Source organism: Streptomyces sp. DSM 110735 (assembly GCF_016482685.1).
In the GTDB taxonomy this organism is placed as follows: domain Bacteria; phylum Actinomycetota; class Actinomycetes; order Streptomycetales; family Streptomycetaceae; genus Streptomyces.
Window position 1 is genome coordinate 1 of the sequence record NZ_JACYHF010000005.1, and the last position, 230,686, is coordinate 230,686.

Annotated in this window: 178 protein-coding genes, 1 tRNA gene, 4 pseudogenes and 1 riboswitch (1 of these 184 cut by a window edge); of the genes and pseudogenes, 109 read left to right on the forward strand and 74 right to left on the reverse strand. The window is 71.0% G+C overall.

What is annotated here, in order from left to right; translation table 11 throughout:
* Positions 1–183: 183 nt before the first annotated feature.
* Both IF655_RS10165 and IF655_RS10170 read left to right on the forward strand, forming a co-directional pair.
* Positions 184–843: a DegT/DnrJ/EryC1/StrS family aminotransferase gene (locus IF655_RS10165; RefSeq protein ID WP_199584231.1), complete on the forward strand. Its 660-nt coding sequence runs from the start codon at positions 184–186 to the stop codon at positions 841–843.
* A gap of 87 nt (positions 844–930) precedes the next feature.
* Positions 931–1,003 (forward strand) — tRNA-Thr (locus IF655_RS10170).
* 80 nt (positions 1,004–1,083) lie between these two features.
* On the opposite strand, the gene IF655_RS10175 is transcribed toward IF655_RS10170, so the two are convergent.
* Positions 1,084–3,834, reverse strand: a complete 2,751-nt coding sequence (locus IF655_RS10175) for a SpoIIE family protein phosphatase (protein WP_199583810.1) — start codon at positions 3,832–3,834, stop codon at positions 1,084–1,086.
* A 438-nt stretch (positions 3,835–4,272) separates the two neighbouring features.
* Between IF655_RS10175 and IF655_RS10180 the strand changes: the two genes are divergently transcribed.
* The 9 genes from IF655_RS10180 (at position 4,273) to IF655_RS10220 (ending at position 18,840) form a co-directional block, all read left to right on the forward strand.
* Positions 4,273–9,747 (forward strand): HAMP domain-containing protein, encoded by a 5,475-nt coding sequence (locus IF655_RS10180; RefSeq protein WP_199583811.1) that lies wholly within the window; start codon positions 4,273–4,275, stop codon positions 9,745–9,747.
* A gap of 294 nt (positions 9,748–10,041) precedes the next feature.
* Positions 10,042–10,722, forward strand: coding sequence for a two-component system response regulator (locus tag IF655_RS10185; protein ID WP_199583812.1), 681 nt, complete (start codon positions 10,042–10,044; stop codon positions 10,720–10,722).
* Positions 10,723–10,858: 136 nt separating this feature from the next.
* Positions 10,859–13,588 (forward strand): DNA translocase FtsK, encoded by a 2,730-nt coding sequence (locus IF655_RS10190; RefSeq protein WP_199583813.1) that lies wholly within the window; start codon positions 10,859–10,861, stop codon positions 13,586–13,588.
* Between the two features lie 316 nt (positions 13,589–13,904).
* Entirely contained in the window at positions 13,905–14,747 is an 843-nt protein-coding gene (locus tag IF655_RS10195) for a helix-turn-helix domain-containing protein (protein ID WP_199583814.1), read from the forward strand.
* Positions 14,748–14,851: 104 nt separating this feature from the next.
* On the forward strand, positions 14,852–16,324 hold the full coding sequence (gene rimO / locus IF655_RS10200; RefSeq protein WP_199583815.1) for a 30S ribosomal protein S12 methylthiotransferase RimO: 1,473 nt from the start codon (positions 14,852–14,854) through the stop codon (positions 16,322–16,324).
* On the forward strand, positions 16,321–17,064 hold the full coding sequence (gene pgsA, locus IF655_RS10205) for a CDP-diacylglycerol--glycerol-3-phosphate 3-phosphatidyltransferase (protein ID WP_199583816.1): 744 nt from the start codon (positions 16,321–16,323) through the stop codon (positions 17,062–17,064). Before rimO ends, pgsA begins: the two co-directional genes overlap by 4 nt.
* Positions 17,061–17,606 (forward strand): CinA family protein, encoded by a 546-nt coding sequence (locus IF655_RS10210; protein WP_199583817.1) that lies wholly within the window; start codon positions 17,061–17,063, stop codon positions 17,604–17,606. Before pgsA ends, IF655_RS10210 begins: the two co-directional genes overlap by 4 nt.
* A 109-nt stretch (positions 17,607–17,715) precedes the next feature.
* On the forward strand, positions 17,716–18,090 hold the full coding sequence (locus IF655_RS10215) for a helix-turn-helix domain-containing protein (protein WP_018547420.1): 375 nt from the start codon (positions 17,716–17,718) through the stop codon (positions 18,088–18,090).
* Between the two features lie 279 nt (positions 18,091–18,369).
* On the forward strand, positions 18,370–18,840 hold the full coding sequence (locus IF655_RS10220; RefSeq protein ID WP_199583818.1) for a Dps family protein: 471 nt from the start codon (positions 18,370–18,372) through the stop codon (positions 18,838–18,840).
* Positions 18,841–19,472: 632 nt separating this feature from the next.
* On the opposite strand, the gene IF655_RS10225 is transcribed toward IF655_RS10220, so the two are convergent.
* Both IF655_RS10225 and IF655_RS10230 read right to left on the reverse strand, forming a co-directional pair.
* A complete protein-coding gene (locus IF655_RS10225; RefSeq protein WP_199583819.1) occupies positions 19,473–20,315 on the reverse strand; it encodes an Fpg/Nei family DNA glycosylase in 843 nt (280 codons plus the stop codon).
* A gap of 97 nt (positions 20,316–20,412) precedes the next feature.
* On the reverse strand, positions 20,413–25,359 hold the full coding sequence (locus IF655_RS10230; RefSeq protein WP_199583820.1) for an ATP-dependent helicase: 4,947 nt from the start codon (positions 25,357–25,359) through the stop codon (positions 20,413–20,415).
* Between the two features lie 100 nt (positions 25,360–25,459).
* Between IF655_RS10230 and IF655_RS10235 the strand changes: the two genes are divergently transcribed.
* From IF655_RS10235 to IF655_RS10245, 3 genes are all read left to right on the forward strand, one after another.
* A complete protein-coding gene (locus IF655_RS10235; RefSeq protein ID WP_199583821.1) occupies positions 25,460–26,299 on the forward strand; it encodes an AraC family transcriptional regulator in 840 nt (279 codons plus the stop codon).
* 94 nt (positions 26,300–26,393) lie between these two features.
* On the forward strand, positions 26,394–27,170 hold the full coding sequence (locus tag IF655_RS10240; protein WP_307814897.1) for an AzlC family ABC transporter permease: 777 nt from the start codon (positions 26,394–26,396) through the stop codon (positions 27,168–27,170).
* Entirely contained in the window at positions 27,167–27,475 is a 309-nt protein-coding gene (locus IF655_RS10245) for an AzlD domain-containing protein (RefSeq protein ID WP_199583822.1), read from the forward strand. Before IF655_RS10240 ends, IF655_RS10245 begins: the two co-directional genes overlap by 4 nt.
* Positions 27,476–27,487: 12 nt before the next feature.
* On the opposite strand, the gene IF655_RS10250 is transcribed toward IF655_RS10245, so the two are convergent.
* Complete coding sequence (locus IF655_RS10250; protein ID WP_199583823.1) at positions 27,488–28,432, reverse strand: hypothetical protein; 945 nt, start codon at positions 28,430–28,432, stop codon at positions 27,488–27,490.
* 79 nt (positions 28,433–28,511) lie between these two features.
* Here IF655_RS10250 and IF655_RS10255 point away from each other — a divergent pair, with 79 nt between their 5' ends.
* Positions 28,512–28,706, forward strand: coding sequence for a DUF3046 domain-containing protein (locus tag IF655_RS10255; protein WP_199583824.1), 195 nt, complete (start codon positions 28,512–28,514; stop codon positions 28,704–28,706).
* 164 nt (positions 28,707–28,870) lie between these two features.
* Entirely contained in the window at positions 28,871–30,130 is a 1,260-nt protein-coding gene (locus tag IF655_RS10260; RefSeq protein ID WP_374100230.1) for an AI-2E family transporter, read from the forward strand.
* Positions 30,131–30,154: 24 nt separating this feature from the next.
* Here the strand turns inward: IF655_RS10260 and IF655_RS10265 are convergent, their stop codons facing one another.
* From IF655_RS10265 to IF655_RS10275, 3 genes are all read right to left on the reverse strand, one after another.
* The gene (locus IF655_RS10265; RefSeq protein WP_199583825.1) at positions 30,155–30,910 is read right to left on the reverse strand and encodes a hypothetical protein; all 756 of its coding nucleotides are present in this window, start codon (positions 30,908–30,910) and stop codon (positions 30,155–30,157) included.
* 90 nt (positions 30,911–31,000) lie between these two features.
* A complete protein-coding gene (locus IF655_RS10270; RefSeq protein WP_206775696.1) occupies positions 31,001–31,807 on the reverse strand; it encodes a helix-turn-helix domain-containing protein in 807 nt (268 codons plus the stop codon).
* Between the two features lie 35 nt (positions 31,808–31,842).
* Positions 31,843–32,871 (reverse strand): NAD-dependent epimerase/dehydratase family protein, encoded by a 1,029-nt coding sequence (locus IF655_RS10275; protein ID WP_199583827.1) that lies wholly within the window; start codon positions 32,869–32,871, stop codon positions 31,843–31,845.
* 212 nt (positions 32,872–33,083) lie between these two features.
* Between IF655_RS10275 and IF655_RS10280 the strand changes: the two genes are divergently transcribed.
* From IF655_RS10280 to recX, 3 genes are all read left to right on the forward strand, one after another.
* Positions 33,084–33,881, forward strand: a complete 798-nt coding sequence (locus IF655_RS10280) for a thioesterase family protein (RefSeq protein ID WP_199583828.1) — start codon at positions 33,084–33,086, stop codon at positions 33,879–33,881.
* A 261-nt stretch (positions 33,882–34,142) separates the two neighbouring features.
* Complete coding sequence (recA, locus tag IF655_RS10285; RefSeq protein ID WP_199583829.1) at positions 34,143–35,261, forward strand: recombinase RecA; 1,119 nt, start codon at positions 34,143–34,145, stop codon at positions 35,259–35,261.
* A 3-nt stretch (positions 35,262–35,264) separates the two neighbouring features.
* The gene (gene recX / locus IF655_RS10290) at positions 35,265–36,170 is read left to right on the forward strand and encodes a recombination regulator RecX (protein WP_199583830.1); all 906 of its coding nucleotides are present in this window, start codon (positions 35,265–35,267) and stop codon (positions 36,168–36,170) included.
* A 200-nt stretch (positions 36,171–36,370) separates the two neighbouring features.
* On the opposite strand, the gene IF655_RS10295 is transcribed toward recX, so the two are convergent.
* The 8 genes from IF655_RS10295 to IF655_RS10325 form a co-directional block, all read right to left on the reverse strand.
* Positions 36,371–36,793: a rhodanese-like domain-containing protein gene (locus IF655_RS10295; protein ID WP_199583831.1), complete on the reverse strand. Its 423-nt coding sequence runs from the start codon at positions 36,791–36,793 to the stop codon at positions 36,371–36,373.
* Positions 36,790–37,335: a cysteine dioxygenase gene (locus tag IF655_RS10300; RefSeq protein ID WP_199584240.1), complete on the reverse strand. Its 546-nt coding sequence runs from the start codon at positions 37,333–37,335 to the stop codon at positions 36,790–36,792. Before IF655_RS10300 ends, IF655_RS10295 begins: the two co-directional genes overlap by 4 nt.
* Positions 37,336–37,417: 82 nt before the next feature.
* Positions 37,418–37,465 carry a hypothetical protein gene (locus IF655_RS31770; RefSeq protein ID WP_309506048.1) on the reverse strand — a complete coding sequence of 16 codons (48 nt, stop codon included), beginning with the start codon at positions 37,463–37,465 and terminating at the stop codon, positions 37,418–37,420.
* 136 nt (positions 37,466–37,601) lie between these two features.
* Positions 37,602–39,224, reverse strand: coding sequence for an FAD-dependent monooxygenase (locus IF655_RS10305; RefSeq protein ID WP_199583832.1), 1,623 nt, complete (start codon positions 39,222–39,224; stop codon positions 37,602–37,604).
* A gap of 233 nt (positions 39,225–39,457) precedes the next feature.
* Entirely contained in the window at positions 39,458–40,333 is an 876-nt protein-coding gene (locus IF655_RS10310) for an amino acid ABC transporter permease (protein ID WP_199583833.1), read from the reverse strand.
* Positions 40,330–40,995: an amino acid ABC transporter permease gene (locus IF655_RS10315; protein ID WP_199583834.1), complete on the reverse strand. Its 666-nt coding sequence runs from the start codon at positions 40,993–40,995 to the stop codon at positions 40,330–40,332. The genes IF655_RS10310 and IF655_RS10315 overlap by 4 nt, the downstream gene beginning before the upstream one ends.
* A gap of 132 nt (positions 40,996–41,127) precedes the next feature.
* On the reverse strand, positions 41,128–41,967 hold the full coding sequence (locus tag IF655_RS10320) for a glutamate ABC transporter substrate-binding protein (protein ID WP_199583835.1): 840 nt from the start codon (positions 41,965–41,967) through the stop codon (positions 41,128–41,130).
* 214 nt (positions 41,968–42,181) lie between these two features.
* The gene (locus IF655_RS10325) at positions 42,182–42,958 is read right to left on the reverse strand and encodes an amino acid ABC transporter ATP-binding protein (protein WP_199583836.1); all 777 of its coding nucleotides are present in this window, start codon (positions 42,956–42,958) and stop codon (positions 42,182–42,184) included.
* 294 nt (positions 42,959–43,252) lie between these two features.
* On the opposite strand from IF655_RS10325, the gene IF655_RS10330 reads away from it, so the two are divergent.
* Both IF655_RS10330 and IF655_RS10335 read left to right on the forward strand, forming a co-directional pair.
* Positions 43,253–43,942: a response regulator transcription factor gene (locus tag IF655_RS10330; RefSeq protein ID WP_199583837.1), complete on the forward strand. Its 690-nt coding sequence runs from the start codon at positions 43,253–43,255 to the stop codon at positions 43,940–43,942.
* Between the two features lie 9 nt (positions 43,943–43,951).
* Positions 43,952–45,349: a HAMP domain-containing sensor histidine kinase gene (locus IF655_RS10335; protein ID WP_199583838.1), complete on the forward strand. Its 1,398-nt coding sequence runs from the start codon at positions 43,952–43,954 to the stop codon at positions 45,347–45,349.
* A gap of 91 nt (positions 45,350–45,440) precedes the next feature.
* Here the strand turns inward: IF655_RS10335 and IF655_RS10340 are convergent, their stop codons facing one another.
* Positions 45,441–46,439, reverse strand: a complete 999-nt coding sequence (locus IF655_RS10340) for a TAXI family TRAP transporter solute-binding subunit (protein ID WP_199583839.1) — start codon at positions 46,437–46,439, stop codon at positions 45,441–45,443.
* 132 nt (positions 46,440–46,571) lie between these two features.
* On the opposite strand from IF655_RS10340, the gene IF655_RS10345 reads away from it, so the two are divergent.
* From IF655_RS10345 to IF655_RS10355, 3 genes are all read left to right on the forward strand, one after another.
* Positions 46,572–46,976 (forward strand): MazG nucleotide pyrophosphohydrolase domain-containing protein, encoded by a 405-nt coding sequence (locus IF655_RS10345; protein ID WP_199583840.1) that lies wholly within the window; start codon positions 46,572–46,574, stop codon positions 46,974–46,976.
* 57 nt (positions 46,977–47,033) lie between these two features.
* Entirely contained in the window at positions 47,034–48,560 is a 1,527-nt protein-coding gene (miaB, locus tag IF655_RS10350; protein WP_199583841.1) for a tRNA (N6-isopentenyl adenosine(37)-C2)-methylthiotransferase MiaB, read from the forward strand.
* A 142-nt stretch (positions 48,561–48,702) separates the two neighbouring features.
* On the forward strand, positions 48,703–49,413 hold the full coding sequence (locus IF655_RS10355; protein WP_199583842.1) for a class III extradiol dioxygenase subunit B-like domain-containing protein: 711 nt from the start codon (positions 48,703–48,705) through the stop codon (positions 49,411–49,413).
* Between the two features lie 27 nt (positions 49,414–49,440).
* On the opposite strand, the gene IF655_RS10360 is transcribed toward IF655_RS10355, so the two are convergent.
* Positions 49,441–49,698: an antitoxin gene (locus IF655_RS10360; RefSeq protein WP_199583843.1), complete on the reverse strand. Its 258-nt coding sequence runs from the start codon at positions 49,696–49,698 to the stop codon at positions 49,441–49,443.
* A 172-nt stretch (positions 49,699–49,870) separates the two neighbouring features.
* Between IF655_RS10360 and miaA the strand changes: the two genes are divergently transcribed.
* The 6 genes from miaA (at position 49,871) to hflX (ending at position 58,255) form a co-directional block, all read left to right on the forward strand.
* On the forward strand, positions 49,871–50,809 hold the full coding sequence (miaA, locus tag IF655_RS10365) for a tRNA (adenosine(37)-N6)-dimethylallyltransferase MiaA (RefSeq protein ID WP_199583844.1): 939 nt from the start codon (positions 49,871–49,873) through the stop codon (positions 50,807–50,809).
* A 108-nt stretch (positions 50,810–50,917) separates the two neighbouring features.
* Complete coding sequence (locus IF655_RS10370; RefSeq protein ID WP_199584243.1) at positions 50,918–51,421, forward strand: hypothetical protein; 504 nt, start codon at positions 50,918–50,920, stop codon at positions 51,419–51,421.
* 119 nt (positions 51,422–51,540) lie between these two features.
* The gene (dapF, locus tag IF655_RS10375) at positions 51,541–52,428 is read left to right on the forward strand and encodes a diaminopimelate epimerase (protein ID WP_199583845.1); all 888 of its coding nucleotides are present in this window, start codon (positions 51,541–51,543) and stop codon (positions 52,426–52,428) included.
* A 283-nt stretch (positions 52,429–52,711) separates the two neighbouring features.
* Positions 52,712–54,862 (forward strand): bifunctional (p)ppGpp synthetase/guanosine-3',5'-bis(diphosphate) 3'-pyrophosphohydrolase, encoded by a 2,151-nt coding sequence (locus IF655_RS10380; RefSeq protein ID WP_199583846.1) that lies wholly within the window; start codon positions 52,712–52,714, stop codon positions 54,860–54,862.
* Positions 54,863–55,042: 180 nt separating this feature from the next.
* Positions 55,043–56,560: a M1 family metallopeptidase gene (locus IF655_RS10385; RefSeq protein ID WP_199583847.1), complete on the forward strand. Its 1,518-nt coding sequence runs from the start codon at positions 55,043–55,045 to the stop codon at positions 56,558–56,560.
* 204 nt (positions 56,561–56,764) lie between these two features.
* Positions 56,765–58,255: a GTPase HflX gene (gene hflX, locus IF655_RS10390; protein ID WP_199583848.1), complete on the forward strand. Its 1,491-nt coding sequence runs from the start codon at positions 56,765–56,767 to the stop codon at positions 58,253–58,255.
* Positions 58,256–58,340: 85 nt separating this feature from the next.
* On the opposite strand, the gene IF655_RS10395 is transcribed toward hflX, so the two are convergent.
* On the reverse strand, positions 58,341–59,558 hold the full coding sequence (locus IF655_RS10395) for a serine protease (RefSeq protein WP_199583849.1): 1,218 nt from the start codon (positions 59,556–59,558) through the stop codon (positions 58,341–58,343).
* Between the two features lie 289 nt (positions 59,559–59,847).
* On the opposite strand from IF655_RS10395, the gene IF655_RS10400 reads away from it, so the two are divergent.
* The 4 genes from IF655_RS10400 (at position 59,848) to IF655_RS10415 (ending at position 66,488) form a co-directional block, all read left to right on the forward strand.
* Positions 59,848–61,293, forward strand: a complete 1,446-nt coding sequence (locus IF655_RS10400; RefSeq protein ID WP_199583850.1) for a diaminobutyrate--2-oxoglutarate transaminase family protein — start codon at positions 59,848–59,850, stop codon at positions 61,291–61,293.
* Positions 61,294–61,672: 379 nt separating this feature from the next.
* Positions 61,673–63,634 (forward strand): IucA/IucC family siderophore biosynthesis protein, encoded by a 1,962-nt coding sequence (locus IF655_RS10405; RefSeq protein WP_199583851.1) that lies wholly within the window; start codon positions 61,673–61,675, stop codon positions 63,632–63,634.
* 73 nt (positions 63,635–63,707) lie between these two features.
* The gene (locus IF655_RS10410; protein ID WP_199583852.1) at positions 63,708–64,337 is read left to right on the forward strand and encodes a GNAT family N-acetyltransferase; all 630 of its coding nucleotides are present in this window, start codon (positions 63,708–63,710) and stop codon (positions 64,335–64,337) included.
* Between the two features lie 174 nt (positions 64,338–64,511).
* A complete protein-coding gene (locus IF655_RS10415; RefSeq protein WP_199583853.1) occupies positions 64,512–66,488 on the forward strand; it encodes an ATP-dependent DNA helicase in 1,977 nt (658 codons plus the stop codon).
* Positions 66,489–66,616: 128 nt separating this feature from the next.
* On the opposite strand, the gene lexA is transcribed toward IF655_RS10415, so the two are convergent.
* Positions 66,617–67,396, reverse strand: coding sequence for a transcriptional repressor LexA (gene lexA, locus IF655_RS10420; RefSeq protein WP_199583854.1), 780 nt, complete (start codon positions 67,394–67,396; stop codon positions 66,617–66,619).
* Positions 67,397–68,025: 629 nt separating this feature from the next.
* Here lexA and nrdR point away from each other — a divergent pair.
* Together nrdR and IF655_RS10430 are read left to right on the forward strand one after the other, a co-directional pair.
* Positions 68,026–68,577, forward strand: coding sequence for a transcriptional regulator NrdR (gene nrdR / locus IF655_RS10425; protein ID WP_199583855.1), 552 nt, complete (start codon positions 68,026–68,028; stop codon positions 68,575–68,577).
* Positions 68,578–68,737: 160 nt separating this feature from the next.
* A complete protein-coding gene (locus IF655_RS10430) occupies positions 68,738–71,632 on the forward strand; it encodes a vitamin B12-dependent ribonucleotide reductase (RefSeq protein ID WP_199583856.1) in 2,895 nt (964 codons plus the stop codon).
* A 115-nt stretch (positions 71,633–71,747) separates the two neighbouring features.
* Here IF655_RS10430 and IF655_RS10435 read toward each other — a convergent pair whose 3' ends face one another.
* A complete protein-coding gene (locus IF655_RS10435) occupies positions 71,748–73,034 on the reverse strand; it encodes a hypothetical protein (protein WP_199583857.1) in 1,287 nt (428 codons plus the stop codon).
* A gap of 351 nt (positions 73,035–73,385) precedes the next feature.
* Positions 73,386–73,919 carry a TerD family protein gene (locus tag IF655_RS10440; RefSeq protein ID WP_199583858.1) on the reverse strand — a complete coding sequence of 178 codons (534 nt, stop codon included), beginning with the start codon at positions 73,917–73,919 and terminating at the stop codon, positions 73,386–73,388.
* A gap of 147 nt (positions 73,920–74,066) precedes the next feature.
* Between IF655_RS10440 and IF655_RS10445 the strand changes: the two genes are divergently transcribed.
* The 5 genes from IF655_RS10445 (at position 74,067) to IF655_RS10465 (ending at position 77,943) form a co-directional block, all read left to right on the forward strand.
* Positions 74,067–74,672: a YdbC family protein gene (locus IF655_RS10445; protein WP_199583859.1), complete on the forward strand. Its 606-nt coding sequence runs from the start codon at positions 74,067–74,069 to the stop codon at positions 74,670–74,672.
* An 80-nt stretch (positions 74,673–74,752) separates the two neighbouring features.
* The gene (locus IF655_RS10450) at positions 74,753–75,412 is read left to right on the forward strand and encodes a histidine phosphatase family protein (RefSeq protein WP_199583860.1); all 660 of its coding nucleotides are present in this window, start codon (positions 74,753–74,755) and stop codon (positions 75,410–75,412) included.
* A 105-nt stretch (positions 75,413–75,517) separates the two neighbouring features.
* Positions 75,518–76,423 carry an ADP-ribosylglycohydrolase family protein gene (locus IF655_RS10455; protein WP_199583861.1) on the forward strand — a complete coding sequence of 302 codons (906 nt, stop codon included), beginning with the start codon at positions 75,518–75,520 and terminating at the stop codon, positions 76,421–76,423.
* A 117-nt stretch (positions 76,424–76,540) separates the two neighbouring features.
* On the forward strand, positions 76,541–77,242 hold the full coding sequence (locus IF655_RS10460) for a ribonuclease HII (protein WP_199583862.1): 702 nt from the start codon (positions 76,541–76,543) through the stop codon (positions 77,240–77,242).
* Between the two features lie 68 nt (positions 77,243–77,310).
* Entirely contained in the window at positions 77,311–77,943 is a 633-nt protein-coding gene (locus IF655_RS10465) for a hypothetical protein (RefSeq protein WP_199583863.1), read from the forward strand.
* Between the two features lie 221 nt (positions 77,944–78,164).
* On the opposite strand, the gene IF655_RS10470 is transcribed toward IF655_RS10465, so the two are convergent.
* Entirely contained in the window at positions 78,165–78,785 is a 621-nt protein-coding gene (locus IF655_RS10470; protein ID WP_018547365.1) for a hypothetical protein, read from the reverse strand.
* 333 nt (positions 78,786–79,118) lie between these two features.
* On the opposite strand from IF655_RS10470, the gene IF655_RS10475 reads away from it, so the two are divergent.
* The 7 genes from IF655_RS10475 (at position 79,119) to IF655_RS10505 (ending at position 89,985) form a co-directional block, all read left to right on the forward strand.
* Positions 79,119–81,269 (forward strand): ATP-dependent DNA helicase RecQ, encoded by a 2,151-nt coding sequence (locus tag IF655_RS10475; RefSeq protein WP_199583864.1) that lies wholly within the window; start codon positions 79,119–79,121, stop codon positions 81,267–81,269.
* A gap of 128 nt (positions 81,270–81,397) precedes the next feature.
* Entirely contained in the window at positions 81,398–82,981 is a 1,584-nt protein-coding gene (locus IF655_RS10480) for a DUF4192 domain-containing protein (RefSeq protein WP_199583865.1), read from the forward strand.
* 131 nt (positions 82,982–83,112) lie between these two features.
* Positions 83,113–83,871, forward strand: coding sequence for an NUDIX domain-containing protein (locus IF655_RS10485; RefSeq protein ID WP_018547362.1), 759 nt, complete (start codon positions 83,113–83,115; stop codon positions 83,869–83,871).
* 183 nt (positions 83,872–84,054) lie between these two features.
* Positions 84,055–85,860 carry an ATP-binding cassette domain-containing protein gene (locus IF655_RS10490; protein WP_199583866.1) on the forward strand — a complete coding sequence of 602 codons (1,806 nt, stop codon included), beginning with the start codon at positions 84,055–84,057 and terminating at the stop codon, positions 85,858–85,860.
* Positions 85,861–86,021: 161 nt separating this feature from the next.
* A complete protein-coding gene (locus IF655_RS10495) occupies positions 86,022–86,909 on the forward strand; it encodes a FadR/GntR family transcriptional regulator (RefSeq protein ID WP_199583867.1) in 888 nt (295 codons plus the stop codon).
* A 545-nt stretch (positions 86,910–87,454) separates the two neighbouring features.
* Positions 87,455–88,984 (forward strand): RNA polymerase sigma factor, encoded by a 1,530-nt coding sequence (locus tag IF655_RS10500; RefSeq protein ID WP_199583868.1) that lies wholly within the window; start codon positions 87,455–87,457, stop codon positions 88,982–88,984.
* A gap of 122 nt (positions 88,985–89,106) precedes the next feature.
* Complete coding sequence (locus IF655_RS10505) at positions 89,107–89,985, forward strand: serine protease (RefSeq protein ID WP_199583869.1); 879 nt, start codon at positions 89,107–89,109, stop codon at positions 89,983–89,985.
* Between the two features lie 109 nt (positions 89,986–90,094).
* Here the strand turns inward: IF655_RS10505 and IF655_RS10510 are convergent, their stop codons facing one another.
* Positions 90,095–90,325 carry a hypothetical protein gene (locus tag IF655_RS10510; protein WP_199583870.1) on the reverse strand — a complete coding sequence of 77 codons (231 nt, stop codon included), beginning with the start codon at positions 90,323–90,325 and terminating at the stop codon, positions 90,095–90,097.
* Positions 90,326–90,764: 439 nt separating this feature from the next.
* On the opposite strand from IF655_RS10510, the gene IF655_RS10515 reads away from it, so the two are divergent.
* The 6 genes from IF655_RS10515 (at position 90,765) to IF655_RS10540 (ending at position 97,928) form a co-directional block, all read left to right on the forward strand.
* Positions 90,765–92,888 carry a type IIA DNA topoisomerase subunit B gene (locus IF655_RS10515; protein ID WP_199583871.1) on the forward strand — a complete coding sequence of 708 codons (2,124 nt, stop codon included), beginning with the start codon at positions 90,765–90,767 and terminating at the stop codon, positions 92,886–92,888.
* 391 nt (positions 92,889–93,279) lie between these two features.
* Positions 93,280–93,885 carry a DUF1453 family protein gene (locus IF655_RS10520; RefSeq protein ID WP_199583872.1) on the forward strand — a complete coding sequence of 202 codons (606 nt, stop codon included), beginning with the start codon at positions 93,280–93,282 and terminating at the stop codon, positions 93,883–93,885.
* Entirely contained in the window at positions 93,882–95,033 is a 1,152-nt protein-coding gene (locus IF655_RS10525) for a sensor histidine kinase (protein ID WP_199583873.1), read from the forward strand. The genes IF655_RS10520 and IF655_RS10525 overlap by 4 nt, the downstream gene beginning before the upstream one ends.
* Positions 95,030–95,716: a response regulator transcription factor gene (locus IF655_RS10530; RefSeq protein ID WP_199583874.1), complete on the forward strand. Its 687-nt coding sequence runs from the start codon at positions 95,030–95,032 to the stop codon at positions 95,714–95,716. Before IF655_RS10525 ends, IF655_RS10530 begins: the two co-directional genes overlap by 4 nt.
* Positions 95,717–95,790: 74 nt before the next feature.
* A complete protein-coding gene (locus IF655_RS10535; protein ID WP_199583875.1) occupies positions 95,791–96,339 on the forward strand; it encodes a DUF485 domain-containing protein in 549 nt (182 codons plus the stop codon).
* Positions 96,336–97,928, forward strand: a complete 1,593-nt coding sequence (locus IF655_RS10540; RefSeq protein WP_199583876.1) for a cation acetate symporter — start codon at positions 96,336–96,338, stop codon at positions 97,926–97,928. The genes IF655_RS10535 and IF655_RS10540 overlap by 4 nt, the downstream gene beginning before the upstream one ends.
* 36 nt (positions 97,929–97,964) lie before the next feature.
* Here the strand turns inward: IF655_RS10540 and IF655_RS10545 are convergent, their stop codons facing one another.
* Complete coding sequence (locus IF655_RS10545; protein WP_199583877.1) at positions 97,965–98,657, reverse strand: response regulator; 693 nt, start codon at positions 98,655–98,657, stop codon at positions 97,965–97,967.
* A 172-nt stretch (positions 98,658–98,829) separates the two neighbouring features.
* Between IF655_RS10545 and IF655_RS10550 the strand changes: the two genes are divergently transcribed.
* The 3 genes from IF655_RS10550 to IF655_RS10560 are packed head-to-tail and all read left to right on the forward strand — an operon-like array spanning position 98,830 to position 101,606.
* Complete coding sequence (locus IF655_RS10550) at positions 98,830–99,645, forward strand: ABC transporter ATP-binding protein (protein ID WP_199583878.1); 816 nt, start codon at positions 98,830–98,832, stop codon at positions 99,643–99,645.
* On the forward strand, positions 99,635–100,498 hold the full coding sequence (locus IF655_RS10555; RefSeq protein ID WP_199583879.1) for an ABC transporter permease: 864 nt from the start codon (positions 99,635–99,637) through the stop codon (positions 100,496–100,498). The genes IF655_RS10550 and IF655_RS10555 overlap by 11 nt, the downstream gene beginning before the upstream one ends.
* 58 nt (positions 100,499–100,556) lie before the next feature.
* Positions 100,557–101,606 carry an ABC transporter substrate-binding protein gene (locus IF655_RS10560; RefSeq protein ID WP_199583880.1) on the forward strand — a complete coding sequence of 350 codons (1,050 nt, stop codon included), beginning with the start codon at positions 100,557–100,559 and terminating at the stop codon, positions 101,604–101,606.
* A 48-nt stretch (positions 101,607–101,654) separates the two neighbouring features.
* Here the strand turns inward: IF655_RS10560 and IF655_RS10565 are convergent, their stop codons facing one another.
* Together IF655_RS10565 and IF655_RS10570 are read right to left on the reverse strand one after the other, a co-directional pair.
* Positions 101,655–103,337 carry a sensor histidine kinase gene (locus tag IF655_RS10565; RefSeq protein WP_242488661.1) on the reverse strand — a complete coding sequence of 561 codons (1,683 nt, stop codon included), beginning with the start codon at positions 103,335–103,337 and terminating at the stop codon, positions 101,655–101,657.
* Positions 103,338–103,451: 114 nt separating this feature from the next.
* A complete protein-coding gene (locus IF655_RS10570) occupies positions 103,452–104,393 on the reverse strand; it encodes a sucrase ferredoxin (protein ID WP_199583881.1) in 942 nt (313 codons plus the stop codon).
* Positions 104,394–104,619: 226 nt separating this feature from the next.
* Here IF655_RS10570 and IF655_RS10575 point away from each other — a divergent pair, with 226 nt between their 5' ends.
* On the forward strand, positions 104,620–105,684 hold the full coding sequence (locus IF655_RS10575; RefSeq protein ID WP_199583882.1) for a GTP-binding protein: 1,065 nt from the start codon (positions 104,620–104,622) through the stop codon (positions 105,682–105,684).
* Between the two features lie 34 nt (positions 105,685–105,718).
* Here the strand turns inward: IF655_RS10575 and IF655_RS10580 are convergent, their stop codons facing one another.
* On the reverse strand, positions 105,719–108,172 hold the full coding sequence (locus tag IF655_RS10580; RefSeq protein WP_199583883.1) for a DNA topoisomerase (ATP-hydrolyzing) subunit A: 2,454 nt from the start codon (positions 108,170–108,172) through the stop codon (positions 105,719–105,721).
* A 320-nt stretch (positions 108,173–108,492) separates the two neighbouring features.
* Here IF655_RS10580 and IF655_RS10585 point away from each other — a divergent pair, with 320 nt between their 5' ends.
* The 4 genes from IF655_RS10585 (at position 108,493) to IF655_RS10600 (ending at position 113,361) form a co-directional block, all read left to right on the forward strand.
* Positions 108,493–109,887, forward strand: a complete 1,395-nt coding sequence (locus IF655_RS10585; RefSeq protein WP_199583884.1) for a pitrilysin family protein — start codon at positions 108,493–108,495, stop codon at positions 109,885–109,887.
* On the forward strand, positions 109,884–111,272 hold the full coding sequence (locus IF655_RS10590) for a pitrilysin family protein (RefSeq protein WP_199583885.1): 1,389 nt from the start codon (positions 109,884–109,886) through the stop codon (positions 111,270–111,272). Before IF655_RS10585 ends, IF655_RS10590 begins: the two co-directional genes overlap by 4 nt.
* A 228-nt stretch (positions 111,273–111,500) precedes the next feature.
* Positions 111,501–111,659: riboswitch (cyclic di-AMP (ydaO/yuaA leader) on the forward strand.
* A 12-nt stretch (positions 111,660–111,671) separates the two neighbouring features.
* A complete protein-coding gene (locus IF655_RS10595) occupies positions 111,672–112,415 on the forward strand; it encodes a M23 family metallopeptidase (RefSeq protein WP_199583886.1) in 744 nt (247 codons plus the stop codon).
* Positions 112,416–112,677: 262 nt separating this feature from the next.
* Positions 112,678–113,361, forward strand: a complete 684-nt coding sequence (locus IF655_RS10600; protein ID WP_199583887.1) for a GntR family transcriptional regulator — start codon at positions 112,678–112,680, stop codon at positions 113,359–113,361.
* A gap of 168 nt (positions 113,362–113,529) precedes the next feature.
* Here IF655_RS10600 and IF655_RS10605 read toward each other — a convergent pair whose 3' ends face one another.
* Positions 113,530–113,811 (reverse strand): HPr family phosphocarrier protein, encoded by a 282-nt coding sequence (locus IF655_RS10605; protein ID WP_199583888.1) that lies wholly within the window; start codon positions 113,809–113,811, stop codon positions 113,530–113,532.
* A 188-nt stretch (positions 113,812–113,999) separates the two neighbouring features.
* Here IF655_RS10605 and IF655_RS10610 point away from each other — a divergent pair, with 188 nt between their 5' ends.
* The gene (locus IF655_RS10610) at positions 114,000–117,155 is read left to right on the forward strand and encodes a GNAT family N-acetyltransferase (RefSeq protein WP_199583889.1); all 3,156 of its coding nucleotides are present in this window, start codon (positions 114,000–114,002) and stop codon (positions 117,153–117,155) included.
* A 10-nt stretch (positions 117,156–117,165) separates the two neighbouring features.
* Positions 117,166–117,318, forward strand: a complete 153-nt coding sequence (locus IF655_RS10615; RefSeq protein ID WP_199583890.1) for a hypothetical protein — start codon at positions 117,166–117,168, stop codon at positions 117,316–117,318.
* Here the strand turns inward: IF655_RS10615 and IF655_RS10620 are convergent.
* Positions 117,307–117,996 (reverse strand): alpha/beta hydrolase, encoded by a 690-nt coding sequence (locus IF655_RS10620; RefSeq protein ID WP_199583891.1) that lies wholly within the window; start codon positions 117,994–117,996, stop codon positions 117,307–117,309. The two genes, IF655_RS10615 and IF655_RS10620, sit on opposite strands and share 12 nt — an antisense overlap.
* Before the next feature lie 214 nt (positions 117,997–118,210).
* Here IF655_RS10620 and IF655_RS10625 point away from each other — a divergent pair, with 214 nt between their 5' ends.
* From IF655_RS10625 to IF655_RS10640, 4 genes are all read left to right on the forward strand, one after another.
* Positions 118,211–118,813: a DUF5998 family protein gene (locus IF655_RS10625; protein WP_199583892.1), complete on the forward strand. Its 603-nt coding sequence runs from the start codon at positions 118,211–118,213 to the stop codon at positions 118,811–118,813.
* Positions 118,813–120,003, forward strand: a complete 1,191-nt coding sequence (locus tag IF655_RS10630; RefSeq protein WP_199583893.1) for an alkaline phosphatase family protein — start codon at positions 118,813–118,815, stop codon at positions 120,001–120,003. Before IF655_RS10625 ends, IF655_RS10630 begins: the two co-directional genes overlap by 1 nt.
* Before the next feature lie 40 nt (positions 120,004–120,043).
* Positions 120,044–120,694: a thymidine kinase gene (locus IF655_RS10635; protein ID WP_199583894.1), complete on the forward strand. Its 651-nt coding sequence runs from the start codon at positions 120,044–120,046 to the stop codon at positions 120,692–120,694.
* Between the two features lie 287 nt (positions 120,695–120,981).
* On the forward strand, positions 120,982–122,058 hold the full coding sequence (locus IF655_RS10640) for a HoxN/HupN/NixA family nickel/cobalt transporter (protein ID WP_199583895.1): 1,077 nt from the start codon (positions 120,982–120,984) through the stop codon (positions 122,056–122,058).
* Here IF655_RS10640 and IF655_RS10645 read toward each other — a convergent pair.
* The 4 genes from IF655_RS10645 to IF655_RS10660 all read right to left on the reverse strand — a co-directional run bounded on the left by IF655_RS10645 (position 122,031) and on the right by IF655_RS10660 (position 124,803).
* Positions 122,031–123,044, reverse strand: a complete 1,014-nt coding sequence (locus IF655_RS10645) for an iron-containing redox enzyme family protein (protein WP_199583896.1) — start codon at positions 123,042–123,044, stop codon at positions 122,031–122,033. The two genes, IF655_RS10640 and IF655_RS10645, sit on opposite strands and share 28 nt — an antisense overlap.
* Positions 123,041–123,283, reverse strand: coding sequence for a CDGSH iron-sulfur domain-containing protein (locus IF655_RS10650; RefSeq protein WP_199583897.1), 243 nt, complete (start codon positions 123,281–123,283; stop codon positions 123,041–123,043). The genes IF655_RS10645 and IF655_RS10650 overlap by 4 nt, the downstream gene beginning before the upstream one ends.
* The gene (locus tag IF655_RS10655) at positions 123,267–123,950 is read right to left on the reverse strand and encodes a HemK2/MTQ2 family protein methyltransferase (protein WP_199583898.1); all 684 of its coding nucleotides are present in this window, start codon (positions 123,948–123,950) and stop codon (positions 123,267–123,269) included. Before IF655_RS10655 ends, IF655_RS10650 begins: the two co-directional genes overlap by 17 nt.
* 166 nt (positions 123,951–124,116) lie before the next feature.
* Positions 124,117–124,803, reverse strand: a complete 687-nt coding sequence (locus IF655_RS10660) for an HAD family hydrolase (RefSeq protein ID WP_199583899.1) — start codon at positions 124,801–124,803, stop codon at positions 124,117–124,119.
* A 185-nt stretch (positions 124,804–124,988) separates the two neighbouring features.
* Between IF655_RS10660 and IF655_RS10665 the strand changes: the two genes are divergently transcribed.
* Positions 124,989–125,864: a diguanylate cyclase gene (locus tag IF655_RS10665; RefSeq protein WP_374100238.1), complete on the forward strand. Its 876-nt coding sequence runs from the start codon at positions 124,989–124,991 to the stop codon at positions 125,862–125,864.
* Positions 125,865–125,867: 3 nt separating this feature from the next.
* Here IF655_RS10665 and IF655_RS10670 read toward each other — a convergent pair whose 3' ends face one another.
* Entirely contained in the window at positions 125,868–127,364 is a 1,497-nt protein-coding gene (locus tag IF655_RS10670; protein WP_199583900.1) for an aminotransferase class I/II-fold pyridoxal phosphate-dependent enzyme, read from the reverse strand.
* A gap of 69 nt (positions 127,365–127,433) precedes the next feature.
* A complete protein-coding gene (locus IF655_RS10675; protein WP_199583901.1) occupies positions 127,434–128,216 on the reverse strand; it encodes a VOC family protein in 783 nt (260 codons plus the stop codon).
* A gap of 277 nt (positions 128,217–128,493) precedes the next feature.
* Between IF655_RS10675 and IF655_RS10680 the strand changes: the two genes are divergently transcribed.
* A complete protein-coding gene (locus tag IF655_RS10680) occupies positions 128,494–129,345 on the forward strand; it encodes a sulfurtransferase (RefSeq protein ID WP_199583902.1) in 852 nt (283 codons plus the stop codon).
* A gap of 99 nt (positions 129,346–129,444) precedes the next feature.
* Here the strand turns inward: IF655_RS10680 and sepH are convergent, their stop codons facing one another.
* A complete protein-coding gene (sepH, locus tag IF655_RS10685; protein WP_199583903.1) occupies positions 129,445–130,482 on the reverse strand; it encodes a septation protein SepH in 1,038 nt (345 codons plus the stop codon).
* Between the two features lie 481 nt (positions 130,483–130,963).
* On the opposite strand from sepH, the gene IF655_RS10690 reads away from it, so the two are divergent.
* Positions 130,964–131,719: a hypothetical protein gene (locus IF655_RS10690; protein ID WP_199583904.1), complete on the forward strand. Its 756-nt coding sequence runs from the start codon at positions 130,964–130,966 to the stop codon at positions 131,717–131,719.
* Here IF655_RS10690 and IF655_RS10695 read toward each other — a convergent pair.
* Together IF655_RS10695 and IF655_RS10700 are read right to left on the reverse strand one after the other, a co-directional pair.
* On the reverse strand, positions 131,643–132,962 hold the full coding sequence (locus IF655_RS10695; protein ID WP_199583905.1) for a D-arabinono-1,4-lactone oxidase: 1,320 nt from the start codon (positions 132,960–132,962) through the stop codon (positions 131,643–131,645). The two genes, IF655_RS10690 and IF655_RS10695, sit on opposite strands and share 77 nt — an antisense overlap.
* Positions 132,922–134,163, reverse strand: coding sequence for an MFS transporter (locus IF655_RS10700; protein ID WP_199584251.1), 1,242 nt, complete (start codon positions 134,161–134,163; stop codon positions 132,922–132,924). The genes IF655_RS10695 and IF655_RS10700 overlap by 41 nt, the downstream gene beginning before the upstream one ends.
* Positions 134,164–134,396: 233 nt before the next feature.
* On the opposite strand from IF655_RS10700, the gene IF655_RS10705 reads away from it, so the two are divergent.
* Both IF655_RS10705 and IF655_RS10710 read left to right on the forward strand, forming a co-directional pair.
* Positions 134,397–135,539 (forward strand): ferrochelatase, encoded by a 1,143-nt coding sequence (locus IF655_RS10705; protein ID WP_199583906.1) that lies wholly within the window; start codon positions 134,397–134,399, stop codon positions 135,537–135,539.
* 8 nt (positions 135,540–135,547) lie between these two features.
* Complete coding sequence (locus IF655_RS10710) at positions 135,548–136,384, forward strand: inositol monophosphatase family protein (protein WP_199583907.1); 837 nt, start codon at positions 135,548–135,550, stop codon at positions 136,382–136,384.
* A 67-nt stretch (positions 136,385–136,451) separates the two neighbouring features.
* On the opposite strand, the gene IF655_RS10715 is transcribed toward IF655_RS10710, so the two are convergent.
* Positions 136,452–136,625, reverse strand: coding sequence for a hypothetical protein (locus IF655_RS10715; protein ID WP_018547316.1), 174 nt, complete (start codon positions 136,623–136,625; stop codon positions 136,452–136,454).
* 416 nt (positions 136,626–137,041) lie between these two features.
* On the opposite strand from IF655_RS10715, the gene IF655_RS10720 reads away from it, so the two are divergent.
* From IF655_RS10720 to IF655_RS10735, 4 genes are all read left to right on the forward strand, one after another.
* Positions 137,042–137,695 carry a response regulator transcription factor gene (locus IF655_RS10720; protein WP_018547315.1) on the forward strand — a complete coding sequence of 218 codons (654 nt, stop codon included), beginning with the start codon at positions 137,042–137,044 and terminating at the stop codon, positions 137,693–137,695.
* Between the two features lie 6 nt (positions 137,696–137,701).
* Positions 137,702–138,949 carry a HAMP domain-containing sensor histidine kinase gene (locus IF655_RS10725; protein WP_199583908.1) on the forward strand — a complete coding sequence of 416 codons (1,248 nt, stop codon included), beginning with the start codon at positions 137,702–137,704 and terminating at the stop codon, positions 138,947–138,949.
* Positions 138,950–139,344: 395 nt separating this feature from the next.
* Positions 139,345–139,641, forward strand: coding sequence for a DUF4193 domain-containing protein (locus IF655_RS10730; RefSeq protein ID WP_005481602.1), 297 nt, complete (start codon positions 139,345–139,347; stop codon positions 139,639–139,641).
* Between the two features lie 13 nt (positions 139,642–139,654).
* A complete protein-coding gene (locus IF655_RS10735; protein WP_199583909.1) occupies positions 139,655–140,605 on the forward strand; it encodes a hypothetical protein in 951 nt (316 codons plus the stop codon).
* Positions 140,606–140,607: 2 nt separating this feature from the next.
* On the opposite strand, the gene IF655_RS10740 is transcribed toward IF655_RS10735, so the two are convergent.
* Entirely contained in the window at positions 140,608–141,078 is a 471-nt protein-coding gene (locus tag IF655_RS10740; RefSeq protein WP_199583910.1) for a DUF3093 domain-containing protein, read from the reverse strand.
* 58 nt (positions 141,079–141,136) lie between these two features.
* Between IF655_RS10740 and IF655_RS10745 the strand changes: the two genes are divergently transcribed.
* From IF655_RS10745 to IF655_RS10775, 7 genes are all read left to right on the forward strand, one after another.
* Positions 141,137–141,721: a PaaI family thioesterase gene (locus tag IF655_RS10745; RefSeq protein WP_199583911.1), complete on the forward strand. Its 585-nt coding sequence runs from the start codon at positions 141,137–141,139 to the stop codon at positions 141,719–141,721.
* Positions 141,718–142,278, forward strand: a complete 561-nt coding sequence (gene dut, locus IF655_RS10750; RefSeq protein ID WP_199583912.1) for a dUTP diphosphatase — start codon at positions 141,718–141,720, stop codon at positions 142,276–142,278. Before IF655_RS10745 ends, dut begins: the two co-directional genes overlap by 4 nt.
* A gap of 1 nt (position 142,279) precedes the next feature.
* The gene (locus IF655_RS10755; RefSeq protein WP_199583913.1) at positions 142,280–143,032 is read left to right on the forward strand and encodes a DUF3710 domain-containing protein; all 753 of its coding nucleotides are present in this window, start codon (positions 142,280–142,282) and stop codon (positions 143,030–143,032) included.
* Between the two features lie 192 nt (positions 143,033–143,224).
* On the forward strand, positions 143,225–145,786 hold the full coding sequence (locus IF655_RS10760) for a sensor histidine kinase KdpD (RefSeq protein WP_199583914.1): 2,562 nt from the start codon (positions 143,225–143,227) through the stop codon (positions 145,784–145,786).
* Positions 145,783–146,463, forward strand: coding sequence for a response regulator (locus IF655_RS10765; RefSeq protein ID WP_199583915.1), 681 nt, complete (start codon positions 145,783–145,785; stop codon positions 146,461–146,463). The genes IF655_RS10760 and IF655_RS10765 overlap by 4 nt, the downstream gene beginning before the upstream one ends.
* Positions 146,464–146,567: 104 nt before the next feature.
* Positions 146,568–146,966 (forward strand): OB-fold nucleic acid binding domain-containing protein, encoded by a 399-nt coding sequence (locus IF655_RS10770; RefSeq protein WP_161181104.1) that lies wholly within the window; start codon positions 146,568–146,570, stop codon positions 146,964–146,966.
* Positions 146,967–146,969: 3 nt separating this feature from the next.
* Positions 146,970–147,755 carry a DUF3159 domain-containing protein gene (locus IF655_RS10775; RefSeq protein ID WP_199583916.1) on the forward strand — a complete coding sequence of 262 codons (786 nt, stop codon included), beginning with the start codon at positions 146,970–146,972 and terminating at the stop codon, positions 147,753–147,755.
* Positions 147,756–147,819: 64 nt separating this feature from the next.
* On the opposite strand, the gene IF655_RS10780 is transcribed toward IF655_RS10775, so the two are convergent.
* From IF655_RS10780 to IF655_RS31460, 3 genes are all read right to left on the reverse strand, one after another.
* Positions 147,820–148,491, reverse strand: a complete 672-nt coding sequence (locus IF655_RS10780) for a TrkA family potassium uptake protein (RefSeq protein WP_199583917.1) — start codon at positions 148,489–148,491, stop codon at positions 147,820–147,822.
* Positions 148,491–149,162, reverse strand: a complete 672-nt coding sequence (locus tag IF655_RS10785) for a TrkA family potassium uptake protein (protein ID WP_018547303.1) — start codon at positions 149,160–149,162, stop codon at positions 148,491–148,493. Before IF655_RS10785 ends, IF655_RS10780 begins: the two co-directional genes overlap by 1 nt.
* Positions 149,163–149,268: 106 nt before the next feature.
* The gene (locus IF655_RS31460; protein ID WP_277952673.1) at positions 149,269–149,403 is read right to left on the reverse strand and encodes a hypothetical protein; all 135 of its coding nucleotides are present in this window, start codon (positions 149,401–149,403) and stop codon (positions 149,269–149,271) included.
* A gap of 170 nt (positions 149,404–149,573) precedes the next feature.
* Between IF655_RS31460 and IF655_RS10790 the strand changes: the two genes are divergently transcribed.
* From IF655_RS10790 to IF655_RS10800, 3 genes are all read left to right on the forward strand, one after another.
* Positions 149,574–151,622 carry an APC family permease gene (locus tag IF655_RS10790; RefSeq protein WP_199583918.1) on the forward strand — a complete coding sequence of 683 codons (2,049 nt, stop codon included), beginning with the start codon at positions 149,574–149,576 and terminating at the stop codon, positions 151,620–151,622.
* Between the two features lie 290 nt (positions 151,623–151,912).
* Positions 151,913–153,241 (forward strand): class I SAM-dependent RNA methyltransferase, encoded by a 1,329-nt coding sequence (locus IF655_RS10795; RefSeq protein ID WP_199583919.1) that lies wholly within the window; start codon positions 151,913–151,915, stop codon positions 153,239–153,241.
* A 290-nt stretch (positions 153,242–153,531) separates the two neighbouring features.
* Positions 153,532–154,290: a hypothetical protein gene (locus IF655_RS10800; protein ID WP_199584317.1), complete on the forward strand. Its 759-nt coding sequence runs from the start codon at positions 153,532–153,534 to the stop codon at positions 154,288–154,290.
* A gap of 499 nt (positions 154,291–154,789) precedes the next feature.
* Here IF655_RS10800 and IF655_RS10805 read toward each other — a convergent pair whose 3' ends face one another.
* Positions 154,790–156,040, reverse strand: coding sequence for a hypothetical protein (locus tag IF655_RS10805; RefSeq protein ID WP_199583920.1), 1,251 nt, complete (start codon positions 156,038–156,040; stop codon positions 154,790–154,792).
* A gap of 199 nt (positions 156,041–156,239) precedes the next feature.
* Between IF655_RS10805 and IF655_RS10810 the strand changes: the two genes are divergently transcribed.
* The 3 genes from IF655_RS10810 to IF655_RS10820 are packed head-to-tail and all read left to right on the forward strand — an operon-like array spanning position 156,240 to position 157,371.
* On the forward strand, positions 156,240–156,575 hold the full coding sequence (locus IF655_RS10810; protein WP_199583921.1) for a hypothetical protein: 336 nt from the start codon (positions 156,240–156,242) through the stop codon (positions 156,573–156,575).
* Between the two features lie 58 nt (positions 156,576–156,633).
* Positions 156,634–156,936 (forward strand): hypothetical protein, encoded by a 303-nt coding sequence (locus IF655_RS10815; RefSeq protein WP_199584254.1) that lies wholly within the window; start codon positions 156,634–156,636, stop codon positions 156,934–156,936.
* Between the two features lie 39 nt (positions 156,937–156,975).
* Positions 156,976–157,371 carry a hypothetical protein gene (locus IF655_RS10820; protein WP_199583922.1) on the forward strand — a complete coding sequence of 132 codons (396 nt, stop codon included), beginning with the start codon at positions 156,976–156,978 and terminating at the stop codon, positions 157,369–157,371.
* Between the two features lie 275 nt (positions 157,372–157,646).
* Here the strand turns inward: IF655_RS10820 and IF655_RS10825 are convergent, their stop codons facing one another.
* Positions 157,647–158,120, reverse strand: a complete 474-nt coding sequence (locus tag IF655_RS10825; protein WP_307814900.1) for a restriction endonuclease — start codon at positions 158,118–158,120, stop codon at positions 157,647–157,649.
* Between the two features lie 443 nt (positions 158,121–158,563).
* Between IF655_RS10825 and IF655_RS10830 the strand changes: the two genes are divergently transcribed.
* From IF655_RS10830 to IF655_RS10850, 5 genes are all read left to right on the forward strand, one after another.
* Positions 158,564–158,878, forward strand: coding sequence for a hypothetical protein (locus IF655_RS10830; RefSeq protein WP_199583923.1), 315 nt, complete (start codon positions 158,564–158,566; stop codon positions 158,876–158,878).
* A gap of 411 nt (positions 158,879–159,289) precedes the next feature.
* The gene (locus tag IF655_RS10835; protein WP_199583924.1) at positions 159,290–159,811 is read left to right on the forward strand and encodes an endonuclease domain-containing protein; all 522 of its coding nucleotides are present in this window, start codon (positions 159,290–159,292) and stop codon (positions 159,809–159,811) included.
* 49 nt (positions 159,812–159,860) lie between these two features.
* Positions 159,861–160,693 (forward strand): IS5 family transposase gene (locus tag IF655_RS10840; RefSeq protein WP_206775702.1). Its coding sequence is split into 2 segments (ribosomal slippage): positions 159,861–160,221 and positions 160,221–160,693, totalling 834 coding nucleotides; the frame shifts between segments, so codons are not numbered across the junction.
* 231 nt (positions 160,694–160,924) lie between these two features.
* Positions 160,925–161,149, forward strand: coding sequence for a hypothetical protein (locus tag IF655_RS10845; protein ID WP_199583925.1), 225 nt, complete (start codon positions 160,925–160,927; stop codon positions 161,147–161,149).
* A gap of 9 nt (positions 161,150–161,158) precedes the next feature.
* Positions 161,159–161,524: a hypothetical protein gene (locus tag IF655_RS10850; protein WP_199583926.1), complete on the forward strand. Its 366-nt coding sequence runs from the start codon at positions 161,159–161,161 to the stop codon at positions 161,522–161,524.
* Positions 161,525–161,955: 431 nt separating this feature from the next.
* Here the strand turns inward: IF655_RS10850 and IF655_RS10855 are convergent, their stop codons facing one another.
* The 8 genes from IF655_RS10855 to IF655_RS10890 all read right to left on the reverse strand — a co-directional run bounded on the left by IF655_RS10855 (position 161,956) and on the right by IF655_RS10890 (position 167,105).
* Positions 161,956–162,417: a hypothetical protein gene (locus tag IF655_RS10855; RefSeq protein WP_199583927.1), complete on the reverse strand. Its 462-nt coding sequence runs from the start codon at positions 162,415–162,417 to the stop codon at positions 161,956–161,958.
* 226 nt (positions 162,418–162,643) lie between these two features.
* Complete coding sequence (locus IF655_RS10860) at positions 162,644–162,964, reverse strand: hypothetical protein (RefSeq protein ID WP_199583928.1); 321 nt, start codon at positions 162,962–162,964, stop codon at positions 162,644–162,646.
* Positions 162,921–163,205, reverse strand: coding sequence for a hypothetical protein (locus tag IF655_RS10865; protein ID WP_199583929.1), 285 nt, complete (start codon positions 163,203–163,205; stop codon positions 162,921–162,923). Before IF655_RS10865 ends, IF655_RS10860 begins: the two co-directional genes overlap by 44 nt.
* A gap of 86 nt (positions 163,206–163,291) precedes the next feature.
* Positions 163,292–164,119, reverse strand: a complete 828-nt coding sequence (locus IF655_RS10870) for a hypothetical protein (RefSeq protein ID WP_199583930.1) — start codon at positions 164,117–164,119, stop codon at positions 163,292–163,294.
* Positions 164,120–164,749: 630 nt separating this feature from the next.
* Positions 164,750–164,887: a hypothetical protein gene (locus tag IF655_RS10875; RefSeq protein ID WP_199583931.1), complete on the reverse strand. Its 138-nt coding sequence runs from the start codon at positions 164,885–164,887 to the stop codon at positions 164,750–164,752.
* A gap of 113 nt (positions 164,888–165,000) precedes the next feature.
* Positions 165,001–165,432, reverse strand: a complete 432-nt coding sequence (locus IF655_RS10880) for a hypothetical protein (protein WP_199583932.1) — start codon at positions 165,430–165,432, stop codon at positions 165,001–165,003.
* A 38-nt stretch (positions 165,433–165,470) separates the two neighbouring features.
* Entirely contained in the window at positions 165,471–166,160 is a 690-nt protein-coding gene (locus tag IF655_RS10885) for a hypothetical protein (protein WP_199583933.1), read from the reverse strand.
* A 39-nt stretch (positions 166,161–166,199) separates the two neighbouring features.
* Positions 166,200–167,105 (reverse strand): hypothetical protein, encoded by a 906-nt coding sequence (locus IF655_RS10890; RefSeq protein WP_199583934.1) that lies wholly within the window; start codon positions 167,103–167,105, stop codon positions 166,200–166,202.
* 197 nt (positions 167,106–167,302) lie between these two features.
* On the opposite strand from IF655_RS10890, the gene IF655_RS10895 reads away from it, so the two are divergent.
* From IF655_RS10895 to IF655_RS10915, 5 genes and pseudogenes are all read left to right on the forward strand, one after another.
* Entirely contained in the window at positions 167,303–170,404 is a 3,102-nt protein-coding gene (locus IF655_RS10895) for a Tn3 family transposase (protein WP_199583935.1), read from the forward strand.
* Between the two features lie 984 nt (positions 170,405–171,388).
* Positions 171,389–172,048, forward strand: coding sequence for a tyrosine-type recombinase/integrase (locus IF655_RS10900; RefSeq protein ID WP_242488665.1), 660 nt, complete (start codon positions 171,389–171,391; stop codon positions 172,046–172,048).
* A 233-nt stretch (positions 172,049–172,281) separates the two neighbouring features.
* Positions 172,282–172,488: a helix-turn-helix domain-containing protein gene (locus IF655_RS10905; RefSeq protein WP_199583938.1), complete on the forward strand. Its 207-nt coding sequence runs from the start codon at positions 172,282–172,284 to the stop codon at positions 172,486–172,488.
* A 66-nt stretch (positions 172,489–172,554) separates the two neighbouring features.
* Complete coding sequence (locus IF655_RS10910; RefSeq protein ID WP_199583940.1) at positions 172,555–173,643, forward strand: site-specific integrase; 1,089 nt, start codon at positions 172,555–172,557, stop codon at positions 173,641–173,643.
* Positions 173,644–173,687: 44 nt separating this feature from the next.
* Positions 173,688–174,299: pseudogene (locus IF655_RS10915) on the forward strand (iron chelate uptake ABC transporter family permease subunit); the annotation flags it as partial.
* A 42-nt stretch (positions 174,300–174,341) separates the two neighbouring features.
* Here the strand turns inward: IF655_RS10915 and IF655_RS31095 are convergent.
* Both IF655_RS31095 and IF655_RS10925 read right to left on the reverse strand, forming a co-directional pair.
* The gene (locus IF655_RS31095) at positions 174,342–178,751 is read right to left on the reverse strand and encodes a hypothetical protein (protein ID WP_242488666.1); all 4,410 of its coding nucleotides are present in this window, start codon (positions 178,749–178,751) and stop codon (positions 174,342–174,344) included.
* A gap of 160 nt (positions 178,752–178,911) precedes the next feature.
* Positions 178,912–180,155, reverse strand: a pseudogene (locus IF655_RS10925) (IS3 family transposase).
* Positions 180,156–180,727: 572 nt separating this feature from the next.
* On the opposite strand from IF655_RS10925, the gene IF655_RS10930 reads away from it, so the two are divergent.
* The 3 genes from IF655_RS10930 (at position 180,728) to IF655_RS10940 (ending at position 184,735) form a co-directional block, all read left to right on the forward strand.
* Positions 180,728–181,735 (forward strand): hypothetical protein, encoded by a 1,008-nt coding sequence (locus tag IF655_RS10930; protein WP_199583942.1) that lies wholly within the window; start codon positions 180,728–180,730, stop codon positions 181,733–181,735.
* A 563-nt stretch (positions 181,736–182,298) separates the two neighbouring features.
* Entirely contained in the window at positions 182,299–183,558 is a 1,260-nt protein-coding gene (locus IF655_RS10935; RefSeq protein ID WP_199583943.1) for a helix-turn-helix domain-containing protein, read from the forward strand.
* A 457-nt stretch (positions 183,559–184,015) separates the two neighbouring features.
* A complete protein-coding gene (locus tag IF655_RS10940; protein WP_199583945.1) occupies positions 184,016–184,735 on the forward strand; it encodes an HNH endonuclease signature motif containing protein in 720 nt (239 codons plus the stop codon).
* Between the two features lie 30 nt (positions 184,736–184,765).
* On the opposite strand, the pseudogene IF655_RS10945 reads toward IF655_RS10940, so the two are convergent.
* Positions 184,766–185,102, reverse strand: a pseudogene (locus IF655_RS10945) (transposase); the annotation flags it as partial.
* 117 nt (positions 185,103–185,219) lie between these two features.
* Here IF655_RS10945 and IF655_RS10950 point away from each other — a divergent pair.
* Positions 185,220–185,555: a hypothetical protein gene (locus IF655_RS10950; RefSeq protein ID WP_307814901.1), complete on the forward strand. Its 336-nt coding sequence runs from the start codon at positions 185,220–185,222 to the stop codon at positions 185,553–185,555.
* A 59-nt stretch (positions 185,556–185,614) separates the two neighbouring features.
* Here the strand turns inward: IF655_RS10950 and IF655_RS31775 are convergent, their stop codons facing one another.
* Both IF655_RS31775 and IF655_RS31780 read right to left on the reverse strand, forming a co-directional pair.
* Complete coding sequence (locus tag IF655_RS31775) at positions 185,615–185,854, reverse strand: DUF6042 family protein (RefSeq protein WP_199583947.1); 240 nt, start codon at positions 185,852–185,854, stop codon at positions 185,615–185,617.
* 26 nt (positions 185,855–185,880) lie between these two features.
* A pseudogene (locus IF655_RS31780) lies at positions 185,881–186,096 on the reverse strand (DUF6042 family protein); the annotation flags it as partial.
* 1,439 nt (positions 186,097–187,535) lie between these two features.
* Here IF655_RS31780 and IF655_RS10960 point away from each other — a divergent pair.
* Positions 187,536–188,762, forward strand: a complete 1,227-nt coding sequence (locus IF655_RS10960) for a cytochrome P450 (protein WP_199583956.1) — start codon at positions 187,536–187,538, stop codon at positions 188,760–188,762.
* Between the two features lie 48 nt (positions 188,763–188,810).
* On the opposite strand, the gene IF655_RS10965 is transcribed toward IF655_RS10960, so the two are convergent.
* From IF655_RS10965 to IF655_RS11030, 14 genes are all read right to left on the reverse strand, one after another.
* Positions 188,811–190,076, reverse strand: a complete 1,266-nt coding sequence (locus IF655_RS10965; protein ID WP_199583960.1) for a cytochrome P450 — start codon at positions 190,074–190,076, stop codon at positions 188,811–188,813.
* Complete coding sequence (locus tag IF655_RS10970) at positions 190,073–190,687, reverse strand: ATP/GTP-binding protein (protein ID WP_199583962.1); 615 nt, start codon at positions 190,685–190,687, stop codon at positions 190,073–190,075. The genes IF655_RS10965 and IF655_RS10970 overlap by 4 nt, the downstream gene beginning before the upstream one ends.
* The gene (locus IF655_RS10975) at positions 190,668–191,015 is read right to left on the reverse strand and encodes a DUF742 domain-containing protein (RefSeq protein WP_199583964.1); all 348 of its coding nucleotides are present in this window, start codon (positions 191,013–191,015) and stop codon (positions 190,668–190,670) included. Before IF655_RS10975 ends, IF655_RS10970 begins: the two co-directional genes overlap by 20 nt.
* Positions 191,012–191,431, reverse strand: coding sequence for a roadblock/LC7 domain-containing protein (locus IF655_RS10980; protein ID WP_161181307.1), 420 nt, complete (start codon positions 191,429–191,431; stop codon positions 191,012–191,014). Before IF655_RS10980 ends, IF655_RS10975 begins: the two co-directional genes overlap by 4 nt.
* 113 nt (positions 191,432–191,544) lie before the next feature.
* Positions 191,545–193,293, reverse strand: a complete 1,749-nt coding sequence (locus IF655_RS10985) for an ATP-binding protein (protein ID WP_206775703.1) — start codon at positions 193,291–193,293, stop codon at positions 191,545–191,547.
* Positions 193,294–193,736: 443 nt separating this feature from the next.
* Positions 193,737–195,086, reverse strand: coding sequence for a cation:proton antiporter (locus tag IF655_RS10990; RefSeq protein WP_307814902.1), 1,350 nt, complete (start codon positions 195,084–195,086; stop codon positions 193,737–193,739).
* A gap of 101 nt (positions 195,087–195,187) precedes the next feature.
* Positions 195,188–196,459, reverse strand: a complete 1,272-nt coding sequence (locus tag IF655_RS10995) for an MFS transporter (RefSeq protein ID WP_199583966.1) — start codon at positions 196,457–196,459, stop codon at positions 195,188–195,190.
* Positions 196,460–196,605: 146 nt separating this feature from the next.
* Positions 196,606–197,874 (reverse strand): MFS transporter, encoded by a 1,269-nt coding sequence (locus IF655_RS11000; RefSeq protein WP_199583968.1) that lies wholly within the window; start codon positions 197,872–197,874, stop codon positions 196,606–196,608.
* Positions 197,871–199,133: an ATP-grasp domain-containing protein gene (locus IF655_RS11005; RefSeq protein ID WP_199583970.1), complete on the reverse strand. Its 1,263-nt coding sequence runs from the start codon at positions 199,131–199,133 to the stop codon at positions 197,871–197,873. Before IF655_RS11005 ends, IF655_RS11000 begins: the two co-directional genes overlap by 4 nt.
* A 24-nt stretch (positions 199,134–199,157) precedes the next feature.
* Positions 199,158–200,315: a serine hydroxymethyltransferase gene (locus IF655_RS11010; RefSeq protein ID WP_199583972.1), complete on the reverse strand. Its 1,158-nt coding sequence runs from the start codon at positions 200,313–200,315 to the stop codon at positions 199,158–199,160.
* 117 nt (positions 200,316–200,432) lie between these two features.
* A complete protein-coding gene (locus IF655_RS11015) occupies positions 200,433–201,764 on the reverse strand; it encodes a hypothetical protein (protein ID WP_199583974.1) in 1,332 nt (443 codons plus the stop codon).
* Complete coding sequence (locus IF655_RS11020; RefSeq protein ID WP_307814903.1) at positions 201,761–212,965, reverse strand: polyketide synthase; 11,205 nt, start codon at positions 212,963–212,965, stop codon at positions 201,761–201,763. Before IF655_RS11020 ends, IF655_RS11015 begins: the two co-directional genes overlap by 4 nt.
* A 404-nt stretch (positions 212,966–213,369) precedes the next feature.
* The gene (locus tag IF655_RS11025; protein ID WP_199583983.1) at positions 213,370–213,948 is read right to left on the reverse strand and encodes a dienelactone hydrolase family protein; all 579 of its coding nucleotides are present in this window, start codon (positions 213,946–213,948) and stop codon (positions 213,370–213,372) included.
* Positions 213,949–214,065: 117 nt separating this feature from the next.
* Positions 214,066–214,773, reverse strand: coding sequence for a B3/4 domain-containing protein (locus IF655_RS11030; RefSeq protein ID WP_199583984.1), 708 nt, complete (start codon positions 214,771–214,773; stop codon positions 214,066–214,068).
* Between the two features lie 197 nt (positions 214,774–214,970).
* Here IF655_RS11030 and IF655_RS11035 point away from each other — a divergent pair, with 197 nt between their 5' ends.
* Positions 214,971–215,648, forward strand: coding sequence for a VOC family protein (locus tag IF655_RS11035; RefSeq protein WP_199583986.1), 678 nt, complete (start codon positions 214,971–214,973; stop codon positions 215,646–215,648).
* Between the two features lie 272 nt (positions 215,649–215,920).
* Positions 215,921–216,907, forward strand: coding sequence for a fatty acid desaturase family protein (locus tag IF655_RS11040; protein ID WP_199583987.1), 987 nt, complete (start codon positions 215,921–215,923; stop codon positions 216,905–216,907).
* On the opposite strand, the gene IF655_RS11045 is transcribed toward IF655_RS11040, so the two are convergent.
* Positions 216,891–225,932 carry a non-ribosomal peptide synthetase gene (locus IF655_RS11045; protein WP_199583994.1) on the reverse strand — a complete coding sequence of 3,014 codons (9,042 nt, stop codon included), beginning with the start codon at positions 225,930–225,932 and terminating at the stop codon, positions 216,891–216,893. The genes IF655_RS11040 and IF655_RS11045 overlap by 17 nt on opposite strands.
* A complete protein-coding gene (locus IF655_RS11050) occupies positions 225,932–227,851 on the reverse strand; it encodes an AMP-binding protein (protein ID WP_199583996.1) in 1,920 nt (639 codons plus the stop codon). Before IF655_RS11050 ends, IF655_RS11045 begins: the two co-directional genes overlap by 1 nt.
* Positions 227,852–228,247: 396 nt before the next feature.
* Between IF655_RS11050 and IF655_RS11055 the strand changes: the two genes are divergently transcribed.
* Complete coding sequence (locus IF655_RS11055) at positions 228,248–229,669, forward strand: MFS transporter (protein WP_199583998.1); 1,422 nt, start codon at positions 228,248–228,250, stop codon at positions 229,667–229,669.
* Positions 229,670–229,710: 41 nt separating this feature from the next.
* Positions 229,711–230,686 carry the 5' end (the start) of a lantibiotic dehydratase gene (locus IF655_RS11060; RefSeq protein ID WP_199584003.1) on the forward strand. The gene runs 1,352 nt beyond the window's last position, so only the first 976 of its 2,328 coding nucleotides appear in the window; its start codon is at positions 229,711–229,713; its stop codon lies beyond the right edge, outside the window.

A 230,686-nucleotide genomic window follows, 5' to 3' on the forward strand; every position in this document is an offset into this window, starting at 1 on the left:
GAAGCTAAGCCTCACAGCGCCGATGGTACTGCAAGGGGGACCTTGTGGGAGAGTAGGACGCCGCCGAACTCCTTTTGATAGGGCTGGTCCCTGAACTTCGGTTCAGGGACCAGCCCTTTTTTGTTTTGCTTAACTTTACGTTCATATCGCGCCCGAACCATGGGTCCCATGGCTACCGCTGAAATGCTCAGGGCCGCCGGTGTGGGCGCCGGTCACGAGGTCGTCGTACCGGCCTTCGGGAACGCGGAGATCGCCGAGGCCGTGACCCGCGCGGGCGCGCTGCCGGCCTTCGCCGACATAGACCCCGTCACCTACTGCCTGGACGCCGCTGCCGTGGAGGCGGCGACAACTCCCCGCACCGCGGCCCTCGTTGTCGTACATCGCTTCGGACGGCAGGCGGACACCCGGGCGTTGCGGGAGGTCGCCGCGCGGCACGGGTTGTTCGTGCTGGAGCACGGCGAGTCCGAGACGCCGTACGACGAGCTGGCTTCCCGCCGGGAGCGGGCTGCTTACCTCGACGCGCGGCTCAAGGGGGTGCGGACTCCCGCCGGGGGCGAGGGGCACACCTATCAGCAGTACGTGGTGCGGGTGCCGGGCAATGGCAGGCCGGACCGGGACGCGTTCGCGCGGGCCCTGCGGGCCAAGGGAGTTGACTGCCGGGTGCCCGTGCGGACGCCCGTCCACCGGCTGCCCGGATTCCGGCGCGGTGTGTCGCTGCCGGAGACCGAGCGTGCCGCCGACGAGACGCTGGCGCTGCCCGTGGACGCCGCGCTGACGAAGCGGGAGATGCACCGGATCGCCGCTGCCTGCAACGCTCTTGGCGGACTTCTTCAGCCCGCTTGATGATCGGCCCCGAACGGATTTGGGAACCCGTGCGTGTTCGGGGTACGATCTTCTTGTTGCCGCGAGGGAAACCTCGAAAGCGACAAGGCCCCTATAGCTCAGTCGGTAGAGCGTCTCCATGGTAAGGAGAAGGTCAACGGTTCGATTCCGTTTGGGGGCTCAGCGAAAAAGACCCCGCCCCTTCGGGCGGGGTCTTTCGCATGTCCGGGGGACAGACGCGGGGGCCGGTGGCCCCGGGCCTCAGTCCTGTTGGAGGCCCGGAACCCGCATGGCCAGGATCGCCATGTCGTCGGACGGGGCGTCGGAGGCGAAGCGCTCGACCGCGCGCAGGATGCGGGCGGCCACGGCGCCCGCGGTGAGTCCCGTGCAGGTGGTGAGGACGTCGGCGAGGCCGTCGTCGCCCAACATGCGGGCGCCCTCGCGGCGTTCGGTGACGCCGTCCGTGACGCACAGGAGCACGTCGCCGGGGTCGAGGGTGACCGTCTGCTCGTACAGCTCCAGGTCCTCGATCACGCCGAGCAGGGGCTGCGGTTCGGCGGCGGCTTCCACCGTGCCGTTCTGACGCAGGCGCAGCGGGAGCGGGTGGCCCGCGCAGACCATCTTCATCTCGGCGCCGCCGTCGGGCTGGGGGCGCAACTCGCCGTAGAGCAGGGTGAGGAAGCGGCTGCGGTCGCCCTCGTCGAGGATCGCGGAGTTGAGGCGCTCCAGGACCGCCGGGCCGCTCAGGCCCTCGCGGGCGAGCAGGCGCAGGGCGTGCCGGGCGAGTCCGGTGACGGCGGCGGCGTTCGGTCCTGTGCCGCAGACGTCGCCGATGGCGAAGCCGTAGGCGCCGTCGCCGATCGGGAAGAGGTCGTAGAAGTCGCCGCCGACCTCGTTGCCCTCGCCGGCCGCGCGGTAGATGACGTCGACCTCGACGCCGTCGATGTGCGGCAGGCCCGGGGGCAGCAGGCTGCGCTGGAGGGACTGGCTGATGGCCGTGCGCTCCGAGTACAGGCGGGCGTTGTCCAGGGCGAGCGCGGCACGGCGGGAGAGGTCCTCGGCCAGTTCCAGGATCTCCTGGCGGAAGTGTTCGTCCGTGGGCTTGCCCAGGGTGAGCATGCCGATGACGCGGTTGCGGGCGACCAGCGGGAGGACCACGGTCTCGCCGCCGACGGCGGAGGCGGTCGCCAGGGTCGGTCCGATGCTCGCGGTGAGCTGCTGTGCGGGACCGCCGCCGAGACCGAGGCTGCGCATGGAGCTGCGCAGGGCCGCCTGGTGGGCGACCTCGCCGGGCAGTGGCCAGACCTGGGCGCCGGGGGTGAGGACGGGCTCGGGCGGGGGGATCTTCGACAGCAGGGACTTGATGCCGTCGATGAGTTCCTCGTCCTCGTGCAGGACGTACGACAGATAGGGGTCGGAGGCGGGGTCGGCGATCGTGTAGACCGCGCACCAGGTGGCCAGGGTCGGGACCGTCATCTGGGCCATGAGGGCCAGTGTCTGGTCGCGGTCGAGGGTGCCGGCGAGCAGGTCGGACGCCTCGACCAGGAAGCTGAGCGAGCCGCGGCGCAGCCGTTCCAGTTCGCCGAGGCGGGCCGATTCGACGGCCAGGGCGATGCGGTCGGCGGCGAACTGCAGGCGCAGTGCCTCCTCGTTGGAGTAGCGGCCGGGTCCCTCGGCGGCGACGCCCAGGGAGCCGGTGAGGCGCCCCTCGACCTTGAGCGGCACCGTGACGACCGAGCGCATGCCGGTACCGGCGAGGAGGGGGACGGCGCCGGGCACGGAGGTGAGGTCCTCGTGGACGGCGGGCATCCGGGCGGAGCCGTAGCGGCCGGGTCCCGCCTCGACGGGGACGCGGGCGAAGCGCTGGCGGGCGGAGGGCAGTCCGGTGGAGGCGCGGACCTCCAGTTCGGTCTCGTCGTCGGTGGCCAGGAGCAGGAAGGCGGAGTCGCCGTCGAGCATGTCGCGGGCGCGTTCGACCGTGCGCTGGAGGAGACCGTCGAGGTCGTCCGGGGCGGGGGAGCCGATGAAGACCTCGAAGGGGTCGGCGCTCGGGCCGTCGGCGCCGCCCTGGTCGCCCGCGGGTCCGCGGGAGGGGGTCTGGAGGACGGCGCGCTCGTGGTCGCGGACCAGGAGGCAGACGGTGGAGGGCTCGCCCTCGGTGTCGCGGACTCTGAGGTGGGAGGCGTAGACGGGGGTGACGCGGCCGTCGGAGCGGCGGACGCCGTAGCTGCCCTCCCAGCGGGAGAGCTGGAGCGCCTCGGCGATGCCGGTGCCGGTGCCCGGGGTGTGCGGCCAGGCGGCGAGGTCGGTCAGCGGCTTGCCGACGACGTCGTCGGCGGCGTACCCGAAGAGGTCCTCGGCGTCCTCGTTCCAGGCGCTGACCGAGCCCTTGCGGTCGATCTGGAGGACGGCCACGCGGACCCGGCCGTCGGCGGTGGGCAGCAGGTCGGGGGGCAGGGCGGGACCGGCGGTGCGGGTGCCGAGCGGGCGTTCGGGCAGGTCGAGCTGGAACCAGACGTTCTTGTGGGTGGAGGTGTACTCCACGCCCCAGCGGGAGGCGAGCGCGGCGCAGAGCTGGAGGCCGCGGCCGCCCTCGCGGTCGGGGCTGCCCATGACCGCGTGGGCGTTCTGCAGCGGGACCTCGCGCTCGGGGTAGCGGTCGGAGACCTCGATGCGGACGCCGGGCTCGGTGCGCAGGCACAGGACCTCGGCCTCGGTGCCCGCGTGGACGACGGCGTTGGTCACCAGTTCGCTGGTGAGGACCACGGCGTCGTCGACGATGTCGGCGAAGCCCCAGCCCTGGAGGGTGTCGCGGACGAAGGACCGGGCGGTCGCGACCGATCGCCCCACGGGCTCGAAGCTGGCGGCCGCGCGCGCGGTGATCACAGAACTCCCTGACCTGTCGTCTACGTGCAAGGCGATGGGACCGGCGGGCTCACGCCGCTGCCGCGGCATCCGCTCGCCCTTCGGCCCCTGCTCCGGGGTCTGTTCCCCCGGGATCGCTCCGGTCATGCTCCGCGGCCGCCCCTCCGATAACCGCTCTTCGTCGTCTCGGCGCGGGGCCGAGCGGGCCGGTGCGGCTGGACAGCCCGGTGCAAGGTTACTTACCTTCGCCGTCCGAGCGGATGCCGGTCACCGGTGTTTACCCCCCAGGGTGTGCGGACGATGTGCGAAGCTGCCGAACTGTTATGGCCTGGTTCGGCCGGGGTGAAACACTGGGCAGGATTTTGATGAAGGTCCGGCCGGACCGCGTGTGTTCCGTGAGCGGCGGGCAGCAGCCCCTGGTGCGGCCGGAACTTCGCGGACAGCGGTAACGGCAGGAGTGCCGGGCGGCCGTAGCGGCCGGGCGGTGACGAGTACGCGGAAGCAATCCGGGGCGCCGGCCGGCGGCGCACCGGGCCGGCGCAGCCGGGCACGGCAGTGACGGTCTACCCCTCCGGGAGGGACACAGTGGAGTCTGGCGCAGCGACGCGGGGCACGAAGACGCGCGCGAAGGGCGGACCGTCCGCGCGGAGGGGCGGGGGCACCACCACCGTGGACACCGCTGCCCTGAACCGGTTGCTGTCGGCTCTGGAGGCCATGCGGGACGGCAATTTCCGCAAGCGGCTCACGGTGTCCGGCGACGGGGTGATGTCGGAGATCGCGGCGGTCTTCAACGAGGTCGCCGACCGCAATCTGCATCTGACCGGTGAGCTGGCGCGGGTGCGGCGCATGGTCGGGCGCGAGGGCAAGCTCACGGAGCGGCTGGAGACGGGGGCGTGCGAGGGCTCCTGGGCGGCCGCCGTGGAGAACTCCAACGCGCTGGTCGACGAGCTGGTGTGGCCGGTCTCGGAGGTCAGCCGGGTGCTGACGGCGGTCGCCGAGGGCGATCTGTCGCCGCGCATGGATCTGCGCACCGAGGCGCCGGACGGGACCGGGCATCCGCTGCGGGGCGAGTTCCTCAAGGTGGGCCGGACCGTCAACAACCTGGTGGACCAGCTCTCCACGTTCACCGACGAGGTGACGCGGGTCGCCATCGAGGTCGGCACCGAGGGCAAGCTCGGCGGTCAGGCCAAGGTGCGGGGCATGTCGGGTTCGTGGAAGGACCTGACGGAGTCCGTCAACACCATGGCGAACCGGCTCACCGCGCAGGTGCGGGACATCGCCCTGGTGACGACGGCGGTCGCGAGCGGTGATCTCTCGCGCAAGGTCACCGTGCAGGTGGCGGGCGAGATGCTGGAGCTGAAGAACACCGTCAACACGATGGTGGAGCAGCTCTCGTCCTTCTCCTCCGAGGTGACGCGGGTCGCCCGTGAGGTGGGCACCGAGGGCATCCTGGGCGGTCAGGCGCAGGTGCCCGGGGTGGCCGGGGTGTGGAAGGAGCTGACCGACTCCGTCAACACGATGGCCGGGAACCTCACCGCGCAGGTGCGCGGGATCTCCCAGGTGACGACGGCGGTCGCGAACGGTGACCTGTCCCAGAAGGTGACGGTGCCCGCGCGCGGCGAGGTCGCGCAGCTCGCCGAGACGATCAACCAGATGACCGAGACGCTGCGGATCTTCGCGGACGAGGTCACGCGGGTGGCGAACGAGGTCGGCGCCGAGGGGCGCCTTGGCGGTCAGGCCAATGTGCCGGGCGCGGCGGGCACCTGGAAGGACCTGACGGACTCGGTCAACACGGTGTTCCGGAACCTGACCACGCAGGTGCGGGACATCGCGGCCGTGACGACCGCCGTGGCGAACGGCGATCTGTCGCAGAAGGTCACGGTGGACGTGGCCGGTGAGATGCTGGAGCTGAAGAACACCGTCAACGGCATGGTGGACCAGCTCTCGGCGTTCGGTGCCGAGGTGACCCGGGTCGCGCGGGAGATCGGTGTCGAGGGTGAGCTGGGCGGTCAGGCGCAGGTGTCCGGCGCGGCCGGTACCTGGAAGGACCTGACGGACTCGGTCAACACCGCGTTCCGCAACCTGACCGGTCAGGTGCGCAACATCGCCCAGGTGACGACGGCGGTGGCCAACGGCGACCTCTCGCAGAAGGTCACCGTGGACGTCTCCGGCGAGATGCTCAAGCTGAAGAACACCGTGAACACCATGGTGGACCAGCTCTCCAGCTTCGCCGACCAGGTGACGCGGATGGCCCGTGACGTGGGCACGGAGGGGCGCCTGGGGGGTCAGGCGCGGGTGGACGGTGTCTCGGGCACCTGGAAGGAGCTGACGGACTCCGTCAACCTCATGGCCAACAACCTGACCATGCAGGTGCGCAACATCTCCCAGGTGACGACGGCGGTGGCGCGCGGTGATCTGTCGCAGAAGATCGGCGTGGACGCGCGCGGGGAGATCCTGGAGCTGAAGAACACCATCAACACGATGGTGGACCAGCTCTCCGCCTTCGCCGACCAGGTGACCCGGGTCGCCCGTGACGTGGGCACCGAGGGGCGCCTGGGCGGTCAGGCGCAGGTGCCGGGTGTGGCCGGTGTGTGGCGGGACCTCACCGAGTCGGTGAACGGCATGGCGGGCAACCTCACCGGCCAGGTGCGCAACATCGCGCAGGTCGCGACCGCGGTGGCGCGCGGCGACCTCTCCCAGAAGATCACCGTGGACGCGCGCGGGGAGATCCTGGAGCTCAAGAACACGCTGAACACGATGGTGGACCAGCTCTCCTCGTTCGCGCAGGAGGTCACGCGCGTCGCCCGTGAGGTGGGCACGGAGGGCATCCTCGGCGGTCAGGCGGAGGTCCAGGGTGTCTCGGGCACCTGGAAGGACCTCACGCAGTCCGTGAACTTCATGGCGAACAACCTGACGAGTCAGGTGCGCAACATCGCCGAGGTCACGACGGCGGTGGCCAAGGGTGACCTGTCGAAGAAGATCACCGTCGACGCCAAGGGCGAGATCCTCGAACTGGTCACCACGGTCAACACGATGGTGGACCAGCTCTCCAGCTTCGCCGAGCAGGTGACCCGGGTGGCCCGTGAGGTGGGCACCGAGGGCATCCTGGGCGGTCAGGCGCATGTGCCGGGTGTCACGGGCATCTGGAAGGACCTGAGCAACAACGTCAACCTGATGGCCAACAACCTGACCATGCAGGTGCGCAACATCTCGCAGGTCGCCTCGGCGGTGGCCAACGGCGACCTGACCCGTCAGGTGACCATCGAGGCGCGCGGCGAGGTGGCGCAGCTCGCGGACACCATCAACATCATGGTGAAGACGCTGAGTTCGTTCGCGGACCAGGTCACCAAGGTGGCCCGCGAGGTGGGTACGGACGGCATCCTGGGCGGTCAGGCGCACGTTCCCGGTGTGGCGGGCACGTGGAAGGACCTCACCGAGTCGGTGAACGGGATGGCGTCCAACCTGACCGGCCAGGTGCGCAACATCGCGATGGTGACGACGGCCATCGCCAAGGGTGATCTGACCAAGAAGATCGACATCGACGCCCGGGGCGAGATCCTGGAGCTGAAGACGACGATCAACACGATGGTGGACCAGCTCTCGTCGTTCGCCCAGGAGGTCACCCGCGTGGCCCGTGAGGTGGGCACGGAGGGCATCCTGGGCGGTCAGGCGCGGGTGCGGGACGTGGACGGCACCTGGCGGGACCTGACGGAGTCCGTGAACGAGATGGCCGGGAACCTGACCCGGCAGGTGCGCGCGATCGCCAAGGTCGCCACGGCCGTGACACGCGGCGATCTGAACCTGAAGATCGACGTGGACGCCTCCGGCGAGATCCAGGAACTCCAGGACTCCATCAACAAGATGATCGCCAATCTGCGCGACACCACGATCGTCAACAAGGAACAGGACTGGCTCAAGGGCAACCTGGCCCGGATCTCCGCGCTCATGCAGGGGCGCCGTGATCTCAAGGACGTCGCCTCGCTCATCATGAGCGAGCTGACGCCGGTGGTCTCGGCGCAGCACGGCGCGTTCTTCCTGGCGATGCCGCTGGTGGACGGCCAGGAGATCGGCGGCGACTCCGAGGACGGGTACGAGCTGCGGCTGCTGGGGTCGTACGGCTGCACGACGGGGGCGATGCCGACGTCGTTCCGTCCCGGTGAGGGGCTGATCGGCGCGGTGGCGCAGGAGAAGCACACGCTGCTCGTGGAGCCCCCGGCCGGCTATCTCAAGATCACCTCGGGGCTGGGCGAGGCTCGGCCCGCGCAACTGATCGTGCTGCCGGTGGTCTTCGAGGGCAAGGTGCTCGGCGTGATCGAGCTGGCGTCGTTCACCAGGTTCACGCACATCCAGCGGGACTTCCTCAGCCAGATCGCGGAGATGATCGCGACCAGCGTCAACACCATCTCGGTCAACACCAAGACCGAGCAGTTGCTGGCGCAGTCGCAGGAGCTGACCGAGCAACTGCGGGAGCGGTCGGCGGAGTTGGAGAACCGGCAGAAGGCGCTGCAGTCCTCCAACGCCGAACTGGAGGAGAAGGCCGAGCTGTTGGCCCGGCAGAACCGCGACATCGAGGTCAAGAACACCGAGATCGAGGAGGCGCGGCAGGTCCTGGAGGAGCGTGCCGAGCAGCTCGCGGTGTCGATGCGGTACAAGAGCGAGTTCCTCGCCAACATGTCGCACGAGCTGCGTACGCCGCTCAACTCCCTGCTGATCCTGGCCAAGTTGCTCGCCGACAACGCGGAGACCAACCTCTCCCCGAAGCAGGTGGAGTTCGCCGAGACCATTCACGGTGCGGGCTCCGACCTGCTCCAGCTCATCAACGACATCCTCGATCTGTCGAAGGTCGAGGCGGGCAAGATGGACGTCTCGCCGACGCGGATCGCGCTGGTCCAGCTCGTGGACTACGTGGAGGCGACCTTCCGGCCGCTGACGGCGGAGAAGGGGCTGGACCTGTCGGTGCGGGTCTCGCCTGAGCTGCCCGCGACCCTGCACACGGACGAGCAGCGGCTGCTCCAGGTGCTGCGCAACCTGCTGTCCAACGCGGTGAAGTTCACCGACTCGGGCTCGGTGGAGCTGGTGATCCGGCCCGCCGGGACGGACGTACCGCAGTCCATCCGGGAGCAGTTGCTGGAGGCGGGCTCGCTGACCGATCCGGACGCGCCGCTGATCGCGTTCTCGGTGACCGACACCGGCATCGGGATCGCCGCGAGCAAGATGCGGGTGATCTTCGAGGCGTTCAAGCAGGCCGACGGCACGACCAGCCGCAAGTACGGCGGCACCGGGCTCGGTCTGTCGATCTCCCGTGAGATCGCCCAGTTGCTCGGCGGTGAGATCCACGCGCAGAGCGAGCCGGGGCGCGGCTCGACGTTCACGCTGTATCTGCCGCTGCACCTCAACGGGCTGCCGCCGCAGGGCTATTACCAGCAGTCCGTGCCGCAACTGGAGGCCGGTGAGCTGGTCGCCGCCTCCGAGGCGCGGGTGTCCACGGAGCTGTCGGCGGCGGAGACCGAGACCCCGGCCGAGGTGAAGTCGTACCGGGAGACGCAGAACGGGCCCGCCGCGCTCTTCCGGCGGCGCCGTCGCTCCGCGACCCCGGAACCCCGCCTGGAGCTGCCTCAGGCGCCCGCCGAGCAGCAGGAGGGCGAGGCGCGGGCGGAGTCCACCGTGCGGTTCGGCGGTGAGAAGGTGCTGATCGTCGACGACGACGTGCGCAACGTGTTCGCGCTCACCAGCGTCCTGGAGCAGCACGGCCTCGCGGTGCTGTACGCCGAGAACGGCCGCGAGGGCATCGAGGTGCTTGAGCAGCACGACGACGTGGTGGTCGTGCTGATGGACATCATGATGCCGGAGATGGACGGCTACGCGACGACCACGGCGATCCGCAGGATGCCGCAGTTCGCGGGGCTGCCGATCATCGCGCTGACGGCCAAGGCGATGAAGGGCGACCGGGAGAAGGCGCTGCAGTCGGGCGCCTCCGACTACGTCACCAAGCCGGTCGACCCGGACCATCTGCTGGGTGTCATGCGACAGTGGATGCGGCCGGAATCGAACGGTGGCTGAGCGCCGGGCGATCCCGGTGCCGGGGTTGTGGCGGCAGTGCCGCGAGCCCCGGTGACGGTGTGACAGGACGGGATGTGACGGAGGACTCACATCCCCGGCAGGTGTCGGAATCCCGGATTCCGGGAACGTTCCGGGCCCGGCCCGCGTTTCCGCTCCGTGCACAGTGACATCACGGTGACAGGGTGTGGCGACGGGCGGGGTGCGGCTACGATGACCGGCACAAGGACGGGCGGCGAAAGGGAGTCGTCCCCTGGGGCGGCGCCCGGTGTACCGCCGGGGCGAGGAGGGCGGGCCATGGTGCAGAAGGCCAAGATCCTCCTGGTCGATGACCGGCCGGAGAATCTGCTGGCGCTGGAGGCCATCCTCTCGGCGCTCGATCAGACGCTGGTGCGGGCATCGTCCGGGGAGGAAGCGCTCAAAGCACTGCTCACGGACGATTTCGCGGTCATTCTGCTGGATGTCCAGATGCCGGGCATGGACGGTTTCGAGACGGCCGCGCACATCAAGCGGCGGGAGCGGACACGGGACATCCCGATCATCTTCCTGACCGCGATCAACCACGGCCCCCACCACACCTTCCGGGGGTACGCGGCGGGCGCGGTGGACTACATCTCCAAGCCGTTCGACCCCTGGGTGCTGCGCGCCAAGGTGTCGGTGTTCGTCGAGCTGTACATGAAGAACTGCCAACTGCGTGAGCAGGCGGCGCTGCTGCGGCTCCAGTTGGAGGGCGGCGGCAAGAACGCGGTCGGCGGCAAGGAACCCGCCGGGCTGCTCGCGGAGCTGTCCGCGCGGCTCGCTGCCGTCGAGGAGCAGGCCGAGGCGCTCTCCAAGCAACTGGACGAGGAGTCGGCGGACGCGGCGGCGGTCGCCACCGCCGCCCATCTGGAGCGCAAGCTCACCGGGTTGCGGCGCGCGCTGGACGCGCTGGAGCCGGGCGCGGACGGCGGGGGAGCCCCGCTGCCGCCGCAGAACTGACGTGCCGAAACCGGCGCCCGCGCCGAGCGGGCGTCCGTGAGGGCACGTCAGTTCCGTGCCCCGGCACGGGCGACACGAACGGGTGAAGCTCTGGGCACACGTGTCCGTTGTCGCCCTCACCGGTAACCTCACACCCATGGCCTCACGTCCCTCCGCAGCCAAGAAGCAGCCCGCCAGAAAGGCGGCCGCTCCCGCGAAGGCTCCGGCGAGGAAGGCCCCCGCGAAGAAGGCACCGGCCAAGAAGGCGGTCGCCAGGAAGGCTCCGGCGCGCAAGCCGGTTCCGGCGAAGCCCGCGCCCAGCCCCACCGGGGGCGTGTACCGGCTCGTGCGCGCCCTCTGGCTGGGTCTCGCGCACGCGGTCGGCGCCGTCTTCCGGGGCATAGGGCAGGGCGCGAAGAACCTCGACCCGGCCCACCGCAAGGACGGCGTGGCGCTGCTGCTGTTCGCCCTCGCGCTGATCGTGGCCGCCGGGACCTGGGCCGATCTGCAGGGTCCGGTGGGCGACCTGGTGGAGATCCTGGTCACCGGCGCCTTCGGGCGGCTCGACCTGCTCGTCCCGGTCCTGCTCGCCGTGATCGCCGTACGGTTCATCCGGCACCCGGAGCAGCCGGAGGCGAACGGGCGGATCGTGATCGGTCTGTCCGCGCTCGTCGTCGGCGTCCTCGGGCAGGTCCACATCGCCTGCGGCTCGCCCGCCCGCGGCGACGGGATGCGCGCCATAAGGGACGCGGGCGGTCTGATCGGCTGGGCCGCGGCGACCCCGCTGACGTACACCATGACCGCGGTGCTCGCCGTGCCGCTGCTGGTGCTGCTCACCGTGTTCGGGCTGCTGGTCGTCACCGCCACGCCGGTCAATGCCATTCCGCAGCGCCTGCGCGCGCTCGGCGTGCGCCTGGGCGTGGTGCACGACCCGGGCGTCGACGCCTTCGACGCCGGGGAGTTCGCGGAGTACGACGAGGAGTGGCGCGAAGGCACCGCGGGGCGCCCCCGGACGCGCCGGGGCGCCCCAGACGGCCACGACGCGGACGGCGCCGAGGAGGACGCCCTCGCGCGCCGCCGGAGCCGCCCCCGGCGCTCCGCCGCGCCCCAGCCCGACCCGCAGCGACCGATGGACGCGGTGGACGTCGCCGCCGCGGCGGCCGCCGCGCTCGACGGCGCCGTACTGCACGGGATGCCGCCCTCCCCGGTGGTCGCCGACCTCACCCAGGGCGTGAGCACGGGCGACCGCGAGGAGACGACGCCGGTGCCGACGCCGTCCCCGGTTCCGGGCGCCCGGCCGAAGCGGGACACCTCCTCGGACTCCGGCAGCGTCCCCGACCTCACCAAGTCCTCCCCGCCGCCCGAGCCCCGCGAGATGCCCGCGCGCGCCGAACAGCTCCAGCTCTCCGGGGACATCACCTACGCGCTGCCCTCGCTCGACCTGCTCACCCGCGGCGGTCCCGGCAAGTCGCGCAGCGCCGCCAACGACGCGATCGTCGCCTCGCTGCGCACGGTGTTCAGCGAGTTCAAGGTGGACGCCGACGTCACCGGCTTCACCCGGGGTCCGACGGTCACCCGCTATGAGGTCCAGCTCGGTCCCGCCGTGAAGGTCGAGCGGATCACCGCGCTCACCAAGAACATCGCGTACGCCGTCGCCAGCCCGGACGTGCGGATCATCAGCCCGATCCCCGGCAAGTCGGCGGTCGGCATCGAGATCCCCAACACCGACCGCGAGATGGTCAACCTCGGCGACGTGCTGCGCCTCGCGGAGTCCGCCGAGGACGACGACCCGATGCTGGTCGCCTTCGGCAAGGACGTCGAGGGCGGGTACGTCATGCACTCGCTGGCCAAGATGCCGCACATGCTGGTCGCCGGTGCCACCGGCTCCGGCAAGTCGTCCTGCATCAACTGCCTGATCACCTCGATCATGATGCGCGCGACCCCCGAGGACGTGCGGATGATCCTGGTCGACCCCAAGCGCGTGGAGCTGACCGCCTACGAGGGCATCCCGCACCTGATCACGCCGATCATCACCAACCCCAAGCGGGCCGCCGAGGCGCTGCAGTGGGTCGTGCGCGAGATGGACCTGCGCTACGACGACCTCGCCGCCTACGGCTACCGGCACATCGACGACTTCAACCGCGCGGTGCGCGAGGGCAAGGTCACGCCGCCGCCCGGCAGCGAGCGCGAGCTGCAGCCGTACCCCTATCTGCTGGTGATCGTGGACGAGCTGGCCGACCTGATGATGGTCGCTCCCCGCGACGTCGAGGACGCCATCGTGCGCATCACCCAGCTCGCCCGCGCCGCCGGCATCCATCTGGTGCTCGCCACCCAGCGCCCCTCCGTGGACGTGGTCACCGGTCTCATCAAGGCCAACGTGCCCTCCCGGCTGGCCTTCGCGACCTCCTCGCTGGCCGACTCCCGCGTCATCCTCGACCAGCCCGGCGCCGAGAAGCTCATCGGCAAGGGCGACGGTCTGTTCCTGCCCATGGGCGCCAACAAGCCGACCCGTATGCAGGGCGCGTTCGTGACCGAGGAAGAGGTCGCGGTCGTCGTCCAGCACTGCAAGGACCAGATGGCGCCCGTCTTCCGGGACGACGTCACCGTGGGCACCAAGCAGAAGAAGGAGATCGACGAGGACATCGGCGACGACCTGGACCTGCTGTGCCAGGCGGCCGAGCTGGTCGTCTCCACCCAGTTCGGGTCCACCTCGATGCTCCAGCGCAAGCTGCGGGTGGGCTTCGCCAAGGCGGGCCGGCTGATGGACCTCATGGAGTCGCGGAACATCGTGGGTCCGAGCGAGGGTTCGAAGGCCCGTGACGTGCTCGTGAAACCTGACGAGCTGGACGGAGTGCTCGCCGTGATCCGGGGGGAGTCTGAGGGTTAGGACCCGCCGTGCAGCGCGTCCTAACACGCTGAAGGAGAGCGGGCCACCCGGCGTGTCGGTGTTGCGCCGGGTGGCCGCACCGCCGTGATCCACCCGTTAGATCTCGGCGGGCAACCGTTTCCCTTCGCAGTACGTCAAGTTGAGCGAGATGCGGGGTAGAGGTTCCTTTCGGAAGCCGATTCCCCCGTCCCGCCGTCGGACCGACCGGCCATTCCGATGGCGTACAAAGTCCCGTCGCCCGCTTGCCCCACCCTTTCGTACCCCGCCTAGACTGAACCTCCAGCACAGGTGGCTCACACGCTCGAAAGGCGCCCCCGTGTCCATCGGCAGCAACTCCCCCGAAGACGAGCGTCCGTTCCACGACGTACCCGACGAAAAGCGCCCCTCCGTCGGCCATGCCCTCAAGCAGGCGCGCCTGGCCGCCGGTCTGACGGTGAGCGACGTCAGCAACGCCACGCGCGTCCGTCTCGCCATCGTGCACGCCATAGAGGCCGACGACTTCGCGCCCTGCGGCGGCGACGTGTACGCCCGTGGGCACATTCGCACACTGGCCCGCGCCGTGCACCTCGACCCCGCGCCGCTGGTCGCGCAGTTCGACGCCGAACACGGCGGACGGCCCGCGCCCACCCCGGCCGCGCCGCTGTTCGAGGCCGAACGCATCCGACCCGAACGGCGGGGGCCCAACTGGACGGCCGCCATGGTCGCCGCGATCGTCGTCGTGATCGGTTTCGTCGGCTTCACCGCCTTCAAGGGCGGCGACGGCGGCGGCGACACGCAGGCCGCCGACGGCAGCCCCTCGCCCACCGTCACCAAGTCCCCGTCCGCCACGCCCGCCCCGGCCAAGCCCGCCACGCCGAAGTCCGACCCGTCCGACAGCGCCATCGCCGCCGCCCCCCAGGACAAGGTGACCGTCCAGGTCAGCGCGGCGAACGGGCGGAGCTGGATCTCCGCCAAGGACCACAACGGCCGGATGCTCTTCGACGGGCTGCTCGACAAGGGCCAGTCCAAGACCTTCCAGGACAGCACCAAGATCAACCTGATCCTCGGCGACGCCGGGGCGATCCAGCTCTACGTCAACGGCAAGAAGATCGACGACGATTTCCGGCCGGGCGCCGTGGAGCGTCTGACGTACACCAAGGGCGATCCCGAGGTGGGCTGACCCACCGGGGTGACCTCGGGGTGAGCGGTGATGTCGACGGGGTTGGCCACAGTGGCCAACCCCGTCGACATAGGGGGCCGGTCAGACAAAGTAGTCTTGAGCCCATGCCTGAACGCCGTACCGTCGCACTCGTCACTCTCGGCTGCGCCCGTAACGAGGTGGACTCGGAGGAGCTCGCAGGCCGCTTGGAGGCGGACGGCTGGCAGCTCGTCGAGGACGCCGCGGACGCCGATGTCGCCGTCGTCAACACCTGTGGATTCGTCGAAGCCGCCAAGAAGGACTCCGTCGACGCCCTCCTGGAGGCCAACGACCTCAAGGACCACGGCAGAACCCAGGCCGTCGTGGCCGTGGGCTGCATGGCCGAGCGGTACGGCAAGGAGCTGGCCGAGGCGCTGCCCGAGGCCGACGGCGTGCTCGGCTTCGACGACTACTCCGACATCTCCGACCGGCTGCAGACCATCCTGTCCGGCGGCATCCACGCCGCCCACACCCCGCGCGACCGCCGCAAGCTGCTGCCGATCAGCCCGGCCGAGCGCCAGAAGTCCGCTGCCGCCGTCGCCCTGCCCGGCCACGGCCCGACCGACCTCCCGGACGGGCTCGCGCCCGCCTCCGGACCGCGCGCGCCCCTGCGCCGCCGTCTGGACGGCTCCCCGGTCGCCTCGGTCAAGCTCGCCTCCGGCTGCGACCGGCGCTGCTCCTTCTGCGCCATCCCGTCCTTCCGCGGCTCCTTCATCTCCCGCCGCCCCAGCGACGTGCTCAACGAGACGCGCTGGCTGGCCGAGCAGGGCGTGAAGGAGATCATGCTGGTCTCCGAGAACAACACCTCCTACGGCAAGGACCTGGGCGACATCCGCCTCCTGGAGTCCCTGCTGCCCGAGCTGGCCGAGGTGGACGGCATCGAGCGGGTGCGCGTCAGCTACCTCCAGCCGGCCGAGATGCGCCCCGGTCTGATCGACGTGCTGACCTCCACCCCGAAGGTCGTGCCGTACTTCGACCTGTCCTTCCAGCACTCCGCGCCGAACGTGCTGCGCTCCATGCGCCGCTTCGGCGACACCGACCGCTTCCTGGAGCTGCTGGACACCATCCGGTCCAAGGCGCCCCAGGCCGGTGTGCGCTCCAACTTCATCGTCGGATTCCCCGGCGAGACCGAGTCCGACCTGGCCGAGCTGGAGCGCTTCCTCACCGGCGCCCGCCTGGACGCCATCGGCGTCTTCGGCTACTCGGACGAGGACGGCACCGAAGCCGCGACCTACGACGGCAAGCTCGACGAGGACGTGGTGGCCGAGCGCCTCGCCCGCGTCTCGCGGCTCGCCGAGGAGCTGGTCTCGCAGCGCGCCGAGGAGCGCCTCGGGGAGACCGTGCACGTCCTCGTGGAGTCCGTGGACGGCGAGGACGGGACGTACGGCCGCGGCGCCCACCAGGCGCCGGAGACGGACGGCCAGGTGCTGCTCACGAGCGGCGAGGGCCTGAGCGTGGGACGTATCGTCGAGGCCAAGGTGGTCGGCACCGAGGGTGTCGACCTGGTGGCCGAGCCGCTTCCGGGCTCGTCGGTGTGTAGCGAGGAGGCGGCCAGATGACCGGAGTCCCGGCATCCGCCTCGGGCGGCTCTCCCGGCGCGCGCAGCGCATCGGACCGGGCCGCCGACGGTGTTCCGGAGGTCTCCGGTCCCGCCCTCGCGCCGGACGCGCGTCCCCTGCGCGGCGGCAAGCTCGCGGCCGCCGCCGTCAACCAGGCCAGCGTCTGGAACGTCGCCAATCTGCTGACCATGCTCCGGCTGGTCCTGGTGCCCGGCTTCGTCGTCCTGATGCTGGAGGACGGCGGCTACGACCCCGCCTGGCGCTCACTCGCCTGGGCCGCCTTCGCCATCGCCATGATCACCGATCTGTTCGACGGTCATCTGGCGCGCACCTACAACCTGGTCACCGACTTCGGCAAGATCGCCGACCCGATAGCCGACAAGGCGATCATGGGCGCGGCGCTGATCTGCCTGTCGTCCCTGGGCGACCTGCCCTGGTGGGTGACGGGGATCATCCTCGGTAGGGAACTCGGCATCACCCTGCTGCGTTTCGTGGTCATCCGGTACGGCGTGATCCCGGCGAGCCGGGGCGGCAAGCTCAAGACGCTCACCCAGGGCGTCGCCGTCGGCATGTACGTGCTCGCGCTGACCGGCTGGCTGGCCAGCCTCAGGTTCTGGGTGATGGCCGCCGCGGTGATCCTCACCGTGGTCACCGGAGCCGACTATGTGAGACAGGCCATCGTGCTGCGCCGCCGGGGAATCGCGGAGCGCGCGGCGGCGTTGGAGGAACAGGAAGCGTGACGACCACGGCCACCGAACTGGTCCGGCTACTGACGGTGAGCGGAGAGACGCTCGCCGTCGCCGAGTCGCTGACCGGTGGCCTGGTCGCCGCCGACATCACCGCGGTCCCCGGGGCGTCCCGGGTCTTCCGCGGTTCGGTCACCGCTTACGCCACCGAGCTCAAGCACCGGCTCCTCGGTGTCGACGCCGCTCTGCTGGAGCGGCGCGGGGCGGTGGACCCGCAGGTCGCGGCCCAGATGGCCGCAGGGGTGCGCCAGGCCCTCGGGGCCGACTGGGGCATCGCCACCACGGGCGTCGCCGGCCCCGATCCGCAGGACGGGAACCCGGTGGGGACGGTCTTCGTCGCCGTCGCCGGACCGGCCGGAAAGCGCCTGGATTCCGCCCCCGGCGGAAAAGTGGAGGCCCTGCGGTTGAACGGCAGCCGTGCGGAAATTCGTAGGGAGAGTGTACGGAGCGTACTCGCGCTGCTTCTACGGGAGCTTGCGGGCGAACAGACCGGAAATGAGCGGGCACAGGATACGGAACGGAACGGGGGGTTTTGATGTTTGCAGCCCTGAGTGAACACGACATCGCTCCCCGCACGGCCGCGGCGCAAGGCGGTACGGTGGGGCGAGAAGGATGCGGCTACGCGGTCCGAGGAGGGAGCCACCGATGATTCTGCTCCGTCGCCTGCTGGGTGACGTGCTGCGTCGGCAGCGCCAGCGCCAGGGCCGTACTCTGCGCGAAGTCTCCTCGTCCGCCCGAGTCTCACTCGGCTATCTCTCCGAGGTGGAGCGGGGGCAGAAGGAGGCTTCCTCCGAACTGCTCTCCGCCATCTGCGACGCGCTGGACGTACGGATGTCGGAACTCATGCGGGAAGTGAGCGACGAGCTCGCCCTCGCCGAGCTCGCCCAGTCCGCCGCGGTCACCGACGCCGTCCCGGCGCCGGTCCGTCCGATGCTGGGTTCCGTCTCGGTGACCGGTGTGCCACCGGAACGGGTGACCATCAAGGCACCGGCCGAGGCGGTCGACGTGGTCGCCGCGTGAGCGTCACGCGCGCGGCCTGACAGCCCCGAACGCGTGAAGCCCCGGCAGGGCTTCCCAGGGAGATCCTGGTGAGGCCCGGCCGGGGCTTTCGCATGTCCGCGTCCCTTCGCGGGCGGGGCTTTGCGGGTGTGCGCCCGCGTTCCTCCGATCGGCGGGGCTTGTGCCGGGCTCCGGCGTGGCGGCTTGCGTCCCCGGCTCCACCGTTTGCCGGGGTCCACGGGTCCGGTCATGGTGGAGGCAGGCCGATGCCGGCTGCCCGAGACCCCCGGAGGAACGGCGATGTACGTGGTGAAGAGCCCGCTGCCCGAGGACGCGCTGAAGACCGTCTCCGACGCCCTGCAGGGCGCGCTCGTCGATCTGGTGGACCTCTCGCTGGTCGCCAAGCAGATCCACTGGAACGTCGTCGGCCCGCGCTTCCGCTCCATACACCTCCAGTTGGACGACGTGGTCGCCTCCGCGCGCGCCCACTCCGACACGGTGGCCGAACGCGCCTCCGCGCTCGGTGTCTCGCCGGACGGACGGGCGGCTTCCGTGGCATCCGGCAGCGGGATCGACTCCCCGCCCGCAGGCTGGATCAAGGACACCGACGCGGTCGGCGCGATGGTCGATGCCCTCGGTGCGGTCATCACTCGTATGCGTGAACGTGTGCAGGCGACCGGTGACGCCGACCCGGTGACCGAGGACCTGCTCATCGGGATCACGGGCGACCTGGAGAAGCACCACTGGATGTGGCAGGCGGAGAACTCCTAGGCGCCGGCGTATGCAGGGCACTTGCAGGGACCGGGAGTCCGTCCCCCGGTCCTGCTCCGGTGAGCCCTCGGTGCGCCTTCCTCGCGGGACAGACGGCGGTCTAGCGTCCGGCTGGAGGTGGCGGGCCATGGTGGGGCGTGTGATGCGCTGGGGGACTGCTCTCGGGCTGGGCGCGGTGTGGTGGTGGGCCGCGCTGCGGCTGGCACTGGGAGAGGGCGCGGGTGTCCTGGAGGGCTCCGTGGTGCTCGGCGGGTGGGGGCTGGGGGTGCTGCCGGTGCACTGCGTGGCCAGGGAGCGGGCGGCGGGTGCCGTGGGGGCGGGGCGGTGGCGGGAGGCTTGGCGGGGGAGTGGGAGTGTGAACGGGGACGGGGTGGCGGCGGGGGTTCCCGAGGCGGGTGGTCTTGGGGCGGGTGTCGCCGGGGTGGCTGCTTCCGGAGCGGCTGCTTCCGGGCCGCCCGTTTCGGTGGCGTCCGTGGCGGGGCCGGCTCTTGTGGTGCCTGCCGACTCGGCGCCGTCTGGTGCGGGGTCGCCCGGTGCGGGGGTGCCTGTCTCGGGGTCGTCGTCCGGTGCGGGGGCGCCTGGGGAGGGTGGTCCCGGGTCGGGGAACGGGCAGCCGGGGTGAGTGCTGCGGGTCAGGACCTGCGGGACCGGCGCTCGCGCCAGCGCTGGGGCGAGCCGGGCGCCGGGGCGGGACCCGGCTGGCAGGTGGGGCACCAGTAGGTGGGGCGCTCCTGGGAGCCGTCGCCCTGGTCGGCCACCCGGACGGAGGTGCCGCAGCGCAGACAGGGGCGGGGCGCGCGGCCGTACACGAAGAGGTCGTAGTGGTGCACCCCCGTCGTCTGGCGGACGGGGCGGTCGCGGTTGATCTCCAGGAGCCGCTGTGCCACCGCGGGCAACTGGGCGGCCCGGTCCGGGGGCAGTGCGCCGACCGGCAGCCAGGGGGTCACGCCGAGCAGGAAGCACAGCTCGCTCTTGTAGATGTTGCCGATACCGGCCAGGTTGCGCTGGTCGAGCAGGGCCTCGCCGAGGGGGCGGTCGGGGTCCCCCTGGAGATTGGCGAGGGCGAGTTCCGGGTTCCAGTCGGGGCCGAGCAGGTCGGGACCGAGGTGGCCCACCGCGCGCTCCTCGTCGGTGGTGCGCAGGAACTCCAGCACCTGGAGGCGGTAGCCGACGGCCGTGCGGTCGTCGGCGCCCAGGACGGCGCGGATCTGATGTCCGGGACCGCCGCGCCAGCGCTCGCCGGGGGCGTACACCTTCCACGCGCCCTCCATGCGCAGATGCGTGTGCAGGGTCAGTCCGCCCTCGAAGCGGGTGAGCAGGTGCTTGCCGCGCGCGACGGTGCCAAGGACCGTACGACCGGTGAGGTCCAGCGTCGCGTACCTCGGCACCCGGAAGTCGCTACGGGTCAGCACCCGGCCCGCGAGCGCGGTGTGCAGCCGTTTCGCGGCCTGCCAGACCGTGTCACCTTCGGGCATGGCTCCAGCGTGCCACGGCGGGGCGTGGTGCGGCTCGGGTCACCCGGGTGCGGTCGGGGTCTCGGCGGTGCGCGGGTGCTGGGGTGCTCATCGGGGCTCAGGTTCTCAGCCGCAGACCGCGTGGGGTCGCGATGAAGCCCGCGTTCTCCAGCAGGGTGCCTATGGGGGAGGTCAGTGCCGCTGTGCCGTTGATCCGCTCCACCGTGACGGTGCCCAGGGAGCCCGCGCGGGCCGCCGCTGCCAGCGCCTCGGCCGCCGCGCGCAGGCGCGGGTCCTCGGTTTCGGCGCCGTCCGGGGTGGACGGCCAGGCCAGCAGGGTCTTGCCGCCGCGCTCCATGTACAGCGTCAGCTCGCCGTCCACCAGGACGACCAGCGCGCCCGCCTTGCGGCCAGGCTTGTGCCCGGCACCGGTCGGCGAGTCGGGCCAGGGGAGCGCGGCGCCGTAGGCGTTGGCGGGGTCGGCGGCGGCCAGGACCACCGCGCGGGAGTCGGGGGCGGGGGTCCGGCCCCGGCGGCTCCCGTAGGAGCGGTTCGCGTACGTGGGGTTCGCGGCGGGACCGAAGGGGGCGACAGGGGCGGCGCCGAAGGGGGACGCGGGGGCGCCGCCGCGAGGGCCGCCGTATCCGGCGTCCGCGAAGGGGTCGGTGGGGGCGTACGTGTCCGGTGCGGTGCCGTCGCCCGGCGGGGGCCAGGCGAAGTCGCCGTCCGGGGCGGGCGCGCCCGGCTGGTCGAGGGCGCCCGGGAACGGCGGGGTGCCGTCGGGCGGTGCGAAGCCGTCCGAGGCGGCGGGCAGCGCCTCGCCGCGGTCGCGCGCGTTGGACACCGCGCGCAGCCGGTCGACCGCGCCGTCCATCGCGAACTGGGCGGCGCCCAGACCCTCGACCACGTAACCGCGCCGCGCCTGACCGCTCTCCTCGAAGGCGGACAGCACCCGGTACACCGCCGAGAAGCCGCCCTCGACGCCCTCCGCCGCGACCGCGCCCCGGGTCACCACGCCGTGCCGGTCGAGCAGGGCACGGGCGCGTGCGTGGGCGCGCACGGTGGCGTCCTGCTCGGGCGCGGGCAGCAGGGACCAGCGGCCCGCGACGGTCGGCGGGCCCGTACGGGAGGCGGCGCGCGCGGCGGCGGTCAGGGAGCCGTACCGCCCGCGCGGGATGGTGCGCTTGGCGCGGTGGGCCGTCGAACCGGCCGTACGGCCCGAGCCGAGCAGCGCACGCATGGGCGCCAGCGTGTCGTTGGTGAGGCGCCCCGCCCAGGCCAGGTCCCAGAGGGCGTCGGCCAGGTGGGCGTCGCTCGCCTCGGGGTGCGTGGTGGCGCGGACCTGGTCGGCGATCTGGCGGAAGAACAGGCCGTAGCCGGCCGAGAGGGCGCCGAGCACCGACTGGTGGAGCGGGGTCAGCTCCAGCGGGGGCGGCGGGGGCAGCAGCAGCGGGGCCGTGTCGGCGAGGTAGAGGGAGACCCAGCCGTCCTTGCCGGGCAGGGCGCCCGCGCCGGACCAGACGACCTCTCCGGCGGCGGTGAGTTCGTCGAGCATCGCGGGGCTGTAGTCCGCGACACGGGACGGCAGGACCAGCTTCTCCAGGGCGGACGCGGGCACGGGCGCGCCCTGCAACTGCTCGACGGCGCGCACCAGTCCGTCGATACCGCGCAGGGTGTGACCCTTGCCGATGTGCTGCCATTGGGGCAGGAACTGGGCGAGCGCGGGCGGCGGAACCGGCTCCAGCTCGTGCCGCAGCGCGGCCAGCGAACGGCGGCGCAACCGGCGCAGCACCGTCGCGTCGCACCACTCCTGGCCGATGCCCGCCGGGTGGAACTCGCCCTGCACCACACGGCTGCTCGCGGCGAGCCGCTGGAGGGCGCCCTCGGTGACCGCCACGCCCAGACCGAAGCGGGCGGCGGCGCTGGTGGAGGTGAACGGGCCGTGGGTGCGCGCGTACCGCGCGAGGAGGTCGCCGAGGGGGTCCTTGACCGGCTCGGTGAACGCTTCGGGCACGCCGACCGGCAGGGCGGTGCCGAGCGCGTCGCGCAGCCGTCCCGCGTCCTCGACGGCGGCCCAGTGCTCGCGCCCCGCGATACGGACCTGGATGGCGCGGCGGGTGGCGGCCAGCTCCGGCGCCCACTGCGGCTCGGCACCGCGCTCGGCCAGCTCCTCGTCGGTCAGCGGGCCGAGGAGGCGCAGGAGGTCCGCGACGCCCTCGACGTCCTTGACGCGGCGGTCCTCGGTGAGCCACTGGAGTTCGCGCTCCAGCTCGGCGAGCACGTCCGCGTCGAGCAGTTCGCGCAGCTCCGCCTGCCCGAGCAGCTCGGACAGCAGCCGGGAGTCCAGGGACAGCGCGGCGGCCCTGCGCTCGGCGAGCGGGGAGTCGCCCTCGTACAGGAACTGGGCGACGTAACCGAACAGCAGGGAGCGGGCGAACGGGGACGGCTCGGGGGTGGTGACCTCGACCATGCGGACCTTGCGGGACTCCAGGTCGCCCATCAGCTCGATGAGTCCCGGCACGTCGAACACGTCCTGGAGGCATTCGCGGATCGCCTCCAGGACGATCGGGAACGAACCGAACTCGCTCGCCACCTCAAGGAGTTGGGCCGCGCGCTGACGCTGCTGCCACAGCGGGGTGCGCTTGCCGGGGTTGCGGCGCGGCAGCAGCAGTGCCCGCGCGGCGCACTCGCGGAACCGGGAGGCGAACAGCGCGGAGCTGCCCACCTGTTCGGTGACGATCCGGTCGACCTCGGCCTTGTCGAAGGCCACGTCCGCGGCGCCGACCGGCGCCTGCTCGCTGTCGAACTCCGTTCCCGCGCGCACGGGTTCGTGGTCGAGCAGGTCGAGACCCATCAGATCGGCGTCGGGCAGCCGCAGCACGATGCCGTCGTCGGCGTGCATGACCTGCGCGTCCATGCCGTACCGCTCGGACAGGCGGGCGCCCAGCGCGAGCGCCCAGGGAGCGTGCACCTGGGCGCCGAAGGGGGAGTGGATGACGACGCGCCAGTCACCGAGTTCGTCGCGGAAGCGCTCGACCACGATCGTGCGGTCGTCCGGGACATGGCCGCAGGCTTCGCGCTGTTCGTCCAGGTAGGACAGCACGTTGTCCGCCGCCCAGGCGTCCAGGCCCGCCGTCAGCAGGCGCAGCCGGGCGTCCTCCTTGGACAGCGAGCCGACCTCGCGCAGGAACGCGCCCACCGCGCGGCCGAGTTCGAGCGGGCGGCCGAGCTGGTCGCCCTTCCAGAACGGCAGCCTGCCCGGCACCCCGGGCGCGGGGGAGACCAGGACCCTGTCGCGGGTGATGTCCTCGATCCGCCAGGAACTCGTGCCCAGGGTGAACACGTCGCCCACGCGGGACTCGTAGACCATCTCCTCGTCCAGCTCACCGACCCGGCCGCCGCCCTTCTTGGGGTCGGACCCGGCGAGGAACACCCCGAACAGACCCCGGTCGGGGATCGTGCCGCCGGAGGTGACCGCGAGCCGCTGGGCGCCCGGACGCCCGCTGATCGTCCCGGCCACGCGGTCCCACACCACGCGCGGGCGCAGCTCCGCGAACGCGTCGGACGGGTAGCGTCCCGCGAGCATGTCCAGGGTGGCCGTGAACGCCGACTCGGGGAGCGAGGCGAAGGGCGCCGCGCGGCGCACCACGGCGAGCAGGTCGTCGTACTGCCAGGTGTCCAGTGACGTCATGGCGACGAGCTGCTGGGCGAGCACGTCCAGCGGGTTGGACGGCACCTTCAGGGACTCGATGCGCCCCGAGCGCATCCGCTCGGTGACCACCGCGGCCTGCACCAGGTCGCCCCGGTACTTCGGGAAGACCACACCGGTGGAGACCGCGCCGACCTGGTGGCCCGCGCGTCCCACGCGCTGGAGCCCGGAGGCGACCGAGGGCGCGGACTCCACCTGGACGACGAGATCGACCGCGCCCATGTCGATGCCCAGCTCCAGGCTGGAGGTGGCGACCACGGCGGGCAGGCGGCCCGCCTTCAGGTCCTCCTCGACCAGGGCGCGCTGTTCCTTGGAGACCGAGCCGTGGTGCGCGCGGGCGATGACCGGCGGCGCGCCCTGGGCGGCGCCCGAACCGCCCATCAACTGGGCCGGGGCGTGGTGTTCGTCGAGTTTCTCGCCGGTGGCGCGCTCGTAGGCGATCTCGTTGAGCCGGTTGCACAGCCGCTCCGCCAGGCGGCGTGAGTTGGCGAACACGATGGTCGAGCGGTGGGACTGCACCAGGTCCGCGATCCGCTCCTCGACGTGGGGCCAGATCGACGGCTTCTCCGCGCCCTCGCCGCCGTCGGCCGCGGGGGAGCCGCCCAGCTCGCCCATGTCCTCGACCGGGACGACGACCGACAGGTCGAACTCCTTGCCGGACTCCGGCTGGACGATCTCCACCTTGCGGCCGGGCGACAGGAACCGCGCCACCTCGTCCACCGGGCGGACGGTCGCGGACAGACCGATGCGGCGGGCGGGCTTGGGTAGCAGCTCGTCCAGCCGCTCCAGGGACAGCGCGAGATGCGCGCCGCGCTTGGTGCCCGCGACCGCGTGCACCTCGTCCAGGATCACCGTCTCGATGCCCGTCAGCGCGTCGCGCGCGGCGGACGTCAGCATCAGGAACAGCGACTCGGGCGTGGTGATCAGGATGTCCGGCGGGCGCGTGGTCAGCGCGCGCCGCTCGGCGGGCGGGGTGTCGCCGGAACGGATGCCCACCTTGACCTCGGGCTCGGGCAGGCCGAGACGGACGGACTCCTGGCGGATGCCGGTCAGCGGGCTGCGCAGATTGCGCTCCACGTCGACCGCGAGAGCCTTCAGCGGTGACACGTACAGCACCCGGCAGCGCTTCTTCGGGTCGGCCGGGGGCGGTGTGGAGGTCAGCCGGTCCAGCGCGGCGAGGAACGCGGCCAGCGTCTTGCCGGAGCCGGTCGGCGCGACCACCAGCGCGTCCGAGTCCTCCTGGATCGCCCGCCAGGCGCCCTCCTGGGCCTCGGTGGGCGCGGAGAACGCCCCCGTGAACCAGCCGCGGGTCGCGGGGGAGAAGCCGTCGAGGGCCGAAGGGGCGGAACTGACCATGCATCCATCCTGCACCCCGCCACTGACAATCCGCCTGACCTGCGCAAACGGTACGGAAGCGGGCCGCGCGGACCGGCCGGTCGTGGCGGACAATGGGCGCATGTCTTCAGGGGAGCGGGCGCGGTCGTCGACCGAGCGGGCACGGCACTGGCGGTACGACGAACTGCCCGGTGTGGACCTGCTGCGCGCCCGCTACATCCGCAAGAGCTTCGTCCGGCACACCCACGAGCACTTCGTGATCGCCGCCATCGCCGACGGCGTCGAGGTCTTCCAGCACGGGGGCAGCGACGTCTCCGCGGGCGCCGGTGCCCTCGCGCTGGTCAACCCGGACACCCCGCACACCGGCCGGGCAGGCGTCCCCGAGGGCTGGCGGTACGGCGCCATTTACCCCTCGCCCGAGGTGGTGGCGCGCATCGCCGCCGAGACGACCACGCTCCGGGGCACGCCGGGCTTCGTCACCCCGGTGCTCGACGACCCGTACGCCGCCCGCCTGGTCCACCAGGTGCTGCGCGCCGTCGACGAGGGCAACGCGCTGGCCGCCGACACCCTGCTGAGCGTGGCCGTGACCCGGCTGCTGCGGCTCAACGGGGGCGCGCTGCCCGAGCGGCGCCCCCGCAGCGCCGGAGCCTCGCTCGCCGCACGCGCGCGTGCCGTGCTCCAGGAACGGATGGCCGCGCCGCCCACGCTGGAGCGGCTCGCCGCCGACCTCGGCACCAGCCCGTTCGCCCTGCTGCGCGCCTTCCGCGCCGCCTACGGGATGCCGCCGCACACCTGGCTGACCGACGCCCGGGTACGCCGTGCGCGGCTTCTCCTGGACGCGGGCAGCGCGCCCGCGGAGGTGGCCGTCGCCGTCGGCTTCACCGACCAGCCGCATCTGAACCGGCACTTCACCCGGATCGTGGGAGTGCCGCCGGGGGCGTACCGGCGCGAGCGTCACTAGAGGCGCGGAACGGCACCGGAGGTCGAGGACGGGTCCGGGGCGGGCGCAAGAACGTACAAGACCCGCGCGCGCGAGCGGCCGTAGCGTCCGGGGCGTGGCACAGCAACAGACAGCACTCGCGAACAGGGCCGCCCAAGGCGCGGCACGGCCGGACAGCGCCGTCGTACGGGACGCCCTCGGGGTGGGCGTCGCCGTCGGGCTCTCCGGATTCGCCTTCGGCGTCACCTCGGCCGGCAGCGGGCTCGGGCTGCTCCAGACCTGCGCGCTCAGCCTCCTGGTGTTCACCGGCGCCTCGCAGTTCGCCCTTGTCGGGGCGCTCGCGGCCGGAGGCAGCCCGTTCACGGCCGCCGCCGGGGCGTTCTTCCTGGGCGTGCGCAACGCGTTCTACGGACTGCGCCTCTCCCAGGTGCTGGCCCTCCCGCGCGCGCTCAGGCCGCTCGCCGCGCAGTGGGTGATCGACGAGACCACCGCCGTCACCCTGGCGCAGCGCGACCGGCGCGGCGCGCGGCTCGGCTTCACCGTCACCGGGCTCAGCCTGTACGTGCTGTGGAACCTGACCACGCTGCTCGGCGCGCTGGGCGCCCGCGCCATCGGGGACACCGACGCCTGGGGTCTGGACGCCGCCGGACCCGCCGTGTTCCTGGCCCTGCTCGCGCCCATGCTGCGCACCACCACCGAGCGCGCGGTCGCGGGCCTCGCGGTCCTGCTCGGACTCGGTCTGCTGCCCGTACTGCCCGCCGGGGTGCCGGTCCTGGTGGCGGCGCTCGCGGCACCGCTGGCCCTGCTCGCGGAGCGCCGCGTCACCGGCCGGGGCGGCGAGGGCATACCCGACCCGGCCGCACTGCCGGACGACTCCGAGGAGAACCGTTGAACACCTGGATCGCGATCGGCGCGACCGCCCTCGGCTGCTACGCCGTCAAGCTCGCCGGACTCCTCGTCCCCGCCGGAGCCATGGAACGCCCCCTGGTACGGCGCCTCGCCGCCCTGCTCCCGGTCGCCCTCCTGGCCGCGCTCACGGCCCAGCAGACCTTCGCCGACGGCCACACGCTGGTCCTGGACGCCCGCGCGGCCGGTGTCGCGGCGGCTGCCGTCGCCCTGGTGCTGCGCGCGCCGTTCCTGGTGGTGGTCGCGGCGGCCGTGGCGGTGACGGCGGGGGTGCGGATGCTCGGTGGGTGACGGGAGCCGTCGTCAGCCCACGTAGCGGCCGTACGCCCGCAGGGTGCGCAGCGCGTCGATCGTCACGGCCGGGCGCGCCTCCAGGGCCGGTGCGGGCGCCCACTCACGCCAGCGGACCGGCCAGCCGCCGTCCTCCTGCTGCTCGGCGGCGAGGAAGTCCAGGGAGCGGTTCATCTCCTCGTCGGTGAACCACGCGCGCGCGAGCGACTCCGGGGTGCGGGCGAAGTCGTGCGGGAAGTGGTGCTCGTCCGGGGCGTAGCCGGTGGCGACCGGGTACGCGTCGAGGCGGTCCGGCTCCAGCGCCGCGAGCCGCTGTTCGCGCACCATGCGCCCGAGCCGGTCGGCTGCCGCCTGCGCGCGCGGGCGGTCGGGCGCGGAGTCCAGGAAGGCCACGGCCGCCTCCACCTCGTACGGGTGGGACTTCTCCAGCGACTCCACCGCCTCCCAGCAGAAGTCGGTGGCCCGGAACAGCCACGCGTGCCACACCTCGTTGCGGTGCAGCAGCCCCACCACGGGACCGGTCGCGAGCAGCTCGCTCGGCGGATCGTCCACGACAGGCACGAACGGCGCCGCCGGATAGCCGCGCTGGGAGGGGTCCACGGCGGGCAGCGCGCCGTCCATGGTGGACACCGACGTCAGATAGCGGCACAGCCGCTCCACCCGCTGACCGCCGCAGCGGCCGACCGCGTCCAGCACGCGCAGCGCGCGGGCGGTGTGCAGCGGCTGGCTCACCGGACCGCGCAGATCGGGTTCGAGGGCGTGGCCGTACCCGCCGTCGTCGTTGCGATAGGCGTCCAGCGCCGCCTCCACCGGGTCGGCGGCGCCGTTCAGGAAGTGGAACGCGAAGAGCCGCTGCTCCAGTACGCGCGCGGTGAGCCAGACGAACTGCTCGGCACGGAAGAGCGGGGAGTGCGCCGGGGGCACGAGGGGGCGTGGGGTGGTTCCCGAGTCGGACATGGGTCAGACCGTAGGGCGCGACGCGCTCCTTGTGGACGGTCCCGGACAGGGGCACCCCCGAGGGCGGGATACTGGAGTCATGCGGTTGACGGTCTTCTGGCAGCGGATGGCGGAACACTTCGGCACGGGATACGCCGAGATGTTCGCGCGCGACCATGTCATGTCCGAACTGGGCGGACGTACGGTGAACGAGGCGCTGGACGCGGGCTGGGCCGCCAAGGACGTGTGGCGGGTGGTGTGCTCGGTCATGGACGTGCCAGGCGAGAAGCGCTGATATACGCGCACCTGCGATGACCTGCCGCATCGGCCGGAAGACACCCGCGAAATACGCGGATCGCCCGGCCGCGGGGGCCGCCCGAGGGCGTATGTGTCCACGGTCATAGGCCGAGCCCGCCCCGAGCGGCACCGGCTGTCGGCGGCGTGGGCGAGACTTGGCGCGTGGCACCTACTGACGACCTCGACGACCGGCCCACGGCATCCCCGTCCGGGCCCGCGGCGCCTCCGGCCGAACCGGTGGCACCCGCCGTTGCGCCGGCCGACGGCACCACCCTGCGCAACGCCAGGATGCCGCGCTGGCTGCCGCGCGCCATGGTGCTCGCGCTCGCGCTGATCGCCACCTTCCAGTTCGGAAGCTGGGCCTTCCACCAGTTGACCGGGCTGCTGATCAACATCCTGATCGCGTTCTTCCTGTCCCTCGCGATCGAACCGGCCGTCAGCCGGATGTCCGCGCGCGGGATGCGCCGGGGACTCGCCACCTTCCTGGTCTTCCTCGGTCTCGCGGTCGTCACGGCGGGTTTCGTCACCCTGCTCGGCTCGATGCTGGCCGGACAGATCATCAAGATGATCGAGGGTTTCCCGGAGTACCTGGACTCGTTGATCAACTGGATCAACCAGACCTTCCACACGCAGCTCAAGAGGGTGGACGTGCAGGAGGGACTGCTGCACTCCGACTGGCTGCGCAAGTACGCGCAGAACAGCGCGGCCGGTGTCCTCGACGTGTCCGCCCAGGTGCTCGGCGGGCTCTTCCAGCTCCTCACGGTCGGACTGTTCTCGTTCTACTTCGCCGCCGACGGACCCCGGCTGCGGCGCGGACTGTGCTCGGTGCTGCCGCCCGCGCGCCAGGCCGAGGTGCTGCGCGCGTGGGAGATCGCCGTCGACAAGACCGGCGGCTACATCTATTCGCGCGGCCTCATGGCGCTCATCTCCGGCGTCGCCCACTACGTCCTGCTCCAGGCACTCGGCGTGCCGTACGCGCCCGTGCTCGGCGTCTGGGTGGGCCTGGTCTCGCAGTTCATACCGACCATCGGCACCTACCTCGCGGGCGCGCTGCCGATGCTGATCGCGTTCACCGTGGCGCCCTGGTACGCGGTGTGGGTGCTGGTCTTCGTCGTGGTCTACCAGCAGTTCGAGAACTACATGCTCCAGCCCAAGCTGACCTCCAAGACCGTCGACATCCACCCGGCGGTGGCCTTCGGCTCGGTCATCGCGGGCACCGCCCTGCTCGGCGCGGTCGGCGCCCTGATCGCCATCCCGGCGGTCGCCACGCTCCAGGCGTTCCTCGGCGCCTACGTGAAGCGCTACAAGGTCACGGACGACCCGCGCGTCCAGGGACACCGTCTGCGCGCGAACCGGCCCGGGATGCTTCCCCGCCTGCTGTGGGCGCGCGAGCGGCCGACGGAGGAGAAGGCGCCGTCCTGACCAGGCGGGCCGTGGCGGGCCGTCTCAGTACGCCAGCACGGCCCACACCACGGCTCCCGCGACCGCCACGACGTAGCACCCGGTGGCCGCCGCCACGATCCGCCACCGGGTCCGCGCGCTCGCGGTGGTGCGGGACAGCAGCCACGCCAGCACCGGCAGGACCATTACGGCGTGCAGGCTCACCCCGTGCAGCGGCTTCAGCGGCGCCGTCGAGTGATAGGCGACCTCCTGGTGACCGGTGCGGGTGAGGACGACCCCGCGCGCGATCATGACGGCGCCCGAGGCCAGCGCCACCAGCAGGATCGCGAACCCGGAGCGCACCGCGAGCGCCATCCCCGCAGGTCCGCCGGGACGCCGCCGGAAGGACGCGACGGCGAAGACGCCGAGCACCACCACCAGGACGCCGCCCCCGACCGCGAGCATCATGGACACGCCCGTGTCGAACGGCGTCTCCATGTTCAGATGCGAGGGCACCCGCCGCCACGCCTGGAGCGTGATCCCGCCGACCTCCACCACACAGTCGGCGGCGAACACGCCGAGCAGCACCACGCGCGTGCGCGCGCCGAGCCGCACGTACGACGTGACCCAGGCGACGGCCATGAGCGTCACCCCGAAGGACAGCCCGAACGTGACCGGCTTGCGCCAGGAGACCGGTCCGTCCCACGGTCCGCCGTCGACCGCGAACACCACCAGATGAACGAGACCGGAGAGCACGAGCAGCAGCCCGGTCACATGGCAGAGGCGTTCTACGGCGCGTACGGCGGGGCGTGGATTGTTCATGCGCCTAGGCTTCCGGCGGCGCCCGACGCGGTCGTCGTACGACCGGAGGCACCTGTCGTACGACGCCGGGAGCAGGCGGCTCAGGGCGGCTCAGCCGTCGGCGAGCAGGCGCAGGCGGTCGGCGGAGGGGGAGCCCGGGTCGGCGTGGTAGACCACGATGAGCTGACGGGCCCGCGGGCGGAGCAGCTTCTCGTAGCGCAGCTCCAGGTCGCCGACGACCGGGTGGCGCAGCAGGGTGTGGCCGGTGTCGCGGCGGCGGACCTCGCGGCGCGCCCACAGGGCGGCGAACCGCTCGCTGGCGAGGGTGAGTTCGCCGATGGTCTCCAGGAGGGCGGGATCGGGGTCCTCCACGTCGAGCATGGCGCGCAGACCGGAGACCGCCTTGGCGGTCATCTCGTCCCAGTGCGGGTACAGCGCGCGCATCCCCGGTTCCAGAAAGGCGGCGCGCAGCGGGTCGGACCCCACGGCGAAGAACGGGCACAGCAGCACCGCCAGGCGGTTCGCCGCGACCACCCGGCCGCCGGTGCCCTGCGCGTAGGCGGGAGTGTCCGGCCAACTGTCCAGGAGCGCCTGCGGGGCGTCCTGCTCGGTACGCGCGCGTATGCGGCGTCGGCTCCGGGGTGCGGACGCCGTACGGGCGAGGCGGTGGAGATAGGCGACCGCGTCCTCGTCGAGCCGCAGCGCGCCCGCGAGCCCGGCGAGGATCTGGTCGGAGGGATTGAGATTGCGGCCCTGCTCCAGGCGCAGGTAGTACTCGGGACTGATCCCGGCGAGCTGCGCGACCTCCTCGCGGCGCAGCCCGGGCACCCGGCGGCGGCTCCCCGCGGGCAGCCCCGCCTCCTCCGGACCGATCCGGGCGCGCCGGGCCCGCAGGAACTCGCCCAGGGTGTCTGCCATGTCGTGCGTCACGCCTTCGACGCTAACCGCTCGCGTCAGCCGGTCAGCAGTCCGAGACGGAGCAGGCTCTCGCCGGTGGCCACGACAGCCTCCTCGTTCGAGCGCGGGGACCAGCCCAGCTCCTCGCGGGCTCTGGCGTGGGAGGCCCTGCGCACGACGCCCAGTTGCGGCACCGTCTCGCGCAGCGCCGGACGGACCGTGGCGAGCAGCCGCAGCAGCCAGGCGGGGGCGGTCTTGGTGGGCGTCCGGTCGGCGGCGGCGCCGAGCCCGGCACGCAGCGCGGCGGCGATCCCGTGGAACGAGACCGGCTCGCCCGCCAGCGCGAGATAGCGCTTCCCGGCGGCCTGCGGAGCCGTCATGGCACGCACATGGAGATCGGCCACGTCCCGCACGTCGACCGTGTTGGTCCACAGGGGCGGCGCCACCCGCATCCCGCCGGTCAGCATGGTGTGCACGATCCGGATGGAGGCGGCGTAGTCCGGACCCAGCACCGGTCCGAAGATCCCCACCGGGTTGATCACGGTCAGCTCCAGCCCGCCGCCCTCGCTGCCGACGAAGTCCCAGGCGGCCCGTTCCGCGAGCGCCTTGGACTTGACGTACGGGGTGACGTCCGCGCCGGAGGGGTCCGTCCAGTCGTCCTCGGTGAACACGCGCGCGGTACGGCCGTGTCCGTAACCCACCGCCGCGAACGACGAGGTCAGCACGGTGCGCCGGACACCGGCGGCGCGGGCGGCGCGCAGCACGCGCAGCGCTCCGTCGCGGGCTGGGACGATCACCTCGTCCTCGTCGCGCGGCTGGGTCGCGGGGAAGGGGGACGCCAGGTGCAGGACGTGCTCGGCGCCCGCCACGGCCCGGTCCCAGCCCTCGTCCGAGCCGAGGTCCGCCACCACGCACCGCACACCGTCCCGTCCCGGCGCCCCGGCGGCGGCGAGCATCCGGCCGACCTCGGGCTCGCGGCCGGGGGAGCGGACCGTGGTGGTGACGGTGTGCCCGGCCGTCAGGAGCCGGGCGATCGTGTGGGCGCCGAGGAATCCGGTGCCTCCGGTGACGAGTACATGTGCCATGGCCTCAGGGTCGCGGGAGCGGTCGGTGGGCTCCAGATCCCGTGGATACCAGTACTCGCGGGGACAGGATCGGGGTGCCGGGGGTGGCGGGGGTGCGGGGTGCCGAGGGTGGCGGGGCGTCTGGGGTGATCGAGGGGCCGCGTGCTGGTCCAAGATCCGGTGCTGGCACGCTGGCCCTGCCCGATCCGTTCGGCCGAGAGGTGAGTGTCTTCGTGAGCACCGGCAGCTACTACGAGCCCATCGACGAGCACCGCTACAAGCCCACCGCGCACACCGGTGGCGCCTGGGACACCGACGAACAGCACTTCAGCCCGCTGGGCGGTCTCGTCGTCCACGCCATCGACCGCCACCTGGCGGGGCGTCCGGACAGCGGTCTGGTCCCGTCGCGGATCAGCTTCGACATCCTCGGGCGCCTGGCGCTCGACGAGTGCGAGATCCGGGTGGAGGTGATCAGGCCCGGGCGCACCATCGAGCTGGTCGAGGCCGTCGTACTCATCGCCGGGCGGCCCGTCGTGCGCGGTCGCGTGTGGTTCCTCGCGGCCGGTGACACGGCGGCGGTGACCGGGGGCGGGCCCGAACCGCTCACCCCGCCCGACGCGCTCGCGCCCTGGCCGATGGCCTCCCTCTGGCCGGGCGGCTACATCGCCTCCATCGACGTGCGCCCGGTCGCGTCCCCGCGCCCCGGCCGCGCGACCGTCTGGATCCAAAGCGGGCTCGACCTCGTCGCCGGACAGCCCGCGAGCCCCCTCGCCTCCTACGTCGCCCTGGTGGACACCGCCAACGGCATCGCCGTCCGTCAGCCGCCCACCGAGTGGATCTTCCCCAACGTCGACCTGACGCTCCACCTCCACCGCACCCCCGAGGGTCCCTGGACCGGGCTCGACACCTCGGTGACCTTCGGTCCCACGGGCCAGGGCGTGACCAGCACGGTCCTCCACGACCTCCACGGCCCGGTCGGGCACGCCCAGCAGATGCTGACGGTGCGGCCGGTCGGCGGGGGCGGGCGGTAGTCGAGGGGCGGCCGGTAGCCGAGGGGCGTGCGGGGCTCGCTCGGCGGCGCCGTTTTCACCCCGGGTGACGCTTGACACGAAAATCGAACATCCATTCTGATGGAAGCTCGGGCGAGGCTTCTGGCGGGTGTTTCGTGGTGGTTCGGATAGAAACATCCCCCAGTTATCCACAGGCCGGACCGACGTCGGGGCGCATTGTCAGTGGCAGGCGTTAGCGTCTTTGACGTGAAGCGATCGACTCAAGCAAACCGGGTGGAACCCATGGCAGGAACCGACCGCGAGAAGGCGCTCGACGCCGCGCTCGCACAGATTGAACGACAATTCGGCAAGGGCGCTGTCATGCGCATGGGCGAGCGGTCGATGGAGCCCATCGAGGTCATCCCCACCGGGTCGACCGCTCTCGACGTCGCCCTCGGCGTCGGCGGCCTGCCGCGCGGCCGTGTCGTGGAGATCTACGGCCCCGAGTCCTCCGGCAAGACGACCCTGACCCTGCACGCCGTGGCCAACGCCCAGAAGGCGGGCGGCCAGGTCGCCTTCGTGGACGCGGAGCACGCCCTCGACCCCGAGTACGCGAAGAAGCTCGGCGTCGACATCGACAACCTGATCCTCTCCCAGCCCGACAACGGCGAGCAGGCGCTCGAGATCGTGGACATGCTGGTCCGCTCCGGCGCCCTCGACCTCATCGTCATCGACTCCGTCGCCGCGCTCGTCCCGCGTGCGGAGATCGAGGGCGAGATGGGTGACAGCCACGTCGGTCTCCAGGCCCGTCTGATGAGCCAGGCGCTCCGGAAGATCACCAGCGCGCTCAACCAGTCCAAGACCACCGCGATCTTCATCAACCAGCTCCGCGAGAAGATCGGCGTCATGTTCGGCTCGCCGGAGACCACGACCGGTGGCCGCGCGCTGAAGTTCTACGCCTCGGTGCGCATCGACATCCGCCGCATCGAGACCCTGAAGGACGGCACCGAGGCGGTCGGCAACCGCACCCGCTGCAAGGTCGTCAAGAACAAGGTCGCCCCGCCCTTCAAGCAGGCCGAGTTCGACATCCTCTACGGCCAGGGCATCAGCCGCGAGGGCGGTCTGATCGACATGGGCGTGGAGCACGGCTTCGTGCGCAAGGCCGGTGCCTGGTACACGTACGAGGGCGACCAGCTCGGCCAGGGCAAGGAGAACGCGCGCAACTTCCTCAAGGACAACCCCGACCTGGCCAACGAGATCGAGAAGAAGATCAAGGAGAAGCTGGGCGTCGGCGTCCGTCCCCAGGAGCCCGCTGCCGAACCCGGCGCGGACGCGGCGGTCACCCCCGCTGCCCCCGCCGACACCAAGGCGGCCCCGGCGGCCAAGGCCACCAAGCCCAAGGCCGCCGCAGCCAAGAGCTGATCCATGACGCGCCGAACCGAGTGGGCCGAGCACGAGTACGCCTCCCCCGGTGCCCCACGGGGGAGGGGCATCGGGGGCGACTCCGCCTCCGCGAGAGCCGGAGACGACCAGGGGTACGGGCCGGGATACGGGGACGAGGCGTACGGGGGCCGTGGTCACTCGACCGGTGACCACGACCACGGGGAACACGGGGAGTACGTGGCCCAGGGGCACGGGGGCCATGGGGACGACGGGTACGGCGGGCGCGGCGACGCGTCGTACGACCGGCCCGGCCAGGACGGCCCGGACCCGACCGGCGACCGCCGGGGCCCCGCCAAGCGGCGTGGCCGACGGCGCCGCTTCGGGGACCCGGGCGGTGAGACCGAGGACTCCCTCTCCTCGTCGAGGGCCGAGCGGGGGGAGTCCTCGGCGGACCCGGCCGAGCGGGCGCGGAACATCTGTCTGCGCCTGCTCACCGGTACGCCGCGCACCCGCAAGCAGCTCGCGGACGCCCTGCGCAAGCGGGAGATCCCCGAGGAGGTGGCCGACGAGGTGCTGTCGCGGTTCGAGGAGGTCGGACTGATCAACGACAGTGCCTTCGCGGACGCCTGGGTGGAGTCACGGCACCACGGCCGGGGGCTCGCCCGCCGCGCCCTCGCCCGGGAACTGCGCACCAAGGGCGTCGACTCGGCGCTGATCGACGAGGCGGTGGGGCAGCTCGACTCCGAGCAGGAGGAGGCGACCGCCCGCGACCTGGTGGACCGCAAGCTGCGGGCGACCCGGGGCCTCGACCGCGACAAGCGGCTCCGCCGCCTGGCCGGGATGCTCGCCCGCAAGGGCTACCCCGAGGGCATGGCCCTCCGCGTCGTCCGCCAGGCGCTGGAGGAAGAGGGGGAGGACACGGAGTTCCTGGAGGGCGAGGGCTACTGAGGGGCGCTTGCGGCGAAGGGGTTCCGAGGAGCCCGGGGGAGGGCAGCGGCTTTCGGTCACGGCGCCGCGTCCCTCCAAGGACCCCGGCGCCGGACCCACTGCCCGGTGCCGCGTCCTTCCACGGACCTCGGCGCCGGACCAACCGCCCGGTGCCGCCGCCCTGCCAGAGCGCCCTGGCGCCGGACCAACCGCCCGCTCCCTCAGCCCTCCGGCGACTCCACCGGCAGCCCCGCCGCACGCCACGCCTGGAAGCCGCCCACCACGTCCGTCGCCCGGTGCAGTCCGAGCTGGTGGAGGGAGGCGGCGGCCAGGCTGGAGGCGTAGCCCTCGTTGCAGAGGACCAGGAAGCGTACGTCGTGACCGGTGGCCTCGGGGAGACGGTGGCTGCCGCGGGGGTCGAGCCGCCACTCCAGTTCGTTGCGCTCGATGACGAGGGCGCCCGGGATCAGTCCGTCCCGCTCGCGCAGCGCCGCGTACCGGATGTCGACCAGCAGGGCGTCGCCCTGGCGCGCCGCCTCGTACGCCTCGTGGGCTTCCACGCGCCGGTAGCCGTCGCGCACCCGCTCCAGCAACTCGTCGATGCCGACGGGATGTTCGTCCGTGCCGGGACGGCTGTCGCTCACTGCCAGTCCTCCGGGAGTTCCACCTGCTCCAGGCGCAGTACCTGACCCGAGCGACTGTAGCGGCGGATGCGCGGCAGCGGCGGGTAGTAGGCGTGCACCGAGACGGCGTGCCGGTCGGGGGACTCGTTGAGCACCTCGTGCACATGATGGCGGCCGAAGGCGCGGCCCTGTCCGGCCGCCAGCAGGCGTTCGCGGTCGACGCCGTCGGTGAGTTCCAGGGTGCGCCAGCCGTCGGTGGGGAGCCGGGCGGCCAGCGCGTTCTCCTTCAGCTCACCCGAGGCGGTGAGGAAGGCGCCGATGGAGTCGGCGTGGTCGTGCCAGCCGGTTCCGGTGCCGGGCGGCCAGCCGATCAGCCACGCCTCGCTGCCGCCGGGACCCGTCAGCCGCACCCAGGTGCGTCCCTCGGGGTCGAGCGGAAGCGAGGCGATCAGCTCCGCGTCGGCGGCCGTGCGCCGCACGAAGTCGAGCAGTTCCGCCTGCGTCGGAGCGGCAGCCGCAGCCGTAGCCGGAGCGGCCGGGGGCGCAAGCGGGGAAGAGGACACGGGGGAGACAGACACGTGCACCGTCCTGAAAAGAGTTCGCCGAACGGGCGCACGGCGGCGCCCGGAGAAAGGGAATGCGAATTCAGCAGGACGGACGACACACGCAGCCCGCGTAGCGGACGAGGTCCATATGGACCCTCCGCCACAGGCGCGCACAGGTGTCGGTCACGATCCGGAGTACAGCACGCGGCCGGACCCCGAATCAATCCATGGTCACCATGTGGACAGGGCGGAAGTACGTGACGCCGGAGCGTTCCGGCGCACGGTCAGCGCGCGGCCGAACCCGCCCGCGCCTCCTCCCTCACCTCGTCCTCCTCCACTTGCCCGGCGCCCCCGAGCGTGGCCTCCGCCGCCGCGTACAGGTCGGCCGGGCGGACCCCGCTCAGCGCGGTGACCAGATGACCGTCGGGGCGGACGAGCAGCACGCTGTGCGCGGGCGCGCCCGGGTACTCCTCGGCGACGAGCAGTTCCGCCCGGTGCGGCAGCGCGGTCACGGCGGCCGCAAGCCGGGGCATCACCCCGGCCGACATCCAGTGCTTGCGGTCCCACACCCCCGTGCCCGGAGCGATCAGCACGACCAGCAGCGCGCCCCGGCCGAGCCGGTCGCGCAGCCGGACGAACGAGCCGTCCTCCGCCGTCACCCGCACATCGGTGACCACGGCGCCGGGCTCGGTGCCGACCGGGATCTCGCCCTCCAGATGGCGGGGCGCGAGCGGCGAGGCGGTGTACGCCCCCGGTTCGCCGAGCGCGCCGCGCCCGAGGTGACCGTCGGCGAGCAGTGTGTCCTGGCTTCGGGTCGCGCCGGGCACGTAGGCGCGCAGCCCGCCCCCGCCGCGCAGCACCGGCAGCAGTTGGTCGGCGGCGCGCAGCCGGGCGGCGACGACCGCGCGCCGTTCGGTCTGGTAGCTGTCGAGCAGGTCCTCGTGCGGACCGAGGTGCCAGGCGGTGGCGAGCTTCCAGGCGAGGTTGTCGGCGTCCCGCAGCCCCTCGTCCAGCCCCTGGGTGCCGAGCGCGCCGAGCAGATGGGCCGCGTCCCCGGCGAGGAAGACCCACCCCGCGCGCCAGCGCCGGGCCAGCCGGTGGTGCACGGTGTGGACGCCGGTGTCGAGCAGGTCGTACGCCGGGACGGAACCGCCGGTCCAGCCCGCGAGGGTCTCGCGGACGCGGGTCACCAGCAGGTCGGGCGTGACCAGCTCCTTGCCCGGGGGCAGCAGCCAGTCCAGCCGCCACATGCTGTCGGGCAGCGGACGGGCCGTGACCTCCGAGCAGGCGGGACCGGACGTGCGCCACGGGGGCGTGCGGTGCAGCAGCGCGCGCCCCTCCCAGGGGAGTTCGACGCGCAGCGCGGCGACCGCGTGCCGCTCCACCGCCGTACGGCCGGGGAAGCGGATGTCCTGGAGCTTGCGGACCGTGGAACGGGGACCGTCGCAGCCCACCAGGTAACTGCCGCGCCACCAGGTGCCGTTGGGACCACGGGTGTGCGCGGTGACACCGGAGCGCTCCTGCTCCAGGGAGTCGAGACGGCTGTCCACGGCCACCTGGACCAGGGGCTCGTCGGTGGCCGCGGCTCGCAGCGCGCCGGTGAGGACGTGCTGGGCGATGTGCAGCGGCGCGGGTTCGTCCCGTTCGAAGTCGGTCTCGCCCACCACCTGCCGACGGCGCATCGCCCGCCAGCCGGTCCACCTCGCCCCGAGCGCGTCGGCGGGCACCGAGGTGAGCCGTTCCACCAGCGCGGCGGTGTCCTCGCGCAGGACGACGGTGCGCGCGAGACGGGATTCGTCCTTGCCCGGGCCCTCGTCCAGGACGACGGACGGCACCTCCTGACGTGCCAGCGCCAGGGCGAGCGTGAGCCCCACGGGCCCCGCTCCGACGATGATCACCGGGTCCACGGCGCGACGCCCCCTGCCCACAGCGGTGCCCTGACGGACTCGGACGAACAGGAAGGTGAAGCGGGGTGCACGATCACAGAACGTATGCAACCCATTGGCAGAGTATGCGTCAAGTGACCGGGGCCCGTGGCGATCACACCCTCAAGGATCGGGCACCGGCGGCGTGTCCGCAACACGGCGGGGCGGTGACGTCTCCGTCACCGCCCCGCCCGTGAAACGCGTGTGACGCCAGGTCAGATCGCGTTGCCCCCGTCGATGACGTCGACCGTCTCCTTGGCCAGCACCGTGCCCGTGCCGCGCTTGCTGCGCCGCAGCCGCCGCTCCAGCCAGGCGGCGAACGAGGTGAGTACGAAGTTGAGGACGATGTAGATGATCGCCACCACGACGAAGCTCTGGATCACGTTCGCGTAGTTCGCCGCGAGCGTGCTGCGCGCGCTGAGGAGTTCCGCGAACTGGAGCATGACGCCGCCGAGCGCGGTGTCCTTCACGATGACGACGAGCTGGCTCACGATGGCCGGGAGCATCACGGTGACCGCCTGCGGCAGCAGGATGCCCGCCATGGTCTGGCCCTTGCGCAGCCCGATGGCGTACGCCGCCTCCGTCTGGCCCTTCGGCAGGGCGAGGATGCCGGCCCGGACGACCTCGGCGAGCACCGAGGCGTTGTAGAGCACCAGACCGGTGACGACGGCGTACATCGGGCGTTCGTCGCTCGCGATGCCGGTGGAGCGTACGTACAGCTCGTTGGCGAACAGCATCAGGAGCAGCACCGGGATCGCCCGGAAGAACTCCACGACCACGCCGACGGGTATCCGCACCCAGCGGTGGTCCGACATGCGGGCGATGCCGAGCACCGCGCCCAGGGGCAGCGCGATGACCATGGACAGCGCGGCCGCCTCCAGCGTGCTGCCGAGACCGGGCAGCAGATAGGTCGTCCACGCCTGGGAGGTGGTGAAGGGCTGCCACAGGCTCCACTTGAGCTGGCCCTTGTCGTCCATCTTGGCCACGGCCCACCAGGCAGCCAGCCCGAGGAGGACGAAGAACAGGACGGAGACGACCACATTGCGCACCTTGGCGCGCGGGCCGGGCGTGTCGAAGAGGACGGAACTCATCGCTTCACCGCCAGTCGCTTGCCGAGCCAGCCGAGGAGCAGGCCGGTGGGCAGGGTCAGGACCACGAATCCGAGGGCGAAGACGGCACCGATGGCCAGGGTCTGCGCCTCGTTCTCGATCATCGTCTTCATGAGGGTGGCGGCCTCGGCGACGCCGATGGCGGCCGCGACCGTGGTGTTCTTGGTGAGGGCGATCAGCACGTTGGCGAGCGGGCTGATCACCGACCGCAGGGCCTGCGGCAGCACGATGATCCGCAGAGTCTGGGTGAAGCTCAGCCCGATCGCGCGGGCCGCCTCCGCCTGTCCGACGGGCACGGTGTTGATGCCGGAGCGGATCGCCTCGCAGACGAACGCGGCGGTGTAGGCGGTCAGACCGAGCACGGCCAGCCGGAAGCCCTGGATCTTGAAGTCCTCGGTGCCCATGGTGACGCCGAAGATGTCGGCGAGGCCGAGCGAGGTGAACAGGATGATGATCGTCAGCGGGATGTTCCGGACGATGTTGACGTAGGCGGTGCCGAAGCCGCGCATCAGAGGGACGGGGCTGACCCGCATGGCGGCCAGCAGGACGCCCCAGACCAGGGAACCGACGCCGGAGAAGACGGTGAGCTGCACCGTCGTCCAGAACGCCCCCAGGACGTCGTAGCCTTCAAGAAAGTCGAACACGTTCTCCCGCGCTTCCGGGTGTGTGGCGTAGGGGTGGGTCGGCCCGCGCCGCCGTCCGGGAAGCGGTGGACGGCGGCGCGGGCCGGGGGACCGTGCGGGGCCTGCCCGGTCCTCGCGTCCGCGGCGACGGGACTACTTGACGATCTGGCCGATCTTCGGCGCGGGCTCGTTCTTGTAGGCCGAGCCGAAGTTCTTCGCCACGGCCTTGTCCCAGGACTTGTCGGAGACCATCTGCTCCAGCGCCTTGTTGATCTTGTCGACGGTCGCGGAGTCGCCCTTCTTGACGCCGATGCCGTAGTTCTCGTTGCTGAGCTTGAGCCCGGTGAGCTTGAACTGGCCCTTGTACTTGTCCTGCGCGGCGTAGCCCGCGAGGATCGAGTCGTCCGTGGTCAGCGCGTCCACGGAGCCGCTCTGCAGACCGGCGAGGCACTCCGAGTAGCCGGGCAGGTTGCGCAGGTTGGCCTTCGGCGCGATCGACTTCTGGACGTTCTGCGCCGAGGTCGAACCGGTCACGGAACACAGCCGCTTGCCGTTGAGGTCCGTGCCCTTGCTGATCTTCGAGTCCTTCTTCACCAGCAGGTCCTGGTGGGCCAGCAGGTACGGACCGGCGAAGTCCACCTTCTGCTTGCGCTCGTCGGTGATGGAGTAGCTCGCCGCGATGAACTTGACGTCACCGCGCTGGAGCGCGTTCTCGCGGTCGGCGCTCTTGGTCTCCACCCACTCGATCTGGCTGGGCTTGTAGCCGAGCTGCTTGGCCACGTAGGTGGCCACGTCCACGTCGAAACCGGAGAAGGATCCGTCGGGCTGCTTCAGACCGAGACCGGGCTGGTCGTACTTGATGCCGATCTTGATCTTGCCGCCGCCGCTGCCCGAGGAACCGGCGTCGTCCTTCTTGTCGCCGCCGCACGCGGTGGCGGTCACGGCGAGAGCGAGCACGACGGCCGAGGCGGCGGTGACCTTGCGGAGCTTCATGGTGGACATCCTTTGCGTGATGCGTGAGGGAGAGAACGAGGTCCGTGCGGGCGCGGTCGGCCCGGCGGGCGGCCCGAGTGGCGTGGGCTGCCCGGTGATCAGTGGGTGCGTCCGGCTCGACACGGCGTCCGATCGGTGACGCGTTCCGGTCAGTTCAGTGACGTGTCTGGTCAGTTCGGTGACGCGTTCCGATCGGTTCGGTGGCGCGTTCCGGTCAGTGGTGCAGGATCTTCGACAGGAAGTCCTTGGCGCGGTCGCTGCGCGGATTGCTGAAGAACTGCTCCGGCGCCGCCTGTTCGACGATGCGGCCGTCGGCCATGAAGACCACGCGGTTCGCGGCCGAGCGCGCGAAGCCCATCTCGTGGGTGACCACGATCATGGTCATGCCCTCGCGGGCCAACTGCTGCATGACCTCCAGGACCTCGTTGATCATCTCGGGGTCCAGGGCCGAGGTGGGCTCGTCGAAGAGCATCACCTTCGGGTCCATCGCCAGCGCGCGGGCGATGGCGACCCGCTGCTGCTGACCGCCGGACAACTGCGCGGGGTACTTGTCGGCCTGGGTGCCCACGCCGACCCGGTCGAGCAGGGCGCGGGCCTTCTCCTCGGCCTGCTTGCGGTCCGCCTTGCGGACCTTGATCTGGCCCAGCATCACGTTCTCGAGCACGGTCTTGTGCGCGAAGAGGTTGAAGGACTGGAACACCATCCCGACGTCCGCCCGCAGCCGGGCGAGCGCCCTGCCCTCCTGGGGCAGCGGCTTGCCGTCGATCGTGATCGAGCCGGAGTCGGTCGTCTCCAGGCGGTTGATGGTGCGGCACAGTGTCGACTTGCCGGACCCGGAGGGCCCGATCACCACGACGACCTCGCCGCGGGCGATCGTCAGGTCGATGTCCTGGAGCACGTGCAACGCGCCGAAGTGCTTGTTGACGCTCTTCAGGACGACCAGGTCGTCAGTGGCGGCCGCGTCCTGCTTGGCCACCGATACTTCGGTCATCGCTCTCGGGCTCCGTCCTCCTCGGTTTCCGGTGGACCTTAGTGAGGCGCGGCGACCAGCGTCATCACATCTGAGGGGAATCTGAGCATCACGATCCGATAGCAATCGGACACGTGTCGTAGCACTTGCCCTCAGTGTGAATATCGGCCGGATAACGGAAGCAGCGGGCAACCCGAACGCTCTTGACGCCGTCCTGGTCCATCGGCATCACTGCCATGGTGCACGCGTGCGTGCACCGCGTGACAACCGCACGCGAACCATGACCGTACGCACAACGAACCGGAGGGGGCCGGGATGAGACTGCTGCTCGTCGAGGACGACGACCACGTCGCCGCAGCCCTGTCCGCCGTCCTCACCCGGCACGGCTTCCACATCACCCACGCGCGCAGCGGCGAGGAGGCCCTCCAGGCGCTGGTCCCCGACAGCGAGTGCTTCGGCGTGGTCCTGCTCGACCTCGGACTGCCCGACCAGGACGGATACGAGGTCTGCGGCAAGATCCGCAAGCTCACCGCCACCCCGGTCATCATGGTCACCGCCCGCTCCGACGTGCGCTCCCGCATCCACGGGCTCAACCTCGGCGCCGACGACTACGTGGTGAAGCCGTACGACACCGGCGAACTGCTCGCCCGCATCCACGCCGTCAGCCGCCGCACCGTCCAGGAGGACCCGGCGACCGGCGCCGAGAGCACCGCCCTGCTCCTTGGTCCGGTCCGCATCGAACTGCCCACCCGGCAGGTCAGCGTCGGCGGCGCGGTCGTCCAGCTCACCCGCAAGGAGTTCGACCTGCTCGCCCTGCTCGCGCAGCGGCCCGGCGTGGTGTTCCGGCGCGAGCAGATCATCAGCGAGGTCTGGCGCACCAGTTGGGAAGGCACCGGCCGCACGCTGGAGGTCCATGTGGCGTCGCTGCGCTCCAAGCTCCGGCTGCCCGCGCTGATCGAGACCGTACGGGGCGTCGGCTACCGGCTCGTCGCCCCTGCCGGATAGCGGGCAGGGGTGCGCGCCCGGCTCCTGCCGCTGCTCATCGTCCTGATGGCGGCCGTCCTGCTCTCCCTCGGCGTGCCGCTCGCCGTCAGCCTGGCCGCGGCCGAGCAGCAGAAGGTGGTCGTCGACCGCATCGACGACACCGCGCGCTTCGCCGCGCTCGCCCAGTTCGTCACCGACGCGCCCCGGGGCGGTCGCGCCGCCGTGCCCGACGAGCGCCTGGAGACGCTCCAGCGCGAACTGGACAGCTACTACGACGTCTACGGCATCCGGTCCGGTGTCTTCTACCGCAGCCGTACGGCCATGGGCAGCGCCCCGGCTCACTGGCGCATACCGCGCACGGGCGAGCTGGGTGCCGCCTTCGACGAGGCGCTGCTCAGCAGGCGCAGCCACGACCCCGGTCAGGCGTGGCCATGGCAGCACAGCCGACTGGTCGTGGCCTCACCGGTCATCCGGGACGGGGACGTGGTCGCCGTCGTGGTCACCGACTCGCCCACCGACCAGATGCGGGCGCGCACCCTGCGCGGCTGGCTGCTCATCGGGGCGGGGGAGATCGCCGCGATGCTCCTGGCCGTCGGGGCCGCGCTGCGGCTGACCGGCTGGGTGCTGCGACCCGTACGAGTCCTGGACGCCACCACCCACGACATCGCCACCGGGCGCCTGAAGTCCCGCGTGGCAGCCGCCGGAGGACCGCCCGAACTCCGGCGCCTGGCGCACTCGTTCAACGAAATGGCGGACAACGTCGAGGACGTCCTCGAACAGCAGCGCGCCTTCGTCGCCGACGCCTCCCACCAACTGCGCAACCCGCTCGCTGCCCTGCTGCTGCGCATCGAACTCCTCGCGCTCGAACTCCCCGAGGACAACGAGGAGATCGCCTCCGTCCGCACCGAGGGCAAGCGGCTCGCCCAGGTCCTGGACGACCTCCTCGACCTGGCGCTCGCCGAGCACGCCGAGGCGGACCTCCGGCTGACCGACATCGGCGCGCTGGCCGAGGAGCGGGTCGCGTCCTGGACCCCGACCGCCCGCGCCAAGGGGGTACGGCTGACCGGCGACTGCCCGCCCACGACCGCCTGGACCGACCCGATCGCCCTCTCCAGCGCGCTGGACGCGGTGATCGACAACGCTGTGAAGTTCACCCCCGAGGACGGCGAGGTGCGGGTCACCGTCTCCTCCCGAGGCGACCTCTCCACCGTCGTCGTCACCGACACCGGACCCGGCCTCACCGAGGACGAACTCGCCCGCGTGGGCGACCGCTTCTGGCGCAGTGGCCGTCACCAGAACGTCAAGGGCTCCGGTCTCGGTCTCTCCATCAGCCGCGCCCTGCTGGCGGCGGCGGGCGGCGGCATCGGCTACGGGCACCACGAGCCGGGAGGTCTGCGGGTGACGGTCACGGTGGCGCGGAACCGTTGAGCGGCGCAGCGCTGCCGGAGGGACGCCGGGGCGTTGCCTCAGTCCCGTCAGGTCTTGGCGGAACCTCCTTTGTCACTCGCCGCCGAGCCCGTCAGGGCTTGACGGACCGGTAGTAGCGCCGCGCCCCCTCGTGCAGGGCCAGCGGGTCGGTGTAGATGGCGGTGCGCAGGTCGACCAACTGCGCGGAGTGCACGCGTTCCCCGATGCGGTCACGGCTCTTGATCACCGTACGGGTCACCCACTCGGTGAGCCGGGGATCCATGTCCTTGCGGGTCACCAGCAGGTTGGACACCGCGATCGTGGCCACCGTGGCGCCCCGCTGCACCGACGGGTACGCCGACTCCGGCATGTTGGTCGTCCGGTAGTAGCGCGACGCCTCCCCCTCGCTGTGCAGCTTGCCGACGAGCTTGCCGTCGATGGGCACGAACCGGAACGCCCACTTCTTCGCGAGCCCCGACAGCCCCTTCGTCGGCAGACCGCCCGACCAGAAGAAGGCGTCCACCGTGCCGTCCCGCAGCAGGTCCGGTCCGTTGTCTATCCCGGCGGACACCGGGGTGATGTCCTTGTGCGGGTCGATGCCGGCGGCGCGCAGCACGCGCTCGGCTATCAACTGGACCCCGGAGTCCTTCAGCCCCGTGGCCACCCGCTTGTGCCGCAGGTCCGCCACACTGGTGATCTTGGAATCGTCGGCCACGACGAGCTGGACGTAGTCGTCGTAGAGCCGGGCCACTCCGCGCAGTTGGTCCGCCTTCGCAGGGTTCTTCAGCTCGTAGGACTGCACGGCGTCGGCGGCGGCGATGGTGAAGTCCGCCTCGCCGTCCGCCACCCGGCGGACGTTCTCCTGCGAACCGGCGCTGCTCCGCAGCTCCACCCTCAGCCCGGGCATGTCCTTGGCCAGCGCGCTGCGCAGATGTTCCCCGTACTCCTCGTACACCCCCCGGGAGGTGCCCGTGCTGAAGACGACCTTGCCGGTGGGCGGTTCGTCACCGAGGGGCAGCAGCCACCACGCCAGGAGCCCGAGGACCACGACTCCGACGGCCGTGCCCCACAGGACGGGCCGCCGGCCGGGCACGGGGAACGTTGTGGACATGCCGCCGATCCTGCCAGCCCGGACGGCGGCCTCGCCAGAGCCCTGGGAGCACCTGTGGACAACTCCACGGGACCGCTCCGGAGGCCCTGTGGACAACTTCGGGCGCTGTCGGTGGCGGCTAGAGTCGCCCGCATGAGCACCTCTCCCGCCCGCCTCGTCCGCGAGTTCCACCACGCCTTCGGCCTCGACGCCCGCGAGACCCCCACCGAGGTCTCCCCGCAACTGGCCGCACACCGTGGAGAACTGCTCGCGGAAGAGGCGGCCGAGGTGGCGGAGGTCTCGGTCGAGGGCCCGCTGGACCACCTCGCGCAGGAACTGGCGGACGTGGTCTACGTCGCCTACGGCACCGCACTGGTCCACGGCATCGACCTCGACGAGGTCATCGCCGAGATCCACCGCGCCAACATGAGCAAGCTCGGCCCCGAAGGACAGGTCCTCCGCCGCGAGGACGGCAAGGTTCTCAAGGGCACCCACTACCGCGCCCCGGACGTCTCGGCGGTGCTGCGCCGCCAGGGGTGGACGCCCGAGGGCGCCTGACGCGGGCCCGTGCGAGCACTGCGATGGCGGCCCTCGCGGAGCGCCTACCCTTGATGCATGACCAGCAGCAGCGACCGGAGCCCCGTGGTGGACGTTCAATCATCGAAGACGTATGAAATCCGCACCTACGGGTGTCAGATGAACGTCCACGACTCCGAGCGGCTGTCCGGCCTGCTCGAGGACGCCGGGTACGTGCGGGCGCCCGAGGGGGCCGACGGCGATGCCGACGTGGTCGTCTTCAACACGTGCGCGGTGCGTGAGAACGCCGACAACCGGCTGTACGGCAACCTCGGCCGGCTCGCGCCGCGCAAGGCGTCGCGGCCCGGGATGCAGATCGCGGTCGGCGGGTGCCTCGCGCAGAAGGACCGCGACACCATCGTGAAGCGGGCACCGTGGGTCGACGTCGTCTTCGGTACGCACAACATCGGCAAGCTGCCCGTGCTGCTGGAGCGCGCCCGCGTCCAGGAGGAGGCGCAGGTCGAGATCGCGGAGTCGCTGGAGGCGTTCCCCTCCACGCTGCCGACCCGGCGCGAGAGCGCGTACGCGGCATGGGTGTCGATCTCCGTCGGCTGCAACAACACCTGCACCTTCTGCATCGTCCCGGCGCTGCGCGGCAAGGAGAAGGACCGCAGGACCGGAGACATCCTCGCCGAGATCGAGGCGCTGGTCGCCGAGGGCGTCAGCGAGATCACGCTGCTCGGGCAGAACGTCAACGCCTACGGCTCCGACATCGGTGACCGCGAGGCGTTCAGCAAGCTGCTGCGCGCCTGCGGCAGCGTCGAGGGTCTGGAGCGCGTCCGCTTCACCTCCCCGCACCCCCGCGACTTCACCGACGACGTGATCGCCGCCATGGCCGAGACGCCGAACGTGATGCCGCAGCTCCACATGCCGCTGCAGTCCGGCTCGGACACGGTGCTCAAGGCCATGCGCCGCTCCTACCGCCAGGAGCGCTACCTCGGGATCATCGAGAAGGTCCGCGCCGCCATCCCGCACGCCGCCATCACCACCGACATCATCGTGGGCTTCCCCGGCGAGACCGAGGAGGACTTCGAGGAGACGCTGCACGTCGTGCGCGAGGCCCGCTTCACGCAGGCGTTCACCTTCCAGTACTCCAAGCGGCCCGGCACCCCGGCCGCGACCATGGAGGACCAGATCCCCAAGGAGGTCGTGCAGGCGCGCTACGAGCGTCTTGTCGCCCTCCAGGAGGAGATCTCCTGGGAGGAGAACAAGAAGCAGGTCGGCCGCACCCTGGAGCTGATGGTCGCGGAGGGCGAGGGACGCAAGGACGGCGCCACCCACCGGCTGTCCGGCCGCGCCCCCGACAACCGCCTGGTCCACTTCACCAAGCCGGACGAGGAGGTCCGCCCCGGCGACATGGTCACCGTCGAGGTCACCTACGCCGCCCCGCACCACCTCCTCGCCGAGGGCCCCGTCCTCGCCGTGCGCCGCACGCGCGCGGGCGACGCCTGGGAGAAGCGCAACGCCGCCGAGACCGCCCAGCAGCCCGGCGTGATGCTCGGTCTGCCCAAGATCGGTGTCCCCGAGCCGCTTCCGGTCGCGGCGGGCGGCTGCGGCTGCGACTGACCCGGACCTGACGCGCCCGGGCGCCTGACCCCAGGCGCCCCGCCGACACGCGGTGGCCCCGGCCCGGACACCCCCGGACCGGGGCCACCGGCACACCCCGGCCATGACGGATTCGCCCGCGTCCGGGGTTACGCTGCCGATCATGCTTGTCGCAGCCGCCGTCTGCCCCTGCCCGCCCCTGCTCGTCCCCGAGGTCGCCTCGGACGCCGCACCCGAACTGGACGCCGCGCGCGCCGCCTGCGCGGACGCGCTGGGCGTCCTCGCCGCCGCCCGCCCGGACCGGCTGATGATCGTCGGTCCCGACGACCGCGGCGGGCTCTACGCGCAGGGCACGCCGGGTTCCTTCCGCGGCTTCGGCGTCGACCTGGCCGTACGGCTCGGTCCCGACGCGGACGCCGCACCCACCGACCCCGAGCTGCCGTACTCGCTCGCCGTTGCCGCCTGGCTGCTGGAGCGCTGCGGCTGGGCCGAGTCCCCGGTCGAGGGCGTCGGCGTACAGGACACCCTCACGCCCGAGCGGTGCGCCGCGCTGGGCCGCGTGATCGGCGCCGAGGACGGCCGGACGGCCCTGCTGGTGATGGGCGACGGCAGCGCCCGCCGCACGGTGAAGGCGCCCGGCTACCTCGACGAGCGCGCCGCCCCCTTCGACGCGCAGGCCGCCCGCGCCCTCGCGGCGGCCGACCCGGCGGCCCTCACCGCCCTGGACGCCGGGCTCGCCCGCGAACTGAAGGCTTCCGGCCGTGCCCCCTGGCAGGTCCTCGCCGGAGCGGCCGACGGCGCGGACCTCGGGGGCACCCTGCTGTACGACGACGCCCCCTACGGCGTCGGGTACCTGGTCGCCTCCTGGAGCTAGGGCCGGACAGGCTCTAATGCCGGGTCGTCAGGGCTTCGGAGGGGTCTGGGCGCCGCCCTCGCCCGGCTTCTGCTCGTCCTGCCGCCCGAGCCGCTCCACGGCCTCCTTCGCCTTGTCCGTACCGGTGTGGATCTTGTCGCTGTACTTTCCCTTGGTCCGCTCGTCGACGAGGTGGGCGGCCTTGTCGATCCCGTCCTGCACCTTGTCGCCGTGCTCGCGGGCGAGGTCCGCCGCCTTCTCCTTGGCCGTGTCGAGACCGGCCTTCACGTTGTCGAACAGACCCATGATCCACCTTCCGAAAACACCCAATTGCGCGTGATGCGCCTGCTTGCGGGGGAACGTTTACCCGTGCTCACCGCGTGTCACACCCCGCATCCACTCGGGACTCGCATCCCACCCGCCGCCCTCGAAGCGTCACGCGTGAGAGGCCAGGCCCAGGGTTTGCGAAACTGGTGCGGTGAGCAGTGCACCCCGCGCCCCCCGTGTCATCGCCGTCGTCGGACCCACCGCGGCCGGAAAATCCGATCTCGGCGTCTTCCTGGCCCAGCAGTTGGGCGGCGAGGTCATCAACGCCGACTCCATGCAGCTCTACCGGGGCATGGACATCGGCACCGCCAAGCTGACCGAGGAGGAGCGCGGCGGCGTACCGCACCACCTCATGGACATCTGGGACGTGACGGTCACCGCCTCCGTCGCCGAGTACCAGAAGCTCGCCCGCGCGCGGATCGACGCGCTGCTCGCCGAGGGCCGCTGGCCCGTCCTGGTCGGCGGCTCGGGTCTCTATGTGCGCGGCGCCATCGACAACCTGGAGTTCCCCGGCACCGACCCCGAGGTCAGGGCCCGCCTGGAGGAGGAGCTGACCCTGCGCGGACCCGGCGCCCTGCACGCGCGCCTGGCCGCCGCCGACCCCGACGCCGCCCGCGCCATCCTGCCCGGCAACGGCCGCCGCATCGTCCGCGCGCTGGAGGTGATCGAGATCACCGGCAAGCCCTTCACGGCCAACCTCCCCGGCCACGACTCGATCTACGACACCGTTCAGATCGGCGTCGACGTCGCCCGCCCCGAGCTGGACGAGCGCATCGCGCGCCGTGTCGACGTCATGTGGGAGGCAGGGCTCGTGGACGAGGTGCGCGCGCTGGAGGCGCGGGGGCTGCGCGAGGGCCGTACGGCGTCCCGGGCGCTCGGTTACCAGCAGCTTCTGTCGGCGCTGAGCGGGGAGTGCACCGAGGACGAGGCGCGCGCCGAGACCGTGCGCGCCACCAAACGCTTCGCGCGCCGCCAGGACACCTGGTTCCGCCGCGATCCCCGGGTGGAGTGGCTGAGCGGCGCGGCGGCGGACCGCGGGGAACTCCCTGAGCGGGCGCTCGCCCTGGTCGAACGACCGGTTACAGCCTGATCACGTCATGGCATCGGGATGCGCCGCCGGTCAACGCGGCCATCGGCGCCGTGCCATCATCGAGCTTCGATCGACCAGTGGAAGTCCTAGTTGGGAGGGCGCGTGGCGATGGAGGCCGGCCCTCGTGACACCGCACCAGGCACCGAGCACGTCACCACCGACGGTGACGGGCCGGACCGGGGCGAGGACCGTCTGACCGACGACGGACCCGAGGACGTGGCGGGCGGCGTGACCGCCGACGGACCCACGCCCGAGGAGATGTACGCGAGCGGTCCGGAGGTCGAGGTCGAGCTGCGGCCGCAGCGGCGGCTGCGCATCTGGCAACTGGCGCCCATCGTCGGCCTGGCCGCGGTCGGCTCCCTGATGTTCGCCTTCCCGCTCGCCTTCGACTTCGGCGACAGCGGCGCGGTGATCGCCATGCTGGGTCTGCTGATCTGCTCGTGCGCGGCAGGCTGGGGCATGATGGCCGCCCGCCGCGTCGGCTACACCTGGCCGGGTCTGCCCGCGCGCGGCTCCGGCCACCGCCCGGACTGGCGGGTCGTGCTCGCCTACGCGCTCGTGGTCGCGGTCGTCGCCGTCCTCGCCGTGTGGCGGGTGGCCCGGCTGCGCTGAGCGCGCCTTCTGGCAGGCGGCAGGGCGTTGTCCACAGGTTTCACCGGAGCGGCGGCGCCTTGTCCACAGGGTGGCGGCCCGCACAACGGCCTCGCGCGTGACGCCGTACGATCGAATCCATGAGCACGCGGATCGCCTTCCTCAAGGGCCACGGCACCGAGAACGACTTCGTGATCGTTCCGGACCCCGACAACGCCCTCGACCTGTCCCCGGCCGCCGTCGCCGCCCTGTGCGACCGCCGCGCCGGTATCGGGGGTGACGGGGTGCTGCACGTGGTGCGGTCCGCCGCCCACCCCGAGGCCAAGGACATGGCCGACGAGGCCGAGTGGTTCATGGACTACCGCAACGGCGACGGCTCGATCGCGGAGATGTGCGGCAACGGCGTCCGTGTGTTCGCGCGCTACCTCCAGCACGCCGGACATGTGGGCGCAGGTGACCTCGCGATCGCCACACGCGGCGGGGTGAAGCGCGTCCACATCGACAAGGCCGCCTCCCTCGACGGCCAGGGCGACATCACCGTGGGCATGGGCCGCGCGAGCCTCCCCGAGGGCGAGGTCACGGTGACCGTCGGCGAGCGGAGCTGGCCCGCGCGGAACGTCAACATGGGCAACCCGCACGCCGTCGCCTTCGTGGACGAGCTGGACCACGCGGGCAACCTGTACACCGCGCCGCCGGTGAGTCCCGCCGGCGCCTATCCCGAGGGCGTCAACGTCGAGTTCGTGGCCGACCGCGCCCCCCGCCACGTCGCCATGCGCGTGCACGAGCGCGGCTCCGGCGAGACCCGCTCCTGCGGCACCGGCGCCTGCGCCGTCGCCGTGGCCACCGCCCGCCGCGACGGCGCCGACCCCGCCGTGACCGGTCTCCCGGCGACCTACACCGTGGACGTCCCCGGCGGCCGCCTGGTCATCACCGAGCGGCCCGACGGAGAGATCGAGATGACGGGCCCCGCCGTGATCGTCGCCGAGGGCGAGATCGACGCCGCATGGCTGGCGAACGCACTCGGCTGACCAGGCCGTACCCCGGCCCCGGCGTCTCGGTACGCCGGGGCGGCAACGGTTGCGCGACCGGCCCGGTTCGAAACCGCGGGCGACTTCAGGCCAGGTGGCGCAAATCTCAAACCTCATTTCCATCGCTCGAATGGGTGATCCGTTTCACGCTCGGCGGGAGGCGGTCGGCCGCGCGTGATGGGCTCGGTAGCATCAAGCACCGGCACGGACGGGGGAACGTCGCCATACCTGAGCCGCGTACGCCCTGCAGCCCCGTCCACCGGTCCACGAGCCGGAGGTGCCCATGAGTGCGGAGGCCACAAACCCTGCGACCGCCGGCCCGGTAGCGCCCACAGCGCCCACCGTGGCCCGCAGGAAGTCCCGGCCACGGATCGACCTGCGCCGCCTCGGCCGGGCCGCGCTGCTGGGTCCCGCCACCCGGGGCAAGCTCCCGGCCGCCATCGGGCACGTGGCCGAGGCGCACCGCGCCCACCACCCCGACGCCGACCTCGGCCCGCTGCGTCGCGCCTATCTGCTCGCGGAGTCCTCGCACCGCGGCCAGATGCGCAAGAGCGGCGAGCCGTACATCACCCACCCCCTCGCCGTCACCCTGATTCTTGCTCAACTCGGCGCCGAGACGACCACGTTGGTCGCCTCCCTGCTCCACGACACCGTCGAGGACACCGAGGTGACGCTGGACCAGGTGCGGGAGCAGTTCGGGGAGGAGGTCCGCTACCTGGTCGACGGCGTCACCAAACTGGAGAAGGTCGACTACGGCGCCGCCGCCGAGCCCGAGACCTTCCGCAAGATGCTCGTTGCCACCGGCAACGACGTACGCGTGATGTCGATCAAGCTCGCGGACCGCCTGCACAACATGCGCACCCTCGGCGTGATGCGCCCCGAGAAACAGGCGCGCATCGCCAAGGTCACCCGAGACGTCCTCATCCCGCTCGCCGAACGCCTCGGTGTGCAGGCGCTCAAGACCGAGCTGGAGGACCTGGTCTTCGCCATCCTCCACCCGGAGGAGTACCGGACCGTCAGAGAGCTGATCGCACAGAACGCCGCCCGCGCCGACGACCCGCTGGAAGAGATCGCCGAAGAGGTCCGCGCGGTGCTGCGCGAGGCCGACATCCCCGCCGAAGTCCTCATCCGCCCCCGGCACTTCGTCTCCCTGCACCGCGTCAGCCGCAAGCGCGGCGAACTGCGCGGCACCGACTTCGGCCGGCTGCTCGTCCTCGTGAACGAGGACGCCGACTGCTACGGCGTCCTCGGCGAACTGCACACCTGCATGACGCCGGTCGTCTCGGAGTTCAAGGACTTCATCGCCGTACCCAAGTTCAACCTGTACCAGTCGCTGCACACCGCCGTCGCCCGCGCCGACGGCCAGATCGCCGAAGTCCTCATCCGCACCCACCAGATGCACCGCACCGCCGAGGCGGGCGTGATCGCGCTCGGCAACCCCTACACGGCGCCCGAGGAACAGGCGGCGGCCGACGGCGAGCGCGTCGACCCCACCCGCCCCGGCTGGCTCTCCCGCCTCCTCGACTGGCAGCGCGCCGCGCCCGACCCCGACACCTTCTGGTCCACCCTGCGCGAGGACCTCGCCCAGGACCGCGAGATCACCGTCGTCCGCCCCGACGGCGGCACCCTGGGGCTGCCCGAGGGCGCCACCTGCGTCGACGCCGCCTACGCGCAGTACGGCGACGACGCCCACGCCTGCATCGGCGCCCGCGTCAACGGCCGCCTCGCCCGGCTCAGCACCGTCCTGCACGACGGCGACACCGTGCAGCTCCTCATGGGCCAGGACCCCGCCTCCGAGCCCTCCCGCGAATGGCTGGAGCACGCCCACACCCCGGCCGCGCGCATCGCCATCCAGCGGTGGCTCGCGGCCCATCCCGGCGACGACACGCCGTCCGCCGAAGCACAGGCTCCCGCCGAAGCACAGGCTCCCGCCGAGGACGCGGCTCCCGGGCGCCCCACCGCCGGTGCCCCCGCCGAGCCTCCGCCGGGCGCCGACGTGATCGCGGACATGCCCGGAGCCGCCGTACGGCTCGCCGGGTGCTGTACGCCCGTGCCGCCCGACGACATCAAGGGCTTCGCCGTGCGCGGGGGAGTGGTGACCGTCCACCGCGCCGAGTGCGCCGTGGCGGAGCGCATGAGGGAGCGGGGGCGCACGGAGGTCGGCGTGCGCTGGGGGGACAGCGCCGGATGCCGGGTCACCCTGGTCGCTGAATCGTTCGGCCGCCCGCATCTGCTGGCCGACCTCACCGAGGTGATGGCCCTGGAAGGCGCCGAGATCATCTCCGCCACCGTCGCCCCGCCCACCGAGCAGCGCGTCCACCACAGCTACACGCTCCAACTCCCCGACGCGGCACGGCTCCCGGCGCTGATGCGCGCGATGCGCGACGTGCCGGGGGTGTACGACGTGAACCGGGCACAGGGACCCGCCTCCTGAGCGCCGGGACGCGCGCCCTGAGCGCGCGGCGTGCCTCGGGTCCGCCTCCGCCACGAGCCGCGCGCCGGAGCCCGACTCCGCCGACCACGGGGCTGTTCCTGGGCCACGGACGCAACCCGATCGGGTGGGCCGGGCGCGCGCCGTCGCCGTGGCGCGGTGGCGCGCTGGTAGCGGTGGGGCATGTCGTTCAACCTCCACCCGCGTCCGATCCCCGGCCTCCGTCGCGTACGCCGCTCCACGGCGGGACTGCTCGCCTCCGCCGTCGCGGTCTGCCTGGTCGCCGCCGGAGCCCCCGCCGAACCCCTGGGCGTCGGCGACCGGCTCTACCCGACCCTGGGCAACCCCGGCTACGACGTGGCGTCGTACGACCTCGCCTTCACCTACTCCGGCCGCAACGACAAGCCGCTGAGCGCCGTCACCACCATCCGGGCCCGGACGACCGCCACGCTCGACCGCCTCAACCTCGACTTCGCCCACGGCACCGTCGAGTCCGTCCAGGTCGACGGGCGCCCGGCCGCGTTCACCGGCGCGGGGGAGGACCTGGTCGTGACCCCGGACCACCCGCTGCCGCTGGGGAGCTGGACCCGGATCACCGTGCGGCACACCAGCGACCCGGTCGCCGCGAAGGACCAGGAGGGCGGCTGGGTGCGCACCACGGACGGCCTCGCCATGGCCAACCAGGCCGACGCCGCGCACCTGGTCTTCCCGTGCAACGACCACCCGTCCGACAAGGCGATGTTCACCTTCCGGATCACCGCCCCGAACGACTACACGGCCGTGGCCAACGGACTGCCCACCGGCACCGCCCGGGGCACCCGCACCACCACCTGGTCCTACCGCTCCGCGCATCCCATGGCCACCGAACTCGCCCAGGTGTCCATCGGCCGCTCCACGGTCGTCCACCGCAAGGGCCCGCACGGTCTGCCGGTGCGCGACGTCGTCCCCACCGCCGACCGCAAGACCCTCGAACCCTGGCTCGCCAGGACACCCGGCCAGATCGCCTGGCTGGAGAGCAAGGTCGGCCCGTACCCCTTCGAGACCTACGGCGTGCTGATGGCACAGGCCAGCACCGGGTTCGAGCTGGAGACCCAGACCCTCTCCCTGTTCGAGAAGGGCATCTTCACCGAGCCCGCCTACCCGAAGTGGTACATCGAGTCGGTCATGGTGCACGAGCTGTCCCACCAGTGGTTCGGCGACAGCGTCAGCCCCCGCACCTGGTCCGACGTGTGGCTGAACGAGGGGCACGCCACCTGGTACGAGGAGCTGTACGCCCAGGAGAAGGCGGACCGGCCCATGGCGGACCGGATGAAGGCCGCCTACGGCGCCTCCGACCGCTGGCGCGAGGCCGGCGGCCCGCCCGGACGCCCCAAGCCGCCCGCCCCCGGCCAGAAGATCGGCATCTTCCGCCCCAACATCTACGACGGCGCCGCGCTCGTCCTCTACGCCCTGCGCCAGGAGATCGGCCGCGCCGCCTTCGAGCGCCTGGAGAAGGTCTGGGTCCAGCAGAACCGGGACTCCAGCGTCGGCACCGCCGACTTCGTCCGGCTCGCCTCCTCGATCGGCGGCCGCGACCTGAGCGGCTTCTTCCAGGACTGGCTCTACGGCGCGAAGACCCCGCCGATGCCCGGCCACCCGGACTGGAAGCCGGCCGCTCCCGCCCCGGCCAAGGGCGCCGGAGGACCCAAGGGCGGCGCCTGAGCCCTGGAGCCGCGCAGTGTGCCTTCCGCCCCGCGCTCCCTCCGCCCCCGCGATAACGCGGTGACGGGACGCGCCGCGCCGTGCGAACATCTTCGGGCGGCGCGGCACGGTACCCGGGGAATCTCCCGGGGTACCAGAACGTTGTCCCAGATGTCCGGTGCCCACTCCGGCGACCGGACCGCAACCCATCGACGTAAGGACCCAATGACCTCCTCTTCTTCCCCTTCCCAGGACTCCAAGCGCCGCGCGCACGCCTACCCCGAAGGGCTTCGGGCCGATGCCCTGATGGAAGAGGACGTCGCCTGGAGGCACGACATCGACGGCGAGCGGGACGGCGACCAGTTCGACCGCTCCGAGCGCGCGGCCCTGCGCCGGGTCGCGGGACTGTCCACCGAGCTGGAGGACGTCACCGAGGTCGAGTACCGGCAGCTCCGTCTGGAGCGGGTCGTGCTCGTCGGTGTGTGGACCACCGGCACCGCAGCGGACGCGGACAACTCCCTCGCGGAGCTGGCCGCCCTCGCGGAGACGGCGGGCGCCCTCGTGCTCGACGGCGTGGTCCAGCGCCGCGACAAGCCCGACGCGGCCACCTACATCGGCTCCGGCAAGGCGCTCGAACTGCGCGACGTCGTGCTCGAGACCGGCGCCGACACCGTGATCTGCGACGGTGAGCTGAGCCCCGGCCAGCTCATCCAGTTGGAGGACGTCGTCAAGGTCAAGGTCATCGACCGTACGGCCCTGATCCTCGACATCTTCGCCCAGCACGCCAAGTCCCGCGAGGGCAAGGCGCAGGTCGCGCTCGCCCAGATGCAGTACATGCTGCCCAGGCTGCGCGGCTGGGGTCAGTCGCTGTCCCGGCAGATGGGTGGCGGTCGCGGCGGCCTCGCCACGCGTGGTCCCGGTGAGACCAAGATCGAGACGGACCGGCGCCGTATCCGCGAGAAGATGGCGAAGATGCGCCGGGAGATCGCGGAGATGAAGACCGGCCGCGAGGTCAAGCGGCAGGAGCGCCGACGCAACAAGGTGCCCTCCGTCGCCATCGCGGGCTACACCAACGCGGGCAAGTCCTCCCTGCTCAACCGCCTCACCGGCGCCGGTGTCCTGGTCGAGAACGCGCTGTTCGCGACCCTGGACCCGACCGTCCGCCGCGCGGAGACCCCGAGCGGCCGGGTGTACACGCTGGCCGACACCGTGGGCTTCGTCCGGCACCTGCCGCACCACCTGGTCGAGGCGTTCCGCTCCACCATGGAGGAGGTCGGCGACGCCGACCTGATCCTGCACGTGGTGGACGGCTCGCACCCCGTCCCGGAGGAGCAGCTCGCCGCCGTGCGCGAGGTCATCCGGGAGGTCGGTGCCACCGACGTGCCCGAGATCGTCGTGATCAACAAGGCGGACGCGGCCGACCCGCTGGTCCTCCAGCGGCTGCTGCGGGTCGAGAAGCGGTCCATCGCGGTCTCGGCGCGCACCGGCCAGGGTCTCGAAGAGCTGCTCACGCTGATCGACGACGAACTGCCCCGCCCCTCGGTCGAGGTCGAGGCGCTCGTCCCGTACACGCACGGCAAGCTCGTCGCCCGCGCCCACACCGAGGGCGAGGTGCTCTCCGAGGAGCACACGGGCGAGGGCACCCTGATCAAGGTCCGGGTGCACGCGGAACTGGCCGCCGAGCTGGCGCCGTACACGCCTGCTGCCACGGCCTGACGCACACGACGAGGCCCCGCCGACCCTTCCGTGAGGAGAGGGACGGCGGGGCCTCGTCATGCCTGGGGCGCGTCGCGCGCGGGGCTCAGTTCCCGGCGAACTGCTTGCTCACCGAGTCGTACACGCCCTTGGCCACCTCACCGAGCCGAGGACCGGCCAGCCAGCCCGAGGAGGCCGGGCCGATCGAGGTGTTGGAGACCAGCGTCGGCTTGCCGTCGCCGCCCGCCTCCACCCAGCCGCCGCCGGAGGAACCGCCCGTCATGGTGCAGCCGATGCGGTACATCGTCGGGTCCGCCTTGGCGATCGACAGCCGGCCCGGCTTGTCGGTGCACTGGTACAGCCGCTGCCCGTTGAACGGCGCCGCCGCCGGATAACCGCTCGCCGTGAGGCTCTGCACGTCGGTCGCCGCCGGGGCGTTGAAGTCCACCGGCAGCGCGCCGCCGACCGTCTCCTCCAGCGACTTGCCGCCGCTGCCCTGCTCCGGCGTCACATGGATCACCGCGAAGTCGTACGAGGCACCGTTGCCGCCGGTCTCGCCGCCGCCGTCGATCCACTGCTGCGAGGTCTTCGCCGAGTCGGCCCACCACACCCCGTACGGCGCGACCTCCGCCCGCGAGGCGGTCTTCATCTCGGCGGGCGAGAGGCTCTGGTTGTTGTACGACGGCACGAAGGCGATGTTGCGGTACCAGCCGCCCTTCTTGCCCGCGTGCACACAGTGCCCCGCCGTCCAGATGAGGTTGGACTTGCCGGGGTGCGCCGGGTCCTCCACGACCGTCGCCGAGCAGACCATCGTGCCCTTGGGGGCGTCGAAGAACACCTTGCCGGAGGTGGCGGCGTTGACGTGGTACGGCGCCTTGACCGACTGCGCCTGCACCGGCTGCGGCGTCGGGTCCGTCACGCCCTGGTCGCCGGAGAGGTCGCCGTCACCGACGCTCTTGGCCGGGTCGTCGGCGTCGCGCATCCGGTCGGGGTCCCACAGACCCTTGATGATCGGGTTGATGAAGTCGTTGGCCTCGCGCAGCCAGTCGTCCCGGTCCCAGTTCTTCCAGGCGCCGTTCTTCCACTTGTCCATGTCGATGCCGTGCTCCCTCAGCTTCTTGCTGAGGTCACCCGGAACCCTGACCTTGCCGTCGCCCAGAGCGCCCGCGCCCGCCGCCGCCGTTGGTGAACCGCTCGCGTTGTCGTCGCCGCCACAGGCGGTGGCCGTCATCGCGAGCGCGGAGGCGAGCGCGACGGCCGCCAGCGTTCTGCGGGCGCCGCCCCCTCCCCGGCGAACGATGGACGCCGGACGTATGGATCGCATGGTCGTGACTCCCCCTGCTGTGAAGGAATATGGTGCTTCGGCCTGTCATCGGCGGTCCGCTCGGGGCGAGTTCGTGCCGAAGGCGTGGCCGACTGGGAACGGGAACACACACTATGCGGTCGCCGTGGGGGACTTCCGACGGAACCGCAACGGTTACGTCACGGCAATGATCTTGAGGCAACCCGTAACCCGGGGGCCGGTGCGCGGTTGGTAGCGGTTGGGGGCCCGTGGCCGGTGCCCGGTCCCCGACCATCAACTCGCCTGTGGACAGCGGGGAGGACAGCGAGCCGTGGCCGTGACCGAGTCGGAGGCTGGAGGCGCGTACGGGGAAGCCCCGGCCGTGCACGAGGGGATTCTCGGGCGCCAGTCGGCGCGCGAGTCCGCGGCCCGCACCTATGCCCGCGCGCTGCCCATCGTGCCGGTGCGGGCGCGCGGTCTGACCATCGAGGGCGCCGACGGCCGCCGTTACCTGGACTGCCTCTCCGGCGCCGGAGCCCTCGCGCTCGGCCACAACCACCCGGTCGTGCTGGAGGCCATCCGCGCCGTCCTCGACTCCGGCGCCCCGCTCTCCGTCCTGGACCTGGCGACGCCGGTCAAGGACCGGTTCATCACCGAGCTGTTCCACACCCTGCCGCCCGGACTGGCCGACCGCGCCCGGGTCCAGTTCTGCGGGCCTGCGGGCACCGACGCGGTCGAGGCCGCGCTCAAACTGGTCCGGGCCGCCACCGGCCGCACCGGCGTCCTCGCCTTCACCGGCGCCTACCACGGCATGACCGCGGGCGCCCTCGCCGTCTCCGGCGGCGCCGACGAGGTGCGGGTCGCCCGGCTGCCCTATCCGCAGGACTACCGCTGCCCCTTCGGCGTCGGCGGCGCGCACGGCGCCGAACTCTCCGCCCGCTGGACCGAGTCCCTCCTCGACGATCCCAAGTCCGGTGTCCCGCTGCCCGCCGGGATGATCCTCGAACCCGTCCAGGGCGAGGGCGGGGTGCTTCCGGCCCCGGACGACTGGCTGCGCCGGATGCGCCGGATCACCGCCGACCGGTCCGTCCCGCTCATCGCCGACGAGGTCCAGACCGGCGTCGGCCGGACCGGCGCCTTCTGGGCCGTCGACCACAGCGGCATCACCCCCGACGTGATGGTCCTGTCCAAGGCCATCGGCGGCAGCCTCCCGCTGGCCGTGGTCGTCTACCGCGAGGACCTCGACGTCTGGCGCCCCGGCGCCCACGCGGGTACCTTCCGGGGCAACCAGCTCGCCATGGCCGCGGGCACCGCCACCCTGGCCTACGTCCGCGAGAACGGCCTCGCCGACCGCGCCGCCGCCCTCGGCGCCCGGATGCTGACCCAACTCCGCGAACTGCAGGGGCGGTTCCCCTGTGTCGGGGACGTACGGGGACGCGGACTGATGATCGGGGTCGAACTGGTGAACCCGGAGGTCCCGAGCGCGGCCCCCGGCACCGACTCTGGCGCACCGTTCACCGCCACCGCCCCGCACCCGGCCGACCCCGAACTCGCCCTCGCCGTCCAGCGGGAGTGCCTCGACCGCGGTCTGATCGTGGAACTCGGCGGACGCCACAACGCTGTCGTACGCCTCCTGCCGCCGCTCACCATCACCGACGAACAGGCGGCGGCCGTCCTGGACCGCCTCACCGACGCGGTGACGGCCGCGGCCCGTTACCACCCGGGCCACGCCACCCCGCCCCGACGGCCCGCGATCCCGGCCGAACGCACCGGCTAGCGCACACCGCCCGCACCCGTCGGCCGAGCGCCCCGACCCGAACGCGCCGACCGACCGCAGCACCCCCAACACCACGGTCAGCCACAGCGGTTGCGCAGCGGCGGCTGACCGCACCGGTCCGGACACCACCGCCGACCCCAGCGCCCCGGACCCACCCGGCAGCCCACGCCGCCGAACCGACCCGCCCACCGAAGCGGGACCAACGGGCCACCCCCACCGACCCGGAAACCACCACCGTCGCGCCGACCCGGCCGCACGACGGACGGGCGACCACACCCGGACGCCCCCACCCCCGCGCCGCAACTCCCTCATCCCTGCCCTCCTGACCGACCGCCACCCCGAACCACCCCGTACACCCGCACAGCCCCGAGGAGCCGTCTTGACCGCCACACCCGCACCCGACGGCCGTTCCGAGACCCCCGACGAACCGCTCGACCCCGGCACACCTCCCGCGCCCGCGCCCGCACCCGCCCCGGCGCCGCTCGCCGAGGCCGTCCCGCAGCAGAAGCGGCGCGCCCCGGACCCCGCACGGCCGGGGGAGTCCGGCGCCGACCCGCTGGAACACCCGGACCCGCTCACCGCCGCCCAGGCGGCGGCCGTCGAGAACCTGCTGCGCTGCTGGGTCCGCGAGACCGGCGTCGCCGCCCCGGACGACGGCACGCTGCACGTCCCGCTGCCCGCCAGCGGCACCGCCCTGACCGTGCCCGTCCGCCACTGGTCCCCGGCCGGCTGGCACCGCTTCGGAGCGCCCCGCCTCGACAGCGCCCCCGAACTGGCGCCGCCCGTCGACGCGGTGACCCTCGCCGCACTGCTCTCCCGGGAGGCAGCCGGACAGAGCAGCGACACCTCCGGCCCCGCGCAGCCCGCCGGTGACGGCGCCGACCTCGTCGCCCGGGTCGCCGACTCGCTGCGCAACACCGCCGCCTTCCTGAGCGAACGCCGCGAGCGCCCCGCCGACGGACCCGACCTCTTCCTCGCCGCCGAACAGTCCCTCCTCCTCGGCCACCCCCTGCACCCGGCCCCCAAGGGCCGCGAGGGACTGACCGAATCCGAGGCCCGCCGCTACGCCCCCGAAACACACGGCTCCTTCCCGCTGCACTGGATGGCCGTGTCCCCCTCCCTTCTCGCCGCCGACTCGGCCTGGACCGAGCGCGGTCGCACCGTCACCGCCGCCGAACTCACCCGGCGCCTCGCCGGAATCGACCTCTCCCTTCCCGAGGACTACGCCGCCCTGCCCCTGCACCCCTGGCAGGCCCGCGAACTACGGCACCGCCCCGCCGTCGCCGCACTCCTCGACGCCGGGTTGCTCTGCGACCTCGGCCCGCTGGGCCCGGACTGGCATCCCACCTCCTCCGTCCGCACCGTCTACCGCTCCGGCGCCCCCGCGATGCTCAAGCTCTCGCTCGGCCTGCGCATCACCAACTCCCGCCGCGAGAACCTGCGCAAGGAACTGCACCGAGGTGTCGAGGTGCACCGCCTGCTGCGCACGGGACTGTCCGAGCAGTGGCGCGCCGCGCACCCCTCGTTCGACATCGTTCGCGACCCGGCCTGGCTCGCCGTGGACGGCCCGGACGGACAGCCGCTGCCCGGGCTGGACGTGATGATCCGGCACAACCCCTTCCTCCCGGCCGACGACGCGGGCTGCGTCGCCGGACTGGTCTCCCCGCGCCCGCTCGCCGCACCGGGCACCGACGCCGCACCGGCCCAGGACCCCTGGCCGCTGCGCTCCCGGCTGGCCCGGCTCGTCGCGCGCCTCGCCGCCCGCACCGGCCGCCCCGTGGGAGCCGTCGCCGCGGAGTGGTTCCTGCGCTATCTCGAACAGGTCGTCCGTCCCGTGCTGTGGCTCGACAGCGAGGCGGGGATCGCCCTGGAAGCCCACCAGCAGAACACCCTGCTGCTGCTCGACCGGGACGGCTGGCCCGCAGGCGGCCGCTACCGTGACAACCAGGGCTACTACTTCCGCGAGTCCCGCCGGGCCGAACTCGACGCCCGGCTGCCGGGGATCGGGAAGCAGAGCGACACCTTCGTCTCCGACGAGGTCACCGACGAGCGCTTCGCCTACTACCTCGCCATCAACAACGTGTTCGGTCTGATCGGCGCGTTCGGTTCGCAGCGCCTGGCCGACGAACGTCTCCTGCTCGCCGCCTTCCGCCGCTTCCTGGACGCCGCCGCCTCGGGACCCACCGCGCTGCGCAGCTCCCTGCCCGGCCACCTCCTCGACTCACCCGTCCTGCGCTGCAAGGCCAATCTGCTGACCCGGCTGCACGGCCTGGACGAACTGGTCGGCCCGGTCGACACGCAGTCCGTCTACGTCACCATCGCCAATCCCCTCCATTCCTGAGATCTCTTTCCGAGGTCCGTCCCCTTCTTCCTTCTCTTCTGTAAGTCGCCCTCTTTCCAGAGCGGAGCAACCGGTGTCTTCCACAAGCGACTTCCTCACCGCGCGCGAGCCGGGTCCGCTCCTGGCGGACGACGACCTGCTCGACGCCCCGGCCACCTGGGGCGCGGTCGCCACCCCAGTGGGCCGGTTCGAGCTGGTGCCGGTGCGCCCGGCGCGGGACCTCGCACTCGTCCACCGCTGGATGAACGACCCCGCGGTGGCCGCCTTCTGGGAGCTGGCCGGACCCGTGAGCACGACCGAGCGCCATCTGCGGGCACAGCTCGACGGCGACGGACGCAGCGCTCCGTGTCTGGGCGTCCTGGACGGCACGCCCGTCGGCTACTGGGAGATCTACCGGGCGGACCTGGACCCCCTGGCCCGGCACTACCCGGCCCGCCCTCACGACACGGGTATCCACCTGCTGATCGGCGACGCCTCCCACCGCGGGCGAGGGCTGGGCTCGGTCCTGCTCACAGCCGTCGCCGACCTGATCCTGGACCGCCGTCCCTTCTGCACCCGAGTCGTCGCGGAACCGGACATGCGCAACACCCCCTCCGTGGCCGCTTTCCTGAGCGCCGGATTCCGGCGCGCCGCCGAGGTCGACCTGCCCGGCAAGCGGGCCGCCCTCATGATCCGTGACCGGACCCACCCCATGCTCCTGTGACGCAGGGTCGTCGGTCCGTCACATGTTGTACGTGCGGCGATCCCCGCAAGTTCCGCCCCGTCGAAAAAAGATCCGAGAAAGTTCGCCCGGGAAAAGCGCAGTGCTCACACCCCCTGCCCCCGTCCCCTGTTCGGTCGGCCGATTGTCAGTCGGGGGCCGTAGGGTGGTCGGGCTATGACGAAGCCCTCCCTCCCTGAACTCCTCCACGCCGCCGTCGCCGCCGTCGGCGGCACGGAGCGCCCCGGCCAGGTCACGATGGCCGAAGCGGTCGCGGAAACGATCGACGACGGTTCCCATCTGCTGGTCCAGGCCGGCACCGGCACCGGAAAGTCGCTCGGCTATCTCGTGCCCGCGCTCGCCCACGGGGAGCGGGTCGTCGTCGCCACGGCCACGCTCGCACTCCAGCGCCAGCTCGTGGAGCGCGACCTGCCGCGCACGGTGGACGCCCTGCACCCGCTGCTGCGGCGCCGCCCGGAGTTCGCCATGCTCAAGGGCCGATCGAACTACCTCTGCCTGCACCGGCTGCACGAGGGCATGCCTCAGGACGAGGAGGACGGCCTCTTCGACCAGTTCGAGGCGGCCGCCCCCACCAGCAAGCTGGGCCAGGACCTGCTCCGCCTGCGCGACTGGTCGGACGAGACGGAGAACGGCGACCGCGACGACCTCACCCCCGGCGTCTCCGACCGCGCCTGGGCGCAGGTGTCGGTGTCCTCGCGGGAGTGTCTGGGCGCGACCAAGTGCGCCTACGGCGCCGAGTGCTTCGCGGAGATGGCCCGCGAGCGCGCCAAGCTGGCCGATGTCGTCGTCACCAACCACGCCCTCCTCGCGATCGACGCCATTGAGGGCGCCCCCGTGCTGCCCCAGCACGAGGTGCTGATCGTGGACGAGGCACATGAACTCGTCTCCCGGGTCACCGGAGCCGCCACCGGCGAACTCACCCCCGGCCAGGTCAACCGCGCCGTCCGCCGCGCGGCCAAGCTCGTCAACGAGAAGGCCGCCGACCAGCTCCAGACCGCAGCCGAGGGCTTCGAGCGGCTGATGGAGCTGGCGCTGCCCGGCCGCCTGGAGGAGATCCCGGAGGACCTCGGCTACGCCCTGGCCGCGCTGCGCGACGCCGCCCGCACGGTCATCACCGCGCTCGGCTCGACCCGCGACAAGTCGGTCCAGGACGAGGACGCGGTGCGCAAGCAGGCGCTGGCCTCGGTGGAGACGGTGCACGGCGTGGCCGAGCGGGTACTGAACGGCTCGGAGTGGGACGTCGTTTGGTACGAACGCCACGACCGCTTCGGCGCCTCCCTGCGCGTGGCCCCCATGTCGGTCTCCGGTCTGCTCAGGGAGAAGCTCTTCGCGGACCGCAGCGTCGTCCTCGCCTCGGCGACCCTCAAGCTCGGTGGCGACTTCAACGGCGTCGGCGCGTCCCTGGGGCTCGCCCCCGAGGGGCAGGAGGGCGAGGACCTGCCGCAGTGGAAGGGCATCGACGTCGGCTCGCCGTTCGACTACCCCCGGCAGGGCATCCTCTACGTCGCCAAGCACCTCGCCCGCCCCGCGCGGGACGGCGACCGCGCCGACATGCTGGACGAGCTGACCGAGCTGATCCAGGCCGCCGGTGGTCGCACGCTCGGCCTCTTCTCCTCGATGCGGGCCGCCCAGCTCGCCGCCGAGGAGCTGCGGGTGCGCATCCCCGAGTTCCCGATCCTGCTCCAGGGCGAGGAGACCCTCGGTGAGCTGATCAAGAACTTCGCCGCCGACCCCAAGACCTGTCTCTTCGGCACGCTGTCGCTGTGGCAGGGCGTCGACGTGCCGGGGGCGAGCTGCCAGCTCGTCGTCATGGACAAGATCCCGTTCCCGCGCCCGGACGACCCGCTGATGAGCGCCCGCCAGAAGGCGGTGGAGGACGCGGGCGGCAACGGCTTCATGGCGGTCGCCGCCACCCACGCCGCCCTGCTCATGGCGCAGGGCGCGGGCCGACTGGTGCGGGCCACCGGGGACCGGGGCGTCGTCGCGGTGCTGGACCAGCGCCTCGCCACCGCGCGCTACGGCCAGTATCTGAAGGCGTCGCTGCCCGAGTTCTGGTACACGACGGACCGTAACCAGGTGCGCAAGTCGCTCGCGGCGATCGACGCGGCGGCGAAGCAGGCGGAGGGCGAGTAGGCGCAGGGAGCGCCAGCCGTACAGAACAGCGGGCACAGCGGGGAAAGGCAGGGGCCCCGGAACCGGCGCAGGGGTTCCGGGGCCCGGTCAGGGGGACGGGCTGTGAGGGGCCCGGTCCGCCGCGGGGGTCACACGCGGCGGAGCACCGCGACGACCTTGCCCAGGATCGTCGCGTCGTCGCCGGGGATCGGCTCGTAGGCGGCGTTGTGCGGGAGGAGCCAGACGTGGCCGTCCTCGCGCTTGAAGCGCTTCACCGTGGCCTCGCCGTCGAGCATGGCCGCCACGATGTCGCCGTTCTCCGCGACGGGCTGGCGGCGCACGGCGACCCAGTCGCCGTCGCAGATCGCCGCCTCGATCATGGAGTCGCCGACGACCTTGAGCACGAACAGCTCGCCGTCACCGACCAACTGGCGGGGCAGCGGGAAGACGTCCTCGACCGACTCCTCGGCGAGGATCGGGCCGCCCGCCGCGATGCGACCGACCAGCGGGACGTACGACGCGGCCGGCTTGCCCGCCGTGTCCGTGGGCTGCACGGTCACGGCCTGGTCCGAACCGCGCACCTCGTAGGCGCGCGGGCGGTGCGGGTCGCGGCGCAGGAAGCCCTTGCGCTCCAGTGCCATGAGCTGGTGCGCGACGGAGGAAGTGCTGGAGAGGCCGACGGCCTGGCCGATCTCGCGCATGGACGGCGGGTAGCCCCGCCGCTGCACCGAGTCCCGGATGACCTCGATCACCCGGCGCTGCCGGTCGGTGAGTCCCGAGCTGTCCGCGCGGATGCCTGGAGGTCGTCCGGGCAGGGAGCGCTTTTGTCCCTCGGGATTCGCGGCTTCGTTCATCGCGTGCACCGGCTCGGTCCGGCCGTCGGCTCGGCCCTGGGCAGTGATGGTGGCACTGTCGGCGGTGGTGGTCACGTCGGCCCCTCTCGATCGGTCTCCCTCGCTGCACAACGGTAGTTGCTTTCGAAAGGTTGCGCCAAACACACGTTCGAGTGAAAAAGCGCGATTCGGCTGACGCGATCAAGTGTCCAGGTGTATGGCTTGCGCGCTCCCGGTGGGCAAAATGCCCATTGCTGTACTCTTCACCACCGGGCGGGCGCCCTCGCACGCGCCGACCAGTGTGCCATCCGGGGTTCTACCGGCGGCTTCCGGGTCATGTCGGACCTCGGCGGAGCCCCCGGTCGACCCCCTCCCGGGGTCCCGCTGCAGGTCGGAGCCGGACGCCCGCGCGCAGGGAGTTCCGAGCGGTGTTCACCGTAGCCCGGGGCCTCTTCCCAGGTCGCGCAGCAGCCCCGCGTGTCCCCTCGGAACGGCTCCGCGCCCGCCCTGTACCCGTTTTCGCGCGGCGACACGCGTATCTGCCTCGGTGTTCGAGGTGATCCCCACATGTAGTGGTTGGATGGCTACAGATACCCACAAGTTGTGTTCGTTGCCGGTCCTGGGGTCTTCCGCGCCTCCGCGATCGCCTATGCTTAGGTGCTGCTTCGCGGGGCTCCTGAGGTCCGGCGAGGCCATCGAGTCTGCTGTGAGGAGGGTTGGAGATCATGCACTGCCCCTTCTGCAGGCACCCCGACAGCCGTGTGGTCGACAGTCGTACGACCGACGACGGCACGTCGATCCGCAGGCGCCGCCAGTGCCCTGACTGCTCCCGTCGTTTCACGACCGTGGAGACGTGCTCGCTCATGGTGGTCAAGCGGTCCGGAGTCACCGAGCCGTTCAGTCGTACCAAGGTCATCAACGGCGTGCGCAAGGCATGCCAGGGACGGCCGGTCACCGAGGACGCGCTCGCCCAGCTCGGGCAGCGGGTCGAGGAGGCGGTACGGGCCACCGGAAGCGCCGAGCTGACCACCCACGACGTGGGACTGGCCATACTCGGTCCGCTGCAGGAGCTCGACCTCGTCGCCTACCTGCGATTCGCCTCCGTCTACCGGGCGTTCGACTCGCTCGATGACTTCGAGGCCGCGATCGCGGAGCTGAGGGAGACGACGCGCGGCCCCGCCGCGGACGGCGAGGACACGGAAGCGGGGCGCCAGGAGGACGAAGCCGGGCAGCCGAGGACCCCTCAGGTCCCGTTGCCCGCGCACGCCGCCGAATGACCGGCCGGCCGGAGGACGGGAACGATCCCGGAGCCCGGCCGGAGGGCGGCTCACGAAGACCTGTCGCGGGTGGCGCCGAAGGTGCCCGCGACGCAAGACAGAACACGTGCCCTGGGAACATCGGGGCACTTCAGGGCGTTTTGCCCGACAGGGAGGCGGCATGACAGAGACGGCGAGCGGTCCGGCACGAGGTTCCCGGGCGAAGGGCACCAAGGCCACCAAGGGACTGCGTATCGAGCGCATCCACACGACCCCCGGCGTGCACCCGTACGACGAGGTCGAGTGGGCGCATCGCGACGTCGTCATGACCAACTGGCGCGACGGCTCGGTCAACTTCGAGCAGCGTGGCGTCGAGTTCCCCGACTTCTGGTCGGTGAACGCGGTCAACATCGTCACCAGCAAGTACTTCCGCGGTGCCGTCGGCACCCCGCAGCGCGAGGTGAGCCTCAAGCAGCTCATCGACCGCATCGTGAAGACGTACCGGAAGGCCGGTGAGGACTACAAGTACTTCGCCTCGCCCGCCGACGCCGAGATCTTCGAGCACGAGCTGGCCTACGCCCTCCTGCACCAGATCTTCAGCTTCAACAGCCCGGTCTGGTTCAACGTCGGCACGCCGCAGCCCCAGCAGGTCTCCGCCTGCTTCATCCTGTCCGTCGACGACTCCATGGAGTCGATCCTCGACTGGTACAAGGAAGAGGGCATGATCTTCAAGGGCGGTTCGGGCGCCGGTCTGAACCTGTCCCGCATCCGCTCCTCCAAGGAGCTGCTCTCCTCCGGCGGCAACGCCTCCGGCCCGGTCTCCTTCATGCGGGGCGCCGACGCCTCCGCCGGCACCATCAAGTCCGGTGGCGCCACCCGCCGCGCGGCCAAGATGGTCGTTCTCGACGTCGACCACCCCGACATCGAGGACTTCATCCAGACGAAGGTCAGCGAGGAGGAGAAGATCCGCGTCCTGCGCGACGCGGGCTTCGACATGGACCTGGGCGGCGACGACATCACGTCCGTCCAGTACCAGAACGCCAACAACTCCGTCCGCGTGAACGACGAGTTCATGAAGGCGGTCGAGGGCGGCACCAACTTCGGCCTGCGCGCCCGCATGACCGGTGAGGTCATCGAGGAGGTCGACGCCAAGGCGCTGTTCCGCAAGATCGCGGAGGCGGCCTGGGCCTGCGCCGACCCGGGCATCCAGTACGACGACCAGATCAACCACTGGCACACCTGCCCCGAGTCCGGCCGGATCACCGCGTCGAACCCGTGCAGCGAGTACATGCACCTGGACAACACGTCCTGCAACCTCGCCTCGCTGAACCTGATGAAGTTCCTCAAGGACGACGGCAAGGGCAACCAGTCCTTCGAGAGCGAGCGCTTCCAGAAGGTCGTCGAGCTGGTCATCACCGCGATGGACATCTCGATCTGCTTCGCGGACTTCCCCACCGAGAAGATCGGTGAGAACACCCGCGCCTTCCGCCAGCTCGGCATCGGCTACGCCAACCTCGGCGCCCTGCTGATGGCCACCGGCCACGCGTACGACTCCGACGGCGGTCGCACGCTCGCCGCCGCCATCACCTCCCTGATGACGGGCACCGCCTACCGCCGCTCCGCCGAGCTGGCCGCGATCGTCGGCCCGTACGACGGCTACGCCCGCAACGCCGACGCCCACAAGCGCGTCATGAAGCAGCACGCCGACGCCAACGCCACGGCCGTCCGCACGGACGACCTGGACAGCCCGGTGTGGGCCGCCGCCACGGAGGCGTGGCAGGACGTCGTGCGCATCGGCGAGCAGAACGGCTTCCGTAACTCCCAGGCGTCCGTGCTCGCCCCGACCGGCACCATCGGTCTGGCGATGTCCTGCGACACCACCGGTGTGGAGCCCGACCTCGCGCTGGTCAAGTTCAAGAAGCTCGTCGGCGGCGGCTCGATGCAGATCGTCAACGGCACGGTCCCGCAGGCCCTGCGCCGCCTGGGTTACCAGGAGGAGCAGATCGAGGCGATCGTCGCCCACATCGCCGAGCACGGCAATGTGATCGACGCCCCGGGTCTCAAGGCCGAGCACTACGAGGTGTTCGACTGCGCCATGGGCGAGCGCGCCATCTCCCCGATGGGCCACGTCCGCATGATGGCCGCGATCCAGCCGTGGATCTCCGGCGCCATCTCCAAGACGGTCAACATGCCGGAGACGGCGACCGTCGAGGAGGTCGAGGAGATCTACTTCGAGGCGTGGAAGCTCGGCGTCAAGGCGCTCGCGATCTACCGCGACAACTGCAAGGTCGGCCAGCCGCTCTCCGCCAAGAAGAAGGAGGACGAGAAGGCCGAGGTGACCGCGAAGGCCGAGGCGACCATCCGCGAGACGGTCGAGAAGGTCGTCGAGTACCGCCCGGTCCGCAAGCGCCTGCCCAAGGGCCGTCCCGGCATCACCACGTCCTTCACGGTCGGCGGCGCCGAGGGTTACATGACCGCCAACTCCTACCCGGACGACGGTCTCGGCGAGGTCTTCCTGAAGATGTCCAAGCAGGGTTCGACGCTCGCGGGCATGATGGACGCCTTCTCCATCGCCGTCTCCGTCGGTCTCCAGTACGGCGTGCCGCTGGAGACCTACGTCTCGAAGTTCACCAACATGCGCTTCGAGCCTGCCGGTATGACGGACGACCCGGACGTGCGGATGGCGCAGTCGATCGTCGACTACATCTTCCGCCGCCTGGCGCTGGACTTCCTGCCCTTCGAGACCCGCTCCGCGCTCGGCATCCACTCCGCCGAGGAGCGTCAGCGTCACCTGGAGACCGGTTCCTACGAGCCGGCCGACGACGAGGTCGACGTCGAGGGTCTGGCCCAGTCCGCCCCGCGCCAGACCGAGCTGAAGGCGGTCGCGACGCCCAAGGCCGAGGCCGAGTCGGTCAAGCCCGCTCCCAAGCAGGCCCACACCAGCGCCGAACTCGTCGAGATGCAGCTCGGCATCCAGGCCGACGCCCCGCTCTGCTTCTCCTGCGGCACCAAGATGCAGCGAGCCGGTTCCTGCTACATCTGTGAGGGCTGCGGCTCGACCAGCGGCTGCAGCTAAGCGGTGACGCCCTGAGGGGCGCCGACTGACCCGCAGGGCGGGGAAATCTCCCACGAGGTTTCCCCGCCCTGCGGCGTTTCACCGCCCGGCCGTCACCGATGCCAGCGTCACCGACTCACAGGCGCCCCGCCTCTCGCTCCATCTCCGACCGGAGATCGGGGAGAGGCTCTCGCGCTGCCGCGGCCAGCAGGGTCTCGCGAGCCGTGGACGGAAGGGCGTCGGTCGGCCATGCCCGGATCGCCTTGAGGGCCATACGGCGATTCCGGCTCGTGCGGTTGTCGAGGGCGGTCTCCAGCAACTCCCAGCCATGGCCGGGGTGCTCGTCCAGTCGGCTCACGACCATGTCGAGAAGACTGTCGATCGCGAACTCCTTGCCCAGACCCGTTTCGGGTGTCGGGCCGGTGCGCAGGTCCCGCAGGGGCAGGAGACGCACCGCCGCCGAGACGACCGGCGCGATGTCCTCGCTCGGACACCCGTCGACGAGCAGGAACCACATGGTGCTGTCGTACGGAGTCGTTTCCACACCCCGCAGCAATGCGGGGCGGACGGGGATGTGCATCTGCCGTGCGACCCATGCCGCGTGACGGAGGGTGACCGGGTCGTCGGCGGCGACGCCGTCCAGGACGACCTCCCGTGTCGCCGGATCGGCGATCAGGCGTGCGTAACGGTGCCGTAGGTGCCGCCACTCGGGCTCGTCCCGGCGTGCTCTGTTCACGTAGGGACTCTGCAGATACCGGTCGATCGACAGGAGCGGCGGCAGCCGCCGCAACGTGACGCCTTCCGCCGTGGTCTGGTGCAGATAGCCGTTCAGCGCCGACAGGGCATCGTCGTACGAAGCCAGCTCCGATCCTGGTCCGTCCACATCGGTGAGCGCTTGCAGGAGTCTGCCCGCGCCGTCCATGGTTTTCTCGGTCGGCGTACCGCGGGTCAGGGCACCCGCGAGGTCGCCGACTCGCGCGGCGGTCAGTGCGAAGTAGCTGTCCAGGACGTCATCCGTGCACGACTCACGGATCAGCCACTCCTTGATGTCGGGATCGGAGGTGCCGTCGAGTCGGCGGACGGCGTCGACGCGGGCCCAGCCTTCCGCCCGCCGGGCCAGGTCGAAGAGCGCCCGACGAGGATCGGTCTGGGAACGGACCAATGCCTCACAGCACTCGGTGGAGAACGCCCAGAACACACCCAGCGTTGTCAGGACGCTGCGGTCGTCGTCGGTCCCGGCGATGCCCAGCAGCAGAATGCCGAACCGGACGGCGTTGGGGTGCTCACCGTGTGTCGCGAACCAACGGCCCAACTGGCGCAGGCGGTCCGGCGGAAGAGAACGCGCCCGCAGCGCGGCTTCGACGGCGCGCTCGTGCTTGCGCCACACCATGCGCCGCAGTTGCGTGTCCAGGACTGACGCCACCGAGCGCTCGGCACCGGAACGGATCAGCCGTGTGGCGGCGGCGACCGTCCGCGCGGCGGCGTCCTTGGCGTGACGCCTCGGCTTCGATGCTGTCCGAGGAAGCGGCTGGTGTCGCGGCGGCACCGTTTGGTCGTGCCGGACCGTCAGGGCGTGGCTGTAGAGGGAGGGACGACCGCTGAGAGTGCCGCCCAGGTCCCATGAAGGGGAGTGGCTCACCGGACGAGGGCCCGGTTGTCCTTTCGCTTGATCATGCGGTGATCTTCGCAGGCGGTTCGGGACCGGGCAACGTCATAAGACGCGAGGTAAGGGGCGACGACCCTTGCCGTCGCCCCTTACTCCTTCAGCCCGGCGTCAGACTCCCCGCACTCGTCCCATCACCCGCGTGAACGCCGTCGGGTCCTCCGTGAAGCCATGGACGCCCGCCCGGAACGCCCACTCGCCCAGGTCGTCGCGGGTGAACTCCGCGACCGTGGCGGCCGTCGCGTCCGGGATGGCGGTGAAGTCGTCCTCGGCGAGGACCGTGTAGCCGGTGCGGACGCGCAGGGCGGGGGCGAGGATCCGGGTGAAGGTGAGAGGTCCGTCGTCCTGGCGGATGACGACGCCGACCACCACGCGCGCGTAGCGGGGGGCGAGGCGGTGGAGTTCGAGGGTCATGACCTCGTCCCAGCCGAAGCCCTTGCCGTCCGGGCTGTCGCGGTTGAGGAAGATCGTGCCGTCGGGGGAGCGGCTGTCGAAGTGCACCAGGTGGGCGGGTTCGCCATGGGTGTCGTCCGCCGTGTACGTCGCGGCGATGAGGTCCAGGTCGGAGGGTGGCCGTCCCGCGGGACTGGGGTTCCACTTCAACGCCACCTCGACACCGCGGATTCCCTTGCCGAATCCGGTCACAGGTTTCCCCTCTCCCGAAGGTCCGCTTTCTCAACTTCCGCTGCAATATGGCTCGTTGTTCATCCTGCCACGCGAACAGGGCGCCCGCGCGGGGGATATGAGCCGGAGCGTGACCGACGCCACGTCCCGTGGCCTTACGATGGCGCAGTGCTGGTCAAGTGGATTCGCTGCACCGTCGTGGACCGCCGGGGGTTCGAACGGGGACAGCGGAAATGGGCGGGGCTTCTGGGGGAGCCGGGATTTCGGGGACAGGGCGGAGGCTGGAGCCGGCACCGGCCGGGCGTGGCACACATCTTCGCCTTCTGGGAGAGCCGCGCCTTCTACGACTCCTTCATGGCGCGCTCGCACGACCGCCTCGCCGCGTCGCAGTCCGGCACGTTCAAGGACAGCCAGGTCAAGCTGTTCGAGTACCGCTTCGACGTGAAGACCGGCTTCGAACCCCGGTTCACCGACGCGGACCTGATCCGGGTCGCCCTCTGCCGCGCGCACGAGGAGCGCGTCGAGCACTTCACCCTCATGCAGGAGAAGGTCTGGAACCCCGCCATGGCGGGCTCGCCCGGCATGATCAGGGGCATGTTCGCCGAGGCACCCGCGCACGAGTTCCTGGTGCTGTCCATGTGGCGCTCGGCCGCCGAGCACGGCAAGTACCGCACCGAACGCGTGGAGCGCCTCGCCCTGCGCGCCCAGACCGAGGCGGACATCGCCGCCCTCTCCGGCGACATCGTGGAACTCGAGCCGTCCTGGACGGTCTGAGACGCCCGAACCATGTGACCTACGCCGTATGAAGCCGGTATGCGTGCGCGACCGTCCCCGGCGCGATCTAGGGTGCTGGCATGGCACGACCACGGCGCATCATTCTTGTCCGGCACGGCGAGTCAACGGGCAACGTCGATGACTCCGTGTACGAGCGCGAGCCCGACCACGCCCTCGCCCTGACCGAACGCGGCCGACGCCAGGCCGAGCACACCGGCGAGCGGCTCCGCGAGATCGTCGGCGACGAACGCGTGAGCGTGTACGTCTCCCCGTACCGCCGCACCCACGAGACCCTGGACTCCTTCCACCTCGATCCCGCGCGCATACGCGTGCGCGAGGAGCCCCGGCTGCGCGAGCAGGACTGGGGCAACTGGCAGGAGCGCGGCGACGTACGCCTCCAGAAGGCGTACCGCGACGCGTACGGCCACTTCTTCTTCCGCTTCCCGCAGGGGGAGTCCGGCGCCGACGTGTACGACCGGGTCGGCGGCTTCCTGGAGAGCCTGTTCCGCAGCTTCGAGGAGCCCGACCACCCGCCGAACGTCCTCCTGGTGACGCACGGCCTGGCCATGCGGCTGTTCTGCATGCGCTGGTTCCACTGGACCGTGTCCGAATTCGAGTCTCTGTCGAATCCCGGGAACGCCGAGCTGCGGATGCTCGTTCTCGGGGAGAACGGCAAGTACGCGCTCGACCGCCCCTTCGAGCGCTGGCGCGAACCGGTGCCGTACTGGATCGGCGGTTGAGGGCACACCCGGCTGCCGGGGTCGCAGGGCACGGCACGGCTCCCGCTGCCGCGTCGCCGAATATCGCATGATCGAACAACGGGTCCACGGATAGGCTGGCCGAAGATGACCTCCGAATCCTCCTCTTCCGGGCGCCTCGACCGCGCCCTGGCCAGCCTGCGCGGACTCGCCGTGGGCGACGCGCTCGGCTCGCAGTTCTTCGTCCCGGTGAACCACCCGCTGCTCAAGCGGCGCGAACTGCCCGACGGACTCTGGCAGTGGACCGACGACACGGAGATGGCTTGCTCGGTCGTGTCCGTCCTCGCCGCCCACGACCGGGTCCACCAGGACGCCCTGGCCCACTCCTTCGCCCACCACCACGACTTCGACCGCGGCTACGGCCCCGCCGTGAACCGGCTGCTGCGCCTCGTCCGCGAGGGCGCCGACTGGCGCGAGCTGGCCGCCCGGCTCTTCCAGGGGCAGGGCTCCTGGGGCAACGGCGCCGCGATGCGGATTGCCCCGCTCGGCGCCTGGTACGCCGACGACCCTGAGCAGGCCACCCACCAGGCGGAGATCTCCGCCTACCCCACCCACCAGCACCGAGAAGCGGTGGCGGGCGCCATGGCGGTGGCTGCCGCGGCAGCCCTGGCCGCCTCCCCGGACGGCCCGCCGACCCCGGAGACGCTCCTGGACGGCGTCATCGCCCTGGTGCCCAGAAGCGCCGTGGAGGCGGGTCTCAGGCGTGCGAGGGACATGCTCGACTACGAGGACGCCGCCACCGTCGCGGCCGTCCTCGGCTGCGGCCGCCGCACCAGTGCCCACGACACCGTCCCGTTCGCCCTGTGGTCCGCCGCCCGTGCCCTCACCGACTTCGAGCGGGCGTTCTGGACGACGGCCCAGGTGGGCGGCGACGTGGACACGACCTGCGCGATCGTCGGCGGCGTCCTGGCCGCGGGCACGGCGGGCGCCCCGCCCAGGACGTGGTCGCAGCGGACCGAGCAACTGCCCGCGTGGGTGCCCGACGGCCGCTGACGGCACCGGACTACGGCTGCCTCAGCGGCCGTACGAACCGGCCCCGGCCGCCCGGGACCCCGTAGGGGAGGGGCGGGGTGTCGCGGCCCTCGCCGGGCGGCGTACGCTAAGGGCGCCATGCCGTACGAACCACCCACTCATACCGTCGAGCGCTCCCTGCGCGCCACGACCGGAGCGAAGGTCATCGCCGGCGTCGACGAGGTGGGACGCGGCGCCTGGGCCGGGCCCGTCACGGTCTGCGCCGCGATCACCGGACTCCGGCGTCCGCCCGAGGGACTCACCGACTCCAAGCTGCTCACGATCAAGCGGCGTACGGAACTCGCCGGGATACTCCAGACCTGGGTGACGGCCTACGCCCTGGGCCACGCCTCCCCCGAGGAGATCGACGACCTGGGCATGACCGCCGCGCTGCGCCTGGCCGCCGTACGGGCCCTGGAGTCGCTCCCGGTGCGTCCCGACGCCGTGATTCTCGACGGCAAGCACGACTACCTCGGCGCTCCCTGGCGGGTGCGCACGGTGATCAAGGGAGACCGGTCGTGCGTGGCCGTCGCTGCGGCCTCGGTGATCGCCAAGGTGCGGCGCGACAAAATGATGGCCGAACTCGGTGCCGGCCATGCAGACTTCGGATTCGCGGACAACGCCGGGTATCCCTCACCCGTGCACAAGGCCGCACTGGAGGAGCGGGGCCCCACCCCGTACCACCGCCTGTCGTGGGCGTATCTTGATGCGCTGCCCCAGTGGCGGCACCTCAAGAAGGCCCGCAACTGGGCCGACGGAGGCCCTCCGAAGATCGAAGGCCAGCTCGGCTTCGACTTCTGACGGTTCCGCCCGCACTGATGTGCCACCCGGACGTCGGTGTCGTTTCAACGTTTGATAAAAATCAGCTCATGCCTCTCATTCCCGAGGAGCCTCAGATTCACGAGAGTGCCCAGGGTTCCAGCGCCATGGCGGCCACCGGCCGCGTCGCGCCGACCCCTCGCCCCGTACCCGGCCCCCGCCCCGCGGCTTCGGCCCGCCCCGGTCGTCCCGGCCCTCCGCGGCCGGCACCGCCGGTGCAGCGCATGCCGCGTGACGTGGCTCCGGCCAAGCCGAGCCCGTCGGGCCCGGCCGCTTCCGCCGCTCCCGCGGCGACCCCGCAGATCCAGTTGATCCCGGCTTCGGCCGAGGGTGCGCTCGACGCCGCCGAGGAGGCGCTGGACCTGCTGCTCGACTCGGGCCGTTCCCCGGGTGAGGTGCTGGTGATCACCACCGGCTCCCAGCACCCGTGGACCGAGCACGAACTGTCCTTCGGTGAGGCGTCCTACTGGGCGCAGCACGACGCGGGCGACGACGTGTTCTACACGGACGCGACCTTCGCCGCCCGCGCCGCCGTCCGTCCCGTGGTCGTCGTGGCCGTGAACGGGGGCAGCACCGAAGCCGCCACCGGCGCCCTCGCCGCGGCCCACTCCCGGGCCGGAGCTCTGCTGATCGTCTGCGGCGACCCGCAGCAGATCAACGCGGTCCTGGGCGCCGGGGTCTGACCCCGAGCGGCACGGGCCGTCGGTCGCTCCGGTGGCGTCCGCGTCGTCCTGCGGTCTCCGCCGTGCCCGGACCGCCGTCCGGTGGCCGTCCCCCGTCGTGGGGACGGCCACCGGACGGCGATTCGCGTTCATGGTGTGTTGCTGTTCATGGTGCGCGATGTCGTTCCGGCGGCGGCGCTGTGCCGCCGCCGTTTCGCGGTCGTACTGCCGTGAACCCCAGGTCAGCGGGCCGCCGCCCGGCGCAGCACCTCGGAGACCGGACCCCCGGTGCGCGGTGCCAGCGGCGGGACCTCGGACAGGGCGAACGCCTCCGGCGCCGAATGGGCGTGGGGACTACGCCCCCCGCGTCCCTCGCCGAGCACCTGCCAGCCCTCCTGGGTCAGCGTGATGTAGGCGCCACAGCGCAGCCCGTGCAGCGTGCACGCGTCGCGCAGCCCCCACATCCAGGCACCGTCCTCCTCGGTCCAACGCGCCTCGCCCTCGCGGCAGTAGAGCAGCACGGCGGTGCGCACCGGGGTGCGGCGGCGCAGATCGTGCGGGATGATCCGGCGCAACTGGTCGAGCAGGGCGTTGCGGAACATCCAGCCGTCGGCCGGGGCGGGACGACGGGTGAACGAGGCGCTGGCGCAGAGCCGTTCGTCCGGATCGAGCACGGCGACGACGGCCGTGGACGGTCTGGGACGATGGCGGACGTGCAGCCCGCCCACGACCTCGCGCGGGTTGCGCAGCAGCGGGATTCCGGCGGCGGCCCACTCGGCGGGTTCGAGCAGACGGCTGGCGGAAGCGGCGGTCACGGACGTCGACAACGAGGCCGCCGAGGACGAGGCGAATCCGAAGGTCACGTTCCTCCCTTCGGCTACGCGCCCACACTGCGGGCGAGGTCGGATTCGGGGGAGCGCGCACCGCAGTAAAGCCCAGCCGGAACACGGGCGAGCCGTGCGGGGAGCGGACTTCAATTCTTCCTGTCGAACTTGGATGCGGCAACGAGCAATTGGGGCCGCCGACGGTTATCTGGTGGTGCGTTACTTATATCCCTACCCCCGGCGGTCACCGCCGACGCCTCGGGCGACCGTTTCGCGCCCTTTCCGCGCCCCGGCGCCGACGCCCGCGCGCGAGGGGGTGTGTCACGCCGCCCGGATTCGCCGATTGTCAGTGCCATCGGGTTGCATGGAGGCATGGACGATCTCAAGCTCCGCGCCGAAGCCGATGCCGTCCTCGCCGAGCTGGTCGGCGCCCCGGAGGGCGCGGCGCAACTGCGGGAGGACCAGTGGCAGGCGGTGGCCGCGCTGGTGGAGGAGCACCGGCGGGCGCTGGTCGTGCAGCGCACCGGCTGGGGCAAGTCGGCGGTGTACTTCGTGGCCACCGCGCTGCTGCGCCGCCGGGGCGCCGGTCCCACGGTGATCGTCTCGCCGCTGCTGGCGCTCATGCGCAACCAGGTCGAGGCGGCGGAGCGGGCCGGCATCCGCGCCCGCACCATCAACTCGGCCAACCCCGAGGAGTGGGACTCCATCCACGAGGAGGTGGAGCGCGGCGAGACCGACGTCCTCCTGGTGAGCCCCGAGCGCCTGAACTCCGTGGACTTCCGCGAGAACATGCTGCCCAGGCTCGCTGCCACGGCCGGTCTGCTGGTGGTCGACGAGGCGCACTGCATCTCCGACTGGGGGCACGACTTCCGGCCCGACTACCGACGGCTGCGCACCATGCTGGCCGAACTGCCGACGGACGTGCCCGTCCTGGCCACGACGGCGACCGCCAACGCGCGCGTGACGGCCGACGTGGCCGAGCAACTGGGCACCGGCGGCGCGGACGCCCTGGTGCTGCGTGGGCCGTTGGACCGGGAGAGCCTGCGGCTCGGCGTCCTGAAGCTGCCGGACGCCGCGCACCGGCTGGCCTGGCTGGGGGAGCGGCTGGGCGATCTGCCGGGCTCCGGGATCATCTACACGCTGACGGTGGCGGCGGCCGAGGAGGTCGCGGCCTATCTGCGCCAGCGCGGCTATCCCGTCGCCTCCTACACGGGCAAGACCGAGAACGCGGACCGGCTGCAGGCCGAGGAGGACCTGCTGGCGAACCGGGTGAAGGCCCTGGTGGCGACCTCGGCCCTCGGCATGGGCTTCGACAAGCCGGACCTGGGCTTCGTGGTCCACCTCGGCTCGCCCTCCTCCCCGATCTCCTACTACCAGCAGGTGGGCCGCGCGGGCCGAGGCGTGGAGCACGCCGACGTCCTGCTGCTGCCCGGCCGCGAGGACGAGGCGATCTGGGCCTACTTCGCCTCGGTCGGCTTCCCGCCCGAGGAGCAGGTACGGCGCACCCTGTCGGTCCTGGAGCAGGCGGACCGCCCCCTGTCGCTGCCCGCGCTGGAGCCGCTGGTGGAGCTACGGCGTTCCCGGCTGGAGACCATGCTGAAGGTCCTGGACGTGGACGGCGCGGTCAAGCGTGTGAAGGGCGGCTGGATCGCCACCGGGCAGCCGTGGGCCTACGACGCCGAGCGGTACGCGCGCGTGGCCCACCAGCGCGAGGCCGAACAGCAGGCCATGCGGGACTATGTCACGACCTCGGACTGCCGGATGGAGTTCCTGCAACGCCAGCTCGACGACGAGAAGGCCACCCCCTGCGGCCGCTGCGACAACTGCGCCGGACCCTGGCTCGACTCCGCCGTCGCCCCCGACGCCCTCGCGGCGGCACGGGGCGAACTGGAGCGTCCCGGCGTCGAGATCGAGCCCCGCCGGATGTGGCCCACCGGCATGCCCGCGATCGGCGTCGACCTCAAGGGCCGCATCCCCGCGGGCCAGCAGGCCGCCGTCGGCCGCGCACTCGGGCGGCTCTCGGACATCGGCTGGGGCAACCGCCTGCGCCCCCTCCTGTCACCCCAGTCACCCGACGGCCCGGTCCCGGACGACGTCCTCTCCGCCGTCGTGACGGTGCTCGCCGACTGGGCCCGCTCACCGGGCGGCTGGGCGAGCGGCACACCGGACGCTACGCCGCGCCCGGTCGGCGTGGTCGCGATGCCCTCCCGCACCCACCCCCACCTCGTCACCTCCCTCGCCGAAGGCGTCGCCCGCATCGGCCGCCTCCCCCTCCTCAGCACCCTCACCCTCACCGACGACCACCCCACCCCCCGCAGCAACTCCGCCCAACGCCTCCGCACCCTCACCTCCACCCTGACCGTCCCACCCGCCCTCACCTCCACCCTCACGACCACCCCCGGCCCGGTCCTCCTCGTGGACGACTACACGGACTCGGGCTGGTCCCTGGCGGTGGCGACGCGGCTGCTGCGGCAGGCGGGGGCGGAGGGGGTTCTGCCGTTGGTGTTGGGAGTGGGTGGGTAGCGGGCTGCGGCGGTCCGGGTGCGGGCCCGGTGCGGCTCGGGTCGTCGTCGGCGACATCTTGGCGTGTCCCTGACCTGACTTATCCACAGGTTCCAGCAGGATTCGGCGAACTGCGAGATCGTCAGCGCATGACGAATCACAGCGAAACGACTGGATCGTTCGAGAACGGTGAGAACGGGGACTTTTCGGGAGCAGGGGCGGGCGGTGATGGACCGGCGGGGGTGCCGGTCGGGGCGCGAGAGGTGCGGGACGCTCAGGTCACGCTGCGTACGCCGGCCGAGCTGGCCGACGCGCTGCCGTATCTGCTCGGGTATCGGCCCGAGGACAGCATGGTGCTGGTGGCGCTGTACGACACCAACGGGCCGGGGAGGTTCGGCGGGCGGGCTCGGCTGGGGATTCCGGCGAGCGAGGAGGACTGGGGTGCGGCGGCCCGGCAGGTCGCCAAGGGGCTGGTGCTGGGCAGCGAGCGGCGCGGGGCGCGGGCGGAGCGGATGGTCGCGTACGTCTGCCAGGAGCCACGGGACGGTGAGTCCGGGCAGGACGTGATGCGCAGGCTCCGCCCGCTGGCCCAGTTGCTGCGCACCGAGTGCGGGAGCCTGGACGTCCCGGTCGTCGAGGCGCTCTGTGTCTCGGACGGTCGCTTCTGGTCCTACGTGTGCCCGGTCGACGCGTGCTGTCCGGCCGAGGGCACCGCGATGGGCCTGCCCGGCACCTCGGTCCTCGCCGCAGCGGCCACCTACGCCGGACTCCAGGTGCGCGGCACGCTGCGGGAACTCCGCGCCAGGATGCTGCCCTGGGAGACCTCCGCCGCCCTGGAACAGGAGGTCGCCCTGGACGCGGCGGGACTGTCCCTGGTGCCCCGCATCCTGGACGAGGCGAGCCGCGAGGAGGTGGCGGCGGAGACCCTGGACCTCGCCGAACGGATCATCCGCCGCTTCGCGGAGGCACCCCCGGTCTCCGGCACGCACCCGGCGGACCTGCGCGACGACACGCTGCTCGCGCACGACGAGGCGGCGGCGCTGATTCTCGGCCTCCAGGACCGTACGACGCGTGACCGTGCGGCCGCCTGGATGGAGGGCGACGAAGGGGCTCCCGCCCTGCGGCTCTGGCGCGCCCTGGCCCGCCGCTGCGTCGGCCCCTACCGCGAGCACGCCGCCGCCCCGCTGACGCTGGCCGGATGGGTCGCCTGGTCCACCGGCGACGAACTGGAGGCGCGGGAGGCATTGGCAATGGCTCTCGGCGCGGACCCCGACTACCTCTTCGCCCGCCTGCTGCATCAAGCCTGCAACGAAGGGATCGACCCGGAGGCGGTCCGGCGCTGCCTCCGCGTGGAACGGGCGAACCGGCTGCGCGGGACGGGTCCGGAGAACGCCGACGTGAAGCCAGGGCAGCCGCCGGGTACAGGCGAGCCACAGACGCCCCGCGACCCCGCGCCCGCCTCCGCCGCGGGGCAGGACGACCAGGCTCCCCGTGACGACCGCGCCGCGAGTGATGCCGCCGCACCGCCCACCACCCCCAACTCGCGCCGCCGACGCCGAGGTCGGTCCCCGGGCCACACCGCCCCCGGCAGCAGCGGCTCCACCCACGCGGACACCGGTCGCCGACGACCCCCGCACCAGCGTCCGGACGCCTCCTCCACCCCACCCACCCGGCGAGGAAGCACGAGGCGGGACACCACCCGCACCTGCGCGACCGACGGAGAGAGCAAGTGAGCGCGGGCGCGGCGCCGCCGGAAAGCCGACCGGAACCGGCGCCACCGCCCCCGTGACCACAGCCGCCGACGTTCACGACAGCGACCGGAGAAGGGAGTGTTTATCGTCAAGGAGACGACTATGATCGCCTTATGCCCTACGACCCGTCAGCGTTTCCGCCATTCGCCGTCACCGTGGACCTGGTCGTGCTGACCGTTCGCCGTCATGCCCTGTGCGCGCTGGCGGTACGTAGAGGCGAGCAGCCCTTCCAGGGGCGTTGGGCACTCCCCGGCGGATTCGTACGGGCCGACGAGGACCTGTCCCAGGCGGCGGCACGGGAACTGGCCGAGGAGACCGGGCTCCGGGCCCACGACCCCGCCGTCCCGGCCCAGGACAACGGCGCGCATCTGGAACAGCTCGCCACCTACGGTGACCCGAAGCGCGACCCGCGTATGCGGGTGGTCAGCGTGGCGCACCTCGCCCTCGCCCCGGACCTCCCCGCACCCCGCGCGGGCGGCGACGCGAGCAACGCCCGCTGGGCACCGGTCGAGGAACTGCTCCAACAGGGCGGCTACGGCCGGGACGGCGAGCCCGTCGCGCCGCTCGCCTTCGACCACGGGCAGATCCTCGCGGACGGAGTGGAGCGGGCCCGGTCGAAGATCGAGTACTCGTCGCTGGCCACGGCGTTCTGTCCGCCCGAGTTCACGGTCGGAGAACTGCGCCGCGTCTACGAGGCGGTCTGGGGTGTGGCTCTCGATCCGCGCAACTTCCACCGCAAGGTCACCGGGACGCCGGGCTTCCTCGTGCCGACCGGGGGGACGACCACCCGCCAGGGCGGCAGGCCGGCCCAGCTCTTCCGGGCGGGCGGCGCCACCCTGCTCAACCCGCCGATGCTCCGTCCCGAGGTCTGAGGCGAGCGCCCTGCGGGATGCTCGGGCGGTCACCGCCCATGGGGAGCACACGAGAACCCGGGGAGCCCTGACCGCAGGCGCCCCACTCGAACGGCGCACACGAGTTGCGCGCCTCCGCACGTCACGGTAGAGCGAATCGGGTCATAACCGAAAAAACGGACTTCGCGCGCTATCTTGCTTCGGGTGATCCAGGCCGTCGGACTGACCAGCAATCCCCGCAAGGCACAGCCCCCTGCCGTGAACGACGTCTCCTTCGAGGCGCGCGCCGGGCATCTCACCGTCCTGCTCGGGGCGGCGGGCGCGGGCAAGACGACCGTGCTCGGGCTGATGCTCGAACTGCGGCAGGGGCGTGGCATCACCTACTTCAGAGGGCGCCCCCTGCACCGGATCGCCCACCCGTCGCGCGAAGTGGGTGTCGTACTCGGCGACGTACCCGGACACCCCGCCCGCACCGTCCGCGGCCACCTGCGGATGCTCTGCGCGGCGACCGGAGTCCCCGCCCGGCGCGCCGACGAAGTCCTCGAAGCGGTGGGGCTCGTCAGCCTGCGCGAGGAACGGCTCGGCACCCTGTCGCGCGGCATGGACCGCCGCCTGGGCCTCGCCTGCGCCCTGCTGCCCGACCCGCACACACTCGTCCTGGACGAGCCCACCGCCGACCTCTCGCCCGCCGAAGCCCGTTGGGTGCACACGACGCTGCGCGCCTACGCCGACCAGGGCGGCACCGTGCTCCTCGCCACCGCCGACCCCAAGGAGGCGGCACGGACGGCCGATCGCGTCGTCACCCTCGACGACGGCAGAGTTGTCGCGGACCAGGAGGGGCGGGAGTTCGCCCGGACCAGGCTCCGCCCCCGGGTCGCCGTGCGCAGCCCCCAGGCGGAACGCCTCGCGACGCTGCTCGCCAAGGAGGCGCGTATCGAGCGACGTTCCGTCGAGGTCGTGGCGGAAGTGGGCAATCGGCTCTCCGTGTACGGCAGTACGACCGCCGACATCGGTGAGACCGCCTACCGGCACGGCATCATGGTCCATCAACTCGCGGACGAAATCGGCGACATGGGTCCGGGGGGAGACCTCGCGGACGCCGCCGACAGCGAAGGGCCGTCGACTGCTGAAGCTCCGGCCGTCGAGAGTGCCGCCACCGACGACAGCTCCCCGGCGGCCGAAGTCAGTCTGGCCGACAGCGCTTCGTCCCCCTTGCCGCCCCCCATCTCGGTCCGCTCCACCCCCAGCCCGCTCCGCCCCCTGCGCTACGAGCTGCGGCGTGCTGCCGGGATCCGCACCGGGTTCCTCACCGGTGGGGTCGTGCTGCTGGTGTCCGCGCTCGTCGCCGTACTGCTGGCGCGGATCGGGCACACCCCGCAGGAGCGGCTGTTCGCCGCCTGGCCGAGGGAGTTCCCGTTGCCGCCCGTGGCGCTGGCGGCGGGGTTGCTCGGCGCGCTGTCCTTCGGGGACGAGTTCCGTTACCCGGCGCTGGCGGTGGACCGCGCGACCGTGCCCCGTCGGCTGGGGCTGCTCGGCGCGAAGCTTTTCGTCTCCGGAACCACCGCCGCGATCCTGTCCTTTCTCACCCTGGGCTGCGACGCCGAGGCGCTCTACCTCCTCTACGGACGGGAATTGACCCAGGTTCCGGAGGACTGGTTGTCGATGGGCGTGAGTTGGTTCGCGCTCGTGATCGGGTGTGCGTGGGCCGGGGTGCTGGCGGCCGGTGTCTTCCGGTCGACCACGGCGGGGCTCGCGGCCGTGCTCGCGGTGCCCGTGGCCGTCGTACCGCTGATGCGGCAGGTGTTCGAGGGGTCATCCGTGCGCACCGCCGCCGGAATCACGGTCCGGATGCACGATCTCCTGCTGCTCCAGTGGCCCTTCGGGGGCGAGCGCTATGTACTGGCGGTGATCCGGATCGTCGCCCAACCCGTCGGCGGCGCAATGGTGTTGTCGCTCGGCGCGTTGCTGTGTGCGTATTTGTTCACGACGCCGCGCGTCAGGGTCAGGTGAGGCCCGGCGTACGGTTCCCGCTCCACTGTGCGCACAACTCCCCGCAGAAAGCCCGTTTCTTTACGATAAGGCGTCAATTGCGACGGAGTGAGCGATCACCCTTTCGTGTGCTTTTCACCAAAGCCCTCAAGGCAGTTGGAGGCAACGCCGACAAAGGATGCGTGAGTACCCTTGCGCACACCATGATGACCGCCGCCCGCTCCGCCGACTCCGGTCTGGCCGGCCCGGGCGAAATCGACCGTTACCCCTACGCCGAGGCTCCGGTGGCCGAGCGCGCCGCCGTCCCCGCCTGGGAAGGGGCAGATTCCGAGCTGGGCCGCGTCGGCCGGCGTGCCGCGGGCAGCCGCGGGCGCGGATTGCACGGCCAGCTCGTCCAGCAACTGGGTCAGATGATCGTCTCGGGCGACCTCGGGGCGGACCGCCCGCTGGTGCCCGAGGAGATCGGCCAGCGATTCGAGGTCTCCCGCACCGTCGTCCGCGAATCCCTCCGGGTCCTGGAGGCCAAGGGCCTCGTCAGCGCCCGGCCGAACGTCGGTACGCGGGTGCGCCCCGTGAGCGACTGGAACCTCCTCGACCCCGACATCATCGAGTGGCGGGCCTTCGGTCCGCAGCGCGACGACCAGCGCCGCGAGCTGAACGAGCTGCGCTGGACGATCGAGCCGCTCGCCGCCCGCCTCGCCGCCGGGCACGGCCGGGAGGAGGTGCAGCAGCGCCTCTCCGACCTGGTCGAGATCATGGGCCACGCCCTCTCCGGCGGGGACGCGCTGACGTTCTCGCGCGCCGACACCGAATTCCACGCCCTGCTCATCCAGATCGCGGGCAACCGGATGCTGGAGCACCTGTCCGGGATCGTCTCCTCCGCGCTCCACGTCTCCGGCGGTCCCGTCACGGGCTGCGACCGGCCCACCGAGACCTCGCTCGCCCAGCACGGCCGGATCGTGGACGCCCTCGGCGCGGGCGACGGCAACGCGGCCGAGACGGCCATGCGCCAGCTACTCACCGTCCACCCCGAGGTGGAGCGCGTGGTCCCGGCGCCGCGCGAGCACTGACCGGCACCGCGAGCGAAGACGCGAGCAGACGCCCGCGCAACGCAAGCGCTGCGCGGGCGAGGCGAGCGGAGCGGTCGTCAGTGAGTGGTGCCCCGTGCCGGGCCGGTGCACCACGGATGAGGGCAGTCCTGTCGGTGGTGGTGATGGCGGTGCCGGGCTCGGGGCCCCGCCGTCGCGACCTCGCCGCCGTCCATGACGCGCGGTACGTCGGGGGGCGGGGCGGACCGCCCGGGAGCGGCGGGCCCGCTCCCGGCCGAAAGCGGGCGCGTCTCGTTAGGATGAAAAGAGCCCGTTCTGATCGTGTCCGACAACTTTTGACCACTTACGGGGTGTGACTCGGGCCACGCAGATTGGGCGTAACGCTCGTGGAAACAGCGCGATGACCTAATAGGTGAAAGCCGCGGAGGGAATACGGACGCCGTACCAGGCGCTGTGTAGCTTCCCGGCCCCGCCCGCGCCGTCGGCCCATCCCCAGGCCGGTGGTCGGCTCCTGTCCGTGTCGGACGGAGTCGGAAGCCGTTTTCCAACGTTCCGAGAGGTTGTTCGTGTCGGCCAGCACATCCCGTACGCTCCCGCCGGAGATCGCCGAGTCCGTCTCTGTCATGGCGCTCATCGAGCGGGGAAAGGCTGAGGGGCAGATTGCCGGCGACGATGTGCGTCGGGCCTTCGAAGCCGACCAGATTCCGGCCACTCAGTGGAAGAACGTTCTGCGCAGCCTCAATCAGATCCTTGAGGAAGAGGGTGTGACGCTGATGGTCAGTGCCGCAGAGCCCAAGCGCACCCGCAAGAGCGTCGCAGCGAAGAGCCCCGCCAAGCGCACCACCACCAAGACGGTCGCGGCGAAGACGGTGACCACCCGCAAGGCCACGGCTTCCACGACCGCCCCGGCCGCCTCCGCGGCGGGTGACGACGAGGACGCCGCCCCCGCCAAGAAGGCCGCGGCCAAGAAGACCACCGCCAAGAAGACGGCCGCGAAGAAGACCACGGCCAAGAAGACCGCGGCGAAGAAGACCACGGCCAAGAAGGACGACGCCGAGCTTCTCGAGGACGAGGTCATCGAGGAGACCAAGGCCGCCGACGAGCCGGAGGGCACCGAGGCCGCGGGCTTCGTGCTGTCCGACGAGGACGAGGACGACGCGCCCGCGCAGCAGGTCGCCGCGGCCGGCGCCACCGCCGACCCGGTCAAGGACTACCTGAAGCAGATCGGCAAGGTCCCCCTGCTCAACGCCGAGCAGGAAGTCGAGCTGGCCAAGCGCATCGAGGCGGGTCTGTTCGCCGAGGACAAGCTCGCCAACTCCGACAAGCTCGCCCCGAAGCTCAAGCGCGAGCTGGAGATCATCGCCGAGGACGGGCGCCGCGCCAAGAACCACCTGCTGGAGGCCAACCTCCGACTCGTGGTCTCCCTGGCCAAGCGCTACACCGGCCGCGGCATGCTCTTCCTGGACCTCATCCAGGAGGGCAACCTCGGTCTGATCCGCGCGGTCGAGAAGTTCGACTACACCAAGGGCTACAAGTTCTCCACGTACGCCACCTGGTGGATCCGTCAGGCGATCACCCGCGCCATGGCCGACCAGGCCCGCACCATCCGTATCCCGGTGCACATGGTCGAGGTCATCAACAAGCTCGCCCGTGTGCAGCGCCAGATGCTCCAGGACCTGGGCCGCGAGCCCACCCCGGAGGAGCTGGCCAAGGAACTCGACATGACCCCCGAGAAGGTCATCGAGGTCCAGAAGTACGGCCGCGAGCCCATCTCCCTGCACACCCCGCTGGGCGAGGACGGCGACAGCGAGTTCGGTGACCTCATCGAGGACTCCGAGGCCGTCGTCCCCGCCGACGCCGTCAGCTTCACGCTCCTCCAGGAGCAGCTCCACTCGGTGCTGGACACCCTGTCCGAGCGCGAGGCCGGCGTCGTCTCGATGCGCTTCGGTCTCACCGACGGTCAGCCGAAGACCCTCGACGAGATCGGCAAGGTCTACGGCGTGACGCGTGAGCGCATCCGCCAGATCGAGTCGAAGACCATGTCGAAGCTGCGCCACCCGTCGCGTTCGCAGGTTCTGCGCGACTACCTGGACTAGTCCAGACGGTACGACGACGAAGGCCCGGTTCCCCCTCGGGGAGCCGGGCCTTCGTGCTGCGCGCGGGCGCGGAGTGGATCACTCTGGGTGTCCCATTGCCACCCTGAGTGAGGAGAGCCTCGATGCGTCGTACCGTTGCCCGGATGCTGATCCGGCCGCTGGTCCTGGCGGCCGCCCTGACCGCGATACCCCTGGCCGGGACGGCTTCCGCGGCCGCCGACAGCGTGGTGGTCGGCGGGTTCCCGATCGATGTCTCGACGGCGCCGTGGACGGTGGCGCTGTCCAGCCGTGACCGGTTCGGGGGCACGCGGGCGGGACAGTTCTGCGGCGGAGTGGCCGTCGCGCCGACCAAGGTGCTCACCGCGGCGCACTGCGTGTCCGAGGACGCCCTGGGCGGTCCGCCCGAGAGCGTCCCCGACCTCAAGGTCATCGCGAACCGCACCGACCTGCTGTCGAAGGACGGCGAGGAGATCGCCGTGCGGAAGGCCGAGGTCAATCCGGACTACGACGCGGCGACCAACTCCGGCGACTTCGCCGTCCTCACGCTCGCCCGGCAGCTGCCGGAGAGCTCCGTCGTGCGTATGGCGGAGGCGGGTGACGCGGCCTACAAGGCCGGTACGGAGGCGCTGGTGTCGGGATGGGGCGACACCAGCGGGCAGGGCGCCTACGCGAAGCATCTGTACGCGGCGCGGCTGCACGTCCTCGCGGACGACGTCTGCGCCCGCGCCTATCCGGGCGGGGCGGAGGGTGCCTACCGCGCGGACACGATGCTGTGCGCGGGGGAGGCCGTGGGTGGTCCCGACGCCTGCCAGGGGGACAGCGGTGGTCCGCTGGTCGCCAGTGGGCGGCTGATCGGGCTGGTGTCCTGGGGGAACGGCTGCGGGCGCCCCGGAAGCCCTGGCGTCTACACCCGGGTGTCCGAGGTCGCGAAGGTGCTGGAAGCGGCTCAGGGGGCCGTCAGTAGCCGTACAGGCGCCTTCGGCGGAAGCCGAGGCGCCTAGCCGAGAGGTGTCGTCCCCCTACGAGCGACGGGCGACCGCTTCCGCGAGGGGAGCGGCCGCCCGTTCACCGGCCTGGTGCCGGGGCTGGCTCGTCGGGTGGGTGCGAGATTCAGCGCTCTTCTTCGGAGGCGGTGCCCGGAATGGACGTCAGCCGCTCCGTCTCGTCCTGTATCTCAGCGGCGATCTTCTTGAGTTCCGGCTCGAACTTGCGACCGTGATGGGCGCAGAAGAGCAGTTCGCCGCCGCTGAGCAGGACGACGCGCAGGTATGCCTGGGCGCCGCAGCGGTCGCAGCGATCGGCGGCCGTCAGGGGGCTCGCGGGGGTCAGAACAGTAGTCACGTCGCCTCTTCTCTAGCTCGACGAGCTGTCGTACCAGGGTCAACATCCAACCAGCCCGAAATCGTTCCCGCTCGGGGGTTTCCGTCGGAAAAATCTTTCCGGGTGGCTGTCTGCTGCCGGTTGGCGGCGAATGTGCCGTAGTGCGTTTCTTGTGTACTTACGGGTTCGCGCTCATTCGGTCTCGGTCCTCCCGGCTGGGTTGCCGGTTGTTCATGAGGACGTGCCCGGAGCCTAAATGGTTCATGCCTCGAAGGGAACGTGATGTGGACTTCACTCCATCGAGGGATCGAACGCTCGTACGAGTGTGGACTAGGGTGAGTTCCCCGACGAGGGTGGCGTTACACCGGCTCTACCAGGCATCGGTACCCTCTGAGCGGCGACCGAAGCCGGCCCCTTACCCATCAGGGGCTCATCTGAAATTCAGCGAGGAGCGAACCGCGTGACCGCCGATACGTCCGTGCCGTCCACAGCGCTGCTGGCAGGAGCAGACCGCGACGGTTCCAACTACACCGCGCGGCACCTGCTCGTCCTCGAGGGTCTCGAGGCCGTGCGCAAGCGCCCGGGCATGTACATCGGCTCGACCGACAGCCGCGGTCTGATGCACTGCCTCTGGGAGATCATCGACAACTCCGTGGACGAGGCCCTCGGCGGCTACTGCGACCACATCGAGGTGATCCTCCACGACGACGGCTCCGTCGAGGTGCGGGACAACGGCCGCGGCATCCCCGTGGACGTGGAGCCGAAGACCGGCCTGTCCGGCGTCGAGGTCGTCATGACCAAGCTGCACGCGGGCGGCAAGTTCGGCGGCGGCTCCTACGCGGCCTCCGGCGGTCTGCACGGCGTGGGCGCCTCCGTGGTGAACGCGCTCTCCGCGCGGCTCGACGTCGAGGTCGACCGCGGCGGCCACACCCACGCGATCGGATTCCGGCGCGGCGTGCCCGGCGCCTTCACCGGCGAGGGCGCCGACGCGAAGTTCGAGCCCAAGAGCGGTCTCGTCAAGACCAAGAAGATCGCCAAGGCCCGGACCGGCACGCGCGTGCGCTACTGGGCGGACCGGCAGATCTTCCTCAAGGACGCCAAGCTCTCCCTGGAGAACCTGCACCAGCGGGCCCGCCAGACCGCGTTCCTGGTGCCCGGACTGACCATCGTCGTGCGCGACGAGATGGGCCTCGGCGAGGGCGGCAGCAAGGGCGAGGAGTCCTTCCGCTTCGACGGTGGCATCAGCGAGTTCTGCGAGTACCTCGCCACCGACAAGCCGGTGTGCGACGTGCTCCGCTTCTCCGGCCAGGGCACGTTCAAGGAGACCGTCCCGGTCCTGGACGAGCACGGCCAGATGACCCCGACCGAGGTCACCCGCGAGCTGGGCGTCGACGTCGCCCTGCGCTGGGGCACGGGGTACGACACGAACCTGAAGTCCTTCGTCAACATCATCGCCACGCCCAAGGGCGGCACCCATGTCGCCGGTTTCGAGCAGGCGATCACCAAGACGATGAACGAGACGCTGCGCGCCAAGAAGATGCTGCGCGTGGCCGAGGACGACGTCGTCAAGGACGACGCCCTGGAGGGCCTGACGGCTGTCGTCACGGTGCGCCTGGCCGAGCCGCAGTTCGAGGGCCAGACCAAGGAGGTCCTCGGCACCTCGGCCGCCCGCCGCATCGTGCACAACGTGATCTCCAAGGAACTCAAGGCGTTCCTGACCTCCAGCAAGCGGGACGCGGCCGCGCAGGCCCGTGTCGTCATGGAGAAGGTCGTCGCCGCCGCCCGCACCCGCGTGGCCGCGCGCCAGCACAAGGACGCCCAGCGGCGCAAGACCGCCCTGGAGTCCTCGTCCCTGCCCGCCAAGCTGGCCGACTGCCGCAGCGACGACGTGGACCGCAGCGAGCTGTTCATCGTCGAGGGCGACTCCGCGCTCGGTACCGCCAAGCTCGCGCGCAACTCCGAGTTCCAGGCGCTGCTGCCCATCCGGGGCAAGATCCTCAACGTGCAGCGCTCGTCCGTGACCGACATGCTCAAGAACGTCGAGTGCGGCGCGATCATCCAGGTCATAGGGGCGGGCTCGGGCCGGACCTTCGACATCGACGCGGCCCGCTACGGCAAGATCATCATGATGACCGACGCCGATGTGGACGGCTCCCACATCCGCTGTCTGCTGCTGACGCTTTTCCAGCGCTACATGCGGCCGATGGTGGAGGCGGGCCGGGTCTTCGCCGCCGTGCCCCCGCTGCACCGCATCGAGCTGATCCAGCCGAAGAAGGGCCAGGACAAGTACGTCTACACGTACTCGGACCGTGAGCTGCGCGACAAGCTCATGGAGTTCCAGCGCAAGGGCATCCGGTACAAGGACTCCATCCAGCGCTACAAGGGCCTGGGCGAGATGGACGCCGACCAGCTCGCCGAGACCACGATGGACCCGCGCCACCGCACCCTGCGCCGCATCAACCTCGCCGACCTCGAAGCGGCCGAGGAGGTCTTCGACCTGCTGATGGGCAACGACGTGGCCCCGCGCAAAGAGTTCATCTCCAGCTCGGCGGCGACGCTGGACCGGTCGCGCATCGACGCGTAGGCGCTGCCCTCGGCTTCGGCCGGGGTCTCGGCTGGGGCGGGCTTCGGTCGGCCCGGGTGAGGCGCTGGGCGGACCGAGGTGCGGGCGGCGGTGAGGCGTCGCGCGGCTCTGAGGTGCCGGACAGTCGGGGCGGAGCTTGGAAGGGGCGGGGAGGACCTGGGCAGGTCCTCCCCGCCCCTTCGCGTGTGACCGTACGACTCCAGAGGTCTCCCCGGAGCTTCCTCAGGGATGTCCCCCAGGGGCATCTCCACCCCTGGGTGGAGAACAGGACCGCCCGGTTTTCCACCCATGATCCACCCCCGCTCCGATCTCCCGGCCTGCGGATTTCCGTACCTTCGAAGGCATCGGCAGCACTCGCCGCCGAATCCCCTTCTCGCTCACGGAGGCAGCCATGTCCGGGCTGGTCAACGCGTTGGTGATCGTGGTCATCGCCGCCATTGTGATCGCGCGGCAGTTCCGCGCCCGCGCGATCAACACCGACCGGCGCTGGTGGCTGCTACCCGCGATCCTCGCCTTCATGGCGCTGCGCGGCCCGGGCATACTCGACGACCACCACCGCGTCGGCTCGGCCGCCCTGCTCGCCGCCGAGGTCCTCGTCGGTCTCGCCATCGGGGCCGGCTGGGCGTGGACCTCCCGGCTGTGGACGGCGGAGGACGGCGTCGTCTGGACCAGGAGCACCAAGGCGAGCGGGCTGGTGTGGGTCGTGGGCATAGCCCTCCGGGTCGGCCTCTTCGGGCTCGGCCGCGGCTTCGGGATCCACCAGGACAGTTCCGCGCTGATGCTCGGCCTCGCCGCGACCCTGCTCGTCCGCACCGGGGTCCTGACCTGGCGGGCCCGGTCACTGGGTTCCGCGACCGTCCCGCCGGGCGTCATGACCGCCCCCGCGGACGCCACGACCGGCCCGACGGGCTCCGCGAGCGGCGGTCCGGGCTCCGCCGAGGGCTCCCTCCCGGCGTACGGTGACGGCACGCCGCCGGCCTGGAAGGAGCGCGTGTGAAAGAGAACATGTGGACCCGCTGGCCGTCCCGCGAGGCGCTGGGTCGCAGCGGCACCTCTAAGGCCAAGCGGCTGTACTCCCGAGCGGTCAGGGGACTGCTGCTCGTCGTGCTCCTGTGGGGAGCCTTCAGCCGGAGACACCTCGGCATCGAGGGCGCGGCCGTCGCAGTCGCCGTCGTCCTGGTCACGGCCGTCGCCGCGTGGGGCTTCTTCCGGACCACCTACGCACACCGGCTTCTGTCCTCGCTGGCGCTCATCTCCGTGCTGCTGGGCATCGCGGTCCTCGCGGAGGCCACCGGGTTCCGCGGACCCGCGCTGGTGATCTGGTGCGTCTGCGGGATCACCGCACTCCAGCGACTGCCGCTCGGAGCCGCCGTGCCGGTGGCGGCGGTGGCCCTCGCCACGTACTCCGCGTTCAACAACGACGTGTGGCTGACCACCGCCGCCACCGTGACGGGGATGGCCCTCGCCGGATACGTCCTGCGGCTGGACGCGGAGTCGCGGGGCAACGCGCAGCGGCTGCTCGCCCAGGAGCGGGCCGCACGGGAGGCCGAGGCGGAGTCTGCGGCGCTGGGGGAGCGGGCGAGGATCGCCCGGGAGATCCACGACGTGCTGGCCCACAGCCTCTCCGCCCAACTGGTCCACCTGGAGGCGGCCCGGCTGCTCATCGAACGCGGCGCCGACCGGGAGCAGATCCTGGAGCGGGTGGTGGCGGCGCGCGGCATGGCCCGGGACGGGCTCGACGAGACCCGGCAGGCACTGTCCGCGCTGCGGGGCGAACTGAGCCCGCTGGAGGAGTTCCTGACCGGTCTCGTCAGCGGGACCGACGGCGCCGAGGTCACCGTCACGGGTGAGCGCCGACCGTTGCCGGCCGAGTGCTCCCAGGCCGTGCGCCGGGTGGCGCAGGAGGCGATGACGAACGTCCGCAAGCACGCCCGGGGCGCCACCGTGCGGGTCCGGCTGGACTACGGAGAGCGCGAGGTGACGCTGGACGTCCGCGACGCGGGAGGCCGTCCGGGAGAACTCGCCGGGTCCGGTGGCGGATACGGTCTGCTCGGTATGCGGGAGCGCGCCGAACTGCTGGGCGGCTCGCTGGACGCGGGGCCGGACGAGAAGGGGTTCGCGGTGACACTGAAGGTGCCCGTATGACCGGGGCCGACGGAGGGAGGAAGGACGCGCGCGTGGTGGTCGCCGACGACCAGACCGTTGTGCGGGAGGGCATCGTGATGCTGCTCGGGCTGCTGCCCGGTCTGGAGGTCGTCGGCTCGGCGCGGGACGGCGAGGACGCGGTGCGGCTCGTCGGTGAACTCGACCCGGACGTGGTGCTGATGGACCTTCGGATGCCCCGCTGCGACGGGGTGGAGGCCACCCGGCTCATCCGGGGCCGGTATCCGAGGACGCAGGTCGTGGTGCTGACCACCTTCGCGGACGACGACTCGCTGTTCGCGGCGCTGCGGGCGGGAGCGCGAGGCTATCTCACCAAGGACGCGGGCGGGGACGAGATCGTGCGGGCGGTGGAGAGCGTGCTGTCGGGCGACGCGGGGCTCTCGCCGAGTGTCCAACGGCGTTTGCTGGAGCGGCTGTCGGAGACCGAGGCCGCCGTGCCCCAGCCTCCCGAGGCGCCCGACGGGCTCACCGCGCGGGAGGCCGAGGTGCTGGTGCTGATCGCGGAGGGGCTCACCAATCAGGAGATCGCGCACAAGTTGCACGTCTCCACGGCGACGGTGAAGACGCACATCAACAACATGTTCGCGAAGACGGGGCTCAAGGACCGTGCGCAGGCGGTGCGTTACGCGTATGCGAAGCGGTTGGTGCGGCCGAGATCGGAGTGACTTGCCTCACCTGATGGGGTGAAGTGATACGGCAGGAGCTGTCGGGGATCTTCCCGATCTGTCCATCCTTGGGTATGCAGTCGAGCAACGGCCGGACCCACGGGGCCGAGGACAGCCCCCGCGGTGCGGCCGACAACCAGGAAGAGCAGGGCGTGACTTCCCCCGATGTCCGGCACGAGGACCCTTGGCACGACACGCAGACCACCGGCCGCGCCGAGCTGGACGGAGTGGGCCGGCCCGCACCGACCGTGCCGGCCGCGCGTGGTGAGGCCGAGGCGGTGACCGTCCGGGCCCGGGATGTGTATCTCGAGGTGCAGCGCAGCGAGGCGTTCCAGGAAGTCCGCAGCCGCTACCGGCGGTTCGTGGTCCCGGCGGTCCTGGCCTTCTTCCTCTGGTACGTGGGCTATGTGGTCACCGCGACGGCCGCGCCGGGGCTCATGGCCCGGCCCGTGGCGGGTGCGGTGAACGTGGGAATGCTCGCGGGGCTCGGCCAGTTCGTCAGCACCTTCCTGCTCACCTGGGCCTATGCCCGGCACGCGCGGCTGCGCCGGGACCGGGCCGCGCTGGAACTGCGTTGGGACACCCAGGAGCTGACCCGAGGCGTCCGGGGAGGTCTTCTGTGACGAGTCATCACCAGACGCTGACCCTGGTGCTGTTCAGTGTCTTCGTGGCCGTGACGCTGGGCATCACGACCTGGGTGAGCCGTCGACGGCACGGTTCGGCGGAGGAGTTCTACGCGGGCGGACGGCTGTTCACCCCGCTGGAGAACGGGTTCGCGATCTCCGGCGACTATCTGTCGGCCGCCTCCTTCCTGGGTGTGGCGGGACTCATCGCGCTGTACGGCTACGACGGCCTGCTGTACGCCGTGGGGTTCCTCGTGGCGTGGCTGCTCGTGCTGTTCCTCGCGGCGGAACTGGTGCGCAACTGCGGGCGGTTCACGCTGGCCGACGTGGTGGCCGCGCGGATGAGCGAGCGGCCGGTGCGGATCGCGACCGGGACCTCCTCGGTCACGGTGTCGGTGCTCTACCTGGTGGCGCAGATGGTCGGCGCGGGCAGCCTGGTGGCGCTGCTGCTCGGGCGCACCAGCGCGGCCGCGCAGGCGTGGACGGTCATCGGGGTCGGCGCGCTGATGGTGGTCTATGTGTCCCTGGGCGGGATGCGGGCGACCACCTGGATCCAGATCGTCAAGGCGGTCCTGATGCTCATCGGGACCATCGCGCTGACCGTGATGGTGCTGGTGCGCTTCCACGGCGACCTCAACCAGTTGCTGGTGACGGCGGCGGAGCGCAGTGGGAACGGGCTGCGGTATCTGGCGCCAGGGCTGAAGTACGGCGGCGGCTGGACGGCGCGGCTGGACTTCATCAGCCTGGGTCTGGCGCTGGTCTTCGGCACGGCGGGGCTGCCGCACATCCTGTCGCGGTTCTACACGGTGCCGACCGCGCGGGCCGCCCGGCGGTCCACGGTGTGGTCGATCGGGCTGATCGGCGGCTTCTACCTCATGGCGATCATCCTCGGGTTCGCGGCGACGGCGGTCGTCGGCGCGGACGCCCTGCGCGCCTCCAACGCGGCCGGGAACACGGCGATTCCGCTGCTCGCGCTCGACCTGGGCGGCGGTGCCGAGTCGACCGGCGGCACCGTCCTGTTCGCGGTGGTGGCGGCCGTGGCCATCGCGACGATCCTCGCGGTGGTCGCCGGGATCACCCTGTCCTCGTCGGCGTCGGTGGCGCACGACCTGTACGCGTCGCTGCGGCGGCCGACGGCGAAGGTGCGCAGTGAGGTGACCGTGGCGCGGGTCGCGGCGGCCTTCATCGGGGTCGTGGCCATCGCGCTGGGGCTGCTGGCCCGCAATCTGAACGTCGCCTTCCTGGTCGGTCTCGCCTTCGCGGTGGCGGCGTCGGCAAACCTCCCGGCGCTGCTGTACTCGCTGTTCTGGCGCGGGTTCACCACGCGGGGCGCGGTGTGGTCCGTGTACGGCGGGCTGATCCCGGCGCTGGTCCTGGTGGTGCTGTCGCCGGTGGTGTCGGGCAGCCCCGGGTCGCTGTTCCCGGGCGTGGACTTCCAGTACTTCCCGTTGCAGAACCCGGGGATCGTCTCGATCCCGCTCGGCTTCCTGGCGGGCTGGCTCGGGACGGTCACCTCGGACGAGGTGCCGGACGAGGCCAAGTTCGCGGAGACCGAGGTGCGTTCGCTGACCGGCGCGGGCGCGGTATGAGCGTGGGCGGTGAAGAGCCCCGGCGGCCGGGCGCGTTCAGGGTGTCACCCAGGCGTACCGGTGCTCGGGGCGGCCGGTGTCGCCGTACTTGAGGGAGAGACGCAGGCGGCCCGACTGTTCCAGGCGGCGGAGGTAGCGCTGGGCGGTGGACCGGCTCAGACCGGTCCGGGTTGCGACCTCGTGGGCCGACAGCGGGTGGTCGGCGTGGTGCAGGACCTCGCAGATGAGTTCGTTGGTGGGTTCCGAGTGGCCGCTGGGCAGGCCCGGCACGGACGGCGCCGGGGCGGTGCGCAGGGCGCCGAAGATGCGGTCGACCTGCTCCTGTCCGGTCACCTGGCGTCCGCCGACGCGCTCCATGGTGCGGCGCAGCGCGGCGTAGGAGTCAAGGCGTCCGCGCAGGGCGGCGAAGGTGAAGGGCTTGACCAGATAGTGCAGGGCGCCGAGGCGCATCGCCTGCTGCACGGTCGCCACGTCGCCCGCCGCCGTGATCATGATGACGTCGGCGCCGTGGCCGTGCTGCCGCATCCGGTGGACGAGTTCGAGGCCGGTGCCGTCCGGCAGATAGTGGTCGAGCAGGACCAGGTCGATGCTGCCGCGCTCGACGGCGGCCAGAGCCTGGGCGGCGCTGTGCGCGCGGGCGGTGACCCGGAAGCCGGGAACCTTTCCCACGTACTTGGCGTTGATCTCGGCAACGCGGTAGTCGTCGTCCACCACCAGGACGTCAATCATGAGGCCCACCCTTCCCAGGCCGGCGTGCAAGGGGCCCGCGCGTTAAGCCCGTGTTTCGGCTCCGCAGTTCTAGCGTGAGCAAAACGAGCACAACAGCCTCTTGCGAGCAAAAGAACGGGTTGCGCTCACAAGACTGCTGCTGTGGCAGGGGCCACACCTACCGTCCCCCGGTATGAGCGCAGACACCAGCCCCGCCATCGAGCTGAGGGGCGCGACCAAGAACTTCAGGACGCCGTCCGGCGAACTGCACACGGCCGTCAGGGAGTTGGACCTGACCGTGGGGCGCGGCGAGTTCGTCGCCGTCGTGGGTCCCACCGGCTGCGGCAAGTCCACCACGCTCACCCTCGTCAGCGGGCTTGAGGAGCCCAGCGACGGCGAGGTGCTGGTGGCCGGAGAGCCGGTCGACGGGGTCGGCGGCAAGGTCGGCTTCGTCTTCCAGCAGGACGCCACCTTCCCCTGGCGGACCGTGCTGGCCAATGTGATGGCGGGACCCCGGTTCCGGGGCGTGCCCAAGGCGGAGGCCAAGGAGAAGGCCCGCGCGTGGCTGGCCCGGGTGGGGCTCGCCGCGTTCGAGGACCGTTACCCGCACCAGCTCTCCGGCGGCCAGCGCAAGCGCGTCGCCCTCGCCGCCACCTTCGTCAACGACCCCGAGATCCTGCTCATGGACGAGCCGTTCTCCGCGCTCGACGTGCAGACCCGGGCGCTGATGTCCGACGAGCTGCTGGAGCTGTGGGAAGGCACCGGCGCCTCCGTCGTGTTCGTCACCCACGACCTGGAGGAGTCCATCGCCCTGGCCGACAAGGTCGTGGTGATGACCGCCGGACCCGCGACCGTGAAGCAGGTCTTCGACATCGACCTGCCCCGCCCGCGCAAGGTCGAGTCGGTGCGCCTGGAGCCGCGGTTCATCGAGATCTACCGCGAGATCTGGTCCTCCCTCGGCGAAGAGGTCCGCATCACCCGTGAGCGAGGTGCCGCGCATGTCGCCTGAGACCCTGTCCACGCCCCTGGTCACCACCGCCAAGACCCCCGACCGCGCGCAGTCGCGGGCGCGCGCCGCCCGCAGGCGCAGGGCGGTCGTCGTGGCCGCCCGGGTGCTGCTCCTCGTGGCCGTGCTGGGCCTGTGGGAGGGGCTGTCCCGCGCGAAGATCATCGACCCGTTCAACTTCTCGATGCCGTCGGCCATCTGGGACCAGATCCAGTCCTGGACGCTGCACGGGACGGCGCTCGGTTCGCTGGGCGAGCAGATCTGGTACACGCTGTACGAGGCGCTGCTCGGCTGGTTCATCGGCGTCGCTGCCGGTGTCGTCCTCGGCATCGCGCTCGGCCGGGTCGCCTTCCTCGCCGACCTGCTCGGTCCGTACATCAAGGTGCTCAACTCGATCCCCCGGATCGTCCTGGCGCCGGTCTTCCTGATCTGGTTCGGGCTCGGTCCGGCCTCCAAGGTCGCCTCCGCCGTGGTGCTGGTCTTCTTCCCGGTGTTCTTCAACGCCTTCCAGGGCGCCCGCGAGGTGGACCGCAACCTCGTCTCCAACGCCCGGATGCTCGGCGCGAGCGACCGTCAGGTGACCCTCCAGGTCGTCATCCCCTCGGCCACCTCGTGGATCTTCACCAGCCTGCACGTCAGCTTCGGGTTCGCGCTGATCGGCGCCATCGTGGGCGAGTACATCGGCGCCACCCGGGGCATCGGTCTGCTCGTCGCCCAGTCACAGGGCACCCTCAACTCCGCCGGTGTGTACGCCGCGATGGTCATCCTCGCGGTCGTGGCTCTGCTCGCGGAGGGACTGCTGACCTTCGCGGAGCGCCGCATCTTCCGCTGGAAGCCGACGAACTCCGAGCAGTGACCGCTCCTTTCGAAAACGCCGCCCCCGCGCCGCCCCCGCTCACAAGGACGTGACACCCATGCGCACCCGCGCCCGCTACGCCTCCCTCGCCACCGCCTGTCTCCTCGCCGTCTCCTCCCTCACCGCCTGCGCCAACGACGTCGCCGGGACGACCTCCTCGGGCAGCGGCGGCAAGGGCGAGAAGGTCAAGATCATGGTCGGCGGCCTGGACAAGGTCATCTACCTGCCCGCGATGCTCACCCAGCGCCTCGGCTACTTCCGTGACGCCGGGCTCGACGTGGAACTGCTGACCGAGCCCGCCGGGGTCCAGGCGGAGACCGCGCTCGTCTCCGGCCAGGTCCAGGGCTGCGTCGGCTTCTACGACCACACCCTCGACCTCCAGGTGAAGGGCAAGTCGGTCGAGTCCGTGGTGCAGTTCTCGCAGGCGCCCGGCGAGGTGGAGGTCGTCTCGGCCAAGCGCAAGGGCGCGATCACCTCGCCCGGCGACTTCAAGGGCCGCAAGCTCGGGGTCACCGGGCTGGGGTCGTCCACCGACTTCCTCACCAAGTACCTCGCGGTCAAGCACGGGGTGAAGGTCAACGAGTTCAGCCCGGTCGCGGTCGGCGCGGGACCCACGTTCATCGCGGCGCTCCAGAAGGGCTCCATCGACGGGGGCATGACGACCGACCCGACCGTCGCCACGATCCTGGAGAAGAAGGCAGGCAGCGTCCTGGTCGACATGCGCACGCCCGAGGGGTCGGAGAAGGCGCTCGGCGGTCCGTACCCCTCCTCCAGCCTGTACATGCGCAGCGACTGGGTGAACAGTCACAAGGCGACGGTGCAGAAGCTGGCCGACGCGTTCGTCCGCACCCTGCGGTGGATGTCCTCGCACAGCGCCGACCAGATCGCCGCGAAGATGCCCGCCGACTACTCCCAGGGCGACAACAAGCTCTACGCGGAGGCGATCAAGAGCACGCTGCCGATGTTCACCAAGGACGGCGTGATGCCCGAGAACGGGCCCGAGACCGTCGAGAAGGTCCTCAAGGCGTTCAACCCGAACATCAAGAACGCCGACGTGGACCTGAAGAAGACCTACACCACCGAGTTCGCCGAGAAGGCGGCCAAGTGACGGCCCGCTGACCCCCGGCCCGCCGACACCCGCCCTGCTGGAACCCCCTCAGCGCGCCTCGACGGCCGCGCCCCGCTCGCCGGACCCGGCGGGCGCGGGCGCGGCCGTCGCCCTGTCACCGACCTCGCTCAGCGCCTCCGGCAGCACGACCGTGAACTCCGCGCCGCCGCCCTCCGCCGCCCCCACCGTCGCGCTCCCGCCCTGCCGTTGCGCGAGCCGTCGTACCAGTGCCAGTCCGATGCCCCGCTTGCCGTGCGCGGGCGGCTCCTTCGTGGACCAGCCCTCGGTGAACACCGACTCGCGCCGCCCCTCCGGCACCCCGGGCCCGGTGTCGCGGACGCGGAGGACGACCGTACGGTCCTCGGCGTACAGCTCGGCCTCCACGCGCGCCTGCGGCGTGCCCGCGACCGCGTCCAGGGCGTTGTCCACGAGGTTGCCGACCACCGTGACCAGCGCGCGGGGATCGACCAGCCGGTCGGGGATCCAGGTGCGTCCGGACAGCCGCAGGGCGACCCCGCGTTCGGCGGCGACGGTCGCCTTGCCCACCAGCAGGGCGGCAAGGAGCGGGTCCTGGATCTTCTCGGTGACCTGTTCGGCGGTGGCCCGGTGGTCCCCGACCACCTCGCCGATGAACTCCACCGCGTCGTCGTACATCTCCAGTTCCAGCAGCCCCAGCAGGGTGTGCAGCCGGTTGGCGTGCTCGTGGTCCTGGGCGCGCAGGGCGTCGATCAGACCCCGGGTGGAGTCGAGTTCACGGCCGAGGCGCTCCAGCTCGGTGCGGTCGCGCAGGGTGGCCACGGCGCCGCCGTCGCCGGTGGGCATCCGGTTGGCGACCAGGACGCGTGGCCCGCGTACGGCGAGCAGGTCGGTGCCGGTGACCCGGCCCGTCAGCACGTCCGTCACCCGGCCCTCGCCCAGCGTCTCGTCGGGGGAGCGCCCCACCGCCTCGTCGCCGAGGTCGAGCAGCCGGGCCGCCTCGTCGTTGAGCAGCCGTATCCGCCCCGCGCGGTCGAGCGCGACCACGCCCTCGCGGATGCCGTGCAGCATCGCCTCGCGCTCCGCGAGCAGCGCCGAGATGTCGGAGAAGGCCAGGTCACGGGTCTGCCGCTGGACCCGGCGGGAGATCAGCCACCCGGCGAGCGCGCCCACCGCGAGCGCGCCCCCGGCGTACGCCAGGAGCCCCGGCACCGCGCTCACCAGCCGGGCGCGCACGCTGTCGTAGGCGATGCCGACCGAGACCGCGCCGACGATCCGGTGACCGTCGTCGTACAGCGGCACCTTGCCGCGCGCCGAGCGGCCGAGCGTGCCCCGGTCGATCTCCATCACCTGGGTGCCGTCCAGGGCACGACGGGGGCTGGTGGAGACGTGGTGGCCGATCTCGCCGGGCGTGGGGTGGGACCAGCGCACGCCCCGGGTGTCCATGACGACGATGTACTCGGCGCGGGTCGCCAGCCTGATCCGCTCCGCCTCGCGCTGCACCGGCCCTGTGCGGGTGGGCCGCGTCGTCAGGACGCCCTCGGCGATGGCCGGGTCCTGTGCCGTGGTCTGCGCGATGACCAGGGCGCGGCGCATCGCCTCCTGGTCGAGCTGCCTGCTCAGCGGGGCGAGGAACAGCCCGGTCGCCAGGATCGCGACGCCCGCGGCGGTCGTCACCTGCATCAGCAGGACCTGCGAGAACACCCGCCGGGGGAGTCCGAGGCGGACACGGCGGGCGGGGGAAGCGGCACTCATGGGCTGGACCGTACGCGCCGGACGCGCGCGGGCCCAGGGGTCGCGCACGAGACGTCCCGGCTGCTCAGCCCACCGGTGCGGTCAGCCGCCGTCCGGTCGGGTCGTCGGCGCGGGTCAGCCCGCCAGCGTCGCCGTCCGCAGCTCGCGAACCGCCACCGCGTCCAGTCGGCCCGGTGCCCCGAGGACCGTCGCGCCGCAGCTCTCCGGACGCGGCGGCAGGGACGCCGTCTGCTCGACGACGACACGCCAGGCCCGGCCGTCCGTGTGGGTGACGGTGACCTCCCAGCGCGGGGACGCGCCCTCGGTGCGTACGACGCTCAGCACGCCCGCCTCGTACACGCCCGCCGCCGACCGCACGGCCAGTTCGGCTGCCTGGCCCGGGCGTTCCCAGGCGGAGCAGCCGCGGTTGTCCTCGACCGTCACGCGCCCTTCCTCGGCGCTGTGCAGAGCCTGCTTGACGGTGTGGGCCTCGGCGCGGGCGTACGCGTAGCCGTACGGCAGGACGAGCACCGTCGGGGCGAAGCGATGTCCACCCAGATGAGTGACCTCCCAGACGCCCGGAACGCCGGAGGCGACGAGTTCGGCGGCCAGCGGACGGCCGAGCAGGGCGCAGCAGCGGTCGCGCTTGCCGTTGGTGCAGACGAGGGCGAGCGGGTCGCCGGTGTGCGGACGGGCGCCGAGCACCGAGGTGAGGGAGCGCGGGTCACCCGCGCCGAGCGCGCCGAAGTCCAGACCGAGCAGGCGGTCCGGATCGCGGGTGGTCGCCTCGTACAGCCACACGTTGCCGGGGACAGTGTGGGCCACGTACACGCGCCGCTCGGAGGACGTGCCGGGGTCCGCGTGGCGCCCCGGGCGCCGGATCAGCACGACGCGCACCCCCGTGCCCTGCGCGGCGGCCTCCAGGGCGCGGCCCAGCGCGGGGTCGAGATGGCTCGACGTGAGCGCTTTGACGCCCCACGGCCCGGGCTGTTCCAGCAGCAGCCACGTCGTCGCCGTGGCCGCCGTACCGGAAACGGGCTCGTCGAGGCTCCGGGAGACGGTCGCACACCTACTCACACAGGTGAGCCTAACCTGACTTGACCTTCGTCTGCTCCCCGGCGGGGGTATGTCCGGGTGCCGATGTGGGTATGCCCCCCGGTTCAGGCGGTGGCGTACGGCAGCCCGGTCCTGCCCCACGGCCGAACCCCCGCCCCAATCACCTCTCTTATCCTGGTCGGACAGTCCGTCCGCCGGGCCCCGCGTCCGGTGCGGGTCCGGAGAGCCGAAGGAAGGGTGCCGCGAGGTGGGGAGCAGCAGGAGTCCGCAGCAGATCCCGGTCGTCGTGCTCGCCGGATTCCTCGGGTCCGGGAAGACCACGCTCCTCAACCACCTGCTGCACCGCAGCGGGGGCAGCAGGATCGGGGCGATCGTCAACGACTTCGGGGACATCGAGATCGACGCCATGGCGGTCGCGGGCGCGCTCGGCGACTCCACCGTGTCGCTCGGCAACGGCTGTCTGTGCTGCGCGGTCGACGCGAGCGAGCTGGACTCCTACCTGGAGCGGCTCGCCGCGCCCGCCGTCGGCATCGACGTGATCGTCATCGAGGCCAGCGGGCTCGCGGAGCCGCAGGAGCTGGTGCGGATGGTGCTGGCCAGCGAGTTGCCCGGGATCGTGTACGGCGGGCTCGTGGAGGTCGTGGACGCGGCCGAGTTCGACGACACCCGGGCGCGGCACCCCGAGATCGACCGGCATCTCGCGCTCGCGGACCTCGTCGTGGTCAACAAGCTCGACCGCGCCGAGGACGCCGATCGGGTCCTCGCGCAGGTGCACGAACTCACCGACGGCGCCCCGGTCGTCGCCGCCACCTACGGCCGCATCGACCCGGAGTTCCTCTTCGAGTGCAGGCCCAGTGAGGAGCGCGTCGGTCAGCTCTCCTTCGACGACCTCCACACGGACGGCGACGAGGACGACGACACGCACGCCTCCCACCTGCACACCGGCTACGACAGCCTGTCCTTCACCTCCGCCGCGCCCATGGACCCCCGCGCGCTGATGCGGTTCCTGGACAGCAGGCCGGAGGGGCTGTACCGGATCAAGGGGTACGTGGACTTCGGGGCGCACGACAGCGGCAACCGGTACGCCGTGCACGCCGTCGGCCGCTTCCTGCGCTTCTACCCCGAGCCCTGGCCGCAGCGGGACGGGGACCGTCTCACCCAGCTCGTGCTCATCGGCTCGGGCATCGACACCGAAGCACTCCGCAAGGAACTCGACGCCTGCCGTCACGACAGCGCGCCTCAGCCCGACGAGCACGCCATGTGGGGCGTCCTGCGCTACGTGCCGGGCTCCGAGGACGAGCCCGGCACCTAGGGAGCGTCTCCCTAACGACCGGCGGGAACCGCCGCTACACCACCGGTCCCGCCACCACCGCCACCGGCTTCGCCAGCGACGTACCGGAGCCGTCCCGGCGCGGATCAAGCTCCGGCAGCTCCGCGGGGAGACCGTTCTTCTGCGCCGCCCGCGCCGGAACCGGTCCCGCCCAGGCCAGGGACAGACAGTCCTCGCCCTTCAGGAACCGCTGGCAGCGGACACCGCCCGTCGCCCGTCCCTTGCGCGGGAACTGGTCGAACGGGGTCAGCTTGGCCGTCGTGTGGACCGAGTCGTCGAGCGTGCCGCGCGAGCCCGCGACCGTGAACACCACCGCGTCGGCGGCCGGATCGACCGCCGTGAACGAGATCACCTTCGCGCCGTCGGTGAGCTTGATGCCCGCCACACCGCCCGCCGGACGCCCCTGTGGACGCACCTGGTTCGCCTGGTAGCGCAGGAGTTGGGCGTCGTCGGTGATGAACACCAGGTCCTCCTCGCCGGTGCGCAGCTCCACCGCGCCGACGATCCGGTCGCCCTCCCTGAGCGTGATGACCTCCAACTCGTCCTTGTTGGACGGGTAGTCGGGCACCACGCGCTTGACCACGCCCTGTTCGGTACCGAGCGCGAGTCCTGGTGACGACTCGTCAAGCGTGGTCAGACAGACCACCGTCTCGTCGTCCTCCACGGAGACGAACTCCGCGAGCGGTGCGCCCCCGGAGAGGTTCGGCGCGGTCGCGGTGTCGGGCAGTTGCGGCAGGTCGACCACGTTGATCCGCAGGAGTCGGCCGGCCGAGGTGACCGCGCCGATCTCCCCGCGCGCGGTCGCGGAAACGGCGGAGACGATCACGTCGTGCTTGGTGCGCCCGCCGTCCTGCGGAACGGGTCCGCCGTTCGACGTCCGGGCCAGCAGACCGGTCGAGGACAGCAGCACCAGGCACGGATCGTCGGCCACCTGGAGCGGCACGGTGGCGACCTGGGAGCCGGTGGACTCCAGCAGGACCGTGCGCCGGTCGGTGCCGAACTTCTTGGAGACGGCGGCCAGTTCGTTGGAGACCATCTTGCGCAGCTCGGCGTCCGACTCCAGGACGCGGGTCAGCTCCTCGATCTCCTGGTTGAGCCGGTCCTTCTCCGCCTCCAGCTCGATCCGGTCGAACTTGGTCAGGCGGCGCAGCGGGGTGTCCAGGATGTACTGCGTCTGGATGTCGCTCAGTCCGAAGCGCTCGATCAGGCGCTCCTTGGCCTGCGCGGAGTTCTCGCTGGAGCGGATCAGCCGGATGACCTCGTCGATGTCGGCCAGCGCGGTGAGCAGACCCTCGACCAGGTGGAGCCGGTCCCGGCGCTTGCCGCGGCGGAACTCGCTGCGGCGGCGCACGACCTCGAAGCGGTGGTCGAGGTAGACCTCGAGGAGTTCCTTCAGACCCAGGGTGAGCGGCTGGCCGTCGACCAGGGCGACGTTGTTGATGCCGAAGGACTCCTCCATGGGCGTCAGCTTGTAGAGCTGCTCCAGGATGGCCTCCGGCACGAAACCGTTCTTGATCTCGATGACCAGGCGCAGCCCGTGCTCGCGGTCGGTGAGGTCCTTGACGTCCGCGATGCCCTGGATCTTCTTCGCGTTGACCAGGTCCTTGATCTTCGCGATGACCTTCTCGGGGCCGACCGTGAAGGGCAGTTCGGTGACGACCAGACCCTTGCGGCGGGCGGTGACCGTCTCGATGGCGACCGTGGCGCGGATCTTGAAGGTGCCGCGGCCCGTCGCGTACGCGTCGCGGATGCCGTCCAGACCGACGATCCGGCCGCCGGTGGGCAGGTCGGGACCGGGGACGTGCCGCATCAGGGCGTCCAGGTCCGCGTTCGGGTGCCGGATGAGGTGGCGGGCGGCGGCGACGACCTCGCGCAGGTTGTGCGGGGGCATGTTGGTCGCCATGCCGACCGCGATGCCGGAGGCGCCGTTGACCAGCAGGTTCGGGAAGGCGGCCGGGAGGGCCACCGGCTCCTGCTCCTGGCCGTCGTAGTTCGGCGCGAAGTCGACCGTGTCCTCGTCGATGGACTCGGTCATCAGGCTCGTCGCCTCGGCCATGCGGCACTCGGTGTACCGCATGGCGGCCGGCGGGTCGTCGTTGCCCAGCGAGCCGAAGTTGCCATGGCCGTCGACCAGGGGGACGCGCATCGAGAAGGGCTGGGCCATGCGCACCAGGGCGTCGTAGATCGACGCGTCGCCGTGCGGGTGCAGCTTGCCCATGACCTCGCCGACCACGCGGGCGCACTTGACGTACGCGCGCTCGGGGCGCAGTCCCATCTCGTTCATCTGATAGACGATGCGCCGGTGCACCGGCTTCAGGCCGTCGCGGGCGTCCGGCAGGGCGCGGGAGTAGATGACCGAGTACGCGTATTCCAGATAGGAGCCGCGCATCTCGTCCACGACGTCGATGTCGAGGATCTTCTCCTCGTACGCGTCGTCGGGCGGCGGGGTCTTCGTACTGCGGCGGGCCATCGCTGCCGGCTCCTTGCTGAGGCGGTTGACGGATCTGACGCGGACCATTGTGGACCGAGGCACTGACACTGCGGGCCGCGCCCCGGTCCGAGAGGGGGACACCCCGGCGTCCGGCGGTCCGCCCGGTCCGGTCACCGCGCAATCCGGCGCCGTCCGGTACCGCGCCCGCCATGAGCACGCCTGACGCAGGCTACGCGATCCGCTCAGGGCGTACGTCCGGCGGGAACTCCGCCGGGCCCCCGCACGCTTTGCATACAGTGGCAGGAACGGCAGGAAAACAGCGGTTTCTTTCGACCGCCTCCGCTTGCGAAGGGACGTACATGCCCATGGGTCACACGACCACAGCCCAGGCAGGCTCCGGGGGCCTGACAGCGACCGAGCACCGCCTGGCCAACGGTCTGCGCGTGGTGCTCTCCGAGGACCACCTGACCCCGGTGGCGGCGGTCTGCCTCTGGTACGACGTCGGCTCCCGGCACGAGGTCAAGGGCCGCACCGGACTTGCCCACCTCTTCGAGCACCTGATGTTCCAGGGCTCCGGCCAGGTCAAGGGCAACGGCCACTTCGAACTGGTCCAGGGCGCGGGCGGCTCGCTGAACGGCACGACGAGCTTCGAGCGCACCAACTACTTCGAGACCATGCCCGCCCACCAGCTCGAACTCGCCCTCTGGCTGGAGGCCGACCGCATGGGCTCCCTCCTGGCCGCCCTGGACGACGAGTCCATGGAGAACCAGCGCGACGTCGTCAAGAACGAGCGCCGCCAGCGCTACGACAACGTCCCCTACGGCACCGCCTTCGAGAAGCTGACCTCCATGGTCTATCCCGAGGGCCACCCCTACCACCACACGCCGATCGGCTCCATGGCCGACCTGGACGCGGCGACCCTCGAGGACGCGCGCGCGTTCTTCCGTACTTACTACGCGCCGAACAACGCGGTGCTGTCCGTGGTCGGTGACATCGACCCCGAGCAGACGCTCGCCTGGATCGAGAAGTACTTCGGCTCCATCGCGGGGCACGACGGCAAGCCCGCCCCGCGCGACGGAGCGCTGCCCGAGGTGATCGGTGAGGAGCTGCGCGAGGTCGTCGTCGAGGAGGTCCCGGCGCGCGCCCTGATGGCCGCCTACCGGCTCCCGGAGGACGGCACGCGCACGAGCGACGCGGCCGACCTCGCGCTGACCATCCTCGGCGGCGGCGAGTCCTCCCGGCTCTACAACCGCCTGGTGCGCCGCGACCGTACGGCCGTCGCGGCAGGGTTCGGGCTGCTGCGCCTGGCCGGTGCCCCCTCGCTCGGCTGGCTCGACGTGAAGACCTCCGGCGACGTCGAGGTCCCGGTCATCGAGTCCGCCATCGACGAGGAGCTGGCGCGCTTCGCCGAGGAGGGTCCGACTCCCGAGGAAATGGAGCGCGCCCAGGCCCAGTTGGAGCGCGAGTGGCTGGACCGGCTCGGCACGGTCGCGGGCCGCGCCGACGAACTGTGCCGGTTCGCCGTCCTGTTCGGTGACCCGCAGCTCGCCCTGAGCGCCGTCCAGCGCGTCCTGGAGGTGACCCCGGAGGAGGTCCGCGAGGTTGCCAAGGCCCGGCTGCGCCCCGACAACCGCGCGGTCCTCGTCTACGAGCCCAAGTCCCCGGAGGCGGTCGAGGACACCGACCTGCCCGACGACCCGGAGCACGAAGCCACCGTAGAGGCAGGCACCGACAACGAGGAGACGGCCAAGTGACCGAGCTCGCCACCATGGAGTTCCACCCCCAGCCGCAGCCGGGCGAGGCGAAGCCGTGGGCGTTCCCGGCCCCCGAGCGCTCCACGCTGGACAACGGCCTCACCGTGCTGCGCTGCCACCGCCCCGGACAGCAGGTCGTCGCCGTCGAGGTGCTGCTCGACGCGCCCCTGGACGCCGAACCGGCCGGGCTCGACGGTGTTGCCACGATCATGGCGCGCGCCTTCTCCGAGGGCACCGGCGAGCTGAGCGCCGAGGAGTTCGCCGCCGAGCTGGAGCGCGCGGGCGCCACGCTCGACGCGCACGCCGACCACCCCGGCGTCCGGCTCAGCCTGGAGGTCCCCGCCTCCCGGCTGCCCAAGGGTCTCGGTCTGCTCGCGGACGCCCTGCGCGACCCGGCCTTCGCCGAGAGCGAGGTCGAGCGCCTGGTCCGCAACCGCCTGGACGAGATCCCGCACGAGCTGGCCAACCCGGCGCGGCGCGCCGCCAAGGAGCTGTCCAAGGAGCTGTTCCCGGCTTCCGCGCGCATGTCCCGTCCGCGCCAGGGCACCGAGGACACCGTCGAGAAGATCGACGCGTCCGCCGTGCGCGCCTTCTACGACCGCCATGTGCGCCCGGCGACGGCCACCGTGGTCGTCGTCGGCGACCTGACCGACACCGACCTGGACGGGCTGCTCACCGAGACCCTGGGCGCCTGGACGGGCACCCCGGGCACGCCCCGCCCGGTGCCGCCGGTGAGCGCCGACGACACCGGGCGCGTGGTCATCGTGGACCGGCCCGGTGCCGTCCAGACCCAGTTGCTCATCGGCCGCACCGGCGCCGACCGGCACGACCGGGTGTGGCCCGCGCAGGTGCTCGGCACCTACTGCCTCGGCGGCACCCTCACCTCCCGTCTGGACCGCGTCCTGCGCGAGGAGAAGGGCTACACCTACGGCGTGCGCGCCTTCGGCCAGGTGCTGCGCTCCTCCGCCGACGGCACGGGCGCCTCGATGCTCGCCATCAGCGGCTCGGTGGACACGCCGAACACCGGTCCCGCGCTCGCGGACCTGTGGACCGTGCTGAACACCCTCGCGGCGGAGGGTCTGACCGACGCCGAGCGGGACGTGGCCGTGCAGAACCTGGTGGGCGTGGCACCGCTGAAGTACGAGACGGCAGCCGCCGTCGCCGGGACGCTGGCCGACCAGGTCGAGCAGCACCTGGCCGACGACTACCAGGCGGAGCTGTACCGCCGCCTCGCCGCGACCGGCACCGTGGAGGCCACCGCGGCCGTCGTGAACGCCTTCCCGGCGGACCGTCTGGTGACCGTCCTCGTCGGTGACGCCGCTCAGATCAAGGAGCCGGTGGAGGCTCTCGGGATCGGTCCGGTCACCGTGGTGTCGGCGGAGTAGCGGGAACAAGCGCCCACACCCACGCGCGCGCAGGGGCCCTGACGGCCGACGATCCGTCAGGGCCCTTTCGTGTGCGAGCCGGTCGGCAAATGTCCGGATTGGTGCGGAGGTTGCCCGTCTGCCCTGTGTCGTACGCTACAAATGCCCGGAGTCGTTTGAGTATCGGCGCCCGTCCCCATTAGCTTCATCCGGGCTGTCCGTCAGGCAGTGCGCCGCGCCCGCGGCACCGGACAGCCGACGCCGAGTCCCCGCATGGCGCGAGCCAGGGGAGCCGGGGAACCATGTTCCCGAGGTGAATCGGACGCCCACGCGCGAGCGGGGGAGTCCGTAGGAGACCTTCCTCTCCGAACCTGTCAGCTAACCCGGTAGGCGTGAGGGAAGGAAAGGACCAGCCACCACATGGCGTTCATGTGCGCCACCGGGAAGCACCGCAGGCCCGGACGTGTCACGCGTACCACCGCTCGGGCAGCCGGAGTCGCGGCCCTCACCACCACCGGTGTCGTCGGCACCCTCACGGCCGCCCCGGCCCTCGCCGCCGACCACGTGGCCGAGCAGACCGGTCTCACCCCGGTCATCAGCGTCAACGACGACCTCGCCGCCGAGATCGACGCCCAGGCGACCGCGCAGCGGGCCGCCGCCGAGCGCAAGGCCGCCCAGCAGGCCGCCGCCGCGCGCCTGAAGGAGGCGCGCCAGGCCGAGGTCCGCGCGGCCCGCGCCGCCGAGCGCGAGCGGCTCAACGCCTTCGTCCTGCCGATCGCCCACTCCTACGTCTCCACCGGCTACAAGACCGGCGGCTCCCTGTGGTCCTCCGGCAGCCACACCGGCATCGACTTCCACGCCGCGAGCGGGACGCCGGTCCACGCGGTCGGCGCGGGCACCGTCGTCTCCGCCGGGTGGGGCGGGGCGTACGGCAACGAGGTCGTGATCCGCATGGCCGACGGGATGTACACCCAGTACGGCCATCTGTCGTCCCTCGCTGTCGCGGTGGGCCAGAAGGTCACCCCGGGCCAGCAGATCGGGCTGTCCGGCGCGACCGGCAACGCGACCGGACCGCACCTGCACTTCGAGGCCCGTACGAGCCCCGAGTACGGCTCGGACGTCGACCCGGTCGGCTACCTCCGCAAGCACGGCCTGGACGTCTGAGGCAGAGCCGCGTCCCGAGCCGACGTGACGCCCGGCGCCGTACCCGCGCCGCACCCCAGGGAGCCCCGGTCCGCACCGCCGCCGGGGCTCCCGCCCTTTCCGTGCCGTTTCCCGGCGCGTCGGACGTTCGCCGCCCGGCGCCGCTGTCCAAAAAAGAGCCATGAATTCCGGTCCCCCGTCGGAAATTCCCGCGCATTGCAATAGAGTCACGGAACGGACGTCCATCGTCGGCGTTTCACGGGGATTAAGGCGGAGGTGGCTCATGCGTATTCCGGCGCATTCGGTGTGCACGGCGATCCGGGACGACATCGTCGCCGGGGTCCACGAGCGCGGCAGCCGCCTGACCGAGGAGGTCCTCGCCCGCCGCTACGGCGTCTCGCGCGTCCCCGTCCGCGAGGCGCTGCGCACGCTGGAGGCGGAGGGGTTCGTGGTGACCCGGCGGCACGCGGGCGCGTGCGTGGCCGAGCCGACCGAGCGGGAGGCGGCGGACCTGCTGGAGATGCGCCGCCTCCTCGAACCGCTGGGCGCCGCCCGGGCAGCGCAGCGGCGCACCGAGGCCCACCTCAAGGTGCTGCGGGGGCTGGTCAGGCTGGGTCAGGAGCGGGCCAGGCGCGGGAGCAGCGAGGATCTGCGGGCGCTGGGCGGCTGGTTCCACGAGACGCTCGGGCAGGCCGCGGGCAGCCAGTCGCTGACCGCGATGCTCACCCAGGTGCGGCACAAGATCGCCTGGATGTACACGGTGGAGGTTCCCGCGAACCCGGTCGAGTCCTGGGCGGAGCACGGCGCGATCGTGGACGCGGTGGCGCGCGGCGACGGCGACCGCGCGCGGTCGCTCACGGCGCTGCACGCCGAGCGCGCGGCGTTCGCGCACCGGCTGCGGTTCGCCTCCGGCGACGGTTCGCGGCAGCCGCAACATGTTGTAAACACAGCGGGTCAGCGGAATTAACACGGGCGCTGTATACAAAGAACAGCTATTTCGGTGGCGGTGTTTTCCGCTGCCCTTTTTCTTCGCGCATTCTGAATTCGAGGACCCGTCTCGCGTCCATGGGTGAAAACGCGGAAGCCGCGCCACCTCGAACAGGTGACGCGGCTTCCGTGATGAACGGAACGAGACTCAGACGGTCTCGGGCAGCTCGTCCAGACCCTCGGCGACCAGCTTGGCCAGACGCTCCAGCGCGGCTTCCGCGCCCTCGGCGTCGGAGGCGAGGACGATCTCCTCGCCACCCTGGGCGCCCAGACCGAGGACGGCGAGCATCGAGCCCGCGTTGACCGGGTTGCCGCCGGCCTTGGCGATGGTGACCGGGACGCCTGTGGCCGTGGCGGCTCGGACGAAGATGGAAGCGGGGCGGGCGTGGAGGCCCTCGGCCCAGCCGACGTTGACGCGGCGCTCAGCCATGTGATGCTGCCCTTCAGTCTCTCAGGTTGTCTAGACCAGTTTCCCATACGGGGAACCGTGCCCGGAGCGGCACTTCACCCCTCCGGAACCTCTCCGTACCGGTCGTCGGACCGCGGCCTCGGCCCGACTTCCGTTCCCCCACAGGTTGCCTCGCGCCGTTGTCGTACGCGAGCCGTACTCTGGGGCCCATGCAGACCCCGGCGGACCGGCAGGACCGGCACGAGTACCCCGCCCACTGGGAGGCGGACGTGGTGCTGCGCGACGGTGGCACCGCGCGCATCCGGCCCATCACGGCCGACGACGCCGATCGCCTCGTCAGCTTCTACGAGCAGGTCTCCGACGAGTCGAAGTACTACCGCTTCTTCGCGCCGTACCCCCGGCTCTCCGCCAAGGACGTCCACCGCTTCACGCACCACGACTTCGTGGACCGTGTGGGGCTCGCCGCCACCGTCGGCGGCGAGTTCATCGCCACCGTACGCTACGACCGGATCGGCACCGACGGGATGGCAGCCTCGGCGCCGGCCGACGAGGCGGAGGTCGCCTTCCTGGTGCAGGACGCGCACCAGGGCAGGGGCGTCGCCTCCGCGCTCCTGGAGCACATCGCGGCGGTCGCGCGCGAGCGGGGCATCCGCCGGTTCGCCGCCGAGGTGCTGCCCGCCAACACCAAGATGATCAAGGTGTTCACCGACGCCGGGTACACCCAGAAGCGGAGCTTCGAGGACGGCGTCGTCCGGCTGGAGTTCGACCTCGAACCCACCGACCGCTCCCTCGCGGTGCAGCGGGCGCGGGAACAGCGGGCGGAGGCGCGGTCGGTACGGCGGCTGCTCGCGCCCGGCTCCGTCGCCGTCATCGGCGTCGGCCGCGCACCGGGCGGCGTCGGGCGCAGTGTGCTCGGCAACATCCGCGACGCGGGGTACCGGGGACCGCTGCACGCCGTCAACTCAGCCTTCCCCGAGGACGTCAAGGAGATCGACGGGGTCCGGGCACACCGCTCGGTGCGGGACATCGAGGGTCCGGTGGACCTCGCGGTCGTCGCCGTCCCGGCCGACCGCGTGCCCGCCGTCGTCGCCGACTGCGGGGCGCACGGGGTGCAGGGTCTCGTCGTGCTCTCCGCCGGATACGCCGAGATCGGGCCCGAGGGGCGCGAGCGGCAGCGGGCGCTGGTGCGGCAGGCGCGGGCATACGGCATGCGGATCATCGGACCTAACGCCTTCGGCGTCATCAACACCGCGTCCGACGTCCGCCTCAACGCCTCCCTCGCCCCGCAGATGCCCCGGCCCGGGCGGATCGGGATGTTCGCGCAGTCCGGTGCCATCGGCATAGCCCTCCTCTCCCGGCTGCACCGGCGCGGGGGCGGCGTCACCGGGGTCACCGGCGTCTCCACCTTCGTCTCCTCCGGCAACCGCGCCGACGTCTCCGGCAACGACGTCCTCCAGTACTGGTTCGACGACCCCGACACCGATGTCGTCCTCATGTACCTGGAGTCCATCGGCAACCCCCGCAAGTTCACCCGCCTCGCCCGCCGTACGGCAGCCGCCAAGCCGCTGGTGGTCGTCCAGAGCGCGGGCTCCACTCCGCAGGGACACGCGGTACGCGCCACCCGCATCCCGCACGACACGGTGTCCGCGCTGCTCCGCCAGGCGGGCGTCATCCGCGTCGACACGATCACGGAACTGGTCGACGCGGGGCTCCTGTTGGCCCGCCAGCCGCTCCCCGCCGGTCCGCGCGTGACGATCCTCGGCAACTCCGAGTCCCTCGGCATGCTCACCTACGACCGCTGTCTGGCCGAGGGCCTGAAGCCCTCCACCCCGATCGACCTCACCACCTCGGCCACCGCCGCCGACTTCCACCGCGCCCTGTCCCACGCCCTGGCGGACGACACCTCCGACGCGGTGGTCGTCACGGCGATCCCGGCGATCGGCGAGGCGTCCCCCGACGACGCGGAGCTGGCGGAGGCACTGCGGACGGCCGCCGCCGCGGCACCGGACAAGCCGGTGCTGGTGGTTCACGTGGAGCTGGGCGGCTTGGCGGAGGCGTTGTCGCTGGCCACCAGTACGGCGCCGGTGCCTTCGGTGGAGGGGGCGGGGGGTGCTGGGGGCTCCGCCCGGGAGGCAGGACAGGGTGTGTCCGGAGCGGGGGGTGCGGGTGAGGCCGCCGCGTCCGCCGGGGCGGGTGGCCGGGCGGTCGAGCAGCGCTCCGTTGCCGCCCCCACGCCGTCCGTGCGGCCACCCGCCGTGCGCGGTACGCCGCTGACGCCGGGGGGTTCCGTCTTCGGGGCGCCAGGAGCGGGCGCCGACGGGTCGGGTGACCCCGGCCACTCCGTGTTCGGCGCGTCGGCATCGGGCGCCCCTGACACCACCGCCTCCGGTGCGGGCGCCCCTGGGGCGAGCACTCCGCCATCGAGCGGCCCTCGGTCCGGCACCGCCGCGCCAGGCACCCCCGCGCGGAGCGCGCCCTCCGCCACCCCCGAGACCCCCCACCCCCGCCTCATCCCCGCCTACCCCGCCGCCGAACGAGCCGTGCGTGCCCTCGCCGAAGCCGTGAAGTACGCGCAGTGGCGGCGGGAGGCGACCGAGCCCGGGAAGGTGCCGGAGTACGAGGACATCGACGAGCGGGGCGCCGCGAAGCTGATCGCCGGTCTGCTGGAGCGCGGGGAGGGGCTGGCGGTCGGACCCGAGGAGACGCGGGAGCTGCTGGCCGCGTACGGGATTCGCGTGCGGCCCGCGCTGCCCGCGCCCACTCCCGACGCCGCCGCCGAGGCGGCACACGCGCTCGGATACCCCGTCGCGCTCAAGGCGACCGCTCCCCATCTACGGCACCGCGCCGACCTCGGGGGAGTGCGGCTCGACCTCGCCGACGAGGAGCAACTGCGGCGGGCGTACGCGGAGTTGACCGAGCTGTTCGGACCGGCGGAGCAGTTGCGTCCGGTGGTGCAGGCGATGGCGGCGCGGGGCGTGGACACCGTCGTACGGGCGGTCATCGACCCGGCGGCGGGCGCCGTGCTGTCCTTCGGGCTGGCCGGAGCCGCGTCCCAGTTGCTCGGGGACACCGCGCACCGCCTGGTCCCGGTCACCGACCGCGAGGCGTCCTCACTGGTCCGCTCCATCCGCACGGCCCCCCTCCTCTTCGGCTGGCGCGGCTCCACCCCCGTGGACACGCCCGCCCTGGAGGAACTGCTGCTCAGGGTCTCCCGCCTGGTCGACGACCACCCGGAGGTGGTCGCGGTCACTCTGGAGCCGGTCGTCGTGGCCCAGCACGGCCTGACGGTCCTGGACGCCACCATCCGCCTGGCACCACCCCCGGCCCGGGACGACCTGGGACCGCGCACGTTGCCGCTGTACTAGAGGCTCCCGTGTGGTCCCCGCTCCTGCCTGGACCCTCCTCCCGGACCTCGCCGAACGGTTGCGCGCCGCGATCACGGCACTGCCGGAAGCGGCGATCTCCGAGCTGCCCGGCGCCGCCGGGGAACTCGACCGCTTCGTCGCCCGCCCGGAATCACCGCGCTGACGTTCCGCTCGACGGGGTCGGGAGACCGGCAAGCAGTTCCCGTACGAGTCCGGCGACGAGATCGGGGCGCCCCACGAAGGGGGAGTGCCCGGTCCGCCACTCGCGCACATGTGTGCAGCGTGCGGACAGTCTCCGCTGGAGGTCCGGGTCGATGGCCCGGTCCTCCGCGCAGACCACGTAGGTGGAGGGGAGGCGCTTCCAGTTGTGGTGGGAGGGGACTCCGCGTCCGCAGCCGGGGGCTTGCGCGCACAGCAGGGCGACCGCGCGGGCGGCGAGGGGTTCGGGGCAGTCGTCGTAGAGGACGGCTGCGGCCAGGGCGGGGTCCAGACGCGTCGAGCCGTCGGCGTCGGGGCGGATCGCCTGCCGGAGCCGCGCGGACGCGCCGCCCAGAGCTGCCGCGCTCTCACCCGTGTCCGGGACGAAAGCCGCGAGGTAGACCAGGTGTCCCGCGCCGCGCACCCCGGTGATCACCGAGCCGCCGTAGGAGTGGCCGAGCAGCAGCGGGGGTTCCGGCAGCGCGTCCACGGCCGCCTGGACCGCGGCGGTGTCGGCGGCAAGCGAGCCCCGGTGGAGCCGGGGGACGACGACCTCGGTTCCACCAGTCCGCAGGAGGTCCGCCACCGCGGCGAAGTGTCCGGGGCGGTGGTACAGGCCGTGCACGAGCACCACTGCGGGCACCCCGTCCGCCTCCTTCGGTCCGTATCGGACCAGTGACCCTAGCTACGGACAGCGGTCGGCGTCTCCGCCTTCTGTCGTGATCCACTGTTGAAACCCGCCAACGGCGGTGATCCAGGGCCACGAGGTGACCCCCCGCACACACCCCCTGAACACCCCTTGCCGGGCCCCGACCCCTCCCGCGACTGGCCCGGAGCGCCCCCCTCCACGGATTAGGATGGACGCCATGGCCAAGACCAGTACGACGACCCAGGGGCTCCGCGCGGCGATCGAGCGCAGCGGCTACTACCCGGCCCTCGTGGCCGAGGCGGTGGAGGCCGCCGTGGGCGGCGAGCCCGTGCGGTCGTACCTGGTGCATCAGGAGACGACGTTCGACCAGAACGAGGTCCGCCGTCATGTCACCGTCCTGGTCCTGACCGACACCCGCTTCCTCGTCAGCCACACCGACGAGCAGGCCGCCGACAGCACCTCTCCGACGCCGTACGCCACCACCTCCACCGAGTCGGTGAAGATCGGCCGGATCTCGTCCGTGGTGGTCAGCCGGGTCGTGGCGAACCCGGAGAAGTACACCCCCGGCACCCTGCCCCGCGAGGTCGTGCTGACCGTCGGCTGGGGCGCGGTCAGCCGTCTGGACCTGGAGCCCGCCGCCTGCGGCGACCCCAACTGCGACGCCGACCACGGCTACACCGGCAGCTCCACCGCCGACGACCTCAGCCTGCGCGTCAGCGAGGCGGGCGACGGTCCGGAGACCGTGCGCGAGGCGCTCGCCTTCGCCCAGGCCGTCTCCGAGGCGACGGCGACCGCGGGCTCCGCGCGCTGATGTCCCAGCCCGCCGCCTGGGACGCCTACGAACCCCTCGCCCTGGACACCGCGCCGCTGCCGGAGTACGGCAGCGGTTCGCTCGCCGACCTCCTGCCCACCCTCGCGGCGGGACTCGGCGTACCCGGCACCACCGCCGCCATCACCGAGCTGACCCCCGCCGACCGCGTCTGCGTCTTCCTGGTCGACGGTCTCGGCTGGGAGCAACTGCGGGCGCACCCCGACGAGGCGCCGTTCCTCAACTCCCTGCTCGGCACCTCGCGCGGCGGCACCGGGCGCCCGCTCACCGCCGGTTACCCGGCGACCACCGCGACCTCCCTCGGCTCCGTCGGCACCGGACTGCCCCCCGGCGCCCACGGGCTGCCCGGCTACATGGTCCGCAACCCCGGGACCGGCGAGCTGATGAACCAGCTCCGCTGGCGCCCCTGGACCCCGCCGCACGTCTGGCAGCCGTACCCGACCGTCTTCGAGCTGGCCGAGCGCGCCGGTGTGCACGCCGCGCAGGTCTCCTCGCCCCACTTCCGCGACACCCCGCTCACCCAGGTCGCGCTCAGCGGCGGCACCTTCATCGGCAGGCTGACCGGCGAGGAGCGGATGGACGTCGCCGCCGAGCAGCTCGCCGCGGGCGACCGCTCGCTGGTCTACACGTACTACGCCGAACTGGACGGCGCGGGCCACCGCTACGGCATCGGCTCCGACACCTGGCGCGGCCAGCTCATGACCGTCGATCGCCTCGCCCAGCGCCTGGCCGAGCAGTTGCCCCCGCGCAGCGCGCTCTACGTCACCGCCGACCACGGCATGGTCGACATCCCCTTCGACGACGAGCACCGCATCGACTTCGACGAGGACTGGGAGCTGCGCGCGGGCGTCTCCCTGCTCGGCGGCGAGGGACGCGCCCGCCATGTGTACGCCGTCCCCGGCGCCGAGTCCGACGTTCTCACCTGCTGGCGCGAGGTGCTCGGCGACCGCTTCTGGATCGCCTCGCGTGACGAGGCCATCGCGGCGGGCTGGTTCGGCCCCCGCGTGGACGACCGCGTGTACCTCCGGATCGGGGACGTGGTCGCGGCCGCCTGCGACGACGTACTGATCACCGCGTCCGAGCGGGAGCCGAAGGAGTCGCTCATGGTGGGCAACCACGGCTCCATGACCCCCGCCGAGCAGCTCGTCCCGCTGCTCGAAGTACGCTCCTGACCCTCCCTCCCCCCACTGCCTGAAAGGTGCTCAACTCCTCATGCCCGAGCTGGTGTTCTTCTCCGGAACGATGGACTGCGGGAAGTCGACGCTGGCTCTGCAGATCGAGCACAACCGCTCCGCGCGCGGACTCGTCGGCCTGATCTTCACCCGCGACGACCGCGCGGGCGAGGGCAAGCTGTCCTCCCGCCTCGGACTGGTCACCGACGCGGTCGAGGCGGCCGACGGCATGGACCTCTACGGCTACCTCGTCCACCGGTTGTCCAAGGGCGGCAAGGTCGACTACGTGATCGCGGACGAGGCGCAGTTCCTCACCTCCGAGCAGATCGACCAGCTCGCCCGCATCGTCGACGACCTCGGTCTCGACGTCTTCGCCTTCGGCATCACCACCGACTTCCGCACCCGCCTCTTCCCCGGCTCCCAGCGCCTGATCGAACTTGCCGACCGCATAGAGGCGCTCCAGGTCGAGGCACTGTGCTGGTGCGGCGCCCGCGCCACCCACAACGCCCGCACCGTCGGCGGCGACATGGTCGTCGAGGGCGCCCAGGTCGTCATCGGCGACGTCAACCGCCCCGCACAGGAAATCGGCTACGAGGTCCTCTGCCGCCGCCACCACCTGCGCCGCATGACGGCAGCCTCGGCCCAGGCGGCGACCCTGTCCCCGGACGTCCTGCCGGTCACGTCGGGCTGACGGTCCCCGACCGGCTCAGCACCCCAACCGACTCAGCCCCCGCCCGACTCCGCCCCGGCGGCGAGCCGGGCTTTCCCGAGCGTTGACCCAAACCTGACGCGCGCTTTTCGCTCTCAGCTTGTAGTTGCAAGCAATGTGCAGAAACCTGGAGGCTGAAGAGACTCACGCGTCCGAAAGCCGGGCGCTTCGAAAGCGAGGCCCGCCTCCTCATGACCGTCCCGCATGATCCCGTGCTCACCCGCCCCGACACCGGACGGACCATATCGTGGCACCGTGTCCGCGCCTCGATGAGCCGGAAGGAGTGGGCGCGGCTCGGGGGGATGGCGGCGTTCATCGTGGCGTTGCACGTGATCGGCTGGTTCACGCTCGTGGCGATCGTGGCGCCGGAGCACTACAGCCTGGGGACGAAGACATTCGGGGTCGGCATCGGCATCACCGCGTACACCTTGGGGATGCGGCACGCCTTCGACGCCGACCACATCGCGGCGATCGACAACACGACCCGCAAGCTGATGAACGAGGGCAGCCGTCCGCTGTCGGTCGGGTTCTGGTTCTCGCTCGGGCACTCCAGCATCGTGTTCGCGCTGGCCTTCCTGCTCTCGCTCGGCGTGAAGGCGCTGGCCGGACCGGTCGAGAACGACAACTCCACGCTGCACAGCGTCACGGGGTGGATCGGCACCACCGTCTCCGGTGTCTTCCTGTACATCATCGCGATCATCAACCTGCTGATCCTCGCCGGGATCTGGAAGGTCTTCCGGCAGATGCGCGGCGGCCATTTCGACGAGGCAGCCCTTGAGGAGCACCTCAACAACCGCGGGCTGATGAACCGTCTCCTCGGCCGTCTGATGAAGTCGATCACCAAGCCCTGGCAGATGTACCCGCTGGGTCTGCTCTTCGGTCTCGGCTTCGACACCGCGACCGAGATCGCCCTGCTCGTGCTCGCCGGGTCCGGCGCCGCCTCCGGGCTGCCCTGGTACGCGATCCTGTGCCTGCCGGTGCTGTTCGCGGCGGGCATGTGCCTGCTCGACACCATCGACGGCTCGTTCATGAACTTCGCCTACGGCTGGGCGTTCTCCAAGCCGGTCCGCAAGGTCTACTACAACCTCACGATCACCGGTCTGTCCGTCGCCGTCGCCCTCATCATCGGCACCGTCGAACTCCTCGGCCTGATCGCCGAGAAGGCGCACCTGCACGGCGCCTTCTGGGACTGGGTCTCCGGTCTGGACCTCAACATCATCGGCTACGTCATCGTCGGACTGTTCTTCCTCACCTGGATCCTCGCCCTGGTGATCTGGAAGGTCGCCCGCATCGAGGAGAAGTGGACGGCGGGACTGGCTCAGCCGGGCGCGGCGGACTCCGAGTAGCCCGGCCGCAGGGCCGTACCGCCCGCGCGCCACGCGCTCAGCAGCACCTCCGCCAGCCGGTCCTCCAGATACGTCGTCGCGCGGACGCCGAACACCACGTCGTCGGCGAGCCGCGGCTCGTGCTCAAGCAGACCCGCCACCACGTCGTGCCGTACGACCTGTTCGTGGACGGCGTCCGCCTCGACGTGCTCGGTGTAGAACCGCACCGCCGCCGGTCCCGCGCCGATCCGCTCCAGCGCCCGGGCCAGGCGGCGGGAGGCGGGGGAGGAGGTCACCTCGACCGTGGCGAAGTGACCGACGAGCGCCCCGCGCAGCGCGCGGTGCAGCCCGAACAGCGACATCAGGTTCACCGTGGCGAGCGCCTCGGCGGGCGCCGCGTCGAGATACGTCCCGTACGCGGTGTCCAGACCGAGGTCCGCCATCAGGTCGGCAAAGAGCTGCGCGTGGATCTCGTCCGCACGGCCCGCGCCGAACTCGTCGTACTCCACCGCGACCATGGCCGCCTTCGCCCGCCCGCGCAGCCGGGGGATGACCCAGGCGTGCGGGTCGGCTTCCTTGAGGTGGTAGAGCGAGCGCAGCGCCGCGTACTCGCGCGCGTGCCCGAGCGTGCCGTGGTCGCGCAGGAAGTACGAGACACCGCCCCCGTCGGCGGGCTCCACCTGGAGTTCGTCCAGCGCGGTCTCGGGGGTGTCCTCGGCGTCCACGGGCACGTCCGCGCGCAGGGCGCCGAGGAAGCGGTCCTCCAGGCGGGCGCGCAGGGCCAGCAGGCCCGGGTCCCACTCCAGGCGCTCGGGTACGTCGGCGAAGCCCTGGTAGTGGAGTTCGTAGAGCGTGTACAGGGCGAGCTGGAGGTCGTCGCCGTAGGCGTCGTCGGGGAGCGTGGTGACGTCGGGTTCCGTGCCCTCGCGCAGCGCCGTCAGCACGGCTGCCGAGAGCGGGCCGCGTGCCGTGGGGAGCGGGGGCGGGCGCAGGCGGGTGGTGGTCATGCGGTGCCCTCTTCGCCTTCCTGGTCCTCCCGGCGGCGCCGGGCGTGGCGGCGGTGGCTGGTGTCGCACCACGGGTACATACGGCTGCGGCGGCAGGTGCACACCGCCACCAGGAAGCGGTCGGCCCGCGACACCCGCCCGCTCTCGTCGACCACCTCGACCGGACCCTCGATCAGCAGCGGTCCGTCGCGCTGCACGCGGACCCGGACGCGGCGCGGGCGCTCAGGCGTGTTCGGCACGGATCACCACCAGCTCCTCGGTCGTCCCCTCCGCCGTCAGACCGCGCTCGCGCAGCCAGGCGAGCCGGGAGCGCAGGACCCGGCCGTAGGGCAGCCGGGCGCGGTCCACGACCTCGCCGTACAGCCCCGCCGCCGCCAGGCGGGTCAGGGTGTCGTCCACGCCGCACAGGTGCGAGTGCACCAGCAGCAGCGTGCCCGTGGGGCGCAGGACCGCCGGTGCGGCGGCGCAGATGCGGTCGATCACCATGCGCCCGTCCGTCCCGGCGTCCCAGGCGCGGGCGGGACCGCGCGGGGGAGCGGCGGCGGGCGCGGGGACGTACGGCGGGTTCGTCACCACCAGGTCGAACCGGCGGCCCGGCACCGCCGAGGCGAGGTCGCCGTGGCGGACCCGGACACTCTGGCCGTTCAGCCGCGCGTTGCACCAGGTGGTCAGCACCGCCCGCCAGGAGATGTCCACCGCGGTCACCCGGGCGCCCAGCCGGGCCGCCTCCACCGCGAGGAGTCCGCTGCCGGTGCCGAGGTCCAGGATCTCCGTACGGCCCGGGGCGATGCGCTCGCGGCGCATCGCCCGGCGCAGGAGACCGGTGTCGAACTGGGGGGAGTAGACGCCCCGGGGAACCCAGCAGCGCAGCCGCGCGGGGGCGGTCAGGGTCTGGGCGGTGGTCATGGGGTCACCTCGCGCACGGGGTCCTCCGGGGGCTGCGGTCACAGGCGCCGGGTGCACCGGTCCAGGGTCACCGGCTCCAGGGTGACCGATCCGGGCAATTCCGGCATGTCACCTCCTGCGGGTACCCCTGACCTCGGACATCACTCCGGTGGTCACGTCCCGGTGGTCACTTCGCGCCCGCCCGCAGCGAGTCCAGCAGCGCCGCCGGGTCGGTGTACACCGCGTCCGCGCCCGCCTCCTCCAGGTCCTCGCGCGGGATGCCGCCGCAGAGCACGGCCAGGCACCGCACCCCCGCCCGGGTGCCCGCCCGCATGTCCCACACGGTGTCCCCGACGAACACGGCGTTCTCCGCGGGCACCCCGGCCAGCTCCAGCGCCTGCTCGACCGGTTCGGGGGCCGGTTTGCCCTCGGACACGTCGTCGGCGCTCGCGGTGGCCGTGATCGCCTCGTCGGCGTCGAGCGCGCGGCGCAGCGCGGACAGCTCCTGGCCGCCCGCCGAGGTGGCCAGCACCACCCGCCAGCCGTTCCCGGCCAGGTGCCGCAGCAGGTCGCCCGCTCCCGGCAGGGGCGCGAGCCGCCCGAAGTACTGGCCGTAGAGCGCCTTGTGCGCCGCGCTGAGCGCCTCCGCCTCCTCGCGGGCCCGCTCCTCGCCGAGCAGCCGGGCGACGAGGTCGGCGGACCGCAGCCCGACCGAGCGGTGGATCTCGTGCGTCGGCACCGCGTGCCCCGCCTGGCGGAACGCCTCCCACCAGGTCACCACGTGCAGGGCGTTGGTGTCGACGAGGGTTCCGTCCACATCGAACACGGCGGCACGCGGCTCGCCGTCGTCCGGTCGGTCGTCGGGGATGAGCATGGGCGGCACCTCGCGGGGGCTCGTGTGTGTGCGTGCGGGGAATGCGCGGACGGGGTGCCGAGTACCCCGGGCGCGCGAGATCGTGCGTCGTCCCACCCCGTCGTGTCACGCCCGGGGAACGGGGTACTGGAGCCGGGTCCAAGGTCCGGTCCGGCCGCCCGGTCGGTGACGACTCGGAGGATTCCATGGCCCTGCGTCTCCTGCCGCGTACGACGCGCCTCGCATACCGCGTGGCCCGCCACGTACCCCGCTCGGCGTGGCCACCTCCGGCGCGGTTCGCGTACCGGGCGGCCCGGATCGCGCCCCACGTGATCCCGCACGCGCCGCACGTCCCGCATGTGCCGCGTACGGCCGCCCACCTGTCGGGCACGGCATGGCGGCACTGGCGGCACGGCGGTGACCTGCGGATCTCCGGGGCGCACCCCACCGACGCCGTGCGCCCCGGCGAGGTGCAGCGGGCCGACCGCAGGTTCCTGCTGCTCGGCCTGCTGCCGCTGTGGGTGGTGCCCGCGGTGGCGGACTGGTGGATGCACCGGCGTACCCGCATCGAGCACACCAGCGGCACCAAGGAGTCCGCCGTGCACGCGCTGATGATGGCCGAGGCCGGGGTGCCGGTGGTGCTCGGGATGGTCGCGCGGGTCAACCCGCTGGTGCTCACGGTGATGGGCGGCGCGGCCGTCGTCCACGGCGCCACGGCCGTCTACGACGTCTCCCTGGCCACCGGCGAGCGCGAGATCCGCCCGATCGAGCAGCACATCCACAGCTTCCTGGAGGTGCTGCCGCTCACCGCGCTCGCCTTCACCGCGTGCCTCCACCCCGACCAGGTCCGCGCCACCCTGCGCGGCGGCCCGGGTCCGCGCGACTGGCGCCTGCTGCCCAAGGAGCACCCGCTCCCGGCCGCGTACCTGGCGGGGATCGGCGCGGTCATCACGGCGGGCGTCGTCCTGCCGTACGCCGAGGAGCTGTGGCGCTGCCGACGGGCGGCGCGGGAGACCCAGGAGGCGCGGGAGGCGCGGGAGGCGCGGAGGACCGCCGAGACCCGCGAGACCCCCGAGGCGTGAGCCCTACTCCTCGACCTTCCCGACCTCCCCGACCTCCTCGACCACCCGGATCGTCTCCAGCCCCGGGTCCGCCGCGTCCGGCAGGTTCATGCCCGCCCGCACCCCGCTGGTCAGATAGCGCAGCACCGGCTCGGTCAGCCGCTCACCGGGCAGCACGGCCGGGATGCCCGGCGGGTACGGCGTGATCATCTCGCCGGAGATCCGGCCCGCCGCCTGAGCCACGGGCACCTTGGTGTGCCGGCTGAAGTAGGCGTCGCGCGGCAGCCACTCCTGGCTCATGCGCAGCTCCTGCGGCGCGGGCACCTCCACCGGGGGCGCGCCGCGCAGCTCGTCCGCGTGGGCGGCGAGGTCGCGCAGGGCGGTCAGCAGCCGGTCGGCGGTCTCCTCGTCGTCGGCGTGGGTGAACTGGGCGCTGATCCGCCGGTGGTCGTAGAGGTGCATGTCGAGGTGGTGGCGCTCGCGCAGCCAGTCCCCGGCGCGGTAGCCGCTGGTGCCCAGCTCGGTGATGTCCATGACGGTGGGCAGCGGGTCGAGGTCGTGGCCGAGATCGGGTCCGGTCAGGTCGTCGGCGCCGTTGACGTGGATGCCGTCGATGCCCTCGATCTCCTGCTGCGTCCGCAGCGCGAGGTCCAGCGCGTGACTCACGAGCCGGTGACCGTCCTGCACCATCTGGCGCCGCCAGGCGTCCATGCCCGCGTACAGCAGGACGCTGGGGCTGGTGGTGCCGAGCAGGTCCGCGCGCGAGGCCAGCTCCTCCGGGTCGACCAGATCGCCCTGGAGGTGGAACACCGAGCCCTGCTCCAGACCGCTGCCCATCTTGTGGATGCTGGTCACGCACACGTCGGCGCCCGCGTCCATCGCCCAGGTCGGCAGGTCCTCGTGGAAGGGCAGGTGCGCGCCCCACGCCTCGTCCACCACCAACGGCTTGCCGCGCCGGTGGCACACCTCCGCGACGGACGGCAGGTCGGCCGACGTGCCGTACGGGGTCGGACTGGTGACCAGCGCGCCGTCGGCGTCGGGGTGCTCCTCGAAGGCACGCTCGTACGCCTCCGGGGACGGCGGATGCGCGAGGTGGCGCTCCGCGTCCCACTGCGGCTCGATCCACACCGGTGACACCCCGGACAGGATCAGGCCCGCGATCACCGACTTGTGCGCGTCCCGTCCGACGAGCAGTTTCTGCCCCGGACACGTCACGGTCAGCATGGCGGCCTTCACCGACAGGGAGCTGCCGCAGGTCGAGAAGTACGTCCGCTCGGCGTGCACCGCGTCCGCCATCAGCGCCTCGGCGCGCTTCAGAACCCCGCCGCCGGTACGCCGGTCGTCCAGCCCTCCGCTGGCCAGCACGTCCCCGGCGTAGACGGCCTCCCCGAGCACCGCCACCGCCCGTGGGTCGGCACCTCGCGCCTGCTTGTGTCCGGGCGGGGTGAACCCCCACTCCTTGGCCGCGTGATAGCGGGCCAGCGCGTCCAGTACGGGTGCTTCCTCATGGTCGAGTGCCATGCGTTCCCGCGTTCCCGGTCTGCGGGGGGTCACACGAGCGACCGGCGCGCGACCGCCCGGCATCCGGCGTCAGGCGGGCGCCTGGAGCACCGCGAAGACCGCCCCCTCCGGGTCCGTCACCGTCGCCGCTCGGCCGGACGCCTCCTGGTGGGGCGGTTGCAGGACGTGGCCGCCGAGGGACGTCACCTGGACGAGGGTCCGGTCGACGTCCGTGACGCGGAAGTGGGTGAGCCAGTGGGCACCCCGGTCGCGGGGTACGGCGCGGCCCGCGCCGCGCAGTCCGGCGACCGGGCGGCCGTCGCCGCGCAGGGTCACGTGGTCGGGACCGGGTGCGGTCGGCGCCTGGTCGTAGCCGCACACCGTCTCGTAGAACTTGACGACGCGTGCGGTCTCGTAGGTGATCAGCTCGTTCCAGACCGGCAGTCCGTGTCGGTCGCCGTCGGTGAGCGGAGCGGCGGGGCCCGGGCTCTCGTCGAGACCGAAGACCGCGCCGGAGGGGTCCGCCGCGACCGCCGTGCGACCGTTGCCGGGGCTGTCGAGCGGACCGACGGCCACCGTGCCGCCGCACAGGCGGACCTGACCGGCCGCCAGGTCCACGTCACGGGAGGCGAAGAACGGCGTCCAGGCGGCCGGAAGCTGCCGGTCCGGCGGTGATTGGCCGATACCCGCCACCTCCTGCCCGTCCAGCAGCGCCCGGGTCCGGCGGCCGGGGCCGGGCGCGAACTCCCAGCCGAACAGCGCCCCGTAGAACTCCTCGGCGGCGGCCGGCCGGTGTGTCAGCAGGCTCACCCGCCAGGGTGCGCCGGGCGCGCGCGACGCCCGGGGAACCGCCGCCTGCCGTGCCTGGGTCATCCGCCACTCTCCCTCCGGCCCCGCACGGGAGCCGTGTCGCGTTCGCTCACCCGGAAGGGGCGCGCGTCACCCGAAGGGGGCGCACGCCAGGGCGGAACCGGTGCCGGGTGTCGCGTACGCGCGCGGTGTCCCGTAGGGGAGAAAGACCGTCCTCCCGCGCACGCGCCCGGCGCACGATGCGTGCCCGGTCGCGTACGCCCCGTGATCGTGTCCGTCCGGCCGAGCAGAGTAGCCGTACCTGGACGCCGGGGCTACCCCTGGCGTATGGATGGACCCCATGACAGTCATCATTTCCCCATCCGAGCTGGCCCAGGAGCTGTCCGGGCAGGCACCTCCCGTGCTGCTGGACGTCCGCTGGCAGCTCTCCGCGGCCAAGGCGGCGGGGGCGCCCGCCTTCGACGGGCGGGCCGAGTACGCGGCCGGGCACCTTCCCGGCGCGGTCTTCGTCGACCTGGACCACGAACTGGCCGCCACGCCCGGCGAGAACGGCCGCCATCCGCTGCCCGACCTGGAGGTGTTCGGCGCGGCCATGCGCCGTGCGGGCGTGTCCGCCGACCGGCCCGTCGTCGTCTACGACGGCGGCCAGGGGTGGGCTGCCGCGCGCGCCTGGTGGCTGCTGCGCTGGACGGGTCACCCGGACGTGAGGGTCCTCGACGGCGGGTTGACGGCCTGGGACGGTCCGCTGTCCACCGACCAACCCGCCCCTGAGGAGGGCGACTTCGAGCCGTCTCCCGCCGCGACCGGCGTCCTGGACGCGGACGCCGCCGCCGAACTCGCGGGCACCGGAGTCCTGCTGGACGCGCGGGCGGGGGAGCGGTACCGCGGCGAGGTCGAGCCCATCGACCGGGTCGGCGGCCACATCCCGGGCGCGCTGTCGGCGCCGACGACGGAGAACGTGGGTCCCGACGGGCGCTTCCTGCCCGCCGCCGACCTGCGCGACCGCTTCAAGGCGCTGGGCGTCTCCGACGAAGCCCGCGTGGGCGTCTACTGCGGCTCGGGCGTCTCGGGCGCGCACGAGGTGCTGGCCCTCGCGGTCGCGGGCATCCCGGCGGAGCTGTACGTCGGTTCGTGGTCGGAGTGGTCCGCCGATCCGACCCGACCGGTCGCGGTGGGACCCGACCCCCGGTAAGCACACGAGAGAACGAGCATGCCGAAGCGGGGGCGCCGAACACGCCCCCGCCGCACGGCAATTCGCACAAACGGTCGTACGACCTGTTTGCTCTCGCCGCTACTCCTGCTTCTTGCGCCGCGTACCGAAGACGATCTCGTCCCAGCTCGGCACGGCTGCCCGGCGTCCGGGGCGCACCCCGTCCGCCTCGGCCTGGCGGTCGGTCGCGCCCACGAGCCGGTCGCGGTGGCTGCCGACCGAGCGGGGCATGAGCACGTCCGCGTAGGCGGAACCGGCCGACGCGGCGGGCGCCGGGGGCTCCTCCGCCTCGGGCTCCTCGGGGGGCTCCTCGTCGGTCTCGGACGGCCGCTCCGGCACCACGAGGTCGCCCCGGAAGCTCGGCACCGCCTCCAACAGGCTGGTCAGCGAGTCCCGTTCACCGGCGGTGGACTCCTCGTCGGGCTCCGACGCCTGCGCGGGCAGGCTCGGCCGGTCGCTGCGCTCCAGGGCGCGGTCCATCGTGCGGTCGCGCGGCAGCCGGGCGATGCGCGGCACGAACGGGAAGCTCGGCTCCGCCGAGGCGAGGTCGTCGGACTCCCCGATCAGCGAGCGCGCCTCGTCGTCCACCGCCTGGACCAGGCGGCGCGGCGGGTCGTAGGTCCAGCTCGCGGTGTGCGTCTCCCCGGCGACCCGGTAGACGAGCAGCACCTCCCAGGTGCCGTCGTCGCGGCGCCAGGAGTCCCACTGCACGGTGTCCTTCTCGGCGCCGCGCAGCAACAGCCGTTCCTGGACGGCCTCGCCGAGGGGCGGACCGGAGTTCTCGCCGGGGCGGCGGACGGAGGTCTTGCGGGCGCGCTCGGCCATGAAGGCGCGCTCGGCGAGCACGGGACCCTCGAAGCGCCGGACCCGGTCGACGGGGATGCCGGCGAGCTGGGCGACCTCTTCCGCGGTGGCGCCTGCTCGTATCCGCGCCTGGATGTCCCGGGGGCGGAGGTGGCTCTCCACCTCGATCTCGATCTGGCCGAGCCGGGGGCGGTCGCCGCGCACGGCGGCGCGCAGCCGCTCGTCGATCGGAAGGGTGTACTCCGTCGCGTCGGCAGCCTTGAGCACCAGCCGTGTGCCGTCATTCGAGACGGCCACGACACGCAGTTCGGGCATGGGGACCTCCCGGGTGGTGCCTGCCGACGTCACGTGCGTCGCTGCTTCCGCTAGTCGAGTGTGGCCTGCCCGGGTGCAGCCTGCCACAACCTTGCCGAGTTGCCCGGCGTGTCGGGCTCGGGCCCGAGTTCGCCGTTATGGCACGGTTACTTGTTCGCAACGCTAAGTGACGAACTCCATCACCCTGTGCAACTAGCCCCCTCCCGGCGGTCCTGCGAGGCCCCGGACACCCTGGTGGGAGACCGGACCCAGGGCTCGCAACAGTACTCCATTCGGACCACTCGCGTGGATTGACGCGCCGCCGGAATTCCGGCGAGGGGTGCGTCTCGGCCGCGTACGAGTCGGTCTGATCGGTCATCAACGTGGCGAACTTCACGCAATCGACAGAAACGGAACTAAAGGTTTCGCTCGTACGTCCCTCTCTCGTGCACAGAGCCGGTCAAGGCCGGTCAGGTATGGGAAAGGCAGGCAGGTTCCGGGTATGGGTGAGACGCCCGAGACGGGTCGCAAGCGGTTCGACCTGAGCGTGCCCCAGGTGGCGGGCAGCGCGCTCGCCGCCGTCGTGGCGGCCAAGCTGGCCTCCTACTTCGGGGTGTACGGCACGATCCTCGGAGCGGGGGTCGTCAGTGTCGTGGCCACCTGCGGCGGTTCCCTCTTCCAGCAGGTCTTCCGGCGCACCGGCGAGCAGTTGCGCGAGGCCAAGGTGAGCGGTCGGCCCAGGCTCCAGGCGGCGGGTCAACCGGTCGCCGTACCCGGGGAGTTCGGCGCGGGAACGGTCTACCGCGCGCGGGTGAGGAGCTGGAAGCGCCCGCTCGTCGCGGCGGCTCTCGTCTTCGGCGTGACCATGGCCGGTATCACCGTCTACGAACTCGTCTCCGGCAACAGCTTCAGCGGCGGAAAGGGCACCACGGTCAGCGACGCGGTCGGCGGCCGGAACTCCTCCCACCACAACTCCCCGGCTCCCACGCCCTCCTGGACCCCGTCCACGGGGACGGAGACGACGTCCCCCGACGAGACCACTCCCACGGGTGACAGCGGCACGAAGGGTTCGGCCACCCCCGAGCCGAGCGGGAGCCCGGACCGGCAGCGGAAGCAGGACAGCGTGCCCAGCCCCGGGGCGACCACCCCGGCGCCCACGGCCGACGCGCCGACGGCGAGCCCTACTCCCCGAGAATCCGCCGGGAGTAGTCGTTCTGGAACAGCCGTTCCGGATCCAGGCGGTTCCGCAGCGCCCTGAATTCCCCGAACCGCGGATACACCCGATCGAAGTACTCCGCGTCACGGGTGTGCACCTTCCCCCAATGGGGTCGCCCCTCGTGCGCGGTGAAGATCCGCTCGGCCGCGCTGAAGTAGGCGTGGTACGGCGTGCCCCGGTACATGTGCACCGCGATGTACGCGCTGTCCCGGCCCGAGGCGGTGGAGAGCGTGATGTCGTCGGCCGGGGCGGTGCGCACCTCGACCGGGAAGCTGACCCGCAGCCCCGACCGCTCCACCGCCGCCTTCAGCTCCCGCAGCGTCTCGGCCAGCGCCGCGCGCGGCACCGCGTACTCCATCTCCACGAACCGCACCCGGCGCGGCGAGGTGAAGACCTTGTACGGGATGTCGGTGTACGACCGCGCGGACAGCGCCCTGCTGGAGATCCGGGCGATCGCCGGGACGCTCGCGGGCGCCGCGCGGCCGACCCACTGGGCCACCTGGAAGACGCCGTTGGAGAGGAACTCGTCCTCGAACCAGCCGACCGGCTGCCCCACCGGACGCGCCGGACCCGCGCTGCGGTTGTTGCGCTTGGTGTTGGTGCTGCCGGTGTGCGGGAACCAGTAGAACTCGAAGTGCTCGTTCTCGGCCCACAGTTGGTCGAACTCCGCCAACACGCGGTCCAACGGCATCGGCTCCTCGCGCGCGTGCAGCAGGAACAGCGGCTCGACGGCGAAGGTGACGGCCGTGACGATCCCGAGGGCGCCGAGCCCGATCCGGGCCGCCGCGAAGACCTCGGGATTCTCCTCCCGCGAGCAGGTGAGCACCGAGCCGTCGGCGGTGACCAGTTCGAGCGCGGTGATCTGCGCCGCGATCGAGCCCGACTCGCGCCCCGTGCCGTGGGTACCGGTGCTGACCGCCCCGGCCACGGTCTGCTCCATGATGTCGCCCATGTTGGCCAGCGACAGTCCCTCGCGCGCCAGAGCCGCGTTGAGCCGCTTGAGCGGGGTGCCCGCCTCGACCGTGACGGTCATCGCCGTACGGTCGATCTCCCGGATGCCGGTGAGCAGTTCGGGCCGTATCTGCACCCCGTCGGTCGCGGCTATGGACGTGAACGAGTGACCGGTGCCCACCGCCTTGACCCGTAGACCGTCGTCGGCCGCCTTGCGTATCTCGGCCGCCAGCTCCGCCACCGAGGCGGGAGTCACCTGCCGGGCCGGACGGGCGGTCACATTGCCGCCCCAGTTACGCCACGTGCCGTGCTTCCCGCTCGCCGTGCTGCTCAACGGTGCCTCCCCGACCCGCGGCCGGCCTGCTCAGCCGGCGGTACCCGAGGAACCCGACCGCGACCGCGACGGCTCCGGCGGCAGCCGGAACCCCGTACCCGGCGCGTGCTCCGGCGGCGTCGATCACCCAGCCGGCCGCGGACGAGCCGAGCGCGACACCGACCGCCAGGCCGGTACCCACCCAGGTCATGCCCTCGGTGAGGTTCGCGCGAGGTACGTGCTCTTCGATGAGGGACATCGTCGTGATCATCGTCGGTGCGACGGACAGCCCTGCGACGAACAGCGCCACGGCCAGGAGCGGCAGGTTCCCGACCAGTAGGAGGGGGATCATACTCACGGCCATCGTCGCCAGGCCCAGCACCCACCGGCGCTCGGGCCGCCCGGCGAACCGCAGCAGACCGAAGACCAGCCCGGCCGTGCAGGAACCGGCGGCGTACACGGCGAGCACGACGCTGGCCGCGCCCTTGTGCCCGCGCTCCTCGGCGAAGGCCACGGTCGCCACGTCCACCGCGCCGAAGATCGTGCCCGTCGCCGCGAACGCCGCCACCAGCACCTGGAGCCCCTTCGAGCGCAGCACGCTGCCGCCCACGTGGTTCTCGTCGCGCGGGTGGGGCACCGGCTCGGTGGCCCGCTGGGCGGTCAGCCAGAAGACGCCGACGGCGAGGAAGCAGGCCGCCAGCAGCGGGCCCGCCTCCGGGAACCAGGCGGTGGACAGTCCCACCGAGACGATCGGTCCGACGATGAAGCACACCTCGTCGACGACCGACTCGAACGAGTACGCCGTGTGCAGTTTCGGGGTTCCGCCGTACAGCGCCGCCCAGCGGGCCCGGACCATCGCGCCGAGGCTGGGCACCGAGCCGATCGCGGCGGAGAACACGAACAGCGTCCAGTCCGGCCACCGGAAGTGCGCGGCCAGCAGCAGCCCGGTGGCGGCGCCCAGCGCGACCAGGGTCGCCGGGCGCAGCACCCTGCGCTGGCCGTACCGGTCCACCAGGCGCGATATCTGCGGTCCGAGCACGGCGGCGGACAGCGCGATGGTCGCCGTGAGCGCGCCCGCGAGACCGTAGCGCCCGGTGAGCTGCGAGATCATCGTGATCACGCCGATGCCCATCATGGACAGCGGCATCCGGCCGACGAAGCCGGCGACGGCGAAGCCCTTGGTGCCGGGTTCGGCGAACAGGGCGCGGTAGGGGCTGGGCACGGCGGTCTCCGTTGTCCGGTGCGGGCGGTCCTGCGGGATGGTCTCGCGGGGTGGTTCCACGGGGCGGTCCCGCGGGAGGCGCGGACGGTCGCGCCACGCAGCAGTAAGGCGTGAAAGGCGCCCATACAGCTTACGAGTTAGGTAACCCTAACGCACCAGGTCAGCGCGGGACACGGGGCGGCGGACCCGGGCCGTTTTCCCGGCTGTCGGTGCCGGGTGGCAGGATCGGAGACATGCCAGACGCGCTCGATGTCCCCCCGCCGGACGCCGGTCCCTACGACGCCCTCCTCCTGCTCTCCTTCGGCGGCCCCGAGGGTCCCGACGACGTGGTCCCGTTCCTGGAGAACGTCACGCGCGGGCGTGGCATCCCGAAGGAACGCCTCAAGGAGGTCGGGCAGCACTACTTCCTGTTCGGCGGCGTCAGCCCGATCAACGAGCAGAACCGCGCCCTCCTCGACGCCCTGCGCAAGGACTTCGCCGAGCACGGTCTTGACCTGCCGGTCTACTGGGGCAACCGCAACTGGCAGCCGTATCTGACCGACACCCTGCGCGAGATGACCGCCGACGGCCGCCGCCGCGTCCTGGTGCTCGCCACCAGCGCCTACGCGTCGTACTCCGGCTGCCGCCAGTACCGCGAGAACCTGGCCGACGCGCTCGCCACGCTGGAGGCGGAGGGACTGACGCCCCCCAAGGTCGACAAGCTGCGGCACTACTTCAACCACCCCGGCTTCGTCGAGCCCATGACCGAGGGCGTGCTGCGCGCGCTCGCCGACCTCCCCGAGGAGGTCCGCGACGGCGCCCACATCGCCTTCACCACGCACTCCATCCCGCTCACGGCCGCCGACACCTCGGGCCTCGCCGAGGACCACGGGGACGGCGGCGCCTACGTCCGCCAGCACCTGGAGGTCGCCGGGCTGATCGCGGACGCGGTCCGCGAGCGCACCGGTGCCGACCACCCCTGGCAGCTCGTCTACCAGTCCCGCTCCGGCGCCCCGCACATCCCCTGGCTGGAGCCGGACATCTGCGACCACCTGGAGGAGCGGCACGCGGCCGGTGTCCCCGCCGTCGTCATGGCGCCCATCGGCTTCGTCTCCGACCACATGGAGGTCCTCTACGACCTCGACACCGAGGCAACGGCCAAGGCCGCGGAGCTGGGTCTGCCGGTGCGCCGCTCGGCCACGGTCGGCGCCGACCCGCGCTTCGCCGCCGCCGTGCGCGAGCTGATCGAGGAGCGCGCCGCCACCGAGCGCGGCGAGCGGATCACCCCGTGCGCCCTCGGCTCCCTCGGTGCGAGCCACGACCTGTGCCCCGTCGGCTGCTGCCCGGCCCGCGCCCCGCGCCCGGCCGCCGCCGGTGCCGACAGCCCCTACGCGTGAGGAGCCACGTGACGACCCCCCAGTCCGCCCCGCTCGACGACTCGCTCGACGACCTGCTCGACCTCGCCCTGGACGCCGCCCGCCGCGCCGGTGAGCTGCTGCGCGACGGCCGCCCGGCCGACCTCGCCGTGGCCAGGACCAAGTCCAGCCCCATCGACGTCGTCACCGAGATGGACATCGCGGCGGAGAAGCTGATCACCGACCTGATCTCCGAGCGCCGACCCGACGACGGCTTCCTCGGCGAGGAGGGCGCCGCCTCGGAGGGCACCAGCGGCGTCCGCTGGGTGATCGACCCGCTCGACGGCACCGTGAACTACCTCTACGGGCTGCCGACCTGGGCGGTGTCCATCGCCGCCGAGCGGGACGGCGAGACCGTCGTCGGCGTCGTCGCCGCCCCGCTGCGCGGCGAGACGTACCACGCGGTGCGCGGCGGCGGCGCCTTCGCCACCGGCGCCTGGGAGGGCGAGCGGGCGCTCGCCTGCCGCCCGGGCGCCCCGCTGGACCAGGCGCTCGTCGCGACGGGCTTCAACTACGTCACCGAGGTCCGCGCCCACCAGGCCCAGGTGGCCGCCCGGGTGCTGCCGCTGGTCCGGGATATCCGGCGCGGCGGCTCGGCGGCGATCGAGCTGTGCGACGTGGCCGCGGGCCGGCTGGACGGCTACTGGGAGCGCGGGCTCAACCCCTGGGACTACGCGGCCGGTGCCCTCATCGCCCGTGAGGCGGGCGCCGTGACCGGTGGACGCCCCGCAGAGCCCGAGTCGCCCGCCCTGACGTTCGCGGCCACCCCGGCCGTCTTCGAGGCGCTCCAGCCCCTCCTGGAGGACTTCGGCGCCTGGCACGACTGAGCGGTACCGCCACGTGAGTGGGCCCCGGCGGAGAGATCCGCCGGGGCCCACTCGACTGCCGGGTCGGTCAGGGCTGTGACACGGCGACTTCCACACCGTGCTCGGCCGCGAGACGGCGCAGGTCGTCCAGCTCTCCCTGCTCCACCTCGGCGAGGAAGTCGTCGCCCTCGTCACGAGCCCGCGACAGGTCGGACTCGGTCGTCTTTATGCGCTGCAGAAGTCCTGCGGTGAAAGCGTCCATGCTGCGCCCCCTCGTCCTGGGTCGTGGGTCGGTGGCACGGGGGTGTGCCGGTCGGGAAGGGGCGATCACGTGGCCCGCGGGTGCCCGGCACAGCCCTGCCGGGGCGGCTGCGGTGCCGGACACCCGCGCCCGCTCCGCCGAGGCTGATCGCGGAGTGACCGCATGGTGCCTCGGCACATGCGGAGCGTGATCGCGGGGTGTAAAGCCGTCCTCCCCGCACCGTTCGTCCGGGAAACCTCCGGCGCCGCAGAAAATCCCGCTTTCCCGCCCACCGACCGCCGTACCTGCGGCGACCGTCCTCGGCTTACCTCCGACTTATGGCCGAAAAGGGCAGGATGGAGGGCACAATCCCACGGACACCTCCGCCCGCCCGCGCCCCGGCGCGCCGTGGGCGGACACGAGGAAGGACAAGCGACGTGCGCGTACTCGTCGTCGAGGACGAGCAACTGCTCGCCGATGCGGTGGCCACCGGACTGCGCCGGGAGGCCATGGCCGTCGACGTCGTGTACGACGGTGCGGCCGCCCTGGAGCGCATCGGCGTCAACGACTACGACGTGGTCGTCCTCGACCGCGACCTCCCCCTCGTGCACGGCGACGACGTCTGCCGCCGGATCGTGGAGCTGGGCATCGCCACCCGCGTGCTCATGCTCACCGCCTCCGGTGACGTCAGCGACCGCGTCGAGGGTCTGGAGATCGGCGCCGACGACTATCTGCCCAAGCCCTTCGCCTTCAGCGAGCTGATCGCCCGCGTCCGCGCGCTCGGCCGCCGCACCAGCGTGCCCCTGCCGCCGGTCCTGGAGCGCGCCGGGATCAAGCTCGACCCCAACCGCCGCGAGGTCTTCCGCGACGGCCGCGAGGTCCAGCTCGCGCCCAAGGAGTTCGCCGTCCTGGAGGTGCTGATGCGCAGCGAGGGCGCGGTCGTCTCGGCCGAGCAGCTCCTGGAGAAGGCGTGGGACGAGAACACCGACCCGTTCACCAACGTGGTCCGGGTGACCGTGATGACGCTGCGCCGCAAACTCGGCGAACCTCCCGTGATCGTCACCGTGCCCGGCTCCGGCTACCGGATCTGATCCGCCATGGCCGCCACCCCCGCGCCGCCCCAGGCGCCCCCGAAGCCCACCTGGGACCCCCGCCGCCCCCAGCCGCCCTTCCCGTGGCTGCGCCCGACCATCCGCATACGGCTGACCCTGCTGTACGGCGGCATGTTCCTGATCGCCGGCATCCTGCTGCTGTCGATCATCTACCTGCTGGCCGCGCAGGCGATCAGCTCCGGCAACCAGCCGCTGTTCAAGATCGTCAGCTTCCAGGCGCTGAAGGTCTCCAGCGACAACTGCCAGGCGATCAACACCAGCAGCCTCTCGCTCCAGGACTTCAACGACGCGATCAGCCAGTGCGTCGACCACCAGCGCCAGGTCGCCCTGGACGAGCTGCTCAGCCGCTCGCTGCTCGCCCTGCTCGGTCTCGCCGTGATCGCCTTCGCCTTCGGCTACGCCATGGCGGGCCGCGTGCTGTCCCCGCTCGGCCGGATCACCCGGACCGCGCGCCAGGTCGCCGGGTCCGACCTGTCCCGCCGGATCGAGCTGGACGGACCCGACGACGAGCTGAAGGAGCTGGCGGACACCTTCGACGACATGCTGGAGCGCCTGCAGCGCGCCTTCACCGCCCAGCAGCGCTTCGTCGGCAACGCCTCCCACGAACTGCGCACCCCGCTGGCGATCAACCGCACGCTCCTGGAGGTCCACCTCTCGGACCCGAACGCGCCCGTGGAGCTGCAACAGCTCGGCAAGACCCTGCTCGCCACCAACGAACGCAGCGAGCAGCTCGTGGAGGGTCTGCTGCTGCTCGCCCGCAGCGACAACCAGATCGTCGAGCGCGGACCCGTGGACCTCGCCGAGGTCGCCGGGCAGGCCATCGACCAGGTGCGCGGCGAGGCGGACGCCAAGGGCGTCGAGCTGCGCGGCGAACGCAAGCGCGCGGTGGTGCTCGGCAACGGCGTGCTCCTGGAGCGCATCGCGCTGAACCTCGTGCAGAACGCGGTGCGGTACAACATCCCGGAGGACGGCTGGGTCGAGGTCACCACCGACACCGAGCACAACCAGGCGGTGCTGACCGTCTCCAACACCGGTCCGGTGGTCCCGGCGTACGAGGTCGACAACCTCTTCGAGCCGTTCAGGCGGCTGCGCACCGAGCGCACGGGCAGCGACAAGGGCGTCGGACTCGGTCTGTCCATCGTCCGCTCCGTGGCACGGGCGCACGGCGGGCACATCGTGGCCCGGCCGCGCGAGGGCGGGGGTCTGGTGATGCGCGTCACCCTGCCGCTGTGAACGGGTCTCCGGCACGCCCGGAGATTGTTCGCTTCGCGCGGAATTTTCCACCACCGTGCCGGGGTTGTCCCTGTGTGATCAATCACATGTGTGGATTTCCGGCCATGTACTGAACGTGATCAAGAAGTGGGCCACAAAGCCGGGAAAGTCCGGGTTTTCAGCCCTCCTGATCACGGGAAGTACACGATGAGGCGCCTTTGAGGTGCGGCATTCGAACCGTGTACGGTCCTCACCGCCATCCAAGCCGATCACTCTTGAGGGATCGGGTTGGGTGTCGATTGAGTAACAGACCTTGATGTGAGGCAAAATCTCCGCCTCAGGTCGGGCACAAGTCCGGCCTCTCACGCGTTACGTGCGCTGAAGACACCGCAGACACCCAGAGGGGGAGAGCGACCATGGCAACCGATTACGACACTCCACGCAAGACCGACGACGACGTCGACTCGGACAGTCTCGAAGAGCTGAAGGCCCGGCGGAACGACAAGTCCACCTCCGCGGTGGACGTCGACGAGTTCGAGGCCGCAGAGGGCCTTGAGCTGCCCGGCGCCGACCTCTCCAACGAGGAGCTGGCCGTCCGTGTGCTGCCCAAGCAGCAGGACGAGTTCACCTGCATGAGCTGCTTCCTCGTCCACCACCGCAGCCAGTTGGCCCGCGAGAAGAACGGCCAGCCGATCTGCCGCGACTGCGACTGAGGACGGGTCGGCCGTGACTGGCTCGACCCCTCCGCGGAAGCGCCGTTTCCGGTTCCCGGGAGCGGACAAAGGGCCGTTCGGCGGCTCGCACGGCACGCGTGACCACGAGCGGGGCTCACCGGAAGCGGGAGCCTCGCTCGAACCACCGGCGGAGCGCCACGCTCCGCGGGCCGGGACGGGGGAGTCCGCCGGTCCCGACACACCGGTCCGTCATCCACGGGCCGCGGCGATCCGTGGCAGGGCACGTCATCTGGCACGCGAAGGCGCACGCCGGGGCGGCGGCCACGCCCGCGCGGGCATCGCCTACGTCGCGGACCGCGTCATCGACATCGCCCCCCGCGTCCCCGTACGGGACCTCGCGACGCTGCGCCGGCAGTTCCCGGACCTCGGACCCGAGCAGCTCGCGGACAAGCTCGTGGCGGGCGCCGCGAACGCCACCTCCACCGTCGGCGCCGGAATCGGAGCGGCGGCCATGCTGCCCGTACCGCCCGCCCTGCCGACCGAACTCGCCGCGGAGATCACCGCGGTCGCCGCGATCGAGCTGAAGCTCATCGCCGAACTCCACGAGGTCTACGGACGGCGCGCTCCCGGCGGCATCGGCGCCCGCAGCACCGCGTATCTGGCCTCCTGGTCCGGCGAGCGCGGCATCGACGTGATGAAGCCGTCGACCATCGACGCGGCCCTGGGCGGGCGCATGAAACGCGAACTGCGCCAGCAGATCATGAAGCGCATGGTCCGCAACCTCCCCAACCTGACGCCCTTCATGGTGGGCGCCGCCGTGGGCGCGGTCATGAACCGCCGCGACACCAGGAAGCTCGCCGAGCGCGTCCGGTCCGACCTGCGCACGGTCCAGGTCCCCTGGGACGAACTGGGCGCGCAGCCCCCGCTCGACCAGCCCGAACACCCGGTGCGGATCAAGGAGATGTCCGAGGACCCCGAGCCCCCGGGAAACCCGAAGGGCTGACCTCAGGCAGCGGCGCCGGTGCCCTTCGCCGCCTCGATGGCCGCCGCCAGCCGCTCGGGCTCGCGCGTCGACAGGTACAGGTACGGCGTCGGGTCCTGCGGGTCGGTCACCTCGACCCGCAGCGCGGTCGGGATGTACGCCCGCAGCAGCAGGAACGCGCGCGTGTCCGCCTTGTAGGTCCGCCAGGCGCGCGCCTCCTCCGCGTCCAGCACCTCGCTGGTACCGAGCGCCGACACCGGGATCTTCGCCTCGCCCGCGATCAGCGAGTCGCCCACGATCCGGATGCGCTGGGAGCCGTACGCGCTCGCCATCACGGCCGCCACGGCGGTGCCCCCGACCAGCCCGCCGAGCAGCGGCAGCGTGCCGAAGGGGAGCAGGATCAGGGCGAAGGAGACACCCACGAGGAAGCTGATCAGCCACCACGAGCGGGGGGCGGTCAGACGTTCTTCGTAGGGGGTGGCGGCAAGCTGCATGGAGCCAAGCTTGGCACGCCGACGCCGGGTGCCGGGCGGCCGGGTAAGGTCTGCGCCTGTGAGTCGTAGTTCCCCAGCCCTTGAGCCGCCCGCCGACGCGGTGCGCCCCGTACGCCACCCCGACGCGCCCGCCCCCGGTGAACCGCTGGGCACCCACTACGAACACTGTTTCGGATGCGGGCCCGGACAGCCGCACGGGCTGCACCTGGACGCCCGCGCGGGCGACGGCGTGACGCTGACCGCCGAGTTCACCGTCAAGCCCGCCCATCAGGGCGCCCCCGGCCTCGCGCACGGCGGGGTGCTCGCCACCGCCCTGGACGAGACGCTGGGCTCGCTGAACTGGCTGCTGCGGACCATCGCCGTCACCGGCAGACTGGAGACGGACTTCGTACGGCCCGTCCCCGTGGGCACCACGCTCCATCTGGAGGCCGAGGTCACCGCCGTCGCCGGACGGAAGATCTACTCCACCGCCACCGGACGCATCGGCGGTCCCGAGGGACCCGTCGCGGTCCGTGCCGACGCCCTCTTCATCGAGGTCAAGGTCGACCACTTCACCGACCACGGCCGCGAGGAGGAGGTCCGGGCCGCGATGAGCGACCCGGACCAGATCCGCCGTACCCGCGCCTTCGAGGTGAACCCATGAACGCCGACCGGACCGCCCCGCTGGACGTCCGCATCCGCCGGGTCGACCCCGACGTCCCCCTCCCGGCGTACGAGCACCCCGGAGACGCCGGAGCCGACCTGCGCACCACCGAGCCCCGCGAGCTGAGCCCCGGTGAGCGGGCCGTCCTGCCCACGGGCATCGCGATCGCGCTCCCGGAGGGGTACGCGGCGTTCGTGCACCCCCGTTCGGGTCTGGCCGCCCGCTGCGGTGTGGCGCTCGTGAACGCTCCCGGGACGGTGGATGCCGGGTACCGTGGAGAGATCAAGGTGATCGTGGTGAATCTCGATCCGCGCGAGAGCGTGCGGTTCGAACGCTTCGACCGGATTGCCCAACTGGTCGTCCAGCAGGTCGAGAGGGTCCGCTTCCAGGAGGTCGCGGAACTTCCCGCCTCGGTACGCGCCGAGGGGGGCTTCGGGTCCACCGGAGGTCATGCCTCGGTGGACGACGGGAGCGGCACAGAGGGTCGGTCCGCCGAGGGCGGTCCGACGGGTGGGAATCGATACGCTTCGGTCGTATCCGACCGGGAAGGACAGTGACGTGTTCGGACGTCGCAACAAGAAGGGTGCCGCCGAGGGCGCGGCCGGCGAGGCCGAGCAGGTCGTCGACAGCGTCGGCACCGAGGCGGACGAAGAGCGTGAGCGCGTGCGGCTCGAGCCCGAGCCGCGGCCCGACGGGCCCTGGGACTCCACCGAGGTGCGCGACCCGGCCGAGGGCCGTGTCGACCTCGGCGGTCTGTTCGTGCCGGGCGTGGACGGCATGGAACTGCGCGTCGAGGTCGCCGGTGACGCGATCGTCGCCGCGACCGTCGTCCTGCGGGACAGCGCCATCCAGCTCCAGGCGTTCGCCGCCCCCAAGCGCGAGGGCATCTGGGGCGAGGTCCGCGAGGAGATCGCGGGCGGCATCACCCAGCAGGGCGGCATCATCGACGAGGTCGAGGGCCCGCTCGGCTGGGAACTGCGCGCGCAGGTCCCGGTCCAGTTGCCCGACGGCACCGGCGGCTTCCAGGTCGTCCGCTTCGTCGGCGTGGACGGCCCGCGCTGGTTCCTGCGCGGAGTGATCTCCGGCCAGGGCGCGGTGCAGCCGCAGGCCGCGGGGCTCCTTGAGCAGATCTTCCGGGACACGGTCGTGGTCCGCGGCGAGGGTCCGATGGCCCCGCGCGACCCGATCGTCCTCAAGCTGCCCAACGACGCCCAGATGGTCCCCGAGAACGTCCAGCAGGAGGAGGGCTCCCGCTTCTCCGGCGGCATGGGCCAGCTCCAGCGCGGCCCGGAGATCACCGAGGTCCGCTGACCGGCGGTACGACCGGTACGACGAGCGAGGGGCCGTACTCCCACGGGGGTGCGGCCCCTCCTTCGTGCCCTCGCGGGCGTCAGGGTTGTGTCAAAGCGCCCCGGTCCGGTGGCCCCGCGCCCGCTTTGTCCGCATCGTTGGCCGTAGGGTCGACGCCGGACGGGGAGCGGTTCACCGGAAGACAATGGGGCCATGGGACGCGGCAAGCTTCGGATCTACCTCGGCGCCGCACCGGGCGTGGGCAAGACCTACGCGATGCTCTCCGAGGCGCACCGGCGCGTCGAGCGCGGCACCGACTGCGTCGTGGCCCACGTCGAGCACCACGGCAGACCCCGCACCGAGGTCATGCTGCACGGGCTGGAGCGCGTTCCGGGGCGCGAGCTGGAGCACCGGGGCGCCGTCTTCACCGAGATGGACGTGGACGCCGTACTGCGCCGCGCCCCCGCCGTCGCCCTCGTGGACGAGCTCGCCCACACCAACGTCCCCGGCTCGCGCAACGCCAAGCGCTGGCAGGACGTGGAGGAACTGCTCGCGGCCGGGATCGACGTGGTCTCCACGGTCAACATCCAGCACCTGGAGTCGCTGGGCGACGTCGTCGAGTCGATCACCGGGGTGCGCCAGCGCGAGACCGTGCCCGACGAGGTCGTGCGCCGCGCCGACCAGATCGAGCTGGTCGACATGTCCCCGCAGGCGCTGCGCCGCCGCATGGCGCACGGCAACATCTACCAGCCGGACAAGGTCGACGCCGCTCTCTCCAACTACTTCCGCCCCGGCAACCTCACCGCCCTGCGCGAGCTGGCGCTGCTGTGGGTGGCCGACCGGGTCGACGAGTACCTCAACGAGTACCGCAGCGAGCACGAGGTCTCCCGGATCTGGGGCTCGCGCGAGCGCATCGTGGTCGGACTGACCGGCGGACCCGAGGGGCGCACCCTGATCCGCCGTGCCGCCCGGCTCGCGGAGAAGGGCGCGGGCGGCGAGGTGCTCGCCGTCTACATCGCCCGCAGCGACGGCCTCACCGCCGCCTCCCCGAAGGAGCTGGCCCTCCAGCGCACCCTGGTGGAGGACCTCGGCGGCACCTTCCACCACGTGGTCGGCGACGACATACCCGCCGCCCTGCTGGACTTCGCGCGCGGTGTCAACGCCACCCAGGTCGTGCTCGGCTCCTCGCGCCGCAAGACCTGGCAGTACGTCTTCGGACCCGGGGTCGGCGCCACGGTCGCCCGCGAGTCGGGTCCGGACCTGGACGTCCACATCGTCACCCACGAGGCGGTCGCCCGGGGCCGGGGACTGCCCGTGGCCCGGGGTGCCCGGCTCGGGCGGGGCAGGATCGTCTGGGGCTGGCTGGTGGGCGTCGGCGGTCCGGTGGGGCTCGCGGTGCTGCTCAACACCGTGGACCTCGGTCTCGCCAACGACATGCTGCTCTTCCTGGCCCTCACGGTCGCCGCCGCGCTGCTCGGCGGACTGCTGCCCGCGCTCGCCTCGGCCGCCATCGGGTCCTTCCTGCTGAACTACTTCTACACCCCGCCCCTGCACCGCCTCACCGTCGCCGACCCGAAGAACATCGTCGCGATCGCGATCTTCTTCGGGGTCGGGATGTCCGTCGCCTCCGTGGTGGACCTCGCCGCCCGGCGCACCCACCAGGCGGCCCGGCTGCGCGCCGAGTCGGAGATCCTGTCCTTCCTCGCGGGCAACGTCCTGCGCGGCGAGACCGGTCTTGAGGAACTCCTCGAACGGGTCCGGGAGACCTTCGCCATGGAGTCCGCCGCCCTCCTGGAGCGGGCCAGCGACGTCGACCCCTGGACCTGCCAGGGGCGCGTCGGCGTCGGACCACCGCTGGAGCGGCCCGAGGACGCCGACGTGGACATGCCGGTCGGGGACCACATGGCGCTCGCGCTCACCGGCCGGGTGCTGCCCGCCGAGGACCGCCGGGTGCTCGCCGCCTTCGCCGCCCAGGCAGCCGTCGTCCTGGACCGGCGCCGCCTGCAGGCCGAGGCGGACCAGGCGCGCACCCTCGCCGAGGGCAACCGCATCCGCACCGCCCTGCTCGCCGCCGTCAGCCACGACCTGCGCACCCCGCTCGCGGGAATCAAGGCCGCCGTCTCCTCGCTCCGCTCCGACGACGTCGCCTGGTCCGAGGAGGACCGCGCCGAGCTGCTCGAAGGCATCGAGGAGGGCGCCGACCGCCTCGACCACCTCGTCGGCAACCTCCTGGACATGTCCCGCCTCCAGACCGGCACCGTCACCCCGCTGATCCGCGAGATCGACGTGGACGAGGTGGTCCCGATGGCGCTGGTCGGGGTGCCCGAGGACAGCGTCGAGCCGGACGTGCCCGAGACGCTGCCCATGGTCGCCGTCGACCCCGGACTGCTGGAGCGCTCGGTCGCCAACCTGGTCGAGAACGCCGTCAAGTACAGTCCCCCCGGCCGCCGCGTCCTCGTCGCCGCCAGCGCCCTGGACGACCGGGTCGAGGTGCGTGTGGTCGACCGGGGTCCCGGCGTCCCCGACGACGCCAAGGAGCGCATCTTCGAGCCCTTCCAGCGCCACGGCGACGCCCCGCGCGGTGCCGGGGTCGGGCTCGGTCTCGCCGTCGCCCGGGGCTTCGCCGAGGCGATGGGCGGCACGCTGGTCGCCGAGGACACCCCGGGCGGGGGTCTGACCATGGTGCTGAGCCTGCGCGCGGCGGGGCACGGCACACCGGAGTGCGCGACGGAAGCGGACGCGCACACCACGGAACGAGAAAGGCAGGCCCTATGACCAGGGTGCTGGTGGTCGACGACGAACCGCAGATCGTGCGGGCCCTCGTGATCAACCTCAAGGCGCGCCAGTACGAGGTGGACTCCGCCGCCGACGGCAGGACCGCCCTCGAACTCGCCGCCTCCCGCCACCCCGACGTGGTCGTCCTCGACCTCGGTCTGCCCGACATGGACGGCGTCGAGGTCATCCGCGGCCTGCGCGGCTGGACCCGGGTGCCCGTCCTGGTCCTCTCCGCCCGCCACTCCTCCGACGAGAAGGTCGAGGCGCTGGACGCGGGCGCCGACGACTACGTCACCAAGCCGTTCGGCATGGACGAACTCCTCGCCCGGCTGCGCGCCGCCGTCCGCCGGGCCGAACCCGTCGGCGAGGGCGAGGTGACCACCGTGGAGACCGCGGGCTTCACCGTCGACCTGGCCGCCAAGAAGGTCAACCGCGCGGGCAAGGACGTACGCCTCACCCCCACCGAGTGGCACCTCCTGGAGGTCCTGGTCCGCAACACCGGACGCCTGGTCGGCCAGAAGCAGCTCCTGCGCGAGGTGTGGGGACCGTCGTACGGCACGGAGACCAACTACCTGCGCGTCTACATGGCCCAGTTGCGCCGCAAGCTGGAGACCGACCCGGCGCACCCCCGCCACTTCATCACAGAGCCCGGGATGGGGTACCGCTTCGAGAAGTGACCGGCGCGGTCCGGGACATGGGAGAGCGGGCGGGACGCGAGGAACGGGGGAGGCGGGGGCGCCACGAGTACGGCCTTGTCGGCCCGCCCCGGTACGCTTCAGACATGAGTGCCGTTCCTCGATCCGAAAAGCCGGTCGGCCGGTTCCGCCGCATGCTGGACCGGCTCTCCTCGTCGCAGGAGGACCTGGAGTCGGAGGAGCTGCGGGAGGACGCCGACACGGCGGGCTGCACCCGCATCGGCGACTGCCACGACCGGCAGATCGTCACCGTAACTGGTACCTTGCGCACGGTCACCCTGCGCCCGCGCGCCGGAGTCCCAGCCCTGGAGGCGGAGCTGTTCGACGGCACCGCCGCACTGGACGTGGTGTGGCTCGGCAGGCGCTCCATCACGGGCATAGAACCCGGACGCAGGCTGATCGCATCGGGCCGGATCTCGATGAGCCGGGGCCGCCGCGTGCTGTTCAACCCGAAATACGAACTGCGACCCCTCGGACGGGAGTAGCCGGTGACGTCCCTCGACAAGCCGACCCAGGACACCGGACAGACACCACCGGACGACGGCCACGACTCGCGTGCGGTGACCGAGGCCGCGCTGTTCGAGGCGTTCGGCGGGATCCGGGGGATGGTCGAGACGGTCCTGCCCGGACTGCTCTTCGTCACGATCTACACGATCAACAAGGACCTGCACCTCTCCGCGCTCGCCGCGCTGGGCGTGGCGGTCGTGATGCTGATCGTCCGGCTGCTGCGCCGGGACACCGTCAAGCACGCGTTCAGCGGCGTCTTCGGTGTGGCCTTCGGTGTCGTCTTCGCGATGTTCACGGGCAACGCCAAGGACTTCTACCTCCCCGGGATGCTCTACACCCTGGGTCTGGCGATCGCCTACATCGTCACCACCCTCGCCGGGGTGCCCCTGATCGGTCTGATGCTCGGCCCGGTCTTCAAGGAGAACCTCTCCTGGCGCACCCGCAACCCGGGGCGCAAGAAGGCGTACGCCAAGGCCAGTTGGGCGTGGGGTCTGATCCTGCTCGCCAAGTGCGCGATCCTCTTCCCGCTCTACTGGTGGGCGGACACCACCCAGCTCGGCTGGGTCCTGGTCATCCTGAAGATCCCGCCCTTCCTGCTGGCGGTCTGGCTCACCTGGGTCTTCCTCGCGAAGGCGCCGCCGCCGATCGACGTGTTCGCCGAGATGGAGGCCGCCGAGCAGGCGGAGAAGGCGGAGAAGGCGGAGCGGGAGCGCGCGGCGGCCGAGTCGGGCGAGGCGACCGGCGGACGGCACCGCAGAGGCGCGTAGCGCATGGAACACGGGGAACCCCGGCTACCACCGTTGGTAGCCGGGGTTCCTTGCCGTACGGGACTCAGCCCTCTTCCCGCCGTACCGACAGCAGGTCCTCGAGCTGCTCCTCGCGGGCCTGCGCGGCCACGAAGAGGAGTTCGTCGCCCGGCTCCAGGGAGTCCTCCTTGGACGGCGTCAGCACCCGGGTGCCCCGGATGATCGTGACCAGGGAGGTGTCCTCCGGCCAGGCCACGTCCCCGACCTGGGTGCCGGCAAGCGCCGACTCCTCCGGCAGGGTCAGCTCGACCAGGTTGGCGTCGCCGTGGCTGAAGCGGAGCAGCCGGACCAGGTCGCCGACGCTCACCGCCTCCTCGACCAGGGCGGACATCAGACGCGGGGTGGAGACGGCCACGTCCACGCCCCAGGACTCGTTGAAGAGCCACTCGTTCTTGGGGTTGTTCACCCGGGCGACGACGCGCGGGACGCCGTACTCCGTCTTGGCGAGCAGCGAGACCACCAGGTTGACCTTGTCGTCACCGGTCGCGGCGATGACGACGTTGCAGCGCTGGAGCGCGGCCTCGTCCAGGGAGGTGATCTCGCAGGCGTCGGCAAGCAGCCACTCCGCCTGGGGCACGCGCTCGACCGAGATGGCGGTCGGCGCCTTGTCGATCAGCAGGACCTCGTGACCGTTCTCCAGCAGCTCGGCCGCGATCGAGCGGCCGACGGCACCGGCACCGGCAATGGCGACCCTCATCAGTGACCGCTCTCCTCTTCGGGTCCCCCGGCGAACGCCGCCTCGACCTTCTCCACGTCGTCCGTGCGCATCATCACGTGCACCAGGTCGCCTTCTTGCAGGACCGTCTGCGAGGTGGGCAGCACGGCCTCGCCCAGGCGGGTCAGGAACGCCACGCGGACGCCCGTCTCCTCCTGGAGCTTGCTGATCTTGTGGCCCACCCACTTCTCGGAGGCGTGCACCTCGGCGAGCTGCACCCCACCGGTGGGATCGCGCCACAGCGGCTCGGCGCCGGAGGGCAGCAGACGGCGCAGCATCTGGTCGGCGGTCCAGCGGACCGTGGCCACCGTCGGGATGCCCAGACGCTGGTAGACCTCGGCCCGGCGGGGGTCGTAGATGCGGGCGGCCACGTTCTCCACCCCGAACATCTCGCGGGCGACGCGCGCGGAGATGATGTTGGAGTTGTCACCGCTGGAGACGGCGGCGAAGGCGCCCGCCTCCTCGATGCCGGCCTCGCGCAGGGTGTCCTGGTCGAAGCCGACGCCGGTGACCCGGCGACCGCCGAATCCCGGCCCCAGCCGTCGGAAGGCGGTGGGGTCCCGGTCGATCACCGCGACCGTGTGGCCCTGTTGCTCCAGGGTCTGCGCGAGCGCGGAACCCACGCGTCCGCAGCCCATGATGACGATGTGCACGACCGTCCTTCCGGTGTCCAAAAGTTACTGCTCGGCCTCAGGGTCTCAGACCGACGCCCAAAGCTACACACGCGCGGTCCTCGTGAGGCACCCGCTGGTCACGTGCTCACCTGTGCCGCTCGGTGATGCCCGTCACCCCGGGTTCCCCGCGTCGCGTGATGCTGCGCACGCTGCACCGGGTCAGGATTCCGAGGGCGAGGAGCGCGAGGGTCGCGCCGATCAGTTCCGCGGCCGCGGGCATGGGACCTCCGAAGGGCGATGAACTGCGACGACGGGCCGGTCTGCCATCTAGGCACGGGGGGCGCGGGGACGACGGAAACCGCGGTTCCGCGCGCCCCTGATTTCACTCGTGAGGCAGAATGCGTCTTTCGGGTGGGCGGCTGCCTGTTCGAAGCCTTACGATCCTCTGTCGTGTCCAAACTGACCGACGTGCCCAAACGCATTCTGATCGGGCGCGCCTTGCGCAGTGACCGGCTGGGCGAAACGCTCCTGCCGAAGCGCATCGCCCTCCCCGTCTTCGCCTCCGACCCGCTGTCCTCCGTCGCCTACGCGCCGGGGGAGGTTCTGCTGGTCCTGTCCATCGCGGGCGTGTCGGCGTACCACTTCAGCCCCTGGATCGCCGTCGCGGTCGTCGTGCTGATGTTCACCGTGGTCGCCTCCTACCGGCAGAACGTCCACGCGTACCCCAGCGGCGGCGGCGACTACGAGGTGGCGAACACCAACCTCGGTCCCCGGGCGGGTCTCACCGTCGCCAGCGCCCTGCTGGTGGACTACGTGCTGACCGTCGCCGTGTCCATCACCTCGGGCATCGAGAACCTGGGGTCCGCGATCCCCTTCGTGATCGAGCACAAGGTGCTCTGCGCGTGCGCGGTGATCCTCCTGCTGACGCTGATGAACCTGCGCGGCATGAAGGAGTCCGGCAAGCTCTTCGCGATCCCGACGTACGTGTTCGTCGGCGGCGTCTTCATCATGATCGTCTGGGGTGCGATCCGGGGACTGGTCCTCGGCGAGACCATGCACGCGCCCACCTCCGGCTTCCACATCAGAGCCGAGCACCAGGGACTCGCGGGCTTCGCGCTGATCTTCCTGCTGCTGCGTGCCTTCTCCTCCGGCTGTGCCGCGCTCACCGGCGTGGAGGCGATCTCCAACGGCGTCCCGGCCTTCCGCAAGCCCAAGTCCAAGAACGCGGCGACCACGCTCGCCATGATGGGTCTGCTGGCCGTCACGATGTTCTGCGGCATCATCGCCCTCGCGATGTCCACCGGCGTCCGCATGGCCGAGAACCCGGCGACCGACCTGATCAAGGGCGGCGTCCCGATCGGACCCGGCTACGTCCAGAACCCGGTGATCTCCCAGGTCGCCGAGGCGGTCTTCGGCAAGGGCAGCTTCCTGTTCGTCGTCCTCGCGGCGGCGACGGCCCTGGTCCTCTTCCTCGCGGCGAACACGGCGTACAACGGCTTCCCGCTGCTCGGCTCGATCCTCGCCCAGGACCGCTATCTGCCCCGCCAGCTCCACACCCGCGGCGACCGCCTCGCGTTCTCCAACGGCATCGTGCTGCTGGCCGGTACGGCGATGCTCCTCGTGGTCATCTACGGCGCCGACTCCACGCGGCTGATCCAGCTCTACATCGTCGGCGTGTTCGTGTCCTTCACGCTCAGCCAGACCGGCATGGTCCGGCACTGGAACCGCCACCTCGCCGCCGAGAAGGACCCGGCCAAGCGCAGCCACATGATCCGCTCCCGCGCGATCAACGCCTTCGGCGCCTTCTTCACCGGTCTGGTGCTGGTCGTCGTCCTGGTCACCAAGTTCACGCACGGCGCCTGGGTCGCCCTGCTCGGCATGTGCATCTTCTACGCCACGATGACCGCGATCCGTAAGCACTACGACCGCGTCGCCGACGAGATCGCCGCGCCCGAGGGCCCCAGCGACGACAGCGTGCGCCCCTCCCGTGTGCACTCCCTCGTCCTGATCTCCAAGATCCACCGCCCCACCCTGCGCGCCCTCGCCTACGCCAAGCTGATGCGCTCCGACACCCTGGAGGCGCTCACGGTCAACGTCGACCCCGCCGAGACGAAGGCGCTCCGCGCGGAGTGGGAACGGCGGGGCATCGACGTCCCCCTCAAGGTCCTCGACTCGCCCTACCGCGAGATCACCCGCCCGATCATCGAGTACGTCAAGAACCTGCGCCGCCAGTCCCCGCGCGACGCGGTCTCCGTGATCATCCCCGAGTACGTGGTGGGCCACTGGTACGAGCATCTGCTCCACAACCAGAGCGCGCTGCGGCTGAAGGGGCGGTTGCTGTTCACGCCGGGCGTGATGGTCACGTCCGTGCCGTACCAGTTGGAGTCCTCCCAGGTCGCGCGGGACCGCGCACGCCGTCGGCAGGAGTGGAGCGCGCCGGGTGCGGTGCGACGGGGACCGGCTGAGCGGGCGAAGGAGGGGGCGGGGGCTCGGGAGTGAGGTTGTCGGGTTCGGCGTAGGGGGCGGCTGTCCACGGCGGCGCCGGGGTTCCGGGGGCGGGGTCGCTCCTGGGACCTGGGGCGAGGGGTGTTCCCGGGTCCTGGGGCGGGGGGTGCTCCCGGGTCCTGGGGCGGGGGGGTGCTCCCGGTCCTGAGGTGGGGGTGCTCCCGGTCCTGGAGTGGGGGCGCTCCCGGGTCCTGGGGTGGCCGGGGACGCCGTAGACTGGTGGGCTGTTGTCCCCACAGGGTGTCGTCACGGCCCCTGGTCCCTTGATCTGGAGTCCTCCCCCCATGCAGGCAGAATCGACGAAGTCTCTGGTGGGCCGGGAGTACGAGGTCGAGGTCGGCCCCGTCGCCCACGGCGGCCACTGCATCGCCCGTACCTCCGAGGGTCAGGTGCTGTTCGTCCGGCACACGCTGCCGGGGGAGCGGATCGTGGCCCGGGTGACGGAGGGCGAGGAGGGCGCGCGGTTCCTGCGTGCCGACGCGGTGGAGATCCTGGACGCGTCCAAGGACCGTATCGAGGCGCCGTGCCCGTTCGCCGGTCCCGGCAAGTGCGGCGGCTGCGACTGGCAGCACGCCAAGCCGGGCGCGCAGCGCCGTCTGAAGGGCGAGGTGATCGCCGAGCAGTTGCAGCGGCTCGCGGGTCTCACCCCGGAGGACGTCGGCTGGGACGGCACGGTGATGCCCGCCGAGGGCGACAAGCTGCCCGCGGGCGAGGTGCCCCAGTGGCGCACGCGCGTGCAGTACGCCGTGGACGCCGAAGGTCACGCGGGTCTGCGCCGCCACCGCTCGCACGAGGTCGAGCGGATCGACCGCTGCATGATCGCGGCGGAGGGCGTCACCGAGCTGGGCATCGAGTCGCGCGACTGGTCCGGCATGGAGTCGATCGAGGCGATCACCGCGACGGGCTCGCAGGACCGCCAGGTCATCCTGACCCCGCGCCCGGGCGCCCGCCTGCCGATCGTCGAGCTGGACAAGCCGGTGTCGGTGATGCGGGTCGAGGAGAAGGACGGCGGCGTCCACCGCGTCCACGGCCGCCCCTTCGTCCGCGAGCGCGCCGACGGGCGTACGTACCGCGTCGGCAGCGGCGGCTTCTGGCAGGTCCACCCGAAGGCGGCCGACACCCTGGTGAAGGCGGTCATGCAGGGTCTGCTGCCCCGCAAGGGCGAGATGGCGCTCGACCTCTACTGCGGCGCCGGTCTCTTCGCCGGTGCGCTCGCCGACCGCCTCGGCGAGAAGGGCGCGGTGCTCGGCATCGAGTCCGGCAAGCGCGCGGTGGAGGACGCCCGCCACAACCTGGCGGACTTCCCCCGCGTCCGCATCGAACAGGGCAAGGTCGAATCCGTCCTCCCCCGCACGGGGATCACCGAGGTCGACCTGATCGTCCTGGACCCGCCCCGCGCGGGCGCGGGCAAGAAGACCGTCGACCACCTCGCCTCCCTGGGGGCGCGGCGTATCGCGTACGTCGCGTGTGATCCGGCTGCGTTGGCTCGGGATCTGAAGTACTTCGGGGAGTGCGGGTACCGGGTGCGGACGCTTCGGGCGTTCGATCTGTTTCCCATGACGCATCATGTGGAGTGTGTGGCGATCCTCGAACCGGCCGCGAAGGGCTCCTGACCTGCGGGTTTGGGTGGTGTGCGCTATGTGTATTGTGGGCGTTACGGGCGATATCTTGACGCTGAAATGACGCTCGTTCTGATGGGGTGTCAGGCGGACGTTGGGCAGGTCAGGGGGCGTCAAGGCTGCGAGTGGCGAGGCAGCGCCGAGGACTGATGACGCTCAAAGCGGAGTCGCCGGGTCCTGCAGATCAGATGTCGCGGAAGAGACCAGCGAGTGCGGTGACCTGCCGCGATGAGCGGTTGGCGGTCGCTGACCTGCGCGAATGACCTTTCGGCTATTTCACGATCGTGACCGCGCTCAAAGACGACGAGCGCCGACTCGTCATGCCTTCTGTGCTCCGCCGAAGGTCGCTTCTTCTGCTGCAGGGACTGTCGGCTGAGGCGGTCCGGCGAGGGTACGAGGTGCGGAAGGCCCACTCGTTCTTCCGCCCACGCGAGGGCGGAGTGGACATTGCTATCGACGGCCTCCCTTACACCGTCAGTGTCAGGCAGGAGTTCCCGCAGTCCACGGATCCCGACCGCTCCTCGCGCCTCGTCGTGGAGCTCGCTCATGGCCTGACCGACCGGCCCGGCCGCTGGCGAGATCGGAAGACCCGGACGCTCGAAGAGGCCCTGGGCGCGGTCCTTGGAGAGATCGAGGTACGAGCGGCACAAGATGCCCGGCGCAGGCAGAACGAGCAGCAGGCCATTGTGGAACGCAAAGTTCGCTGGCGAGCGGCCGTGGAGGTGGCGAAAGAACAGGCTGTTCGCGAACAACTTGCCCAGGCACTACGCGAAGATGCCGGGCGCTGGCAGGAGTCTGCTGCCCTCAGCGCGTACTGCACGGCATGGGAACATCGTATTGGCGAGCTTCACGGCCTTGTGGACGAGCCGACTCTGAGTCAGACCCGGCGCTGGTTGGAGTGGGCAAGGGCGTACGTGAGGTCGATCGACCCCTTGAGTGAGCTGCCGAAGATGCCGGACGCACGCGAACCTACGCCGGAGGAACTCAAGCCATATCTCAGGGGATGGAGCCCTGACGGGCCGGAACGGCGGGGTGGTCGGTGACGCGCGCACAAGTAGTTCGCCGACCTGCTGCCGGTGACCCAGCACGTTGAGTGCGTCGCGATCCTTGAGCCCGCCGAAAAGGCTGGCCGACCTGCTGTTTGGGCGAGTGTGCGTTGTGTGCGTTACGGGCGATATCTTGACGCATATCTGACGCGCGTTCTGACGGTCCGCCAGTTGATCATTTATTTGCCTGATAGTCCGTCAGATATTTGTTCACTCACCTAGACACCTCGTTGCCTTTTAGCGGCCCCCGATTGGCAAGTGCGATCACGCTGGTATCCAGCACCGGGAGTGCCTTGGTCTTCCCCAACGAACACCAGGGTTACAGTCTCTGCGTTGCCGCGCAGACCCCACTGTGGGATCTCAAATTCCGTGTCGGAATCTCACGGTCGGTGTCGGATGGAAGTCGGATCCGACACCATGCTGAGATTCGCAGGTCGCAGTAGGCAAGAGAGAGCGCGGTCAGTGGGTTGCTGCTTTTCTACGCTGGTGCCCACGTTCACTCGTTGGGGGACTCGGCTGCCGGCGGGATACCGCACCGCCAGCAGTCGTTCGCGTGGTCGTCCTGGCAGACGTAGCGGATGGCGCCATCCACGCACCATTCGGCGGCCTCCTCGGACAGCAGGTCGGGTCCGGCAAGGAGCAGCCGACGAAATTCCGTGGTGTCCGCAATGTCGGCCGGCCGGTTGGTGAACCACTCGTCGAACCAAGGCTTGTCTCGGTGCACGTGCCAGTGCGCATTCTCCCGGTCGTCGACAGCCGTAGTGAACCGATCGACTATGCGTCCCCAACTCGGTGTTCCGAACCAGCCGTTGTCGGACGCGCAGAAGAATTCGATCAGGGTTCGCAGGCCGAACGTCTTCTCGCGAAGGCAGTACGCCCGCCCCCAAGCGATCGCGTCCTGTGCCATCTCCGCGAGTTCTTCGCGCGGATCAGCCTCGTGCGCTGGGTCGTCAGGGTTGTGGCAGGCCAGCCCGAGCTCGAGAACAGACTGCCCGGTCGGTAGAACCCGGGACGGGTTGACGATCGCGAGACCGAGACCGATCCAGTCGACATGGTCGAACGACAGCATCGAGCGCACGAGTCGGGTGGTTGCCGTGTTGATCCGCATCATTGTGCCGTCGTGGAGCGGACTCGTCCCGGCATGCCAGTTCTCGACGGGTGTGTTGCGCCACACGGCGAGCGTGATGCGGGTGGCAGCGAGCCACAGCAGGGCGTCGTCGTCGAGGTGCCCGAACCGCTTGGCACACTCCTGGGCGCCGTAGGTGATCAACTCTTCCGGTTTCGGCCACCTGTGGCTGTCGGGCCCTTCAGGCTTTTCAGGCGCGTACTCGTAGTCGTCGGCGTACTCGTCGAGGATCGCGCTCAACTCGGCCGCGCTGTAAGCCTCGCCGTACTCGGCGCTGTCCGGCTCCTCGACGGTGTACATGTCGTGGTCCCAGGAGACGTACACGTCGCCCCAGAGCACGACGTCATCGCACTCGCTGGCGTTGTCCGTCACAACCGGCCTGATGGTGATCGGGGCAGTACGCCCGTCGGTTCGCTCGCCGTCCTTCTCGGCGGCCCATGCGGTGATGACCCCGAGCGGCTTCGGAAGGAAAGGACCGACCTCGGTGATGCTGAACGGCTCGTCGTTGTCATCGGTGTCGAACCGGTTGTTGACGAACGCGACCGCCTCGGATGGCGTGCTGACGATGGACTGGCTACCACTCTCGTTGTCAACTACACGCCACAACGCTCTGTTCTTCACGGTGCTCTCCGATCGCGGTGAGTGCACCCGGGCGGGTGCGATGCGCCGGGTCGCTCGGCACTGACACCAACTTATGGGCTGATCAACCCATCCGTAGTCCCGATGGTGCTTGTCGGCGACAACGTTCGGTACGTTCGCGTGCAACCTGCTTTTCGCGACCGCGGCGACACATCAGAGGCCAACGGCGCAGGAGGCGAAGATGGCGCTGAACAAGAAGGGTTCCCGGCGCATAACCGCTGACGGGATCGAGTACCGCTGGCGGATCCGCAGGAAGCCCTCCTACATGCAGGGACTCTGCTGGACACCGATGACCTATGCGGTTGAAGTGGCCAGTGGCGGCCAGCCGGGCCCGACCTTGATCGTCAGCAGCGGTCAGACCCATCCCAGCAACTGGGTGGGCGTCGAGATGGAGCCCATTCGTCCGGCTCACGTTGCTGCCAGCATTCGGGAGGCACGGGACCGAGGTTGGGATCCAACCCGGGTCGGTTCTCCTTTCCAGCTCGACCGATCCGCGGGATTCATCGCCCAGGCATGAGACAGAGCGGAGTAGGGCGGCGCATCTGGCCCGGCATCATGGCCTGGTGACCACATGGATGCGCTGCTACTGGGACGAGGAAGACACCTGGTTCTACTTCGAGGTCGACGCCGAAGGCTGGGTGATCCGGCAGGTCGAACTCGAAGGGTCTGAGCTGATCCCGATCGCAGCTGCTTCCCTCGCCGAGTGGCAGCGGGCCCGCGACGCAGGCCGCCTCGGTGATTACGACAGCAGGTTCGGGATCACCGCCGAGCTGCCCGTCTCGGAATGGGAAGGCCACGACCCCGAACAACTCACCTTCGAGGAGTTCGAGGATGTCTGGGGCCCTGCTCGTCAGCAGAGCGCATCCCGACCCAGCTGACCTCTCGGCGCCGCACTGGCTTCTAGGCATCATCGCGACATGACCCAGACCCTTCCCCGCACCGTCCGAGCCGTCGACACCGCTCAGCTCCTGGACCTGGCCCAGGAGGCCGCCATGCATGGCTTCAGCCAGCGGCTCCCGGTCGACTGGCTACGAGAGCACCTCGCCGCAGGAGCGACGCACTACCTGTTCCCGACACTCGTGCAGCGGCTCACGCACCGTCCCGAGGTGCCGCTGCAGTGGAGGTGCCGGCAACTGCTGACCGTCAGCACCGGCGAGCAGATCTGGGGTCTCCTCGACGTCCTTCCCGACACCTTCGACAAGATCTCGGAGACCCTGGACACGGCGTCCAAGAAGGACATCGTCAATCGCATCGAGCAAGCAGTGAAGGTGCGGGAGTGGATGGAACGGACGGCCGCCGATGCAGGTTCATGAGGTCCGGCTCAGCCGGCTGGGCCGTCTGCGGAAATGACATCGATCTGCGACAGCCGCTTGCCGACACGTCGTGAAACTGGAGGGGAACGTCCAGCTCATAGCGTCGGCGCCTGACACCGAAAGTGAGAACCTACACCCACGAAGGCCGACGCCGTGTTCCATGGCGTCGGCCTTCTCATGCGTGGGGCGGGTGAGACAAGGGCCGGGATTCAGAGCCGAGTCGCCGGCCCGCGCCGGCACGGTTTGTGCGGTGCGGGCAGTGCAGGCAGCAGCTCCTACAAAGGCCGGCGGCCCCGGGCCCACTGCTCCAGCAGGTGCCGGTCGACCAGGTGCAGGCGCTGCTGGCGGGCAAACTGCTGCGCCGGGGCCGAGACCCGGCCGTTGGTCACCAGCACGACGACGTCGCCCTTGTGCACGGGCCGTCCGGTGCCGTTGAGGGTTTGCAGATCCGGTGTGCCGACTGCCGATCCGGTCAGTCCGTTGCGTCGGTGCTTGCCCTGGATCACCCAGTAGCGGCCTTGCGGGTCGTGCCCCTTCACGTCGGCGCCGAGGTCGCCCCGGCCGCCGCAGCGCAGGGCGTCGCGTGACCCGTCGTGTGCCAGCAGATCGCGTATGGCGTGCTCGAAGGCACTGTGGTGCATCGCGTCGATCTGGCCGAGCGAGTAGGTCAGGCCATCTACACGCAGCTGCGCGGAACGGATCTGGTCGATCCTCCGGTAGCACCACGCGGCCAGCGTCGCGGCGGCCACCAGGCCGAGGACTACCAACCCACCAGTGCGCCCACACCCACTGGCCGACCTTGACCAGGACCAGACCGACCACGACCAGCACGCCCAGGGCGACCAGCAGCTCCTCATCGCCGCCGCGGCGCCGGCGGCTCACTGCGCCTCCCCCGACCGCTGGCGCCCTCGCGGCAGGCCCCTGCCATCTTCCCGGTGTCCGGGCACAGCTCCACCTCACTGTCGCAGCTCCCCGCTACACCTTCATGAGAGCAGCTGACACTGACAGCCCGACGCACCACGAGATCAACCGGCCGAAAATAGCCCTGCGGCCTCAACCCGCTTGCATTGTGGGCGAGTTGGTTGCGACCGGATTGTCAGTGGGCGCCGCTAACGTCGAATGTTGCGCCGAGGAACACCCGGCCCCGCCCGGGGGTTTGACCACCCCCCTCTCACAGCGAGGACTCCTCACCGTGCCCCGTGTCCGCTCATACGTCCGCAAGGACGGCGTCGTCGTCCGCGCCCACAACCGCAAGGCCCGCCCGCGTACAGCCGCGCCGGTTACCACCCCCCGACGTCGCACTACGGCCCCGCGCCGTCGCCCCGTCCGGCATATCCCCGCCGGCACCCCGACCGCCTACGTCCGTCCCCACTACCGAGCCGACGGGACTCGCGTACGCGGCCACCGCCGGATCATCACGCCCCTGACCGCCGTCGCGGCGGCCGGCGCAGGCACGACGTTCTTCATCATCCTGCTGGTGCTGATAGCCCTCTCCGGCCACCACTGATCCCACTCAGGTAGGCCAGCAAACTGGTCCCTGCCATTTCTGACAGGGACCAGTTTGCTGGCCTTCAGTGGCTGTTAAAGCGAATCGGGTAGGACGCCGTCGGCGAGGGCCGCTTCGGTTCTCCCAGGCCGGAAAATGCACCGGGTAGACACCCGTCTGGTGCGGCTGGGGACGCCCGGCACCAGGACCCGTGGTCCCGCCGTTGGGGAGCAGGGAACCGACGCCGAGCACCACCGCACACGTCGACTGAGAGCGTCATCTGCCGGCGCGCCCCCGGCGGCCAGCGCGTGTGGGCAGCAACGACTGTGCCGTCCCCATTCGCATGTGCTCTCACCCGCACGAGCGGCATGCACCCCTCAGCTCCCCCAGGACTGCTCGGCGCTGTCGGCACCGAGCACTAATGTCGGCGCGGTGACGAGCACATGGTTCGGGGACCCTGGTGATCCCGGCAGCTGCCGGATATGCGACGAGTTCATCTACAAGGGCGAGCGGTACAGCAAGACTTTGTGCCTGGAGTGCGGCCCGGCCGTGGCCCAGGCGCGGCGCTTCCGGCTCTCCTTAGCACGCGTCAATGCGATCCTGCGCATCCAAGACGACTACTGCGCGATATGCGGCGACAGTCCGGGAGACAGTGCGGCCGACGACCCAATCTGGTGGCAGGTCGATCACGACCACTCGTGTTGCACCGGCTGTCCGAAGTGTGTGCGCGGACTGCTATGCCTGCCTTGCAACGTGAGGCTTGGCCACTACGAGAACCAGTTGCGGCGCGGCCGCCTGGATGGGTGGCGCGTGCAGAACGTCGACGATTATCTCAAGAACCCACCAGCACAAAGCACCGAGGTGCGCAAGCTCCATCCTGACGACGAGGGATGGGCGCGCGTCAGGTACACGGCCTTCACATGGCGAAGCCTCACCTGGAAGAGGCAGGACTAAGAACTCCTAACGAAATGATCTTCGAGGTGGTTGGATCACTCCGGGACTGATGATCCGGGGGTGCGGGGTGGCGCGGTCGAAGCCGTGGGAAGTTGATGACGAGCTGTGGGCTGTGATCGGGCCGCTGCTGCCGAAGGTCGAGCGCCGGATGCGGCATCCCGGACGCAAGCGGCATCCGGACCGGCTGGTGTTCCAGGGCATCCTGTTCGTCCTGCACACAGGGATTGCCTGGGAACACCTGCCGCAGGAACTCGGCTTCGGGTCGGGCATGACCTGCTGGCGTCGCCTGGCCGAGTGGACCGAAGCCGGCGTGTGGCCCCGGCTGCACGAGGTTCTCCTCGCCGAGCTCCGCGGTGCGAACGCCCTGGACTTCTGCCGCGCGGCGGTCGACGGCTCCCACATCCGGGCGTTAAAGGGGGCCCCAAGATCGGACGAAGCCCTGTCGACCGGGGCAGAACCGGCAGTAAACACCACCTGATCACCGATGCCACCGGCATCCCGCTCGCCGCCACCCTGACCGGCGGCAACCGCAACGACGTCACCCAGTTGATCCCACTACTCCAAGCCGTGCCGCCGGTGCGGGGCAAGCGTGGCAGGCCCCGGCGCCGCCCGAACGTGGTGCTGGGCGACCGCGGCTACGACCACGACAAGTACCGCCGCCTGGTCCGGGACCTCGGTGTGAAACCACTGATCGGCCGCCGCGGCACCGAGCACGGCTCGGGCCTGGGCAGCCAACGCTGGGTCGTGGAGCGCGCGTTCGCCCACCTGCACTGGTTCCGCCGCCTACGCATCCGCTGGGAGATCCGCGACGACATCCACGAAGCATTCCTCACCCTCGGATGCGCACTCATCTGCTGGCGACGCCTGAAGCCATTCCGATAGGAGTTCTAAAGCCTCACGTCCCTCTTGTAATCGGCAGTGGCGAGAACAGCCGCAGACTGCTCCTCGGGCTAGCGCTCGTGCAGCTCAGAGCCAGGCGAGGCCGCGGGTCACAGACTGGACTTCGCCGTCCTTGCGTTCGCGGCGACGGGCCAGGTCAGCTTCACGGCCGGGTACGGGGCCAGGAACGGTGCACCTCGCTTGCCTGTTGGTGGCCACCGTTACGATCAACATGTGTCCATAGAGGCGATCACTTCCAGCGTCACGGCAGCCGTCGCCCTTATCGGCGTACCTGCGGTCTATCTGCAGGCCCGCGCGGCTCGCCTCTCGGCAGTCGCCGCAGGCCGCGCGCAACTCGAGCACGCGCGGCGGACCAGCCAGCACGCGGCGTGCGTTGAAGTGTTGGCTACCGCAGACGAGTTGAAGCGGTCATGCGATATCAGCGGCAGCGCCGCATGATGGCTGGGCATGATCTACGAAGACCAAGCGGATGACAATGAGTCGGTCAGGGCGCGGGCTGCCGCTGGGCGGCAGGAAGCGGAGCAGCGACAGGACGAAGCATTTGATCACGCCTTCGAGGCGTATGAGCGTCTACGGAAGGCAGTGGCACGCCTGGAACTGGAAGGGCCAGATCGGCTCATAGCGCCGGCGGCTCGGTTGGCCGACATGGGGGACCTGCTTCAGCTACCTGGTGGGACCCCCACGTTTGACGAGGATGAGCCCGTCTGGGTAACCGAGCACGATCAGCGGCCTTTTACGTGGGTCATGAGTCAGTTCCAACAAGCTCGCACCGAGTTTGTTCAAGGCACTCGTACCTACTTCAACAGCGTCTGACGGCGAAGTGCTAGAACGTACGTCCGGTCGGGAAGTGTGCCGGCGAGTGATGGTGGTCGGTCTCCTCAGCGAGCGCGCAGCGGGGGTGCCCCTGGAGCGTGGGCAAATAAGTGCAGGCCGTGGTGCGAGGTTTTCGCGTACATCGTGTGCCCGCACTCGACGCAGGAGAGAGAGGCTGGTGGGCTCTCCAGATGGCGGCCCAGTCGTGCCCGCAACCGAGATCTGCCAGGTAGGGGAAGACGGTTCCCCAATGTGCGTGCAGTGCCCTGAACGTCATCACCCCTCCTGCTGCCCACAACGACTCCGGTATGTAAGGCGTCGATGACACCGGTATCGGTGGAGAGGACGCCCCTCGGCCGCGGACTGGCCCGTCGCAGTGGTCCCAGGAGTTTCCCACCGCGGTTCGAGGTGGCCACGTCCTACGCCGTCATCTAGCGCGCACGCCGTCGACAGTCGGCGCAGGCATGCGCGGACCCTGGGCCGTATCGATGAATCGGTGTGCCGCAGCCGGCACAGGGACCGACCTGCCAGATGCGACAACCGCAGCGCCGAGATGCTTCGGCGCGCTGCTCGGGGCTGACGTTGAGGCGCTGAGGTTGGCGGGGGATACGGAAGATCCGCTGAGGAACCTCGGGGAAGGTGTGCAGGCCGGATGCGTCAGCGTGGTCGTGGCGCGGTCGCCGGTCGTCGAAGACCCGGGTGTCCTCACCGTAGCGGCAGGTGGTGTCGAGATCTTCCTCGGTGAACGTCAGAGTCGCCTGCATCGGCGGTTCCGCGTCCGGAAGTGCCTCGTCCTCGTCGATGATGTTGCGCCAGCGGTCCCGGTCGGCTGCCGGGGCCCACAGCCGGGTCGACGCCCGGGAGTTGTGCTGACCAGGGATCTTCATGGGCACGAAGTCGCCCTCGGCGCTCGCTGCGACGAGGGCATCGACCCCAGTGTGCGGCTTGGGCGGCAGACAGAGCGCCGGCAAGCTCCAGGCGACGTGCAGTCCACCGCACGAACTGCCGCTGAGGGGGCAGGGTCTCTGGGCGGCCGGCGTGCAGGCCCAGTCCTGTAAATGTCGCACCCCGCCGCGTACGAGCATGGCGCGGTCGGAGGCAATGGCCCGCCAGGGAAGGTCATCCACGCGCCCGGTTGATCAGCGCCGCCCGGTCATCGTTCGTTACCCATAAGGGCATGATCCCGCGGTCTGCAGCGGCAGTTGAACGCCGTCGAACGGTCGATGCCGTGATCGGCGAGTATTGGGCCTCCCATCCGATATGCCCTGCGCTGCCTGACACCAGGACATCATTGCGTATCTTGCCGTCCGTGCTGCGGGCTTCAATCTGCGCGGAAAGGCCGTGACGGTGCGCGGCACGCGCGATCCGCTCCTTGAGCGCCTTGTGCTTGTCGCTCTCATCGGCTGTTGGTTTGGTGCGTACCGGCAGATGCGCGGCCACCAGGGTCGTGACCCCGTCCGACAGTGCGCCGACGGATCGTCATCCACGGAGAACGGTCTTCCTCCTCGGCCCGGCAGATGCCGGTGCCGTGATGCTGCGGACACTGCAGCAACTCGCGGTCGCGCTGCTCGATCGGCAGAGTGATCTCGTCCAGCAGCTCAGGGCGGTCCGGGTGTCCGAGGTCCGCATGCGTCAACTCGATCTTGATGTGATAGCCGGTGTGCCACACGCCGTTTGCCATAACTCAACAGGTTAGGAACCATCACTGACAATGCACCAGATCGCGTAATCACCACGACTTTTCCGGCCGATCATGGTTGTGGGACGTCAACGCGCCAGTTTGAGGCGTGCCGTCTCTGCCGCATGGGACGCGGCTTCGATCAGCCCAAGTTCCCCGGCGAGCGTTCCCACGAAGGCATCGACCACCTCGATCGCACGGCCCTCTATGGTGTCGGGCTCTGTGGAGTACGCCGCGAACTCTCCTGCACCCATGGTCGCCATGGCGGGTCGACGGGCCTGGTAGTCAGCCCACTCCGGCCTGAAGACGGCGCGCACCCTGTCGAGCTCGGTCTCGTCGATCTCCTCGTGTCGGAGGAGGCGGATTGCTTGCTCGCGGCCCTTCCACACGGCGATGCGGTGCTGGACGGGGACAGGCCCGAAGGGGCCAGGAAGGGCTCGTTCGATCCTCGGTTTACCCGGATGGCCGATCCACGGCGAGGTCAACTCCGTGAGAACCGCCGTCAGCCTGGCGATGTCGATCCGCCCAGTGCGCTCGCCCTCCTCGAGGACGAGCAGGGCGGCGCGCCGTTGCTTGAGGGTGGCTGAGGGGTGGGCAAGTTGCTCGACGATGGCGCGGACGTTCTCGCCGCGCCGGACGGCGGTCGCCTGGCCGGCAGCGCGCGCATGGGTACGCCAGGCTCGCCGAGCCTGAGAGGTGAGCACGATCGAGTCGTCGATCAGCCACAGGTACAACACGACGCGGATCAGGGAGCGTTGCGGGATACGTCCCAACGGAGAGCGCTCCCGCGCCTCAAGAAGTCGGGTGAACAACTCGCGTTGCTCGGGCGGAAAGACTCGCGGATCGCTGCCGTGCGCGCCGGTCTTGCGCGGCTCGGGGCTGGCAAGCAGGCCGTCCTCGACCCAGGAGATCACCATCCTCGGACTTGCTTTCACGCCCAGCGCGACCGCGTCCGCAACTAGATCGGCTGAGGTTCCCTCGACCCACGTGGTGGTTCGATTCCCGTTCACGGCGCCGAACTTACATCGAGATTCGAGCTCCGGAAGCTGCATTGAGCGCACGTCCGCCATAAGGCTTGGGGCCAGCAGAAAACGCGCCCCCGCACCGTGGCTCTGCCAGGAACACGCGGTGCGGGGGCAGTTGACCCATCCCCTGATTGGAGACCGTCATGTCCCACCGTACGCAGCGTCCCGTCCCGAAGAGGCGACGCGCACGCCGCCCACTTATCCAGGGCCTCGGGCAGGCAGCGTGCTACGCCGCTGCTGCCACGCTGGCCGGCGGCCTGGTTCGCGAGCTGCTCCAACTGGCCCACATGTCCACCACCTCGTGCTGACCTGAACACCAGAGAGATGCCGCGTCCGGGCCTGCCGGGCACGGCATCTCTCTGGCGGCCCGGATACGAGTAGAGGACTGCAGCTTCGTGGCGAGGAGACACGGAGCGCGTACTCCACAGCACATGGCATTTCCGGCGTAGCGGGGTCTGGTGGGCTACTGGGGGTAGAACTCGGTGATGCGATAGGGCTGTTGCTGATAATGGATGCGGAAGCCTATGCCCACTCCTCGGACAGGTCATCTACGACGATCAGCCGTGGGTCGGTGCGTGCGGTGGGACGGTGCAGGGGCTTGGCTACGGGTACGAGGCACTCGCCGAACAGGGACTGGGCGTGGAATGCCGGGGCGGTCACCATGGGTCCTACGAGCGGACCGGTTGGATGGTACTCGGCGGGCAGCTGGCGCCGGAGACCGTCGAGTTCAATGGTGACGGTGCGATGACGCGGGCGGGGGAATAGGTACAGGTTCATCGCGCTACGGCCCGGTCGCTGGTGGAAGTGAGGCCGTAGCGCATCCAGGACCGGAGCGCGGGGGCGGTGTGGATCCGTCCAGTGCCCGTGGCCCGATGACCGTTGAAGTCCCAGCCGGTGACCTCCAGGAAGGTGCCGTGACCGGTACGGAGATCGAGTGCGAGATTGAGGAGGACGGGCCGCTTGGCCACGGCGAAACCCTGCCAGGCCCGCTCCCAACGCAACAACGTGCCGAACTGCGGGTCGTCCCAGACCATCAGGCGTTGCGCGCGATGAGCGTCACGGCAGTCCAGGATCCACAGGTCGGCGTGGGCCTCCCGGCCGGCGACTTCGGCGGATGGAAGCGGGCGGGCCTGCACTTCAGCTCGCTTGCCGCAACGCAGTTGACAGTCAGCGCGGCGGTTACCGAGGGGAATCTCGGTGGCCACGCCCCATCCCTTGATCTCCTTGTGCCACGCGGACTCGGTCACAGGGCGCCCGCGTAGCGCAGCAGTTCGGCGTCGTCCTCGTCCAGGCCCAGGGCCTGCGGCCCGACCTCGGCGATCAGGTCCGCGACGGTGAAGATGCCCGGGAGGTTATCGATGCCGGCGACCAGGCGGTCGTAGCGTTTGACCAAGGTGAGGATGCGGTTTCCGCGAGCCCGGTGCCTCTTTGCTCCTTGGGTGGACTCTTTGGCCTGCTGATCGAGCCGGTCGGCCTCCCTGAAGTCGCGTTCGGCAAGAGGGGGCAGGACCTCGATGATGCGGTCGAGGTCCTGCAGTACGAGCTGCCGGGCGGTCTTCTCCGTCAGTTCGCCGCCCTCGCCGAGGACGACCTTCGCGACGACCTGGTCGTCGGTGGCGCCAGCCCGTGGGCCGGGAACGCTCGCGTCGTCCGGGGCGGTGGGTGTGGTTCCGCAGTTGGCGCCCTGGAGGGTGGGTTCGGTGTGCGTAGGGCCGGGCGGTCCGGCTAGGGCAGCGAGTCGGATCTCTTTGGTGACCTTGTTGAAGGAGGTGGTGCACATCGTCTTGACCGCGCGGTCGAACACCGCGTGGTAGTCAGCGGACAGAACTTTGATCTTCGATCGGACGATCCCCTGGAGCCGGGCGAACTGCTCGCTCTCGTTCCCGCCGGCGAGAATGCAGCGGAGGGCTTCACGGTCGAGGACGTCGCGCACGGTGTTGGAGTAGCGGCCAGCTGCACTGGGCATGGGTTTCTACTTTCCTGTCAAGAGTCGGATGGGGCGGGGACGCTGCTGCAAGACCCGGTCGGCCCAGGAACTGACCGAGTCGCGGATGGACTCGACGGACTCCCACACGTCGGGGTCGTTCACGTCCACGAAGTCCTCGGGGCCGAGGAGCAAGATCTCCCTGGCTTTGTGGACCAGTCCGAAGTAGCGGATGGTCCAGTCCGCGTGAGGGTCGCGTTCCTCACGGCCGACGAGCTCGTCGAGCAGGGCTTCGTCCGCCCTGGGGGCCGGTCGCATCTGTGCGCGGACGTAGCGCGCGACGTCCTGGTCTTTCAGGACTTCCCGCACGGTCGGTTCCCGCAGCACGGCCAGCACTGCCGCCGGACTCTTGGTCAGCTCGGCCAGGACGGCCTCGCGGACCTCTTCCCGGTCGAGCTGGGCCACGATCTCGGCGGGAGGCTCAGTCCCGCCCGCCAGGCCCAGTGCCAGGCGGAACTGTGACGCATCCAGTGAAACGGGCCACCCCGCCCGCTCGGCACTGCTGAGCCGTTCGGTCAGCAACTGGATTCGGCGCGCCCGCTCTTGGGCGTCGGTGACGCAAGCGGTGGTCACGCACTTCCACGGGACATGAATGGCGGAGGCGAGCAGCCGTTCGCGAAGTGCGGTTCCGGCCAGGCGTGTCACCCGCAGGTACGTCTCCAGTGTCTCCGTCGCGTACCCGAGCTGCTGGGCCAGCCGTTTCAGGGCGGCGGCTTCGCCCGGCGGTGCCCCGTCGGTGATCTCGGCACAGACGTCACCGAGACCGAAGCGGGCCGCGAGCTGTGCCCGGGACGCCCGGATGTCCGTCTCTGCGAAGGTCCTCGCGCGTCTGAGCTGATCCTCGGTGTAGCCGGGATCGCTGGTCCCGGCTGGCTCGATCCATACGTTCTCCATGGCTGGGGACCGTAGGCGGTCCCGGCCGCCGTGCACGCGGCCTGTCCCCGGATCGGACCAGGCGAAATGCCTGCGACCACGAATCCTGCCGAACCGTGTGCTAAGCGCTGGACCGGTGACGCGGCCGTTTGACTGACCGTGCCGCATGCCTTGAATCTGCACGTCGTCGTAGTCGGATTTGCAGTGAGGCGTACAAGATGAGCACCGGAGCGAGCTTTCCCCTGGGCCGGGATTACCCGTCAATTCCCGAAGCAGATCTGCCGGAGGGCCTGTTGGCCCTCTTCGACCTCACCGAGTCCGAGGTCGAGCTGACCCTGGCCAAACGCGGGCCGCAGAACCGCTTGGGCTTCGCCATCCAGCTCACCTGCCTACGGGTCCTTGGCCGGTTTCCCAAACCGCAGGAGATCGCTTCTCTGCCGCGGCCGGTCGTAGAACACGTGGCGGCCCAGCTCGACATCAGCGACGGCCTGACAGTCCTGAGTATGTACGGCACGCACGACGGGCTGACGCGGCGTCATGCACAGGAGATCAGGTCGGCCTGTCACTGGAAGCCGTACGACAAGGGCGAGGCAGCGCTGAAGAGCATGCTGGTGTCGCGCGCCACGTACACGGAGGAGGGAGTCAGGGCGCTCCTGCGGCGCGCAGTCGCCTGGCTGCGGGTGGAGCGTGTCGAGTTGCCCAGCGAGCGCGCCCTCACCGACCTGGTCCGAACGGTACGAGGGGAAGCCGACCAGAAGATGTGGCAGGCGCTCCTGGCCCCGTACGCGGACCGGCTATCCGAACTCGATGGCCTGACCGCAGTCCCGGACGGCGAGCGAAAGTCACAGCTGGCTGAACTGCAGCGCGGGCCGGGCAAGCCAGCCTGGGCGAACCTCGAGCGCGCCTTCGAGCGGAACAACGCGGTGCAGTTGCTGAGGCTGCCTCCCGTGGACCCCCGGGTCTTCTCCCCGCGACGCCTGGCACATCTCGCCCGGTTCGCCGCGAACCATGAGGCGCAGAGGGCGAAGCGACGCGCCGCGACGGTGGCCGCAGTTGGCCGCCTGACCGAGACCGCCGCGGACGACGCGGTCGACATGCTGGTGCACCTGATCGCCAACGACCTCATCGGAAGAGCGCGACGCAAGACCGACAAAGAGCGATCCGCGATCTTCCCCGACCTGGCCTACGCCGCCGCCGTCATGAGAGAGGTAGGCAAAGACCTGCTTGCCGCGCGACACGGACAGGTAGACACCGCCACGGGCGAGATCATCCCGCCTGTGGCAGACACCATGACGCTGGGCGAATTCCTCAACCAGCGTGAGGACCTCGCCGCGTTCGAGGCAGCGGTCACGGTGGCCGGCGAACTGGCGCCGGCGATGGGATCGGACTCGGACGAGGCACGCCGCGCCAAAATGATCGAACGGATCGATCTCCTCAAGACATACCTGCCGCACATCGTCCAAGGGTTGGCGTACCGGCCTGGCACGCCGGAAGCCAGCCGAGTCCTGGATGCGCTGTGGTCGTTGACCGAGCTGATCGATCACCCCGCCATCAGCCGCGCCGAGGCCGATGAGAGCCTGTTGACCGGGTCCTGGAAAGAACTCGCTCTCCGCGCGCCGCACCTGGCGCCCGACACGGTCGACACCGCCGCCTACGCCTTCTGCGTGGTGGAGCGGTTCTATTCCCGCCTCATGCGGCGCGAAATCTTCGTTGAAGGCGCATCGAAGTGGGGCAACCCGCAAGCGGGCTTGCCATCGCTGGCGGAGTGGGTGGCGCTGCGGGCCTCGGTAGCGAAGAGCCTGGGGCTTCCACTGGACGCGGCCGACCACCTGAAGCGACTTGGCCACGAACTCCACACCAAGGCCCATGCGATCGCCCAGCGCCTGCCGAAAGATCGTCAGATCCAAATCGGTGACGGCGGCCGGCTCGTCGTGTCCACCGCGCCTCTTCCGCCAGACCCCCGGCTACGCAAGGTGACCACGGAACTTACGGGCTGGTTGCCCAAGGGCGACCTTCCCCAACTCATCCTGGAAGTTCTCACGTGGACCCGAGGCACCGAGGTGTTCACCACACCAAGCGGCGAGCCCCCACGTCAAAGCAACTTCGATATCACCCTGTCCGCCGCCCTGGTCGCCCTGGGCTGCAACGTCGGTGTGGAGGCCGTCGCCGGCAACGTCCCCGCACTAGACAGGAGGCACATCACCTACGTCATCGACAACTTCCTGCGACCTGATCGTCTGGAAGCGCTTAACAACCGTCTGCTGGCACGGCAGTCACAGCTGATGGTCGCCGCAGCGTGGAACGGCGGCCACATGGCATCCGTGGAGGGCCAGCGCATGGTCGCGCCACCGAGCGCCATCCAGGCCCGCCCATCTTCCCACGGCGCCGCCCACGTCACCCATCTCACGCTTTTGTCGGGTCAGGCCATGGGGCTCACGAACGATGTCGTTGCCGGATCCGTTCACACCTGCTTGCACGTGCTCGATGTCCTCAATGACCGCCGCACCAGCGCCCTCAAGGCGACCAGCCCCCGGAGTCAGAACCCTGATCACAACCCGCAGAAGATCGTCGCAGAGGGCGGCCCGCACCAAGAGATCATCTTCGGCCTGCTCGCGCTCTCCGGCTACATCTACACCCCCACAGCCGCCGACGTCACCGACATGACCCTCGCCCGCATGGACACCGCCTCCGGCGAGGACTACGGCCCCCTGCAGCACGCCACCCGCAACCAGATCGACACCGTGCTCATCGAACGGCACTGGGACGAGATGCTCCGTCTCGTCGGAGCGGTCCACCTCGGCCGCGTGCGATCCGCAGACGCGATCCGCATGGTGGTCCGTAACGGCACCCCCACGTCCTTGGGTAAGGCACTCGCCCACTACGGGAAGATCTTCAAGACCGCACACATCCTGGACCTCATCGACAATCCCGATTACCGCCGTCAGATCGAAACGCAGAGCAGCCGCCACGCCCAACGCCACGAGCTGGCCGCGAAGATCTACCACGGCACCGAAGACCGCCTCCACCGCTACCAGACCGGAATGGAGGAACAACTCAGTGCACTCGGGCTGATCGTCAATATGGTCGTACTCTTCAACACCGCCTACATCGACTTGTTCCTCGCGAAGAAGACCAGCCACCTAAGGCCCGTTCCCGACGAAGTCGTCCGGAGCCTGTCTCCCTTCCTCTATCGGCACATCCACATGAAGGGCCGCTACGCCTTCGAGATGCCCGAACTCTCCGATAGCTCCATGCGGGCCGTGGAGGAGCTGGACGACGGACCTGACGGCATGACAGGCGACGGCACCAACGCCAGCTGACCTACGGCACCCCACCTCGGCTCGGTGACAACAGGCAGCGGTTGCGCCGTCAGCTTCCGGCCGCTTCACATCAACCCGAGCTCAGATGGGACAGCTGAGGTCCCATCTGACCTGCGCCGATAGGTGCTATCGCACGGTTCAGCAATATTCGACGTCGCAGCCTGAGCCAGCCTATCGGGCAGGTCGAGGAAGCCGTCGGGGCCACCGGCGGCTGGAAGTCGGTGGTCTGTGCGAGCGCGTCGTCCTCACCCTTCGTGCCACAGGCAACGCTTGGAGATCTGTCCGACCGACAGGTTGGAAGGACCGCGTGCAGTGTGGTCAGAACAGATCCGTGGCGTACCGCCCTGAACCGGCGAGAGCGCACGCTGCCGTCCACGGTCCGGGCGCACGCGACGCGGGCGACGAAGGTCGTTTAGCCGCAGAGCGTCGCCCGTGGCGGCACGGCGAGATGAGGCAGTTGTATTCGGTGGACTGCCGTACGCGCTTCAGTTAGTCGTTTTCACCTGCGTGGCCTGGCGCCGATGTTTCGGCCAAGGCTTGAATGAATCCTTGAATTACGTCTAAGACGTGGCGAGGTAGCGAATCATCCCCTCATAAAGGCCCGGGGCAGCGGTCCGGGCCTTTACGTGTGCAGTCGCCTCCCGTGATATTGCCCGGCCCTCGTGCAAGGGGCGTCGGTGTGGATCGCGGGAGGGGAATCGATGGAGCAGGCGCTTAGAAGGCGCCTGCTCTGTCTTCGCGTTTCCTGGCCGCCGAGGTGCAGGTATGGGTGTGTTCGGGCAGATCGCCGACAGCAGACACATTGAGTCCCATACGGACTGGATTAACTTGGCGAAGGAAGCAAACCTAGAGCGGTCTCGGGAAAGCGGAACCTGCTCTCTGCGTATCAACCGGGACCGCGAGAGTTGCGTCGCGGGCGCAACATAGCCGACGATCGCCGGTTGGCCAAACCGGCGTTTCTCCAGATCATTGAATTGCCAGGGGATGCCGACGCGTCCCGATGTGTCGTATGAGGAGTCATGTAGTTTGTCGAAGCTGGCAATAGGCGAATCGTCCTTGCTCTCTGCGGACCATGTTCGCTCACTTCTGAAGTGGATCCAGGAGGCATCTTCGGGGGCCGTTTTCCCTTTCCTCGCCTCTATGGCGGGCACCGCGCTCTCGCCGGGCGAAGCAGCCTCGGTTCGGGTGCAGGACGTGACGCTCCCGGACGGGGAGTTCGGGGAGATGCTGGTCCGTGCCGGCGAGGGCCGGAGGGTTCCTGTCTCCCCGGACATCGTGAATGTGCTGAGGCGTTGGATCGACGAGGCGGATTTGGAAGCCGAAGATCTGCTGTTCCCGGCCGAGCGGGGTGGGCCGTTGGCGTCCTCCGAGTACAAGAGGGCGTGGAGGCAAGCTCGCCAAGCGGTGCTGAGCCCGGACGAGGTGCAGGCTGGCTTGGGGGAGCAGCTCTCCAGCCTGCGCGACTCCTGTCTGGACCGCTGGCTCGAGGCGGGCGTTCCTGCATGGGGCGTCGCCGAGTGGGCTGGCGTGAGTGCGAGCTGGATTGTGCTGCGGTACCCGCACCGCTTCAGGCTGGAAGACATCGAGATCGACTGGGACCACCTGGAAGAGGTCCTCCGCATTCCGGACAATCCCGAGCGGTAGTTTCCCGTCCCGCGCGCGCTCCGACTCACGCTCCGAACGCGGGAGCACTGCCGTATGTATCCCGAACGCCGGCGGTCCACGTTTCATGCGGTCGTGTCACATGGCTCGGCCCCTCAGTGATCTGGTCCCACTGCCCTGACAGGGCCGGTTGACCTGCGCCGTGGACCGCCGACAGCCCGGCTGAATGAATTCGCCTGCTTGGCCTTTCCCTCCCTGTTTCCGAGGACTCGCGCATGCCTGCCCGTTTGCTGTCGATCCCCGCTGTCGCCGCCGCCCTGGATGTCGACCGCCGCACCGTCTACCGCTTCATCGCCGCCGGTGACCTCCCCGTCGTCGACCTGCGCACCGGGACGGAACGATCCCGCGTCCGTGTCCCTGCTGCAGGGCTGGAGGAGTTCATCGCCAGGAGGTTGCTTGGTTCCCCGCGCCCCCGTCGGTGATCTCTCGCCCCCAGCCCAGCCCTCACCGCTTCCTAATAAAGGAGTAGTACCGCGTACCTGCGCAAATTGAAGTCCGGCAAGTGGCAGGCGACCGTACGCAACCGGGCCGGAGACCGGTTCAGCGAGTCCTTCCCCCTCAAGGCCCAGGCGCGGGCCTGGGGCATTGAGCTGGAGACCCAGTTCACCCGCGGAGGCATGCGCGACCCGCGGGCCGGCGAGATCGCGTTCCGGGAATGGCACGACCGATGGTGGAACGCCCGCATCGTCGAACCCCACACCCTGCGGGGCGACGGGTCCAGCATCAAGAACCACGTCATGCTCTACTGGGCGGACTGGGAAATGCGAGCCATCACCCGCATGGACGTCCAGAGCTGGATCCGCTCCCTGGTCGAGAAGGGCGCAGGCCCCGCCGCGATCAAGCGGGCCTACAACCTGACGTCGTCCATCATGCGCGCGGCGGTCGACGACGATGTGATCGCGGTGAGCCCGTGCCGCAGCATCGACCTTCCGCCCATCGCGATCAAACCGCCACAGTGGTTCACACCCGACCAGGCGCAGAGCATCCTCGACGGACTTGCCCCCGCCTGGCGGACGATGTGCCTGCTCGGCTTCTACACCGGACTGCGCTGGGGAGAACTCTCCGGCCTCCACCGACACCGCATCGACACACGCCGCTCCCGCCTGTTCGTGGTGGAGGTCAATACCAAGAGCGGCATCAAGGAGTACCCCAAGAGCTCCAAGAGCCGCCGGGAGGTCCCCCTCCCACCCCACGTCCTGGAGGCCCTCGAACGCCACATCCACCGGCTCGACCGCGACGCAGTGGTCTTCACCACCATCACCAAGGGCCGCTCCGGGCGCCTACTCGCCGACAGCAACTGGCGTCGGCAGACTTGGTGGCCCGCCGTCGAGGCCGCCTACCACTTCGGTGACGACGGTGAGTTGCAACTCGTCCCGCACTACCCACCGCACTCCATGCGCCACACCTGCGCCTCGTGGCTGGTCCAGAGAGGGGTCTCGCTCTACGAGGTCCAGCACCTTCTCGGCCACGAGAGCTTCCAGACCACCCAGCGCTACGCCCACCTCCAGCCGGACGCCCACAAGGCCGTCCTCGGAGCATGGGAACGCATGGAAACCCCGCTCACCATCGTCGCATGAACGTTCCTTCGCCCTGTCCTCCACGGACAGGGCGAAGTTGTCTCCTGGCTGGGCAGGGCCGGATCACATCCGCGGGCGGTCGGGCCGTCGTCGGGAAGAGTCCAGCGGCCGTCGCCGTGACGATCGGTCCCGCCGACATCTCCACCGGTGGGGTGCGGACGACCGTCGAGGCCCTTCTCGGCTTCGGTGAGAACGCATTGGCGCCGCAGCGAGACGGCATCGGATGGAATCTGCGCGTGCCACGCATCCTGCTCGCCGCCGTGCGCGGGGCCGGACTCGTGGTGTGCGGGGCGGTGATGCAGTCCCTGCTCCGCAATCTGCTGGCTAACCCGTTCGTGTTCGGGGTCTCCTCCGGCTTGTCCATGGGAGCGGTCGCCGTGGTCGTCCTGGGAATGGGCGGAGGCGTCGTGTCCCGGCCAGCGGGTGCCTTCCTCGGCGCGTTGCTCTCCTTCGCTCTGGTTCCGCTGCTCAGCCACACCCTCGGCGGCAGCACCGACCGGGTTGTGCTCTACGGGGCTACGGCCATGTAGCGGTTCTGCGCGCTGACCTCCTTCGTCGTGCTGACGTCCTCCGACGCGGAGACCGCCGCTGGACTCGGGGTGCGGGTCGCGCGAACCAGCCTGGTCCTGCTCTCGGCGACCGCGCGGCCCACCGCTGACCATCCCACTGGATGTAGCAAGGGTTGTAGTGCTTCGGCTTCAGCGTTCCGAGTCCAGGGCACCGAGTAGCCCGTGAGCGCTGGCCAGTGAGAGTGCGTCAATGAGGTCCAGGCACCGTTTGCGTAGCTGCGGAGGGCTTTGGCGGTACAACTTGAGGACAATCGATACCAGGTAGTAGCCCTCAGCTGCCCGTCGGGTTCTGATATCGCCGATTTCGTTGCCGCCGATCCGAAGGACGCGTTCGCAGACGTCGATAGCGATGGTCGGCAGGATGCCGGTGTGTTGGTGGAGGGCGAAGGACAGGTGCTCGGAGTTGGTCGAGAAGGCCGTACTGTCCATGAACGCCTGGATTAGTTTGTCCGCTTGCCCTGGTGGAAGGTCGAAGACGTCGCGCAGGGCGTGCGAGGAGTTAGCGCGTGTTTCTTCGTCTAGATCGTTCAGCAATTCGGTCAGAAAGAGCGAGTTGCCTGGTCGCTGGGCGAAGACGGCAGCCGCACCTCGACGTGCCTCGACGCTCAAATCCTGCGGATTGGAAGGGAGTCCGGCGAGGGGCCATCCGTTCAAGAGAGCGACGGCCCAGGTCTGACCTGCGAGTTCCGCTGCGGTGCCTTGGCTACGAAGCGCGCGCTTCAAGTGCGGTGCGAAGCGGTCGGGCGCGTGGGACAGCGCATTGATGAGCAGACGTTGAGAAGTGGTGGCGTTGTGCACGTCAGCGCTTGGATGGCTGAACAGGCGGTCGGCGGTGTCCAACCCGTTGTCCGGTGCATGGTCGATGAGACTGCTCACCGCTTGCGCCGCGCAGACGCGAACCGCTAGGAGACGGTCATCTGCCAGACGCCCAGTGTGTTCGATGAGGAACTGCCGGTGCTGATCTTGGTGGCGAAAGAGCGCGGCCAGCGTGATCGCTGCCCTGCCGCGCTTGGAGTTCATGCCGGCGGTCAACAGGTCGCCGACTTCGCTACCTGTCTCGGTCGGGTCGTGGTCCGGATCGGAGTCGGCGGCGTAGCGGCTGAGGATTGTCGCCAGACCAGGAGTGAACAAGCCCGGTGTCGATTGCAGAGTGTTGCAGACAGCGTGAGCGATTTGCGTGCCGGCGACGCGGTCTGCGTGGGCCACCAGTGCCGTCCAGCGGTCGGTGGTGACGTGAGGGGCGACGCTCGTGATGATGGCGTTGAGATAGACGGTTGACGCGGCACTGTTCAGCGTGAGTGCCAGATCGCAGAACCGGTCAGGCTCGGTTTCGGCACAACCGCGCAGGACCTCGGCAAGTTCGAGAGGGCCGCCGCGACCGAAGGCAGGGCGGTGGTCGGGCCTGGCGTACTTCGTGAAGGCACGGCGCCAGTGCTCGTCGGTCATGTGCCGGGCTGCCTCCGGCGTGATAGGGGAACCGACAAAGGACACGGACACTGCTGCAGGTGGCGCAGGGGGTTGATCAGGGAATCTGCGCTCCCACTGAGCCAACCGGCGGCGCGCCGCGTGACTTTGGCGGAATTTCGGGATGACCGAGAGCAGTTCGTATTGGGACCGGCCCCACCAGCTCGGGCGGTCTTTGCGCGGGAGTTCCCAGGGCGGTTGGTGGTCGAGCAGGACGGCGATCAGACGGTTCAGGGTCGCTTCGCCGCAATGAGGCGAAGCGGACTCGATGAGCTCTCGCGTTGCCCAGCGTGGGCTGCCGCTCCAGCCGAGGCGTAGGTTGCGTTCGTTGGAGAGTAGCCAGTCGATGGCTTCGTCGGGGCGCCCGAGGACCGCGTACATGCGGCACACGAGGAAGCGCAGTTCTTCCGGTTCCTCTGCAGACCAGGGAGTCAGGTTGCGCAGGGCGGCGTCGGTCGCCTCGGGAGCTATGGCGGGAAGTGCACGCAGAGAATGGTCGAGGTTGTTGAACAGGGACTGATCGACGCCATGGCCGCCCACGGAGCGATAGGCCCAGTGGCCTGTTGGCGTCTGGCGCTTGGTGCTGCTCGCCCTGGCCACCTCGATGACGAAGGACAAGACCGCTTCTACGTATGCGTGGGGCTGTGCTATGGCGATTCCCGAGAGTACTTTGTCCGCGGTTTGCGAGTGCACCGGCAGGTGCTGGGAGAGGAACGGGTCTCCGGAACCATCGGCGGCCGCTAGGGTGGCACCCCGGCGGAGATAAGCGCCGACGAGACGGGCAGAGCCGACGGGGTCCGTTTCGACGAGGCCGTAGAGAACAGACCAGAAGTCGCTGTTGACGGCTATCGGCCCACGTAGCTGGTCCAATTGACCCGAGTCGACAAGACCTATTGCCAGGTCGATGAGTCCCGGGGCGAGCGACCACTCGATGAGAGTTTCCAGGCGCCGCTGCCATTCAGGCGTCGTGGCGATGAAGGGGCTTACGAGCTCGGCAGCCCGCTCGGATCGTTCACGGGCGGCGGTCAGCAGGCTGCCAAAGACTTCATCGACTGTGTTGGCTGAGCCGAGCCAGGTTTCCCAGCGCCGATCATGGTCGGCAGCATCGAACCACTGGGGCCGGGAGAGTAGCCCGCGCACCTTCGCGGCCGAGGTCGCCGTACTGAATGCGACCGTCTCGACGGCCTGCCAGTCCTCGGGCTGAGCGTCCAACTGGCTGAGCACACCGATGACTACATCATGCAGGTGGGGGCGGATCTCTGCTGAGTTCAGGAGTCGGGCCACGGTGGTACGGAACCGGTCACGGTCGGTGCCTGCGAGGTGCTCCAGGAGCTGACGGGTCTGTGCCCGCCGGAACAAGTACTGGCCGGATGCTGCCAAGAAGTCGTGAACGTCTCGGCCGTCAGCCAGGAAGGTCCGTGCGAACAGGTAATCGAAGTACGTCTCGTGGAAGAAGCCGATCTTGCCGTGGTCACGGAGCAGGACAGCTTCTGACTCCAGGGCCGCTACTTGGTGTATTGAGAAGGCGTCAAGTACGGAGGTCGGAGCCTGGAGCACTTCATGCTGGCTGAGATAGGTCGTCAGAGTACTGGTGATCTCTGACCAATCGAGGGCGCCGAGCCGTTGCTCGACCCTCCTCCGAACCTCGGGGGTGTACTGCTCGTACAGCTGTTGCAAGGTCTGAAAGGGCAGGGCGCGGGCTGCCGGAGACAAGCGGCTGAAGATCGACAGGTGCAGGGGCGTCCTCAGTAGCTGGAGCGTGGTATCACTCATTTGCTCAGGGGTATCGCCTGCAGCGGCGAGTACCTCCCGTACCGCGTCCTCCTCAAGGACGTCGAGCGAGAACCGCTCCACGCGTCCCTGGTGCGACACCAGATCCGACAGCCTCGGATCGTTGGAGATGTCGACCGTACGGACGGCCATGAGCACTTTGACGTTCGGAGCAACGGACAGCTCTTCCAGCACATCCTCGACGGCATCGTATGCATCCGACATGCGTCCGCTGTATGCGCTGACCGCATCGAGCTGGTCGACGACCAGTAGGGCCGGCCTCTCGTCAGCGACCCCTGCCAGCAGGACAGCGGGCGAGTCCGTGACTTGCATCCGCTTACCCAGCGCCTTGGCCGTCTGGACCGTCGCGTCCATGCGATCCATGCTGACAGCGGCAGCTGGCCAGCCGAGCTCCGTCATACGGGCCAATACGTCCGCGACAACGGTCGACTTCCCCGACCCCGCGCCGCCTTCGCAGACCACGATCTGCGGACCACCCTCAGCATGTAGCCGCTCACACAACTGTGCCGACTGAGGCTGCGGTGCCAGCCCGAATGTCGGCTTGGTCTTGGCCACGCGTCTGGCGAATCGTTTGACGGTCGCGTCCAGGGCCAGGTGCGTGCTGGGATCCCCCGGAAGCAGGCGTGGGCGCACACCCGGGAGGCCGACCAGATGGTCCCGGATCTCGACCGCTGTCACTCTTTGATGGAGTCGGTCGCCCAGGTAGCTGCTCAGCTTGCTGACGATCATCTCCGTGTCCCCGACGAAGAGACGCTCGTACGTCACCGACACAAGTCGCTGCAACGCTTCCGGGGTCAGATGCTCCACGTGCACGCGGCGCAAGTACTGCCAACCGGTCTCCTGATCGGAGGGCTGCTCCTCGAACGTCCAATTGCTGATCACGGACGCGAAGTCGGCCGGCTGCTTCTGAGTGAGGATCTCCTCGAACTCATCGAAAGTCTGCGCAGCACGAGCACGCGTGGCCAGATCCTTCAGCTTGGGGCAACCGGTCGACAACACCAGCCGGACCCGTTTGCCCACTTCGATGTGAGCGTTGACTGCTTTGAGGATCTTCCCGACCCTCGGGATGCTCCACTCACCCTGAGAGGGCACGTCCTTGACCTGCTCGCACCACGGGCCCGCAGGTTCGTCGATCTCAAACTCGATGCCTTCGCCAGCGCTTCCCGGCGGCTCCAGGCGGATCGCGGTTGCCTTGCCCGTGAGTAGGTCCGCCACGCGGAGGGCGGTCCACCAATCCTCGTACTGGTTTCCCGCCTTGTCGGCAGAGCCGCCCGGCAGCCCCATCCCGGCCCACCCCCGTTAGTTGTCCACCCGACACCGCTATCGACTCTAGACGCCCCCACTGACACGGGAGTCAAACGGTGCATGCCGTGCATCAGGGGATTACTCGAGTCTAATCCGGAGGTGCTGCGATGCCTGAACCGTTCCGGGTTCGGTAGCGACCTCAGATGTTGGTTGTGGCCTGGGGTTTCGTGGTTGCTCGGTAGTGGTTGTTCTCGTATTCGACGGGTGGGACGTGGCCTATCTCACCGTGGACTCGTCGGTGGTTGTACCAGTCGACGTACTCGGCGGTGGCGAGTTCGACGTAGGGCAGCGTCTTCCAGGGCTGTCGGGGCTTGATCAGCTCGGTCTTGAAGAGGCCGATCGTGCTTTCCATCAGGGCGTTGTCGTAGGCGTCGCCGACCGATCCAATCGAGGCGGCGATGGCGGCTGCGTCCAGGTGCTCGGCGAGCCGGAAACTTGTGTACTGCGACCCGGCATCGGAGTGATGATCAACTCTCCTGGTCGGACGGGGTGTTGGTCGCGGTCGCGCTGCCAGATCGCCATCTCCAGGGCGTCCAGCACGAACAACGTTTCCTTCACGGTGGCCGCGGACCAGCCGACGATCTGGCGGGAGAAGGTGTCCACGGCGAAGGCGACGTAGACAACGCCAGCCCAGGTCTTCACGTGGGAAGTCCGCGACCCAGCAGCGGTTCGGGGCGACGAAGTCGCGGTCCAACAGGTCCGGGGCCCGCTCGACCTGTCCGCCGGGAAGCGTGGTGATCATGCGTTTGTCGCGGACCGCTCCGGCGATGCCGAGCTCGCGCATCAGGCGTTCGACGGTGCAGCGGGTCACACGGTGTCCCTGCCGGTTCAGCTCGCGCCAGACCTTCCTCGCCCCGTAGACACGGCAGTTGGCATCGAAGACCTTGCTGATCCGCTCCTTCAGTTCGATGTCCCGCATGGTCCGGGCGGACGGCGCGGTCCGGCGTTTGTGGTGGGCGTAATAGGTGGCAGGGGCGATCTTGTAGTCGTGCATCGTCAGCACGCGGCAGATCGGCTCGACACCGCCGAAGCGGTCCCGGTGCTCGTCGATGAACGCTACGAGCGCGTGTGTGGCCGGTCGAGCTCGGCCGCGAAGCAAGACGCCGCAGCCTTCAAGATCTCATTCGCCCGCTTCAGCTCGGCGTTCTCCTTCTTCAGTCGCTTCAGCTCGGCCGACTCCTCTGTCGTGATGCCCGGACGGCCGTCGGCGTCGACCAGGTCCTGCCGCACCCATTTCCGCAGCGTCTCGGTCGTGCCGATGCCCAGTTTCTGGGCGGCCGCTTTCATCGCGGCCCACTCGGTGTCGTACTCCGGCCGCACCTCGGCGACCATCCGCACCGCGCGACGGCGCAGCTCAAGCGGGTACTGGGAAGGACGTGCCATGACTCGATCCTCTCAAATGATCGAGTCTCCATCGAACCCGGAACGGTTCACCCGGCCGCCTTGCGGCGCACCAATCTGGTGACTTGCGGCTGCCCTGTCCAGGGCAGGGGACAGCGGCAAGACGGGGTTGTCAGTGCCTACTACTAGTTGTTGCGGGGCATGGAGTTGTTGACGCTTATGCAACAGGCGGGGGGATGAGTTCCGGTCGTGTCCTGGGTGAGCTCCTGTTCTGCCTGTGCAAGTCTGCGGACCGCCTGGGTGAGTTGATCGGTAGGGAGCGTGTACGGCAGACGGATGTTGCGTTCGAACGCGCCTCCGATGTCGAATCGTGGTCCAGCTGCGATCGTCACCCCGTGGTCGGGAGCGATGGCTGCCAGCCGCGAACTGCTGGGTTCGGGGAATGTGGTACACAGCGTCATGCCCGCCGGCGCCTAGCGGGTGATCACCGGCACGGGTAAACCATCTCCCTCGGGGGCAATCTTGCGGGCGGCGACCTTGGTGAGATTCGGGTCGGCGAGCTCGCTTCGAGAAATGCCTGGTGACGAGCCGATGAGTCCGTCTAACGTTCTGCTGTGACATCAAGTGATTACATTCTCGGATTCGTACGTAAGGCGCTGGATGAGTTCGACGAGCGTCCCCTAGAGGTATCGGTCCGGCGTGCTGTGCGGATCGCGAACTTGATGGGCGACACCAAGTACGCGATCCGCCTGTCGCTCGAAATCCGTCCGACTGGTGGTGACCGGGAGACCAACGGCGAGATGTCTCGCATGTTGATGGCGGATCCCTCGACCTGGGGGTCGGGTACGAGTCCTTCTGAGCAGGCCCTCAACCAGTACATAAATGACCGGAAGTTCACGCGGGACGACACCGGCCAGGAAGTGGTAGAGGTTCACACTCTGGGTGAGATCGAGTTCTGGGATCAGGAGCTCCATGAGCTCAAGCAGGACGGGGAACGCTTCGACTACGCGAGAGACCTTGCGTCCCGGGAGCGGACCGGGAAGATCGTTGCCAGGACCCGGCACCTCACGTTCGCCCTGCTGTGTTCGTGGGAACGGCGCCTGGGTTACACCAGCATCAACGAGTCCATCTTCGGCGGCTACCGCGTCAAGGTGGACAAGCTCCTGGCCGAAGGCGTTCCCGATCTCCTTCAGCAGTTCAACGCGGTCTACCGGCGGCTCCAGGAGGCAGCCGAGACGTCCCCCGATCGGGATGCTGCGGAGGAGCTTTCGCAGGCCATCACGACGTGCCGCCGAATCCTCAAGGCTGTCGTCGACCACGTACTGCCGCCGCAGGACCAGCCGTCGGACACGGGCCACCCCTTGGACGATGCCCACCACCGGCACCGGCTGTTCGAGTTCACCAAGCGGGCCATCGAGAGCAAGTCGAACAACAAGCTGACGGACGTCATGATTGCTGGCCTCTACGATCGGTTCGTCGCGGTAGACACGATGACCAACAAGGGCGTTCATGCGGCCGTGGCCTGCGAGACAGCCAGCCTGTGTGCACTGAACACCTACATCATCTGTGGCGAGATCATCAGCCTGCATGACCTTCCTGGCGCCGCTCCCGACGCCAGCTGATCTAAGTCGGCGGTCCGCTGGGATCCTCCGGCGGACCGCGGTCGATCCGTAGCGACCAGTTTCGGGGATGTGGTTCAACGCAGTCGCTGATGTGCGCCATCGGTGATGCCTGGCACGAGGCGTAAGGCCCGCCTTTTCGGGGTGTGTGGCGAGTTCCGCGTCGACGGACGCCATGGTGTATAGCGCGACGTCGACGGTTTCGGCCCGTCTGGTACCGAACTGGACCTCGACCGGCTGCGGGTAGCGGACCTCTCCGAGCCGCGTCGATGAACTCGTGCATCCCGCGAGTGAGCTGAATCCGGACGTTATCCCAGACCAGAACGGCAGGGCCGCCGAACTGGCCGGAGACGGACCGATCCTGGGCCACCGCGGTACGTTGGGCGAACCAGTCCGCGACGCAAAGGCCGGGCCGCCGGCCGCCCGCTACTCGGCTACCTCCTGAGCTGAGGCAACAGCGCTTGGCCTCCCACTCACGTAACCCCGGCGTAACCTGCTCGGGAGCACGGACCGTGGGGATGCCCTTGGTTCGGCTCCATGCGCCGCGGGAAGAGGGAGGGCCACGCATGGTGAACGACGGGCTGATGGAGACGGCCGCACTGATGGCGATGCTCGGCGAGCGCGCCACCGTGAACGTCCGACTGGCACTGGTCGCGTACGAACAACAGTGGCAACTGCACCATGGCCAGGTCACCTTGGACGACTACGCGCCATTGGTGGAGCGAGCCTGGCGCTACAGCGCGGCGACCTTCCTGGAACTATGCCTGCCCGGTCCGGTGGTCGCCGCACTGCTGGGGGGCGATGATCAGGACGTTCACGGGGTCCGTGTCGTTTCCCCCAGTCCGCCGTTCTCCAGCGCCTCCACTTCTCGGCTGCGCGGCCAGGAAGAGTGGGGCCGGATGACGACGCCGTGGCCACGAACCGAGTGGACCATCAGCCGGGATGCCAACGCCATTCAGCCTGGCCACGGTCTGTTGGTCGGGGATGGCCCTTCCTTCCTGAACTTTGACCAGGCCCTCAGCGCCTTCCTCCACCAGCGTCCCCACGAGAGCACCGCGGACCGCTCGGACCTGTGGCGCATTGTCCTGCCGCAGCGTACGGGCTGGTTTCCGCGGATCACTATCGGGCCTGACCTGCTGACGGCCGACGTCGACGGCGAGGCCCTGGACGACGCGGTACTGGAGCTGAGCTGGGCGGCGGGCAACCAGTCCCAGCCGGTCGACGGTGCCGGTACCTACCGCTTCCCGCTGCCTCAGGGACTCGCCCCCGACAGCCTGTTGATGCTCCGCCGTAAGGACCAGTCGCTGGACTGGCGTCACTTCCCGGCTCCCGCGTACGGGCGCACCCGCGATGCCTCGGTCGTCTGGGAGCAGCCCGGTCCTGAACTGGACCTACTCTTGGCGAACGGGGAGGGAAAGCACCTGGAGTGCAAACGAGAGGTCCCGGAGAGCGAGTCGCGGAAGAAGATGCTCAAGACCATCGCCGCCTTCGCATCGCAGGACGGCGGCACCATCCTGATCGGAGTCCAGGACGACCTCCAGGTCGTGGGCCTGCCCGAGGAGTCGAATGTAGACAAGCAGGTCCTCCAGGTCGTTGGCATGATCCGGGACAGTCTGGAGCCGGTGCCGTCCTATGAGACACGCGTGATCGACCACGATGGAATGAAGGTCCTCGCCATCGAAATCTCCAGCCGCGGCCAGATGCACGCCTACCGCAACGGACAGCGCCTAGAGTTCTACGTTCGTGTCGGCCCGAACACGGTGCTTGCGCGCCATCATGAGATCGCTGCGGGATTCCAGCAGGCTCCGACCGTTACCAGGTTCTGAGAATTGGCCGCACCCGTCGTTTACCGTCAGGTCGCGGCCTACTTCAGTCCGAGCGCGGCCAGCGCCCGGAGTATATCGGCGGTGAGTTTCGCGCCAGCTCTTGCCATTACTGCTGAGCCAGTCGGGGAACTGTCGCAAGTTCGACTCCGTGTAAAGGCAGTTGGCGGCGAGGATCGTCGCTATGGTGGATGTCGAAGCTGGGGCGTAGCAGGCGGCGGGGGCTGCCGACCCCCTGATACGGCGCGGAGTGCGGTCAGGTGCCCATGACGGAACGCCGCAGCGGAGGCCGAGGGGTTGGAGCACCGCGGGGACGACCAAGGCGAGGCTCTGGGTGGCGATCTTGTCGGTCGCGCTTGCCGTCGTGGGAAAGGTTGATAGCTGGGAGGCCGGCGATCCGAGGCGACCTGGCGCAGGTTTTGGACATGGATTGTCAGTGGCCCCTCCTAGCATGATGGTCATGCCCGCCAATCGTCCCGCCATTCCCAGCGAGTTGGACCGGCGCGTCCGTGTCGAAGCTGGCCATCGCTGCGCAGTGCCGGTTTTCCGTGTTCCCGTCATCGAAATTGCCCACATCCGACCCTGGTCAAAGGTGAAGCGACATGAGTTCGAGAACTTAATCGCCCTCTGTCCAAATTGCCATACACTCTTCGATAAAGGCCACATCGATCACAAATCCATGCTCCAGTATAAGGCGAACCTGAACCCTTTCTCCCCGTACGCTCTCGCGGCGCATCCTGATTACATTGACTTCTTGCTGGCCTACCAAAAATTCCATGTGTTCATCGAGGTGTGGAATGCTGCGACTCTAGCGTTTCAGGAAGCAAAGAAGCGAGGTGTCTCGGCCAGCGAGCTCAGGCTCAGATTTCAAGCGATCGGCCATGCGGCGAAGGAGGCAAGTTGTGCGGAGTTCTGCTTCATGGCGCTGTCACCCGATGGCGTGAAAAGGCTGTCTGCTCAGATTCTGAGGGTGACCATGCGGAGCGCCTGCAACGCGACGGGCGGGCCAGTTCCTGTCGAATTCCAGGATGACGAAAAGATCTCTGGTGGTATCTCTGAGGCGTGGAAAGCTCTGCATTACGAGATCCATGAGGCGGTCAACAAGCCCGCCCGAAAAATGGTCAGGCTGATGTCGACATGTCCACAATATGTGGACGAGTTCACCCATGAAAATGAGTGATGGGTACAGGGCTATCGAGGATGGCAGCGGCTAACGCAATGAGTTGAGTTGGTGGTGGGTGATCAGGTAGTAGGCGAGCTTGAGGAAGGCTTCGCGGATGTCGGCTCGTCTTCCCCGGCGGATGCCGAGTCGACGGAAGCCGTGGAGCCAGGCGATCGTGTGCTCGACTACCCACCGGTAGGTGTCCAGGCCGGTGCCGCGTGTTGTGCCTCGGCGGACGATGCCGCGGGCGCGGACCTGGTCGCGGTAGATGTCGTGGTCGTAGCCGCGGTCGGTGAACAGCGAGTCCGGCTTGCGGTGGGGGCGGCTTACCCGACCGGATCTCTGGGATCGCGTCGGGCAGGGGCAACAGTTGAGTGACGTCGTTTAGTCGGTTTCGTTTGGATCAGTCGGCTGATCAGAGGAAGGTCCCTGCAATGTGCAGTCTGGCCGGGTAGATGGTGGCGGTCCTCTCGTGGCGGGTGGGGCCTTGCCATTGCTTGAGGTGGTTGATGCACTGCTCGACGGTGTTGCGTTGCTCTGGGAGACTTGCCGCATGACGTTGAGCGATGACGCCCGCAGCATTCTCGACCATGTTGCCCGATCACCGAAGCCGGTTGCTATGTCCGACTTCTTCCACCAGATTCATCCGATTACGTTCGCTCGGAGCGCCCCGGATGATGACCCGGCGCGCGAGGCGTGGACGGAGCTGCAGCTCCGCCTGTATGGGGCGTCGCTGGATCTGCATGAGGCCGGCTTGGTGGAGGTCGTACATCCGGCGAACGGGGAGCGTCCAGACCTGGTTGCCGTGACGGAGGCGGGCCGGGCTCTGCTGGGCTGAACGCGCTCTGACCCCAGTCGCCCTCCCTCACGGCGGCCGGGGCCAGGCTGATGTGCCCGCTATTCGGCTTCGGTGTGGCGGCCAGGGCTGACCTGGATGCGGCTCTCGGCGAAGTGCTCCCAGTCCGGCACCAGGTAGAACCGCGCGTGTCCCGGCAGATCCTTGGCGGCTACCTCGGCACGCGGTGCGCCGCGGTAGACACGGGCGTCGCCCTGCTCGACGAAGTAGTCCAGCCCGAGGCGGATGTCGTCCGCGTCCAGGCTCGTGGCTTCGGCGAGCCGGTCCAGCGAGGTGAACATCTCGGCTGGGCTTCGAGCTCTTCGGGGAGCGGCAGGTCTTCGGGCATCCACCAGGCGCCGTCTTCGTCCTGGCTGGCGACACCGAGAGCGATCATCGTGGCAGCCAACTCGCGGATCGTCGTCGGGACCGGCAAGCCGGTGGCTGTGTAGGCGGCCTCGCACAGCTTGCGGTGCTCCTCGACGGCGGCCTTGATGCTCTCCTGCTCTCCCTCGCTTTCGTCCTTGAGGTCGTCCTCCTCCAGCTACAGGACGGGGGAGTCGAGACTGGTGCCGGCGTTCCTCCACGTCGGCCCGAGGGTGCCATCGTCCGCGCCGTAGATGACGCGGACGATGGTGTCGAGGGATCCGCGGAGGTCTTCGCCGCGGCTGTGCCGAAGGTCATGGTGAGCATGAAGGACTGGTGGCGTGGCAGGAGATGGGTCCAGCCGCTGGTGAATCAGTCGGAGGGGAACGACATGCTCGGGCCGGCTGGTGGTTTCGGTGGTCAAGGCAGTCTCCGAGCGAGGGTGATGCGGGCGGCCGCGGTCAGCGGCGGGTGGTCGTGCGGGCCGCCGTCTGGCGGGGCAACAGGATGCCGTGCAGGTCAGGGCGGTGTCTATCGATCTGGACTGGTTCCGGTGCGGCGGCAGCAGGCAGAAGGCTGCCCCGGCCGCCGAGGGGGATGGCGGCCGGGGCCAGGTCTAGGGCCTGTAATCCGGATCTTGCCGGGGGCACGGGGTATGGCACGGACATCTGCGGCGTTGTCGTCGGTTGCCGACGAACCGCGTCGCCCCCTTCCTCCGCCTTGCAGCTGCACGTATCAGCCCCGCTCGGGCGGCCGTGAGGCGCCGTAGGTCCAGGCCGACTTGATCCGAGAGAAAGGCTCTAGCCGGGTAGCACGATAGGAGGGGTCTCGGCATCTGTCTGGGGCCTCTCCCTTATGTTTGAGTCTGTGACGCTCATTTGACGCTCGGCGCCCCTCGTTTCCCCAGATGGAGTCCCCAGGAGGCATCTGACCTGCTCTTTCTTCAACCTCGATCTGGATCACATGGTTTCGATGACGCATCACGTCGAATGCGTGGTGATTCTGGAGCCTGCCGAAAGAGGCCGCTGACCTGCGGTTTTAGCTGGCGCGCATCAGAGGTGTCCTGACGCTCATTCCGATGGGTCATCAGGTGGGCTGAAGGGCTGTTTCAAGTGGCCTGTCGGCGTTGGGCTATCGATGTCACGGCGCCTGGCTTCTGTTGTGGGCGGGGCGTCCGAAGGCGAGTCCCGAGCGACGTGGGCGAGGTTCGCTTCGGTGTGGCCGTACCCGACGGGGATGCCAGGACCAGCGGCATACTTTGCCGCGCCCGCTCGGCGCCCTAACGGAAAATCCCGCGCGGGCGTCCGACGGCCGGGCTGATGTCCTGGCGTGGCTGTCCTCCATGCTCGGCGAGGAGCCACTGCGGAGGCGGTGATGAGCGGTGAGCATCTGCTGTACAGGCTCTTGGCCCGCCGTATCGGCTTCATGGTCCTCGGAACCCTCGCGCCTTCGGCGAGAGACCGTTCCGTCACTCTGGCCGTGCACCCCACTTTCGGGATGACCGGAATCCGGACAAGACGAACACTGGTCCCCACTCAAGACCCTGAGGGACTGTCATGTCTGACGAATGATCAATAACCTTACGGAACACGCGATTCCCGGTCTCGACGGAGCATCATGACCACTGCGGCACAGATACCCGACATCCTCTCGCCCGAGTTCGCGGCGGACCCGTATCCGGTCTACCGCCTGATGCGGGAGTCCGCGCCTCTCATCTGGCACGAGGCGACGCGGAGTTACATCATCTCGCGGTACGAAGACGTCGAACGCGTCTTCAAGGACAAGGACGCCGAGTTCACCACCGACAACTACGACTGGCAGATCGAGCCGGTCCACGGCAAGACGATCCTCCAGCTCAGCGGGCGTGAGCACGCCGTGCGCCGGGCTCTGGTCGCCCCCGCCTTCCGGGGCCGGGACCTGCAGGAGAAGTTCCTGCCCGTGATCGAGCGCAACTCGCGCGAACTGATCGACGCCTTCCGGCAGTCCGGTTCCGCCGACCTCGTCGCGGACTACGCGACCCGCTTCCCGGTCAACGTGATCGCGGACATGCTGGGGCTGGACAAGGCCGACCACGCCCGCTTCCACCGCTGGTACACCGCCGTCATCGCCTTCCTCGGCAACCTGTCCGGCGACCAGGAGGTGGCCGCCGCGGGCGAGCGCACCCGCGTGGAGTTCGCGGAGTACATGCTGCCGATCATCCGCGAGCGCCGCGAGAACCTCGGCGACGACCTGCTGTCGGTGCTGTGCGCCGCCGAGGTCGACGGGGTGCGGATGAGCGACGAGGACATCAAGGCGTTCTGCAGCCTGCTGCTCGCCGCCGGTGGCGAGACCACGGACAAGGCGATCGCCAGCATCTTCGCCAACCTGCTGAGCCACCCCGACCAGCTCGCCGCCGTCCGCGCCGACCACAGCCTGATCCCGCGGGCGTTCGCGGAGACCCTGCGCTTCACCCCGCCGGTGCACATGATCATGCGGCAGTCCGCGACCGAGGTGAAGCTCAGCGGCGGCACCATCCCGGCCGGGGTCACCGTCACCTGCCTGATCGGCTCGGCCAACCGCGACGAGAACCGCTACCGCGAGCCCGACCGCTTCGACATCTTCCGCGAGGACCTCACCGCCACCAACGCCTTCTCGGCCGCCGCCGACCATCTGGCGTTCGCACTGGGCCGGCACTTCTGCGTGGGCGCGCTGCTCGCCAAGGCGGAGGTCGAGACCGGCGTCGCCCAACTGCTGGACGCCATGCCGGACCTGCGCTTCGCGGACGGCTTCGACCCGGTCGAGCAGGGTGTGTTCACCCGTGGACCCCAGGCGCTGCCGGTGCGGTTCACCCCCGTCACCGCCTGACCCGCACCGTGCCGCTGGGCCCCGCTCGGGGGCCCAGCGGCCCACCGGCTAACCGTCGACCGGAGTGAACCGCACCGGCAGGGTGGTCAGCCCCCGCATCCAGATGGACGACCGCCAGGTCAGCGTGTGCGGGTCCACCGCGAGCACCAGGTCGGGCAGCCGCTCCAGCAGCGTCTCCACGGCGGTGCGCGCCATGACGTCCGCGAGCAGCGGCGCCGGGTACGGGCACCGGTGCTCACCGTTGCTGAACGACAGGTGCGCGGCGTTCTCCGCGCCGACATGGCCCTCGGGCCACAGACTCGGGTCGGTGTTGGCGGCGGCCAGTCCGAGGACCAGGCAGTCCCCGGCCTTGATCCGGCGCCCGCCGAGCTGGGTGTCGCGTACCGCCCAGCGGCCGATGAAGTTTTGGGTGGGCGTGTCCAGCCAGAGCACCTCGTTCAGCGCCTCGCCCACGCTGACCCGGCCGCCGGACACGCTGAGTTCGAACCGCTCGTCGGTCAGCAGCAGCCTGAGCGCGTTGCAGATCCAGTTGGCGGTGGGCTGCTGGGCTGCGGCGATGACCGAGATCAGGTCCTGGACGATCTCCTCGTCGCTGAGCCCCGCCGGGTGCAGCACCATCCGCGAGGTGACGTCCTTGCCGGGGTCGGCCCGCTTGTCCCGGACCAGCCGCGCCAGCCGCTCGCCCACGCGTCCGTACGCCGCCACCGGGTCGTCGCCCTCGGCCGCGTCCAGGGAGATCCGCAGGTCGTCCACGAGCTGCTGGGTGTCGGCGCCCGAGATCGGCATGCCGCACACCTGCACCACGGCGCGCATCGGCAGGGCGTGCGCGTACGACGCCATCAGCTCGGCCTGGCCGCTGCCCGCGAACCGGGCGATCAGTTCGTCGGCGATCAGCTCGCAGTCGCGGGCCAGCTCGAACTGGTCCACCCCGGACAGCGCCTCGGTGATCACCCCGGCCCGGCGCCGGTGCTCCTCGCCCTCGGTGAACAGCACCGAGGGCTGGTAGCCGACGAAGGGCATCAGCGGCCAGTCCGGCGGGATGTTGTCCCACTGGTTCCAGCGCCGCGAGTCCCGCGCGAACAGCTCGTCGTGGCTGGTGACGTGGGCGACCTCGTGGTAGCCGAGCACCAGCCAGGCGGGGATGTCGCCGTCCAGCAGGACCGGTGCGACCGCGCCGTGCTCGCGGCGCAGCGTCCGGTACATCTGCGACGGCGTCTGCTGGTACTCAAGGCCCGCCAGGCGCACCGCGTCGGTGTGGGCGGGGCAGCCTGGCGGCGGTGCCTGCTGCGCGGAGAAGGGGCCGGGGTCGGTCACGGGGTCGCCTCCTGGGCGGTGGCCAGCGTGTACACATGGTCCACGAGGGTGATCAGCACGTCCTTGCCCGACTGCCTCACCCGTGCGTCGCAGTCGATCATCGGCACGTGATCGGGGAGCGCGAGGGCCTGGCGGATCTCGTCCAGGGAGTAGTGGGCCGCGTCGTCGAACCGGTTGACGGCCACCACGAAGGGCGTGCCGTGGTGTTCGAGGCGGTCTATCGCGTACCAGGAGTCGTCCATCCGGCGGGTGTCGACGAGGACGACGGCGCCGAGGGTGCCGGAGAAGAGCCGGTCCCACAGGAACCAGAAGCGCTCCTGCCCCGGCGCGCCGAACAGGTACAGCACCATAGTGTCGTTGAGGCTGATCCGGCCGAAGTCGAAGGCGACGGTGGTGGTCGACTTCGCGGCGACGCCACTGGTCTCGTCGATGCCGACGCCCGCCTCCGTCATCACCTCCTCGGTGTTCAGCGGCCGGATCTCGCTCACGGAGCGGACCAGCGTGGTCTTGCCGACGCCGAAGCCGCCCACGACGACGATCTTCAGACCGGTTTCCGCCGCGTCGGCCAGTGGCGTGCGGTGGGCGGGCAGCTCAGAGATTGCGGAGCCCATGGAGCACTTCCTTGAGAAGGGCGGGGTCGGGGAGCGAGGGGTTCACGGGTGGGTGGCGTGCGGTGATCCGGCCGGTGTCGAGGAGGTCGGCGAGGAGGATCCGCACGACCATGATCGGCAGTTCCAGTTCGGCGGAGATCTCGACGACCGAGGTCGGGTGCCGGCACAGGGTCAGGATGCGGGAGTGCTCCGACTGCATGCCCGTGGTCGGCTGGCACTCCGCGACGATCAGGGTGACCAGGTCCAGGGTGTCGTCGACACTGCTGCGCCCGTTCGTGACCGTGTAGAGCCGGTCGGGGGCACCGGTGTCCACCGGCTTGCGGGTCACGAGGGGGTACTCCCCTGGAGCGGCTGCCGGGGCGCTGCCCGCAGATGCTCGCCGATCTTGTCGACCAGCCCGGTCATCTCCTCGCCGAGGCGGCCGGGGTCGGCGTCCTCGGCGGCGACGACCGCGAGGTGCGCGCCCTCACCGGCGCCGACGATGCAGAGCAGACCGCCGTGGAAGGCGGTCATGGCGTGGAGCACGCCGCCGGTGCCGTCCCCGAACTCCACGGACGCGCCGTGGGACAGGGCCTGGAGACCGGAGCAGATCGCGGCGAGCTGGTCGGCCTGATCCGCGGCCAGGTCGGGGGTCCAGCACAGCTTGAGACCGTCGCGGGAGAGGACCAGGGCGTGCCGGGCACCGGGCGTCTGGTCCAGCAGGTTCTGCAGCAGCCAGACGAGGCTGTTGTCGGTGGTCTGCATGATGGGTGATGGGACGGTGGTGTCCAGTTGTTCGGTCACCGGCCCGTTCCTCCAATCTCATGGGCACGAGGGGGGCGTGGCTGCCGGGCGCGGGGCCGGCGGGGCTCGGGGGGCTAACCGGCGGTCGGCGGCTCGGGGTCGGGGCGGCCGCCCAGGGTGTCGCCCGAGGACTTGCGCGAGCGGTGGAAGGCGCCGAAGCGGGAGCCGACGTCGTGTGCGGGCCGCTTGCGGGGCGGGGCGGGCTTGCTCGCGGGGCGCTGGGCGCGCTCGGCGTCGCTCATGGTGCGTCCGGGTTTGCGCACGGGGAGCCCGTTCGGGGTGGCGGAGACGGGCGCGGGGGTGGGCGCGGCGGCGGGCGGCTCGTGCCGGGTCTGCTCGGGGACTTCCCGCAGGATCACGGGGGGATCGGGGCGTACGGGTGTCTCGACGACGGGGGCGGCCGTCGGCGTTTCGGGCGCGGGGACCGGCTGGACGGTGGCCGTCCGGGTCGCCTCCCGCCGCGCGGGCCACGGGTCGCGCTGCTGCGCGATGAGGCGCCGGGGCAGCAGGACGACCACGCCGGTGCCGCCGCGCGAGGAGGGGCGGTAGCTGACGTTGATCCGGTACTTGAGCGCGAGCAGTCCGACCACGGCGAGGCCAAGGCGGGTGCCCTGGAGGGAGGCGAGGTCGGCCATGCTGCCCGCCACCGCGCCCTCGGCGTGCTTCATCGCCGCCTCGGACATGGTCAGTCCGCTGTCCTCGACGGTGACGACGATCCCGGCCCGGTGCTCCTCGACGTAGACGTGGACCTCGTCGGTGGGCGGGGAGAAGTTGGCCGCGTTGTCGATGAGTTCGGCGAGGAGGTGCATCACGCCTTCGGCGGCGAACCCGGAGATGGCCGCCTGGGAGGTGAAGTGCAGCCGGACTCGCTGGTAGGCGGCGATACGGCCGATGGCGCCCCGGAGGATGCTCTCCATCCGGATCGGCTTGTTCCAGGTACGGCTGGTCTTGCCGCCCATGAGCAGCGCCAGCCGGTCGGCGATCAGCACGAGCTGGGAGGTCCTGTGGTCCAGCCGCATCAGATCGCCGAGCATCGTGCCGTCGTGCTCGTCCTGCATCGCCCGCAGGTCGGCGAGCATGCTGACGGCCTTGGCCTGGACCCGGCTGAGCGCCTTGGTGGAGGCGATCCGGGCACCGCCCGCGCGCCGCTCGCTGCGCGCCAGCTCGCGGACGACCAGCTCGCCCAGGTCGTGCATCAACGGCACGCGGGGCAGCGTGAGTTCGCCCAGGACCGTGTCGGCCGAGCGGCCCTCGGCGAGGCGGGCGACGGCGGCGGGCAGCGTCTCCCGGGTGAGCCGGTCGGCTTCGGCCAGGAGCTCGTTCAGCGCCTCCTGGGTTTCCCGGGCTTCCTTGTCCGCCGCGGCAGCGCGGCTCACCGCCTCCTCCAGGGCACCGGCGGAGAGGTGGGCGAGCCGGCGCAGGTTCTGGTCGTTGGGCATCGACACGCCCGCGAGCGCGTCGGCGGCGGCGCTGCCGGTCAGCACCAGGTTGTGCAGGGAGGGCAGCGTCACGCTGGCCAAGTGGCTGGTCTGCGCGGCGGTTTGCTGCGCCTGCGTGCGGAGCCGGTCGTTCTCGGCGGCCTGGGTGGCGGCGGCGAGCCGGGCCCGGCGGACGAGGAGGTGCCCGACGAGCACCGCGACGGCGACGCACGCCCAGCCCGCGCCCGCCACGACGAGCGCCCATCCGTGGGTGCCGGACGGCGCCACCGCGACCGCGACGCCCGCGGCCACGGCGGTCACCGCCACCACGGCCGCGGGCACCGCCCACGAGCTGCGCTGAACGGCCGTCGAGCGGTGTTGAACGGACGGTGCAGGAACTGACATTCCGCGGTCCCTCGGTCTGCGAGCAGAAGAATCGGCGACCGAACGCCTCGATCGCGGTCCGGAAGCGGCCGCCTCGGAGGAAGGCGATCTTCCAGTCCGGTTACGCCGACATGCTAGTCACACCGGAGTGCGCCACGTTCCGAATGACCCCTCCTGGACGCCCGGACCTGAAGTCGTCGTGAAGCAGCCACTGCGACGACGGGCCGTGATAGAGGGCTGTCCGGGCCGCACCGCGGGTGGCGGGCCCGGAAACACCCCATGCGCCCCCGCTCTCCCGTCACCGGAGTGGCTGCCGCGCACCCCTTCCGAGGGGTCAGCCTCCTCGGAAGGGGACCCTTTCCAGCCAACCGGACGCGATCACCGGAAGAGGACGACGGCACCGATCACCCGGATCGCCGGGAATGCGAGGGCCGATACCGGACAACCGGCGGTCGCCGACGAGTTCAGACGTGCGCGTCCGGGGTCTGGTCGGCCGGTTTCCAGTCGAGTACCGAGCGGTCGTGCAGGCGGAGTTGCTCCTCGGGGGTGTGTTCGATGTGGCGCATGCTCCAGCGCAGGAGGGGTGGGGCCATCAGGGAGGTGATGACGGCGACCAGGACGATGAGGGTGTAGGACGCGGAGTTCAGCACGCCGATGCGCAGTCCGGCGGCGGCGACGACGAGCTGGATGACGCCGCGGGCGTTGAGCGCGCCGCCCAGGGCGACGGATTCCCAGGTCCCGACGCCGACGGCCCTGGCGCCGACGAAGACGCCGGCCACCTTGCCGACGACGGCGACCAGCAGCAGGGCGGCGCCGGCCGCGAGGGTCGCGGGGTGGGTGAGGGCGCTCAGGTCCAGGCGCAGACCGGCGGTGGCGAAGAAGAGGGGCGCGAACACCGCGAGGACGACCGTGCGCAGGGGCGCGAGCCGGGCGCGCAGGCTCCGGGGGCCCGAGCTGATGAGCATGCCCGCGAGGAAGGCGCCGAACATGGCTTCCAGACCCAGTGCCTGCGTGGCGGCGGCGCAGAGGAGGACGAAGGCGGTCACGGTGCCCACCACGACCGCCGTGTCGGAGGTGTGCTCGGCCGCCTTCATGACCCGGTTGGCCAAGGGGCGCAGGACGCAGAAGGCGACGGTCAGCACCAGGGCCGTGGCGAGCAGGGGCATGACGAGATGGTCGCCTCCCATTCCGCCGCCGACGGCCATGGCCGACACCACGGACAGCAGGATCCAGCCGACGACGTCGTCCACCATGCCCGCCGCCAGGGTGAGCTGTCCGACGTCGCGGTGGATGAGGTGCATGTCGGTGAGGATCTTGGCGATGACCGGCAGTGCGCTGACGGACAGGGCGACGGCGACGAAGAGCGCGAAGACGGGGCGGTCGGCGCCGTCGGGGAGGAGGCTCGCGGGAGCCGCCCAGCCCGCGGCGTAGCCGAGACCGAAGGGCAGCAGCAGACCTCCCGCGCCGACGCCGAGAGCGGTGACGCCACGACGCCGTACCAGGGCGGCGTCCATCTCGACGCCCGTGATGCCGACCAGCAGCAGGACGCCGATCTGACCGACCGCGTCGAGGAGGTGGAACTGCCCGGTGTCCCGGGGCAGCAGCCAGTGCGCGGCGGCGGGGGAGACGTTGCCGAGGACGGTCGGCCCGAGCAGGATGCCGACGCACAGTTCTCCGGCGACGGCGGGCATCCCGAGCCGGGCGGCGAGGCGCCCGCACAGGACGGCGAGGAGGACGAGCACTCCTGCTTGCAGCAGGAACACGAACAGTTGGTGGGACGGCAGGGGCGGGATCGGCGGGGCTGCGAGGCGCACGGGTGCGATCTCCTGACGGAAATGCCCCGGGCGCGGCGCAAGTGCCGCGCCCGGAGCCGTGGATGAGAGAGCGAGGGCGTGCGGTCCGGCGGCCGGTGGTGTCAGTCCGCCGATGTGGTGCTGTGTCCGGGGAGCTGTGCGCCGGGCGGGCCGGGGTGAGGTGCCGCGTCTGCCTCACGCTTCCCCGGGCGGTCCTGTACGAGGAGCCCGGCGCAGGCGGCTACGGCGAGGACCATGACGGCGACGCTGTACACGGTGGTCGTGGCGTCGAGCCCGAACTTCTGGACGCAGAGACCCGCGACGACCGCGGGCACGCTGAAGCCCAGGTAGCCCACGACGTAGACGCTGGCCACCACTCCGGCCCGCTCGTCGGGAGCGGCGAGCGGCGCGATGGTCTGGAAGGCGCCGAGGAAACCGGTGCCGAAGCCGTAACCGGCGATGACGATGCCGACGAAGAAGAGCGCGGGGGACGGGACGGCGAGGGCGCCGAGAGTGGTGCCGATGCCGACGAGGAAGGCGACGAAGCCGAGGGTCATGGTGCGGCGCGGCGGCCGGTCGCGGCGCAGCAGCGAGCCGACGGCTCCGGCGCCGGTCAGGGCGAAGATGACCAGACCGCCGATGAGGTGGCCGCTCAGGTGCAGGGTGCGGACCGCGATGGACGGGCCGAGCGACATGTACAGACCGCCGACCGCCCACACCGCGAACAGGCAGGGCGCCACGGTCAGGAACAGCGGCCGCACCCGGCGCGGCACCCCCAGGTGGGGCACCAGCGAGGCGATCGCGCCCGGCCTGCGCGGCGAGGTCTCCGGCAGCAGCGGGACGACGAGCGCCGCCGCCACGAACACGATCAGGAGCAGTACATAGACGAGGGTCTTCGGCGCGGGCGCGTACTCGACGAGGAACCCCGAGCCGAGCGCGCCGAGGGCCAGACCGATGAGCGGTACGAGGCTGTTGACCAGCGCGCCCAGGCGGGGACGGGGCTGCAGGTCGAGGAGAGCGGAGCTGGCCGCGCCGGTCGCGGCGCCGGTGGCCAGCCCCTGGACGACGCGTGCGGCGAGGAGCGGTCCGACGCCGTCGGCGGTGATGAACAGCACCATGCTCACCACTTCGACGGCCAGGGACGCGCCGAAGACCGTGCGGCGCCCGACGTGGTCGGAGATGCCGCCCACCACGAGCAGCGCCGCGAGCAGCGCGAGCGCGTACACCGCGAAGACGGCGGTCAGCATCGTGGCGGAGAAACCCCAGTCCGCCTGGTACACCGGGTACAGCGGAGAGGGCGCGCTGGAGGCGAAGAGCAGCAGCGTCTGCACCGTGGCGATCAGCCAGAAGGCGAACGTCCGGTTGAGGAACGGAAGTTGGCGTACGGGACTCATGCGGAACCCCGTCGGCGATCGGTCCGTCCCCGGGGGCGGGCGGGCACGGCACCGAGGTGTCCGTCGAGTGCCGGGGAGTCAGCGGGCATGTGGTGTCCCTTTCCGTGTGTGCCGCGAGGCACCGAAGGGCGTCGCCGTCGCCGTGGTCACTCCGTCGCCCCTCGCGCGACGCGTGCTCCGTCCGGCGTGTCCGGGTCGGCCGTTGCCGTGGGCGAGTGTGACAGGCGGGCACGGACGAGGAAGTAGATCCCGGCCACGATGCCGACCCCGGCGACCCCGGCGGACCACCAGGGGAGGTCGGCGTGGACGCCGTAGAGGAAGACGCCCAGCGCCGGTCCCACCGACATGCCCGTCGTCTGGCAGAAGCCCAGAAAGGACTGGTATCTGCCGACCGCGCCCGGGGGAGCCGCCTTCGCCGAGATGTCGGAGGAGGTGGGCGCCACCAGCATCTCCCCGGTCGTCCAGAGCACGACGGAGACGATGACGACCGTCCAGTTCGGACCGAGGGCCAGGACCGCCATGCCGCTGACCACGCACGCCGACCCCAGCGCCGCCACGACATGGGAGGGAATCCGCCGCATCACCAGGGACACCGGGACCTCGCAGCACATCACCATGACGGCGTTGGCGGTGAGCATGATGCCGTACGTCCGCGCGCCGTAACCGGCGTCGGTGATGGCCAGCGGCAGCGGACCCAGGTGCATGGAGTAGACGACCGCGGTGATGCCGGACAGGACACAGAACGCCATGAAGAGCGGATCGCCGGACAGGACCCGCTTCTCCCGGTGCCCGCTCGTCCCGCTCCTCGATTCCGCCGCCCGTTCCTGGAGCGTCGAGGGGAGCGCCAGCAGCATCAGGGTGGAGGCGAACGCCGCGATGGCGTTGCCGAGCAGCAGCGTGTCCATGTGGGACTCGGCCCAGAGCCCGCCGAGCAGTCCGCCGAGGGCGGCTCCCACGTTGAAGGTCGTCCGGAAACCGGCGAACATGGTGAGCCGCCGGTCCGCGGGCGCCGTGACGCTGATGACCGCCTGCGCCACCGGGGTGAAGCCCTGGACCGCCATGGACAGCAGCGCGGCGAGGATCACCGAGGCGGTGAACCCCGTCAGTGCCGTGAGCGCCAGCGACAGCACCGCCGTCGACAGGGTGCACAGCGCCAGGGTGCGGCGCGGGCCCAGGCGGTCGGCGGTCCAGCCCGACAGACCCGCGCCCGCCATGCCGGTCCCGGCGACCACGGCCAGCGCCGTCGTGATCTGTCCGGGACCGAAACCCCGGGACGAGAGGATCAGCGCCAGGAACAGGGTGAAGAAGCCGCCGATCCGGTTGAGGAAGGCGCTGGCCGCGACGATCAGGATCGGGGTGGGCACCCCCTTGACCGTGCGGTACGGCGTCTCACCGGTCGTCGGTGCTCCGGTCATGCGCTGTCCAGGGGATCGGAATCGAGCCGTACCGTGCGCTCCGCCCGGTCCAGCAGTTCGGCGCACTCCTCCTCGTTCTCGCCCTCGACGATGATGTAGGCGTAGCGCGCCACATAGTCGTGCGGAGGGCGGCGCAGCACGGATCCCGGAGCGGCGGCGGTCCCCGCCTCCACGACGCCGGGCAGGGCGACGGTGCCGGAGAGATCGACCGACCGGAGCACGAGATCCCGCTCCGGCCGCAGGAACCGGATGCTCACCGTCCTGGACCGGGTACGGGAGATCCGCGGTTCGCGACCCGTGACGGCGTCGACGCAGACCGCTCCCACGTCGATGCCGGTGGCCATCTCGCCGAGGCGCGGTACGAGGTCTCCGCCCGGGCGTCCGTTGATCTCCACGATCACCGGTCCCCGCGGGGTGAGTTTGACCTCGGTGTGGGTGACCCCGTGGGTGATGCCGAGTGCCCGGTGCGCCTCGTGCAGCATCCCGACGAGAGCCTCGTCCTCCACGAGCGGGTCGTCGCCGAAGACCGTGTGCCCGACCTCGACGAAGTACGGCGCGTCCGCCACCTTCTTGTGCGCCACGAACATCGCCCGGTACCGGCCGTCGTAGACGACGCCGTCGACGCTGATCTCCTCACCGGTGAGGAACTGCTCGACGAGGTAGTCGTCCGGCACCTCGACGCCCGGGTAGCCGGCCCGGGTGGACACGGAGAACGCCTCGGCCATCTCCTCGGGGCGGTGGACGCCGACGACGCCGTAACTCGCCCCCAGCGTGCGCGGTTTGACGACGACCGGGAAACCCAGCTCCGCCGCCGCCGCACGCGCCTCCTCGGCGGAGCGGACCGTGGTGAACCCCGGCTGGGCCACCCCCGCCTCCGTCAGGAGCCGCCGCGAGGTCTTCTTGTCCCGGCAGTTGGCGGCCGTAGCGGCGGAGAGCCCCGGAAGACCGAGGAAGTCCACGATCGCCGCGTAGTGGCGCAGTACCGCTTCGTCGGGGCAGAGCACGCCGACGACGTCGTACCGGGCGGCGAGGCTCTTCGCCGCCCGGAGCATCTCGTCGGTGTCGAAGAGGTTCAGCACGGTGGATCCGATGGCCCAGTCGCTCTGCCAGGTGGGCTCCTCGTTCTCGAACAGCCAGACCGCGTGCCGGTCCGCCGCCGCCCGGAGCAGATACTCCCGGTACGGTCTGTCGTCGCGGCCCTTATGGCTTCCGATCCCCACGACGAGGAAGACTTGGTCGCGCGTGTGCCGACTGGTCAACTGCTGTGTCCTCTCGGGAAAGGGTCACGCGAAGTCGTTCCGGACGGTCGCGTACCGGGCGGTGAGGTCCGCGACCTCCTTGCGGATGAGCTCCGGGTCGCCGCCGCCAAGGGCTCGGACGGTCAGGTCGGCCACCTCGGTCATCGCGGCCGGGTCCATCCCCATGCGGGTGAGCTCCTGGGTCCCCAGGCGCAGCCCGGACGTCCCCTGCGCGGGCAGATGGACGACGGAGGCGCGGATACCGCAGCTCTGCAACCGCGCGCCCCAGTCGACGGGGTCCTGGGTGCCCTCGGGCGGCAGGACCCAGATCTGGTGGGTCTCGGTGAATCCGAAGTGCTCGCCCACCACGCGCAAGCCGCGTTCGCTCAGCAGCTCCGCCAGCCTCCGTGCGTTGTCGATCACGGCGCGGGCGTAGGTCCGACGGCTGTCCATCAGCTCGCTGAAGGTGACCGCGAGCGCCCCGACGCTGTTGGTGTGCGCGCTCGACACCCGGAACTTGAGGTGCTCGGACATGTCCGCGACGACCTTCTCGTCGCTCGACAGCATGACCGCCTTCTGCGGACCGGGGAAGGTCTTGTGCGTGCTGGCCGTGCACAGGCTGATCTGGCGCCACAGCGCGGGGAGGTCGTAGAGCACGGGCAGCAGACCCAGGATGTGCGAGGCGTCGAAGGTGATGAGCGCGTCGCCTCCGACCGCGTTCCTCATCTGCTCCATGTCCGGGACCCGGAGCGCCGTGGAGAGGTCCACGTAGTAGAAGCGGGACGGCGCGGCGCGGTGCTGCTCCGCCAGGCGGTCCATGTCCACGCGCAGGTTCACGCCGTCGAACGGCAGCAGACCGGTGTCGTGCCCGAAGTCCCGGCAGATCTGCTCGGTGGCGTAGTGACCGCCCGCGTCCGGTCCCAGGGAGACGATGCGCTCGCCCGGCTCGCTGAGCGTGGAGATCATGCTCTGCATGGCGTGCAGACCGGACAGGAAGTGCACCAGGGCGTGGTCGACCTGGAAGTACTCACAGGCGAGGGCGGCGCACTCCTCGTACAGGTCGGCCACGTTCGAGGGGTCCCCGTACAGGTAGCCGGGACCGCTCATCCTCGGGTAGCGCGATACCAGGTCCGAACCCAGCAGCGAGCGCGCGCCGTCGCTCAGGCGATTCTCGATCGGATAGAGGTTGAGGGTGGGACTCACGCGGCCGAATCGGTGAATGATCTCTTCAGGGGTCACAGCAGACCTCTCGCTGATCGTGGAACCGGGGCGGGGGAGGGGGCGTCCGAGAAGGGCGGCGACCCTTCCCGGACGGCTGGGCTACTCGCTCAGCGCCGTGAGGCACTGCCTGGCCCGGTCCGGCAGGACGTACTCGCCCTCCTTCTCGATGCGCTCGTACAGCGCCTCGACCCGCTCGTAGTGGGCGTCCAGGTTCTGGTCCAGGAGGTGGTACTCGGACTTGTTGTAGATGCCGAACTGGAGGTCGGTCATCAGACCGAACGGATCGATGTCCGCCGCGCGCCGGGTGCCGCCGAACACCAGGCGCAGGAATTCGTCGACGCTCTCGTAGCCGAGCGTGGCCAGGAGGAACTCGATCGACGCCCACTTGCGCCTGACCTGGTAGGCGCGCTCGTCGGGATCGACGATGAAGTCCAGACCGCTGGTCATGCCCTTCGGGTAGAGCACCTTGTTGAAACAGCGCAGGTCGATGGTGAGCCGGTCCTTGGTGGTGCGGGGCAGCGTGCTGTCGGCGTGGGCCCGGTAGTTGTCGAAGACCAGCGCGTCCCCCACCCGGCTGTCGCAGTAGTAGCCGGGGGACGGCGTGTCGGCGTACGTCTTCGCCCAGTACATCGCCATCAGGTAGTCCCGCACCGAGGGCAGGTCGATCTCGGACAGCCGCCCTTCCTGGAACAGGTAGAGCGCCTTGTCGACCGCCGCCTTCTCCTCGCCCGCCAGACCGTGCTCCAGCATCCGCTCGTAGACGTAGGGGAGGTTCGGTGCCTCCAGCTCCGCCTCCTCGAAGATCACGAAGGGCTGCCGGCTCAGCGGAGTCGGGGTCAGCGCGGTGTGGAAGCTGCGGTACTCGGTGGGGAAACCGAGCTGCTTGCGCACCAGCGACGGGATCTGCAGGGCGATCGAGCTGGCCGCGTGGGTGCCGTACGGGCGCTTCTCGGCGGGCACGATGAAGGCGTTGACCACGGCGGTCTCGACCTCGGGGAAGTGCTCGTGGACGATGTCCTGGTTCAGGTCGTAGAAGCGCTTCGCGGAGGGCACGAACAGGACGCAGTTCTCGAACATGGTGGAGACCGGGAAGTAGCTGCCGATCGAGGCGGCGGCGAAGCTCTCCTGGATCACCGCCTGGCAGCGCAGTTGGCGCGCCAGGTTGTCCGCCAGGTCGTCGTCCAGGTTCATGCGGACGACATGGGTGGGGTGCGACTCGGGCAGGAAGCGGCTCGTGTTCAGCTTCCGCAGGGGCGGCAGCGTCGACTCCACCTCCGCCTTGTCCACCTGGTACTTGTCCAGCACCGGGGACAGTTGCTCGGCGTGTGCCGCCGCCGAGGAGTGCAGGAAGGTGCCGGTCTTCTGGTAGGTGCCGGTGACGGTGGCGTCGTCGTCCGCCGCCGCGGCCGGTGCCTGGTTCGCCTCGCTCATGACGTGGTGTCCTCCGCTCGGTCCGAAGTGTTGATGCGGTGCACATAGGTGCGGACGAATGTCTCGTCGAGGGGCGGGGACGGGTAGTCCTCCGCGCCGAAGACGTCGCTCCCCACGGGGAGCGCGGCGAACATGTCCACCATGCCCTGCGCCGTCAGGCCGTCCAGCAGGGCGGCGATCCGGGCCAGGGGGCTCGCCCGGTGTGCCGCGGCGAACTCCAGCGCCCGCTGCCGCCACGCGTCGAAGGGCACGATCTCCGCCCCGCCGCCGGTGGCGCCGACCATCGCGAAGAAGCGGTCGAAGTCCGGGGCGCCGGAGTTGACGAAGTCGTAGTCCCTGCCGATGCGCGTCAGATCGTCGGTGACCGCGGCGGCGACCGTCCGGCACAGGTAGTCCACCGGCAGCACCGTCGTGAGATCGGTGGCCAGCGACGGGAAGCTCCCCATCGCGAGGCAGCCGGAGATCAGGTTGTGCAGGAAGTCCCCGCGGTCGAGCCGGAACCGCCCGGTGCGGGTCGAGGCGCCCACGTACGGCAGCCGGTACGTCGACGCCCGCGCGCCGCGCCGACGGGCGGCGGCCACCATCATCTCCGCCTGCCACTTGGAGGTCTGGTAGCCGTACTCCGGCGCCTCCTCGGCGACGTGGTACCCCAGATACCTGGGCAGCGTCGCGAACGTGGAGATGAAGTGGAACGCCTTGCCGCGACCGCGCGAGGCCAGCCGCAGCGCCTCGTGCGTCCCGACCATGTTGGGACCGACGTACTCCGACATCGGGCGCATCCAGTCCAGCAGGGCGGCGGAGTGGCAGATGGCGTCGACCTGGTCGGCCAGTTCGTCGAAGCGCCTCTCGTCCAGCCCGAACAGCGGTCGGCCGACGTCGCCCACCACCGGCTTCAGGAGCGGCGCGAACTCCTCCCGCCACAGGTCGTAGTCGTCGAGCGCGCCGATCAGGCGCCGTGTCGCCCGGTCGTCGTCGTCCGCCCGCACCAGGCAGTGGGCGACCACCCCGGAGGCGAGCAGCTCGTGCAGCAGATGGGCGCCGACGAACCCGGTGGCGCCGGTGACGAAGACCGCCTTTGGGCGTACGGGCGGCGCGGCGGCGTTGTCGAAGCGGAGGTCGGGGTGGAGACAGCCCTGCCGCGCCGCGGTCAGGTCGGGACCGGCGGCGTCGTCCGTCTCGGTGACGACGGCGCGGGTACGGGTGCCGGTGCCGGTGCCTGTGGCGGTGGCGACGGCGGGTCCGGACGCCGCGTCGAGGCCCGATTCGAGGAGCTTCTCCAGGAGGAACTCGCTCAGCGCGACGAGGTGGGGGTGGTCGAAGGCGATCCTCGCGGGCAGGGCGAGTCCGGTGATGTTCGTCAACTGGTTGCGCATCAGGACCGCGCTCAGCGAGTCGAAACCGATGTCCCGCAGCGGCAGATCGACCCCCACCGCCTCCGGCGAGGCGAAGCCCAGGGTCCTGGCCACCTCCGCGCGGACCGTGCGCAGCACGACGCCCGCGTACTCCCCCGGCGACGCCTCGCCCAGCAGCTTGCGCAGATCCGCTCCGCCGCCCGCCGCGGAACCTCCGCCCGCGTCGCCGTCGAGCAGCGCGCGGAACAGGGCGGGTATCCCGCCGCGGTCCGCGAAGTAGCGCTGGACGCGGTCCAGGTCCAGCGCCGCCGCCACCGTCAGCGGGAGCCCGCTCCCGGAGGCGAGTTCGAGGAGCTCAAGACCCTCGTCCGGTGCCAGTTGGTCGAGACCGAGCTGGGCGAAGCGGGCCAGGTCGAACGCGCCGAGCCCCGCCGCCATGCCCTCGCCCTCCCAGGGACCGAAGGCGACCGAGGCGGCGGGCAGACCCTCGGCGCGCCGCAGGTGGGCGAGCGCGTCCATGAAGGCGTTGGCAGCGGCGTAGTTGCCCTGACCCGGTGTCCCCATCACGCCGGAGACGGAGGAGAACAGCACGAAGAAGTCCAGCTCCATGCCCCGGGTCAGCTCGTGGAGGTGCCACGGACCGTCCACCTTGGGGCGGAAGACCGAGTCGAGCCGCTCCGGCGTCAGATCGGTCAGGAGACCGTCGTCCAGCACACCCGCCGCGTGGACGATGCCGCGCAGCGGGCGCTTCTCGTCGAACAGCGCCAGCACCGCGGCGACGTCGTCGCGGTCCGCCACGTCACAGGTCAGCACGGTGGCCGTGGCGCCCAGCTCGGACAACTCGGCCACCAGGTCCTGCGCACCGGGCGCCTGGGGACCGCGGCGGGAGGTCAGCACCAGGTCACGCACGCCATGGGTGCCGATCAGCCTGCGGGCCACGCGTCGGCCGAGGTCGCCGGTGCCGCCCGTGACGAGCACCGCGCCGTCCGCCCGTACGAACCCCTCCGGGGAGTCCGCCGCCTGCTCGCCGGACCGCGCCAGCCGTGGCACCAGCACCTCGCCGTCGCGGACGGCGCACTCCGGTTCGTCCTCCAGCATCAGCGCGGCGGCGAGCGCCGTGCGGTCCGCCTCCTGGTCGCCGATGTCGATCAGGCGCAGGTCGAGTTCGGGGTGCTCGTTGAGGGCGGTGCGCATCAGACCCCACAGCGGAGCGGCGCCCGGTCCGGAGACCGGGTCGTCGGCGCCGGCGCCGACCGCGCGGCGCGTGACCCAGACCAGCGGGGCGCGGAAGTCCGAACCGACCGCCTCCCGCAACTGCTCCAGCGCCTTGGCGGCGAACGCGTGCGCCTGGTCCGGCACGGGCGCGTCGGAGTCCCACAGGCACACCAGCCCGTCCAGGTCCTCGACGTCCGCCAGGTCCTGCACCTTGATCAACTGGATGCCGGCCCGGGCCAGGGCGGTCTTGGTCTCCCGCGCCCACGGCACGTCCCCGGCGGGGGTCAGCATGCCCCAGGCGCCGCCCAGCTCGACGTGCCCGGTGTCGACGTGGCGCCAGTCGACGTCGAACCGGAAGCGGTCCACTCCCGCCGCGGACAGGCGGCGCAGCACCGCCCGGTCGATCCGCCGTGCGTGCAGGCGGCGCAGATGACCGACGTGCGCGCCCTCGCCGTCGAAGAGGTCGAGCGAGCCCCAGAACTCGCCCTCGCCCAGCTCGAACTCGGCGACCCGGACCCAGACCTCCGCCAGACCCCCGACCCGTACCGAGAGGCGTTCTGCCTCGTAGGGCACGAAGGCGTCCTCGCTGCCCGGGTTCCGCAGCCGCTGGGTCATCAGGAACGACTGCATGGCGGAGTCCAGCAGCGCCGGATGCAGGGCGTAGTCGGCGGCGGACCGCCGCTCGCCGTCCGCCAGCGCGACCCTGGCCCACACCGTGCCGTCCGACTGCCACGCCTCCTTGACGCCCTGGAAGTTCGGTCCGAAGCCGTAACCGGCGGACGCCAGTTCCCCGTACAGCGCCGCGACGTCGAGGGGTTCGGCGTCCTGGGGCGGCAGCGCCCCGGCGGTGACGGTCGTGGCGCCCGCCTCCGTCGCGGGCGTGAGGGAGCCCTCGACGTGCAACTGCCATGTGCCGTCCCCGCCGTCGGGCGAGCTGTAGATCCTGACGGGACGGGAGCCGTCGGTCTCCGCGCCCACGGTGACCTGAAGACGTACGGGCGTGTCGGGGGTGATCGCGAGGGGCCAGGCGAACACCACGTCCGACACGTCCCAGTCGCCTTCGAGGGACGCGTCCCCGGCCGCCCGTATCACCTCGAAGAACGCCGTGCCCGGGAAGAGGACGGTGTCCATCACCTGGTGCTCCCGCACCCAGGCGGGCCGGTCCGCCGCCACCACGTGGGTGAACAGGGACAGTTCGGTCCCGGCGATCTCCACACCGCCGCCCAGGAGCGGGTGCCCGGTGGGGTCCAGACCGGCGCCGGTCTCGCGGGCGAGCGGCGGCTCGAACCAGAACCGCTCCCGCTGGAAGGCGTACGTGGGCAGCGCCACCCGACCGCCGCCGAAGGGCGCGAAGTAGCCCTCCCAGTCGACCGGGACGCCCCGTGCGTGCAGTTCGGCCAGGCTGCGCCGGACGACCGAGGCACCCTCTTTGCCCGGGGCGCAGGACGGCACCCACAGCAGCGGGCCCTCGTCGGCCAGGCAGAGCGCGCCCAGTCCCGACAGGACGGGCTGCGGACCGAGCTCCAGGAAGGTGTTCACCCCCTCGCGGCGCAGGGCGCTCATGCCGTCGGCGCAGCGGACCGTGTGCCGCACCTGGCGGACCCAGTAGTCGGCGTGCTCCAGTTCGCCCGGCGCGGCAGGCTCGCCGGTGAGGCTGCTGACGAGGGCGATCTCGGCGGGGCGGAAGCGGACTGACTCCGCCACGGTCCGGAACTCGGCGAGCATCCCGTCCATGTGATGCGAGTGGAAGGCGTGGGACACCGTCAGCCGTGTGGCCCTGCGACCCCGCTCGGTGAAGTGCGCGGCGATCGCCTCGACGGCGTCGGTGTCACCGGAGACCACCGTCTGCGTCGGGGTGTTGAGTCCGGCGACGTCCAGCGTGCCGCGCAGCCCGAGGGCGTCGATGGCGCTCTCCACCTCCTCGCCGCCCGCTTCCAGCGACGTCATGGCGCCGCGGACGGGCAGGGACTGCATCAGACGGCCGCGAGCCGCGACCAGGCGGCAGGCGTCGTCCAGGTCGAGGATGCCCGCGACATGGGCGGCGGCGAGTTCACCGATGCTGTGACCGAGCAGCAGCTCCGGGCGCACCCCCCAGCTCTCCCACAGCCGCCACAGCGCGACCTCCAGGGCGAACAGGGCGGGCTGGGTGAAGTCGGTGCGGTGCAGCAGGGCGGCGTCGGCGCTGTCCGGCTCCGCCCACATCACCTCCAGGAGGGGCTTCTCCAGTCCGGTGAAGCGGGCGGCGATCTCGTCGAGCGCCTCGCGGAAGACCGGGTAGGTGGCGTAGACGTCCCTGCCCATGCCCGGAAGCTGGCTGCCCTGGCCCGTGAACAGCAGGGCGAGCCGGGGTTCCTCGGCGTGTGCGACGGTGCGCACCGCCCCGGCGGGCAGTTCGCCGGTGCGGGCGAACGCGGCCAGTTGGTCGAGGAGTTCGGCCCTCTCACCGACCTGGAGCACCAGTCGGCGCCGGTGGTGGCTGCGGGTGGTCGCCAGGGACCGGGCCACGTCGGCGAGGTCGTCCTCCGGGTGCCCGCTCAGGTGCAGGCGCAGGTTCTCCGCCTGCCGCCGCAGGGCGTCGTCGGTGTGGCCGGACACCACGACCGGCACCGTGGACGGCAGCGGCGCGGACGCGCGCGTCTCCACGGGTTCCGCGTCCGGTCGCGGCGGCTCCTCCACGACGACGTGGGCGTTGGTGCCGCCGATGCCGAACGAGCTGACCCCGGCGCGCCGCGGCACGTCCCCGGCGGGCCACGGCCGCTGCTCCTGGACCAGCGCCATACCGGCGCCCTTCCAGTCGACGGCGGGGGTGGGTTCGGCGACGTGCAGGGTGCGGGGAAGGGTGTCGTGCCCCATGGCCAGGACGACCTTCATCATGCCGGCCAGACCCGCGGCTGCCTGGGTGTGACCGAGGTTGGACTTGGCCGAACCGACCCACAGCGGCGCGTCGGCGGAGTGGCTGCCGCCGAAGACCTCCGCGAGGGCGGTGCCCTCGATCGGGTCGCCCAGCCTGGTGCCGGTGCCGTGCGCCTCCAGGTAGTCGATGTCGTCCGGGCGCAGACCGGAGGCGGCCAGCGCGGCGCGGACGACCCGCTGCTGGGCGGGTCCGCTCGGCGTGGTCAGGCTGGCGCTCTGGCCGTCGTGGTTGACGGCGGTGCCGCGCAGCACGGCGAGGATCTGGTCACCGTCGCGCTGTGCGTCGGACATCCGCTTGAGGACGACCGTGGCGGCGCCCTCGCTCCAGCCCGTGCCGTCGGTGTCGGAGGAGAACGACCGGCAGCGTCCGTCCTTGGACATGCCGCGCAGGCGGCTGAACTCGACGTGCAGTTCGGGGGTCAGCATCAGGCTCACACCGGAGGACACCGCGAGGTCGCACTCGCCGTTGCGCAGCGCGTTGCAGGCGAGATGGGTGGTGACCAGGGAGGAGGAGCACGCCGTGTCCACGGTGAGGGCGGGTCCCTGCAGACCGAAGACGTACGACACCCGCCCCGACATGGTGCCGCCCATGGAACCCGAGCCCACATAGCCGTCGAGGTCGCTCAGTCCGCCGGACGTCGTGAGCCCGTACTCGCGCCACGCCGAGCTCTTGCCGATGCCGACGAACGTGCCGGTCTGACTTCCGCGCAGCCGGTCCAGGGTGTATCCGGCGCGCTCGAACGCCTCCCAGGCGGTCTCCAGGACCAGGCGCTGCATGGGGTCGAGCGCGCGCGCCTCGCGCGGCGCCATGCCGAAGAACGAGGCGTCGAAGAGGTCGATGTCACGGATGAAACCGCCCCGGGAGCAGTACGAGGTGCCCGCCGCCTCCGGGTCGGGGTCGTACAGCGCCTCGGCGTCCCAGCGGTCCTTCGGGACGTCGACGATCCCGTCTCCGCCGCGCTCCAGCAACTCCCAGTACTGCTCGGGGGTGTTGACGCCGCCGGGGAGACGGCATGCCATGCCGATGACGGCGATGGGTTCGTCGTCGGCGGCGCGACCGCGGGCGGGCGCGCTCTCCTGCCGCGGTCGCGTGCCGTCGGTCAGGTAGGCGGCCAGGCCGCGGACGGTGAAGTGCTCGAAGAGCTTGGCACCGAGGACGGGGCGTCCGAGGAGTTCCTCCAGTCGCGTCTGGACCCGGACGACCCGCAGCGAATTGCCGCCGATCTCGAAGAAGTTCTGGTTGACACCGATCCGGTCGTGACCGAGCACGTCCGACCAGATGGCGATGATGTCCCGCTCCAGCTCGGTGGCGGGCCTGGCGGTGGCGTCGACCTGCGCCACGGGGTCCGGCAGGGCGTTCTCGTCGACCTTGCCGTTCGGGGTCAGCGGAAGCTCGTCCAGCTCGACGAAGAAGTCCGGCACCATGTACGCCGGGAGCCGCTCGGCCAGCCAGGGGCGCAGCACGCGGTGCAGCGGGGGAGTGGACGGCGCGCCCGCCGCGGGCGTGTTGGCGTACCGGCGGAGGTCCTCGCGGGTGACCGCCGCGACGGGCCGCGGGCTGAGATCGGGGGTCTGGCCCGCTCGCCAGAACACCGCGTCGCACCGCCAGGTGTCGCCGGACCGGCTGGGCAGCAGCGCGAGTTCGAGACCCGCCTCGGCGGCGGCGTCGTAGAGGTCGACCGGGTCGGTCCAGGAGGTGGGCGCCGCCGGGACGCTGGTGCCCCGGGCCGCCAGGACCGGGGAGACCCGGCCGGACACCTCGGCCATGCGCCCGTTGGGGATGCCGTTCAGGCGCAGCGGCTGCTCGGTGACGGAGGTCAGCTCGGCGCGGAGCGCGGTCAGGTCGAGACCGTCGCGCTGCCAGTCCTTCTCCACCGCCGGGGTGACGGGCGGGGTGTCCTCGCCGATGTGCAGGGTGACGTCGTAGCGGTAGCGCGTCATCTCGTTGACGTGGCGCCCGTCGCGCAAGGTGACGTCGACGCGGCTGATCCGCGGGAACAACTGTCGCAGAGCGGCGAAGTACGCGTGGTCGAGGACCAGTTCGCGCTCCGCGCGGATGCCCAGCTCGGTGCGGTGCGCCAGCTCCTCGGCGGAGGTCCCGCCCGCCTCGCCCTCCGCGCGGAAGTGCGCCACGTCGGCGTGGAAGACGTCGAGGAGCGACAGGTCGCGTACGTCGCCGAGGAACACCCGCCCGTGGGTGACCGCCTTCGTCGCCCATTCCAGGACCGAGGTCAGATAGTCCACGCCGGGGAAGTACTGGGCGACCGAGTTGACGACCACTGTGTCGAAGGCGCCCTCGGCCACCTCGGGAAGGGCGTGGGCGGCGCGCTGCTCACAGGTCACGTGCGGCAGGGCGGTCAGATGCCGCCGGGTCGTCTCGACGGCGGCGGCGGAGGCGTCGACGGCGTGGTAACCGCGGCAGTGCGGCGCCAGTCCGAACAGCATGAGTCCGCTGCCGGAACCGATCTCGAAGACGTCCTGCGGCGCGTGGGAGAGGATGCGCCGCACGGAGCTTCGCTGCCAGTCGCGCATCTCCTCGTCCGTGAAGGGGAGACCGTCGTAACTGTTGTGCCAGCCCGCCAGGTTGAACGAGGCGTCGGTCGGCCCGGACGAGCCGTCGGCGGTGTCCGGACCGGCTTCGTAGGCGCGGTCCCAGGCAGCGGCCCACTCCGCCAGGGCGGTGCTCTGGTCCGCCTCGGCGGCGGACTCGCCGGTGGGCGCCGCGTCGCGCACGAGGTAGGCGGCCAGGTGATCGTCGCGGCCGACCACGACGGCGCGGCGCACCGCCTCATGGCGGACGAGGGCCGCCTCGACGTCGCCCAGTTCGATGCGGTGCCCGCGCAGTTTGATCTGGCGGTCGTTGCGGCCGAGGAGCGTCAGCCTGCCGGGTCCGGAAAAGCGCGCCAGGTCGCCGGTGCGGTAGAGGGCGCCCGGTCCGAAGGGGTTGTCCGGGAAGCGCAGCCGCGTCTGCCCGGGATCGCCGCGGTAGCCGCGCGCCACTCCGGCGCCCCCGACGCACAGCTCTCCGGGGAAACCGAGCGGTACCGGCGCGAGGTTCTCGTCGAGGACGTAGACCTGGGTGCGGTCGATGGGCTGTCCGATGAGAACCCCGGGCTCCTCCTCCCGGTCCGCCACCTCCCACGCCGTCGACCACACGGTGGTCTCGGTGGGACCGTACATGTTCCACACCGCGCCACCGTCCGTGGCCGCGAGCAGCCGGTCGGCGAGGTCCCGGGACAGCGCCTCACCGCCGCAGAGGATCTTCTTCAGCGTGGGCGCGCCCCGCCAGCCCCCGTCCAGCAGCAACTGCCAGGTGGAGGGGGTGCCCTGCATCATGGTGATCGCGTGCCGCTCCAGCAGCCCGGAAAGAGCCTCGGCGTCCGCGGTCTCCTCGGCGCGGGCGACGACCGTGGTCGCGCCGCAGAGCAGGGGCAGGAACAGCTCCAGCACGGAGATGTCGAACGACACGGTGGTGATCGCCAGCAGCCGGTCGGCCGGGGTGCACCCCGGGCGACGGCGCATGGCGGTCAGGAAGTTGCCCACCGCCCCATGGGTGATCTCGACTCCCTTGGGGCGCCCGGTCGAGCCCGAGGTGTACAGGACGTAGGCGAGGTCCCCGGCGCCCGTCTCGACCGCGAGGTCGTCGTCGGCGCTCCGTTCGGCGCCCGCGTGAACGCTGACGCACCGGGTGTCCCGGGCGGCGAGGACGGCGGGCACGTCGTCGTCCGTGACGACGAGCACGGGGTCGGCGTCCTCCAGCATCTGGTGGACGCGTTCCGCCGGGAACTTCGGGTCGACGGGCACATAGGCGGCGCCCGTCTTCAGCACGGCCAGCAGGGCGACGACGAGGTCGGTCGAGCGGTTCAGGGCCACGCCGACCAGGTCGCCACGGTCCACGCCCCGGTCGGTCAGCGCGTGGGCGAGCCGGTTGGCGCGGGCGTTCAGCTCGGCGTAGGTGAGGCTGGTGTCGGCGCAGACCAGCGCGGTGTCCCCGGCGTGGTCGCGCGCCGCCTCCTCGAAGAGCCGGTGCAGTCCCCGCTCGGGGAGGTCCGCGGTGCCGGGCGCCGTGTCGTTGAACTCCTCGACGAGACAGGCGCGTTCGTCCAAGGTGAGAAGGTCGGCGTCGGCGGCGGGCCGCTCCATGGCGGCGGGGAGCCGGTCGCACCACGCGCCGAACTGGTCGGCCAGCCGGGCGACGTCCTCACCGGACAGGCGCGCGGCGTCGTGGTGGAAGGTGACGAGCGCACCCTCCCCGGCGCCGTCGACCTCGACATGCAGTTCCAGCCGGGGACGGTCGCCGTCGTGCCGCGGGGTGTCGCGGGCGCCCCAGGAGATCAGTACGTCCGGTGCCGACGCGCCGCCGGACCAGTGCTCCCGCAGCTCGTCGTCACGGCCGATGGCGTCGCGGCGTATCCAGCCCCGTTCCTGGCCGCGTGCGAACTCCTGCCGTACCGACCGCAGGTTGTCGGCGACCGTGGCGTCGGCGTCGATGCGGCACGGCAGCGGAAGCCAGGCGGTGAACAGGTCCTTGTGCGCGGCGTCGACGCCCTCGCGGGGCGCCGCCATGGCGAGACCGACCTCCCGTTGGCTGCTTGCCCGCCCCAGGAAGACGCCCAGCGCACCGGCCACCTGGGCGGCGGCTTCGGCAGGCGTGTCCAGGTCGCCGCCACCCTCCGGAAGCGGAACGCGGCGGCGCACCGGGGCGGGGTCCGCCCCGGCGCGCGCCAGGGTCTCCGGGCGCGGCTGCGGATACGGGAGGCGGTAGGGGCTCTCGCCGCTTCGGATCAGGCGCTCGCGCCAGTGGCGGGCTGCCTGGGAAGCCCGGGTGCCCGCCTCCGTCAGGCGGGCGCTCGCGTCCTCGCCGGGGCTGGTCAGGACCGTGCCGGGACGGACGCCGTGGGCTGTCGTGACGGCGCCGACGGGGCGTTCCTCGCCCTCCAGGGTGCACAGGCGTGCCAGGGTGACGGTTCCGGCACCGGTGGCCACCCGCAGACCCGACGCGTCGTCGCAGCCGAGGACGGTACCGGGCGCGACGGCGTCGTCCGCGGCGCCGGTCTCCCAGCGGGCTGTCCGTACGGCGTAGAAGTGCCCGTCGAGCTCGATCTTGGGCCACACCAGCGGGCTCGCGAACGGACCGTGGTCGGTGGCCCGGACCAGGGCGGCGATGCGCTCGGCGGGACGGTTCCAGTCGATCAGCCCCTCGCCGGGGAACTGGGTGTGGCGCGAGAAGTAGCGGCGGTTCGCGGTGTCCTGAGGCGTCGAGGTCTCGCGACCCGCGGCGATCTCGTCCACCAGGTCGGCCACGCCCGCGACCGCCGCCTCGTCGCACTTCAGACCCAGCGAGAGCGCGGTGTCCTCGGGTCCGATCGCCACCGGTTGGCGCTTGAGCACGGCGCCGCCGTCGACCACCTGGTCCATGCGGTGCCAGGTGATGCCGTACTCCGTCGCGCCTTCGGCGACGGCCCAGGACGGCGTGTGCAGACCCGAGTACGCGGGGAGCGGTCCGTAGTGGTAGTTCACCGCCGCCCGCCTCGCACAGGCGAGCAGCGCGTCGGGCACCACCGCGTAGTTGCCGACGCTCAGCAGGAGGTCGCAGGACAGGTCCGGCGCGAGGGACACGGCTTCGGCGAGTTCGTGGTGGGGGATGCCCGCCTTCACCGCCCAGGACCGGGCGGTGGCGTCGTCGGTCACCACGGCGGTGACGCGGTGCCCCCGCGCCACGAGCGCGGCACCGCAGCGAACGAGTACGCTCCCGCCACCGATCAGGACAGAACTCAAAAAGGTCATTCCCGTGCCTCCCCCTGACGGACCATGCGGTCGTTGCGGTGAATGTGCGGCTGAATCCAGGTGTGGCGAGAACCGCCCAGCGGCTGACGTCCTGCTTTCCTGCTGCCTCGGAGACGGAACAGTCCTGTTGCGGACCCGAAAATACCGGCGGCAGGTCGAGGTGGCGCTGTCACATGAATCGACGACATGCGGGCGGGGAGCCCGTGAAGGAGGGTGGAGGAGGATCGGCTCCGAAGTGTTCGCCGAAAGAGTCGCGGGCGAAGGGGAATTGCCCGGGGGCATTACCGCCTCCGGGCGCCGGCGTCCGTCGGAGAAGCTGGTTGATGTCTGTCGGGGAACTACCCGACGCGGTCGAGGAAGTCGAGCACCCGCTTCGTGACCTGAGCCGTGGCGTGCTCGTCGTGCGTGGGCAGGCTGCTGTCGGTGAACAGATGCCGGTCACCGGGGTAGGTGAACAACTCGGCGTCCGCCGCCGATTCGACGAGTTCGCGGGCGGCGTCCACGTCGCCCTCCTCCGCGAAGAAGGGATCCGCGTCCATGCCGTGGATCTGGACGGGGAGGTTCTCGGGCCAGGTGTCGCCGTACTCCGACACCGGGAGACACGCCTCCAGCAGCAGCACGCCCCGCGCGCCGGGACGGGTCTGGGCCAGCTTCTGCGCGGGCAGGACGCCGAGCGAGAAACCGACGTAGACGAGGTCGGCCGGCAACCCCTGGGCGGCGGCGGTCCCGCGCTCGGCCACGGTGTCGATTCCCACCTCCTCGGCGTACTCCATGCCCTCGTCCAGAGAGGCGAACTGCCGTCCCTCGAACAGGTCGGGGGCGTGGACCGTGTGCCCCGCCTTCCGCAGCGTCTCGGTGAACTCCAGGACACCGGCGGTCAGTCCGTGTCCGTGGTGGAAAACCAGAATCTCAGCCATGTCGCTCTCTCCTCCGTGCTCCGGTGCCCGGGAGGCAGCGAAGCACAAGTATCAGCCCACGTGCGGGGACACGAGGGGCTCAACGGGACGAATCCCCCCCCGGTGCGTACGGACGTGCTATACGTCGATCCGGGGCGTGGCCGGGGAGAGGAGGTGCACGGCGGTCTCGTCCGCGTGCGGGGCGAGGAGGTCCCGCAGTTCCTGTGCCGCCGTCCGGAGAAGGTCCCCGTGCACCGGCTCCTGGACGGTTTCGAGGATGAAGACGACATCGGCGGAGTCCTCGGTGACGCGGGTGCGGTGGGCGTCGCGGTGGTTCCAGCAGCGGGTCAGGACACCGGCGGCGTCGGCGTAGACGACCTCGCCGGGCTTGGGGTTCTCCACGGTGTCCGGCTCGCCGAGCGGGGTGAACTCCTCGCCGCTGTCCGCGTACCGGATCTCGATGTCGCCCTTGACCTGCTCCAGGTCGAAGGCGCCCGCGGGCAGCCCGTGACGGACGGAGACGCTGTTGTAGGTGTCGACGGCCGGGTTGATGCGCGGCAGGGTGCCCTTCTTCGCCATGCGGCGGCCGAGCGCGTCGACGCTGGGGCGCAGGCGACGGGGGTTGGTGCCGAAGGCGCGGTACGCGGTGTGCCATGCCTCGATACGGGGATCGCTCTCGTCGGCCGGGCTCCAGGAGCCGTCGGCGAGCCGCCGTTCCAGGTCCTCCAGCGCCTCGGCCGTGCCGGGCCAGGGCTCGTGGCCGCGCAGGCCCGTGGCGGTGATCAGGGCGATGAGGGTGCCGGGGAAGGCTTCGGCGACGGCGGGGGCGATACGGAAGACGGTCATGAAAGTGCGTTCCTCGTCGGGGAAGTGCTGGTTTCCGGGGCGTTCGCGTCGGTCGCCCCGCTGACATGCGGCGGGCTCGGTACGGGCCCGGCCACGCGCGGTGGGAGGGATGGTAGTGCGGTACGCGACCGGTAGGGGGCGCGGACGGTGATTCCCGGCCGGTCCCGCTCCGCGCGACCGCTGGCATCATGACAGGCGTGACTGTACTGGGAGTTCAGGACGTCCTCGCGGCCATCGACGACCGGCTGCCCGACTGGCGGAAACTCGCCCAGCCCCTCGCGGCCCGCTTCGCCGCGGCCGACGCCGTGCGCGGCGCGGAGTTCGTGGCGGCGGTGACCCGCGAGGCGGCCGCCGCCGGTTACACCGTCCCCGACATCCGGCTGGAGCCCGGGTATGTGAACGTGACGCTCTACACCGTGCACCCCGACAGCGGGCGACGGCAGGTGACGGACCGGGAGCTGGAGCGGGCGCGTGCCATCAGCGCGCTCGCGGTGGAGCACGGACTGCGTGCCGTTCCCGGCGAGGTCACCCAGATCGAGCTGGTCCTCGACGCGCCGTCGGTGGCGGTGTCGGGACCGTTCTGGGCCGCGCTGCTCACCGGGGACCCCGGCAACACCCCTGTGTTCGACACGGTGTTCGACCCGACGAACCGCGTCCCCAGCACCTGGTTCCAGCACACCGAGGCGCATCCGGCTCCCCGTCAGCGCTGGCACATCGACCTCTGGCTGGCGCCGGAAGCGGCGCAGGGGCGCATCTCCGCCGCGCTCGCCTGCGGGGGCACGGTGTTCGACGACAGCCACGCCCCGTCGTACACGGTCCTGGCCGATCCCGACGGCAACCGGGTCTGTGTCTGCACGGCTCTCGGCCGCGTCTGAAAACCGCTTCCGTTGCCCCGGGGAAGGAGCCACGGAGGGGGTCCCCGGTAAAGGGGACAGGAAGTGGATCGCCCGAGTCAATAGCATCGCTTGCGATAAGGAAGCGCTGCGGGGTATTCGTGGCCATTGTCGTCGCGACTGCGCAAGGGACCGGCTGAGTCGATAAGTTGGCTGCTCCGCATTCACGGCAGGTATACCGAGGACATTGCGACGCACCCGTGCGCTCCCCCAGCAATTGACGGACTTTGTTCCATTGTTGCCGGGGGAAACCGATGACGTCGTACCTGACACACCCCGCCGCCCGACCGGAGGACGAGAAGCCGTACCGGAAGGGATATCGCCTGCCCGCGGCGCTGCGCGCCGAGATCGCCGCCGCGCATCGGACCCGCCCTGTGCTCACCGCCGGTTGTGCCGCCCTCGACGTGCTGATCGCCGTCCTGGTGGCCGTGGCGGGCGGAGGGGTCCTGGTCTGCATGAGCCTGTGGGCGGCTCTGCCCCTCGCCCTGGTCGGCTGTCTTCTCGTCGCCCGGCAGCTCCGGGCGCTGGAGAATCTCACGCACGAGGCGTCGCACTACAACTGGGCACGCCACCACCGCCGTTGGAACGACATACTGGGCTTCCTGCTCGTCGGACTGCCGACCGGCGGACGACTGGCCGCCTACCGTGAGAGCCATCTGCGCCACCACGGCAGGTTCGGCACCAGCGACGACCCCGACCGGCGGCGGTACGCCGAACTCGACCTCGAAGGACTGCGCCGCTCATCAGCCGCGGCGTTCACCGCGTCCGTGCTCGCCCGCGCCGTGCGCTACCAGCTCGGCTGGGTGCGCGAGGTCGGCTCCGACCTGTCGGTGACGGCCGCCATGCTGGTGTGGAGCGCGGTCTTCGTCGCCCTGCCCGCGTGGCTCGGCGCGGGTCTCCCCGGCGCCGTCGCCGCCGAAGTGCTCTGGCTCGTCTCGGTCTTCGTCGTGCTGCCGGTGCTGAGGCTCGTCGCCGAGGCCGACGAGCACGTCTACTCCGACTCCGACACCGTCTTCGACGCCACCATCTCCAACGTCGGGCTGGTGCAGCGGGTGCTCGTCCATCCGCACGCCGACGGCTACCACACCGTCCACCACCTGTGGCCCGGCATCCCCCACCACAGCCTGCGCCGTACCCACACGATGCTGATGGAGCGGGACCCCGAGTACGCCCGGCGGATACGGATCCGCCGGGGCGTACTCGAGACGCCCCGGGCCGCGGAGGCTACTCCAGCTCGCTGAGCAGTGCCTCCAGGTCGGCGGCGTCCGCCTGCTCCGCCTGGGAGCGGACGATCAACTGGGCCAGGCTCTCGACCGTCGGCGACTCGAAGACCTCCCGCAGCGCCAGTTCGATCCGGAAGGTCTCCCTGATCCGGGAGACCAACTGGGTCGCGAGCAGCGAGAAGCCGTTGAGCTCGAAGAACGTGTTGTGGACGCCCACCCCCTCGATGCCGAGCAGCTCCTCGAACACCTCGACCAACTGGCGCTCCACCGGGGTGCGCGGCGCGACGTACAGGTCGGTGGGGTCGTCCCCGGCGGGGTCGGGCAGGCCGAGCAGGTCGTAGTCGCCGTCCGGAGTGAGCGGCAGGTGGTCGAGCATCACCAACTGCTGGGGCATCAGCAACTCCGGGACCCGGGTGGTGAGCTGCCGACGCAGCTCCGAGGTGCTGACCGCGCCCTCCTCGGCGGCGACGAAGGCGACGAGCTGCACCCGGCCGTCCGCTCCGACGCGTTCGGTCACCAGGGCGTCCCGGACGGCGGGCAGGTCCCGCAGCGCCGCGACCACCTCCACCAGGTCCCCGCGGGTACCGGACGCGACGGCGAACTCCGCCGTTCCGTCGGGGAGCAGGCGCCCCAGGTCGCCGGTGTGCCGGGCGTCGGAGCGGATCTCGCCGATCTCCCCGGGCGCGACCGGATGCCCCGCCGCGCCCGACAGCTCGACAGGAGAGCCGTCGACGCGCGCGCCGAGCGGAACGCGCAGGGGCGCCGTCTCCGGCGACCAGCCGTCCGGCACGTCGAAGGCGGCCAGCGGACGGCCCGTGGCCGCCACCCGGTGGAGGGCGACGACCCTGCAGGACGCCGACACCCGCCGCGCCAGCTCCACGTCGTGGGAGATCAGCCGGGCGTCGTTGTCGACGAACACATGGCGCAGTGCGGGCAGCCGCGCCCCGTGCGCCGCCAGCTCGCGCAGTTGCGGCGGGGTCAGGTACAGCACGCTGATCCCGCTGTCCCGCAGCCAGGCGGACAGAGCCACCGGGTCACCGGCGACCGCCTCGTCCGGCACCACCAGGGTGGCACCGGCCGCCCGGGACGCGTTGAACGCGGACATCATGGCGCCGGAACCGCCGGAGAGCACGGTGAACCGGTCCTGCCGGCCCAGGTCGTACCGTCCGAGCGTCCAGTCCTCCTCGACGGGCACCACCCCGTCCCCGGGCGCTTCGAGCAGGGCGCGTACGTCGATCGCCCCCTGCGGGGTGTCCTCGCCCGGAGCCGGGTCGAGGACCGTGGCGATGAACGGGTGATTGGCCAGCCCCGGGTCGGCGGCCACCGCCGAGAAGGGGACGCCCGCCAGGGCACAGCCCAGTGCCGCCACGGCGAAGCCCGCGCCGCGCCGCCTGATCACGGCGACGTCCCCGTCCTCGCGCGCCCCGAGGCTCCGGGCGACGCGCTCGGCCGCCGCGTACACCTGCGCGTACGTCCAGGAGCCGGTGCTGTCCGTCAGCGCGACCCCGTCGGGCGCGGGGCGCCGGGGACGAGGTGCCACGGCAGGTGGCTGGGCGGTCGGGGTGTCCGCCCCGGGTGCCTGGAGCGGGTAGTCGAGGATGCCGCGCGCCGGGTCGGTCGCGGCGCCGCTCAGGAGGGTACGCACCTGTGCGAGCAGGGCGCGCATCAGCGCGGCGTCGTACCGGTCCCGGTGGTGGACGAGTTCGAGCTTGACCGCGCTGTCGGACATGTGGGCGGTCAGGGTGAGGTCGAACTTGCTGGGCAGCGCGGGCGGTTCCACGTTCCGCACGGAGACACCGGCCAGCTCCCAGTCCTCCGAGGTGCTCTCCACCATGTTGAGGACGACCTGGAACAGCGGGGTGTGATTCGGGTCGCGCGGTACCTGGAGCTCGTTCACGAGCACGTCGAACGGGGTGTCGTCGCTGTGCGCGTACCCGTCGAGGGCGACCTTGCGCACCCGGGCCAGGAGCGTGTCGAAGGCGGGGTCGCCCGAGAGGTCGACGCGCAGCGGCAGCGTGTTGACGAAGAAGCCGATGAGGTCCGTCGTCGCCGCGTCGTTGCGTGTGGTGACCGGCACTCCGACGACCAGGTCCTCCTGGCCGGACCAGCGGCGCAGCACCGTGGTCAGCAGGGTCAGGAGCAGCATGAACGGGGTGACGCCGTGGGCGCGGCACAGCTCGTGCAGCGCGGCCGTCTCCTCCGCCGTCAGCTCCGCCCACACCCGGCCGCCCTCGGCACCCTGGGCGGGTGAGCGCCGCCGTGCGACCGGCAGGTCGAGAGCGGCGGGGGCGCCTTCCAGGTGCCGGCGCCAGTAGCCGACCTGTGCCTCCAGCTTCTTCGGGGTCAGCCACTCCCGCTGCCATGCCGCGTAGTCCCGGTACTGGACGGGCAGCGGGGCGAGCCCGGCGGCGTCGACGTCGCCGCCCGCCTCGTACAGGCGCGACAGTTCCCCGAGGAACAGCCGGATCGACCAGGCGTCCGAGACGATGTGGTGGATGGTGATGCTCAGCAGGTGCTCGTCGTCGGCGAGCTTGACGAGCAGGCAGCGGAAGAGGGGACCGTTCGCCAGGTCGAAGGCGGTGGACGCCTGTTCGTCCGCGAGCTTGAGCGCCGCGCTCTCGCGGTCGCCCGCGAAGCCGCTCAGGTCCTCGGTGGCCAGGCTCCAGTTGTCGTCGGGGTCCGCCACCGCCTGGACGGTGCGCCCGTCCACCAGGGGGAAGGTCGTGCGCAGGGTCTCGTGCCGGGCGACGATGGCCCGGATGCTGCGCTCCAGGGCCGGCACGTCGAGGCTGCCGAGCAGCCGCTGCCGTCCGTGCACGTTGTAGGCGACGGAGGAGCGCAGTTGGTCCTCCAGCCACAGCCGCCGCTGGTCGTAGGAGAGCACGGCCTCGGTGTCCGCCGCGCGCGGCTGGATCCCCGGACGGCTGGGCACCAGGGCGGCGGCGATGCGCTCGACCGTGCCGAGTTCGAAGATCTGCCGGACGGACACCTCGACGCCGAGGGTCTCGCGCAGCCTGCCGACCACCTTCGACGCCTGCAGCGACTGCCCGCCCAGGTCGAAGAAGTTGTCCTGCCGTCCGACCGCGGAGACCTCGAGGACCTCGCCCATGACGTCGGCGATGGCCTGTTCGGTGGGGGTGCGGGGCGGGGCGGACGGAGCGGGCGCGTACCAGTCGGGCGCGGGCAGCTCGGTACGGCTGATCTTCGCGGTCCGGGTGTACGGCAGGCTCGCCATCGGGACGAGGACCCGGGGCACCATGTAGTGCGGCAGGACGGCGTACAACCGCGCCCGCAGGTCCGCCTGTTCGGCGGTGCCGGTGAAGTACCCGGCGAGCTGGAGCTGTCCGGCGGGGTCGGTGACCGGGACGACGGCGGCGTCGGTGACGCCGGGCAGGGCGCGCAGCCGGGCTTCCACCTCGCCCGTCTCGACGCGGTGACCCCACAGCTTGACCTGGCCGTCGCGGCGGCCGACCAGTTCCAGGGAGCCGTCGGGCAGCAGCCAGGCGAGGTCGCCGGTGTGGTAGCTGCGCCCCTCGGGACCCTCGTGGAAGACGGCTGCCGTCTGGGCGGGGTCGAGGTAGCCCAGGGCCAGGGACGGTCCCGAGCAGATGATCTCGCCGAAGAGTTCGGCGGGACGCCCGTCCGCGCCCCGCAGGTGGACGTCGACGCCGGGGATCGGACGGCCGATGGAGACGGACGCGCGGGGGAGTTCCTCGCCGGGCGGGATGACGTGCATCAGGGCGACGCTGCACTCGGTGAGCCCGTACACGTTGACGATCGTGCACTGGGGGAGCTTGCGCTGCACGAAGGTGACGTCGTCGTGGGTGAGCTTCTCGCCGCCGTACGCGGCGGTGTGCAGGGTGTCGGGCCAGTCGGGGGCGCCGGGGGCGGTGGCGAGTTCGCGGAACGCGGTCGGAGTGGAGTGGTAGATGGTCGCCCCGGAGCGGGCCAGTGTCGCGCGGACCGCTTCGGCGCCGTCCCGGCGCAGGTCCATGGGGCAGGCGGTGGCGCCGTGGACGAGCGCCGAGTAGAGGTCCTGACCGGCGCCGTCGGCGGTGTAGGAGCAGACCATGGTGAGCCGGTCGGTCTCCCGCACGCCGAGCACGTCGGCGTAGGCGTACACGTGCCGCGCGACGTTGTGGTGGCTCTGCACGACCGCCTTGGGCTGCCCGGTGGAGCCGGAGGTGAACAGGACGTACGCGACGGCGTCCGGGTCCAGCGGGGACCAGGCGTCCAGCGCAGGCGTGCCGGTGTCGTTCACGTCGAGCACGGGACGGCCGTCCGCGATCTGCTCGGCGAGGGTCCGGTTGGCGGCGTCGGTGACGATGGCGTCGGCGTCCGTGAGGTCGACGAGCTGCGCCAGACGGCCCTCGGGCGCGCTGGTGTCGAGCGGCATGTAGGCGTGGCCGGCCGCCATGATGCCGAGCATGGCCACGGGGACTTCGAGCCCCTGCCCGCAGAGGATGCCGACCCGTCCGTGATCGGCCGCCACCCGGGCGCGCAGGGCGCCGCCCAGCACGCGCGCGCGGTGGTCGAGTTCGGCGTAGCCGAGGGTGGCGTCCGGGGTCCACAGCGCCGCCCGGTCGGGGTGGAGCGCCACCCGCCGCAGGAACCCTTCGGCCACCGTGCCGCCCTCCGGGGCGACGGACGGCGTGAGGGGGATGCCGGAACCCCGGGTGAGGCGCAGCTCTCCCACCGGGGAGCGCGGGTCTGCCGCCACCTGGGTGAGCAGGGTGACGTACTGGCCGAGCATGGCTTCGGCGGTGTCGGCCTCGAACAGGTCCTGGCTGTAGTTGAGCAGCAGATCGACCGTGCCGTCGGGCAGGTCCTCGACGTACAGCTCCAGGTCGTACTTGGCGGGCAGCGACTCGGGCGGGAGCTGTGCGGCGGTCAGACCGGGCGCGGTGAACCCGGAGGCGGGCTGGTTGAGGTAGTTGAACATCACGTCGAACAGCGGGGTGCGGCTCGGACCCCGGGCGGGCAGGTCGAGTGCGTCCAGGATCGCCTCGAACGGCGCGTCCTGGTGGTCGAGGGCGTCGAGCACCGTCCGGCGGACCTGCTGGAGCAGCCCGGTGAAGGAGGCGTCGTCGTCGACCTCGGCGCGCAGGACGACGGTGTGCAGGAAGAACCCGACGAGCCGTTCGAACTCGCTGTGGCCACGGCCCGCGACGGGGGAGCCGACCGCGATGTCCGTCTGCTCGCTGTGCCGACGCAGCAGCACCAGGAAGGCCGCCAGCAGCACCATGTACGGACTGGCCGAGTGCTCCGCGCCGTGCGCGTGCAACCGCCGTGCGACGTCGGCGGGGACCCGGGCGCGGACCAGGGCGCCGCGGTAGCTCGGGCGGGCCGCCCGCAGCCGGTCGGTACGCAGCTCCAGCGGGGCGACACCGTCCAACCGCCGTCCCCAGTACGCGATGTGGGGGTCGAGCGCGCCGCTGTCCCGCGCTTCGCGCTGCCAGGCGGCGTGGTCGGCGAACTGCAGCGCCAGCTCCGGCAGTTCGGGGTCGCGGTCCTGCGCCAGCGCCGTGTACGCCCGGCCCAGCTCCTCGCCCAGGACGGCGAGGGACCAGCCGTCGGCGACGAGGTGGTGGACGGTGAGCAGCAGGATGTGCTCGTCCGCGCCCAGCTCGGCCAGGTGGACACGGAGCAACGGTCCCGCGCTCAGGTCGAGCCCCGACGCCGCCTCCTCGGCGAGGTCCGCCAGCTCCGAGAGGTCGCTCAGCCGCGCCCGCTCCAGCCCCGCGAGCGGCTCGGGGTGGATGACCTGCTCCAGCTCCTCGTCCGTCTCGCGGAACGTCGTGCGCAGCGCCTCGTGACGCCGGACGACGGTACGGAGCGCCTGGTCCAGGAGGTCCGGGCGGAGCGCGCCCTCGACGCGCAGCGCCCCCTGCATCAGCCAGGCACGGTGCGCGGCGGGGTCCATCCGGCACAGGCTCCACAGCCGCCGCTGTCCGTCGGTCACCGGGGCGAGCAGGGTGCCGTCGGGACCGGGGCGGCGGGGCGCGGGCGCAGGCAGGGGGCGGGTGCCGGAGTCCCGCAGCGCGGCAGCCTGGTCGGACAGGACCGACCGCTCGAAGATCAGGCGTACGGACGCGTCCACCCCGGCACGCTCGCGCAGACGGCTGAGCACCTGCCCGGCGAGCAGGGAGTGCCCGCCCAGATCGAAGAAGTCGTCGTCACGGGTGACGCTCTCCACGCCGAGCACCTCGCGCCAGACGTCGGCGACGAGCTTCTCGGCCGCGGTGCGCGGCGGTTCGCCCCCGCCGCCCGTCCGCACGGGGGCGGGCAGGGCGCGCCGGTCGACCTTGCCGTTGGGGGTGCGCGGGAAGGCGTCGAGCACGACGAAGGCGGACGGCGTCATCGCGTCGGTCAGGGTCCGGCGCAGGTGGGCGCGCAGCTCACCGGGGTCGACGGCGTCGGGCGCGGCGGCGGTCACATAGCCGACCAGCCGGTCGCCGTACAGCGTGGCGACGGCGTCGTCCACCTCGGGACGGCGGCGCAGGGCAGCCTCGATCTCGCCCAGCTCGACGCGCTGCCCGCGCACCTTGACCTGGAAGTCCTGGCGCCCCAGATAGGCCAGTTCGCCGTCCGGTCGGTAGCGGACCAGGTCACCGGTGCGGTACATGCGCCGACCCGGTTCGAACGGGTCGGCGACGAAGCGCGCGGCGGTCAGGGCCGGGCGGTGGAGATACCCGCGCGCCAGTCCCGAGCCGCTGAGGTACAGCTCGCCGACGGCGCCCACCGGCACCGGGCGCAGCTCGCCGTCCAGTACGTAGGCGCGTTCGTGCGGGAGCGGCAGTCCGATCGCCGGGTTCCGCTCCCCGCGGGCGATGCGTGAGTAGGTCGAATAGGTGCTGTCCTCGCTCGGTCCGTAGAGGTTGTACACCGCCTCGACGTGACCGGTGGCGTACAGGTCCGCCACGAGGGAGCCGGGCACGGCTTCGCCGCCGAGTCCGATCACCTTGGGCGTGCCGCGCAGTCCGCCGCCTGCGACCAGCTCCCGTGCGGCGGAGGGCACCGTACAGATCAGGGTCACGTCGGGGGCGTCCGGTGCGAGCAGGGCGAGCGGGTCGTCCACGACGACGACCGTCCCGCCCGCGGCGAGCGGACCGAAGAACTCGAAGACCGACACGTCGAAACAGACCGACGTGGAGGCGAGCACCCGCGACAACTGGTGGGCGGTGTACTCGCGCAGTCCCCAGCGCACCATCTCGACGGTGCTCGCGTGGGTGAGCATCACGGCCTTCGGGGCGCCGGTCGAACCCGAGGTGTACAGGACGTAGGCGAGCGAGTCGGGGCGCGCGTCCGGTCCGGCGACCGGGGTCACCGGCTGCCGGTCCAGGGCTTCGGGGTCGAGGGCGGTGAGGATCGTGTGGGCGCCGCTGTCCTCGCGCATGAACGCGATGCGCTCGGCCGGGTAGGCGGGGTCGAGCGGCAGATAGGCGGCGCCGGTCTTGAGGATGCCGAGCATCGCCACGGCGAGGTCGGCGGTGCGCGGCATCTGGATCGCGACGATGTCCCCCGCGCCCGTGCCGCCGGTCCGCAGGAGGTGGGCGAGCTGGTTGGAGCGCTCGTCGAGCTGACGGTAGGTGAGGTGCTGCCGGGCGTCGGTGACCGCGGGTTCGTCCGGTACCCGGGCGACCTGCGCGGCGAACAGGTCGGTGAGGAGGGCGGGTTCGGTCTCGGGCCGGGGTCCGGCGCCCCACCGGGCGAGGAACGCGCGGTCCTCGGCGGTGTGCGGGTCGAGGTGCGCGGCGGTCCGGTCCGGGTTCGCGAGCGCCTCGGCCAGCAGCACCCGCAGCCGTTCGGTCATCCGGTCCGCGCCGGTCGCGTCGAAGAGGTCGGCGTTGTAGTCCCACGTACCCCAGAGCTGTTCGCCGTCGCGCCAGAGGTGGAACTCGATGTCGTGCTGCACTGCCTGGCGCGGCAGCCGCACCGGGCGCAGCGGGGAGCCGCCGAGCCGGGCGGTGCCGAGCTCTCCGTGGAAGACGAAGTGGGTGCGGAAGAGGGGCGAGCGGTCCGTGCCGCGCTCGGGGGCGAGCGCGGTGACGACGTCCTCGAACGGAGCGTCACGGTGCGCGAGGGCGGCGAGGCTGGTGTCCCTGGCGCGGCGTACCAGCTCGCGGAAGGTGGGGCGGCCCGACAGGTCGGTGCGCAGCAGCAGCGGGTTGGCGAGCAGTCCGACGACGCCGTGCGTACCGGGGCGGGCGCGACCGCCCTCGGCGGTGCCCACGCCGAAGTCGCTCTGCCCGGTGTGGCGGCCGAGGAGCAGTTGGTAGGCGGCGAGGAGCACCGCGAAGAGGGTGGTGCCCTCCTCCTTCGCGAGCCGTTCGGCCGAGGCGACCAGATCGCTCGGCAGGTCCACCGGTACCGATCCTGCCCGCAGTCCGGTGTCCGCCGTGCGCGGCCGGTCGGTGGGCAGGTCGAGGACGGGCAGCCCGGCCAGCCGCTCCTTCCAGTAGGCGAGGTGGCCGGGGTCGGCCACCGCGGTGGGGACGTCGGGCGGCGGGAGCGGCAGCGTGCCGCCGCCGTAGAGATGTTCGAGCTCACCGAGGAGGACACCGAGCGAGCCGCCGTCGCACACCAGATGGTGCGTGACGAAGACGAGGAGGTGCTCGTCGTCGGCGACCCGGATGCCGTGCACGCGTACGAGAGGAGCGCGGGCCAGGTCGAAGGGGGCGGCGGCGGTGTCCTGGGCGAGCTGCTCCGCGGCACCGGGGTCGCCGCGCAGGTCGGTCCAGAGCGTGACCGGTCCGTCCGGCTCCGCGTGCACGGTGCGGACCGGTCCCCGCGGACCCGCGTGGAAGGAACTGCGCAGCGCGGGGTGACGGACCGTCAGGGCGGTGACCGCCGCGTCAAGGCGGTCGTGGTCGAGCGGTCCGGTGTGCCGGGCGGCGAAGACGAGGTTGAAGACGGGGGTGTGCGGGTGCAGCTCCTCGAACAGCCAGATGCCCTGCTGGCCACGGCTGAGCGAGGCGGGTCCGCTGGTGCTCCGGGCCTCGCGCCAGCGGGCCACCAGGTTTCGTCCGGTCGTCAGGTCCATCACGCCGCCGCCTCGCCCTTGATCACCGAGTGGACGCGGTCGAGCACCGCGTCCTCCGCCCGCCCTTCGGCGAGCCATTCCCGCACCAGCGCGTTCGCCACGTCCTGCGGCGTCGCCGCCGAGAGCACCGTCCCCAGGGGCACCGGGAGTCGCAGCGCGTCCTCCAGCACCGCCGCGGACTCGGCGGCCAGCACCGAGTCGACGCCGAGATCGGTCAGGCTGTCCGTCGGCCGGCACTGCGGAAGGTCGCGGACGGCCGCGACGATCCCGCAGATCAGCGTGGTCAGTTCGGTCGCCGCGACCGACGTCGGCCGCTCGGCGGTCAGCGCGGCGAGCATGTCCGGATCGTCGACGACCGCGTCGCCGAACGCCCCCGCCAGGAACTCCACCCGGCACTGCGACCGCCTGACCTTCCCGCTCGATGTGCGGGGCACGGTGCGCGGCGGCACCAGGACCACCATCCCGAGGGGCAGTCCGGTGCCCGCGAGCACGGCGGCGCGCACGCGCGAGGCGATCTCCGCGGTCCGCTCGCCGCGCACCTCCATGACCAGGACCGGGCACGGCGCGTCCCCGTCGACCAGGAACGCCGCCGCGGTTCCGGCGCCGCGGCCGAGCAGCTCCAGGGCGGGCGCCTCGACGTCCGAGGCGTGGTGGTTGGCGCCCCGGAAGACGATCACGTCCTTGGCCCGTCCGGTGACGGTCAGCTCGCCCGCCCGCAGCCGTCCGAGGTCACCGGTGCGCAGGAACGTCTCGCCGTCCAGTTGGCCGAAGAGGCTGGAGGAGTCGGCGCCGAGGTAGCCGGAGGTGACGTGCGGACCGGCGATCCATATCTCGCCCTCCTGCCCCTCCTGGCGCGGCGTTGCCGTGTCGGGGTCCACGACGACGACGTGCTGGCCGGTCACGGGGGAGCCGCAGCTCACGGTGGCGTCCGCGGCGGGTCCCGACCAGTGGCCCGCGCTGACGATCAGCGTCGCCTCCGCCAGCCCGTAGCAGGGCACGAACGCCGCCGGGTCGAAGCCGACCGGCGCGAAACGCTTGGCGAACGCGTCCATGGTCTGCTGCTTGACCGTCTCGCCGCCGCTGAAGGCCACGCTCCAGCCCGACAGGTCCAGCCCCTCCAGAGCGGCGTCGTTGTGCGCGCGCCGCACACACAACTGGTACGCGAAGTCCGGTCCGCCGCTGACCGTGACGCCGTGCTCGGTGATCTGCCGCAGCCAGGACAGCGGCGCCTTCAGGAAGTCCTCCGGGGGCATGACCCGGACCGGAATGCCCGCGGACATCGGTGCGAGCAGCCCGCCGATGAGCCCCATGTCGTGGTACGGCGGCAGCCATGTCATGCCCCGCGAGGCGGCGTCGAGACCGAACGCCTCCGCGATCGCCGCCGTGTTCGCCGCGACGCTGTCGTGGCGGACCAGGACACCGCGCGGGCGTCCGGTGCTGCCCGAGGTGTACTGGACGATGGCGACCTGCTGGTGCTCGGCGCCCGCCGGACGGAACCAGGGCGTGCCGTCGGCCTCCGGACCGGGGACGGTCAGGAAGGCCGCCGCCGGGATGCCGGGGTGGTGTTCGGGGGCGAGTACGACCGAGGGGCGGGCGTCCTCGACGATGCCCGACAGCCGCTTGCGGTCCGGGAGCGAGGACTGGTTCGGCGGGTAGGCGGGGATCACCGGCCGTCCGGCCATCATCGCGGCGAAGACGGCGACCACGTACTCCAGACCAGCGGGGTAGAGCAGCAGCACCGGTCCGTCACCGCAGCGGGCGAGTCGCCCGGCCAGGGCGGCGGCGCGACCGGCCAGCGCACCGTGGGTCAGCACCGTGGTCCGCCCGTCCCGGCCGACGAGTTCATAGGCGATGGCGTCCGGGTCCCGGTCGGCCCGGGAGTGGAGTATGTCGACCAGAAGGTTCGTGCGGTCGATCATCAGGTGGCCCTCCCGAGCATGTGATTCCGACGGCCTGACCGGGGGATCCGGGCAGACCGGACACGGTCCCCCGTACGCGGCGGACACACGGTTTGCGCAGCGGTCCTCGCCGGGGGCGCCCGGGAGCACGTGGTCCGTGGCCCGCACCGGGGACCGGCGTGCTCTCCCGCCCGTGGTCCGACGAGGCTCGACATGGGCGGCAGCCCACACCGTGCCAGGAAGGTAATCGCCGCTGAGAGGGGGGCGGGCGTCCCATAAAGGGGGGATGCGCTCGGCGCCGCCCGATCCGTGAACATGGCTGTCAGCACGGTCCATTGGGCGCCGCAACGCCTTTGAAATGGAAGGCATCGCGCCTTGAGCGGCGTGATTGCGTTCCCGACTCAACATAAACCGTGGATGGGGCAGTCGCGCATGCGCAAGTTCACCGTAATCTGGGCGAGCAGCCTGGTGACGATGGTCGGTACGGCACTGACCGGGTTCTCCCTCGGGGTGTGGGTCTATCTCGAAACCGGCTCGACGACCCAGCTCGCCGTCACCTTCGTGCTGGCGTTCCTGCCCGGCATCCTGTTCTCGCCGCTGGCCGGCGCCCTCGTGGACCGCTGGGACCGGCGGCTCATCCTGCTCGTCTCCGACGCGGTGGGCATCGGCACCACGCTGACCCTGGGGCTGCTCTACACCGCCGGTCATCTACAGCCGTGGCACATCTTCGTGACCACGGTGATCCGGTCGTCGCTGCGGGCCATGCAGGTTCCGGCGCTCAACTCGATCGTCGTGCTGCTGGCGCCCAAGGAGCAGATCGGCCGGGCCAACGGTCTGATGGGGGTCGCCAACGCCGTCAGCCAGACCGTGGCACCTGCGGTCGGCGGCGCGCTCATGCTGGGCATCGGTCTCAACGGCGTGCTGTTCCTCGACTGCGCGACGTTCTTCCTCAACGTCGTGGTCCTCTTCCTCACGCGCATCCCCGCCCCGCCGCGGTCGCAGGCGGGTACCGAGGGCACGGGGTCGCTGCGCCGCGAGATCGGTCAGGGCTGGCGGGTCCTGACGAGCAACCGCGCGCTGATCACCCTCGCCCTCTTCTACGCGGCGCTCGACCTCAGTGTCGGTTTCGTCGACATCCTCATCACCCCCATCGTGATCGGCTTCGCGTCGGTCTCCGCGCTCGGCGTGGTCCTCACGATCGGCGGTATCGGGCTGGTCCTCGGCAGCGTCACCATGGCGTCCTGGGGCGGTCCCCGGCGCCGTATCCACGGGACCGCGGGGTTCGCGATCCCGCTCGGACTGTTCCTCTGCCTCGGATCGCTGCGCCCCAGCGTCACCCTCGTGGCGATCGCCGCGTTCGGCTTCATGTTCTGCTCGATGATCATTGACGGCACGTCCCGGAGCATCATCGGCACCGAGGTGGAACCCGACCTGCAGGGGCGGGCGTTCGCCACGTTCAACATGGTGACCAACACCGTCCTGTGCAGCAGCTACCTCCTCGCGGGACCGGTCTCCGACCACGTCTTCGAGCCCCTGCTCGCGAAGGACGGCGCGCTCGCGGGGAGCGTCGGCGACCTCCTGGGGACCGGCGAGGGACGCGGCATGGCCTTCCTGCTCGGACTGCTCGGGCTGCTGGTCCTGGCGACGGCCGCCGCGGGCTATCTGACCCCGGGACTGCGGGGGCTGTCGGACAAGGTGACGAAGCCCGCCGCCGAGGACTCCGCCGCGGAGGGATCCGCCGCCGAGGACTACGCCGGGCAGGCGGACCCGGGTCCGGGCGGCACCCCGGACCGGGAAGCGGCGGGCGGGCAGACACCCCAGCCGGTCTCCGACCGATGACGGGCGGCGAGAGGGAGCGAGGGGCACCACGGATGCGCGCCATGAACGGCACGGACGCCACCGGCGACGGACACCCCCTGCGGACACCGCTCGGTGCCACGGGCTGGGACCTGTGGGGTGATGCCGCGCTGCGCAGCGCGGGGTTCCCCGCCGAGCGGATCGCCGAGCTGTGCGACGCCGAACTCGCCGCGGCAGCCGACCAGTTCGACGACCGGGAGGAGGGGTCCCGCGAGCGCTACGCGAAGGTGTTCCACGCCGCTGCCGAACGGCTCGGCGCGGCGGTCCGCAAAACCGCCGCCGATCCGCTCTTCCGCGAGGCCGTCACCTGGCAGAACCCGGCGCTCGTCCACAACTGCCTGGACAAGGCGGCAGCCGGTGAACCCCGCAACGTGCGCGGCCGCTACCACGAGCTGACGATCGTCACCTACCTCCAGCGCTACTGCCTGAAGAACGACACGGTCGGCTTCTTCGGCCCGGTCGGCTGGGCCCGGATCAGCCCGGAGGCGACCGGTCTGTCGGCCACGCCCGGTCCCGCGCTCGTGAGCCGCCGCACCACCTACTTCGAGGGCTGGGCCGTCGAGGCGCTCGCCCGCGCGGTCGGTGCCCGCCGCGAGGTGCTGCCCTGGCTGACCCCGCGGGTCGTCCCCGCCGCCTCGCTCACCGGCTGGACGGTCCAGCTCCCCTTCCGCAAACCGGTCACCCTGACCGCGCAGGAGGTGCGGGTGCTCGGCCGGTGCGACGGGCGGCACACCGTGGGCGACATCGCGGGCACCCCGTTCGACCTGGACACCGTGACCGCTCTGCTGCGGCTGCGCGATCTCGACGTCATCCGGATCGACCTCGTGGGCGGACTCGTCGCCGAGCCCGAGCGGGACCTCGCCGACCGCATCGCCCGGCTCGGCGACCCCGCCGTGCGCGAGCGCGCCGAGCGACCGCTCGGCGAACTGCTCGCCGCCCGCGCCGAGGTGGCCGCCTCGGCCGGGGACCCCGACCGCCTGCTGCGCGCCACCGGGCAGC

Coding starts and splice junctions, on each gene's coding strand:
- IF655_RS10900 (WP_242488665.1), top strand. CDS start 171,389: ATGCCGACGCGTCCCGATGTGTCGTATGAGGAGTCATGTAGTTTGTCG.
- IF655_RS10605 (WP_199583888.1), bottom strand. CDS start 113,811: ATGGCTGAGCGCCGCGTCAACGTCGGCTGGGCCGAGGGCCTCCACGCC.
- IF655_RS10465 (WP_199583863.1), top strand. CDS start 77,311: ATGCCTCTCATTCCCGAGGAGCCTCAGATTCACGAGAGTGCCCAGGGT.
- IF655_RS31775 (WP_199583947.1), bottom strand. CDS start 185,854: ATGTTCACCTCGCTGGACCGGCTCGCCGAAGCCACGAGCCTGGACGCG.
- IF655_RS10960 (WP_199583956.1), top strand. CDS start 187,536: ATGACCACTGCGGCACAGATACCCGACATCCTCTCGCCCGAGTTCGCG.
- IF655_RS10660 (WP_199583899.1), bottom strand. CDS start 124,803: ATGCTCATCCCCGACGACCGACCGGACGACGGCGAGCCGCGTGCCGCC.
- IF655_RS10610 (WP_199583889.1), top strand. CDS start 114,000: ATGCAGACCCCGGCGGACCGGCAGGACCGGCACGAGTACCCCGCCCAC.
- miaB (WP_199583841.1), top strand. CDS start 47,034: ATGACCAGCAGCAGCGACCGGAGCCCCGTGGTGGACGTTCAATCATCG.
- IF655_RS10890 (WP_199583934.1), bottom strand. CDS start 167,105: ATGGAGAACGTATGGATCGAGCCAGCCGGGACCAGCGATCCCGGCTAC.
- IF655_RS10460 (WP_199583862.1), top strand. CDS start 76,541: ATGCCGTACGAACCACCCACTCATACCGTCGAGCGCTCCCTGCGCGCC.
- IF655_RS10325 (WP_199583836.1), bottom strand. CDS start 42,958: ATGACCGAAGTATCGGTGGCCAAGCAGGACGCGGCCGCCACTGACGAC.
- IF655_RS31095 (WP_242488666.1), bottom strand. CDS start 178,751: ATGGGGCTGCCGGGCGGCTCTGCCGACAAGGCGGGAAACCAGTACGAG.
- IF655_RS10935 (WP_199583943.1), top strand. CDS start 182,299: ATGGTGAACGACGGGCTGATGGAGACGGCCGCACTGATGGCGATGCTC.
- IF655_RS11030 (WP_199583984.1), bottom strand. CDS start 214,773: ATGACCGTCTTCCGTATCGCCCCCGCCGTCGCCGAAGCCTTCCCCGGC.
- IF655_RS10850 (WP_199583926.1), top strand. CDS start 161,159: ATGATCTACGAAGACCAAGCGGATGACAATGAGTCGGTCAGGGCGCGG.
- IF655_RS10655 (WP_199583898.1), bottom strand. CDS start 123,950: ATGACCACCGCCCAGACCCTGACCGCCCCCGCGCGGCTGCGCTGCTGG.
- dapF (WP_199583845.1), top strand. CDS start 51,541: ATGAGCACGCGGATCGCCTTCCTCAAGGGCCACGGCACCGAGAACGAC.
- IF655_RS11045 (WP_199583994.1), bottom strand. CDS start 225,932: ATGGACCTGACGACCGGACGAAACCTGGTGGCCCGCTGGCGCGAGGCC.
- IF655_RS10530 (WP_199583874.1), top strand. CDS start 95,030: ATGACCGGGGCCGACGGAGGGAGGAAGGACGCGCGCGTGGTGGTCGCC.
- rimO (WP_199583815.1), top strand. CDS start 14,852: ATGCCTGAACGCCGTACCGTCGCACTCGTCACTCTCGGCTGCGCCCGT.
- recX (WP_199583830.1), top strand. CDS start 35,265: ATGACGCGCCGAACCGAGTGGGCCGAGCACGAGTACGCCTCCCCCGGT.
- IF655_RS10795 (WP_199583919.1), top strand. CDS start 151,913: ATGCAGGCAGAATCGACGAAGTCTCTGGTGGGCCGGGAGTACGAGGTC.
- IF655_RS10310 (WP_199583833.1), bottom strand. CDS start 40,333: ATGAGTTCCGTCCTCTTCGACACGCCCGGCCCGCGCGCCAAGGTGCGC.
- IF655_RS10450 (WP_199583860.1), top strand. CDS start 74,753: ATGGCACGACCACGGCGCATCATTCTTGTCCGGCACGGCGAGTCAACG.
- IF655_RS10165 (WP_199584231.1), top strand. CDS start 184: ATGCTCAGGGCCGCCGGTGTGGGCGCCGGTCACGAGGTCGTCGTACCG.
- IF655_RS10175 (WP_199583810.1), bottom strand. CDS start 3,834: ATGACCGGAGCGATCCCGGGGGAACAGACCCCGGAGCAGGGGCCGAAG.
- IF655_RS10640 (WP_199583895.1), top strand. CDS start 120,982: ATGAGCCGGAAGGAGTGGGCGCGGCTCGGGGGGATGGCGGCGTTCATC.
- IF655_RS10275 (WP_199583827.1), bottom strand. CDS start 32,871: ATGGCACATGTACTCGTCACCGGAGGCACCGGATTCCTCGGCGCCCAC.
- IF655_RS10940 (WP_199583945.1), top strand. CDS start 184,016: ATGCCCGCCAATCGTCCCGCCATTCCCAGCGAGTTGGACCGGCGCGTC.
- IF655_RS10680 (WP_199583902.1), top strand. CDS start 128,494: ATGACAGTCATCATTTCCCCATCCGAGCTGGCCCAGGAGCTGTCCGGG.
- IF655_RS11025 (WP_199583983.1), bottom strand. CDS start 213,948: ATGGCTGAGATTCTGGTTTTCCACCACGGACACGGACTGACCGCCGGT.
- IF655_RS10355 (WP_199583842.1), top strand. CDS start 48,703: ATGCTTGTCGCAGCCGCCGTCTGCCCCTGCCCGCCCCTGCTCGTCCCC.
- IF655_RS10340 (WP_199583839.1), bottom strand. CDS start 46,439: ATGTCCACAACGTTCCCCGTGCCCGGCCGGCGGCCCGTCCTGTGGGGC.
- IF655_RS10995 (WP_199583966.1), bottom strand. CDS start 196,459: ATGAGTCCCGTACGCCAACTTCCGTTCCTCAACCGGACGTTCGCCTTC.
- IF655_RS10820 (WP_199583922.1), top strand. CDS start 156,976: ATGACCCAGACCCTTCCCCGCACCGTCCGAGCCGTCGACACCGCTCAG.
- IF655_RS10625 (WP_199583892.1), top strand. CDS start 118,211: ATGGACGCCATGGCCAAGACCAGTACGACGACCCAGGGGCTCCGCGCG.
- IF655_RS10545 (WP_199583877.1), bottom strand. CDS start 98,657: ATGATTGACGTCCTGGTGGTGGACGACGACTACCGCGTTGCCGAGATC.
- IF655_RS10250 (WP_199583823.1), bottom strand. CDS start 28,432: ATGTCCGACTCGGGAACCACCCCACGCCCCCTCGTGCCCCCGGCGCAC.
- IF655_RS10870 (WP_199583930.1), bottom strand. CDS start 164,119: ATGGTGATCTCCTGGGTCGAGGACGGCCTGCTTGCCAGCCCCGAGCCG.
- IF655_RS10430 (WP_199583856.1), top strand. CDS start 68,738: ATGACAGAGACGGCGAGCGGTCCGGCACGAGGTTCCCGGGCGAAGGGC.
- IF655_RS11050 (WP_199583996.1), bottom strand. CDS start 227,851: ATGATCGACCGCACGAACCTTCTGGTCGACATACTCCACTCCCGGGCC.
- pgsA (WP_199583816.1), top strand. CDS start 16,321: ATGACCGGAGTCCCGGCATCCGCCTCGGGCGGCTCTCCCGGCGCGCGC.
- IF655_RS10565 (WP_242488661.1), bottom strand. CDS start 103,337: ATGAGTGCCGCTTCCCCCGCCCGCCGTGTCCGCCTCGGACTCCCCCGG.
- IF655_RS11000 (WP_199583968.1), bottom strand. CDS start 197,874: ATGACCGGAGCACCGACGACCGGTGAGACGCCGTACCGCACGGTCAAG.
- IF655_RS10270 (WP_206775696.1), bottom strand. CDS start 31,807: ATGGCAGACACCCTGGGCGAGTTCCTGCGGGCCCGGCGCGCCCGGATC.
- IF655_RS10455 (WP_199583861.1), top strand. CDS start 75,518: ATGACCTCCGAATCCTCCTCTTCCGGGCGCCTCGACCGCGCCCTGGCC.
- IF655_RS11040 (WP_199583987.1), top strand. CDS start 215,921: ATGACGTCGTACCTGACACACCCCGCCGCCCGACCGGAGGACGAGAAG.
- IF655_RS10675 (WP_199583901.1), bottom strand. CDS start 128,216: ATGACCCAGGCACGGCAGGCGGCGGTTCCCCGGGCGTCGCGCGCGCCC.
- IF655_RS10330 (WP_199583837.1), top strand. CDS start 43,253: ATGAGACTGCTGCTCGTCGAGGACGACGACCACGTCGCCGCAGCCCTG.
- sepH (WP_199583903.1), bottom strand. CDS start 130,482: ATGCCCGAACTGCGTGTCGTGGCCGTCTCGAATGACGGCACACGGCTG.
- IF655_RS10970 (WP_199583962.1), bottom strand. CDS start 190,687: ATGGGCTCCGCAATCTCTGAGCTGCCCGCCCACCGCACGCCACTGGCC.
- IF655_RS10595 (WP_199583886.1), top strand. CDS start 111,672: ATGGCGTTCATGTGCGCCACCGGGAAGCACCGCAGGCCCGGACGTGTC.
- IF655_RS10555 (WP_199583879.1), top strand. CDS start 99,635: ATGTCGCCTGAGACCCTGTCCACGCCCCTGGTCACCACCGCCAAGACC.
- IF655_RS10225 (WP_199583819.1), bottom strand. CDS start 20,315: ATGCCCGAAGGTGACACGGTCTGGCAGGCCGCGAAACGGCTGCACACC.
- IF655_RS10715 (WP_018547316.1), bottom strand. CDS start 136,625: ATGGACGCTTTCACCGCAGGACTTCTGCAGCGCATAAAGACGACCGAG.
- IF655_RS10670 (WP_199583900.1), bottom strand. CDS start 127,364: ATGGCACTCGACCATGAGGAAGCACCCGTACTGGACGCGCTGGCCCGC.
- IF655_RS10980 (WP_161181307.1), bottom strand. CDS start 191,431: ATGCAGACCACCGACAACAGCCTCGTCTGGCTGCTGCAGAACCTGCTG.
- IF655_RS10370 (WP_199584243.1), top strand. CDS start 50,918: ATGGAGGCCGGCCCTCGTGACACCGCACCAGGCACCGAGCACGTCACC.
- IF655_RS31460 (WP_277952673.1), bottom strand. CDS start 149,403: ATGCCCGCGGCCGCGGAACTGATCGGCGCGACCCTCGCGCTCCTCGCC.
- IF655_RS10360 (WP_199583843.1), bottom strand. CDS start 49,698: ATGGGTCTGTTCGACAACGTGAAGGCCGGTCTCGACACGGCCAAGGAG.
- nrdR (WP_199583855.1), top strand. CDS start 68,026: ATGCACTGCCCCTTCTGCAGGCACCCCGACAGCCGTGTGGTCGACAGT.
- IF655_RS10770 (WP_161181104.1), top strand. CDS start 146,568: ATGAGTGCCGTTCCTCGATCCGAAAAGCCGGTCGGCCGGTTCCGCCGC.
- IF655_RS10895 (WP_199583935.1), top strand. CDS start 167,303: ATGAGCACCGGAGCGAGCTTTCCCCTGGGCCGGGATTACCCGTCAATT.
- IF655_RS10760 (WP_199583914.1), top strand. CDS start 143,225: ATGGGACGCGGCAAGCTTCGGATCTACCTCGGCGCCGCACCGGGCGTG.
- IF655_RS10630 (WP_199583893.1), top strand. CDS start 118,813: ATGTCCCAGCCCGCCGCCTGGGACGCCTACGAACCCCTCGCCCTGGAC.
- IF655_RS11015 (WP_199583974.1), bottom strand. CDS start 201,764: ATGAGCGAGGCGAACCAGGCACCGGCCGCGGCGGCGGACGACGACGCC.
- IF655_RS10635 (WP_199583894.1), top strand. CDS start 120,044: ATGCCCGAGCTGGTGTTCTTCTCCGGAACGATGGACTGCGGGAAGTCG.
- IF655_RS10480 (WP_199583865.1), top strand. CDS start 81,398: ATGACGAATCACAGCGAAACGACTGGATCGTTCGAGAACGGTGAGAAC.
- IF655_RS10665 (WP_374100238.1), top strand. CDS start 124,989: ATGGCCCTGCGTCTCCTGCCGCGTACGACGCGCCTCGCATACCGCGTG.
- IF655_RS10320 (WP_199583835.1), bottom strand. CDS start 41,967: ATGAAGCTCCGCAAGGTCACCGCCGCCTCGGCCGTCGTGCTCGCTCTC.
- IF655_RS10395 (WP_199583849.1), bottom strand. CDS start 59,558: ATGCGATCCATACGTCCGGCGTCCATCGTTCGCCGGGGAGGGGGCGGC.
- IF655_RS10190 (WP_199583813.1), top strand. CDS start 10,859: ATGGCCTCACGTCCCTCCGCAGCCAAGAAGCAGCCCGCCAGAAAGGCG.
- IF655_RS10485 (WP_018547362.1), top strand. CDS start 83,113: ATGCCCTACGACCCGTCAGCGTTTCCGCCATTCGCCGTCACCGTGGAC.
- IF655_RS10730 (WP_005481602.1), top strand. CDS start 139,345: ATGGCAACCGATTACGACACTCCACGCAAGACCGACGACGACGTCGAC.
- IF655_RS10505 (WP_199583869.1), top strand. CDS start 89,107: ATGCGTCGTACCGTTGCCCGGATGCTGATCCGGCCGCTGGTCCTGGCG.
- IF655_RS10215 (WP_018547420.1), top strand. CDS start 17,716: ATGATTCTGCTCCGTCGCCTGCTGGGTGACGTGCTGCGTCGGCAGCGC.
- dut (WP_199583912.1), top strand. CDS start 141,718: ATGAACGCCGACCGGACCGCCCCGCTGGACGTCCGCATCCGCCGGGTC.
- IF655_RS10345 (WP_199583840.1), top strand. CDS start 46,572: ATGAGCACCTCTCCCGCCCGCCTCGTCCGCGAGTTCCACCACGCCTTC.
- IF655_RS10185 (WP_199583812.1), top strand. CDS start 10,042: ATGGTGCAGAAGGCCAAGATCCTCCTGGTCGATGACCGGCCGGAGAAT.
- IF655_RS10385 (WP_199583847.1), top strand. CDS start 55,043: ATGTCGTTCAACCTCCACCCGCGTCCGATCCCCGGCCTCCGTCGCGTA.
- IF655_RS10780 (WP_199583917.1), bottom strand. CDS start 148,491: ATGAGGGTCGCCATTGCCGGTGCCGGTGCCGTCGGCCGCTCGATCGCG.
- IF655_RS10220 (WP_199583818.1), top strand. CDS start 18,370: ATGTACGTGGTGAAGAGCCCGCTGCCCGAGGACGCGCTGAAGACCGTC.
- IF655_RS10475 (WP_199583864.1), top strand. CDS start 79,119: ATGGACGATCTCAAGCTCCGCGCCGAAGCCGATGCCGTCCTCGCCGAG.
- IF655_RS10230 (WP_199583820.1), bottom strand. CDS start 25,359: ATGGTCAGTTCCGCCCCTTCGGCCCTCGACGGCTTCTCCCCCGCGACC.
- IF655_RS10985 (WP_206775703.1), bottom strand. CDS start 193,293: ATGTCAGTTCCTGCACCGTCCGTTCAACACCGCTCGACGGCCGTTCAG.
- recA (WP_199583829.1), top strand. CDS start 34,143: ATGGCAGGAACCGACCGCGAGAAGGCGCTCGACGCCGCGCTCGCACAG.
- IF655_RS11055 (WP_199583998.1), top strand. CDS start 228,248: ATGGGGCAGTCGCGCATGCGCAAGTTCACCGTAATCTGGGCGAGCAGC.
- IF655_RS10690 (WP_199583904.1), top strand. CDS start 130,964: ATGGGTGAGACGCCCGAGACGGGTCGCAAGCGGTTCGACCTGAGCGTG.
- hflX (WP_199583848.1), top strand. CDS start 56,765: ATGACCTCCTCTTCTTCCCCTTCCCAGGACTCCAAGCGCCGCGCGCAC.
- IF655_RS10560 (WP_199583880.1), top strand. CDS start 100,557: ATGCGCACCCGCGCCCGCTACGCCTCCCTCGCCACCGCCTGTCTCCTC.
- IF655_RS10255 (WP_199583824.1), top strand. CDS start 28,512: ATGCGGTTGACGGTCTTCTGGCAGCGGATGGCGGAACACTTCGGCACG.
- IF655_RS10725 (WP_199583908.1), top strand. CDS start 137,702: ATGGCCGCCACCCCCGCGCCGCCCCAGGCGCCCCCGAAGCCCACCTGG.
- IF655_RS10740 (WP_199583910.1), bottom strand. CDS start 141,078: ATGCAGCTTGCCGCCACCCCCTACGAAGAACGTCTGACCGCCCCCCGC.
- IF655_RS10415 (WP_199583853.1), top strand. CDS start 64,512: ATGACGAAGCCCTCCCTCCCTGAACTCCTCCACGCCGCCGTCGCCGCC.
- IF655_RS10600 (WP_199583887.1), top strand. CDS start 112,678: ATGCGTATTCCGGCGCATTCGGTGTGCACGGCGATCCGGGACGACATC.
- IF655_RS10520 (WP_199583872.1), top strand. CDS start 93,280: ATGTCCGGGCTGGTCAACGCGTTGGTGATCGTGGTCATCGCCGCCATT.
- IF655_RS10380 (WP_199583846.1), top strand. CDS start 52,712: ATGAGTGCGGAGGCCACAAACCCTGCGACCGCCGGCCCGGTAGCGCCC.
- IF655_RS10580 (WP_199583883.1), bottom strand. CDS start 108,172: ATGGCCCGCCGCAGTACGAAGACCCCGCCGCCCGACGACGCGTACGAG.
- IF655_RS10765 (WP_199583915.1), top strand. CDS start 145,783: ATGACCAGGGTGCTGGTGGTCGACGACGAACCGCAGATCGTGCGGGCC.
- IF655_RS10235 (WP_199583821.1), top strand. CDS start 25,460: ATGTCTTCAGGGGAGCGGGCGCGGTCGTCGACCGAGCGGGCACGGCAC.
- IF655_RS10585 (WP_199583884.1), top strand. CDS start 108,493: ATGCCCATGGGTCACACGACCACAGCCCAGGCAGGCTCCGGGGGCCTG.
- IF655_RS10865 (WP_199583929.1), bottom strand. CDS start 163,205: ATGGCAAACGGCGTGTGGCACACCGGCTATCACATCAAGATCGAGTTG.
- IF655_RS10810 (WP_199583921.1), top strand. CDS start 156,240: ATGGCGCTGAACAAGAAGGGTTCCCGGCGCATAACCGCTGACGGGATC.
- IF655_RS10905 (WP_199583938.1), top strand. CDS start 172,282: ATGCCTGCCCGTTTGCTGTCGATCCCCGCTGTCGCCGCCGCCCTGGAT.
- IF655_RS10645 (WP_199583896.1), bottom strand. CDS start 123,044: ATGACCACCACCCGCCTGCGCCCGCCCCCGCTCCCCACGGCACGCGGC.
- IF655_RS10535 (WP_199583875.1), top strand. CDS start 95,791: ATGCAGTCGAGCAACGGCCGGACCCACGGGGCCGAGGACAGCCCCCGC.
- IF655_RS10550 (WP_199583878.1), top strand. CDS start 98,830: ATGAGCGCAGACACCAGCCCCGCCATCGAGCTGAGGGGCGCGACCAAG.
- IF655_RS10265 (WP_199583825.1), bottom strand. CDS start 30,910: ATGAACAATCCACGCCCCGCCGTACGCGCCGTAGAACGCCTCTGCCAT.
- IF655_RS10705 (WP_199583906.1), top strand. CDS start 134,397: ATGCCAGACGCGCTCGATGTCCCCCCGCCGGACGCCGGTCCCTACGAC.
- IF655_RS10815 (WP_199584254.1), top strand. CDS start 156,634: ATGCGCTGCTACTGGGACGAGGAAGACACCTGGTTCTACTTCGAGGTC.